236 protein-coding genes, 2 tRNA genes, 1 pseudogene and 2 riboswitches (1 of these 241 only partly in view) are annotated in these 217,613 nt (G+C 69.0%); of the genes and pseudogenes, 128 read left to right on the plus strand and 111 right to left on the minus strand.

Features of this window, described 5'->3' with window-relative positions; translation table 11 throughout:
* Window positions 1-60 precede the first annotated feature (60 nt).
* The 4 genes from ACK8OR_RS13845 to ACK8OR_RS13860 all read right to left on the minus strand — a co-directional run bounded on the left by ACK8OR_RS13845 (window position 61) and on the right by ACK8OR_RS13860 (window position 5,295).
* Entirely contained in the window at window positions 61-606 is a 546-nt protein-coding gene (locus ACK8OR_RS13845) for a hypothetical protein (protein WP_410190004.1), read from the minus strand.
* A 61-nt stretch (window positions 607-667) separates the two neighbouring features.
* The gene (locus ACK8OR_RS13850; RefSeq protein WP_410190005.1) at window positions 668-1,762 is read right to left on the minus strand and encodes a M48 family metallopeptidase; all 1,095 of its coding nucleotides are present in this window, start codon (window positions 1,760-1,762) and stop codon (window positions 668-670) included.
* Window positions 1,759-2,979: a DUF898 family protein gene (locus ACK8OR_RS13855; protein WP_410190006.1), complete on the minus strand. Its 1,221-nt coding sequence runs from the start codon at window positions 2,977-2,979 to the stop codon at window positions 1,759-1,761. The genes ACK8OR_RS13850 and ACK8OR_RS13855 overlap by 4 nt, the downstream gene beginning before the upstream one ends.
* Window positions 2,980-2,985: 6 nt before the next feature.
* Window positions 2,986-5,295 (minus strand): DNA topoisomerase IV subunit A, encoded by a 2,310-nt coding sequence (locus ACK8OR_RS13860; protein WP_410190007.1) that lies wholly within the window; start codon window positions 5,293-5,295, stop codon window positions 2,986-2,988.
* A 152-nt stretch (window positions 5,296-5,447) separates the two neighbouring features.
* On the opposite strand from ACK8OR_RS13860, the gene ACK8OR_RS13865 reads away from it, so the two are divergent.
* The 7 genes from ACK8OR_RS13865 to ACK8OR_RS13895 all read left to right on the plus strand — a co-directional run bounded on the left by ACK8OR_RS13865 (window position 5,448) and on the right by ACK8OR_RS13895 (window position 10,553).
* A complete protein-coding gene (locus ACK8OR_RS13865; protein WP_410190008.1) occupies window positions 5,448-5,987 on the plus strand; it encodes an SH3 domain-containing protein in 540 nt (179 codons plus the stop codon).
* 104 nt (window positions 5,988-6,091) lie between these two features.
* Complete coding sequence (locus ACK8OR_RS13870) at window positions 6,092-6,913, plus strand: SDR family oxidoreductase (protein WP_410190009.1); 822 nt, start codon at window positions 6,092-6,094, stop codon at window positions 6,911-6,913.
* 44 nt (window positions 6,914-6,957) lie between these two features.
* Window positions 6,958-7,161, plus strand: a complete 204-nt coding sequence (locus ACK8OR_RS13875; protein WP_298430421.1) for a twin transmembrane helix small protein — start codon at window positions 6,958-6,960, stop codon at window positions 7,159-7,161.
* Window positions 7,162-7,165: 4 nt separating this feature from the next.
* Window positions 7,166-7,738, plus strand: a complete 573-nt coding sequence (locus tag ACK8OR_RS13880) for a cob(I)yrinic acid a,c-diamide adenosyltransferase (protein ID WP_410190010.1) — start codon at window positions 7,166-7,168, stop codon at window positions 7,736-7,738.
* 154 nt (window positions 7,739-7,892) lie between these two features.
* Window positions 7,893-8,756 (plus strand): hypothetical protein, encoded by an 864-nt coding sequence (locus ACK8OR_RS13885; RefSeq protein ID WP_410190011.1) that lies wholly within the window; start codon window positions 7,893-7,895, stop codon window positions 8,754-8,756.
* Window positions 8,757-8,868: 112 nt separating this feature from the next.
* Window positions 8,869-9,627, plus strand: coding sequence for an electron transfer flavoprotein subunit beta/FixA family protein (locus tag ACK8OR_RS13890; RefSeq protein ID WP_410190012.1), 759 nt, complete (start codon window positions 8,869-8,871; stop codon window positions 9,625-9,627).
* Entirely contained in the window at window positions 9,627-10,553 is a 927-nt protein-coding gene (locus ACK8OR_RS13895) for an electron transfer flavoprotein subunit alpha/FixB family protein (RefSeq protein ID WP_410190013.1), read from the plus strand. The genes ACK8OR_RS13890 and ACK8OR_RS13895 overlap by 1 nt, the downstream gene beginning before the upstream one ends.
* A 71-nt stretch (window positions 10,554-10,624) precedes the next feature.
* On the opposite strand, the gene ACK8OR_RS13900 is transcribed toward ACK8OR_RS13895, so the two are convergent.
* Window positions 10,625-11,443, minus strand: a complete 819-nt coding sequence (locus tag ACK8OR_RS13900) for a DUF6473 family protein (protein ID WP_410190014.1) — start codon at window positions 11,441-11,443, stop codon at window positions 10,625-10,627.
* 163 nt (window positions 11,444-11,606) lie between these two features.
* On the opposite strand from ACK8OR_RS13900, the gene ACK8OR_RS13905 reads away from it, so the two are divergent.
* Window positions 11,607-12,485, plus strand: coding sequence for a 3-hydroxybutyryl-CoA dehydrogenase (locus ACK8OR_RS13905; RefSeq protein WP_410190015.1), 879 nt, complete (start codon window positions 11,607-11,609; stop codon window positions 12,483-12,485).
* Window positions 12,486-12,488: 3 nt separating this feature from the next.
* On the opposite strand, the gene ACK8OR_RS13910 is transcribed toward ACK8OR_RS13905, so the two are convergent.
* The 7 genes from ACK8OR_RS13910 to ACK8OR_RS13940 all read right to left on the minus strand — a co-directional run bounded on the left by ACK8OR_RS13910 (window position 12,489) and on the right by ACK8OR_RS13940 (window position 17,968).
* Window positions 12,489-13,367, minus strand: coding sequence for a lysophospholipid acyltransferase family protein (locus tag ACK8OR_RS13910; RefSeq protein WP_410190016.1), 879 nt, complete (start codon window positions 13,365-13,367; stop codon window positions 12,489-12,491).
* Complete coding sequence (locus ACK8OR_RS13915) at window positions 13,364-13,633, minus strand: HPr family phosphocarrier protein (protein ID WP_410190017.1); 270 nt, start codon at window positions 13,631-13,633, stop codon at window positions 13,364-13,366. The genes ACK8OR_RS13910 and ACK8OR_RS13915 overlap by 4 nt, the downstream gene beginning before the upstream one ends.
* Window positions 13,634-13,655: 22 nt before the next feature.
* Entirely contained in the window at window positions 13,656-14,048 is a 393-nt protein-coding gene (locus tag ACK8OR_RS13920; protein WP_410190018.1) for a PTS sugar transporter subunit IIA, read from the minus strand.
* A complete protein-coding gene (gene rapZ / locus ACK8OR_RS13925; protein ID WP_410190019.1) occupies window positions 14,045-14,965 on the minus strand; it encodes an RNase adapter RapZ in 921 nt (306 codons plus the stop codon). Before rapZ ends, ACK8OR_RS13920 begins: the two co-directional genes overlap by 4 nt.
* A gap of 88 nt (window positions 14,966-15,053) precedes the next feature.
* Window positions 15,054-15,500 (minus strand): HPr kinase/phosphorylase, encoded by a 447-nt coding sequence (locus tag ACK8OR_RS13930; RefSeq protein WP_410190020.1) that lies wholly within the window; start codon window positions 15,498-15,500, stop codon window positions 15,054-15,056.
* Window positions 15,501-15,518: 18 nt separating this feature from the next.
* Complete coding sequence (locus ACK8OR_RS13935) at window positions 15,519-17,228, minus strand: sensor N-terminal transmembrane domain-containing protein (protein ID WP_410190021.1); 1,710 nt, start codon at window positions 17,226-17,228, stop codon at window positions 15,519-15,521.
* Window positions 17,229-17,266: 38 nt separating this feature from the next.
* Window positions 17,267-17,968: a response regulator transcription factor gene (locus ACK8OR_RS13940; RefSeq protein WP_410190022.1), complete on the minus strand. Its 702-nt coding sequence runs from the start codon at window positions 17,966-17,968 to the stop codon at window positions 17,267-17,269.
* Between the two features lie 308 nt (window positions 17,969-18,276).
* On the opposite strand from ACK8OR_RS13940, the gene ACK8OR_RS13945 reads away from it, so the two are divergent.
* Window positions 18,277-19,872, plus strand: a complete 1,596-nt coding sequence (locus ACK8OR_RS13945; protein WP_410190023.1) for a phosphoenolpyruvate carboxykinase — start codon at window positions 18,277-18,279, stop codon at window positions 19,870-19,872.
* On the plus strand, window positions 19,857-20,375 hold the full coding sequence (locus ACK8OR_RS13950) for a DUF3859 domain-containing protein (RefSeq protein WP_410190024.1): 519 nt from the start codon (window positions 19,857-19,859) through the stop codon (window positions 20,373-20,375). Before ACK8OR_RS13945 ends, ACK8OR_RS13950 begins: the two co-directional genes overlap by 16 nt.
* A 3-nt stretch (window positions 20,376-20,378) precedes the next feature.
* Here ACK8OR_RS13950 and ACK8OR_RS13955 read toward each other — a convergent pair whose 3' ends face one another.
* Window positions 20,379-21,137 carry a sulfite exporter TauE/SafE family protein gene (locus ACK8OR_RS13955; protein WP_410190025.1) on the minus strand — a complete coding sequence of 253 codons (759 nt, stop codon included), beginning with the start codon at window positions 21,135-21,137 and terminating at the stop codon, window positions 20,379-20,381.
* Window positions 21,138-21,273: 136 nt separating this feature from the next.
* On the opposite strand from ACK8OR_RS13955, the gene ACK8OR_RS13960 reads away from it, so the two are divergent.
* Together ACK8OR_RS13960 and ACK8OR_RS13965 are read left to right on the plus strand one after the other, a co-directional pair.
* Window positions 21,274-22,965 (plus strand): acyl-CoA dehydrogenase family protein, encoded by a 1,692-nt coding sequence (locus ACK8OR_RS13960; RefSeq protein ID WP_410190026.1) that lies wholly within the window; start codon window positions 21,274-21,276, stop codon window positions 22,963-22,965.
* Between the two features lie 108 nt (window positions 22,966-23,073).
* Window positions 23,074-23,454, plus strand: coding sequence for an META domain-containing protein (locus ACK8OR_RS13965; protein WP_410190027.1), 381 nt, complete (start codon window positions 23,074-23,076; stop codon window positions 23,452-23,454).
* Between the two features lie 5 nt (window positions 23,455-23,459).
* Here the strand turns inward: ACK8OR_RS13965 and recO are convergent, their stop codons facing one another.
* The 17 genes from recO to ACK8OR_RS14050 form a co-directional block, all read right to left on the minus strand.
* Window positions 23,460-24,179 carry a DNA repair protein RecO gene (recO, locus tag ACK8OR_RS13970; RefSeq protein ID WP_410190028.1) on the minus strand — a complete coding sequence of 240 codons (720 nt, stop codon included), beginning with the start codon at window positions 24,177-24,179 and terminating at the stop codon, window positions 23,460-23,462.
* Window positions 24,179-24,511, minus strand: a complete 333-nt coding sequence (locus ACK8OR_RS13975; RefSeq protein ID WP_410190029.1) for a DUF1491 family protein — start codon at window positions 24,509-24,511, stop codon at window positions 24,179-24,181. The genes recO and ACK8OR_RS13975 overlap by 1 nt, the downstream gene beginning before the upstream one ends.
* Window positions 24,512-24,623: 112 nt before the next feature.
* Entirely contained in the window at window positions 24,624-25,544 is a 921-nt protein-coding gene (gene era, locus ACK8OR_RS13980; protein ID WP_410190030.1) for a GTPase Era, read from the minus strand.
* Window positions 25,545-25,593: 49 nt separating this feature from the next.
* Entirely contained in the window at window positions 25,594-26,274 is a 681-nt protein-coding gene (gene rnc / locus ACK8OR_RS13985; RefSeq protein WP_410190031.1) for a ribonuclease III, read from the minus strand.
* A 67-nt stretch (window positions 26,275-26,341) separates the two neighbouring features.
* A complete protein-coding gene (gene lepB, locus ACK8OR_RS13990) occupies window positions 26,342-27,130 on the minus strand; it encodes a signal peptidase I (protein WP_410190032.1) in 789 nt (262 codons plus the stop codon).
* A gap of 79 nt (window positions 27,131-27,209) precedes the next feature.
* Window positions 27,210-27,611, minus strand: a complete 402-nt coding sequence (gene acpS / locus ACK8OR_RS13995) for a holo-ACP synthase (RefSeq protein WP_410190033.1) — start codon at window positions 27,609-27,611, stop codon at window positions 27,210-27,212.
* The gene (locus tag ACK8OR_RS14000; protein ID WP_410190034.1) at window positions 27,608-28,201 is read right to left on the minus strand and encodes a LysE family translocator; all 594 of its coding nucleotides are present in this window, start codon (window positions 28,199-28,201) and stop codon (window positions 27,608-27,610) included. The genes acpS and ACK8OR_RS14000 overlap by 4 nt, the downstream gene beginning before the upstream one ends.
* Window positions 28,198-28,623, minus strand: coding sequence for a hypothetical protein (locus tag ACK8OR_RS14005; RefSeq protein ID WP_410190035.1), 426 nt, complete (start codon window positions 28,621-28,623; stop codon window positions 28,198-28,200). Before ACK8OR_RS14005 ends, ACK8OR_RS14000 begins: the two co-directional genes overlap by 4 nt.
* Window positions 28,620-29,363 carry a pyridoxine 5'-phosphate synthase gene (locus tag ACK8OR_RS14010; RefSeq protein WP_410190036.1) on the minus strand — a complete coding sequence of 248 codons (744 nt, stop codon included), beginning with the start codon at window positions 29,361-29,363 and terminating at the stop codon, window positions 28,620-28,622. The genes ACK8OR_RS14005 and ACK8OR_RS14010 overlap by 4 nt, the downstream gene beginning before the upstream one ends.
* A gap of 80 nt (window positions 29,364-29,443) precedes the next feature.
* Window positions 29,444-30,133, minus strand: coding sequence for a DUF2062 domain-containing protein (locus tag ACK8OR_RS14015; RefSeq protein ID WP_410190037.1), 690 nt, complete (start codon window positions 30,131-30,133; stop codon window positions 29,444-29,446).
* Between the two features lie 25 nt (window positions 30,134-30,158).
* Window positions 30,159-32,306 carry a RelA/SpoT family protein gene (locus ACK8OR_RS14020; protein ID WP_410190038.1) on the minus strand — a complete coding sequence of 716 codons (2,148 nt, stop codon included), beginning with the start codon at window positions 32,304-32,306 and terminating at the stop codon, window positions 30,159-30,161.
* Between the two features lie 19 nt (window positions 32,307-32,325).
* On the minus strand, window positions 32,326-32,679 hold the full coding sequence (gene rpoZ / locus ACK8OR_RS14025; RefSeq protein ID WP_410190039.1) for a DNA-directed RNA polymerase subunit omega: 354 nt from the start codon (window positions 32,677-32,679) through the stop codon (window positions 32,326-32,328).
* A gap of 86 nt (window positions 32,680-32,765) precedes the next feature.
* Complete coding sequence (folK, locus tag ACK8OR_RS14030) at window positions 32,766-33,326, minus strand: 2-amino-4-hydroxy-6-hydroxymethyldihydropteridine diphosphokinase (RefSeq protein WP_410190040.1); 561 nt, start codon at window positions 33,324-33,326, stop codon at window positions 32,766-32,768.
* Between the two features lie 18 nt (window positions 33,327-33,344).
* Window positions 33,345-33,968, minus strand: coding sequence for a trimeric intracellular cation channel family protein (locus ACK8OR_RS14035; RefSeq protein WP_410190041.1), 624 nt, complete (start codon window positions 33,966-33,968; stop codon window positions 33,345-33,347).
* Window positions 33,969-34,011: 43 nt separating this feature from the next.
* Complete coding sequence (gene rnhA / locus ACK8OR_RS14040) at window positions 34,012-34,476, minus strand: ribonuclease HI (RefSeq protein ID WP_410190042.1); 465 nt, start codon at window positions 34,474-34,476, stop codon at window positions 34,012-34,014.
* A complete protein-coding gene (locus ACK8OR_RS14045) occupies window positions 34,469-35,056 on the minus strand; it encodes a class I SAM-dependent methyltransferase (RefSeq protein WP_410190043.1) in 588 nt (195 codons plus the stop codon). Before ACK8OR_RS14045 ends, rnhA begins: the two co-directional genes overlap by 8 nt.
* Entirely contained in the window at window positions 35,053-35,508 is a 456-nt protein-coding gene (locus ACK8OR_RS14050; protein ID WP_410190044.1) for a DUF3429 domain-containing protein, read from the minus strand. Before ACK8OR_RS14050 ends, ACK8OR_RS14045 begins: the two co-directional genes overlap by 4 nt.
* Before the next feature lie 218 nt (window positions 35,509-35,726).
* Between ACK8OR_RS14050 and ACK8OR_RS14055 the strand changes: the two genes are divergently transcribed.
* Window positions 35,727-35,966, plus strand: coding sequence for an excalibur calcium-binding domain-containing protein (locus ACK8OR_RS14055; protein WP_410190045.1), 240 nt, complete (start codon window positions 35,727-35,729; stop codon window positions 35,964-35,966).
* A 53-nt stretch (window positions 35,967-36,019) separates the two neighbouring features.
* Here ACK8OR_RS14055 and ACK8OR_RS14060 read toward each other — a convergent pair whose 3' ends face one another.
* Together ACK8OR_RS14060 and ispH are read right to left on the minus strand one after the other, a co-directional pair.
* Window positions 36,020-36,148: a hypothetical protein gene (locus ACK8OR_RS14060; RefSeq protein WP_410190046.1), complete on the minus strand. Its 129-nt coding sequence runs from the start codon at window positions 36,146-36,148 to the stop codon at window positions 36,020-36,022.
* A 138-nt stretch (window positions 36,149-36,286) separates the two neighbouring features.
* Window positions 36,287-37,237 (minus strand): 4-hydroxy-3-methylbut-2-enyl diphosphate reductase, encoded by a 951-nt coding sequence (gene ispH, locus ACK8OR_RS14065; protein ID WP_410190047.1) that lies wholly within the window; start codon window positions 37,235-37,237, stop codon window positions 36,287-36,289.
* Between the two features lie 139 nt (window positions 37,238-37,376).
* Here ispH and ACK8OR_RS14070 point away from each other — a divergent pair, with 139 nt between their 5' ends.
* Window positions 37,377-37,847, plus strand: a complete 471-nt coding sequence (locus ACK8OR_RS14070; RefSeq protein WP_410190048.1) for a c-type cytochrome — start codon at window positions 37,377-37,379, stop codon at window positions 37,845-37,847.
* A gap of 15 nt (window positions 37,848-37,862) precedes the next feature.
* Here the strand turns inward: ACK8OR_RS14070 and ACK8OR_RS14075 are convergent, their stop codons facing one another.
* The 7 genes from ACK8OR_RS14075 to def (ACK8OR_RS14105) all read right to left on the minus strand — a co-directional run bounded on the left by ACK8OR_RS14075 (window position 37,863) and on the right by def (ACK8OR_RS14105) (window position 42,650).
* Window positions 37,863-39,422 carry a GMC family oxidoreductase gene (locus ACK8OR_RS14075; RefSeq protein WP_410190049.1) on the minus strand — a complete coding sequence of 520 codons (1,560 nt, stop codon included), beginning with the start codon at window positions 39,420-39,422 and terminating at the stop codon, window positions 37,863-37,865.
* A gap of 55 nt (window positions 39,423-39,477) precedes the next feature.
* On the minus strand, window positions 39,478-39,714 hold the full coding sequence (locus ACK8OR_RS14080) for a hypothetical protein (RefSeq protein WP_410190050.1): 237 nt from the start codon (window positions 39,712-39,714) through the stop codon (window positions 39,478-39,480).
* Window positions 39,715-39,716: 2 nt separating this feature from the next.
* The gene (gene fmt, locus ACK8OR_RS14085) at window positions 39,717-40,631 is read right to left on the minus strand and encodes a methionyl-tRNA formyltransferase (protein ID WP_410190051.1); all 915 of its coding nucleotides are present in this window, start codon (window positions 40,629-40,631) and stop codon (window positions 39,717-39,719) included.
* Between the two features lie 148 nt (window positions 40,632-40,779).
* Window positions 40,780-41,256, minus strand: coding sequence for a peptide deformylase (def, locus tag ACK8OR_RS14090; protein ID WP_410190052.1), 477 nt, complete (start codon window positions 41,254-41,256; stop codon window positions 40,780-40,782).
* On the minus strand, window positions 41,253-41,702 hold the full coding sequence (locus ACK8OR_RS14095) for a peptide deformylase (RefSeq protein WP_410190053.1): 450 nt from the start codon (window positions 41,700-41,702) through the stop codon (window positions 41,253-41,255). The genes def (ACK8OR_RS14090) and ACK8OR_RS14095 overlap by 4 nt, the downstream gene beginning before the upstream one ends.
* Window positions 41,699-42,139: a hypothetical protein gene (locus tag ACK8OR_RS14100; RefSeq protein WP_410190054.1), complete on the minus strand. Its 441-nt coding sequence runs from the start codon at window positions 42,137-42,139 to the stop codon at window positions 41,699-41,701. The genes ACK8OR_RS14095 and ACK8OR_RS14100 overlap by 4 nt, the downstream gene beginning before the upstream one ends.
* Window positions 42,132-42,650, minus strand: a complete 519-nt coding sequence (gene def / locus ACK8OR_RS14105) for a peptide deformylase (protein WP_410190055.1) — start codon at window positions 42,648-42,650, stop codon at window positions 42,132-42,134. Before def (ACK8OR_RS14105) ends, ACK8OR_RS14100 begins: the two co-directional genes overlap by 8 nt.
* Window positions 42,651-42,996: 346 nt before the next feature.
* On the opposite strand from def (ACK8OR_RS14105), the gene ACK8OR_RS14110 reads away from it, so the two are divergent.
* Window positions 42,997-44,181, plus strand: a complete 1,185-nt coding sequence (locus tag ACK8OR_RS14110; protein WP_410190056.1) for a MalY/PatB family protein — start codon at window positions 42,997-42,999, stop codon at window positions 44,179-44,181.
* Window positions 44,182-44,235: 54 nt separating this feature from the next.
* Entirely contained in the window at window positions 44,236-45,564 is a 1,329-nt protein-coding gene (locus tag ACK8OR_RS14115) for an ABC1 kinase family protein (protein ID WP_410190057.1), read from the plus strand.
* Window positions 45,565-45,596: 32 nt separating this feature from the next.
* Here ACK8OR_RS14115 and ACK8OR_RS14120 read toward each other — a convergent pair.
* Window positions 45,597-45,673 (minus strand) — tRNA-His (locus ACK8OR_RS14120).
* Between the two features lie 84 nt (window positions 45,674-45,757).
* Window positions 45,758-46,240 (minus strand): GNAT family N-acetyltransferase, encoded by a 483-nt coding sequence (locus tag ACK8OR_RS14125; protein WP_410190058.1) that lies wholly within the window; start codon window positions 46,238-46,240, stop codon window positions 45,758-45,760.
* Window positions 46,241-46,286: 46 nt separating this feature from the next.
* Between ACK8OR_RS14125 and ACK8OR_RS14130 the strand changes: the two genes are divergently transcribed.
* A complete protein-coding gene (locus ACK8OR_RS14130) occupies window positions 46,287-46,472 on the plus strand; it encodes a DUF6324 family protein (protein WP_298430323.1) in 186 nt (61 codons plus the stop codon).
* On the opposite strand, the gene ACK8OR_RS14135 is transcribed toward ACK8OR_RS14130, so the two are convergent.
* From ACK8OR_RS14135 to ACK8OR_RS14145, 3 genes are all read right to left on the minus strand, one after another.
* Window positions 46,469-46,927, minus strand: a complete 459-nt coding sequence (locus tag ACK8OR_RS14135) for an MmcB family DNA repair protein (protein ID WP_410190059.1) — start codon at window positions 46,925-46,927, stop codon at window positions 46,469-46,471. The genes ACK8OR_RS14130 and ACK8OR_RS14135 overlap by 4 nt on opposite strands.
* 284 nt (window positions 46,928-47,211) lie before the next feature.
* Entirely contained in the window at window positions 47,212-47,940 is a 729-nt protein-coding gene (locus ACK8OR_RS14140) for an alpha/beta fold hydrolase (RefSeq protein ID WP_410190060.1), read from the minus strand.
* A complete protein-coding gene (locus ACK8OR_RS14145) occupies window positions 47,937-48,530 on the minus strand; it encodes a 2-hydroxychromene-2-carboxylate isomerase (RefSeq protein WP_410190061.1) in 594 nt (197 codons plus the stop codon). Before ACK8OR_RS14145 ends, ACK8OR_RS14140 begins: the two co-directional genes overlap by 4 nt.
* A gap of 131 nt (window positions 48,531-48,661) precedes the next feature.
* Here ACK8OR_RS14145 and ACK8OR_RS14150 point away from each other — a divergent pair, with 131 nt between their 5' ends.
* Window positions 48,662-49,690, plus strand: a complete 1,029-nt coding sequence (locus tag ACK8OR_RS14150) for a ribose-phosphate pyrophosphokinase (protein ID WP_410190062.1) — start codon at window positions 48,662-48,664, stop codon at window positions 49,688-49,690.
* Window positions 49,691-49,700: 10 nt separating this feature from the next.
* Here the strand turns inward: ACK8OR_RS14150 and ACK8OR_RS14155 are convergent, their stop codons facing one another.
* Complete coding sequence (locus tag ACK8OR_RS14155; protein ID WP_410190063.1) at window positions 49,701-49,943, minus strand: hypothetical protein; 243 nt, start codon at window positions 49,941-49,943, stop codon at window positions 49,701-49,703.
* 113 nt (window positions 49,944-50,056) lie between these two features.
* Between ACK8OR_RS14155 and ACK8OR_RS14160 the strand changes: the two genes are divergently transcribed.
* Both ACK8OR_RS14160 and ACK8OR_RS14165 read left to right on the plus strand, forming a co-directional pair.
* Window positions 50,057-51,175: a THUMP domain-containing class I SAM-dependent RNA methyltransferase gene (locus tag ACK8OR_RS14160; protein WP_410190064.1), complete on the plus strand. Its 1,119-nt coding sequence runs from the start codon at window positions 50,057-50,059 to the stop codon at window positions 51,173-51,175.
* 39 nt (window positions 51,176-51,214) lie between these two features.
* Window positions 51,215-51,484 carry a DUF1289 domain-containing protein gene (locus tag ACK8OR_RS14165; protein ID WP_410190065.1) on the plus strand — a complete coding sequence of 90 codons (270 nt, stop codon included), beginning with the start codon at window positions 51,215-51,217 and terminating at the stop codon, window positions 51,482-51,484.
* 30 nt (window positions 51,485-51,514) lie between these two features.
* On the opposite strand, the gene ACK8OR_RS14170 is transcribed toward ACK8OR_RS14165, so the two are convergent.
* The 4 genes from ACK8OR_RS14170 to ACK8OR_RS14185 all read right to left on the minus strand — a co-directional run bounded on the left by ACK8OR_RS14170 (window position 51,515) and on the right by ACK8OR_RS14185 (window position 55,299).
* Window positions 51,515-51,591: transfer RNA gene (locus ACK8OR_RS14170), tRNA-Arg, on the minus strand.
* 59 nt (window positions 51,592-51,650) lie between these two features.
* Entirely contained in the window at window positions 51,651-53,033 is a 1,383-nt protein-coding gene (locus tag ACK8OR_RS14175) for a sensor histidine kinase (protein ID WP_410190066.1), read from the minus strand.
* A gap of 68 nt (window positions 53,034-53,101) precedes the next feature.
* On the minus strand, window positions 53,102-54,514 hold the full coding sequence (locus ACK8OR_RS14180; RefSeq protein WP_410190690.1) for a dihydrolipoyl dehydrogenase family protein: 1,413 nt from the start codon (window positions 54,512-54,514) through the stop codon (window positions 53,102-53,104).
* Between the two features lie 47 nt (window positions 54,515-54,561).
* Window positions 54,562-55,299 (minus strand): TVP38/TMEM64 family protein, encoded by a 738-nt coding sequence (locus ACK8OR_RS14185; protein WP_410190067.1) that lies wholly within the window; start codon window positions 55,297-55,299, stop codon window positions 54,562-54,564.
* Window positions 55,300-55,512: 213 nt separating this feature from the next.
* On the opposite strand from ACK8OR_RS14185, the gene ACK8OR_RS14190 reads away from it, so the two are divergent.
* The 12 genes from ACK8OR_RS14190 (at window position 55,513) to argB (ending at window position 66,168) form a co-directional block, all read left to right on the plus strand.
* Entirely contained in the window at window positions 55,513-56,664 is a 1,152-nt protein-coding gene (locus ACK8OR_RS14190) for a glycosyltransferase family 61 protein (RefSeq protein ID WP_410190068.1), read from the plus strand.
* A 73-nt stretch (window positions 56,665-56,737) separates the two neighbouring features.
* Window positions 56,738-56,872 (plus strand): 50S ribosomal protein L34, encoded by a 135-nt coding sequence (gene rpmH / locus ACK8OR_RS14195; protein WP_012177012.1) that lies wholly within the window; start codon window positions 56,738-56,740, stop codon window positions 56,870-56,872.
* 9 nt (window positions 56,873-56,881) lie between these two features.
* The gene (rnpA, locus tag ACK8OR_RS14200; RefSeq protein ID WP_410190069.1) at window positions 56,882-57,259 is read left to right on the plus strand and encodes a ribonuclease P protein component; all 378 of its coding nucleotides are present in this window, start codon (window positions 56,882-56,884) and stop codon (window positions 57,257-57,259) included.
* A gap of 49 nt (window positions 57,260-57,308) precedes the next feature.
* Window positions 57,309-57,530, plus strand: a complete 222-nt coding sequence (gene yidD, locus ACK8OR_RS14205; protein ID WP_298430297.1) for a membrane protein insertion efficiency factor YidD — start codon at window positions 57,309-57,311, stop codon at window positions 57,528-57,530.
* A 321-nt stretch (window positions 57,531-57,851) separates the two neighbouring features.
* Window positions 57,852-58,073, plus strand: a complete 222-nt coding sequence (locus ACK8OR_RS14210) for a hypothetical protein (protein WP_410190070.1) — start codon at window positions 57,852-57,854, stop codon at window positions 58,071-58,073.
* A 78-nt stretch (window positions 58,074-58,151) separates the two neighbouring features.
* Window positions 58,152-59,045 (plus strand): tRNA 2-thiocytidine(32) synthetase TtcA, encoded by an 894-nt coding sequence (gene ttcA / locus ACK8OR_RS14215; RefSeq protein ID WP_410190071.1) that lies wholly within the window; start codon window positions 58,152-58,154, stop codon window positions 59,043-59,045.
* 53 nt (window positions 59,046-59,098) lie between these two features.
* A complete protein-coding gene (locus ACK8OR_RS14220) occupies window positions 59,099-60,658 on the plus strand; it encodes a putative bifunctional diguanylate cyclase/phosphodiesterase (RefSeq protein ID WP_410190072.1) in 1,560 nt (519 codons plus the stop codon).
* A gap of 557 nt (window positions 60,659-61,215) precedes the next feature.
* Window positions 61,216-63,213 carry a membrane protein insertase YidC gene (gene yidC, locus ACK8OR_RS14225; RefSeq protein ID WP_410190073.1) on the plus strand — a complete coding sequence of 666 codons (1,998 nt, stop codon included), beginning with the start codon at window positions 61,216-61,218 and terminating at the stop codon, window positions 63,211-63,213.
* Window positions 63,210-63,950: an MOSC domain-containing protein gene (locus tag ACK8OR_RS14230; protein WP_410190074.1), complete on the plus strand. Its 741-nt coding sequence runs from the start codon at window positions 63,210-63,212 to the stop codon at window positions 63,948-63,950. The genes yidC and ACK8OR_RS14230 overlap by 4 nt, the downstream gene beginning before the upstream one ends.
* Window positions 63,947-64,591 (plus strand): CatB-related O-acetyltransferase, encoded by a 645-nt coding sequence (locus ACK8OR_RS14235; protein ID WP_410190075.1) that lies wholly within the window; start codon window positions 63,947-63,949, stop codon window positions 64,589-64,591. The genes ACK8OR_RS14230 and ACK8OR_RS14235 overlap by 4 nt, the downstream gene beginning before the upstream one ends.
* Window positions 64,588-65,241 (plus strand): ribosome biogenesis GTP-binding protein YihA/YsxC, encoded by a 654-nt coding sequence (gene yihA / locus ACK8OR_RS14240; RefSeq protein WP_410190076.1) that lies wholly within the window; start codon window positions 64,588-64,590, stop codon window positions 65,239-65,241. Before ACK8OR_RS14235 ends, yihA begins: the two co-directional genes overlap by 4 nt.
* 60 nt (window positions 65,242-65,301) lie before the next feature.
* Window positions 65,302-66,168, plus strand: a complete 867-nt coding sequence (gene argB, locus ACK8OR_RS14245; protein ID WP_410190077.1) for an acetylglutamate kinase — start codon at window positions 65,302-65,304, stop codon at window positions 66,166-66,168.
* A 105-nt stretch (window positions 66,169-66,273) separates the two neighbouring features.
* Here argB and ACK8OR_RS14250 read toward each other — a convergent pair whose 3' ends face one another.
* The 3 genes from ACK8OR_RS14250 to ACK8OR_RS14260 form a co-directional block, all read right to left on the minus strand.
* Window positions 66,274-67,551, minus strand: coding sequence for a DUF3422 family protein (locus tag ACK8OR_RS14250; protein WP_410190078.1), 1,278 nt, complete (start codon window positions 67,549-67,551; stop codon window positions 66,274-66,276).
* Between the two features lie 70 nt (window positions 67,552-67,621).
* The gene (gene kynU, locus ACK8OR_RS14255) at window positions 67,622-68,824 is read right to left on the minus strand and encodes a kynureninase (RefSeq protein ID WP_458363908.1); all 1,203 of its coding nucleotides are present in this window, start codon (window positions 68,822-68,824) and stop codon (window positions 67,622-67,624) included.
* Complete coding sequence (locus tag ACK8OR_RS14260; protein WP_410190080.1) at window positions 68,821-69,567, minus strand: SDR family NAD(P)-dependent oxidoreductase; 747 nt, start codon at window positions 69,565-69,567, stop codon at window positions 68,821-68,823. The genes kynU and ACK8OR_RS14260 overlap by 4 nt, the downstream gene beginning before the upstream one ends.
* Window positions 69,568-69,677: 110 nt before the next feature.
* Here ACK8OR_RS14260 and ACK8OR_RS14265 point away from each other — a divergent pair, with 110 nt between their 5' ends.
* Window positions 69,678-71,252 carry a Re/Si-specific NAD(P)(+) transhydrogenase subunit alpha gene (locus ACK8OR_RS14265; protein ID WP_410190081.1) on the plus strand — a complete coding sequence of 525 codons (1,575 nt, stop codon included), beginning with the start codon at window positions 69,678-69,680 and terminating at the stop codon, window positions 71,250-71,252.
* Between the two features lie 12 nt (window positions 71,253-71,264).
* Window positions 71,265-72,782 (plus strand): NAD(P)(+) transhydrogenase (Re/Si-specific) subunit beta, encoded by a 1,518-nt coding sequence (locus ACK8OR_RS14270; RefSeq protein ID WP_410190082.1) that lies wholly within the window; start codon window positions 71,265-71,267, stop codon window positions 72,780-72,782.
* On the opposite strand, the gene ACK8OR_RS14275 is transcribed toward ACK8OR_RS14270, so the two are convergent.
* From ACK8OR_RS14275 to hppD, 5 genes are all read right to left on the minus strand, one after another.
* On the minus strand, window positions 72,779-73,150 hold the full coding sequence (locus tag ACK8OR_RS14275; RefSeq protein ID WP_410190083.1) for a periplasmic heavy metal sensor: 372 nt from the start codon (window positions 73,148-73,150) through the stop codon (window positions 72,779-72,781). The genes ACK8OR_RS14270 and ACK8OR_RS14275 overlap by 4 nt on opposite strands.
* Window positions 73,147-73,380 carry a hypothetical protein gene (locus ACK8OR_RS14280; RefSeq protein WP_410190084.1) on the minus strand — a complete coding sequence of 78 codons (234 nt, stop codon included), beginning with the start codon at window positions 73,378-73,380 and terminating at the stop codon, window positions 73,147-73,149. Before ACK8OR_RS14280 ends, ACK8OR_RS14275 begins: the two co-directional genes overlap by 4 nt.
* Window positions 73,370-73,951: an RNA polymerase sigma factor gene (locus ACK8OR_RS14285; RefSeq protein ID WP_410190085.1), complete on the minus strand. Its 582-nt coding sequence runs from the start codon at window positions 73,949-73,951 to the stop codon at window positions 73,370-73,372. The genes ACK8OR_RS14280 and ACK8OR_RS14285 overlap by 11 nt, the downstream gene beginning before the upstream one ends.
* Before the next feature lie 75 nt (window positions 73,952-74,026).
* A complete protein-coding gene (locus ACK8OR_RS14290; protein ID WP_410190086.1) occupies window positions 74,027-74,404 on the minus strand; it encodes a hypothetical protein in 378 nt (125 codons plus the stop codon).
* A gap of 533 nt (window positions 74,405-74,937) precedes the next feature.
* Window positions 74,938-76,029: a 4-hydroxyphenylpyruvate dioxygenase gene (gene hppD, locus ACK8OR_RS14295; RefSeq protein ID WP_410190087.1), complete on the minus strand. Its 1,092-nt coding sequence runs from the start codon at window positions 76,027-76,029 to the stop codon at window positions 74,938-74,940.
* A gap of 136 nt (window positions 76,030-76,165) precedes the next feature.
* Here hppD and ACK8OR_RS14300 point away from each other — a divergent pair, with 136 nt between their 5' ends.
* The gene (locus tag ACK8OR_RS14300) at window positions 76,166-76,618 is read left to right on the plus strand and encodes an Lrp/AsnC family transcriptional regulator (RefSeq protein ID WP_410190088.1); all 453 of its coding nucleotides are present in this window, start codon (window positions 76,166-76,168) and stop codon (window positions 76,616-76,618) included.
* Here ACK8OR_RS14300 and ACK8OR_RS14305 read toward each other — a convergent pair.
* Both ACK8OR_RS14305 and ACK8OR_RS14310 read right to left on the minus strand, forming a co-directional pair.
* Window positions 76,615-78,549 (minus strand): cation:proton antiporter domain-containing protein, encoded by a 1,935-nt coding sequence (locus ACK8OR_RS14305; RefSeq protein WP_410190089.1) that lies wholly within the window; start codon window positions 78,547-78,549, stop codon window positions 76,615-76,617. The two genes, ACK8OR_RS14300 and ACK8OR_RS14305, sit on opposite strands and share 4 nt — an antisense overlap.
* A 68-nt stretch (window positions 78,550-78,617) precedes the next feature.
* Window positions 78,618-80,045: a Glu/Leu/Phe/Val family dehydrogenase gene (locus tag ACK8OR_RS14310; protein WP_410190090.1), complete on the minus strand. Its 1,428-nt coding sequence runs from the start codon at window positions 80,043-80,045 to the stop codon at window positions 78,618-78,620.
* A gap of 296 nt (window positions 80,046-80,341) precedes the next feature.
* Here ACK8OR_RS14310 and ACK8OR_RS14315 point away from each other — a divergent pair, with 296 nt between their 5' ends.
* The 10 genes from ACK8OR_RS14315 (at window position 80,342) to ACK8OR_RS14360 (ending at window position 93,302) form a co-directional block, all read left to right on the plus strand.
* Window positions 80,342-82,105, plus strand: coding sequence for a pilus assembly protein TadG-related protein (locus ACK8OR_RS14315; RefSeq protein WP_410190091.1), 1,764 nt, complete (start codon window positions 80,342-80,344; stop codon window positions 82,103-82,105).
* Window positions 82,102-82,713: a TadE/TadG family type IV pilus assembly protein gene (locus ACK8OR_RS14320; RefSeq protein ID WP_410190092.1), complete on the plus strand. Its 612-nt coding sequence runs from the start codon at window positions 82,102-82,104 to the stop codon at window positions 82,711-82,713. Before ACK8OR_RS14315 ends, ACK8OR_RS14320 begins: the two co-directional genes overlap by 4 nt.
* The gene (locus ACK8OR_RS14325) at window positions 82,713-83,684 is read left to right on the plus strand and encodes a TadE/TadG family type IV pilus assembly protein (protein ID WP_410190093.1); all 972 of its coding nucleotides are present in this window, start codon (window positions 82,713-82,715) and stop codon (window positions 83,682-83,684) included. The genes ACK8OR_RS14320 and ACK8OR_RS14325 overlap by 1 nt, the downstream gene beginning before the upstream one ends.
* A gap of 143 nt (window positions 83,685-83,827) precedes the next feature.
* Entirely contained in the window at window positions 83,828-85,078 is a 1,251-nt protein-coding gene (locus ACK8OR_RS14330; protein WP_410190094.1) for a sarcosine oxidase subunit beta family protein, read from the plus strand.
* Window positions 85,079-85,115: 37 nt separating this feature from the next.
* Window positions 85,116-85,379 (plus strand): sarcosine oxidase subunit delta, encoded by a 264-nt coding sequence (locus ACK8OR_RS14335; protein ID WP_410190095.1) that lies wholly within the window; start codon window positions 85,116-85,118, stop codon window positions 85,377-85,379.
* Entirely contained in the window at window positions 85,376-88,312 is a 2,937-nt protein-coding gene (locus ACK8OR_RS14340; protein WP_410190096.1) for a sarcosine oxidase subunit alpha family protein, read from the plus strand. Before ACK8OR_RS14335 ends, ACK8OR_RS14340 begins: the two co-directional genes overlap by 4 nt.
* Complete coding sequence (locus tag ACK8OR_RS14345) at window positions 88,305-88,808, plus strand: sarcosine oxidase subunit gamma (RefSeq protein WP_410190097.1); 504 nt, start codon at window positions 88,305-88,307, stop codon at window positions 88,806-88,808. The genes ACK8OR_RS14340 and ACK8OR_RS14345 overlap by 8 nt, the downstream gene beginning before the upstream one ends.
* Before the next feature lie 51 nt (window positions 88,809-88,859).
* Window positions 88,860-90,809, plus strand: a complete 1,950-nt coding sequence (gene dnaG, locus ACK8OR_RS14350) for a DNA primase (protein ID WP_410190098.1) — start codon at window positions 88,860-88,862, stop codon at window positions 90,807-90,809.
* 83 nt (window positions 90,810-90,892) lie between these two features.
* On the plus strand, window positions 90,893-92,890 hold the full coding sequence (rpoD, locus tag ACK8OR_RS14355; RefSeq protein WP_410190099.1) for an RNA polymerase sigma factor RpoD: 1,998 nt from the start codon (window positions 90,893-90,895) through the stop codon (window positions 92,888-92,890).
* Between the two features lie 151 nt (window positions 92,891-93,041).
* On the plus strand, window positions 93,042-93,302 hold the full coding sequence (locus ACK8OR_RS14360) for an HlyU family transcriptional regulator (RefSeq protein WP_410190100.1): 261 nt from the start codon (window positions 93,042-93,044) through the stop codon (window positions 93,300-93,302).
* Window positions 93,303-93,362: 60 nt separating this feature from the next.
* Here the strand turns inward: ACK8OR_RS14360 and ACK8OR_RS14365 are convergent, their stop codons facing one another.
* Entirely contained in the window at window positions 93,363-93,695 is a 333-nt protein-coding gene (locus ACK8OR_RS14365; protein WP_410190101.1) for a hypothetical protein, read from the minus strand.
* Between the two features lie 190 nt (window positions 93,696-93,885).
* Between ACK8OR_RS14365 and ACK8OR_RS14370 the strand changes: the two genes are divergently transcribed.
* Window positions 93,886-94,797, plus strand: coding sequence for a LysR family transcriptional regulator (locus ACK8OR_RS14370; protein ID WP_410190102.1), 912 nt, complete (start codon window positions 93,886-93,888; stop codon window positions 94,795-94,797).
* Between the two features lie 15 nt (window positions 94,798-94,812).
* Here ACK8OR_RS14370 and ACK8OR_RS14375 read toward each other — a convergent pair whose 3' ends face one another.
* Both ACK8OR_RS14375 and ACK8OR_RS14380 read right to left on the minus strand, forming a co-directional pair.
* Entirely contained in the window at window positions 94,813-95,073 is a 261-nt protein-coding gene (locus ACK8OR_RS14375) for a hypothetical protein (protein WP_410190103.1), read from the minus strand.
* A gap of 100 nt (window positions 95,074-95,173) precedes the next feature.
* Window positions 95,174-95,377, minus strand: coding sequence for a dodecin family protein (locus tag ACK8OR_RS14380; protein ID WP_410190104.1), 204 nt, complete (start codon window positions 95,375-95,377; stop codon window positions 95,174-95,176).
* 120 nt (window positions 95,378-95,497) lie between these two features.
* On the opposite strand from ACK8OR_RS14380, the gene ACK8OR_RS14385 reads away from it, so the two are divergent.
* The 5 genes from ACK8OR_RS14385 to ribD all read left to right on the plus strand — a co-directional run bounded on the left by ACK8OR_RS14385 (window position 95,498) and on the right by ribD (window position 98,554).
* Entirely contained in the window at window positions 95,498-95,959 is a 462-nt protein-coding gene (locus tag ACK8OR_RS14385; protein ID WP_410190105.1) for a thiol-disulfide oxidoreductase DCC family protein, read from the plus strand.
* Window positions 95,956-96,480 (plus strand): DUF4166 domain-containing protein, encoded by a 525-nt coding sequence (locus ACK8OR_RS14390; protein ID WP_410190106.1) that lies wholly within the window; start codon window positions 95,956-95,958, stop codon window positions 96,478-96,480. Before ACK8OR_RS14385 ends, ACK8OR_RS14390 begins: the two co-directional genes overlap by 4 nt.
* Window positions 96,480-96,893 (plus strand): secondary thiamine-phosphate synthase enzyme YjbQ, encoded by a 414-nt coding sequence (locus ACK8OR_RS14395; protein ID WP_410190107.1) that lies wholly within the window; start codon window positions 96,480-96,482, stop codon window positions 96,891-96,893. Before ACK8OR_RS14390 ends, ACK8OR_RS14395 begins: the two co-directional genes overlap by 1 nt.
* Before the next feature lie 93 nt (window positions 96,894-96,986).
* Window positions 96,987-97,451 carry a transcriptional regulator NrdR gene (gene nrdR, locus ACK8OR_RS14400; protein WP_410190108.1) on the plus strand — a complete coding sequence of 155 codons (465 nt, stop codon included), beginning with the start codon at window positions 96,987-96,989 and terminating at the stop codon, window positions 97,449-97,451.
* Window positions 97,448-98,554 carry a bifunctional diaminohydroxyphosphoribosylaminopyrimidine deaminase/5-amino-6-(5-phosphoribosylamino)uracil reductase RibD gene (gene ribD, locus ACK8OR_RS14405; protein ID WP_410190109.1) on the plus strand — a complete coding sequence of 369 codons (1,107 nt, stop codon included), beginning with the start codon at window positions 97,448-97,450 and terminating at the stop codon, window positions 98,552-98,554. The genes nrdR and ribD overlap by 4 nt, the downstream gene beginning before the upstream one ends.
* Window positions 98,555-98,576: 22 nt before the next feature.
* Here ribD and metK read toward each other — a convergent pair whose 3' ends face one another.
* From metK to miaB, 11 genes and pseudogenes are all read right to left on the minus strand, one after another.
* Window positions 98,577-99,761, minus strand: coding sequence for a methionine adenosyltransferase (metK, locus tag ACK8OR_RS14410; protein ID WP_410190110.1), 1,185 nt, complete (start codon window positions 99,759-99,761; stop codon window positions 98,577-98,579).
* A gap of 4 nt (window positions 99,762-99,765) precedes the next feature.
* Window positions 99,766-99,814, minus strand: a riboswitch (SAM-SAH riboswitch).
* Between the two features lie 9 nt (window positions 99,815-99,823).
* Complete coding sequence (gene lnt, locus ACK8OR_RS14415; RefSeq protein ID WP_410190111.1) at window positions 99,824-101,290, minus strand: apolipoprotein N-acyltransferase; 1,467 nt, start codon at window positions 101,288-101,290, stop codon at window positions 99,824-99,826.
* Window positions 101,290-102,171: a hemolysin family protein gene (locus tag ACK8OR_RS14420; RefSeq protein WP_410190112.1), complete on the minus strand. Its 882-nt coding sequence runs from the start codon at window positions 102,169-102,171 to the stop codon at window positions 101,290-101,292. The genes lnt and ACK8OR_RS14420 overlap by 1 nt, the downstream gene beginning before the upstream one ends.
* Window positions 102,172-102,201: 30 nt before the next feature.
* Window positions 102,202-102,687 carry an rRNA maturation RNase YbeY gene (ybeY, locus tag ACK8OR_RS14425; protein WP_410190113.1) on the minus strand — a complete coding sequence of 162 codons (486 nt, stop codon included), beginning with the start codon at window positions 102,685-102,687 and terminating at the stop codon, window positions 102,202-102,204.
* On the minus strand, window positions 102,684-103,025 hold the full coding sequence (locus ACK8OR_RS14430; RefSeq protein ID WP_410190114.1) for a ribonuclease E inhibitor RraB: 342 nt from the start codon (window positions 103,023-103,025) through the stop codon (window positions 102,684-102,686). The genes ybeY and ACK8OR_RS14430 overlap by 4 nt, the downstream gene beginning before the upstream one ends.
* Complete coding sequence (locus ACK8OR_RS14435; protein ID WP_410190115.1) at window positions 103,022-103,387, minus strand: hypothetical protein; 366 nt, start codon at window positions 103,385-103,387, stop codon at window positions 103,022-103,024. The genes ACK8OR_RS14430 and ACK8OR_RS14435 overlap by 4 nt, the downstream gene beginning before the upstream one ends.
* Complete coding sequence (locus ACK8OR_RS14440) at window positions 103,384-104,349, minus strand: PhoH family protein (protein WP_410190691.1); 966 nt, start codon at window positions 104,347-104,349, stop codon at window positions 103,384-103,386. Before ACK8OR_RS14440 ends, ACK8OR_RS14435 begins: the two co-directional genes overlap by 4 nt.
* Before the next feature lie 188 nt (window positions 104,350-104,537).
* Window positions 104,538-104,849 (minus strand): hypothetical protein, encoded by a 312-nt coding sequence (locus ACK8OR_RS14445; protein WP_410190116.1) that lies wholly within the window; start codon window positions 104,847-104,849, stop codon window positions 104,538-104,540.
* A 26-nt stretch (window positions 104,850-104,875) separates the two neighbouring features.
* Window positions 104,876-105,070 (minus strand): annotated as a pseudogene (locus ACK8OR_RS14450) (hypothetical protein); the annotation flags it as partial.
* Between the two features lie 285 nt (window positions 105,071-105,355).
* A complete protein-coding gene (locus ACK8OR_RS14455; protein WP_410190117.1) occupies window positions 105,356-105,700 on the minus strand; it encodes a hypothetical protein in 345 nt (114 codons plus the stop codon).
* A gap of 194 nt (window positions 105,701-105,894) precedes the next feature.
* A complete protein-coding gene (gene miaB / locus ACK8OR_RS14460) occupies window positions 105,895-107,214 on the minus strand; it encodes a tRNA (N6-isopentenyl adenosine(37)-C2)-methylthiotransferase MiaB (RefSeq protein ID WP_410190118.1) in 1,320 nt (439 codons plus the stop codon).
* Between the two features lie 123 nt (window positions 107,215-107,337).
* On the opposite strand from miaB, the gene ACK8OR_RS14465 reads away from it, so the two are divergent.
* Window positions 107,338-108,204: a hypothetical protein gene (locus ACK8OR_RS14465; RefSeq protein WP_410190119.1), complete on the plus strand. Its 867-nt coding sequence runs from the start codon at window positions 107,338-107,340 to the stop codon at window positions 108,202-108,204.
* A 117-nt stretch (window positions 108,205-108,321) separates the two neighbouring features.
* Window positions 108,322-108,807 (plus strand): hypothetical protein, encoded by a 486-nt coding sequence (locus ACK8OR_RS14470; RefSeq protein WP_410190120.1) that lies wholly within the window; start codon window positions 108,322-108,324, stop codon window positions 108,805-108,807.
* 77 nt (window positions 108,808-108,884) lie between these two features.
* On the opposite strand, the gene ACK8OR_RS14475 is transcribed toward ACK8OR_RS14470, so the two are convergent.
* From ACK8OR_RS14475 to ACK8OR_RS14500, 6 genes are all read right to left on the minus strand, one after another.
* The gene (locus tag ACK8OR_RS14475) at window positions 108,885-109,352 is read right to left on the minus strand and encodes an Hsp20 family protein (RefSeq protein WP_410190121.1); all 468 of its coding nucleotides are present in this window, start codon (window positions 109,350-109,352) and stop codon (window positions 108,885-108,887) included.
* A gap of 202 nt (window positions 109,353-109,554) precedes the next feature.
* Entirely contained in the window at window positions 109,555-109,776 is a 222-nt protein-coding gene (locus tag ACK8OR_RS14480) for a DUF3072 domain-containing protein (RefSeq protein ID WP_298430198.1), read from the minus strand.
* Window positions 109,777-109,895: 119 nt separating this feature from the next.
* Complete coding sequence (locus tag ACK8OR_RS14485; RefSeq protein WP_410190122.1) at window positions 109,896-111,455, minus strand: calcium-binding protein; 1,560 nt, start codon at window positions 111,453-111,455, stop codon at window positions 109,896-109,898.
* 144 nt (window positions 111,456-111,599) lie between these two features.
* Window positions 111,600-111,971 carry a VOC family protein gene (locus ACK8OR_RS14490; RefSeq protein WP_410190692.1) on the minus strand — a complete coding sequence of 124 codons (372 nt, stop codon included), beginning with the start codon at window positions 111,969-111,971 and terminating at the stop codon, window positions 111,600-111,602.
* Entirely contained in the window at window positions 111,968-113,683 is a 1,716-nt protein-coding gene (gene metG / locus ACK8OR_RS14495; protein WP_410190123.1) for a methionine--tRNA ligase, read from the minus strand. The genes ACK8OR_RS14490 and metG overlap by 4 nt, the downstream gene beginning before the upstream one ends.
* A 130-nt stretch (window positions 113,684-113,813) precedes the next feature.
* Window positions 113,814-114,584, minus strand: coding sequence for an NAD kinase (locus ACK8OR_RS14500; RefSeq protein WP_410190124.1), 771 nt, complete (start codon window positions 114,582-114,584; stop codon window positions 113,814-113,816).
* A gap of 144 nt (window positions 114,585-114,728) precedes the next feature.
* Here ACK8OR_RS14500 and glyA point away from each other — a divergent pair, with 144 nt between their 5' ends.
* The 6 genes from glyA to ACK8OR_RS14530 all read left to right on the plus strand — a co-directional run bounded on the left by glyA (window position 114,729) and on the right by ACK8OR_RS14530 (window position 120,032).
* The gene (gene glyA / locus ACK8OR_RS14505; RefSeq protein ID WP_410190125.1) at window positions 114,729-116,024 is read left to right on the plus strand and encodes a serine hydroxymethyltransferase; all 1,296 of its coding nucleotides are present in this window, start codon (window positions 114,729-114,731) and stop codon (window positions 116,022-116,024) included.
* Window positions 116,025-116,110: 86 nt separating this feature from the next.
* Window positions 116,111-117,214 (plus strand): class II histone deacetylase, encoded by a 1,104-nt coding sequence (locus tag ACK8OR_RS14510; RefSeq protein WP_410190126.1) that lies wholly within the window; start codon window positions 116,111-116,113, stop codon window positions 117,212-117,214.
* A gap of 90 nt (window positions 117,215-117,304) precedes the next feature.
* On the plus strand, window positions 117,305-118,018 hold the full coding sequence (locus ACK8OR_RS14515; protein WP_410190127.1) for a CoA transferase subunit A: 714 nt from the start codon (window positions 117,305-117,307) through the stop codon (window positions 118,016-118,018).
* Entirely contained in the window at window positions 118,008-119,102 is a 1,095-nt protein-coding gene (locus ACK8OR_RS14520; protein ID WP_410190128.1) for a PAS domain-containing protein, read from the plus strand. Before ACK8OR_RS14515 ends, ACK8OR_RS14520 begins: the two co-directional genes overlap by 11 nt.
* Window positions 119,103-119,111: 9 nt before the next feature.
* Window positions 119,112-119,741 (plus strand): CoA transferase subunit B, encoded by a 630-nt coding sequence (locus ACK8OR_RS14525; RefSeq protein WP_410190129.1) that lies wholly within the window; start codon window positions 119,112-119,114, stop codon window positions 119,739-119,741.
* Between the two features lie 3 nt (window positions 119,742-119,744).
* Window positions 119,745-120,032, plus strand: a complete 288-nt coding sequence (locus ACK8OR_RS14530) for a GNAT family N-acetyltransferase (protein ID WP_410190130.1) — start codon at window positions 119,745-119,747, stop codon at window positions 120,030-120,032.
* Between the two features lie 16 nt (window positions 120,033-120,048).
* On the opposite strand, the gene ACK8OR_RS14535 is transcribed toward ACK8OR_RS14530, so the two are convergent.
* Window positions 120,049-120,879: a lytic transglycosylase domain-containing protein gene (locus ACK8OR_RS14535; RefSeq protein ID WP_410190693.1), complete on the minus strand. Its 831-nt coding sequence runs from the start codon at window positions 120,877-120,879 to the stop codon at window positions 120,049-120,051.
* A gap of 641 nt (window positions 120,880-121,520) precedes the next feature.
* Between ACK8OR_RS14535 and ACK8OR_RS14540 the strand changes: the two genes are divergently transcribed.
* From ACK8OR_RS14540 to ACK8OR_RS14645, 22 genes are all read left to right on the plus strand, one after another.
* Window positions 121,521-121,742 carry a Flp family type IVb pilin gene (locus ACK8OR_RS14540; protein WP_298430173.1) on the plus strand — a complete coding sequence of 74 codons (222 nt, stop codon included), beginning with the start codon at window positions 121,521-121,523 and terminating at the stop codon, window positions 121,740-121,742.
* A 258-nt stretch (window positions 121,743-122,000) separates the two neighbouring features.
* Window positions 122,001-122,222 carry a Flp family type IVb pilin gene (locus ACK8OR_RS14545; protein WP_298430173.1) on the plus strand — a complete coding sequence of 74 codons (222 nt, stop codon included), beginning with the start codon at window positions 122,001-122,003 and terminating at the stop codon, window positions 122,220-122,222.
* A 200-nt stretch (window positions 122,223-122,422) separates the two neighbouring features.
* Window positions 122,423-123,241 carry a Flp pilus assembly protein CpaB gene (cpaB, locus tag ACK8OR_RS14550; protein ID WP_410190131.1) on the plus strand — a complete coding sequence of 273 codons (819 nt, stop codon included), beginning with the start codon at window positions 122,423-122,425 and terminating at the stop codon, window positions 123,239-123,241.
* Between the two features lie 223 nt (window positions 123,242-123,464).
* Entirely contained in the window at window positions 123,465-124,853 is a 1,389-nt protein-coding gene (locus ACK8OR_RS14555) for a type II and III secretion system protein family protein (protein WP_298430169.1), read from the plus strand.
* A gap of 1 nt (window position 124,854) precedes the next feature.
* The gene (locus tag ACK8OR_RS14560; RefSeq protein ID WP_410190132.1) at window positions 124,855-125,472 is read left to right on the plus strand and encodes an OmpA family protein; all 618 of its coding nucleotides are present in this window, start codon (window positions 124,855-124,857) and stop codon (window positions 125,470-125,472) included.
* Window positions 125,473-125,722: 250 nt separating this feature from the next.
* A complete protein-coding gene (locus tag ACK8OR_RS14565) occupies window positions 125,723-127,081 on the plus strand; it encodes an AAA family ATPase (RefSeq protein ID WP_410190133.1) in 1,359 nt (452 codons plus the stop codon).
* 22 nt (window positions 127,082-127,103) lie between these two features.
* Window positions 127,104-128,555 (plus strand): CpaF family protein, encoded by a 1,452-nt coding sequence (locus tag ACK8OR_RS14570; protein WP_410190134.1) that lies wholly within the window; start codon window positions 127,104-127,106, stop codon window positions 128,553-128,555.
* 1 nt (window position 128,556) lies between these two features.
* A complete protein-coding gene (locus ACK8OR_RS14575) occupies window positions 128,557-129,525 on the plus strand; it encodes a type II secretion system F family protein (RefSeq protein WP_298430161.1) in 969 nt (322 codons plus the stop codon).
* A 10-nt stretch (window positions 129,526-129,535) separates the two neighbouring features.
* A complete protein-coding gene (locus ACK8OR_RS14580; RefSeq protein ID WP_410190135.1) occupies window positions 129,536-130,510 on the plus strand; it encodes a type II secretion system F family protein in 975 nt (324 codons plus the stop codon).
* Entirely contained in the window at window positions 130,510-131,079 is a 570-nt protein-coding gene (locus tag ACK8OR_RS14585; protein ID WP_410190136.1) for a tetratricopeptide repeat protein, read from the plus strand. The genes ACK8OR_RS14580 and ACK8OR_RS14585 overlap by 1 nt, the downstream gene beginning before the upstream one ends.
* Window positions 131,080-131,116: 37 nt before the next feature.
* A complete protein-coding gene (locus tag ACK8OR_RS14590) occupies window positions 131,117-131,956 on the plus strand; it encodes a tetratricopeptide repeat protein (protein WP_298430156.1) in 840 nt (279 codons plus the stop codon).
* 4 nt (window positions 131,957-131,960) lie between these two features.
* On the plus strand, window positions 131,961-132,479 hold the full coding sequence (locus tag ACK8OR_RS14595; protein WP_410190137.1) for a prepilin peptidase: 519 nt from the start codon (window positions 131,961-131,963) through the stop codon (window positions 132,477-132,479).
* A 59-nt stretch (window positions 132,480-132,538) separates the two neighbouring features.
* Window positions 132,539-133,858, plus strand: coding sequence for an ATPase (locus ACK8OR_RS14600; protein ID WP_410190138.1), 1,320 nt, complete (start codon window positions 132,539-132,541; stop codon window positions 133,856-133,858).
* A 144-nt stretch (window positions 133,859-134,002) separates the two neighbouring features.
* On the plus strand, window positions 134,003-134,446 hold the full coding sequence (locus tag ACK8OR_RS14605; protein WP_410190139.1) for a hypothetical protein: 444 nt from the start codon (window positions 134,003-134,005) through the stop codon (window positions 134,444-134,446).
* Window positions 134,447-134,650: 204 nt separating this feature from the next.
* Window positions 134,651-135,241 (plus strand): hypothetical protein, encoded by a 591-nt coding sequence (locus ACK8OR_RS14610; RefSeq protein WP_410190140.1) that lies wholly within the window; start codon window positions 134,651-134,653, stop codon window positions 135,239-135,241.
* 78 nt (window positions 135,242-135,319) lie between these two features.
* Entirely contained in the window at window positions 135,320-137,722 is a 2,403-nt protein-coding gene (locus tag ACK8OR_RS14615) for a ligase-associated DNA damage response DEXH box helicase (RefSeq protein ID WP_410190141.1), read from the plus strand.
* A 52-nt stretch (window positions 137,723-137,774) separates the two neighbouring features.
* A complete protein-coding gene (pdeM, locus tag ACK8OR_RS14620) occupies window positions 137,775-138,440 on the plus strand; it encodes a ligase-associated DNA damage response endonuclease PdeM (RefSeq protein ID WP_410190142.1) in 666 nt (221 codons plus the stop codon).
* A 9-nt stretch (window positions 138,441-138,449) separates the two neighbouring features.
* Complete coding sequence (locus tag ACK8OR_RS14625; protein WP_410190143.1) at window positions 138,450-138,992, plus strand: lipocalin family protein; 543 nt, start codon at window positions 138,450-138,452, stop codon at window positions 138,990-138,992.
* A 138-nt stretch (window positions 138,993-139,130) separates the two neighbouring features.
* Window positions 139,131-140,168, plus strand: coding sequence for a Hint domain-containing protein (locus tag ACK8OR_RS14630; RefSeq protein WP_410190144.1), 1,038 nt, complete (start codon window positions 139,131-139,133; stop codon window positions 140,166-140,168).
* Between the two features lie 139 nt (window positions 140,169-140,307).
* Window positions 140,308-140,928 (plus strand): 30S ribosomal protein S4, encoded by a 621-nt coding sequence (gene rpsD / locus ACK8OR_RS14635; protein WP_298430139.1) that lies wholly within the window; start codon window positions 140,308-140,310, stop codon window positions 140,926-140,928.
* A 134-nt stretch (window positions 140,929-141,062) separates the two neighbouring features.
* On the plus strand, window positions 141,063-141,803 hold the full coding sequence (locus ACK8OR_RS14640; protein WP_410190145.1) for a helix-turn-helix transcriptional regulator: 741 nt from the start codon (window positions 141,063-141,065) through the stop codon (window positions 141,801-141,803).
* Between the two features lie 96 nt (window positions 141,804-141,899).
* Window positions 141,900-142,286 carry a hypothetical protein gene (locus ACK8OR_RS14645; protein WP_410190146.1) on the plus strand — a complete coding sequence of 129 codons (387 nt, stop codon included), beginning with the start codon at window positions 141,900-141,902 and terminating at the stop codon, window positions 142,284-142,286.
* Between the two features lie 141 nt (window positions 142,287-142,427).
* Here ACK8OR_RS14645 and ACK8OR_RS14650 read toward each other — a convergent pair whose 3' ends face one another.
* On the minus strand, window positions 142,428-143,243 hold the full coding sequence (locus ACK8OR_RS14650) for a hypothetical protein (RefSeq protein ID WP_410190147.1): 816 nt from the start codon (window positions 143,241-143,243) through the stop codon (window positions 142,428-142,430).
* A gap of 103 nt (window positions 143,244-143,346) precedes the next feature.
* On the opposite strand from ACK8OR_RS14650, the gene ACK8OR_RS14655 reads away from it, so the two are divergent.
* Complete coding sequence (locus ACK8OR_RS14655) at window positions 143,347-144,768, plus strand: homospermidine synthase (RefSeq protein WP_410190148.1); 1,422 nt, start codon at window positions 143,347-143,349, stop codon at window positions 144,766-144,768.
* 71 nt (window positions 144,769-144,839) lie between these two features.
* Here the strand turns inward: ACK8OR_RS14655 and ACK8OR_RS14660 are convergent, their stop codons facing one another.
* From ACK8OR_RS14660 to ACK8OR_RS14670, 3 genes are all read right to left on the minus strand, one after another.
* Window positions 144,840-145,952 carry a hypothetical protein gene (locus ACK8OR_RS14660; RefSeq protein ID WP_410190149.1) on the minus strand — a complete coding sequence of 371 codons (1,113 nt, stop codon included), beginning with the start codon at window positions 145,950-145,952 and terminating at the stop codon, window positions 144,840-144,842.
* A 254-nt stretch (window positions 145,953-146,206) separates the two neighbouring features.
* Window positions 146,207-146,959 carry a COG3904 family protein gene (locus ACK8OR_RS14665; RefSeq protein WP_410190150.1) on the minus strand — a complete coding sequence of 251 codons (753 nt, stop codon included), beginning with the start codon at window positions 146,957-146,959 and terminating at the stop codon, window positions 146,207-146,209.
* Entirely contained in the window at window positions 146,956-148,227 is a 1,272-nt protein-coding gene (locus ACK8OR_RS14670) for a hypothetical protein (protein WP_410190151.1), read from the minus strand. The genes ACK8OR_RS14665 and ACK8OR_RS14670 overlap by 4 nt, the downstream gene beginning before the upstream one ends.
* A 140-nt stretch (window positions 148,228-148,367) precedes the next feature.
* Here ACK8OR_RS14670 and ACK8OR_RS14675 point away from each other — a divergent pair, with 140 nt between their 5' ends.
* Together ACK8OR_RS14675 and msrA are read left to right on the plus strand one after the other, a co-directional pair.
* Window positions 148,368-149,585: an MFS transporter gene (locus tag ACK8OR_RS14675; protein WP_410190152.1), complete on the plus strand. Its 1,218-nt coding sequence runs from the start codon at window positions 148,368-148,370 to the stop codon at window positions 149,583-149,585.
* A 39-nt stretch (window positions 149,586-149,624) separates the two neighbouring features.
* The gene (gene msrA, locus ACK8OR_RS14680) at window positions 149,625-150,275 is read left to right on the plus strand and encodes a peptide-methionine (S)-S-oxide reductase MsrA (RefSeq protein ID WP_410190153.1); all 651 of its coding nucleotides are present in this window, start codon (window positions 149,625-149,627) and stop codon (window positions 150,273-150,275) included.
* 290 nt (window positions 150,276-150,565) lie between these two features.
* Here msrA and ACK8OR_RS14685 read toward each other — a convergent pair whose 3' ends face one another.
* Together ACK8OR_RS14685 and hemB are read right to left on the minus strand one after the other, a co-directional pair.
* The gene (locus ACK8OR_RS14685) at window positions 150,566-150,772 is read right to left on the minus strand and encodes a cold-shock protein (protein WP_298430087.1); all 207 of its coding nucleotides are present in this window, start codon (window positions 150,770-150,772) and stop codon (window positions 150,566-150,568) included.
* Between the two features lie 195 nt (window positions 150,773-150,967).
* On the minus strand, window positions 150,968-151,969 hold the full coding sequence (gene hemB, locus ACK8OR_RS14690) for a porphobilinogen synthase (RefSeq protein WP_410190154.1): 1,002 nt from the start codon (window positions 151,967-151,969) through the stop codon (window positions 150,968-150,970).
* Between the two features lie 128 nt (window positions 151,970-152,097).
* On the opposite strand from hemB, the gene ACK8OR_RS14695 reads away from it, so the two are divergent.
* The 3 genes from ACK8OR_RS14695 to ACK8OR_RS14705 are packed head-to-tail and all read left to right on the plus strand — an operon-like array spanning window position 152,098 to window position 157,545.
* Window positions 152,098-152,625, plus strand: a complete 528-nt coding sequence (locus ACK8OR_RS14695) for a component of SufBCD complex (RefSeq protein WP_410190155.1) — start codon at window positions 152,098-152,100, stop codon at window positions 152,623-152,625.
* A 53-nt stretch (window positions 152,626-152,678) separates the two neighbouring features.
* Window positions 152,679-156,176 carry a transcription-repair coupling factor gene (gene mfd, locus ACK8OR_RS14700; protein WP_410190156.1) on the plus strand — a complete coding sequence of 1,166 codons (3,498 nt, stop codon included), beginning with the start codon at window positions 152,679-152,681 and terminating at the stop codon, window positions 156,174-156,176.
* A 58-nt stretch (window positions 156,177-156,234) separates the two neighbouring features.
* Window positions 156,235-157,545, plus strand: coding sequence for a cation:proton antiporter domain-containing protein (locus ACK8OR_RS14705; protein WP_410190157.1), 1,311 nt, complete (start codon window positions 156,235-156,237; stop codon window positions 157,543-157,545).
* 10 nt (window positions 157,546-157,555) lie between these two features.
* On the opposite strand, the gene ACK8OR_RS14710 is transcribed toward ACK8OR_RS14705, so the two are convergent.
* Window positions 157,556-158,773: a multidrug effflux MFS transporter gene (locus tag ACK8OR_RS14710; protein ID WP_410190694.1), complete on the minus strand. Its 1,218-nt coding sequence runs from the start codon at window positions 158,771-158,773 to the stop codon at window positions 157,556-157,558.
* A gap of 50 nt (window positions 158,774-158,823) precedes the next feature.
* Window positions 158,824-159,492: a DsbA family oxidoreductase gene (locus tag ACK8OR_RS14715; RefSeq protein WP_410190158.1), complete on the minus strand. Its 669-nt coding sequence runs from the start codon at window positions 159,490-159,492 to the stop codon at window positions 158,824-158,826.
* A gap of 124 nt (window positions 159,493-159,616) precedes the next feature.
* Here ACK8OR_RS14715 and ACK8OR_RS14720 point away from each other — a divergent pair, with 124 nt between their 5' ends.
* Window positions 159,617-160,696 carry a sensor histidine kinase gene (locus ACK8OR_RS14720; RefSeq protein WP_410190159.1) on the plus strand — a complete coding sequence of 360 codons (1,080 nt, stop codon included), beginning with the start codon at window positions 159,617-159,619 and terminating at the stop codon, window positions 160,694-160,696.
* A gap of 4 nt (window positions 160,697-160,700) precedes the next feature.
* Here the strand turns inward: ACK8OR_RS14720 and ACK8OR_RS14725 are convergent, their stop codons facing one another.
* From ACK8OR_RS14725 to ruvC, 4 genes are all read right to left on the minus strand, one after another.
* Window positions 160,701-162,110 (minus strand): class I adenylate-forming enzyme family protein, encoded by a 1,410-nt coding sequence (locus ACK8OR_RS14725; RefSeq protein ID WP_410190160.1) that lies wholly within the window; start codon window positions 162,108-162,110, stop codon window positions 160,701-160,703.
* Window positions 162,111-162,191: 81 nt separating this feature from the next.
* On the minus strand, window positions 162,192-163,211 hold the full coding sequence (gene ruvB / locus ACK8OR_RS14730; protein WP_410190161.1) for a Holliday junction branch migration DNA helicase RuvB: 1,020 nt from the start codon (window positions 163,209-163,211) through the stop codon (window positions 162,192-162,194).
* Window positions 163,212-163,263: 52 nt separating this feature from the next.
* A complete protein-coding gene (ruvA, locus tag ACK8OR_RS14735; RefSeq protein WP_410190162.1) occupies window positions 163,264-163,899 on the minus strand; it encodes a Holliday junction branch migration protein RuvA in 636 nt (211 codons plus the stop codon).
* On the minus strand, window positions 163,896-164,390 hold the full coding sequence (ruvC, locus tag ACK8OR_RS14740; protein ID WP_298430067.1) for a crossover junction endodeoxyribonuclease RuvC: 495 nt from the start codon (window positions 164,388-164,390) through the stop codon (window positions 163,896-163,898). The genes ruvA and ruvC overlap by 4 nt, the downstream gene beginning before the upstream one ends.
* 204 nt (window positions 164,391-164,594) lie before the next feature.
* Here ruvC and ACK8OR_RS14745 point away from each other — a divergent pair, with 204 nt between their 5' ends.
* The 3 genes from ACK8OR_RS14745 (at window position 164,595) to ACK8OR_RS14755 (ending at window position 165,496) form a co-directional block, all read left to right on the plus strand.
* Window positions 164,595-164,783, plus strand: a complete 189-nt coding sequence (locus tag ACK8OR_RS14745; RefSeq protein ID WP_298430065.1) for a DUF1127 domain-containing protein — start codon at window positions 164,595-164,597, stop codon at window positions 164,781-164,783.
* 34 nt (window positions 164,784-164,817) lie between these two features.
* Window positions 164,818-164,961, plus strand: a complete 144-nt coding sequence (locus ACK8OR_RS14750; protein ID WP_298430064.1) for a DUF1127 domain-containing protein — start codon at window positions 164,818-164,820, stop codon at window positions 164,959-164,961.
* Window positions 164,962-165,028: 67 nt separating this feature from the next.
* Window positions 165,029-165,496, plus strand: coding sequence for a phosphatase domain-containing putative toxin (locus tag ACK8OR_RS14755; RefSeq protein WP_410190163.1), 468 nt, complete (start codon window positions 165,029-165,031; stop codon window positions 165,494-165,496).
* Window positions 165,497-165,510: 14 nt separating this feature from the next.
* Here ACK8OR_RS14755 and ACK8OR_RS14760 read toward each other — a convergent pair whose 3' ends face one another.
* Complete coding sequence (locus ACK8OR_RS14760) at window positions 165,511-166,398, minus strand: 50S ribosomal protein L11 methyltransferase (RefSeq protein ID WP_410190164.1); 888 nt, start codon at window positions 166,396-166,398, stop codon at window positions 165,511-165,513.
* 152 nt (window positions 166,399-166,550) lie between these two features.
* Between ACK8OR_RS14760 and ACK8OR_RS14765 the strand changes: the two genes are divergently transcribed.
* The 14 genes from ACK8OR_RS14765 to folD all read left to right on the plus strand — a co-directional run bounded on the left by ACK8OR_RS14765 (window position 166,551) and on the right by folD (window position 180,811).
* Window positions 166,551-167,183 carry a hypothetical protein gene (locus ACK8OR_RS14765; protein ID WP_410190165.1) on the plus strand — a complete coding sequence of 211 codons (633 nt, stop codon included), beginning with the start codon at window positions 166,551-166,553 and terminating at the stop codon, window positions 167,181-167,183.
* Between the two features lie 2 nt (window positions 167,184-167,185).
* Complete coding sequence (gene ybgC / locus ACK8OR_RS14770) at window positions 167,186-167,584, plus strand: tol-pal system-associated acyl-CoA thioesterase (protein ID WP_410190166.1); 399 nt, start codon at window positions 167,186-167,188, stop codon at window positions 167,582-167,584.
* Window positions 167,585-167,628: 44 nt separating this feature from the next.
* Entirely contained in the window at window positions 167,629-168,477 is an 849-nt protein-coding gene (locus ACK8OR_RS14775) for a type VI secretion system-associated protein TagO (protein WP_410190167.1), read from the plus strand.
* 73 nt (window positions 168,478-168,550) lie between these two features.
* Window positions 168,551-169,249 (plus strand): protein TolQ, encoded by a 699-nt coding sequence (tolQ, locus tag ACK8OR_RS14780; protein ID WP_298430055.1) that lies wholly within the window; start codon window positions 168,551-168,553, stop codon window positions 169,247-169,249.
* On the plus strand, window positions 169,250-169,738 hold the full coding sequence (locus tag ACK8OR_RS14785; protein ID WP_410190168.1) for an ExbD/TolR family protein: 489 nt from the start codon (window positions 169,250-169,252) through the stop codon (window positions 169,736-169,738).
* Window position 169,739: 1 nt separating this feature from the next.
* Entirely contained in the window at window positions 169,740-170,882 is a 1,143-nt protein-coding gene (locus ACK8OR_RS14790) for a hypothetical protein (RefSeq protein ID WP_410190169.1), read from the plus strand.
* Between the two features lie 142 nt (window positions 170,883-171,024).
* Window positions 171,025-172,347: a Tol-Pal system beta propeller repeat protein TolB gene (gene tolB, locus ACK8OR_RS14795; protein WP_410190170.1), complete on the plus strand. Its 1,323-nt coding sequence runs from the start codon at window positions 171,025-171,027 to the stop codon at window positions 172,345-172,347.
* A 12-nt stretch (window positions 172,348-172,359) separates the two neighbouring features.
* Window positions 172,360-172,866 carry a peptidoglycan-associated lipoprotein Pal gene (gene pal, locus ACK8OR_RS14800; RefSeq protein WP_298430047.1) on the plus strand — a complete coding sequence of 169 codons (507 nt, stop codon included), beginning with the start codon at window positions 172,360-172,362 and terminating at the stop codon, window positions 172,864-172,866.
* The gene (gene ybgF / locus ACK8OR_RS14805; RefSeq protein ID WP_410190171.1) at window positions 172,866-173,684 is read left to right on the plus strand and encodes a tol-pal system protein YbgF; all 819 of its coding nucleotides are present in this window, start codon (window positions 172,866-172,868) and stop codon (window positions 173,682-173,684) included. Before pal ends, ybgF begins: the two co-directional genes overlap by 1 nt.
* A 10-nt stretch (window positions 173,685-173,694) precedes the next feature.
* Window positions 173,695-174,912: a tRNA lysidine(34) synthetase TilS gene (tilS, locus tag ACK8OR_RS14810; protein WP_410190172.1), complete on the plus strand. Its 1,218-nt coding sequence runs from the start codon at window positions 173,695-173,697 to the stop codon at window positions 174,910-174,912.
* Between the two features lie 74 nt (window positions 174,913-174,986).
* The gene (gene ftsH / locus ACK8OR_RS14815) at window positions 174,987-176,900 is read left to right on the plus strand and encodes an ATP-dependent zinc metalloprotease FtsH (RefSeq protein ID WP_410190173.1); all 1,914 of its coding nucleotides are present in this window, start codon (window positions 174,987-174,989) and stop codon (window positions 176,898-176,900) included.
* A gap of 118 nt (window positions 176,901-177,018) precedes the next feature.
* Window positions 177,019-177,600: an MOSC domain-containing protein gene (locus ACK8OR_RS14820; protein ID WP_410190174.1), complete on the plus strand. Its 582-nt coding sequence runs from the start codon at window positions 177,019-177,021 to the stop codon at window positions 177,598-177,600.
* A gap of 492 nt (window positions 177,601-178,092) precedes the next feature.
* On the plus strand, window positions 178,093-179,766 hold the full coding sequence (locus ACK8OR_RS14825; protein ID WP_410190175.1) for a formate--tetrahydrofolate ligase: 1,674 nt from the start codon (window positions 178,093-178,095) through the stop codon (window positions 179,764-179,766).
* A 145-nt stretch (window positions 179,767-179,911) separates the two neighbouring features.
* Window positions 179,912-180,811 (plus strand): bifunctional methylenetetrahydrofolate dehydrogenase/methenyltetrahydrofolate cyclohydrolase FolD, encoded by a 900-nt coding sequence (folD, locus tag ACK8OR_RS14830; protein WP_410190176.1) that lies wholly within the window; start codon window positions 179,912-179,914, stop codon window positions 180,809-180,811.
* On the opposite strand, the gene ACK8OR_RS14835 is transcribed toward folD, so the two are convergent.
* Entirely contained in the window at window positions 180,808-181,557 is a 750-nt protein-coding gene (locus ACK8OR_RS14835; RefSeq protein ID WP_410190177.1) for an alpha/beta fold hydrolase, read from the minus strand. The genes folD and ACK8OR_RS14835 overlap by 4 nt on opposite strands.
* A gap of 66 nt (window positions 181,558-181,623) precedes the next feature.
* On the opposite strand from ACK8OR_RS14835, the gene ACK8OR_RS14840 reads away from it, so the two are divergent.
* Together ACK8OR_RS14840 and ACK8OR_RS14845 are read left to right on the plus strand one after the other, a co-directional pair.
* Window positions 181,624-181,989: a hypothetical protein gene (locus tag ACK8OR_RS14840; RefSeq protein WP_410190178.1), complete on the plus strand. Its 366-nt coding sequence runs from the start codon at window positions 181,624-181,626 to the stop codon at window positions 181,987-181,989.
* 62 nt (window positions 181,990-182,051) lie between these two features.
* Window positions 182,052-182,534, plus strand: a complete 483-nt coding sequence (locus ACK8OR_RS14845) for a hypothetical protein (protein ID WP_410190179.1) — start codon at window positions 182,052-182,054, stop codon at window positions 182,532-182,534.
* Here ACK8OR_RS14845 and cobT read toward each other — a convergent pair.
* Entirely contained in the window at window positions 182,531-183,532 is a 1,002-nt protein-coding gene (gene cobT / locus ACK8OR_RS14850; protein ID WP_410190180.1) for a nicotinate-nucleotide--dimethylbenzimidazole phosphoribosyltransferase, read from the minus strand. The genes ACK8OR_RS14845 and cobT overlap by 4 nt on opposite strands.
* A gap of 90 nt (window positions 183,533-183,622) precedes the next feature.
* Here cobT and cobS point away from each other — a divergent pair, with 90 nt between their 5' ends.
* From cobS to ACK8OR_RS14870, 4 genes are read left to right on the plus strand one after another with little or no spacing between them, the layout of a single operon-like run.
* The gene (gene cobS / locus ACK8OR_RS14855; RefSeq protein WP_410190181.1) at window positions 183,623-184,357 is read left to right on the plus strand and encodes an adenosylcobinamide-GDP ribazoletransferase; all 735 of its coding nucleotides are present in this window, start codon (window positions 183,623-183,625) and stop codon (window positions 184,355-184,357) included.
* Window positions 184,358-184,366: 9 nt separating this feature from the next.
* The gene (locus ACK8OR_RS14860) at window positions 184,367-185,047 is read left to right on the plus strand and encodes a TerB family tellurite resistance protein (RefSeq protein ID WP_410190182.1); all 681 of its coding nucleotides are present in this window, start codon (window positions 184,367-184,369) and stop codon (window positions 185,045-185,047) included.
* Window positions 185,044-186,045, plus strand: a complete 1,002-nt coding sequence (locus ACK8OR_RS14865; protein WP_410190183.1) for an endonuclease/exonuclease/phosphatase family protein — start codon at window positions 185,044-185,046, stop codon at window positions 186,043-186,045. The genes ACK8OR_RS14860 and ACK8OR_RS14865 overlap by 4 nt, the downstream gene beginning before the upstream one ends.
* A gap of 32 nt (window positions 186,046-186,077) precedes the next feature.
* Window positions 186,078-186,422 (plus strand): hypothetical protein, encoded by a 345-nt coding sequence (locus ACK8OR_RS14870; RefSeq protein ID WP_410190184.1) that lies wholly within the window; start codon window positions 186,078-186,080, stop codon window positions 186,420-186,422.
* Window positions 186,423-186,434: 12 nt separating this feature from the next.
* Here the strand turns inward: ACK8OR_RS14870 and ACK8OR_RS14875 are convergent, their stop codons facing one another.
* Window positions 186,435-187,130 carry a CDP-alcohol phosphatidyltransferase family protein gene (locus ACK8OR_RS14875; RefSeq protein ID WP_410190185.1) on the minus strand — a complete coding sequence of 232 codons (696 nt, stop codon included), beginning with the start codon at window positions 187,128-187,130 and terminating at the stop codon, window positions 186,435-186,437.
* Window positions 187,131-187,473: 343 nt separating this feature from the next.
* A complete protein-coding gene (locus ACK8OR_RS14880) occupies window positions 187,474-188,046 on the minus strand; it encodes a cytochrome P460 family protein (RefSeq protein ID WP_410190186.1) in 573 nt (190 codons plus the stop codon).
* 148 nt (window positions 188,047-188,194) lie between these two features.
* On the opposite strand from ACK8OR_RS14880, the gene ACK8OR_RS14885 reads away from it, so the two are divergent.
* Window positions 188,195-189,370 (plus strand): aspartate aminotransferase family protein, encoded by a 1,176-nt coding sequence (locus ACK8OR_RS14885; RefSeq protein ID WP_410190187.1) that lies wholly within the window; start codon window positions 188,195-188,197, stop codon window positions 189,368-189,370.
* 76 nt (window positions 189,371-189,446) lie between these two features.
* On the plus strand, window positions 189,447-190,373 hold the full coding sequence (argF, locus tag ACK8OR_RS14890) for an ornithine carbamoyltransferase (protein WP_410190188.1): 927 nt from the start codon (window positions 189,447-189,449) through the stop codon (window positions 190,371-190,373).
* Window positions 190,374-190,377: 4 nt separating this feature from the next.
* Here the strand turns inward: argF and ACK8OR_RS14895 are convergent, their stop codons facing one another.
* Together ACK8OR_RS14895 and ACK8OR_RS14900 are read right to left on the minus strand one after the other, a co-directional pair.
* Entirely contained in the window at window positions 190,378-191,298 is a 921-nt protein-coding gene (locus ACK8OR_RS14895) for a calcium/sodium antiporter (protein WP_410190189.1), read from the minus strand.
* Window positions 191,299-191,410: 112 nt separating this feature from the next.
* On the minus strand, window positions 191,411-192,241 hold the full coding sequence (locus tag ACK8OR_RS14900) for an ABC transporter permease (protein ID WP_410190190.1): 831 nt from the start codon (window positions 192,239-192,241) through the stop codon (window positions 191,411-191,413).
* 139 nt (window positions 192,242-192,380) lie between these two features.
* Between ACK8OR_RS14900 and ACK8OR_RS14905 the strand changes: the two genes are divergently transcribed.
* On the plus strand, window positions 192,381-192,989 hold the full coding sequence (locus ACK8OR_RS14905) for a GcrA family cell cycle regulator (RefSeq protein WP_410190191.1): 609 nt from the start codon (window positions 192,381-192,383) through the stop codon (window positions 192,987-192,989).
* A gap of 22 nt (window positions 192,990-193,011) precedes the next feature.
* On the opposite strand, the gene pssA is transcribed toward ACK8OR_RS14905, so the two are convergent.
* From pssA to ACK8OR_RS14920, 3 genes are all read right to left on the minus strand, one after another.
* Window positions 193,012-193,746 carry a CDP-diacylglycerol--serine O-phosphatidyltransferase gene (pssA, locus tag ACK8OR_RS14910; protein ID WP_410190192.1) on the minus strand — a complete coding sequence of 245 codons (735 nt, stop codon included), beginning with the start codon at window positions 193,744-193,746 and terminating at the stop codon, window positions 193,012-193,014.
* Complete coding sequence (locus tag ACK8OR_RS14915; protein WP_410190193.1) at window positions 193,746-194,441, minus strand: phosphatidylserine decarboxylase; 696 nt, start codon at window positions 194,439-194,441, stop codon at window positions 193,746-193,748. The genes pssA and ACK8OR_RS14915 overlap by 1 nt, the downstream gene beginning before the upstream one ends.
* Window positions 194,442-194,518: 77 nt before the next feature.
* Window positions 194,519-196,513, minus strand: coding sequence for an AsmA family protein (locus tag ACK8OR_RS14920; RefSeq protein WP_410190194.1), 1,995 nt, complete (start codon window positions 196,511-196,513; stop codon window positions 194,519-194,521).
* Window positions 196,514-196,604: 91 nt separating this feature from the next.
* Here ACK8OR_RS14920 and rimO point away from each other — a divergent pair, with 91 nt between their 5' ends.
* Window positions 196,605-197,972, plus strand: a complete 1,368-nt coding sequence (rimO, locus tag ACK8OR_RS14925) for a 30S ribosomal protein S12 methylthiotransferase RimO (protein ID WP_410190195.1) — start codon at window positions 196,605-196,607, stop codon at window positions 197,970-197,972.
* An 18-nt stretch (window positions 197,973-197,990) separates the two neighbouring features.
* On the opposite strand, the gene ACK8OR_RS14930 is transcribed toward rimO, so the two are convergent.
* From ACK8OR_RS14930 to ACK8OR_RS14940, 3 genes are all read right to left on the minus strand, one after another.
* Window positions 197,991-198,773, minus strand: a complete 783-nt coding sequence (locus ACK8OR_RS14930; RefSeq protein WP_410190196.1) for a CE1 family esterase — start codon at window positions 198,771-198,773, stop codon at window positions 197,991-197,993.
* 35 nt (window positions 198,774-198,808) lie between these two features.
* Window positions 198,809-199,333, minus strand: a complete 525-nt coding sequence (msrB, locus tag ACK8OR_RS14935) for a peptide-methionine (R)-S-oxide reductase MsrB (protein ID WP_410190197.1) — start codon at window positions 199,331-199,333, stop codon at window positions 198,809-198,811.
* A gap of 62 nt (window positions 199,334-199,395) precedes the next feature.
* Window positions 199,396-200,103 carry a M48 family metallopeptidase gene (locus ACK8OR_RS14940; protein ID WP_298429996.1) on the minus strand — a complete coding sequence of 236 codons (708 nt, stop codon included), beginning with the start codon at window positions 200,101-200,103 and terminating at the stop codon, window positions 199,396-199,398.
* Window positions 200,104-200,161: 58 nt separating this feature from the next.
* On the opposite strand from ACK8OR_RS14940, the gene ACK8OR_RS14945 reads away from it, so the two are divergent.
* Together ACK8OR_RS14945 and ACK8OR_RS14950 are read left to right on the plus strand one after the other, a co-directional pair.
* Window positions 200,162-200,551 carry a thiol-disulfide oxidoreductase DCC family protein gene (locus tag ACK8OR_RS14945; protein ID WP_410190198.1) on the plus strand — a complete coding sequence of 130 codons (390 nt, stop codon included), beginning with the start codon at window positions 200,162-200,164 and terminating at the stop codon, window positions 200,549-200,551.
* On the plus strand, window positions 200,551-200,784 hold the full coding sequence (locus tag ACK8OR_RS14950) for a hypothetical protein (protein WP_410190199.1): 234 nt from the start codon (window positions 200,551-200,553) through the stop codon (window positions 200,782-200,784). The genes ACK8OR_RS14945 and ACK8OR_RS14950 overlap by 1 nt, the downstream gene beginning before the upstream one ends.
* Window positions 200,785-200,793: 9 nt before the next feature.
* On the opposite strand, the gene ACK8OR_RS14955 is transcribed toward ACK8OR_RS14950, so the two are convergent.
* The 3 genes from ACK8OR_RS14955 to ACK8OR_RS14965 all read right to left on the minus strand — a co-directional run bounded on the left by ACK8OR_RS14955 (window position 200,794) and on the right by ACK8OR_RS14965 (window position 203,508).
* Window positions 200,794-201,756, minus strand: coding sequence for an acetyl-CoA carboxylase carboxyltransferase subunit alpha (locus ACK8OR_RS14955; RefSeq protein WP_410190200.1), 963 nt, complete (start codon window positions 201,754-201,756; stop codon window positions 200,794-200,796).
* Window positions 201,757-201,861: 105 nt separating this feature from the next.
* Window positions 201,862-202,824, minus strand: a complete 963-nt coding sequence (locus ACK8OR_RS14960) for an L-malyl-CoA/beta-methylmalyl-CoA lyase (protein WP_410190201.1) — start codon at window positions 202,822-202,824, stop codon at window positions 201,862-201,864.
* Between the two features lie 135 nt (window positions 202,825-202,959).
* Window positions 202,960-203,508 (minus strand): TlpA family protein disulfide reductase, encoded by a 549-nt coding sequence (locus tag ACK8OR_RS14965; RefSeq protein WP_410190202.1) that lies wholly within the window; start codon window positions 203,506-203,508, stop codon window positions 202,960-202,962.
* Here ACK8OR_RS14965 and argH point away from each other — a divergent pair.
* From argH to cbiB, 9 genes are all read left to right on the plus strand, one after another.
* Window positions 203,507-204,895, plus strand: coding sequence for an argininosuccinate lyase (argH, locus tag ACK8OR_RS14970; RefSeq protein WP_410190203.1), 1,389 nt, complete (start codon window positions 203,507-203,509; stop codon window positions 204,893-204,895). The two genes, ACK8OR_RS14965 and argH, sit on opposite strands and share 2 nt — an antisense overlap.
* Complete coding sequence (locus tag ACK8OR_RS14975; RefSeq protein WP_410190204.1) at window positions 204,892-205,035, plus strand: argininosuccinate lyase; 144 nt, start codon at window positions 204,892-204,894, stop codon at window positions 205,033-205,035. Before argH ends, ACK8OR_RS14975 begins: the two co-directional genes overlap by 4 nt.
* A gap of 89 nt (window positions 205,036-205,124) precedes the next feature.
* Complete coding sequence (locus ACK8OR_RS14980) at window positions 205,125-205,778, plus strand: HAD family hydrolase (RefSeq protein ID WP_410190205.1); 654 nt, start codon at window positions 205,125-205,127, stop codon at window positions 205,776-205,778.
* 103 nt (window positions 205,779-205,881) lie between these two features.
* Window positions 205,882-206,352: a transcription elongation factor GreA gene (gene greA / locus ACK8OR_RS14985; protein ID WP_410190206.1), complete on the plus strand. Its 471-nt coding sequence runs from the start codon at window positions 205,882-205,884 to the stop codon at window positions 206,350-206,352.
* A gap of 10 nt (window positions 206,353-206,362) precedes the next feature.
* Window positions 206,363-207,394 carry a hypothetical protein gene (locus tag ACK8OR_RS14990; protein ID WP_410190207.1) on the plus strand — a complete coding sequence of 344 codons (1,032 nt, stop codon included), beginning with the start codon at window positions 206,363-206,365 and terminating at the stop codon, window positions 207,392-207,394.
* A gap of 105 nt (window positions 207,395-207,499) precedes the next feature.
* Entirely contained in the window at window positions 207,500-208,504 is a 1,005-nt protein-coding gene (locus tag ACK8OR_RS14995; protein WP_410190208.1) for a glutathione S-transferase family protein, read from the plus strand.
* 55 nt (window positions 208,505-208,559) lie between these two features.
* Window positions 208,560-208,925 carry a DUF1636 family protein gene (locus ACK8OR_RS15000; protein ID WP_410190209.1) on the plus strand — a complete coding sequence of 122 codons (366 nt, stop codon included), beginning with the start codon at window positions 208,560-208,562 and terminating at the stop codon, window positions 208,923-208,925.
* A complete protein-coding gene (locus ACK8OR_RS15005; protein WP_410190210.1) occupies window positions 208,922-209,854 on the plus strand; it encodes an aminotransferase class I/II-fold pyridoxal phosphate-dependent enzyme in 933 nt (310 codons plus the stop codon). The genes ACK8OR_RS15000 and ACK8OR_RS15005 overlap by 4 nt, the downstream gene beginning before the upstream one ends.
* A complete protein-coding gene (gene cbiB, locus ACK8OR_RS15010) occupies window positions 209,854-210,762 on the plus strand; it encodes an adenosylcobinamide-phosphate synthase CbiB (RefSeq protein ID WP_410190211.1) in 909 nt (302 codons plus the stop codon). The genes ACK8OR_RS15005 and cbiB overlap by 1 nt, the downstream gene beginning before the upstream one ends.
* 5 nt (window positions 210,763-210,767) lie before the next feature.
* Here cbiB and ACK8OR_RS15015 read toward each other — a convergent pair whose 3' ends face one another.
* On the minus strand, window positions 210,768-211,544 hold the full coding sequence (locus ACK8OR_RS15015) for a transglutaminase-like domain-containing protein (RefSeq protein ID WP_410190212.1): 777 nt from the start codon (window positions 211,542-211,544) through the stop codon (window positions 210,768-210,770).
* Window positions 211,545-211,578: 34 nt separating this feature from the next.
* Window positions 211,579-215,040 (minus strand): chromosome segregation protein SMC, encoded by a 3,462-nt coding sequence (gene smc / locus ACK8OR_RS15020; RefSeq protein WP_410190213.1) that lies wholly within the window; start codon window positions 215,038-215,040, stop codon window positions 211,579-211,581.
* 165 nt (window positions 215,041-215,205) lie between these two features.
* A riboswitch (cobalamin riboswitch) is annotated at window positions 215,206-215,422 on the plus strand.
* Window positions 215,423-215,519: 97 nt separating this feature from the next.
* Here smc and ACK8OR_RS15025 point away from each other — a divergent pair.
* Window positions 215,520-216,167, plus strand: coding sequence for a HupE/UreJ family protein (locus tag ACK8OR_RS15025; RefSeq protein WP_410190214.1), 648 nt, complete (start codon window positions 215,520-215,522; stop codon window positions 216,165-216,167).
* 116 nt (window positions 216,168-216,283) lie between these two features.
* On the plus strand, window positions 216,284-217,354 hold the full coding sequence (gene cobW / locus ACK8OR_RS15030) for a cobalamin biosynthesis protein CobW (RefSeq protein WP_410190215.1): 1,071 nt from the start codon (window positions 216,284-216,286) through the stop codon (window positions 217,352-217,354).
* Window positions 217,355-217,415: 61 nt separating this feature from the next.
* Here the strand turns inward: cobW and ACK8OR_RS15035 are convergent, their stop codons facing one another.
* Window positions 217,416-217,613, minus strand: partial view of a pseudouridine-5'-phosphate glycosidase gene (locus tag ACK8OR_RS15035; protein WP_410190216.1) — the end only. It continues 693 nt past the right edge of the window; only the last 198 of its 891 coding nucleotides appear in the window; its start codon lies beyond the right edge, outside the window; its stop codon occupies window positions 217,416-217,418.

Raw genomic sequence — 217,613 nt, forward strand, 5'->3', positions numbered from 1 at the left:
ATTACATCGCGGGCCGTCTAGCCGTGGGCCGTGCGAAAGGCAAGGCCCGGTTGGCCCCGGTCAGCGCGGCGGCAGGCCGAAGGTCTCGGGCTCGCGCAGGAGCCAGGACTGGATCTTGCCCGACATGTTGCGGGCCAGGGTGGCGAGCTGTTCGTCGGCGCTTTTCACGAGGCCGGAGCCGAGCAGGAGCGTGTCGGCCCCCTCGAAGGTGGTGAGCTGCTCGGGGCCGCGGATCTTCTCTTGCGGATCGGCGGTCCAGAGGTTCGCGGTGACGACCATGATGGATTTCGGCGTCAGCACGATCGGGATGCCCGGCGGCGCCAGCGCGTAGCCGTCGATGGCCACCGCGATATGGTATTCGCGCGCGCCGTCGTAGCGCCGGAACCGGCGGTCGATCTCGGCGGTCATCGCGGCGATCAGCGCCTCCTTCGTGGCATCGCGGGAAGGCGGGATCTTCTTGACCTTGTCGGCCACGACGATCGTCAGGCCCAGCCGGAAATCCCCCATGTCGCGCGGGGCTTCGGTCAGCGGGTCCGAGGCGGCGCACCCGGCCAACCCGCCGAGCGCGAGCCCCGCGAATGCGCGGCGGCTGAGATCTGTGGTCATGGGAACCCCTTGGCGGCGATGTCGCAACGTGCGTAGCGGGGCGTCCGGCCGGGGGCAAGTTTCACCGGCAGATCGCCCGGAGATCGGACCATGCCTTGGGCGAGAGCGAGGGCGCGCCCGGAGGCGGATCGCCCGCGCCGGAGGCGGCGATGATGCGCTCGGCCAATTGGGGATGGCTGGCGAAATGGCTCGCGAAGCCCTCGACATCGCCGTAGCGCTCGCGCAGCCGCTCGAACATCCGGCCAAGTGCCGAGGGCGGCAGGCCCCGTGCGCGGAGCTGGCGGGCGGCGAAGATGTCGGCGCGCGTCTCGGCGTCCCGCGAGTAGCCCGCGAAGATCGCGCCGCTGGTCGCCCCAGACAGGAGCCCGCCCCCGGTGATGTCGCCCAGCAGCACCGAGATCACCGCGAGACCCGAGAGCTGTTGCAGCATCCCGCGCACCGGATCGTCGTGGACGACATGGCCGATCTCGTGGGCGAGGACGGCGGCGATCTCGTCGGGATGTTCGGCCGCGACGATCATCGAATGGAAGAACGTGACCCGCCCGCCGGCCACGGCATAGGCGTTCAGGATCGGGTCTTCGCGGTCGTCGAGCACGGTCGCGACGATCGGATAGGGCAGATCGAGATCCGCGCCGACGCGGGCGACCATCGCCTCCAGCGCGGCCTGACCCGCGGGCGCGTCGCAGATCGCGAGGGGGGTGGTGCCGCCGAACATCACGCGCGTCTGTTCGAAATGCAGCTCGCCCAGCGCGACCTCGGCCTCGGGATCCATTACCTCGGCGAGGAGCGATGCGAGCGCGGGTAGGACGATCCAGATCAGTGCGGCGATGGCCGCGCATCCGGCGACGAAAACGCCCGCCGCGCGGATCGCGAGCGGTGGCCCCGGCAGCCCCCGCGCGGCCGAGGGGGCCTGCGCGTCGATCAGGGCGGCGGCCTCGGCATCGGCGACGAGGCGGTCCTCGGCCCCAGTGCGCCCGTAGGCCGTCAGCCCGCCGCCCGGCTGGTCGCGAAGCTGCCGGATCGCGGCGCTGGGCCAGATCACGGCCTCGCCATCGGGCAGCGCGATATGGAGACTGCCCTGCCAGACGCGGATCTCGGCCCGCTGCCGGAGTGCGCGCGTGCCGTCGAAATAGTCGGCGAAGGCCGCGTCGCTCATATGCCGGACCCCATGTCGAAGAGGTTCGCGAAGCCGTCGGCATCGGCCATGTGCTGGCGTTCGCCCGCCCCGGTCGCGTTGACCGCCGTGGCGCCCGCGACGACCAGCGTGTCGCCGACATGGGCGATCAGCGGGAAGGTCACGAAGGCCGTGCGGAGCGCGCCGCGCATCAAAAAGAGCGTCAGGTAGAGCAGCACCCCCAGCGCCGCGAGCGCGTAGGGCGACGGCTCGGCGAAGGCGCCGTCGGTGGGGATGTTCGCCAGCCAGCCGACCGCGAAGAGGCCGAGGGCGAGGCCCAGCGCGAAGAGGAGGGCGAGGAGGAGGAGCGCCACGACGATCCAGCCCAGAAGGTGGATGCGGAAGACGCGGCGGACGGTCGGACGAACCGACAGCGTGGCGCTCTCGCCGAAGCGGATGGCGGAGGCGAGGACCTCGAAGGAGCGGACGCGCCAGCGCAGCCAGAGGAGTGCCGCAAGGCCCGCGACCGGGAGGGCCGCGAGGAGGACGAAGCCGGCGAGCGCCTCCTCGTCGGAGCCGCCGTCCGAGAGCACGTATCCGAAGGCCGCGGTCCCGCCGACCAGCAGCCAGAGCCCCGCCCAGACGGGCAGCCAGAGCCTGACGAGCGGCCCGGCCGTGGTGGCGAGGGCGAAGCGGGTGTCGCCGAAGCTCGCCCGTGCGACCCGGTAGGCCCAGAGGCGGTGCGTGCGCCATGGCAGCGCGATCCCGAGGCTGAGCACCGTCGCCGCCGTCCACGCCACCGCGCGCCATGCGTAGCCGTAGGCGCCGGGCACCATGGCAAAGGACAGGCCCCGCCAGCGGGTGTGGTTCAGAAGGTAGCGGATGCCGCGATACTGGGCGAACCAGTAGACCGGCAGGAGCAGCAGGAACGCCGCGACGCCGCCGGCGGCGACGCCCTCGAACAGCGTCAGCGAGGCGAAGATCAGGAGCATGACGATCACGCCTAGATAGGTCGCGACGATGACGGCGGCGATGACGAAGCCCATCAGCTTCTCCAGCGGCTGGCCCGCATATTCCAGCGGCGCGCCGCCCACGCGAAGCGAGGACCAGAGCCAACGGCGCACCCGCGTGCGCGACCAAAAGGAATAGAGGCCGAGCGTCAGGACGCTGAGCATCGTGGTCTTCAGCACCAGCCAGAGCAGCGCGCCGCGTGTCCCCGCGACGTCGCCGCGCAACGTGTCCAGGGTCGCGACGCCCATGCGGTGTCAGCCGAACCGATTGTCGCGGGGGAAGCCGCGGGGGGCCATGCGACCGGCCTGCGCGCGGGTGCCCAGCCATTCGGCCAGGTCCGGTTCGTGCCGCGTGCGGCCGGCGGGATCGGACCACTTGAGCCCCTCGGCCAGCGTGATGACCGTGACGTCCGACAGCCCGCCATCCTTGAACTTCTGGAGCCGCACGCCCTTGCCGCGCGGCATCTCGGGCAAGTCGGCCAGCGGGAAGACCAGCATCTTGCGGTTCTCGCCGATGCAGGCGACGTGGTCGCCCTCGGCCGCGATGGGCCGCAGCGCGGTGATGCCGGGGCGCATGTTCAGCACCTGCTTGCCCGCGCGGCGCATGGCGACCATCTCCTCCTCGGGGACGACGAAGCCGTCGCCCGCCGTGGATGCGAGCAGGAGGCGACGGCCCGGCCGGTGGATCAGGATGTCGACGATGCCCGTCTCGTTGGGCAGGTCGACGATCAGGCGCAGGGGCTCGCCCATGCCGCGCCCACCTGGCAGGGTCGAGGCCCCGATCGTGTAAGCGCGCCCGTCGCTGCCCCAGACGATCAGCTTGTCGGTCGTCTCGGCGTGGAAAAGGAAGGCGGGGCCGTCGCCGTCCTTGAACTTCAGCTCCTTGTCGAGCGGCTGGTGGCCGGAGAGCGCGCGCACCCAGCCCATCTTGGAGCAGACAACGGTAATCGGCTCGCGTTCGATCATCGCCTCGAGCGGTACGTCGGCCACCTCGACCGCGTCCTCGAAGGTCGAGCGGCGGCGACCGAGATCGGTGGACTTGCCGAAGCCCTTGCGGACCTCGCGCAGCTCGGACGCGATGGTGGTCCATTGCACGGCTTCGTTCTCGAGCAGGTCCTCGAGGCCCGCCCGCTCCTCCATGAGCGCGTCGCGCTCCTTCAGGAGCGCCATCTCCTCGAGCCGCCGCAGGGCGCGCAGGCGCATGTTGAGGATCGCCTCGGCCTGCACCTCCGTCAACGAGGCCTGACCGTCCGACGGCAGCGGCGAGCGGTAGTCGCCCTCGTCGGTGGCGCGCACGTAGCTCTCGCCCCAGGGCTCGAACATCAGCGCCTCCTTCGGGGCGTCGTCGTAGCGGATGATGTCGATCACGCGGTCGAGGTTGAGATAGGCGAGGATGAAGCCTTCAAGGACCTCCAGCCGGTGGTCGATCTTGGCCATCCGGTGCCGCGAGCGGCGGATCAGCACGTCGCGACGGTGGTCGAGGAAGGCCTGGAGCACCTCGCGCAGGGAACACACGCGCGGCGTCACACCGTCGATCAGCACGTTCATGTTGAGCGAGAACCGCGTCTCCAGGTCCGACAGCCGGTAGAGCGTGTTCATCAGCACGTCGGGGTCGACGTTGCGCGACTTCGGCTCCAGCACGATGCGGATGTCGTCGGCGCTCTCGTCGCGGATATCGGCGAGGATCGGGACCTTCTTGGCCAGCACCAGCTCGGCCAGCTTCTCGATCAGCTTGCCCTTCTGGACCTGGTACGGGATCTCGGTGACGACGATCTGCCACTGGCCCTTGCCCAGGTCCTCGACCTCGTGGCGGGCGCGCAGGCGGAAGGCGCCGCGTCCCGTGCGGTAGGTCTCCAGGATGCTCTCGCGCGGCTCGACGATGACGCCGCCGGTCGGGAAGTCGGGCCCGGGAATGTGCTCGATCAGCGTCTCGTCGCGGGCGTTCGGCGCCTTGATGAGGTGCAGGCAGGCCGCGATCAGCTCGTCGAGGTTGTGCGGCGGGATGTTGGTCGCCATGCCGACCGCGATGCCCGCGGCGCCGTTGGCCAGCAGGTTCGGGAAGGCGGCGGGCAGGACGACAGGCTCCTGCAGGGTGCCGTCGTAATTGTCGCGATAATCGACGGCGTCCGCGTCGAGCCCCTCCAGCAGCGCCTCGGCGGCGGCGGTCATGCGGGCCTCGGTGTAGCGGGCGGCGGCGGGGTTGTCGCCGTCGATGTTGCCGAAGTTCCCCTGCCCGTCCACCAGCGGGTAGCGGACCGCGAAATCCTGCGCCAGGCGCGCCATCGCATCGTAGATCGCCGCGTCGCCATGGGGGTGGTAGTTGCCCATCACGTCGCCCGAGATCTTGGCCGACTTGCGGAAGCCCCCGGTCGAGGCCAGCCGCAGCTCGCGCATGGCGTAGAGGATGCGGCGATGGACCGGCTTCAACCCGTCGCGCGCATCGGGCAGCGCGCGGTGCATGATCGTCGAGAGCGCGTAGGTCAGGTAGCGGTCGCCGATCGCCCGGCTCAGGGGCTCCGAAACCACCTCGCCGCGGGCGTCATCCGTGTCGTTGGCGTCACTCATGGACGATGATGTATCTTTGGGGACTCGGGCACACAAGAACTCGGGGCTAAGGGATCAAGGAAATCCGTGTTATCGTGCGGTTGACGGGAACCCCCTGCCAGGGACGACCGTTGTGTGAGGGAATGCGAATTCCCGATGGGGGACTGCCAGTTATGTTGAAGCTTACGTTTACTCTTGCCGCGGCCCTCTATGCGGGATTCGTGATCTGGGGTCAGCCGACCGACGGCATGGCCGCCGCCGAAGCCGAGGCCGCGACGCCCGTCGTCATGGCCGCCGCCAATTACGATCGTCCCGTGATCCTGACGAATGCGTCGTCCGAGCCGGCCGTCACCCGGAACGAGCCCGTCGTGCCCGATGCCGCCGTGATCGCCGCCTCGGCGCCCGCGCCGAACCCCGTCTTCTCGGCCCCCCGCCTGATCGGCGAGCCGGTCGTCGTGAACCTGCTTCAACCCGCCGCCGTCACCGCCTCCGCCGAGACGACGCCCGATGCGCAGGCCGGCATGCTCGTCGTCAGCGGCAGCCGTGTGAACATGCGCTCCGGCCCCTCGACCGGGAACCGCGTCGTCGACAGCCTGCCGCAAGGCACTCTGACCGAGCCGCTCGGCGCGCCCGAGAACGGCTGGCAGCAGATCCGCGACGTCGCCACGGGCCAGACCGGCTGGATGGCGTCGCGCTTCCTCGACCCGGCCTGATCCAGACCGCAGGACCGAACCCGGAGGGGGCGTGCCATACCGGCACGCCCCTTTCGTGACGCCGGCGATTGTCATCCAGGCGCGATGCGCCTAGCCCGTCGTCCATGACGCGTTCCATCCTCATCACCGGCTGTTCCTCGGGGATCGGCCATGACGCGGCCCATGCTCTCAAGGCACGCGGTTGGAGGGTCTTCGCCTCCTGCCGCAGGGACGAGGATTGCGCGCGCCTCCGGTCCGAGGGCCTCGTCAGTCCTCGGATCGACTACGAGGACGGCGACAGCATCGCCGCCGGGCTGGCCGAGGTGCTGGACGCGACGGGCGGCCGGTTGGACGCGCTCTATAATAACGGCGCCTACGCGATTCCCGGCCTACTCGAGGATCTGCCGGTCGAGGCGCTGCGCGCTATCTTCGAGGCCAATCTCTTCGGCTGGCACGACCTGACGCGCCGCGTGCTGCCGGTGATGCGGGCCGCGGGCGCGGGGCGCATCGTGCAATGCTCAAGCGTCCTCGGCTTCGCCGCGGCCCCGTGGCGCGGCGCCTACAACGCGACCAAGTTCGCGCTGGAAGGTCTGACGGATACGCTGCGGCTGGAGCTGGCGGGCACCGGCATCGAGGTTTCGCTGATCGAGCCCGGCCCCATCACCTCGCGCTTCCGCGTCAACGGGCGCCACCAGTTCGAGCGCTGGATCGACTGGCGCGCCTCGCCGCATCGCGCTCAATACGAGCGCCTGTTGGCCCGCTTCGAGAACACGACGCCCGACCGTTGGGAAATGCCGCCCGCGGCCGTGACGGCCAAGCTGATCCACGCGGTCGAGGCCCCCCGTCCCCGCGCCCGCTACTACGTCACGGTGCCGACCCATCTGGGCGGCGCGGCCAAGCGGCTGCTGCCGACGCGGATGATGGACCGAATCCTGTCGAAATCCTGACCCGCGCCGCTAGGTGACGGGGCAACCGCCGGAAGGATCCCCTGATGAGAGACGACCCCCTGTTCTATGTCGTGGCAGGCGCCTGCCTCGTAGTGCTGCTGATCCTGCTCGTCGGTGTCGGCGGCTTCGCCAAGGGTGGCGAGTTCAACCGCAAGCACGCCAACCGCCTGATGCGGTGGCGCATCATCGCCCAGTTCGTCGCGGTGATGCTGTTGCTCGGGTTCGTCTGGATCAGGTCGAGGGGCTGACACGATGGTCGTATTGTCGAAGATCTACACCCGCACCGGCGATGCCGGGACCACCGCGCTCGGCGACGGCAGCCGCGTCCCCAAGACGTCCGCCCGTGTCGAGGCCTACGGCACCGTTGACGAGGCGAATGCCACGATCGGGATGGCCCGCCTCCATGCCGAGGCCGACATGGCCGAACGCCTGGCCATGATCCAGAACGACATGTTCGATCTCGGGGCCGATCTCTGCCGCCCGGACATGTCGAAGGACGCCGATGCCGAGTATCCGCCGCTGCGGATGCTGCCCGCGCAGGTCGACCGGCTGGAGGCCGAGATCGACGCGATGAACGACGCGCTCGAGCCGTTGCGCAGTTTCGTGTTGCCGGGCGGATCGCCCTTGGCGGCTCATCTGCATCTCTGCCGCACGGTGACGCGGCGGGCCGAACGGCTCTGCGTCGCGCTGGACGAAACGGACGATGTGAACGCCGCTGCGGTCAAGTATCTCAACCGCCTCTCGGACTGGTTCTTCGTCGCGTCGCGTATCGCCAACGACGACGGGCGGGCGGATGTCCTCTGGGTGCCCGGCGCCAACCGGTGACGCACCTTCGTTTGGACAGAAGGAACGCCGCGGGCTAGGATCGTTTCCAATTCGGCGCCAATGGCATGCCGCCCGAATGATGCCCCATTCGGATGGCACCAGTCGCGCCGCAGGGGCGCCCCGACCGACCGCCCGAATCGAACGGAGCCGCGCCATGTCCGACCTTCCCGTCATCGCCAGCTTCTGGACGGGCGATCCCTTGTCGCTGGTCGAGCGGCTCTGCCTGAAGTCCTTCGTCGATGCGGGCCACCGCACCATCCTCTTCAGCTACGGGCCCGTCGAGGGCGTGCCCGACGGCGTCGAGATGGGCGATGCCGCCGAGATCCTGACCCAGCCCGAGAAGATGACGACCCACGCGCGCACCCAGTCGCCCGCGCCCTTCGCCGACCGCTTCCGCTATCACCTGCTCTCGAAGCGTCCCGGCATCATCTGGGCTGATACCGACGCCTATTGCCTGCGCCCCTTCGTGCCGCGCGACGGCTGGTTCGTGGCCTTCGGGGACGACAAGAAGCGGCTGGTCGCCAACGGCGTGCTGGGTCTGCCCGTGGAATCGGAGACCCTGAAGGAGCTTCTGGCCTGGACCGAGGACGAGTTCGCGATCCTGCCCTGGATGCCGCCGAAGTTCCTCGACCAGGCCTGCCGCGCCGCGCGCGACGGCGACCCGATCCACGTCGCCGAGTATCCGTGGGGGGCCTGGGGCCCGAACGCGATCACCTGGATCCTGCGGATGACCGGCGAGTTGGAACACGCGATGGACGCCGTGACGCTCTATCCGCTGAGCTACCCGGAGCGGCGGCGCATCTTCAAGCGGGCCCGCGTCACGCTGCGCGCCTGCACGAACGAGACGATGTCGATCCATTTCTACGGGCGCCGCATCCGCGACCGCCTGCTCAAGGAATATGCCGGAATTCCGCCCGAGGGCACGCTTCTTGACACGCTGGGACGGCGCCACGGCCTGATCGGAACCCCCGAGATGGATGATCTGGCGCGCGCGGCGGTTCCGTCCGAAGCGGCGTGACGTTCACGTCAGAACGGTACGTCACTCCGTCGCACAGGGTCGTTTTCCGCCTGTCGCCCCGCCTGACCCTGCGCTAACTACTCCCTCGAAACTGCGTCTCAGGGAGTGAGCCATGAAAATCCTCGTGCCCGTCAAACGGGTCATCGACTACAACGTGAAGGTGCGCGTGAAGGCCGACGGGTCGGGCGTGGACCTCGCCAACGTCAAGATGTCCATGAACCCCTTCGACGAAATCGCCGTCGAGGAGGCCATCCGCCTCAAGGAAGCAGGCGCCGCCGATGAGGTCGTGGCCGTCTCTATCGGGGTCAAGCAAAACCAGGAAACGCTGCGCACGGCGCTGGCGATGGGCGCGGACCGCGCGATCCTCGTGATCGCGACCGACGACGTCCACCAGGATATCGAACCGCTGGCCGTCGCCAAGATCCTCAAGGCCGTGATCGACGAGGAGCAGCCGGGCCTCGTGCTGGCCGGCAAGCAGGCGATCGACAACGACATGAACGCGACGGGCCAGATGCTGGCCGCGTTGACCGGCTGGAGCCAGGCGACCTTCGCCTCCGAGGTCAAGATCGAGGGCGATCAGGCGCTGGTCACCCGCGAGGTCGATGGCGGCCTGCAGACGATCAAGGTGAAGATGCCCGCGATCGTGACCGTCGACCTGCGCCTGAACGAGCCGCGCTACGCGTCTCTGCCGAATATCATGAAGGCCAAGAAGAAGCCGCTGGATGAGAAGACGCCCGCCGATTACGGCGTCGACGTCGCCCCGCGGCTCGAAATCGTGAAGACCTCCGAGCCGGAGACCCGCAAGGCGGGCGAGATGGTCAAGGATGTCGACGAGCTGGTGGCGAAACTCAAGGAAGCGGGGGCGGTCTGATGGCGGTTCTTCTGATCGGTGAAGTGACGGATGGCGAGCTGGCCGTCGATGCGACCTCGAAGGCGCTGACCGCGGCCAAGGCGCTGGGCGACGTGACGGTGCTCTGCGCCGGGGCGTCGGCATCCGCGGCGGGCGAGGCTGCGGCCAGGCTCGACGGCGTGTCGAAGGTGCTCGTGGCCGAGGATCCGTCGCTGGGTCACCGCCTGGCCGAGCCGACGGCCGCGCTGATCGTGTCTCTGGCGGGCGATTACAGCCATATCCTGGCGCCCTCGACGACGGACGCCAAGAACGTGATGCCCCGCGTCGCGGCACTGCTGGACGTGATGATCATGTCGGACGTCACCGCCGTGGTCGATGCCGACACGTTCGAGCGTCCGATCTATGCCGGCAACGCCATCCAGACGATCAAGTCGTCCGATCCGGTCAAGGTGATGACCATCCGCACCTCGACCTTCGATCTGGCCGGCGACGGCGGCGCGGCACCGGTCGAGACCGTGTCGGCAGCCGCCGATCCAAGTCTGTCGGAATGGGTCGAGGACAAGCTGGCGGAAAGCGACCGGCCGGAACTGACCTCGGCGGGCATCGTCGTCTCGGGCGGCCGCGGCGTCGGCTCGGAAGAGGATTTCGCGATGATCGAGAAGCTGGCCGACAAGCTGGGCGCCGCCGTCGGCGCGTCCCGCGCGGCGGTCGACTCGGGCTATGCGCCCAATGACTGGCAGGTCGGGCAGACCGGCAAGGTCGTGGCCCCCGATCTCTATGTCGCGGTCGGCATCTCGGGGGCGATCCAGCATCTCGCGGGGATGAAGGACTCGAAGGTGATCGTCGCGATCAACAAGGACGAGGAGGCGCCGATCTTCCAGGTCGCCGATTACGGCCTCGTCGCCGACCTCTTCACGGCGGTGCCGGAGCTGACCGAAAAGCTCTGACAATCGCGATATAGGGATCTTCGCGCGCGGCTCCGGACATCGGGGCCGCGCGTTTTCGTTCGGGCGGGGCATCACGCGGCGATGCCGCTGCGCATGCCGACGGCGCGGGACAGGTGTCGCGCGATCCGGGCGTGGGCGTCGGGGCGCAGCATCATCTTGGCCGCCGCCCGCTCGCCATCGGGGAAGACCATCTCGTCGAGGCCCGCATCGGTCATGTCCTCGCCGACATCGCATTGCACGAACTTGTCGATCTCCCCCTCGATGGCCTGGAGCATGTCGATATCGACGAAGGGCGGCTCCGGGCCGAAGGCCGTCCGGCCGGAATTCTCGATCCAGAGCATGATCTTGCAGCCCGGGATGTGCGACAGGAAGAGCCGTGTGCGCGCGGTCCAGGCGGCCCGCAACTCCTGCACGACCAGGGAAAACGCCTCGGGCCTTGCGGCGCGCAGCCCGGCCAGCATGTGCCGGGTGAAGGCGTAATCGCTGAAATCAACCTCGGGGAAGAGGCTGGCCAGCGCCATGGAATGCCGCAGGAACCGGTCGTTCCGCCTTGGATGAACGGTGTAGAACCGGTTCGACAGGTTGTGCGCGCCCATCACCTGAACGACGACCGTTTCGGCGCCGCGAATGATCTCCATCAGCGCGTCGTCCTTGAGGAAAGCGTCGATGCCCGCGTTCAGGATGCCGAGGTTGACGATGCGACGGCCCGTCCGTTCGGCCAGCTGATCGGTGAAGGGATCCTCGACATATTTGCCAAAGGTCTCCCCCCCGCCCACGACAACCGTATAGGGCGGGCGGAGCGCTGCGCGGGGGCCGCGGAACGTGATCCGGCAACGGCCGTAGCGGCACGGATAATAGTCGAGCGCCGGCTCGCGTGCGTGAAAGCTCATACCCGGGTCCATCCGTCGATTCGCGGTGTCGATCCCGAACGTCGCAGCCCGTCCTTACCGATTGGTTGAGCCGTGCATTCGTCGCGAATTGTCCGCGTCGCCCGCTCGCTTGTGCCCCCTCGCGCCGCTGCTATTGTCGCCGCGAACGGCATCGGAGAGCGTCATGGAGATCGGCAGCATCGGCATCGTGGGTGCCGGCCAGATGGGCAACGGGATCGCCCATGTCTGCGCGCTCGCGGGCTATGACGTGGTGCTGACCGATGTCAGCCAGGACGCGCTGGACGCGGCCACCGCGCTGATCGCCGCCAACATGGACCGACAGGTCTCGCGCGAGAAGATCGCGCAGGCCGACCGGGACGCCGCCATGGGGCGCATCCGCGCGACGATGACGCTGGCCGATGCGGGCGGCACCGACCTCGTGATCGAGGCCGCGACGGAGCGCGAGACGGTCAAGCAGGCGATCTTCGAGGATCTGCTGCCGCATCTGAAGCCGAACACGATCCTGACCTCGAACACCTCGTCGATTTCGATCACGCGGCTGGCCAGCCGGACCGACCGGCCCGAGAAGTTCATGGGGTTCCACTTCATGAACCCGGTGCCGATCATGCAGCTGGTCGAGCTGATCCGGGGCATCGCCACCGACGAAGAGACCTACCAGGCTTGCCGCGGCGTGGTCGACCGGCTGGAAAAGACCGCCGCGACGGCCGAGGATTTTCCGGCCTTCATCGTGAACCGCATCCTGATGCCGATGATCAACGAGGCGGTCTACACGCTCTATGAAGGGGTCGGCACGGTGACCTCGATCGACACGTCGCTGAAGCTCGGGGCGAACCATCCGATGGGACCGCTAGCGCTGGCGGATTTCATCGGGCTCGACACATGCCTCGCGATCATGAACGTCCTGCATGACGGGCTGGCCGATACGAAATACCGCCCCTGCCCGCTTCTGGTGAAATATGTCGAGGCGGGGTGGCTGGGTCGCAAGTCGCAGCGCGGCTTCTACGATTATCGCGGCGAGGGCGAGCCGGTCCCGACCCGCTGAACCTCAGCGCAGGGCCAGCGTCCGGGCGCGCAGCCACGCCATGAATTCCGTCGCGTTGCCGGAGCGGGCCTGCCATTCCTCGGGGCCGATCGGCGTTCCGATGACCGGCATCTGCGGCCGGTTGAGCGCGTGGACCACCTCGTGCAGCAAGAGCCCCTGGCGGAGCGTCGGCGAGACGAGATTGGCGATCTGGTAGGCGCGCGAGTTCCGTCCCTCGAAATGCACCGGCAGGATCGTCGCGCCGGACCGGCGGATCATCTTGGCCGTAAAGGGATTCCAGTCGGCCTCAATCGCCGGGCCGAACCACGTCTCGGACGCGGCGACTCCCCCCGACGGGAAGAGCACGACCATGCCGCCTGCGCCCAGATGTTCCATCGCCGCCTGCCGCATCGCGAGGTTGCGCTCGCGCGCGTCGGGCTCGTGCTGAAACGGGACCGCGATCATGTGGTCGGCAATCTCGGGGACCCCGGTCAGAAGGCTGCGCGTCAGGATCTTGAAGTCGGACCGGACGCGGCCGATCAGCTCGGCCAGCACCATGCCGTCGACCAGCCCGTGCGGATGGTTCGCCACCAGCACGCAGGGCCCGCGCGTCGGGATCCGCGCGATCTGGTCCTCGGGCGTGTCGATCCGGATCCCCATCACGCGCAGCGCATGACTGAAGAAGGCCGGACCCTCCTCGACGCCCTCGCGTTCGAACTTGCGAATGAGATAGAGCAACCGCGCCTTGCCCGTCAGCCATTCCAGCACCCGAATCGCGGCGGCGCGGCGCGGGTCGGTGAAGGTCGCGGCATAGCTCAGCTTGCCGCGATCGTAGGGCTTGTAGTCGGGATCGGTCGTGTCAGTGGTGACGGGGGCGCTTCGCAGAAAGGCGGCGTCGCTCACATCCCCTCTCCGAACCGGTCGGCCACAAGCTCCTGGAGGGCGTCCAGCAGGGGTGCGGCGTCGGTGCCGCCGGTCTCGACCTCGATCGAGGTGCCGCGCGCGGCGGCCAGCATCAAAAGGCCCATGATGCTGTCGCCCGCGGCCTCGAGCCCGTCGCGGCGCACGGTCGCGCGGGCATCGAACCGCTCGACGGTTTCCACGAACTTGGCGGAGGCGCGCGCATGCAGGCCCTTTTCGTTCACGATATCCAGGTTCCGCGTCGGCATCCGTTCTCCCCGTGCCCCGATCTCAGGCGACAGGGCCTTGGGCGACGTCCATGTAGCGCGTTCCGGCGGCCTTGGCCAACGCCACGGCCTCGGCCAGCGGACGCGCCCGGCTGCGGGCGAGCTTGATTAGCGCGGGCAGGTTCGCCCCGTAGAAGATGACGCGGTCTTCGGGGGCACAGGCGTTCATCGACAGGTTCGAGGGCGAGCCGCCGAAGATGTCGGTGACCACCACGACGCCATCGCCCGCATCGACCGCGTCGGCGGCCTCGCAGATCTCGGCTTCCTTGCTGGCGCGGTCGCAGGTCGCGCCGACCGCGATGGAGCGCACGCCGTCCTGCGGGCCGATCACATGCTCGACCGCGCGGCGATACTCCTCGGCGAGGCCCCCATGGGCCACGATGACGATGCCGATCATGCGGCGGTTCCCCCAAGGGCCGCGTTGCGCGACCCCGTGCCGATGGCCGCCGCTGCCCGGCGATCCAATTCCCGATGGCGTTTAGACACCTGCCATCCGTCCGCCGCAAGGGCGTCGGCCAGCAATTCCGTAACGGCGACCGAACGATGCTGGCCGCCGGTGCATCCGAATCCGATCGACAGATGGGCCCGGCCCTCGTCGCGGTAGCGCGGCAGGAGGAACTGCACGAGGTCGCGGACGCGGCGGTCGAACCCGTCGAAATGCGGGTCGGCGGTGACATGGGCGCGCACATCCGCGTCGCGCCCCGTGCCGTCGCGCAAGCCCGGCACCCAATGTGGATTGGCGAGGAAGCGGACGTCGAACGCGAGGTCGAGGCCGCGCGGCAACCCGCGTTTGTAGCTGAACGACTGAATCGAAACCGAGAGCGTCCCGGCATCGCCGTCGAACCGGCGGGTCATCTCGGCCCGCAGGTCGTGGACGTTCATGTCCGCCGTGTCGATCACGAGATCCGCGCTTTCGGCGAGGGTGGCCAACAGCTCCAACTCGCGGGCGACGCCCAGCTCGGGATCCTCGCGCGGCGACAGGGGGTGGCGGCGGCGGGTCTCGGAATAGCGGGCGACGAGGGTCTCGCGGTCGCTCTGGAGGTAGACGAGCTGGACGTGGAACCGTGGATCGGCGCGCAACTCGGTCGCGAGCGCCTCGACCGCGTCCAGCGAGAAGCCCGCGTTGCGTACCCCGAGCCCGAGCGCCAGCGGTGCCGCGCGGTCCGGCCCCGCGAGCATCCGCATCATATCGAGCGGGAGGTTGTCGACCACCTCGAAGCCCGCATCCTCGAGCACGTTGAGCGCCGTCGTGCGCCCGGCACCGGAAGGACCGGTGACGAGAACGATGTCGATGGGGCGGTCGGCGCGGGTCATGGCAACCTTCGAAGGGCGATCGGCCCGGAATCTAGGAGGTGCCGTGGGCGATTGTAAGGCAGGCCGACAGGATGTCGCGCGGGCGTGATCAGCTGAGCCATAGATGCATCTTCGCCGGGAGGTCGGGCTGGGCCGGGTGCCGCAGGAGCGGGATCTCGGAGCCGTGGACCGGCCAGGTCTCGGGTTCGGGCAATCGTGCGCGCGAGGGCCCGAGAAGGAGTGCGGCCGCCAGCGGCGCCTCGGGGGCGGTCGGCGGCGAGACGAGGCCGAGCCCGCGCAGCTCCAGCCGGACGGGCGCACGGGCGGGCGCGCGCAGGATCGGGGCACCGCCGCCGGGCAGAATCAGCGTCAGGTCGTCGGCGATCAGCATGGCCCCCAGCGCGATGAGGCCGGCGGCGAGCCCGGACTTGCCCGACCCGGCGGGTCCGAGGATCAGAAGGCCGCGGGCCCCGATCCGCACGGCGCTGCCATGCACCGAGAGCGCGCCATCCGGTGCGGGCGACAGGCGGGGGAGATCGGCGGGCGGGGACGACATGTGCGGCCCCCGGCGCGGTCAGACCGGCAGGCCGACCACGAAGCGGGCGCCGAGCGGCTCGGAGGTCAGGTCCATGTCGGTGGGGCGGATGTTCTCGGCCCAGATGACGCCGCCATGGGCCTCGACGATCTGCTTCGAAATAGCGAGGCCAAGACCGGAATGGTTGCCGAACTGTTTGACGGGCCGCTCGGAGTAGAAGCGGTTGAAGACCTTGGTCAGGGCCGCTTCGGGGATGCCCGGCCCGGTATCCTCGACCACGACGAGGACACGGTTGTCGCGGCGGCGCATCCAGACGCGGACGGCATCGCCCTCCTCGCAGAACGAGAGCGCGTTGGTGACGAGGTTGACGAAGACCTGCGCCAGCCGCGCCTCGAGGCCCATGATGACGATCGGCTCCTTCGGAAGGTCGGTGATGAAGTCGACGCCCTCGGCCTCGGCCTCCTGGCCGTGATAGACGGTCAGGTTGGTGATCATCTTGACGAGGTCGAAGGGCTCCTCCTCCTCCTTGACGAGCTCGCTGTCGAGGCGGGAGGCGTTGGAGATGTCGGAGACCAGCCGGTCGAGACGGCGGACGTCGTGTTCGATCACCTCGAGCAGGCGCGTCCGCTGATCGTCGGTCTTGGCCAGCCGCATGGTGCCGACGGCGGAGCGCAGGCTGGCCAGCGGGTTCTTGATCTCGTGCGCGACGTCGGCGGCGAATTGTTCGTTCGAGTCGATCCGGTCGTAGAGAGCTGCGACCATGCCGCGCAGCGCACCCGACAGGCGCCCGATCTCGTCGGGGCGGGCCGTCAGGTCAGGGATGCGGACCCGTTGGGGCGACATCTTGCGGGCATGCCGGTCGCGGCCGAGCTCGGCTGCGGCCGACAGGTCCGAGAGCGGGTTGGCGATCGTCGAGGCCAGCACGAGGCTGAGGACGATCGACACCAGAAGCGCGATCACGAACATCTGGAGCAGCTGCTCGCGCTCGACCCGGACGAGGGCGTCGATTTCGCCCGCACGGGTGGTCACGGCGATCGTGCCCATCGAGGCGGAGGCCGAGGCAATGGGCGTGGCCACGGTATAGAGCTGCCCCGCCTCGCCCGCGTAGCCGCGGATCGCGGTCTGGCCGGCACCGAGTTCGGAGACCATGGCGCGCGCGATGTCGACGGGTCTGGGCGGGTCGTCGCCGGTGCGACTGAAAACGGCCGACAGGGCCTCCCAGACGGTGTTGAGCGCGCTGGTGATGAGGGTGGTCTTCTCGGCGGGTGCGTTGAGGCCGGCGACGGCCCCGGCCTGTGCGCTGCCGATGGCCTGCGCGACCAGGGCGCCCGACTGGTCGAAGACATGGACTTCGACGCCGCGCGGCAGCTCGATCGCGCCGAGCAGCGCCGGCACGTCGACGCCGTCGCCGGCCGCGAAGCTGACCGGCGCGCCCGCGGGCAGGGACGCTTCGAGCACGTCGGCGATGAGCCGCGCCTCGGTCACGAGCCCCTGCTCGCGCTGGACCACGAGGCTGTCGCGGGACGGGTTCAGAAGGAGCACGCCCGCCACCAGCATCAGGATCGCGAGCAGGTTGAAGAGGATGATCTTGCGCGCCAGCGGCGAACGATCGAGCGAGAAGAGACCCCGCCGCTCGCGCGCTTCGGACAGCTCGGCCTCGACCGTGCCCTCGGGACGTTCCCAATCCTCGCCGAGCACGACCTCGCTGTCGCCGCGACGTTTCGTGCGGCGGGTCGGCGTGGGCGCCATGTCCATATCGGTCACCGAGGCCACGCGCGCGCCCCGTCCTATTCTTCGTTGTAGCGATAGCCGATGCCGTAGAGCGTCTCGATCGCCGAGAACTCGGCATCCGCCGATCGCATCTTCTTGCGGAGGCGCTTGATGTGGCTGTCGATGGTGCGGTCGTCGACATAGACCTGGTCGTCATAGGCGACGTCCATCAACTGGTCGCGCGACTTGACGAAGCCGGGCCGCTGGGCGAGCGCCTGCAGGAGCAGGAACTCGGTCACGGTGAGCGTGACGTCGTTGCCCTTCCACTTCACCGCGTGGCGCAGCGGGTCCATCGTCAGCTCGCCGCGCTGCATGACCTGGGTGTCTTCGGGCGTGTCCGTCTCGTCGGAGGCGATCGCCTCCTGGCGGCGCAGGATCGCGCGGATCCGTTCGACCAGCAGGCGCTGGGAGAAGGGCTTGCGGACGTAGTCATCGGCGCCCATGCGCAGGCCCAGAACTTCGTCGATCTCGTCGTCCTTGGAGGTCAGGAAGATCACCGGCACGCTGGATTTCTGGCGCAGCCGCTGCAGCAGGTCCATGCCGTCCATGCGGGGCATCTTGATGTCGAAGACGCCCAGATCGGGCAGTTCCTTCGAGAAGGCGTCGAGCGCCGACTGGCCATCATTGTAGGTTTCGACCTCGAAGCCTTCGGCCTCCAGAGTCATGGAAACGGACGTCAGGATATTCCTGTCGTCGTCGACGAGCGCGATCCGCGACATGCCAATATCCTCGTTTTGCCTGTTATACTGCCGTGTTTTTTTCCAACTCTCCCCATGGGGGCGACAGAATCAAGGGTTTTCGCGAATCACCCGATTCGCAGGCACGACTGTGGCCCTCGTGCAATTAAGGCAGCGTTAAGCCGCCGAGCGCCCGCGCGCCATGTTTACGCTATCGGATGAGATGGTTGCGCTAACGAGCACTGCCCCCCTCGGGCGGTCGATGCTAGGGGATGGCCGAGGAACCCGTCCCCGACCGTTCGCGTTGATTGCCTGCGGTCATCCGACACGGGTTCGGGAGGAGCAGGACCATGACCCAGCGCGTCAATCCCGAGCATACGCTCGAGGCCCACGGCATCACCGGGCTCGGGCGCGTCTATTACAACCTGCTCGAGCCGACCATCATCCAGGAGGCTCTCGCCCGCGACGAGGGCACGTTGGGACAGGGCGGGTCGTTCCTCGTGACGACGGGCAAATTCACCGGCCGCTCGCCCAAGGACAAGCATATCGTCCGGACCCCCGGCACGGCCGACACGATCTGGTGGGACTGCAACGCCGAGATGTCCGAAGACGGCTTCGCCGCGCTGCGGGCGGACGTGCTGACGCATATGAAGGGGCGCGACTATTTCGTGCAGGACCTCTATGCCGGGGCCGATCCGGCGCATCGGCTGGACGTGCGGGTCGTGACCGAATTGGCGTGGCACAACCTCTTCATCCGCCATCTTCTGCGTCGTCCCGACGCGTCGGAACTCGCCGGGTTCGTGCCCGACTACACCGTCATCAACTGCCCGTCCTTCAAGGCGGACCCCGCCCGCCACGGCTGCCGGAGCGAGGTCGTCATCGCGATGAACCTCGATGCGAAGGAAATCCTGATCGCGGGCACGGAATACGCGGGCGAGAACAAGAAGTCTGTCTTCACGCTCCTGAACTACATCCTGCCCGAGAAGGGCGTGATGCCGATGCATTGCTCGGCCAACCACGCGACGGGCGACCCCGGCGATTCCGCGGTGTTCTTTGGCCTGTCGGGCACCGGCAAGACGACGCTGTCGGCCGCACCGGACCGGACGCTGATCGGCGATGACGAGCATGGCTGGTCCGAGACCGGTATCTTCAACTTCGAAGGCGGGTGCTACGCCAAGACGATCAATCTCAGCCGTGCGGCCGAGCCCGAGATCTACGACACGACGACCCGCTTCGGCACGGTGATCGAGAACATGGTCTTCGATCCCGACAGCCTGGCACTGGATTTCGAGGACGACAGCCTGACGGCCAACATGCGCTGCGCCTACCCGCTGGACTACATCTCCAATGCTTCGGACACAGCGCTGGGCGGGCATCCGAAGAACGTCGTCATGCTGACCTGCGACGCGTTCGGCGTCTTGCCCCCGATCGCGCGCCTGACCCCAGCGCAGGCGATGTACCACTTCCTGTCGGGTTTCACGTCCAAGGTCGCGGGCACCGAACGTGGCGTGACCGAGCCCGAGCCGACCTTCTCGACCTGCTTCGGCGCGCCCTTCATGCCGCGCCGTCCCGAGGTCTACGGCAAGCTCCTGCAGGCCAAGATCGCGTCCCACGGCTCCGATTGCTGGCTGGTGAACACCGGCTGGACCGGCGGCGCCTACGGCACGGGCAACCGGATGCCGATCAAGGCGACCCGCGCGCTGCTGACGGCGGCGCTGGACGGCACGCTGGCGCAGGGCGAGTTCCGGAAGGACCCGAATTTCGGCTTCGAGGTTCCGGTCGCCTGCCCCGGCGTCGACGCGGCACTGCTGGACCCGCGCGGCACTTGGGCCGATGCGGACGCCTACGACTTGCAGGCGGAAAAACTGGTCGAGATGTTCGCCGAGAATTTCGGCCAGTACGTCGCCCATATCGACGACGATGTCGCGGCATGCGCCATCGGCTGATCCCCCTTGCCGCCGCGCTGGCCCTGTCGGGGTCGGCCGCGGCGGCACAGGTCCGCCTCGTCGAGGCGGGGATCGTCTGCCCCCGGATAACCACCGGCGAGTTGATCGAGGCACCCGGCACCGAGGCGGGCGTCATCCGCCAGATCGAATACGGCACAGCCTTCGACCTGAACGCGCGGCGCGTGCCGACGATGGACGACCTGAGCTTCGGGTTCCGCACCGCGTTGAAGGACGGCGCGTCGACGCAGGTCGTCACCGTCGTCGTCACCCATCCGCCCATGGGGCCACGCGGGGTCGAGCGCGAGGAATGGACCGACACGATCGTCGCGGGAACGACGAACCTCAACCTCTTCACCTTCGAGCATGACTACGAGAAGGTCACCGGTCCCTGGACCTTTGCGATCGAGATCGAGGGCGTGCCGGTCGTGTCCGTGCCCTTCGAGGTGACCGATGAGGGCGCGCGCGGTCCGGTCGAGCAGGTCTGCTTCCAGTTCATGTCCTGACGGTCAGAACCCGAACCCCTTGCGGATCAGGTTCAGCCCCGCGACCACCAGCACGACGAGCGTCACCTTGCGAAAGCGCGCCTGATCCATCCGGTCCGAGATCTGGAAGCCCAGTGCCATGCCGATCACCGCGGGGACCAGCATCGCCACCGAGAACCAGATCGTCTGGCTGTTGAGCACCCCCGACGCGAGATGCGCCGCGAGAAGCGCGATGGACCCGATGCCGTAGATGACGCCTTGCACGACCATCTGGCGCGCCTTCGGTGTCTCGATCGCCATCAGGTAGAGGACCGTCGTCGGCCCCCACGTTCCCACGAGGCCGCCCAGCGTCCCCGAGATCAGCCCGACGCCCCACTCCGCCGCCACCCGTCGCGCGGGCGGGATCGTCAGAACCCATCCGGCCAGCTGCACGATCGAGAGGATGACCACCGGGATGCCGAGTACGAAATAGAAGACCTGCCGGGGGATCAGGGTCACCGCCTGCCCCGCGATCAGGATCGCCAGCACCACCATCAGGACGTAGCGCCAGTGGTGACGCGTCGCCTCGAGAGCGGGGGCGAGGCCCGCGCGCAGCACCTGCATCCCGTTCGTCAGAAGGACCGGCAGGATCAGCCCCGCCAGCGCAAGACGCGGATCGAGGAAGGTCGAGAGGCCGGACACCATCACGAGCGGTAGGGCGAACCCGATCGAGCCCTTGATGAGCCCCGCCCCGAAGGCGATCGCCACGGAGATTGTCCAGAGGAAGGGCGTGAGGGCGTCCATGCCATTCCTCTACGCCGCCGCACGCGCTGTCGCCAGCGCCGATGGCTGGACATATTATTCCTTGATGGCGTTCCGAACTGGAATTAAGTTACGCTGCAACTGCAAACAGAAGATTCCCTGCGCGGCGGAGACACCCATGCCCCATGATGGCCAGACCATGCCCCTTGATGTCGCCGATCCCGTGCTGCTGCCCGATCTGCTCGCCCTGACATCCGAGGCCGCCACGGCGGTCGAGGCGCTGGTGGCTTCGGCGCGGATCGCGGTGGCGGACCGGGTCACGGTCGAGGGCCGGATCGACCCCGCGCGCCTCGAGGCCGAACAGGCCGCAACGCATGGCTTCGCGTGGCTTGCGACCTATGGGCAGGCTTTGCGGCAGATGCAGCACTGGGCCGACCGGCTGGATGCGGCGGGGACGTTGGGCGAAATGGAGCGGTTGCTTCTCCAGATCGCGTTTGGCGAGTACCTCGCGCAGATCAGGGGCGGCCTGCCGATGAGCCAGGGCGAGATCGTCCGGCTGGGCGACCTGGGCCTCGGGGCCGAGGCGCGCGACGGGTGGGTCACACCGGCCGTCGAGACGCTCTGCACCGCAGCGAACACGCCTGCCGCCCGCGCCCATCTCGTGGCCCTGATGCGCGACGGGACGGCGAACGCGACCTTCGGGGCGACCGGCCTCGACGAGGAACTGGAGATGATCCGCGACCAGTTCCGCCGCTGGTCGCAGGCCCGGGTCGCGCCCCATGCCCACGAGTGGCACCTCAGGGACGAGCTGATCCCGATGGAGGTCATCGACGAGATGGCCGAGATGGGCGTGTTCGGCCTGACCATCCCCGAAGAGTTCGGCGGGCTGGGCTTGCCGAAGGCCGCAATGTGCGTCGTCTCGGAGGAGCTGTCGCGGGGCTATATCGGCGTAGGCTCCCTCGGGACCCGGTCCGAGATCGCGGCGGAACTGGTGCTGGCCGGCGGGACGGACGCGCAGAAGGCGCATTGGCTGCCGAAGCTCGCCTCGGGCGAGACGCTCCCCACCGCCGTTTTCACCGAGCCGAATACCGGCTCGGACCTCGGCAGCCTGCGCACCAAGGCGGTGCGCGACGGCGACGACTGGGTGCTGAACGGCAACAAGACCTGGATCACCCACGCCGCGCGAACCCACGTGATGACGGTTCTGGCGCGCACGGTGCCCGACACCGACGACTACCGCGGCCTGTCGATGTTCCTGGCCGAGAAGACGCCGGGCACCGATGACGCCCCGTGGCAGGATCCCGGCATTTCGGGTGGCGAGATCGAGGTGCTCGGCTATCGCGGGATGAAGGAATACACGGTCAATTTCGACGATTTCCGCGTCGATGGCGCCAACCTTCTGGGCGAGGCCGAGGGAAACGGCTTCAAGCAGCTGATGCAAACCTTCGAGAGCGCGCGCATCCAGACGGCCGCGCGGGCCATCGGCGTGGCGCAGGCAGCGCTGGACGCCGCACTTGCCTACGCCGAGACACGCAACCAGTTCGGCAAGCCGCTGATCGCGTTCCCTCGGGTGTCCGACAAGCTGGCGATGATGGCGGTCGAGATCATGTTGACGCGGCAGCTCACCTACTATTCGGCCGCCGAGAAGGATGCGGACCGGCGCTGCGACATCGAGGCCGGGATGGCGAAGCTTCTGGGCGCGCGCACGGCTTGGGTCGCGGCGGATAACGGCCTGCAGATCCACGGCGGCAACGGGTTCGCGTTGGAATACCCGATCAGCCGCCTCCTTTGCGACGCCCGAATCCTCAACATCTTCGAGGGCGCGGCGGAGATCCAGGCGCAAGTGATCGCACGGCGCCTGCTGGCCTAGGAACTTCGGGGGGCGCCCGGTGGATGCCCGCGCCTCCGCGCCCTGCCCTGACGCAGCCGTGATTGGCCGGTCATGGGCGGGCCCGGGCCGTTCCGCTAGATGTCGCCCATGCTGTGCTTTCTCGCCTTCGGTGTTCCGGTCGGGCTCTGCCCGGACGAGACGATCTCGGGCTATGCCGACCGGTCCGCGACCTATGTGCTGGTCGAGATGGGTGGCGCCGATGCGTCGGTCCGCGCCACGCTGCGCTTCCCCGAGGAAGGCGTCGTGACCGGGGACGGGCCATGCAACGGATTTCGCGCCGCGCAGACCATCGCCTATCCGTGGATCGAGATCGGCGAGATCGCGGCGACGCGGCGGTCCTGTTCCGATCTGGATCTCGAGGAAACGTATTTCGCCATGTTGCGGACGGCGACGCTCGTCGAGGTGGCGGGCGACGTCCTGCTCCTCTCGGGAGAGGACGGGCTTCTGGCGGCGTTCGAGGCGGAGTAGCGCGGTCAGGCGCGGGCCAGCGCATCGAGGAAGCGTGCGCGTGCCGGCGGCAGGGGCTTCTCGCCCAGCGACGGTGCCAGCCGCTGCGCGAGGAAATGCCCGGTGACGTCCAGCGCCGCGCGCACGCCCCCGAGGCTCGCCACGCCCCCGATCATCATCTCGGGCAGCGGCAGCAGGCGGCTGGCCCAGTCCCCTGCCCCTGCCCGACTGACCGCGCGGCCCGACCGGGGGCTGACATAGGCGAGGTCGTTGGCCGACCCGCCCGCGGCACAGGCCGACAGATCGAGGCGGAAGCCCGAGATGTCGAGCAGCGCCATTTCCCAGAAGACGTAATCCCGCAGCCATCCCTCCCCATCCGCGATCGCATCGCAGAGCGCCTCGGTCCGGGCCTGGAACGCGGGCAGCGCCTCGCGCTCGGGCAAGACGAAGGCGCAGAGCGCGCAGGCCGATGTGAGGGCCGCGAGGCGCAGCGGATCGGTCAGGATCGCGGCGGCGCGGGCGCGGGTCGGCTCGACCGTCCAGGTGCCCATATGGGTGTCGAGCCGGGCGCGCCAGACGGCGTCGAGCTGGTTGCCCAGTTGCAGCATCGGCGCCTTCCGCCGCGACACGCCGCCATGGACGACGCCCAGATGGCGGCCATGGGCGCGGGTGAACAGCTCGAGGATCACCGCCGTCTCGCCATGGGGGCGCGCGGCGAGGACGATGCCTTCGTCGCGCCATTCCATCAGCCCAGGCCCTCGGCATCGAGCATGTGCCGCCCGGCCCGGTCCTCGACCTCCAGCACCCAGAGGTCGGGGTCGAAGCCCACCTGTCGCGCGCAGGCGGCGTCGCACTCAGCCTCGGGGCCCTCGGCGAGGACGATCCAGGCGCGGTCTCCCGTCATCAGGTCGAAGCTGCGCTGATGGACCGAGGCAAGCCCGTCCAGCGTGTTGAGCTTGACGAGCACCGAACCGGACGTGTCGTCGCCATGTCGGGTGACGAAGCAGGGGATGCCGTGAAGGTCCAGCCGCTTGCGATAGGCGGCGACCCAGAAGGCGGCGGTCAGGCGCGGGGTCACGGGCGGCGCGCGGCGGCGCAGCGGGGGGCCAGCCCCCCGCGCCCCCCGGCATATTTGACGAACATCGATGGCACCCCCTCGGGAGCCGACAGGCCGGATATGCGACGCGCCGTCACGCGGTGCCGCCATCCTTGAAGTCGAGCCCCATCGCGTCGAACCGCTCGGCCTCGTCGAGCCAGTTGGGGCGGACCTTGACCTGCAGGAAGAGGTGGACGCGGTGGCCGAGGAATTCCTCAAGTTCCAGCCGCGACGCCTTGCCGACGGCCTTGGTCGTCTCGCCCTTGTTGCCCAGAACGATGCCCTTGTGACCGTCGCGCACGACATAGATCACCTGGTCGATCCGGGTGGAGCCGTCCGGACGGTCTTCCCACGCTTCGGTCTCGACGGTGAGCTGGTAGGGCAGTTCCTGGTGGAGACGAAGGGTCAGCTTCTCGCGGGTGATCTCGGCGGCGATGGATCGGAGCGGCGCGTCGGCGATCTGGTCTTCGGGGTAGAACCACGGCCCTTCGGGGACGCGCGCGGCGAGGTCGGCGCGCAGGTCCGCGACCCCGTGACCCTTCTCGGCGGAGATGAGGAAGGTGCCCGCAAAGGGATAGCGATCGTTCATCTTCTGAGTCAGCGCCAGCAGCACTTCGGCCTGCACGCGGTCGATCTTGTTGACCGCCAGGAGGACCGGCGCGTCGGGTGCGCGGTCCTCGAGGCCCGTGAGGATCGCCTCGACCCCTTCGGTCAGGCCGCGATGCGCCTCGATCAGGAGGACGACGACATCGGCATCGGCCGCGCCGGACCAGGCCGCCGCCACCATCGCGCGGTCGAGACGGCGGCGCGGCCGGAACAGGCCGGGCGTGTCGACGAAGACGAGCTGGGCCGCGCCCTCCATCGCAACGCCGCGGATGCGGGCGCGCGTGGTCTGGACCTTGTGGGTCACGATGGAGACCTTCGCCCCCACCATGCGGTTGAGAAGCGTGGACTTGCCGGCATTCGGCTCGCCGATGAGGGCGATGAAGCCCGCGCGTGTGGTCTGATCTGTCATGGGGGCCATGTAGGCTGCCTGCGCACCGAAGGGAACGGGGACCGCGCCTTCAGTCCTTCAACGCCTCGAGAAGATGGCGCGCGGCGTCCTGTTCGGCGGCGCGCTTGGCCGTGGCCTCGCCCTCGGCGGCCTGCCCGTCTTCCAGCACGGCACGGATACGGAAGACCGGTGCGTGATCCGGGCCGCTGCGGTCCACGACCTCGTAATCGGGCGGGGCCATGCCGCGTGCCTGCGCCCATTCCTGCAGCGTGGTCTTCGGGTCGCGGGCGTCGTCCTCGACAGTGGCCACGCGGTCGCCCCAGAGGCGCAGGATCACCTCGCGCGCCGCGGCCAGCCCGCCGTCGAGATAGATCGCGGCGATCAGCGCCTCCATCCCGTCGCCCAGAAGCGCCAGCTTGCGCCGTCCGCCGGTGACCTGCTCGGATTTGCCGAGCTTCAGGACCGCGCCCAGGTCGATGGCGCGCGCCATCTCGGCGCAGGTTTCCTTGCGGACAAGCGCGTTGAAGCGCGGCGCGAGCTGGCCCTCGGCCGCGGTGTCGTCCTGGGCCATCACCGCCTCGGCCATCACGAGCCCGAGCACCCGATCCCCGAGGAATTCGAGCCGCTGGTTGTCGGGCCGCGTCTCGGAGCCGAAGGAGGCATGGGTCATCGCGCGGATCAGGAGTTCGCGGTCGGCGAACGCGTATCCGAGCCGCTCCTGGAACGCAGCGAGATCGCGCGACAGCTTCACGGCGCAACCGTCCCGGCGGGGTCTGGCAGGTCGATGTCGCGCGCGGCGACCGGGGCCGCCACGGCGGTCACACGATCTTCTCGAAGAAGCGGTCCATCCGCCAGGTCCAGAAGAACAGCATCCGCGAGCCGGCCGAGGAGAAGATTACCCGATCCGCGCGGCCGATCAGGTTCTCGTAGGGCACGAAGCCGACGCCGCCGACCGAGCGGGGCACGCGGCTGTCGCGCGAGTTGTCGCGGTTGTCGCCCATGAAGAAATACTGCCCCTCGGGAACGGTGAAGACGGGCGTGGTGTCGGTCTGGCTGGTGCCGATATCGAGGATCGGATGCGCCTCGTCGGCGCCGGGCAGGCTTTCGAGGGCGCGCCCCTTGATGCAGTCGCCGCCGAGGCCCACCGGCTCGTTGGCGCAGCGCGGCGTGAGGCGCTGCGGCCCTTGCGGGGCCTTGATCTCGATGAAGGGCTCGACCGGCGCGGTCGGAACCGGCGCGCCGTTCAGCCAGAGCGCGCCGTCGCGCATCTGGACGGTATCGCCGGGCAGGCCGATCAGCCGCTTGATGAAATCGGTGCCGTTGACCGGGTGGCGGAAGACGATGACGTCGCCGCGCTGCGGCTCGGACCCGAGGATGCGCCCCGAGATCGGGCACATCGAGAACGGGCAGGAATGGCGCGAATAGCCGTAGGCCATCTTGTTGACGAAGAGGAAGTCGCCGATCAGCAACGTGTCCTTCATCGAGCCCGACGGGATCCAGAACGGCTGGAAGAAGAGCGTGCGAAAGACCCCCGCGATCACCAGCGCCCAGAGAACGGTCTTGACCGTCTCGAGGATGCCTTCCTTCTTCTCTGCCTTGGCTGCCATCGCGCGTTCCTCCGAATGGCTTCGGGGGTGCCTTCGGGGCCGTGGGATGTCAACCGGGCCGCAGGGTGAACGCGACGGATCAGGCGTAGGGGCGCGCCTCGATCACAACGAAGGCCTGCGCCCAGGGGTGGTCGTCGGTCAGCGAGACGTGGATCACCGCCTCGTAGCCGTCGGGGGTCATCCGCTCCAGCCGCTCGGCGGCCCAGCCGGTGACCTGCATGACGGGCTGGCCGGTGCGCAGGTTGGTGACATGCATGTCCTTCCACGCGATCCCCATCCTCAGGCCGGTGCCCAGCGCCTTGGAGCAGGCCTCCTTGGCGGCCCAGCGCTTGGCATAGGTGCCGGCCACGTCCTTGCGGCCCTCGGCCTTGCGCTGCTCGGTCGCGGTGAAGACGCGGTCGCGGAAGCGGTCGCCGAAGCGGTCCAGCACGCCTTGGATGCGCTCGATATTGGCGAGGTCGGTTCCGATCCCGAGGATCATCGCGTGACCCCCTGCCGGATCAGCTCGGCCCCGGCCGCGCCGAAGATCAGCGCCACGCCCGTTTCGATGCCCCGGCGGGCGCGGATATAGGCGCGGCGCGGCAGGTCGCGCGACATCAAAAGCGCCCAAAGGAGGTAGTTCGACAGCCCGATCAGGGCGCAGGCCGCCGTGGCCATTACGAGCGGCCCGGCCCCGGCGGAGGCGTCGAGCCCCACGGCGAGCGCCGCAAGCCATGCGAGCACGGCCTTCGGGTTCGACAGGTTGAGGAGGAGGCCGGTGCGGAACGGCGCGCGGATCGCCGCAGGCGCAGCAGCGGTACGGCCTGCGCCGCGAAGGCCGGACCAGGCGAGCCAGAGGAGGATCGCGCCACCCCCAAGCCGCAGGCCGGTCATCGCGACTTCGGAGGCCGCGAGCATCGCGCCGAGGCCCAGCGCCGCCGCGATGCCCCAGGCGGCCAGCCCGAGTGCCAGCCCCAACGCCATGCGGATCGCCGGTCGGGGCCCCTGCCCCATGGCGAGCACGGAGACGGCGAGGTTGGCGGGACCGGGGGCGTAGGTGACGAGCGCGAAGGCGAGAAGGATCGCTGTCATGGCACGGTCACGGTGCCGGCGGCCTGATCGACAGTGAAACTCACGAGGAGCGCGTCGCCCTCGTAGGTCAGTCCGGGGATCTCGACGGTCAGGCCGCGCGCGGGGTCGTAAGTCGCATGCGCCCGTTCCAGCGAGAGGCTGGTGAAGCCGAGCCCCTCCCCCGCCGAGACGAGGCGGCAGTCGAGGAACGGGTCGTCCGGCGGCGGGAAGGTCACCATGACGTGGAAGGCTGCCGCGGCGGGTTCGGTCGTGTCGAGTAGGACCAACCGGATGGCGCCATTGGCGAAGGTCCGCGTCGCGTCGTCCCAGGCCACGTTGCGGGCGCTGGCGATCCAGCTGTCGCAATCGCCGACCACCTGTGCGGCGGCGGGCGGGGCGATCAGGGCCAGCGTGGCAAGCCCGCCGAGGACGACCGACCTCATGCCGCGCCCCGCGCGAGGTCCATCAGGCGGCGCATCTCGGCGATGGCGGCGGGCAGGCCCACGAACATCGCCTCGCCCATCAGGAAGTGCCCGATATTCAGCTCGACCACCTCGGGGATGGCGGCGATGGGGGCGACGTTGTCATAGGTCAGCCCGTGCCCCGCATGGACCTCGAGCCCGAGGCCGTGGGCCTGTGCGGCGGCGGCGGTCAGACGCTCCAGCTCGGCGGCGGCGGCGTCATGGGCGCCTTCGGCCACCGCGTCGGCATAGGCGCCGGTGTGGAGCTCGACCACGGCGGCCCCGACGCGGGCGCTGGCCTCGATCTGGCGGGGATCGGCGGCCACGAAGAGCGAGACGCGCGCGAACTCGGCCAAGGGCGCGATGTAGCCCGTCAGGCGGTTCGCGTCGCCCGCGACTTCCAGCCCGCCCTCGGTCGTCCGCTCCTCGCGCCTTTCGGGGACGAGGCAGACAGCGTGGGGCCGGGTCTCGGTCGCGATGCGGGCCATCTCCTCGGTGGCGGCCATCTCGAAGTTCAGCGGGATGCCGATGGCGTGCCGGATCGCTTCCATGTCGGCGTCACGGATATGCCTGCGATCCTCGCGCAGATGGGCGGTGATGCCGTCGGCTCCGGCCGCTTCAGCCATGCACGCGGCGCGCACCGGATCGGGATTGTCGCCGCCCCGCGCGTTCCGCACCGTGGCGACGTGATCGATATTGATGCCGAGGCGAAGGGGGGGCATTGGCGTCTCCGGGATCTTTCAGCGGACCATAGCGGCCGGGGCGCGGGGGGAAAGGGGCGCGCGCGGTCGCGGGCCCCGTCTCAGGAGGCGCCCTGCCCCGGTTTCTCGCCCTTGGCACCCTTGGCGGCGGCCTTTTCGGCGGCGCGGACGGCGGCCTTGCGGCGAATCTCGTCGAGCTTCTTCTTCAGGGCGCCGCGTCGTCGACGCTGATACGCCTCGATCAGCGGCAGGCTGACCGTATAGGCCGCGATGCCGGTGAAGATGCCGGGGATCAGCCCGCCGACGAGCCACGGAAAGAAGATGTCGTTCCAGAAGATCTGCGTCGCGGTCCAGTCGACGGGAATGCCGCGCAGCGCGTACCAGGCGTTCCAGAAGAAATCCTCGCCGGCGCGGACGAACTTGCCGAAGATGTTCTCGTCGACCTCGCCCCGGATCTCGGTCCCGAGCATCCAGTGCCCCAAGTTGAGCGACACGACCCCGATCGGCACGTAGGTCAGCGGATTGCCGAAGAACGTCCCCAGCAGCGCGGCCATTACGTTGCCGCGCAGCAGGAACGCGACCAGCGCCGCGACGACGAAATGCAGCCCGTAGAACGGCGTGAAGGTCGTGAACACGCCAGCCATGATGCCCCGGCTGATCTTGCGGGGCGTGTCCGGCAGGCGGCGCAGCCGGTGCTTGACGTAGAGCGCCGCCCGCTTCCAGCCGCCCCGCGGCCAGAGCGCGTGGAGGACGGTCTGCCAGACCGGCAATCTGTCGCGGCGCTTGAACACTTGGCTCTCCGCGGCCTCCTCGGTCTCAGGCGGGGACGGACTCGTCGGTCGCCGGGCGGGTGGATTGGGCGCGATGCCGCCGGACCTGGGCCACATCGTTGTCGCTATCGCACGCCATGATGACGGCATGCAGGTGTTCGCTGTCGCGGACCTCGACATCGATCAGCAGGCTGAAGAAGTCGGGTTTGCGGTCCTTGAAGCGCAGGTCCGAGATATTGGCGTTCTGCTCGGCGATCAACGTGCAGATTCGTCCCAGCACGCCCGGATCGTTCGAAATCGTCATGTCGAGCGTCACCGCGTTGCGCGCGGCGTGGTGACCGGGCGACCAGTGGATGTCGACCCAGCGCTCGGTCTGGTCCTCGAATTCGGTCATCCGGGGACAATCGATGGCGTGGATCGTGACGCCACGGCCGCGATTGGTGATCCCGACGATCCGCTCGCCCGGAAGCGGCTGGCAGCAAGGCGCGCGGTCGTAATGCGAGCGCGGATCGAGGCCGACGATGGCCTTCTCGGGGCCGATATCGGGGACGGGCCGGGTCTGCGACAGTTCGGGGAATAGGACATCGATCACCGCACGCGCGCTGACCTCCGAGGCACCGATCGCCGCCAGCAGATCCTCGCCATCCTCGTGACCCATGGCGCGCGCCGCGGTGTCGGTGGCCTTGTCGGACAGGCGCTTGCCGGCATGGGCGAAGGCCGCGCGGGCCAGTTCGCGCCCCAGCCGCACATGCCCGCCACGACGCTCGGCCTTGAGGGCGCGGCGGATCGCGGACTTGGCGCGGCCCGTGACCGCGATGTCGATCCAGGTGGCCTGCGGGCTCTGGGCTTCGGCGGTGATGACCTCGACCGACTGGCCGTTGCGCAGCCGGGTCCAGAGCGGCACGCGCATCCCGTCGACCCGCGCCGACACTGTCCGGTGCCCGATCCGCGTGTGGATGGCATAGGCGAAGTCGATCGGGGTGGCGCCCTTCGGCAGCTTCACGACGTCGCCCTTGGGCGTGAAGCAGAAGACCTGGTCGGTATACATCTCGAGCTTCACGGATTCCATGAACTCGGCGTGGTCGGCGGCTTCCTCGAACCGCTCGGTCATATGTGCCAGCCATTCGGCGGGATCGACGGCGAAGCGGTTCTCGGCCCGCACGCCGTCGCGATAGGACCAATGCGCGGCGACGCCACGTTCGGCGACCTCGTGCATCTCGCGGGTGCGGATCTGGACCTCGACCCGCTTGCCGTCGCGGCCCGACACGGTGGTGTGGATCGAGCGGTAGCCGTTTGATTTCGGCTGGCTGATATAGTCCTTGAAGCGGCCCGGCACGGCGCGCCAGCGTTGGTGCACGGCGCCCAGCGCGCGGTAGCAGTCGCCTTCGGAGGTTGTCACGATCCGAAAGCCCCAGATGTCCGAGAGCCGGCTGAAGCCGATCTCCTTCTCCTCCATCTTGCGCCAGATCGAGAATGGACGTTTGGCGCGGCCCATGACGTTCGCCTCGAGCCCCGCGCGCTCCAGCTCCAGCTCGATATCGGAGGTGATGCGGCGGATGACGTCGCCGGATTCCTTCTGGAGCGACACGAAGCGGCGCAGGATCGAGTTGCGGGCCTCGGGGTTGAGGACCGAGAAGGCCAGATCCTCCAGCTCCTCGCGCATCCATTGCATGCCCATGCGACCGGCCAGCGGCGCATAGATCTCCATCGTCTCGTGGGCCTTCTGCGCCTGCTTGTGCGGCTCCATGTGCCGGATCGTGCGCATGTTGTGCAGCCGGTCGGTCAGCTTGACGAGGATGACCCGCAGGTCCTCGGACATCGCCATGAAGAGTTTGCGGAAGTTCTCGGCCTGCTTGGTCTCGGACGAGGTCAGCTCCAGCCCGGTCAGCTTTGTGACGCCGTTGACGAGCTTTGCGATCTCCTCGCCGAAGCGCTGCGCGACGTCGGCATAGGAGGCGCGGGTGTCCTCGATCGTGTCGTGCAGGAGCGCGGTCACGATGGTCGCGTCGTCGAGACGCTGCTCGGTCAGCAGGCTCGCGACTTCGACGGGATGGGTGAAATAGGGCTCGCCCGAGCGGCGGAGCTGGCCCTCGTGCATCTCGCGGCCGTAATCGTAGGCCGCGCGGATCAGGGCGGTGTCCGTCCGGGGGTTGTAGGCGCGCACCAGCGCGATCAGGTCCTCGACCTCGATCATCGCGCGCGCCTCCCGGTCGTTATTGCTGGCCCTGCGCCTCCATCAGCGCACGCAGCAGCTTCTCCTCGGACATGTCGTCCTGCGCGGGGGCGTCCTTCTCGACACCCATCAGCAGGGACATGCTTTCCTCTTCCGGCTCGTCGACCTCGATCTGGGTCTGATTCGACTCGATCAGGCGCTCGCGCAGGTCTTCGGCGGATTGCGTCTCGTCGGCGATCTCGCGCAGGGCGACGACGGGGTTCTTGTCGTTGTCGCGGTCCACGGTCAGCGGGCTGCCGGTCGCGATCTCGCGGGCGCGATGCGCGGCGAGCATCACGAGGTCGAAGCGGTTCGGAACCTTGTCGACGCAGTCTTCGACGGTAACGCGGGCCATGGCAGCACCTTCTCAAGCGGATCGGAGAGGGCTTGACTTATGAGCATGTTCGGAAAACCGCAAGCCCCTGCGGCCCCGTCGCCGCGTCAAACGCCGGGCCAGGGCATCGGCCGGGCGGCGGCGCGCGCATGCCCCGGCAACGCGGCCCACATCGCGGCCACGCTGCGCCCCGTCAGCGGGTGACGCCAACGGGGTGCGACATCGCCGAGCGGGCCCAGAACGAAGGCGCGATCCTGCAGGCGCGGATGCGGCAGGATCAGCGTCTCGGGCGCGTCGCGGGCCTGCGCGTCCGCGTCGAGCCCGATCCAACGCCGGACCGTCGCCGGATCTGGCCGCACGAGCTGGCCCGCGGCGACGAGGTCGAGGTCGAGGATGCGCGGTCCCCATCGCCGGTCACGAACCCGGCCTGCCCGCGCCTCGACCCGCGCCAGCCGCGCCAGCATCGCGGCGGGCGGGATCGGCGCGTGAATTACGGCGGCGGCGTTGACGAAATCGGGCCCCGCGCCGGGCGGCCAGGCGGGCGTGGCCCAGGCCCGCGACAAGGCGACAGCGCCGCCGATCCGGCCCACGGCGCGCAAGAGGACGCGGGCGTTCGCGGCGGGTGTCGCGCCCGTATTGGCGCCCAGCGCGACGAGGTGCAGCGTCATGGCGGTCCCTCCTCGCCGTCAGGGTCGCGGCGGTCGCGCGCGGAAGCTGGGCAGACGCCAGCCGAAGCGGATCGAACCGGCGCGGAGCGCGAAGGTCACCGCGACACAGGCCGCGAGCCCCACCAAGGGCGAGCCGCTGAGTTCGCGCGCCGCCACGGCGGCGCCGCCCCCCGCCAAGGCCGCGGTGACGTAGAGTTCGCCCTGCTTCAGGACCAGCGGCAGCTCGTTGCAGACCACGTCCCGCAACAGCCCGCCCATGCAGCCCGTGACGATCCCCATCACGATCTGCGTCCAGATCGGGTGCCCGAGCCCCTGTGCCACGCCCACGCCAGCCGCGACCGCCACCGAGAGCGCGACCGCGTCGAGCCAGATCAGCACCGTCAGCCGCGACACCAGCAGGTGATGCGTGAAGAAGACCGCCATCGCGGCGACCCCGGCGGTCGCGACGGGCAGAGGGTCGGCCACCCAGAAGACCGGATCACGCCCGAGCAGGAGATCGCGGGTGGTGCCGCCGCCGACCGCCGTCAGGCAGGCGATGAAGATGAAGCCGATGGGGTCGAGCTGGGCGCGGGCCGCCGTCAGCGCGCCGGTGATCGCGAAGACGAGGACCGAGGCGAGGTCGAGGGCGATGAGCGCGGTCACGCGGCCCTCGCCCCTGCGCTTCCCGCGCGGGCCCGGCGCGCGCTCACCCCGTGCGTCCCGGCTTGAACGGCGCCATCCCGGCGCGGGCCAGCGCGTCGGCCCGCTCGTTCTCGGGGTGGCCGGCATGGCCCTTGACCCATTCCCAGGTCACGTCGTGGCGCGCCGCCGCCTCGTCCAGGCGGCGCCACAGGTCCTCGTTCTTCACGGGTTTCCGGGTCGAGGTCTTCCAGCCGTTCCGCTTCCAGCCGTGCAGCCAGCCCGTGATCCCGCCCTTCACATAGGCGCTGTCGGTGATGACCGTCAGGTTCGAGGGCCGCGACAGGGCTTCGAGCACCGCGATGGCCGCCATCAGCTCCATGCGGTTGTTGGTCGTGTCGGCCTCGCCGCCCTTCAACTCGCGCTCCTTCACGACCGCGTCGCCGTCGCGGGCGATCAGGATCGCGCCCCAGCCCCCCGGCCCCGGATTTCCCGAGCAGGCGCCGTCGGTATAGGCGAAGAGGTCAGGCATGTGCGATCACCGTAATATAGGGGTCATGTGTCCCGGCCAGCCCCGTGGCGCGCCCGGTGCGCACCGGCCCGAGGCGCAGGCCCGCATCGGTCAGCCAGCCGGTCAGTTCGGGCTCCGTGACGTAGGTGTAGAAGCGGCCTAGCGCGTCGCGCCCCTCGCCCGTCCCGATCTTCATCGCGACGTAGACGGTACCGCCGGGGCGGCAGGCGCGGGCGATGCGGGCGATCAGATCGGGCAGGTCGGCGCGCCGCGCATGGAGCAGCGAAAAGCTCGCCCAGATGCCGTCGAAGGCGTCCTCCGCCGTCAGGTCCGAGAAGCTGGCTTGCCGCGCCTCGACGCCGCGCCACCTCCCTGCCCGGCCGACCATCTCGGCGGAGGCGTCCCAGGCTTCGACCGCGAAGCCCATGTCGGCCAGCCACCCGGACATCGCGCCCGGACCGCATCCGAGGTCGAGTACGCGACCGCCAGGCGGCAGATGGTCCGCGAAATCCTCGAGATCGCGGGGCACAGGGCCGTCGAAGGCTTCGGCATAGTCTTCGGCCTTCGCGTCGTAGACCGCGATCGTCTTGCGGTCGGTCACAGCGCCACCGGCAGAAGGCAGGCCACGACCCCGGCCGTGAGGAGAAGCCGGAGCGCCATCCACCAGCGCGGCGCGAGACCCTGGTTCCAGAAGAGCCAGTCAAGCCCGAGAAGGCCGACGAACCCCGCGATCAGCGCGATCGCCGCCGACACCGGACCTCCGCCGACCATGAAGAATGCCCAGAGCGCGGGCAGCGTCGACAGCGCGTATCCCGTGGCCGCGACCGACCCTTCGGCGCGGGTCGCGAAGCCCCAGAGCACGCCGGACATGAAGGAAAGGATGATGGTGCCGTATTGCAACCCGACGAACGGTGCCACGAAGCGCCCGCCGAGCCACTCATAGGTCAGCGCGTAAGCGGCGGGGACGAACATCGTGACCACGGCCCAGAAGAACGGCAGCAGACCGGCGAGGCCGAGGAGCAGGGCGGATCGGGGGATCTGGGCGTCGAACATGGGGCCGGGATGCCACGGTGCGCGGCGGCGGGGAACCCCGTGCCGGTTCGCGATGGTGTACGCGCGAGATAGGGCGCTGCGGTCGGGCATCGGGCGGTGCGATCCTCAGGAGAACTTCGTCGGCACCATCCGGAAAGGGTTAACAGCTCGTTTCCACGAGAAAGGCGACCGATCCCTTCTCTGGCCACGCACGCGCTGTTAACCAATCGTTAATGAATATGAACGTTGCCCTCATGGCTCTGGCCACGATCCTCGCCGCGATCCCGCTCGGCGGTACCGTCGCGCAGTCCTGTCACAGCAGCTACGAGCTGGTCTGCGTGCCCGCGGGCGTCAGCGATGTCGACTGTGCCGGCGGCAGCGGGAACGGACCCTACTACGTCCGTGGACCGGTCCGAGTCGTGGGTTGGGACGAATACCAACTTGACCGCGACGGCGACGGCATCGCCTGCGAGCGCTAGGCGCGGTCCCGCATCACCGGTCCCCGCCGGGGCGAAGGGAACCGGGAACGACGTCACATCAGCATGTCGATGCGCACGGCCGGGGCCTGCGCTCCGGCGAGGACCGAGACCGTCGGGACGGCGATGGTGGTCAGAAGCAGCGCGCCGAGAAGGAGCGCGGGGATGCGAAGCGAATAGGGCATGGCAGATGCCTTTCCAGGGTGTGGTCCGGCGGGATGCCGGAGCTCTTGCCAGACAAGATGTCGCACCCGCCCCACACGTTCAAACCACGTTCCGTCACGGCTCGGCGAGCCGCGCGTGAGAGCACGCGTGCTCGACCTTCAGCCCGCTTGCCGCAACACGCGGGGCACCTTGAACTCGACGTTCTCCTCGGCGGTGACAATCTGGTCCATCGTGACATCGTAGCGCTCGAGGAAGGCCTGCACGACTTCCTCGATGAGGATTTCGGGCGCACTCGCGCCCGCGGTGATCCCGACCGACGCGATGCCGTCGAGCGCGCGCCAGTCGATGTCGGACGCCCGTTGCACCAGTTGCGCGTAGCCGCAGCCCGCGCGCGTCCCGACCTCGACCAGCCGCTTGGAATTCGACGAGTTGGGCGCGCCCACCACCAGCATCGCGTCGACCTTCGGCGCCATGGCCTTCACAGCCTCCTGGCGGTTGGTCGTCGCGTAGCAGATGTCTTCCTTGTGGGGACCGACGATGGCCGGGAACCGGGCCTTCAGCGCGGCCACGACCTCGGCCGTGTCATCGACCGATAGCGTCGTTTGCGTGATGAAGGCGAGGCGGTCGGGATCGCGGGGTGCGAGTGTCGCGACATCCTCAGCCGTCTCGACCAGCAGGACCTCGCCCGGCGGCAACTGGCCCATCGTGCCGACGGTCTCGGGATGGCCGGCATGGCCGATCATCACCATCTGGAGCCCTGCTTCGGAATGCCGTGCGGCCTCGATATGGACCTTGGATACCAGGGGACAGGTCGCGTCGACGAACAGCATATCGCGCGCGGCGGCCTCTGCCGGGACCGCCTTCGGCACGCCATGCGCGCTGAAGATCACGGGGCGGTCAGGGGGGCAGTCGTCCAGCTCCTCGACGAAGACCGCGCCGCGGTCGCGCAACCCGTCGACGACGAACTTGTTGTGCACGATCTCGTGGCGCACGTAGACGGGCGCGCCCCATTTCTCGAGCGCCATCTCGACGATCTTGATGGCCCGGTCGACGCCCGCGCAGAACCCGCGCGGCGCGGCCATGTAGAGGGTCAGGGGGGGCTTACTCATCGTGGCACTCCGTAGGTCCCTCCGGGATGTAGGCAATGCGCGGCATCGGGTAAAGCGACGGGCACCGCTCACGGTGTCGTGACTTCCCTTCCCCCGCGGGAGGGATGCGATGCGCCGCGCACCCGTCCCGGAGATCGCCATGCAACGCCGCCTTCTGATCCTCGTCCTCGCCGCCGCCGCGGCGGTCTCGGCCTTCCTGCTTCGCCCGGTCCCGGCCGATGCCGATGCGGGGCCGCGGCTGGCGCATGACGACCCGGAGGTCGTCGGGCGGGGAAAGGCGATCTACGACGTGCAATGCGCTGCCTGCCACGGCGCCGACCTCGAAGGACAGCCGGATTGGAGGGTCCGCGATGCAGACGGCCTTCTGCCTGCGCCGCCGCATGACGAAAGCGGTCATACCTGGCACCATCCGTCCGAGATGCTGATCGCGATCACTCGGCTTGGGTCCGAAGAAATGGTCGGCGGTGGCTACAAGAGCGCCATGCAGGGCTTCGGCGACGTCCTTTCCGAGGAGGAGATCGCCGCGACGCTTGCCTATATCAAGTCGACCTGGCCCGCCGAGATCATCGCCGCCCATGAAGAGATCGACGCACGCCACGCCGAACGCTGAGCGCTGTGCGCCTTCTCACGCCATCATCATCGCCGCCGCCTTCTCGGCGATGGCGAGGGTCGGCGCGTTGGTGTTGCCCGACACGATCGACGGCATGACGCTGGCATCCACGACATGCAGCCCGCCCACGCCGATCACCGCCAGCCGGTCGTCGACGACGCGCCCCATCCCGCAGGTGCCGACCGGGTGGAAGATGCTCGACGCGTTGCGCGCGACCTCGGTCAGAAGCGCCTCGCGTTCGGTATGGACGTCGCCGGGGCGCACCTCCTCAGGCCGGTAGCGCGCGAGCGGCGCGGCGCGGAACAGCGCGCGCGTCCGCTCCATCGCGCGCATGGCGACGATGCGGTCGGCCTCGTCGGCGAGGTAGTTGGGCTGGATCTCGGGCGGGGTCCCGGGATCGGGGCTGACGGCGCGGACATGGCCGCGCGACCGGGGCCGCAGGTTGCAGACGCTGGCGGTGACGGCGGGAAACGGGTCGAGATCCTCGCCGAAGGCTTCGAGGCTGAGCGGCTGGAAGTGGTATTGCAGATCCGCCGTCGCGACCTCGGGGCCGGACCGCACGAAAGCGCCGAGCTGCGACGGCGCCATCGACAGCGGCCCACGTCGATGCAGCGCGTATTCCAGCGCGATCCGCGCCTTGCCGGCCAGCGTCGCGGCCCGGTCGTTCAGCGTCTCGGCGCCCCGGACGCGAAAGACCGGCCGCATCTGGAGATGGTCCTGCAATTCAGCACCGACCGCCGCGTTGTGGTGGCGCGTCTCGATCCCGAGGCCCTGTAGCCGGTCGCCGTCCCCCACGCCCGACAGCTCCAGCAGGTGCGGCGAGCCGACGGACCCCGCGCTGAGGATGACGCGAGCCGCCGTGATCCGCCGCCCATCCATGAGTTCGATGCCGCGCGCGATGCCGCCCTCGATCACCACCCGCGCAACCTGCGCGCCGACCGAGACGGCGAGGTTCGGACGGCCCTGCGCGGGCTTGAGGAACGCGCCCGCCGCCGAGAGCCTGCGCCCACCCCGCTGCGTGACCTGGTAGTACCCGACGCCCTCGTTGTCGCCGCGGTTGAAGTCGCGCGCCTCGGGCACGCCGGTGGCCACCATCGCGTCGCGCACCGCATCGAGGATCGGCCAGTGCAGCCGCTGGCGGTCGATGGCCAACTCGCCCGCGCCGCCATGGACGTCGTCGCCGCCGTCGACATGGGCCTCGTGGCGCTTGAAGAACGGCAGCATGTCGTCCCAGCCCCAGCCGCGATGCCCGGCCTGCGCCCAACCGTCCCAGTCGGCGGCCTGTCCGCGCATGTAGATCATGCCGTTGATGCTGCTGCAGCCGCCGAGGACGCGGCCCCGCGGATAGGCCAGCGCGCGCCCCGCGAGCCCCGGCACCGGCGCGGTCCTGAGGCACCAGTCGGTGCGCGGATTGCCCATGGTGTAGAGATACCCGGCCGGGACGTGGATCCACGGATAGGTGTCGCGCCCGCCCGCTTCGACCAGAAGGACGCGGGTAGCGGGATCGGCGCTCAGACGGTTGGCCAGAAGGCAGCCGGCCGTGCCCGCGCCGACGATGATGACGTCGTGATCCATGACGGCCAGAGGATCATGCGCGCGGCGTCGCGGAAAGCCCCGCGTCGCGCGGGCGTCAGCGGCGCCAGTGGAAGGGCACGATGATGAGCGCGCCGATCGATGCCGCGATGGCATTCAGCCCCGAGGAGCGGAACCCGATCCCGAACATCAAAGTCACGAAATACATCAGGAACGCGCCGCCGATGCAGATGATGATGCTCTGCAGGTAGCCGTTATGGGTGAAGCCCGAGCGTTCCGAGACGTAGCCGACGATGCCAGCGATCACGACGGTTCCGATCAGGGTGGGAAACATGCTCAGCCCTCCAGCGGGTCGCCGGGCGCCAACCGCGCGCCGTTTCGGAAATCGGCGCCCGAGACCGGACCACGTCCGGCGGGTTGCACCTCAAGCAGTTCGACCGAGCCGTCGCCGGTGCCGATCACGAGGCCCGGTGCATCGGCCAGGCATCCCGGTTCGGCCACGGCGCGGGCGGGTGCGGCGCGCAGCAGCTTCAGCCGCGCGCCCTCGCGGGTGACGTAGGCGCCGGGAAAGGGCGACAGGCCGTTGATCTGACGGCGGACGACATCCGCGCCCCAGCCCCAGTCGAGCACCGCCTCGGACTTGTCGATCTTGGCGGCGTAGCTGACGCCGTCCTCGGGCTGGATCACGGGCGAGAGGCGCTCGATCTGCGGCAGGGTCGCCACCGCCAGCCGCGCGCCCATTTCGGCCAGACGGTCGTGCAGGTCGCCGGTCGTGTCGGTGTGGGCGATGTCGGTGCCCTCGCGCATGAGGACCGGCCCGGTGTCGAGCCCGGCCTCCATCGCCATGATGCACACGCCCGTGCGCGCGTCGCCCGCCATGATGGCGCGGTGGATTGGCGCCGCCCCGCGCCAGCGCGGCAGGAGCGAAGCATGGACGTTGATGCAGCCCAGGCGCGGCGCGTCGAGGACGGGCTGAGGCAGGATCAGGCCGTAGGCGACGACGACCGCAACATCGGCATCGAGTGCGGCGAAGTCGGCCTGCGCGGCCTCGTCCCGAAGGGTGCGCGGCGCGCGGACCTCGATCCCCAGCGCCTCGGCCCGGACCTGTACGGGCGAAGGCCGGTCCTTCTTGCCGCGCCCGGCGGGACGGGGCGGCTGGGTATAGGCGCAGGCGATCTCGTGCCCCGCCCCGGCCAGCGCGTCCAGCACCGGCACGGCGAAATCCGGCGTGCCCATGAACACGATCCTCATGGCGCGACCCCTCCTGCGGTGGGCGTCGGGGCGACCCAGGGTGCGGCGCCGGCGGGGCGCTCCGGTCGGGTCGCGGGCGGGCGCGACACCGGATGCGCCGGAAACCACGGGCGGGCGCATGGCTGCGGGCGGTGGGCGCGCGGGGCCGTCATGCCTTGCGCGCCTTCCGAAGCAGCATGTCGCGCTTCGTCCGGCTGAGCCGGTCGAAATACATCCGGCCGTCGAGATGATCGATCTGGTGCTGCACGCTCGTCGCCTCGAGCTTCACGAAATCGCGGCGGACCCGCGTGCCGGTCTCGTCGAGATAGGTGACGGTGACCGCGCGGGGCCGCGTGACCCTAGCCGAGACGCCGGGCAGGTTCGGGGAGGCCTCGTCGTGCGCGCGCATCTCGACGCTCGAATGGAGCACGATCGGATCGGCCAGCCGGATCGGCCCCTCGCCCGCATCGACCACGGCGAGCCGCCGCAGGATGCCGAGCTGCGGCGCGGCCAGCCCGACGCCCGGCATCGCGTACATCGCATCGAGCATCCGCTGCCAGATCGCGCGCACCTCGTCGTCGACCGTTCCGACCGGCGCCGCTTTCGTTCGCAGCCGCGGGTCGGGCCAGGGGACGAAGTCCTTCATTCCGGAGCCTCGGGATGGTCGAGGATCAGGATGCCGTCGAGATGGTCCATCTCGTGGGCGACGCAGGCGGCGGCGAAGCCCTCGAACGCCTCTTCGCGACGAAGGCCGTCGGGGCCGTCGAACTCCAGGACGACGCGCCGGGGGCGCAGGACACGTCGCGGCGTGTCGGGGATCGAGAGGCATCCCTCCTCGTTTATCTGCTCGCCCTCGGTTCCCGTGATCACCGGGTTCACGAAGACACGCGGATCGGGCAGGCCCTCCTTCCACGTCGCGTCCATGACGAAGATGCGTTCGGTCACGCCGACCTGCGGCCCCGCGAGGCCGCGCCCCGGTGCGGCATACATCGTGTCGAGCATGTCGCGGGCCAGCGCCGTGACGTCACCCGTCACGGGCGTGCAGATCTCGGCGAGGACCGGATCGGGGTGCAGGCGGATCCCGAGGATCACGCCGCGCGCCAGGCGGCGAGGTTCGGGGTCGGGCGCATCATGTGCTCGATCCAGGCGAGACGTTCCGCCTCGATGACCTCAAGCTCCCAGACGCAGGCGAGAAGGGGGCGATCGTCCACGCTCTCGAACAGCGTCGCCCCGACATCCGCGCGCGCCAGCCGCTGGCAGAGGATGTCGGCATGCGCCCACCAGTCCATCAGAAGCCAGATCCCCTGTTCGCCGCGATGGAGGATGCAGAAGGCCGCGCCCTCGGCCCCGCCCTCGGTCGCCATCGCGTCGGGCAGCGTGTCTGCCACCACCCGCCATGCATCGGCCAGAAGGTCGGCCGGCGGGGCGTCCTGCCCCGCGGCGTCGATCCAGTGCATCTTCACGGTAACGCCCCAGACCTCGCCATCCGCCAGCCGCGCGCGTGTCCGGGGGCGGAAGACCTCAGCCACGTGCCAGCTCGCGCTTCAGCTTGACCATCTTGCGCGTGATCATCTGGCGCCGCAGCGGCTTCAGGTGGTCGATGAAGAGCGTTCCGTCGAGATGGTCGATCTCGTGCTGGACGCAGGTCGACCAGAGCCCGGCCATGTCCTCGGACCGCTCGGCGCCGTCGCGGTCGATCCAGCGGACCGTGACCTCGGACGGGCGCGTGACCTCGCCATATTGGTCGGGGATCGACAGGCACCCTTCCTCGTAGGACGATGTCTCGTCCGAGGCGGCGACGATCTTCGGGTTGAACATGACGAGGGGTCGGGGCGCCTCGCCTTCCTCCTTGATGCAGTCCAGCACGATCAATCGCACCCCCTGCCCAACCTGCGGCGCGGCCAGTCCGATGCCCGGCGCGTCGTACATCGTCTCGAGCATGTCGTCGGCCAGAGCGCGGAGCGCGTCCGACAGGTCGGGGACGGGCTCGGCGATCTTCTTCAGGCGCGGATCGGGGTGGAGGAGGATAGGCCGTTTCACGTCGGCGGATGTAGGCCGCGCGGCACGGTCGCGCAACCGGAACGCGGTGACCGAGCGTTAACCCCTGCCGGTGTAGGAGGACTGCGGATCGCGTCGCGAGCGATCCCGATGCACATGCAGGCGGACGGGTCCGGCGCGTGTCGCCTCGGGCTGTGAAGGGCCGCCGGTGCGCAGAACACCCCTTAAGATTGTTCGTACGAACAATCTCACCCTTTCTTCGTACGAAGAAAGAACCTCAAGTCACTCGAAAGCCTTTTCATTTTCCCGGCCCGCGACCGGGATGATCGGCTTGCGACCGGCCCGGCGCAGTGCCACACCCGCCGTGAGACCGCCAGGAGACCTGCCCATGAATGCCGACCCCCGGTTCGACGAAATCATCGATCGTCGCGGCAGCAACTGCTCGAAGTGGGACAAGATGGAGCAGATCTACGGCGTATCCGCAGCGGACGGAATCGCCATGTGGGTCGCCGACATGGATTTCCGCGTCCCCGCATTCATCACCGGCGCGGTGCGTGGGCTGCTCGATCACGGGGTGCTCGGATACTATGGCGACGACGGCCCCTACCGAGAGGCGATCCGCTGGTGGATGCGGGAACGTCACAAATGGAGCGTCGACGCGGACGCGATTTTCACGACCCACGGCCTCGTCAACGGCACGGCGCTATGCGTCGACACCTGGACCGAGCCGGGCGACGGCGTCGTCCTGTTCACACCGGTCTATCACGCCTTCGCCAAGGTCATTCGGGGCAACGGCCGCGCCGTCGTCGAATGCGAGATGCCCTTAGCGAATGGGCGCTACGAGACGGATTTCGACGCCTGGGACGCGCAGATCGACGGCAAGGGTGCAAAGATGATGATCCTGTGTTCGCCGCACAATCCCAACGGCCGGGTCTGGACGCGCGCCGAGCTCGAGGGCTTCGCCGCTTTCGCCCGGCGCCACGACCTCATCCTGGTCTCCGACGAGATCCATCACGACCTCGTCTATCCGGGCCAGACGCATATCCCGATGGCCACCATCGACGGGATCGCCGACCGGCTCGTGATGATGAGTTCCACCAACAAGACGTTCAACCTGTCCGGCGGGCACACGGGCAACGTGATCATCCATGACCCGGATCTGCGTGCCCAGTTTGCGGCCCGGATGCTGGGCCTGGGCCTGTCGCCCAACTCGTTCGGTCTGGTGATGGCCACGGCGGCCTACTCGCCCGAGGGCGCCGCCTGGGTGGACGACCTGATGGTCTATCTCGACGGCAACCGGACGCTGTTCGACGAAGGGATCGCGGCCATCCCCGGCGTCGCGTCCGTGCCGCTCGAGGCGACCTATCTGAGCTGGGTCGACTTCTCCGGCACCGGCATGTCGCGCGAGGACTTCACCGCGCGGGTCGAGCGTGACGCGAAGATCGCCGTGAACCATGGCCCGACCTTCGGGAAGGGCGGCGACAGCTTCCTGCGGTTCAACATCGCCACGCCGCGCGCGAATGTCGCACGTGCCGTCGAGCGGATGCAGGCCGCCTTCGCCGACCTGCAATAGGCCTCGTCCGGCCCGGCATGCGGCCTAGCTGACGGGCATCCTGCAGGAGGCCCCATGCCAGACCGCCCGTCCTTCGGCCGCCCCGTCCCCGTGCCCTCCGGTCGCCTGTCGCGGATGACGCGGCTGGGTGCCATGGTCGCGGGCGTCGCCGGCAACATGGCGATGGGCGGGGCGGCGGACCTCGCGCGTGGGCGGCGTCCGACGTCGCGCGACCTCCTCCTGACGCCGGGCAATCTCAGGCGCATCACCGACGAGCTGGCACGGATGCGCGGTGCGGCGATGAAGATGGGACAGCTCATCTCGATGGATGCCGGCGAGCTGCTGCCGCCCGAGATGGCCGCCATCATGGGCCGCCTGCGTGCCGAGGCCGACACGATGCCGCCCGCGCAGCTCAAGCGCGTTCTCGACGCCCAGTGGCCGCGCGGCTGGGTGCAGACGCTCCGGTCCTTCGACGTGCACCCCATCGCCGCCGCGTCCATCGGGCAGGTCCACCGCGCATGTCTGGCCGACGGGCGAGAGGTGGCCGTGAAGGTCCAGTATCCCGGCGTCGCTCGCAGCATCGACAGCGACGTCGCCAATGTCGCGGCGCTGGTCCGGATGTCGGGCCTGTTGCCCGCGGGCTTCGACCTCGCCCCCTATGTCGAGGAGGCGCGACAGCAGCTCCACGCCGAGACGGACTACGCCGCCGAGGCCGCGCATATGGCGCAATTCGCCGAGCTCCTGCGGGACGATACGGCCTTCGCGATCCCCGCGCCCGTTCCGGAGTGGAGCACGCCGCGCATCCTGACGATGACCTATCTCGACGGGGCCCCGCTCGACGCGCTCGAGACGGCGGACCAGACGACGCGCGACCGGGTCGCGACGCGGCTCATCGCGCTTCTTCTGCGGGAGCTCTTTGAATTCGGGCTGATGCAGACGGACCCGAACCTCGCCAATTACCGCTACGACACGGAGGTCGATCGGTTGATCCTGCTGGATTTCGGGGCGACGCGGACCCTGGGGTCCAGCGTCGTCGCCGATTATGCCGACCTGATGCGCGCGGGGCTGGCGGGCGACGCGGACCGGGTCGATGCCGTGGCCCGGCGGATCGGCTTCTACGATGCCGGCACCCTGCCCACCGACGCCGCTCGCATTCGCGCCATGATGGAGATGGTGTTCGCGCCGCTCCGGGACGAAACCTACGATTTTGGTGATCGCGCCATCATGCAGCGGCTGCGCGCCGAGGGTCTGGCGTTGGGCGAGAGCGGGTTCGTCCCGCCGCCCCTGCCCATCGACGCACTGTTCCTGCAGCGAAAACTGGCGGGGCTCTTCCTCATCGCGGCGAAGCTGCGGGCGCGCGTTCCGGTCGCGGCGTTGCTCGCGACGCATCTGCCGGACGCCTGAGGCGTCGCCTGTCGGCGCGCATCGAAGAGAGGTGGTACCACCGCCCCGGCTCGAACGGGGGACCTCCTGATCCACAATCAGGCGCTCTAACCAACTGAGCTACGGCGGCACTGGGCGCGGCAATAACGCTCCCTCGACGCTCGTGCAAGCCCGGAGCGTGCGCCCGTCGCGACGTCCGCGGCGCACTGCCCCATCAGAGATCCAGCGCCCAGTTCTGCTCGACCGTCGGCTGTCCGAAGGCCACCACCGGCGTCTCGTCCAGAAGGCGGAACCCGTTGCGCCGATAGAGCTTTCCCGCCGCGCGGTGGCTCTCGTGGGTCCAGAGGACGACGCGCACCGCGCCGGTATTGCGGGCATGGGAGACCAGCGTGTCGAGAAGGTGCTGCGCCAGCCCCGTGCCACGCATCTCGGGCTCGACGAGGAACATGCGCAGCTTGGCGGTGTCGGGGGCCGGGCGGGTCGTGAACACGCATCCCAGGCGGCGCCCGGCGTCATCCGTGGCGATCCAGGCCCGCTCGGGCGGGCGGCGGTCGCGGATGAACTCCGACAGGATGCCGGCCACCAGCGCCTCGAACGCGATGTCGTAGCCCTCGTCCGTCCAGTAGAGCTCGCCATGGCGCATCGTCACCCAGCCCGCATCGCCGGGTTCGAGATCGCGAAGGCTGATTCCGTCCATCCGCGCAGGCTTGCGCGACGACCGTCGCCTCGTCTAGAGGCTCGGCATGGGTATCAACGACCAGAGCGACGCCGAAGCGAACCTGCAGATCGGGCCGACCGATACGGGCATGGTGCGCATCTTCGTGGAAAGCGGCGGGACCGAGATCTCGATGGATTTCGACACCGACGAGGCGATGGAGATCGCCGAGGAGATCCGCGCCGCTGCTGCGATGGTCGCGAAGGCCCGCTAGCCCCCGGCCGTCAGCATCGGATCGCGCGCCCAATGCAGCCGCTGGGCGGCACAACGCGCGAATTTCAGCACCAGCGTCTTGCGCCGCGCGGCGGCGAGCTTGGTCGCCTCCGGGGTCCGCACCACCTCCGCGCCGAACCCGTCGGCAAGGATCAGACCCGATTCCGCGGGCAGGATCTCGGTCGGGAAATCGCCGTCTACTGCCCAGAAGAACCGGTCGGCCCATTCCAGGTACCCCTGCCACTTCAGGTCGCTCGTGAAGTCGGCGCGCGAGGATTTGCACTCGATCACCCAGACCTCGCCCTTGGGACCCAGCGCCATCACGTCGACGCGCTTGCCGCGCTCGGGCGCGAATTCCTCGAGGCACATGAAATCGTGGTCGCGCAGATGCCGCATCACGCCCCGCGCCAGAAGACGGCCGGGCTGAAGCGGGGTCTGGGTCTCGCGGAACAACATGTCCCCGTCGTGAACGAAAGGTGAACCGCTGTCCAGCCCGTCCGCCGCCTTGTCCGATGGCCCGGCGGGGCCTAGATGCTGTCGGGACGATGCTTCTGCGCTTCTTGTCATAACGGCAAAATTCCGGTGGCCTTAAGCAATTCCGAGGGAGCTGGCTCTGGTATGGCCCTGGTCATGCTACCTGGCGCCCACCTGTATATACAGGTCCTCGGGAATGATTGCCCGACGTTTGCCGCGGTTCATCGTCACTTCGCCTCCGCCTTCGGGCGGGGGCGTCGTTCGTTTCAGGCGCGCGTCGCGTTGCGTAAAAGTGCCGCCGTTTCGGTCGGCATCTCCATCGGGATCATGTGGCCATGGCCCAGACGTCGGACCTGTGCACCCGGCAATCGGGCCGCGAGACCGTGTGCGATCCCTTCGGTGATCGGGGGCGGATCCTGCCGCGTCACGATCGTCACGGGGGGCGGTGCGGTCGGAAGGCGGTCGAGGATGCCGTGGACGTCATCGACGATCCCCGGACCCGATGCGGCAATCAGGTGAATGCGATCCGTGATATAGCCGCGCTGCCGCTCCGACAAGACGTCCCAGGCGCGCCCGCCGCCCCAGAGCCCGGTGAACCGACGCGCCGCCGCCTCTCGCTCGCCAGCCTCCAGTTCCGCGTGAAAGCCGGCCATGTCGCGCGCATGGGCGAGCCGTTCCGCTTCGAGAGCCGCCGCGAACATCACTGGCTCGATCAGGGTGAGGCTGCGGATGCGGCCGGGTACCTCGGCCAGCATCCGAAGAGCCACGCAGCCGCCATAGCTATGCCCCACGACGTCGATAGGCCCCTCGGGCGTAGCCGCCAGCGCCACGTCCAGCGCCGCGTCCATATAGGCGCCGGTGCCGTCCCACCCGTCCGCGCCGTGGCCGGGCAGGTCCAGGCAGATCATCGTCCGCCCGGGCAGGGCCGCGCGCACGCCGCGCCATGCCGCGGCCGAGGCCAGCATGCAGTGGAGCGCGAGGATCGGCTCCGTCACGCGGTGGCGGCGAGATGCGCGTCGAGCTGGCCCAGACGATCCACGCCCCAGAATCGCTCCTCTCCGACGATGAAGAACGGCGCGCCGAAGGCTCCTGCGGCGACGGCGTCCTCGAGGTTGCGCGCGTATTGCTCGGCCCCCGCCATCATCCCGCGCGACGCCAACTCCCGGTCGAAGCCCGCCGCGGCGAGGCAGTCGGCGATCACCGCGTCATCGGCGATGTCGCGCTCCTCAGCCCAGCAGGCACGGGTCAGCCCGGCCAGAAGGGCCGCGACATCGCCGGTGCCGTCCGCCGCCGCCGCGATCAGCGCGTAGGAGGACGGCGCCGGGTTGGTCGGCCAATGCGCCGGTTGCAGGTTGATCGGCATGTCGCGCGCCGCAGCGGTGCGCCTCATCTCCTGCAGGCGGTACTCGCGGCGGCTCTCGTGGCGGTCCTTCGGGGGCGTCCCGCCCGTGCGCGCGAAGAGCCCTATGATGTCGAGCGGCTTGTAGTTGAGCGTCGCGCCGTACTTCGCCGCGATCTCGGCGGGCTCGGTTCCGGCGAGGTAGGTGAAGGGCGAGATGGTCGCGAGGTAGTAGTCGATCTGCATGGCGCTGCTCCGATGGGTCCGTGCGCATCCCACTCCGCGACGGGGCGGGTTGCAACCGCGCCTTTGCCCACGCCCCACCGGGTGCTACGCGAACGTCACCCCTTCGCGCCCCCGATTCGAGAGAAGCGCCCATGCCAAGCCCCGACCCGAAGATCATCTCCGGCAATGCCAACCGACCCCTGGCCAAGGGGATCGCCCGCCGGATGTCGATGCATCGGGGGGTTCAGGTCGGGCTGGTCGAAGCGCGGGTCGAGCGGTTCAACGACGGCGAGATCTTCGTCGAGGTGTTCGAGAACGTGCGTGGCGAGGACATGTTCATCGTCCAGTCCACGTCGAACCCGGCGAACGACAACCTGATGGAACTCTTGATCATGGCCGATGCGCTGCGGCGGTCCTCGGCGGCGCGCATCACCGCCGTGATCCCCTATTTCGGCTATGCCCGGCAGGATCGCCGCACCAAGGCGCGCACCCCGATCTCGGCCAAGCTGGTCGCCAACCTGATCGCGAATTCGGGGATCGAGCGGGTGCTGACGATGGATCTGCACGCGGCCCAGATCCAGGGGTTCTTCGATATCCCGGTCGACAACCTCTATGCCTCGCCGATCTTCGCGCTCGACATCCTGCACCACTTCAAGGGGTCGATGGACGACGTCATGGTCGTCAGCCCCGATGTCGGCGGCGTGGCCCGCGCGCGCGAACTGGCCCAGCGCATCAAGGCCCCCCTCTCGATCGTGGACAAGCGGCGTGAGAAGGCGGGCGAAGTGGCCGAGATGACCGTCATCGGCGAAGTCTCGGGCAAGCGCTGCATCATCGTCGACGACATCTGCGACACGGCCGGGACGCTCTGCAAGGCGGCGGATGTCCTGATCGACGCGGGCGCGACCGAGGTCCATGCCTACATCACGCACGGCGTCCTGTCGGGTCCGGCGGTGGGGCGGATCACCAAATCGCAGCTGAAGAGCCTCGTGATCTCCGACAGCATCGCGCCGACCGATCCCGTGAAGGAGTGCGCCAACATCCGCATCGTGCCGACGGCGCCGATGTTCACGCAGGCGATCCTGAACATCTGGAACGGGACGAGCGTCTCGAGCCTCTTCGACACGCAGACGCTGGAGCCGATCTACGAGCCCCTCTATCCGGGCCTCGCGCTCGACGGCTGAGGACGCCTCGTCAGTCCCAGAGCGTCAGGACGAGCACGATCGGCGCGATGAACGCGAACCAGATGCAGAACAGCATCGCCCAGTACCCACCGAGGTTCCAGAGCTTCATCTCGGGGTCGTCGGGATCGCCGGCGGGAGCGGTGGTGCCGAAGGTCCGCGCATCGGCGGTCCGGCGATCGAGATGGTCCCGCGCATGGGCTTGCTGCGCGTCCAGTTGCGCGCGGTGCCATTCGGTCATGTCATGGGCTTTCATCGGTCCGTCCCTCAAGATGCTTGAGGTCGAAATGGGCCGCATGGCCGCGAAGTCCACCTCCGGGCCGGTCGATTGGCGCTGACGGCATCCCGCATCCGCGCTAGAGCCACGCGATGGATCGGTTCGAGATCTTTCTGATGTCCCCGCCGGGGCTGGAATCCGCACTGGCCGCCGAAGTGGCCGAGGCCGGGTTCGACGCGCCGATGACGGTGCCCGGCGGCGTCACGATGGAAGGGGGTTGGCCCGAGATCTGGCGCGCCAATCTCGTGCTGCGCGGCGCAGGCCGTGTGCTGGCGCGGATCGGCTCGTTCCGGGCGTTCCACCTCGCCCAACTGGACAAGCGGGCGCGCAAGTTTCCCTGGGGCGAAGTGTTGCGCGCCGACGTGCCCGTGCGGGTCGAGGTGGCGACCAACCGGAAGTCCAAGATCTACCACGCCGGCGCCGCCCAGCAGCGGATCGAGACCGCTATCGCCGAGGAGCTGGGCGCCCCCATCGCCGCCGACGCCCCCGTTACGGTCAAGGCACGGATCGACGACAACCTCGTCGTCCTCAGCGTCGACACCTCCGGCGAGGGCCTGCACAAGCGCGGGCACAAGCAGGCGGTCGGCAAGGCACCGATGCGCGAGACGATGGCCGCGCTCCTCCTGCGCGAATGCGGCTTCACCGGGACTGAGCCGGTGCTCGACCCGATGTGCGGCTCGGGGACCTTCGTGATCGAGGCCGCCGAGATCGCCGCGGGCCTGCATCCCGGCCGCGCGCGGTCGTTCGCGTTCGAGCACCTGGCGACGTTCGATGCCAATACCTGGGCGGTGATGTCCGCGCCCGTATCCGGCATCGCCCCGGTCTCGCGGTTCCACGGCTCCGACCGGGATGCGGGTGCGTTCACCGCAGCGCGCGCCAATGCCGAACGGGCGGGCGTCGCCGATCTCGTGTCCTTCGAAAAGCGGGCCGTGTCCGAGATCGCGCCCCCCGATGGGCCGCCCGGCCTCGTGATCGTCAACCCGCCCTACGGCCGGCGGGTCGGCGACCGGAAGCCGCTCTACGGTCTGCACGGCGCACTGGGCGCCGCGCTGATGGACCGCTTCGCGGGCTGGCGCGTCGGGATCGTGACGACCGAAGCGTCGCTGGCGCAGGCGACCGGTCTGCCGCTCCTGCCCGCCGGCCCGCCCATCGCCCATGGCGGCCTGCGCGTGCGCCTCTGGCGCACCGAGGTGTTGGCTCAGAAAACCTGAGGCTGGGCGTCACCCCCGCGCGATCCATCTGCGTTCCCCATGGCCAAGACCCAATCCCCTTGCATCGGCATCTGCACCTATCGGCGTCCCGGCCCGGCGGGGCTGCATTGCATCGCCTGCTCGCTGACGAAGACCCAGAAGGCGCTAGCGAAACAGGCGAAATCCAAGCCCGCGCGCGAGGCATTCATCGCCCTCGTGATGGCGCAGCAGGCCGCCATGGGGCGCTACGACCACTGGCGCGAGGCCTACATTGCGCGGGCCGCGAAGAAGGGGCGGCGCGCGGCGAAGGTCGTCAGGCGCGCGGGCTGAGGGCGCGACGGATCGTCGTACTGGGGGATATGGCGCGCTGGGGAGGATTCGAACCCCCGACCCCTTGATTCGTAGTCAAGTACTCTATCCAACTGAGCTACCAGCGCACTACGGGGCGGCAGATAGCCCCGGCGGCAGGCGAGAGCAAGGGCTTTCCGACCCGGCCTTACGCCCCGTCGAGTTCGCGCGGCAGGCGGATGCAGAACACCGTTCCGGCCTCGTCCGTCCGCTCCAGCGCCAGCTCGCCGCCATGCCCCCGGACCAGCTCCTGCGCGATCACGAGGCCGAGGCCCGTGCCCCCCTTTCGGACATTGCCCTGGAACGCCTGGAACAGGTTTTCCTGCGCGCGCGGCGGCAGGCCGGGCCCGGTGTCGCAGACGCGGATATGCCACGCCGTCGGATCTTCGGCGGCCTTTACCTCGATCACGCCTGGCTGGCCGGTGGCGGCGATGGCCTGGCGTGCGTTGCGGATCAGGTTGCCGACGACGCGGTACATCTGTTCGGGGTCGGCGCGGAACCACATGCCGGGCGGCGCATCGAAGCGGATGTCGATCTCGCCCGCCGCGAGGGCCTCGGCCTCGCAGACCTCCTCGAGGAAGGTCTGTGCGTCGATCCGCGTGAGAGCGGGCGGCGCCTCCTCGGCGCGCCCGAAGGCAAGCGTGCCCTCGGTCAGGTTCACCGCGCGGGTCAGCGAGTTCACGATCTTCGGGCCGACACGTTTGACGGTCGGATCGTCCACACGCTCCATCCGGTCGGCCAAGAGCGTGGCCGTCGTCAGGATGTTGCGTAGGTCGTGGCTGATCTTGGCGACCGCGCCGCCGAGCTGGGCCAGCCGCTCCTTTTGGCGCAGGTTTCCGGTGAGCTGGGTCTCGAGGTCGCGCAGCGTCGTCTCGGCCTCGTGCAACTCACGGATACCCGAGCGCGGCTCGATCACGCGACGCGCGTCCTCGGGCGCCTCCGCATAGCGCTTCATCTGCCCCACGAGCCCCCGGATCGGCAGCACCATCAACCGGCGAACGGCAAGGAATAGGAACACCGCAGTGATGATCGAAATAGCCAGCGACAGCATCAGGATGTTGATCCCGTAATCGATCATCGCGGCCCTGAGGTCGGTCGTATCGAGCGCCGCCTCGATCTGCATGCCACCGCCGCGCGCGGGCTCGGCGATGACCCGGATGACGTCGCCGCCCGGCATGAAGTAGCGGCTGACGGCGTCGCGGATCAGCACCCAAGCCGGCGGGTCGCGCAAATCGACGGTGCGGGAAACGGGGCCGGGCAGGTCCGAGGACAGCACTAGCTGGCGCATCGAGTCCCGCCGCAGCACGACGTTGAGGACGCCCGCGTTGTCCAGAAGCTCCGCCTCGACCTCGGGCGAAATCATCTCGGATGCGCCCAGAAGCGCCAGCGATGCGATCTGCGCGCGCTCCATCCGGTCGGTCAGGTAATCCAGGCGGAACCGCGCGATGGAGGGCACGAAGATCAAGACCTCGGCCAGCATCACGAAGATGACGGTGAGGATCAGGAAACGCCCGGACAGGGTGGTGAGCATGGTCGCGCCGTTCGTGGTTGCGATGCCGTTATGCCCCCTGCCCCGCCATCGGGACAGGGGGCGATGGCTCAGGGCAGGTATTTCTGGACAAAGCCCACGACCCGCTTGACCATGTCACTTTCGAAGAGGCGGGGGACGTAGTACTGACCCGCCACGCGCTTGGAGATTTCGCCTAAGGTGGGATAGGGCGCGACCATCGCGGCGACGGCCCCGATCTTGAGCTTGTTGGCCAGCACCAGCGCCCAAAGCCCGATCAACTCGCCAGCCTGTGCGCCCGCGATGGACGCGCCGACGGGGCGTCCCCTGACGACCATCACCTTGATCAGACCCTCGGTCTTGCCTTCGGCGATGGCGCGGTCGTTCTCGTGGTAGGGGAAGCGCAGCACCTCCAGCTTGTCGCCATGGGCCTCGCGGGCCTGCGCCTCGGTCAGCCCGACCTGCGCCAGTTCGGGATCGGTATAGGTGGCCCAGGGGATGTGATCGGTGCGCGCCTTGGCGGGCAGCCCGAAGAGGATCGGGCGGATCACGGTCGCGCCGTGGTAGCCCGCGACATGGGTGAACTGAAAGCCGCCCGCGACGTCCCCGATGGCGTAGACGCGGCGATTGGTCGTCCGTAGGTCCGCGCCGACCTGGATCGCGCGGTCATGGGCGATGCCCGCCTTCGCGAGGTCGAGCCGCTCGATATTGGCCTTCCGGCCCACCGCCATCAGGAGGTGCGTGCCCGCGAAATCACCCGACGATGTGTGGACCTTGATGGCGCCGGCCTTGCCCGACACCCGCTCGACCTGCGCGCCCTCGACGATCTCGATGCCTTCCTCGCGGAGCCGCTTCAGCACGACCTCGGCCATCTCGGGGTCGTCCTTGCCCATGGCCTTCTGACCTTCGAGCACCGTCACCTTGGAGCCTAGACGGACATGCGCCTGCGCCATTTCCATCCCGATGGGACCGCCGCCGACCACGATCAGGTGTGCTGGCTTCTCCATCAGGTCGAAGATCGTCTCGTTGGTCTCGAAAGGGACGTCCTCGAGCCCGTCGATGGGCGGCACGAGCGGCGAGGAGCCGGTCGCGATGACGACGCGGCGCGCCTTGATCCGGTAGGGTCCGGCCTCGACCGTGTCGGCATCGACGAAGCGGCCGTATTCGCGGATCACGCGGACACCCAGCCCCTCGAACCGCTCCTGGCTGTCGACGGGGGCGATGGTGGCGATGACGTCGTGGACGTGGCGCTTGGCGTCGGCATAGTCGACCTTCGGCTTGACCGGCGTCACCCCGAACTGCGCTCCATGGCGCATCGCGTGGGCCTGCTTGCCCGCCGCGATCAGCGCCTTCGAGGGGACGCAGCCGAAGTTCAGGCAGTCGCCGCCCATCTTGTGGCCTTCGAGAAGCGTGACGTCGGCGCCCATCTGGGTGGCGCCCGCGGCGAAGCTCAGCCCGCCGGAGCCCGCGCCGATCACCAGCACGTCGGTTTTGATCTCTTCCATGGCGGGCTCCTTCGCGCGCAGCAGTTCCTCGGGACGGGTCAGCGCGTTCATTGCTTCGCCCCCCGGATTTTCTTGATGACGATGGGGAGCAGCGCCAGAAGGGCCAGCCCGAGGATCGGCCCGAGGATCTGCGGCTCGAAGATGATGCCGAAATCGGGGGTCTCGCCGCGGGCGAAGACCTCGCCCAGCCCGGCGCCGACCCAAGTGTAGACGAGGCCGCCCGGCAGGATGCCGAAGAACGTGGTGGCCACGTATTTCACGAGGCCTACCCCGACGAAGGCGGGGATGAGGTTCGCCACGAAGAACGGCACGGCGGGCACGAGGCGCATCACGAAGAGATACGAGGTCTCGTCCTCGCGGATGCCGTCCTTGATCTTCTTCACGGCCCCGCCCGACGCGTCCATCCGCGCCGCGAGCCGGTCGCCGAGGCCGTATTTGGCGGCAAGGAAGATGATCGTCGCGCCGATGGTGGCCGCGCCCGCGTTGAAGAGGACCCCGGGAAAGAGCCCGAAGAGAAAGCCGCCCGTCAGCGTCGCGATCGCGGCGCCCGGCAGGCTGAAGGCGACGATGACGATATAGGCCGCCAGGAAGGCCAGCACCGTCAGGAGGTAGTTGGCGTCGCGGAACGCCAGAAGCGCCTCGCGGTTCTCGGCCAGCGCCTCGAAGCTGAGATAGTCGCGCAGGAAGAACGCCCCCGCGAGTGCCACCGCGCCGATGGCGGCGAGCGGCAGAAAGCGGGTCCAGCCCGCCTTGTCCTTGGTGTCGGTCATCGTCTGATCGGCCATGATATCCATCCGTTTGTCCATGGGCGCCGGCTGCGGCACCTCGCTTGGGATCCGACATGAACGGATGAAACGCGTCTGAATATCCCACCTCACGGGCACGTGTCGGCGCGTGTGGGGAAGCGCGCTTCGTGGGGCGATTGTTACAACCCTTGCGGCGCGCCCTGTAACAGCGCGGCCTTTCGCGCCCGCCTCGCCCGCCCTAGCATCGGCGCCGTGTCGGACCTCCTGATCCTCGATGATGCGCGCCTGCGCCCGACGCAGCCCGGCGAGGGCCGGGGCATGCGACAGGTGGCGGGCGTGTTCGACCGCGACGGCGCGCGCGTGGCTCTGGCCGAGATGCGGGCGCGGATCGGGGCGCTGACCCTGCCCGGTGCGGCCCCCGGCGGCGACCTGCCCCGGCGCACGGGCCGCTGGCTCTATGGCGGTATCGCCTACGGCCATTTCGGTCATGCGCTGATCTTCTCGCTCGCGCGGCTCTGGGCGCTCGAGCGGACCGATGTGGATGGCATCCTGTTTCTCGCGCGCGACGACCGGGGCGAGACGCGACCCGGCGCGACGGCGCACGTCGAGACGCTTCTGACGTGGCTCGGTATCGAATGCCCGGTCATCACGGTCGGCGCCCCCGAAACGGTGGAGCGCCTGGTCGTCCCGGCGCAGGGCGTCTCGACGGCAGCGGATCTCTTTGCGGGCACGCCCGCATGGCGCGACTTCATGGCCGCCCGGCTCGCGCGGATCGACGGGGCGCCGGAGAGGCCCGATCTCTATATCAGCCGGACGGGGATGGCGCCCGGCAAAGCGGGGCTTCTGTTCGAGGACCGGCTCGAAGGCTACATGGCCGCGCAGGGCTACGCCGTGTTCCATCCCCAGACCCGGTCGCTGTCCGATCAGGTCGCGTCCTACCGGGCGGCACGGCGGATCGTCGGGGTCGACGGCTCGGCGCTGCACCTGGCGGCGATGGCCGCCGGTCCCGGCACCCGCATGGCGATCCTCGCGCGGCGCGCGTTCTTCGCCGATGCCTTCGCGTCGCAGGCCCGCGCCTTCGGAGCCGAGGCCACGGCGATCGACGCGGTCCGCCGCGCCCACGCGCCCGCCGCACGGATCGCCGAGGGCAGCGCGATGTTCCACATGCTGGCCGAGCTGGACTTCCCCGCCGCAGAGGGCGCGCTGCGGGCCGCGGGCTTTCTCGATGCGGCGGGCGGCTGGTCCGATCCGGTGCCGAGACGCCTCGCCCGCCGCGTTGCGCGGGTGGGCCGGGCGCGGGGAACGCCCTACCTGCCCGTGCCCGACGCGACCCTTCGGCACGACCCGGCGGGTCCGCCCGAAACCCCGCCCGAGAGCGTTGACACCCCTGACGGGCTGACCTAGACGGCGGCTTCCAGTTTCCCCGGTCAGGGTCGCCCGATGCGAATCCCCGGCCCAACCCGTCGGAGTGAAGGCCATGAAGCGCACCTTCCAGCCCTCGAATCTCGTTCGCAAGCGCCGCCACGGCTTCCGTGCGCGCATGGCCACCAAGGCCGGCCGCAAGATCCTGAACGCCCGCCGCGCCCGCGGTCGGAAGTCGCTGTCGGCCTGAGCGCCGTCCATGGTTGACGAATGCCGGACGCCGGAGGGGTCGCCCCCTCCGGCGTCTTTGCGTGTGCTGACGGCGCGGCCCCAGTTCCTCGCGCTCAACGCCGCGCGCCGGGTCCCCGCGCCCGCGTTCCTTCTGCAGGCGCGCGATCGCCGCGACGACGACCCGGCCGTGGGGATCGGCTTCACCTGCTCCAAGAAGGTCGGCAACGCCGTCGCCCGCAACCGCGCCAAGCGTCGCCTGCGCGAGGTGGCGCGCCTCGTGCTGCCCGATGCCGCGCGGCCCGGTTGGGACTACGCCCTGATCGGTCGGCGGGACGCGACCGCCTCGCGCCCCATCGACGCCCTGACATCGGATCTGCGCGCGGCGCTGGCCAAGGCCCACCGATGAGCCTGGGGCCGGTCCCCCCGCCCGCCCCCAGCCCGGCGCGGTCCGCGTCATGAGCCCGCTCGCCCGCCTCCTCGCCCTGCCGGTCCACGCCTACCGCCTCGTGCTGTCGCCATGGCTCGGCCGCACCTGCCGCTTCGATCCGACCTGCTCGGCCTACGCGCTCCAGGCGCTCGAAAAGCACGGCGCGCTGAAAGGCGGATGGCTGGCCGCACGGCGCATCGCGCGCTGTCATCCCTGGGGCGGGTCGGGCATCGACGACGTCCCCGACTGACGGCGCCGATCCACCCAATCGCGATTGCCTGAAATTCGGGCTTTGGGATGGACCCGGTTTCGACTATGTCGCCCGTGGATGCCACGCGAACGAAGGAGGGCAACTATGATCGCATATCGCTACGCCCGCCGCCCGCTCGAGTGGTCCGGACGCGTCGCCGCAGGCTCGCGCCGAGGCTGACGACGCCCCGCCGTCCCGTCGGCCGGCCGCATCCAACCCCTGACCGATCCCGCCCCGATTGCCGCTGACGCGGCCCGCGTGCCGCGCCCGGTCTCCACCATCTCCACGCAAGAGGCCCCGGTTTCGACCGGGGATGAATCCATGACCGTATTGCGCCTGATCCCGCCCCCGCCGTCGCGCGACCTGATCGACGCCGCCATCGCCACGCATGGTGCGTCCCGCGTCCTGCGGGCGGCGCTGCGTGCGCTGCTGCACCGGCCCGCCCGCCCACCCGATGCGGGCCACCTGCCCGCGCATCTACGGCGGGATATCGGGTTGCCGCCCCTGCCGCCCGTGACCTCGCGCCCCTACCTGCCGCTGTGACCTCAGCGGATGCAGCGCCCATGGCGGCGCGCGCTCCGGGCCGCTAAGACGGCCCGGAGCGCATTCCCGGAGGCATCCATGCTGGACGAAGCCGACGACATCCACCCGCTGTTCCACGGCGCCCCCCGGACGACCGAGTTCCGCAAGCTGCGAAAGCGCATCGTCCGCGAGACGCGCGAGGCGATCGACCGCTACGGCATGGTCGACCGGACCGGCCCCCGCGCCCGCTGGCTGGTGTGCCTGTCGGGCGGCAAGGACAGCTACACACTGCTCGCGGTCCTGACCGAGCTGCAATGGCGCGGGCTCCTGCCGGTCGACATCCTGGCCTGCAACCTCGATCAGGGTCAGCCGAATTTCCCCGCCACGGTCCTGCCCGCGTTTCTCGAACGGATGGGTGTGCCGCATCGGATCGAATACGCTGACACCTATTCGATCGTGACCGACAAGATCCCCGCGGGGCGCACCTTCTGCGCGCTCTGCTCGCGGCTCCGGCGCGGCAATCTCTACCGTGTCGCGCGTGAGGAAGGGTGTTCGGCCGTCGTGCTCGGCCACCACCGCGACGACATCCTCGAGACGTTCTTCCTGAACCTGTTTCACGGCGGCAAGATCGCGACGATGCCCCCGAAGCTGCTCAACGACGAAGGCGACCTGCAGGTGCTGCGACCGCTGGCCCATGTCGCCGAGGCCGATTGCGAACGCTTCGCCGCCGCGCTCGACTACCCGATCATTCCCTGCGGCCTCTGCGGCAGTCAGGACGGCCTCCAGCGGCAGGCGATCAAGGCGATGCTCGACGGCTGGGAGGCGAAGGCGCCCGGACGCCGGGCGAAGATGTTCTCGGCGCTGGGGCAGGTGCGCCCGTCGCATATGCTCGACCCGGCGCTATTCGATTTCGCGGGTCTCGGCGGGACCGTGCCGGATGGGGATATCCCGGCGGACCGCGACAATTCGACGGACATTCCGCGGCTGCGTTAAGGTCGCGGTCACCCCGCGGCGTCTAGCTGGACCGACCCCAGCCGGAGACACCCATGTCGGACGCACCCGCCGTCGCACCCGATCGCACGCATCAGCGTCACCGGATTCGCAAGCGGTTGGCCCGGATAGACTGGATCTGGCTCTTTCCGGCGGTCGCCGCCATCGCCTGGGGCTTCGGGCTCGACGCGCTCGTCCTCGCCTTCGCCGTGGTGCTGCCGACGCTGATCGCGCTCGACCGTCAGCGAATGCCGCGCCGGCCCGCCGGGCTCGACGACGGCTACCCTATGGGTGCGCTGGTCCCCCGCAGCGTGCTCCAGCGCACTGTCGAGGAGGTTCTGGCCGATTGCGAACGGCGCGAACGCACGACGGCCGTCCTGCAGGTCCAGATCGACGATCTTCATATCACCGACGGGGAATGGGGCGCCGAAATCGCGCAGACGGTCATGGATCGCGTGGTCCAGCGCGTGGCGACGGCGTTGCGCGGCCAGGATATCGTCGTCCGGTCCGGCGATGACGGCATGACAATCGTCCTCAATCCGACGCGGCGCGCGGATCTCGACGTGGTGATGAACATCGTGGACCGGATCCAGGCTGCCGTGGCCGAGCCGATCTCGATCGACGGACGCTCGATCCGGGTGCAGTGCTGTATCGGGATCTGCAGCGCGGCCAGCGCACCCGCCCGCACCGGCGCGGCCCTTCTGGCGGCGGCGGATTGCGCGCTGCGCCTCGCCCGGCGCAGCGGCAGCGACGCGGTGCGGACCTTCACCCCCGACATCCAGGCCCGCGTCGAGACGGATCACCGTCTCGCCACCCAGATCGACGAGGCGCTGGATCACGGCCAGATCAGGCCGTGGTTCCAGCCCCAGATCGACACACGGACCGGTGCGCTCTCGGGCTTCGAGGCACTGGCGCGTTGGGACCACCCCGAACTCGGGATGCTCTCGCCGGGCGACTTTCTCGCGGCCGTCGGGGCCGCGGGCCGGTCCGCCGACATGGGCGACCAGATCCTGCGCGCCAGCCTCGAGGCCCTGCGCCTCTGGGACGACGCGGGCATCGCCGTGCCCTGCGTCGGCGTCAATATCTCCCTCGAGGAGCTGGCGGATCCACGTCTGGCCGAGCGCATCATCTGGCAGCTGGATCGCCACGATATCGCGCCAACGCGCATCGCCATCGAGATCCTCGAAACGGTCACCCTGCGCGAAGGCGACGAGACCATCGTCCACAACATCGAGACGCTTCGCGCGGCGGGCTTCCGCCTCGACCTCGACGATTTCGGAACGGGTGCGGCCTCGATCGCCCATATCGCGCGCTTCGGCGTCCACCGCATCAAGATCGACCGAAGTTTCGTATCGGGCCTCGATGCCGATGCGGACAAGCGCCGCATCGTCGCGGCCATCCTCGGGCTCGCGCGCCAGCTCGACATCGAAACCCTGGCCGAAGGCGTCGAAACCCCCGAGGAACAGGCCGTGCTGGCCGGCCTCGGCTGTCCGCATATCCAGGGCTTCGCCGTGGCCCGCCCGATGCCGCTGTCGGACACGGTGACCTGGGCGCTCGCCCGACCGCTCGACGGGAACGGCGCCCTGCGCGGGATGGAGCCTCGGGGGACGGCCTGACCGCGACGCGGAGGGGCCAGCGGCGACCGTCCAACCCGGTGTCGGAGGCGCACCGACCGGGTCATCCGCGAACCGACGCAGCGAGGCGTCCGCGAGGAACCTGGCCGGAGCGCGCCCCGCACGGCTGGCTCCCTGCCGCGAGGTCGGGGTGACCTGCCCCGATGTCGCGGCGCGTGCTCGGGCCACCCATCAGCCGTTGCTCCTCGGCCAGTCCGACGCGTCTGGACCGAGCTATACGCGGGCACAAGCCGAACGGGGGCATCATCACGGACCGAAACCGCGGGCCGCTGCACCGGCGCGGCCGACGGCATCGTCCGCCGCTATCGATATCGGCGACGGCACAGGGCCTTGCCCCAGGCGACGCCATCACCCCGGAGACACGTGCCGGCGCCAAATGCAGCCGCACCGCCGGGCCTGTTTACCGCCAGCCCGCGATGTACCGTCGCGGCCCTTCCCTGTTCCGCCCGACCCCGCGCCTGCGCCCTTTCGCCTTGACTGTCCCGCCCCGCCTCTGTTGAACGGCCCGCAATCCCGACATCGCGCGCGACAGGCCTCCCATGGATGACCAGAACAAGAACCTGATCCTCGCGACCGCGCTCTCTGCGCTGGTCCTTCTGGTCTGGTTCTTCCTCTTCCCGCCCGAGCAGCAGGCTCCGACCGTGGCCGAGGTCGACACCAATGACGGCATCGCGCAGCCGATCGACGGCGCGCTGACGCCGCCCCCGGCCAGCGGCGGCACCCTGGCCGCCACGCCGGGCGCCGTCGCCGTGACCCCCGCCGAGAGCCGCGAGGCCGCTCTTGCAGCCACGGCCCGGATCGTCGTCGACACGCCCCGGCTGACCGGCTCGATCTCGCTGGCCGGGGGGCGGCTCGACGACCTCGCGCTCAAGGACTACCGCGAGACGCTGGACGACGATTCCCCGATCGTGACGCTCCTGACCCCTTCGGGCAGCGGCGACGCCTATTACGCGCTGCACGGCTGGGTGCCCGGCGGCGCGCTGACATTCGACGACGTGCCGACCGCAACGACGCAATGGAGCGCGCCCGCCGGGGCCGTGCTGACGCCCGAGACGCCCGTGACGCTGCGCTGGGACAATGGCGGCGGCCTTGTCTTCACCAAGACGATCGCGGTCGATGACGACTACATGTTCAGCGTCGCACAGGCCGTCGAGAACACCACGGGCGCCCCGGTGCGGCTGGCGCCCTATGGCCTGATCGCGCGGCATGGCGAGCCCGAGACGGTCAACTTCTTCATCCTGCACGAGGGCGTCGTCGCCCGGTCCGACGGCGAGCTGGCCGAGCTCGATTACGACGACGTCACCGATCTCGACGCGGTGCCCGCCGAGGGCGGCCGGGTGCAGATCACCGAAGCCTCCGAGGACGGCTGGATCGGCTTCACCGACAAGTACTGGATGACGACCCTGATCCCCAGCGCGGGCGTCCCCTTCACCGAGGTCGTCAAATATGTCGACAGCGCCGATATCTACCAGACCGAGACGCGCCTGCCGCCGCGCACCGTCGAGCCGGGCCAGACCTCTGTCTCGGAAAGCCGCCTGTTCGCGGGGGCCAAGGAATGGGCCACGATCCGCGCCTATCAGAACGACCCGGAGACCGGCGTTGCGGGCTTCATCGACTCGATCGACTGGGGCTGGTTCTATTTCCTGACCAAGCCGATCTTCGCCGCGCTCCACTGGCTGAACGGCGTGATCGGCAACATGGGGGTGGCGATCATCGTCCTGACCCTCGGGATCAAGGCGATCCTGCTGCCGCTGGCCTACAAGTCCTACGTCTCGATGGCCCGCATGAAGGAGCTTCAGCCCGAGATGGAGAAGCTCAAGGAAAAGGCGGGCGACGACCGCCAGAAGCTCCAGCAGGGGATGATGGAGCTCTACAAGACGAACAAGGTGAACCCGGCCGCGGGCTGTCTGCCGATCCTCTTGCAGATCCCGATCTTCTTCAGCCTCTACAAGGTGATCTTCGTCACGCTCGAGCTGCGCCATGCGCCGTTCTTCGGCCCGTTCCAGGACCTCAGCGCCCCCGACCCGACGTCGATCATGAACCTTTTCGGCCTTCTGCCCTTCGCCGGCCCCGAGCCGGGCAGCATCCTGGCGCTGGTCTTCATCGGCATCCTCCCGCTTCTGCTGGGCATCTCGATGTGGCTGCAGCAGAAGTTGAACCCGGCGCCGACCGATCCGACGCAGGCGATGATCTTCGCGTGGTTGCCCTGGGTCTTCATGTTCATGTTGGGCAGCTTCGCGTCGGGCCTCGTGGTCTACTGGATCGCGAACAACACGATCACCTTCATCCAGCAATATTCGATCATGCTGTCCCACGGCTCGAAACCCGATCTCTTCGGGAACATCCGGTCGAGCTTCAAGAAGAAGCCAGCGGCCGAACCGGGCGTGGGTCCGAAGGCCAAGCCCGTGAAATCCGAAGCCGCCAAGGCAATCGCCGAGGGGGCGTCGAACGACCCCAAGGCCCCCGCCACATCCAAGCCCGGCCCGACACCCCGCCGGAGCCGGCCGCGCAAGGACCGCAAGCCGGAGCCGAAGTGACGCCGACGCTCGCCTCCATCTGGCGGCACCCGATCAAGGCCGTCGGGCGCGAGGCCATGGACGCGGCCACTCTGACCGCCGGTGCCACGTTGCCGGGCGACCGCCTCTGGGCCGTGGCCCACGAAGCCTCGTCGGCCGGGGACGACACCTGGTCCCGCTGTGCCGCCTTCATCCGCGCCGGATCGTCGCCTGCGCTGATGGCGATCGAGGCGCGGACCGAGGGCGCGATCGTCCACCTGACCCATCCCGACCGCTCGCCGCTGGCCGTCGACCCGGAGGCGGAGGGCGCGGCGCTGGTGGAATGGCTCGACCCGCTCGTGGCCGACGGCCGCGCACGCCCGGCCCGCATCGTCCGTGCGCCCGCCGGGCACGGCATGACCGATACGTCGCAGCCCACGATCTCGCTGGGCAACCTCACCAGTCACCGCATCATCGCGCAGCGGCTGGGTCGCGACCTGTCGCTCCACCGCTGGCGCTGCAATCTCTGGGTGGACGGGCTCGCCCCGTGGGAGGAGTTCGACCTGATCGGGCGCGAGTTCCGCATCGGCGCGGCGACGCTTCGGGCGACCGAACGGATCGAACGCTGCGAGGCGACCTCGGCCAACCCCGAGACGGGACGCCGCGACGCGGACCTTCTGTCGGTTCTGGACGCATTCGGGCATCGCGACTTCACCATTGCCCTCGCGGTCGTCGCGGGCGGGCGGATTGCAGTCGGCGACGCGGTGACCTTGCCGTGACCGGACCGGATCCGGAGACCCTCGCGCCCATGGCGCCGGCCTATGACGGCACGATTTTCCTGCGTCCGCTGGCCGGAGACCGCGGAAACGTCACCGTCGGACGCTACAGCTATTACGACGATCGCGACGGCACACGGGACTTCTTCGACCGCAACGTGCTGCACCATTACGATTTCATCGGCGACCACCTGACCATCGGTCCGTTCTGCGCCTTCGCCCATGGCACGCGCATCGTCATGAACGGCGGAACCCATGCGATGGACGGGTTCAGCACCTTCCCGTTCAATATCTTCGGCCACGGCTGGGAGGTCGGATTCGACCCCGCGAGCTGGGAGGCCGGGCGCAAGGGCGACACCGTGATCGGCGCCGATGTCTGGATCGGCGACCACGCCACCATCATGCCCGGCGTCACCATCGGGGCGGGCGCCATCGTCGCGGCCGGGTCCATTGTCACGCAGGATGTCGCGCCCTACGCGGTCGTCGCGGGCAATCCCGCGCGCGAGGTGCGTCGGCGCTTTGACGCGGCCACGGTCGATCGACTGCTGCGGGTTGCGTGGTGGGACTGGGACGTGGCACGGATCACCCGGAACCTCGACGCCATCCGCGGCGCCGACATCGCCGCACTCGAGGCCGCCACGTGACACGCCTGCCCTTCCCTGTCGCCGACGCGCCCGACCCCCATGCCGAGGAGACGGGCCGCAAGCTCTTCGCCACCGGTGGCGAATTCCTCAAGGGCGTCGTCGCCATGTCCGGCATGCCCCCCGCCGACCGGGTCGAGGTCTGCTTCGCGGGGCGCTCCAACGTTGGCAAGTCCACCCTGATCAACGCGCTGACCGGACGGCGGTCGCTGGCCCGTGCCTCGAACACGCCGGGCCGCACGCAGGAGATCAATTTCTTCACCCTCGCCGACAGCCACTACCTCGTCGACCTGCCGGGCTACGGCTTCGCCAAGGCCCCGAAGCCCGAAGTCGCCAAGTGGCAGGCGCTACTGAAGTCGTATCTCTCCGGACGTCCGAGCCTGCGCCGCGCCTTCGTCCTGATCGACGCGCGTCACGGCGTGAAGGCCGTCGACGAGGAGATCATGTCCCTGCTCGACGCCTCGGCCGTGACCTTCCAGACGGTGCTGACGAAGGCCGACAAGGTGAAGGAGGAGGCACGCGCCGCGGCCCTCGACCAGACGCGCGAGGCGCTGGCCAAGCATCCGGCGGCGTTTCCCGAACTGATCGTCACCTCGAGCGAGAAGGGTTGGGGCATCCCGACCCTGCGCAGCACGATCGCGCATATCGCGTGAAAGCGCGGGATTCGGCGACGCGCTTGCGATAAGGCTGTCGGAACACCCGGAGCCGCCCCCATGAAGACCCGAGACGACATGACCCGCGACAACGCCGCCATCGCCCGCACCCTCAACGAGGCCCTGCCCTACCTGACCCGCTACGACGACGCCGTCGTGGTCATCAAGCTCGGCGGACACGCCATGGGCTCGGATGACGGCATGGCCAGCTTCGCGCGGGACGTGGTCCTGATGCGCACGGTCGGCATCAACCCGGTGATCGTCCATGGCGGCGGCCCGATGATCAACCAGCTCCTGGAGCGGCTGGGCGTCAAATCCGAATTCGTGCGCGGCAAGCGCGTCACCGATGCCGAGACGATGCGCGTTGTCGAAATGGTCCTCGCGGGCGAGGTCAACAAGCGGATCGTGCAGGCGATCAACACCGCCGGCGGGCGCGCCGTCGGACTGACCGGCAAGGATGCCGACATGATCACCTGCGAGCAGACCGACCCTGATCTCGGCTTCGTCGGAACCCCGTCCGAGGTCGATGCCCGCCTGCTCCACAGCCTCTTCCGCGACGAGATGATCCCCGTCATCGCGCCCATCGGCACGGGCCGGAACGACGAGACGTTCAACATCAACGGCGACACGGCGGCCGGGGCCATGGCGGCCGCGCTGAACGCCGACCGGCTCCTCCTCCTGACGGACGTGGCCGGCGTGAAGGACGCCACCGGCAAGGTGCTGACGGCGCTGACGGCGGCACAGGTGCGCGCGCTGACCGACGAGGGCGTCATCGCGGGCGGCATGATCCCCAAGACCGAAACGGCGCTGGCCGCGCTCGAGGGGGGCACGCGGGCCGTGGTCATCCTCGACGGACGGGTGCCGAACGCCGTGCTGCTCGAGCTCTTCACCGAACACGGCGCGGGCAGCCTGATCCGGCTGGCCTGAGGTGGCGCGCGGGCCTTCGACGGTCCAGAAATATGCCAGAGAGCGCGAGAGGCGGCGCCTCTCGCCGGGACGGACGGGGCTCGATGCCCCGGACGGGCCGGGCTCTCAGCGGTCGATGCCCTTGCGCACCCGGCGAACGGCCCACCAGACCGCAAGGACGACGGGCACCACCACGGCGGCCATCACCATCTCCTTGGACCAGCCCATCCGCACGCCCAACGGGTAGAGCAGCGACGCCACCAGCCCCAGCGCGTAATAGCTGATCGCGACGACCGACAGGCCCTCGACCGTCTTCTGGAGGCGAAGCTGCGCCGCCGATCGCTCGTCCATCGAGCGCAGGAGCCGCGCGTTCTGATCGGCACGGTCGACATTGACCCGCGTCGACAGAAGGTCCCCCGCCCGCTTGGCCCGCTCGGCCAGCGCCTCCATCCGCCGCTGCACGCTGCGGCAGGTCCGCATCGCGGGATCGAAGCGGCGCATCATGAATTCCGCGAAGGTCTGGCGCCCGCCGAACCGCTCCTCGCGCAGCACCTCGATGCGCTGTTGGACCAACGCCTCGTAGGCTTCCATCGCGCCGAAGCGGAACGAGGAGCGCGCGAGCATCGTCTCGAGATCGGACCCGATTGTCAGCAGCCCGCTCAGCGTCTCTTCGGTCTGGCTCCGCCCCTCGCGCAGTCCGCCGACCAGCTCGGACAGCGTGCCGTCCATGACACCCAGATCGGCCGAAAGCGCGCGCGCCCGCGGCAGGGCCAGCATCGCCATCGTCTTGTAGGTCTCGATCTCCGTCAGGCGCTGCACGATCCGCCCGACCCGCCGCTGGCCGGTCTCGGCCGTGGTGAAGACGGCGAAGCGGACATGGCCGTTCGTGTCGATGCGAAAATCCGATGCGATCGTCGCCGATCCGTCGAGGACCCGGCTGCACGCCAGGCTTTCGGGCACGAACCACTGGTCCAGCTTCGGCGCGATCTCATCGTTCGGGGTCTCCGCCTCGACCCGGATCAGGGCCGAGGTGACCCGCACCCCCGGGGCTTCGGCCAGCCAATCGGCCGGAAATACCTCGAACATGCGCCCGTCGAACGGCTGATCTGCGACGCCGTCGGAAAAGAGCGTGTAGGTCACGAACTCCGTATGGCTTTCCCATTTCAGCCGATGCTTCCCGAGCTGGCCGAAGAAATGCGTGGCTCCAGGCGCGGGCCGCTGGGCCCCGAACCGGTCGAGCAGCGCGTCGAGATGCGCCCGGTCGAGGCTGCGGTCGCGGGTCGCGGCATCGGTCTCGCGCTTGATGGCGACGAACGCCGCGCGACACGGGGCCGTCAGCGCCGGGAAGGGCCGCGCATGCAGCTCGTTGGCCAGTTCGTAACGACGGGGGTGATCGGTCAGCATGGGGGGTCCAGCTAGCACCCCGCGCCGGGCTGCCAAGCGGACCGCGCGGTATGCCGGTGCATGGCGGCTTTCAGGTCACGGCCTGCCGGGCGTGGAATTCCGGCCGGTCCCAAGCGCGCTGGTCCATGATCGCGGCCAAGTGGTCGACGGCGGCGTCGACCTCGGTTTCGCCGATGAAGAGCGGCGTGAACCCGAAGCGCAGGATGTCGGGCGCGCGGAAATCGCCGATCACGCCCCGCGCGATCAGGGCCTGAACGATGGCATAGCCCTCGGGATGGCGCAGGCTGACCTGGCTGCCGCGCGGGACATCCACGGCAAGCGCGGGGACGAGGTCGGGGCACCGAGTCGCCACGCCCTCGGCGAAGCGCGCCGAGAGGCCCAGCGACCGCGCCCGGATGGCGGCCATGTCGACCCCGTCCCAGACGTCCAGCGCCGCGTTCAGCGCGGCGAGTTGCAGGACCGGCGGCGTGCCGACGCGCATCCGCTCGATCCCCGCGCCGGGGCGGTAGTCGAGGTCGAAGGCGAACGGCGCGGCATGACCCAGCCAGCCCGAGAGCGCGGGCCGAACGGCATCCTGAAGGTCGGGGCGGACATAGACGAAGGCGGGCGCGCCCGGTCCCGCGTTGAGATACTTGTAGGTGCAGCCCACGGCGAAATCGGCACCCGCACCGGCAAGATCGACCTCGTGCGCGCCGGCCGAATGGGCCAGGTCCCAGACCGTGACGATGCCCGCCGCCTTGGCCCGACGGTCGAGCCCGGCGATGTCGTGCAGCCGCCCGGTCCGATAGTCGACGGTGGTAAGCATCAGCACGGCGACCTCCTCCGTCAGGGCATCGGCCACGTTCTCGGGCGCAACGACCCGCAGGGTCCAACCGTCGCCCAGCGTCGCGATCAGGCCCTCGGCCATGTAGAGATCGGTCGGAAAATTGCCGCTGTCGGACAGGATCACGCGACGGCCGTCGCCCGCCATGTGGATCGCCGAAGCCAGCGCCTGATAGACCCGGATCGAAAGCGTATCGCCGCAGGTCACCGACCCCGACGCGGCCCCGATCAGCCGCCCGATCCGGTCGCCCAGCCGGGTGGGCCAGCCCATCCAGCCCTCGCCGCCCGCGCCCGCGTTCCAGCCCCGGATCAGAAGCCCCGACCATTCGCCCAGCACCCGCTCCATTGCGGCGGGCACGCCCATCGGCATCGGCCCCAGCGAATTGCCGTCGAGATAGATCACCCCGTCGGGCAGCACGAAGCGGTCCCGAAGTGCCTGCCAGTCCATCAATATTCCCCTCCGGCGATCTGGATCGCCTGCCCGTTCACCGAGCGTGCCGCGTCCGAGCAGAGCCATAGAGCGGCGGCTGCGACCTCGTCCACCTCGATCAGGCGGCGATGGGGATTGAGGCCCACCATGACGTCGCGCGCGTCAGCATCCGACATGCCCGTCCGCGCGCTGATGCGGTCGACATTCTGGTCGATGATGGCGGTGTCGACATAACCGGGGCAAAGCGCGTTGAAGGTCACGCCGCGCCCCAGATGGTCCGCCGCAAGCCCCCGGATCAGGCCGATCATGCCGTGCTTCGACGCGGTATAGGCCGCGGCCCCCTTCAGGCCCTTCAGCCCCGCAATGGACGAGACCGCGATGACGCGGCCCCACGGTTCCATGTCGGGAAGGCAGGCGCGGATCGTGTGGAACGCGCCGTCGAGGTTGATCGACATGATACGCCGCCACATCTCGGCGTCGGTCTTCGGGATCGTCGCGCCCTCGGCGATGCCGGCATTCGGCACGCAGATCGTCACCGGCCCGTTCCGGTCGCGCGCCGCGGCGATGCCGGCCACGACCGACGCCTCGTCGGACACGTCCATCTCGACGGGATACGCGCCCTGCACCTCGGCCAGCGGCGCCGCCCGGCGGCCGGTCACGGTGACTGCCGCACCCTCGGCCAGCAGCGTCTCGGCGATGGCGCGGCCGATGCCCGTGCCGCCGCCGGTCACCAGCGCGTGGCGCCCCTCCAGTGTCTTCCCCAAGGGCAACCTCCTTCGCGCAAGATAATGTCGTGACGTGGCGGCTGGCCTTGAGGAAGGTTGCAGCCGGCTATATGGACGCACAGCACGTCACGCCCCGGGGAGAACATGCAATGAAGATCGGCGCACCGAAAGAGGTCCAGCCCGGCGAGAACCGCGTCGCCATCACACCGGAGAGTGCGGGGCATCTCCAGAAGCTCGGCCACGAGGTGCTGATCGAGAGCGGCGCGGGCGAGGCGGCGGGCTTCACCAACGAGGCCTATCGCGCAGCCGATGTCGAGGTCGTCAAGACCGGCGCGCAGGTCTTCAAGCTGGCCGACGTGATCGTCAAGGTGCAGCCGCCCTCCGAGACCGAGGTCAAGCGGCTGGCCCATGGCAAGACCCTGATCTCGTTCTTCTATCCCGGCTCGAACGAAGCGCTGATGGAGATGGCGCGCGACAAGGGCGCCAGCGTGGTCGCGATGGACATGGTCCCCCGCATCAGCCGCGCGCAGAAGATGGACGCTCTCTCGTCCATGGCCAATATCGCGGGCTATCGCGCTGTGATCGAGGCGGGCAACAATTTCGGCCGGTTCTTCACGGGGCAAGTGACGGCGGCGGGCAAGGTGCCCCCGGCCAAGGTCCTCGTCGTCGGCGCGGGGGTCGCGGGCCTCGCGGCCATCGGGACGTCGACCTCGCTCGGGGCCATCACCTACGCCTTCGACGTTCGCCCCGAGGTGGCCGAGCAGATCGAATCGATGGGCGCCGAGTTCGTCTATCTCGAATTCGAGGACAGCGAGCTGCCCGACGGCGCCGAGACCGGCGGCTATGCCCCGCCATCCAGTCCCGAGTTCCAGGCCAAGCAGCTCGAGAAGTTCCGCGAGCTGGCGCCCGACATGGACATCGTCATCACCACCGCGCTGATCCCCAACCGCCCGGCGCCGGTGCTCTGGACCAAGGACATGGTCGAGGCGATGAAGCCCGGCTCGGTCGTCGTCGACCTCGCCGCCGAGCGCGGCGGCAATTGCGAGCTGACCGTCAAGGACGAGAAGATCGTCACCGAGAACGGCGTCACCATCGTCGGCTATACCGACTTCCCCAGCCGCATGGCCGCCCAGTCGTCCACGCTCTACGGCAACAACATCCGCCACATGATCGCCGACCTGACCCCCGAGAAGGACGGACAGGTCGTGCACAACATGGAAGACGACGTCATCCGGGGCGCGACCATCGCGCATTCCGGCGAGACGACCTGGCCGCCGCCGCCGCCCAAGGTCGCGGCCATCGCCGTCCAGAAGAAGGACAAGCCCAAGGAGCTGTCGCCCGAGGAGAAGCGCGCCGCCGAAGTCGCGGCCTTCCAGTCCGAGACGAAGTTCCAGGTCGGCCTCCTGGCCGTCGGCGGGGCGCTCCTGCTGCTCGCGGGGCTCTATACGCCGGCCAGCTTCATGCAGCATTTCATCGTCTTCACGCTGGCCTGCTTCGTGGGCTTCCAGGTGATCTGGGGCGTCGCGCATTCGCTGCATACGCCGCTGATGGCTGTCACCAACGCCATCTCCTCGATCATCATCCTAGGCGCGCTCCTCCAGATCGGCAGCGGCTCGTGGCTCGTGATCATCCTTGCCGCGCTTTCGGTCTTCATGGCCGGGATCAACATCTTCGGCGGCTTCCTCGTGACACGGCGCATGCTCGCCATGTTCCAGAAGTCGTAAGGGGCACGCATCATGGAACTCGGATTCACCAACGCGGCCTATGTCGTCGCAGGCGTCCTCTTCATCCTCTCGCTCGGCGGTCTGTCGAGCCAGGAAAGCGCCAAGCGCGCGATCTGGTACGGCATCGTCGGGATGGCGCTGGCCGTCGTCGCGACCATCGTCGGGCCGGGCGCGGGGCTCTGGCCCCTGTCGATCATCCTGATCGGGCTCGGCGGGGCGATCGGCTACCTGCTGGCCACGCGCGTCCAGATGACCCAGATGCCCGAGCTCGTGGCCGCGATGCACTCGCTCGTGGGCCTCGCGGCGGTCTTCGTGGGCCTCAATGCCCATATCGAGATCGGACGCGTCGCCGCGGCCTTCGCCGAGGCTGGCCTTCCCTTCCCGCGCGGCTACGCCGAGGCCCCGGACGTGGCGCTGGCCTCGGCCCTCGTGGTCGACCAATTCCGCGGCTTCGGCACGGTCGTCGCCAAGAAGATCCCGGTCGAGATCACGATCCTGCAGATCGAACTGGCCCTCGGGGTCTGGATCGGCGCGATCACCTTCACGGGTTCGGTCGTCGCCTATGGCAAGCTGTCGGGCAACTCGAGCCTCCTGCCGTTCAAGATCGACACGGCGGCCAAGAAGCTGCCGGGCGGTCACGCATTGAATGCGGCGGCGGCGGCGATCTCGGTGATCTGCCTCATCTGGTATCTCGGATCGGGCAGCGCCCTGGCGCTCGCGATCCTGACGCTGGCCGCGCTCTTCATCGGCTACCACCTCATCATGGGGATAGGCGGCGCGGACATGCCGGTCGTCGTCTCGATGCTGAACAGCTACTCGGGCTGGGCCGCTGCCGCGATCGGCTTCTCGCTGGGCAACGATCTTCTGATCGTGGTCGGCGCGCTGGTCGGCTCCTCGGGCGCGATCCTCAGCTATATCATGTGCAAGGCCATGAACCGGTCCTTCGTCAGCGTGATCCTGGGCGGCTTCGGCGGCCCCGCGGGCGAGCAGATGGCGGTCGAGGGCGAACAGGTCGCCATCGACGCCGACGGTGTCGCCACCGCGCTGAACGAGGCCGACAGCGTCGTTATCGTGCCGGGCTACGGCATGGCGGTGGCGCAGGCGCAGTCGGCGGTGGCCGAACTGACCCGCAAGCTGCGCGCCAAGGGCAAGAACGTGCGCTTCGCGATCCACCCGGTCGCAGGCCGCCTGCCCGGCCACATGAACGTGCTTCTGGCCGAGGCCAAGGTGCCTTACGACATCGTGCTCGAGATGGACGAGATCAACGACGACTTCCCCGACACCGACGTGGTGATCGTCATCGGCTCGAACGACATCGTGAACCCCGCCGCGCAGGACGATCCGAACTCCCCCATCGCGGGGATGCCGGTGCTGGAGGTGTGGAAGGCCAAGCAGGTCTTCGTATCCAAGCGCGGTCAGGGAACCGGCTATTCGGGGATCGAGAACCCGCTCTTTTACAAGGACAACACGCGGATGTTCTACGGCGACGCCAAGGCCTCGCTCGACACGCTGATGCCCAAGATCGACTAGCGGTCGGCCTCCAAGGCGTCGAGCATGATGCCCTGGAGCGCGCTTTGCAGTTCCGTGGAGCGCTGCCGCACTTCGGCCAGTGCCGCGCGCGCCGCGGCGGGATCGTAGGGTTCGGCCTCGGCGGCGGTCACGAAGGCCCGACGCGCCTCGGCCACCGCCATGAGCGGGGCGCGCACTTCGTCCCGCCGGTCCCGGATCGCGGCCCGGACGGCACGACGCTCGGGGCGCGGCAGGGCGACGTTCTCGAGATTGTAGTCGGCGCGGAAAGACAACATGGCCCAGACCGCGCCCAGCGCCACCGCGTTCAGCAGAAGCGACAGCGCCAACACGACGCGCAGCCCGATCCGAATGGCGCGCTCCGACCTCATGGCATGACCCCGCCGCCCGTCGCGATGCTCTGGAGAAGATCCACCGGGTCGAAGGCATAGGCGGCCAGAACCGTCGCCCCGACCAGCAACCCGAGGAACAGGATGACGATCAGGGCCGCCGGTTCCGGTCCCCCACGCGCGGGCCCCGGAAGCGGTCGACCCGGCGGCGCGGCGGTGCTTGCTCGGCGGACCAGCCCGTCGAGCGTTCCGCGATCCCGTTCACCCGTCATGCCGTTTGCCCTCCCCGCTCAGCACGTCGCGCAGGCGCCGCCGCGCGCGCACCAGAAGCTGCTCCACCGCCCCGTTCGACAGCCCCATCGCCGACCCGATCTCCGCCGTGCTGAGCCCGGCCACGACCGACATCAGAAGGGCCATGCGCTGCCGATCGGGCAGATCGTGGATCACGGCGCGCGTCCTGTCCACGTCGCTTCGCGCCATCGCCACCCGCTCCGGCCCCGGCGCATCGGAGGCCAGCACGTTGCCCAGCGGCTCGAGGCCGACCACCTGCCGCAGGCGGCGGCGGCGCAGCGCATCGCGGCCCTTGTTGCGCGCGATGGCATAGATCCACGATAGCGCGCTGCCCCGCGCGGGATCGTACCGCGCGGCGGATCGCCAGATCGCAAGGAAGACATCCTGCGTGCAGTCGCGGGCGGCGTCATCGGACCCCAGGAAGCGCGCGAGGAACCCGGTCATCGGCGCCCCGAGCAGGGACATCAGGTCGTCCAGCGCCCCCGCCTCCCCCGCCGCGAGTGCGGCGAGGGCGGCCTGGGCCCGCGTCTCCGTCTCGGTCGCCTCTGCCAAGCCGCCCCCTCCGGTTCGCCCCAGCATCCACGGCCCCGCCCGCCGGGGCCAGCCTCGTCTTCGGCCGGGCCGCCCTCAGCGCGTGCGCGTGACGGTTCGGGTTTCGGTGTTGCCGCGGGGTCCGGTCCGCTGGGTGACGACCGTGCCGGAGGCCGGGCTGGAAACGCGGGTCCGATCCCGCAGATAGGTCCGGCCCTGTGCGTCGGTCAGCACCGTGCTGCCTGTCGCGCCGCTCCGGTTGCCCGACCAGGTACGGTCGCGCAGGAACACGCGCCCCTCGCGGCCCGTGATGGTCGATGTCGCGACGCAATCGAGCGTGCCGTCGCCGCTCGGGGCGCAGCTCCGGTCGGTGACGACGCTGCCGCCGTTGGAGTTGGTCACGGTCACGGTCTGGGCCTGGGCCGCCGCACCGATCAGAAGGGCAGTGGCCCCGATGAAGGTCGATCTGAGCATGTCATGTCCTCGCCTGGGGGTCGCGCCGCGACCCGGTTGGATGGTCCCGACCCACGCATCGACGCAGGCCGGTTACAGAGGGATACGCAGGCGATCCCCCGGCCCTACGCGGCTGTAGACGACTTTTCTCGGGGGGCTCGGGATCGGACGGCCGGACGAACAAACGCCCCGGCCTGTATCAGACCGGGGCGCCGCTCAAACGGACACTCCCCGCACCGCACAACCACCGGGAAGCGCCCGGAGACGATGGGCCGAATCCCGGTCTCGGGCGCGACGGGTCACGCGATGGCCGGGGGGCCGATCCTGGTCGAAACCACCGAGCGGAGCCGCGACTGGACCCGCGATCTCGGTCTGGTCCGGTGCGGCAGATGCGGGCGTGACGAGGCACTGCGGCCCCGACTCGGTGGTTCACAAGACGAACGGGAGCGCGAGGTCGAAGGTTCCAAGAAATCCCCGGATCGGTCAAATTTGACCGACAGGAAGGCGCGGTCTCGGCACCCTCGACCGGTTCGCCGTCAAGCGCCAGCCGATCGTCAGCCGTCGAGCACGCCGCGCTCGATTTGGTCCTGCTCGATGGCCTCGAACAGTGCCTTGAAGTTGCCCTCGCCGAAGCCGTCATCGCCCTTGCGCTGGATAAACTCGAAGAAGATCGGGCCAATGCAGGTCTTCGAGAAGATCTGCAGAAGGATGCGCGTCTCGCCGCCGCCCACGACGCCTTCGCCGTCGATCAGGATACCGTGCTTTTCCAGCGCATCGAGCGGCTCCTCGTGGCCGGTCACGCGCTCCCGCGACAGCGGATAGTAGGTCTCCGGCGGCTTCGGCATGAAGGTCACGCCGTTCTCGGCGATGGCGTCGACGGCGGCGTAGATGTCCTTGGCCCCGACCGCGATGTGCTGGATGCCCTCGCCCTTGTAGCGCTTGAGGTATTCGACGATCTGCCCCGTCTCGCCCCGGTCCTCGTTGATCGGGATGCGGATACGGCCGCAGGGCGAGGTCAGCGCGCGGCTCAGGAGGCCCGTGAACTTGCCCTCGATGTCGAAGAACCGGATCTCGCGGAAGTTGAATAGGTCGCCGTAGAAGCGGAACCAGACGTCCATGTTCCCCTTGTGGACGTTGTGCGTCAGGTGATCGAGATAGTGGAATCCGACGCCTTCGGGATGCGCCTGCGCGATCCACTCGAACTCGGCGTTGTAGGGCGAGGCGTCGCGATACTGGTCGATGAAGTAGATCAGGCTGCCGCCGATGCCGACGATCGCGGGCACGTCCATCACCTTACCCGACCCCTCGTAGGGCTCGGCGCCCTTCTCGACGGCATGGCGGAAGGCGTGGTCGGCATCGGCGACGCGCCAGCCCATCGAGGGGGCGCAGGGGCCGTGCTCGGCCACGAAATCCATCGCGTGGCTGCCCGGTTCGGCATTGATGAGATAGGTGATGTCGCCTTGCTGCCAGACCTCGACAGCACGCGTCTTGTGGGTGGCGACATGGGCGTAGCCTTGCCGCGTGAAGAGATCGCGCAGCGCCTGCGGATCTTCATGAGCGAACTCGACGAATTCAAACCCGTCGGTGCCCGCCGGGTTGGCGTCGCTGATCTCGGCATAGGGGGCGTGGTGGGGGAACGGGCCCATGGGACATCTCCTCTTTGGGCTCATATAAGCCGGCAATCGGGCGCAAACTGCGCGATCCGTGCCGTGCGATTCTCATAGTTCGGCGATTTCGCGCGCGAAAATAGACATAGCTGCGCGGTCGGTGCATCATCCGGCGATGGATGCCCTCGACCGCAACCTGCTCGACCTTCTGCAACGCGATGCGAGCCTTCCCTCGGACCGGCTGGCGGAGCGGCTGAACCTTTCGGCCAGTCAGGTGCGGCGACGGCGGGCACGGCTCGAGGCGGACGGCTATATCCGGTCGGTCACGGCACGTCTGGATCCGACGCGGCTCGGGCTCGACGTGCAGGCCTTCGTGCAGGTTCAAATGGCCAGCCACGCCCCCGAAGGCGCGCGCACCCTGCTGCGGCAGCTCGAGACGGAACCGCGGGTGGCATCGGTCTGGACCCTGACGGGCGAGGCCGACTACCTCCTGCGGGTCTGGTGCCCGGACCTCGGAAGCCTGAACGACCTCGTGCACAACGTCCTTCTGCCCCATCCCGCCGTCGCGCGGGTCCAGAGCCAGATCGTCATGGATCAGCCCAAGCGCGACGGACCGCTGCCGCTCTAGGCGCCGGATGGGCGGGATGCGGGCGGTTCGGGCATCGGCTCGGTCTCGGCGGCCACGGCATCGGCATCCTCGCCGAAGCGTGACAGGAGCGCGCTTTCGAGGTCGCGATTATATTCCTGCGCCCGCGCCCGATAGGCCGGGTTCCGGTCGATCGGCACCCCCGGCTCCCAGAGCGCGGCGAGGTCCTTCAGGGCCTCGCGGTCGTGACGGAAGAACGCCTCGCGGGCCTGGAACGCCTCGGTCTCGGACCAGCCCAGGTCTTCCAGCACGTAGCGCCCGGCCCGCAGACTCGAATCGAACATCTCGCGCACAATCTGCCGCGCGCCCGCGCGCCAGAGCTCGTAGACATGGACCCGGTCATAGGCCCGCGCGACGATGTGGATATCGGGGTTCGACGCCCGCGCGAGCTTGGTCAGCCGCACCGCGTCGGCCCGGTCGTCCAGCGCGATCACCAGCACCTTGGCCGTCGCCAGCCCCGCCGCCTCCAGCAGTTCGGGCCGGGTCGGGTCGCCCATGTAGGTCTTGATCCCGAAGCCGCGCAGCAGCCGGATCGTCTCGATGTCGCGGTCGAGCACGACGGCCCTGACACCCGCCGCCTGGAGCATCCGGTGCACGACCTGCCCGAAGCGTCCGACACCGGCGATGATGACGGAATGCCCCTCCTCGTCGATCTCGTCGTCGGGATGGCTCTCGCTGGTCTGCATCCGCTCCGTGAGCTTCTGGTGCAGGATGAAGAGCAGCGGTGTCGCCAGCATCGAGAGCGCGATGGACAGCAGCAGGACACCCGACAGCTCGCGGCCGAACACCCCGTCCGACACCGCGACCGAGACGAGCACGAAACCGAACTCGCCCGCCTGCGCCAGTGACAGCGTGAAGAGGATGCGGTCCGTCCCCTTCAGCCGCGCGGCGAAGGCCAGCGCGAAGAGGATGATCGCCTTGAGTGCGATCAACCCAAGCGTCACCCCGAGGATGACGACCGGCTGCGCGAGGAAGGTGCCGAAATCGATGCCCGCGCCCACGGTGATGAAGAAGAGCCCCAAAAGGAGACCCTTGAACGGCTCGATATCGGCCTCGAGCTCATGCCGGAACTCGGAATTGGCGAGGACGACGCCAGCGAGGAAGGTGCCCAGCGCAGGCGACAGCCCGACGAGGATCATCAGGACCGCGACCCCGATCACGAAGAGCAGCGACACGACGGTGTGCATCTCGCGCAGGCGGGCCTGTCCGGCGAAGGAGAAGATCGGGCGCGTCAGGAAGACGCCCGCGCCGATCACGAAGGCCACCGCCGCCACGGTCAGCGCGGTCAGGCCCCAGGCGGGCAGCGTATCGACCCAGTGGCCGACATCCGCGGCCATCGTCGCCGCAGACCCGTCGCCCATGGCTGGCTCCGCATGATCGCCGCCGCCGGTCGTCGCCGGGGCCAGCGCCAAGAGCGGCATCAGCGCCAGCATCGGGATGACCGCGATGTCCTGCGCCAGCAGCACCGAGAAGGACGAGCGGCCGCCGCGTGTCGCGGTCAGGTTCCGCTCCTGTAGGGTCTGCATGACGATCGCGGTCGAGGAGAGCGCGAAGACCATGCCGATCGCGATCGCCGTCTGCCAAGCGAAGCCGAAGGCCACCGCGATCCCGGCGACGGCGGCCATGGTCAGTCCGATCTGCCCCACCCCAAGCCCCACGAGGCGCATTCGCATGTCCCAGAGCGCCCGCGGTTCGAGCTCTAGGCCGATCACGAAGAGCAGCATGACGACGCCGAACTCGGCGAAGTGCTGAAGGCTTTCGGTTTCCGATCCCACCAAACCCGCGACCGGGCCGATCAGGATGCCCGCGATCAGGTAGCCCAGGACGGAGCCCAGGCCGAAGCGCACCGCAAGCGGGACGCAGAGCGTGGCCGCCGCGAGGTAGATCGCCGCCTGGACGAGAAAGCTTTCCATCCGTCCCGTCTAGGCGACGGCTGCAAGATTCGAAAGGCGGCGCCGGCGCGACCGATGCCGCCCGCGCGTCACAGGCCCTTGGCCTGATAGGTGGCGGCGATCCGGCTGATGGCGACGATGAAGCCCGCCGTGCGCAGGTCGTGGACGTCGTCGCGGTCATGCCAGACCTCGCGCATCGACTGGTAGGCGCCGCGCATCGTGTCGTCGAGGCCCGAGCGGACCAGCTCCAGCTCCCCTGCGCCGCGCAGGTAGTTCTTCTTGAAGTCGTCCGAGAGGGTCCAGGCCACGTCGCGGTTCTTCGACAGCCGCTCCAGCTCGTTGACGAGGACGTGGTGGCGCGCCTCCTCGGCGCGGCGCTGCATCCGGCCGAAGCGGATATGGCTGAGGTTCTTGACCCATTCGAAATAGCTGACCGTCACACCCCCGGCATTGGCATAGAGGTCGGGAATGATGACGGTGCCCTTTTCGAGAAGGATGGCATTCGCCTCGGCGGTGACGGGCCCGTTGGCCGCCTCGATGATCAGCGGCGCCTGCACGCGGGCGGCGTTGCCCTCGTGTATGGTGCCCTCGAGGGCCGCCGGGATGAGGATATCGCACTCGGCCTCCAGCAGCTTCGAGCCGTCCGCCTCGTAGGTGGCGCCGGGGAAGTCCTTCACGCCGCCGGTCGACTGGATATGCGCGCGGAGCGCCTCGACATCGAGGCCGTCGTCGGACTGCACCGCCCCATCCCGCTCGATCACCGCGATGATCTTGCAGCCGTCCTCGGTCGAGAGGAACTGCGCCGCGTGCCAGCCCACGTTACCGAGGCCCTGAACCACGACGCGCTTGCCGTCGAGCGTGCCCGAAAGCCCGGCTTTGGCGATATCATCGGGATGGCGGAAGAACTCCTGCAGGGCGTATTGCACGCCCCGGCCCGTCGCCTCGACCCGACCGGCGATGCCGCCCGCATGGGGCGGCTTGCCGGTGACGCACGCGCGGCCGTTGATGTCGGTGGTGTTCATTCGCTGATACTGGTCGCTGATCCACGCCATCTCGCGCTCGCCCGTGCCCATATCGGGGGCGGGCACGTTCTGGGCGGGGTTGATCATGTCGCGCTTGATCAGCTCGTAGGCGAAGCGGCGGGTGATCTGTTCGAGCTCATGCGGCTCCCATTCGCGCGGATCGATGCAGAGCCCGCCCTTCGAGCCGCCGAACGGCGTCTCGACCAGCGCGCATTTGTAGGTCATCAGCGCGGCCAGCGCCTCGACCTCGTCCTGATGCACCGCGAGGGAATAGCGGATGCCGCCCTTCACGGGCTCCATGTGCTCGGAATGGACCGAGCGATAGCCGGTGAAGGTATGGATCGCGCCCCGGAGGCGGACGCCGAACCGCACGGTATAGGTCGCGTTGCAGACCCGGATCTTCTGCGCGAGTCCGGGGCTCAGATCCATCAGGGCCACCGCCTGATCGTACATTGCGTTAACAGATGCGCTGAAGCCGCCGTGCATGTCCGCCATATTCATGTCCTCCCTTCGGCGGATCATTCCGCCAATGCGGTGACCCTAACGGCCCGATCCGGAAACGACAGAACCATTCATGGGGGGACTGTTCTCAATTCGACCGATCCGGCCATCGAAACACCACAAATCCGCCCGCTATCCTCCGCATCGGCCTGACATAAAAATCGATGCGGGCACGCTGTCCGCCTCGATTCGTTAACTATTGCACCGGGGGTGTCACACCCGGCGGAAAGGCGACCCTGGCCATGTCCACCCGACCTCAAGACGCGTTTCACGCATCGGAAGACGGTGCGATGACCATTTTCGGGTTGTTCATCTTCATCCTGATGCTGGTCGGCGGCGGCATCGCGCTCGACCTGATGCGCGCCGAGGTGAACCGCACCGAGCTGCAATATACCGTCGATCGCGCCGTGCTCGCCGCGGGTTCGCTCGACAACACGCGCGACGGCCGCGAGATCGTGCAGGATTACCTGCGCGCCGCGGGATATCCCGAGGACGCGGTGCGCGTCATCTCCGAGAACAACGGCTTCAACAGCCGCATCGCCGTCGCCTCCGAGGTCGAGACCCAGAGCCTCTTCATGAACATGCTGGGGGTCGACACGATCATCACGCCCGTTTCGTCGGAGGCCAAGGAAGAGCAGACCGAGATCGAGATCGCGCTCGTGCTCGACCGGTCGGGCTCGATGGGCGGCAGCAAGCTGACCAACCTCAAGACGGCGGCCAACGCGTTCGTCACAAAGCTCCTGAAGGACCGCGAACTGGTCACCACGATCTCGGTCGTCCCCTATAATCACGTCGTCAATCTGGGCGAGGATCTCGCGTCGAAATTCGACCTGACGGGCGAGCACGCCAGTTCGAACTGCGTCATCTTCGACGGAACCGAATACAGCAGCACCGGCATCGCCGCGGGAACCGTGCTCCAGCGTCTCGCGCATTTCGATCCTTGGACCGACGACGATGACGGCAACGCGACGGGCCTCGTGGCACGCCCGCAATGCCAGGCGAGCGACGAGGGACGCATCCTGCCATGGTCGAACGACGTCGTCGCGCTCACGACCCATATCAACAGCCTGACCGCGCATTCCAACACCGCCATGGATCTCGGCGTGAAGTGGGGCCTCGCCCTGCTCGACCCGACCTTGCGCGAAGAAGCCTCGTCGATGATCGCGGATGGCGATGTGCCGTCGATCTTCACCGGTCGCCCGTATGATCACCGCACGCCGGGCGTGCGCAAGGTGATGGTCGTGATGACGGACGGCAAGAACACCCAGCAATACGACCTCAAGGACGCCCAGCGCGTCGGCGGGTCGGGTATCTTCGCCTATAACCCGGACTGGGCGATTCCGTCCGACAGCACGCTCTGGCCCGTCGCGGGCGAAACGAATGATTGCGGAATCGGCGCCTCCGGCCACGCCTTCGGTCACGGACGGGGCGGCGACACGTTCTACACCTACGGCTACAACGACGCCGGCACCTGCGAGAAAGATCCGGACGCGACGCCCCCGACCCTGCCCTATGCCGGGCTCGTCTTCGGTCGGAACAAGAACGGCGAGCCGCGCCCCTACCCGGCCAAGTCCTTCGACAAGAACCTCGGATCGGACACGATCCTGTCTATCTGGTCGCCGACCAACAACAGCTACATGGTCCGCCGCAACGGGTATTACGACGAGTATCGCAGCACGCCCTACGGTGGTTCGGAGGCTGTCGAGATCGACAATTCCGACCTCTATTCCCTGATATCGACGGATTACATCTACGCGCGACTGACCAACGGAATGCCCTGGTCCGATCGCCAGACCTATCGCTACGCCTACGAGAACGTCGCCAACGCGACCGTCGCCGACAACAACCTCTCGGCGGCGTGCAAGGCCGCGCGAGATGCGGGCATCATCATCTACACGATCGCCGTCAGCGCCCCCTCGGCAGGTGAAGACGCCATGCGCGATTGTGCGGGCGACGACTACGCGGGCAACTATTTCGATGTGAACGGCCTCGATCCGACCAGCGCGTTCGACGAGATCTTCACTTCAATGAACCGCCTGAGGCTCACGCAATGAGGGCGAGCCGCATCCTTCGCACCATGGGCGCGATCTGGAGCCTGATCGCCACACCGGTGATGAACCGGTTCGACCGGAGCGTCGGCCTCGGCGACGACGACCACCCGGATTCCGCCCGCGAACGGGGCGGGGCCACGGTCGAATTCGTGATCCTGCTGCCCCTCTTCCTGGGCATCTTCCTTGCGTCCTTCGAGACCTCGATGCTGATGACGCGGCAGGTCATGCTGGAGCGGGGCGTCGACATGGCGACGCGCGACATCCGCCTCGACGGCGTCGGCTCGATCTCCCAGGACGAGCTGCGCGACGAAATCTGTGCGCGCGCCCGCATCCTGCCCAACTGCCAGTCGAACCTGCTGGTGGAGCTGACCCAGATCAACGTCGCGACGATGGCCATGCCGACCTCGGACACCCCGTGCCAGGACTTCAGCGTCGCGGGCACCGAGACGGCCGCCTTCATCTCGAACCGCGCCGAGAAGCTGATCCTCATGCGCGCCTGCTATTCCGTCGATCCCATCATTCCGTTCGGCCTCGGGGCCGACCTCGTGAACGACATCGACGGCACCATCCGCATGGTCACCTCGACCGCCTTCATCGTGGAGCCCGTGTGATGCGCCGCCTGTTCGATCGCCTGCCCGTTCCGGCGTTCCTGCGCCGCGACGACGGCGCCGTCTCGGTCGAGGCGACCGTGATGATGCCCGCCCTCATCGTCGCGTTCCTCGCCGGGTTCTCCTATTTCGATGCCTACCGGAAGGAAGGCGCGACGGTGAAGGCGGCCTATGCGCTAGGCGACGTGCTCTCGCGGATCACCAACTCCTCGACCACGCCGGCGCAGCTTCAGGGCATGACCGACATGTTCGAGACGATGACCTTCTCGGAGGGCAAGTCGTGGATCCGCGTCAGCGAGATCCAGCGTCAAGGCGACCAGCTTGCCGTTATCTGGTCCTATGCCAGCGAGGGCAATCCCGCGCTCACCGACACGCGTCTACTGCAATTCCTGCCGCGCATCCCGACCCTCGCCGCGAACGAGCGGGTCGTGGCCGTCGAGACCTATACCGAGTTCGAGGCCTTCTACGGCATGGGTATCGAGCCGCGCGTCTTCGACACCTTCGTGACGACGCGCCAGCGCTATTGGCCGCGCCTCGACATGGACCCGACCGTGCTTCCCACCGGCGTCGCCGATGTCAGCACCAGCGGGGACTGCCCGTCCAGCGGGTCGGACATGGGCAACAGCTTCAGCATCCTGACCTCTGCGGGGATCGGCTGCGGCATGGACCTGACTGCCCCCGCCGTCGTCGCCGCGACCGAGGCCGCCTATGACGATGACACCTCCGAGGAGGTTATCGCAGCCGCGAACGAGGCCTATTGGGACGCAATCTCCGATGGCGACGAATCGCAATCCGGCTTTTGGGCGCGCCTCGCCGAGTGGTGGCTGGCCTTCGTCGGCAGCCAGCCGCAGCAGGTCGCCGATGCCGGAGGCGCGGCCGGGACGGGCGACACCGACCACGGCAACGACGACGACGATGACGATGACGATGACGATGACGATGACGATGACGATGATGACGACGATGACGATTGAGATCCCTGCATCTGAAGCGGTCCATCGTCGCACCTGATCCCCCGGCGCAGTCGCAGATCGACCGCCCCGTGTCGCCGCCGGGGGCTTGTCCCGAACCGCCCTGCCGCTAGGCTGCCCCGAGGGACGACCGGGGATCACGCCAGATGCGCTTCAGCGCCTTAGAAATCCTTCGCCAGGGCCTGCGCGGCAACACGGGCTGGACGCCCCATTGGCGCTCGCCCGAACCGAAGGACGCCTATGACGTCGTCATCGTCGGCGGCGGCGGCCACGGCCTGGCGACAGCCTTCTACCTGGCCAAGGAACACGGCATCACCAACGTCGCCGTTCTCGAGAAGGGGTATATCGGCGGCGGCAATGTCGGCCGGAACACCACGATCGTGCGCGCCAACTACGGGATGCCCGGCAATTCCCAGTTCTATTCCCATTCCCTCAAGCTCTGGGAGGGGCTCGAGCAGGAGCTGAATTACAACGCGATGATGTCCCAGCGCGGCATCTACAACCTCTTCCATTCCGACGGTCAGCGCGACGCCTATGTCCGCCGTGGCAACACCATGGTGACCCAGGGCGACGACGCCGAGCTCCTGACCCGCGACGGCGTCCGCGCCCGCCTGCCGATGCTCGACCATGACAACGCCCGCTTTCCGGTCCTCGGCGCGCTCTATCACGGGCGGGGCGGCACCGCGCGCCACGATGCGGTGGCCTGGGGCTTCGCGCGGGGCGCCGACATGCGGGGCGTCGACATCATCCAGAACTGCGAGGTCACGGGCATCGACGTCGAGGGCGGGCGGGTGCGCGGCGTCCAGACCTCGCGCGGGGCGATCCGGGCCAAGCAGGTGGCACTTGTCACCGCCGGCCGCTCCAGCCAGACGGCGGCGATGGCGGGCCTCCGGTTGCCGATCGAGAGCCACATCCTCCAGGCCTTCGTGACCGAGGGGCTGAAGCCCTGTCTCGACCATGTCATCACCTTCGGCATGGGGCATTTCTACATCAGCCAATCCGACAAGGGCGGCCTCGTCTTCGGCGGCGACCTCGACTTCTACGCAAGCTACGCCGCCCGCGGGAACCTGCCCATGGCCGAGCACGTCATGGAGGCCGGGATCGCGATGATGCCGATGCTCGGACAGGCCCGGATGCTCCGGAGCTGGGGCGGGATCATGGACATGACGCCCGACGGCTCGCCCATCATCGACCACGCGCCCGTGGACGGCCTGATCGTCAACGCGGGCTGGTGCTATGGCGGGTTCAAGGCCGTTCCCGGCTCGGGCTTCTCGACCGCGCATCTGATCGCCACCGGCAATCATCACGCACCCGCCGCTCGCTTCCGTCTCGATCGCTTCGCCCGTGGCGACATCATCGACGAGGAAGCGACCGGGTCGCAGCACAACCTCCATTGACCATGCAGCATCCCCAGAGACCGGCCGGAGCCGCCCCATGCGCCTGACCTGCCCCCTCTGCGGCGATCGGGACCGCCGCGAGTTCTACTATCTCGGCCACGAGACCTATCTCGCCCGGCCCGAGGCGGGCGCACCCGTCGCCGTGTGGGACGACTACCTGCACAACCGCGACAATCCCGCCGGGCCGACCCGCGACCTCTGGCAGCACGAGGCCGGGTGCGGCGCATGGCTCCTGGTCGAGCGCGACACCGTCACCCACGAGATCCGGTCCGTCCGCCTCGCGCGGGAGGGCACCGCATGAGGACCGAGACCGGTGGCCTGATCGACCGCGACGCGCCGCTGCGCTTCACTTTCGATGGCCGCGTCGTCGAGGCCCGCGCGGGCGACACGGTCGCCTCGGCGCTGCTGGCAGAGGGCACGCGGCTGATGGGCCGAAGCTTCAAGTATCACCGCCCGCGCGGCCCCCTGACCCATGACAGCGCCGAACCCAACGCGCTGGTCACGACCCATTCCGGCGCCCATGCCATCCCGAACGTGCGCGCCACCACGCAGGAGGTGTTCGACGGCCTTCAGGTCCGCAGCCAGAACGCCTGGCCCTCGCTGAAATTCGACGCGATGAAGGTCAACGACCTCGCCGCGCCGTTCCTCGGCGCCGGTTTCTACTACAAGACCTTCATGTGGCCCCGCGCGGCCTGGGAAAAGCTCTACGAGCCGATTATCCGCCGCGCGGCCGGGCTCGGCGCGCTGTCGGGTGCGCCCGACCCGTGGCGCTCCGAGAAGGCGTTCGCGCATTGCGACCTCCTCGTCATCGGTGGCGGGCCCGCGGGCCTCGTCGCCGCGCTGACTGCGGCCCGGTCGGGCGCGGACGTCATCCTCTGCGATGAGGGCGACCGGCTGGGCGGACGGCTGCTCTGCGAGACCGAGACGCTGGCCGGCAAGCCCTCGGCCGCGTGGATCGACGTGCAGGCGGCCGCGCTCCGGGATGCGGGCGTGCGCGTGATGACCCGAACCACGGTGACCGGCGCCTATGACGGCGGCACCTACGGCGCGCTGGAACGGGTGTCGCACCACATCGCCCAGCCCCACCCCGACCTGCCGCGCGATTGCTTCTGGCGGATCTCGGCGCGACGCGCGGTGCTGGCGGCTGGCGCACTGGAGCGGTCCATCGCCTTCCCGATGAACGACCGTCCCGGCGTGATGCTCGCGGGGGCCGTGCGAGCCTATCTCAACCGCTGGAGCGCGGTCGGCGGCACCCGCGTCGCGATCTTCGCCAACAACGACGACGCGCACCGCACCGCGACCGACCTGATCGACGCGGGCGTGCGCGTGGCCGCCGTGGTCGACCCGCGCGAGGGGGTCGAGGCGCGGGGCGACTACGACGTCATCCGGGGCGACGTCACGCGCGCTCATGGCCGCCTCGGGCTGACGGGCGTGACCGTGCGCCGCAACGGCGGGGGCGAGCACCGCATCGAGTGCGACATCCTCGGGGTGTCCGGCGGCTGGAACCCGAGCGTGCACCTGACCTGCCACACCGGCGCCCGGCCGGTCTGGGACGATGCCATCGCCGCCTTCCGGCCGGCCCCCGAGGCGGTGCCGGGGCTGGAAGTCGCGGGAGCCGCAAATGGCGATCTCTCGACCGCGGCGGCGCTGTCCGGCGGGCAGGACGCGGCGGCGCGCGCGCTCGGGTCGATGACGGGTACGATCACGCCCGTCACGCTGCCCGATGCGCCGCAGACGGCGGGGGGGATCGCGCCGCTCTGGTCCGTGGACGCGCCGAAGACGGCCCGGCATCGCGCCTGGCTCGACTTCCAGAACGACGTCACGACCAAGGACGTGATGCAGGCCGCGCAGGAAAACTTTGCCTCGGTCGAGCACATGAAGCGCTACACCACGCAGGGCATGGCGACCGATCAGGGCAAGACCTCGAACGTCGCAGCGCTGGCGATCCTAGCGGACGCTACGGGGCGCGGCATCCCCGAAACCGGGACGACGACCTTCCGTCCGCCCTTCGTGCCCGTGCCGATGGCCGCGATGGGCGCAGGCGCCACCGGCGCGGGCTTCGCGCCCGAGCGGCTGACGACCAGCCACGCGGCCAGCGCGGCCCGCGGGGCACCGATGATCGAAACCGGCCTCTGGTATCGCCCCGGCTGGTTCCCGAAGGACGGCGAGGACTGGCGCGCCGCCTGCAGCCGCGAGGCCGCGATGGTGCGCGAGACGGTGGGCGTCGCCGATGTCAGTACGCTGGGCAAGATCGACATCCAGGGGCCCGATGCTGCCGCGCTTCTGGATTTGGTCTACACCAACATGTTCTCGACCCTGAAGGAGGGCCGCGCGCGCTACGGCCTTATGCTGCGCGAAGACGGGTTCGTCATGGATGACGGCACCACCGCGCGCCTTGGCCCAGAGCATTACGTCATGACGACCACCACCGCCGCCGCGGGTCAGGTCATGCGCTACCTCGAATTCGTCACGCAGTGCCTGCGCCCCGATTGGCGCGTGGCGATCGTGTCGGCGACCGAAGCCTGGGCGCAGTTCTCGGTCGCGGGACCATGCGCGCGGGAGCTGGTGCGCGCCGTCGTGGCCGAGCCCGTCACCGACGAAACGTTCCCCTTCATGGGCTGCGGCCCCGTCACCGTGCACGGCGTCCCGGGTCGCCTTTTCCGGATCTCCTTCTCGGGCGAGCACGCCTACGAGATCGCGGTACCGTCCCGCTATGGCGCTGCGCTCTACGATGATCTGGTCACCCGCGCCGAGGCCCTCGGCGGCGGCGCCTACGGGATGGAGGCGCTGAACGTGCTCCGGATCGAAAAGGGCTTCATCACCCATGCCGAGATCACGGGCCGCGTGACGGCCTTCGACATCGGCATGGACCGCATGATCAGCACCAAGAAGGACTGCATCGGCAAGGACGCGTCCCGCCGCCCGGCCATGCTGACCGATCGCGAGGAACTGGTCGGGCTGCGCGGGGCCGAGGATGACAGCTTCATCACCGCCGGCGCGCATCTCTTCGTCGAGGACGCCGAGATCACCCCCGCGAACGACCAGGGCTATGTCACCTCGCCCTGTATCTCGCCCGCTCTGGGCGGCCACATCGCGCTGGGCTTCGTGCGGAACGGTCGGGCGCGGATCGGTGAGCGTCTGGATCTGGTCGATACCCTCAACGACAATTTCTGCGAGGTCGTGATCGTGGACCCGGTGCAGTTCGACCCGGACGGAGGACGCGCCCGTGGCTGAACTCACCGCCCGCTCGCCTGCCGAAGGGTTCCTGCCCCAGACAATCGGTCAGTGCACGCTGACCGAAGAATGGCCCGACGCGATCACCGCGCTCTCGGCCCTGACCGACGGCACCGACCTGCCCCCGCCGGGCGAGACGGCGACCCGGGGCGAAGCGACGCTGCTTTGGTCGGGACGGAGACAGGCCATGGCCATCGGCCCCGTGGACGCGCCCGATGGAACGGTCGCCTGCGACCAGACCGACGCGTGGTGCGTGATGCGGCTGGAGGGGCCGGACGCGGCGGACGTTCTGGCCCGGCTGACGCCGCTCGACTTGAACGCTGCGATCCTGAAGCCCGGTCACACGGCGCGCAGTCTCTTGGGTCATATGAACGCGCTGTTCCACCGCATTGGGCCGGACACGTTTCGCATCATGATCTTCCGTTCGATGGCGGCCAGCGCCGTCTACGAGATCGAGCGCGCCATGAAGGGCGTGGCTGCGCGACGCGACGCGTAGGCACAGCGCGCGCCCCTCGACTCTCCCCCGGCGCGACCCGATATTCCGGTGATGCGCCTGCCCGACAGTTTCCTCGACGATTTGCGGAACCGCCTCAGCCTTTCGGCCGTGGTCGGGCGCAAGGTCGTCTGGGACATGAAGAAGACCAACCAAGCCAAGGGCGACTGGTGGGCGCCCTGCCCGTTCCATCAGGAGAAGACGGCCAGCTTCCACGTCGATGACCGGAAGGGGTTCTATTACTGCTTCGGCTGCCAGGCGAAGGGCAACCTCTTCGGGTTCGTGCAGGAGACCGAGAACGTGGGCTTCATGGAGGCGGTCGAGATCCTCGCCGCCGAAGCGGGGATGGAGATGCCCGCCAAGGACCCCCGCGCCGCAGAGAAGGCCGATCTGCGGACGCGACTGGCCGAGGTCACGGAAGCCGCCGCCAAGTGGTTCCGGATGCAGCTCGCCGCCGGGGCTGGATCGGACGCCCGCCGCTATCTCGACGGGCGGGGCCTGTCGGCCAAGACGCAGGACCGGTTCGAGATCGGCTTCGCGCCGACCGAGGCCGACGGCCTCATCAAGGCGCTCGAGGGGAAGGGCATCCCTTGGGACCTGATCGAGGGCGCGGGCCTCGGCGTGGCCGAAGACGACGGCCGCCGCCGCGACCGCTTCATCAACCGCATCATCTTCCCGATCCGCGACGCGCGCAGCCGTTGCATCGGCTTCGGCGGACGCGCGATGAACCCGAACTCGCCTGCGAAATACCTGAACTCGCCCGAGACAGCGCTCTTCGACAAGGGCGCCAATCTCTACAATCTCGGCCCCGCCCGCACCGCGGCCGGTCAGGGCCAGCCCTTCCTCGTGGCCGAGGGCTACATGGACGTCATCGCGCTGCATCAGGCCGGGTTCGAGGCCGCCGTCGCGCCGCTGGGGACCGCCGTCACCGAGCGCCAGCTGCAACTGATGTGGCGCGTGACACCCGAGCCGCTGATCGCCCTCGACGGCGATGCCGCCGGTCAGCGCGCGGGCCTTCGGGTGGCCGATCTCGCCTTGCCCCTGATCGAGGCGGGTCAATCCCTGCGCTTCGCCGTGCTGCCCGAGGGCCAGGACCCCGACGACCTGATCCGCGTCGAGGGCCGCGCCGCGATGCAGGCCGTCATCGACGGCGCGCAGCCGATGCTTGCGCTGCTCTGGGCGCGCGAGATCGAGGGGAAGTCCTTCGACAGCCCCGAACGCCGCGCCGCGCTGGACCGCGATCTGCTCGCCGTGATCAGCCGGATCAAGGACACGCGCCTGCGCAAGCATTACGCCGAGGACGTTAAGCGCCGACGGGCCGAGCTCTTCGGCCTGCCGCTCGACGCGCCCATGGCTCCCACCGCACCGGGTGCGCCGGATCGCTCCGCTCGGCCCTGGGTGCCTGCATCCGAGTTCCGTGCCCGTCGCCACGCGCCCCCGCCCGCCAGCACCAGCGCGCGCAGCTCGGCGCTGGCCTCGGGCGCAGCGCCCGATCTCGTGCTGGAACAGGTGATCCTCGCGGGGCTGGTGTTGCATCCCGACCTGATCGAGACCTTCGCCGACCGCCTGGAGGCGCTGGGCTGGTCTGGACCGCACGGATCCCTCGCCGCCGCCCTTCTGCGGATGCCGCCGGGCATCGATTCGGACATGGTGCAGGACCGGCTGGATCCCGAGACCCTTGAAACGCTTCTGGCGCAAAGCCATGTCCGCATCTCGCCCGTCCGTCGCGGCGCCGAACAAGCACGCCTTTGCGTCGAGGACGCGGTGACGCGGCTGGCGGCCCGGCGCGGCGCGGACCGCGAACGTCGCGAGGCGATGGAGGATTTCGACGACGGGGCCGACGAGGCCCTGACATGGCGCCTGGCCGAGGCCGCGCGCCGCCACGATGCCGCCCAGCGGGCGCGAACCACGGACGATGCGACTGGCGAGGACGCTGCGGGAATGTCGGATTACCTGCAGGGCCTGCTGGACACAGAAGTCTGGAAGAAAACGAAGAAGAAGTGATTCGGGATGCGGCTCCCGGCGAATCGGTCTACTGATTCGTCGGGACAGCCCATAAGAACCACTCCCCGAAGGAGCGCGAGGCGATGGCCAAGGACACGGACGACCAGAAAGCGCAGGACAACGAGGGCGATATCTCGCTCGACATGTCGCAGGCGGCCGTCAAACGCATGATCTCCGAAGCACGGACGCGGGGATACATCACCTACGACCAGCTCAACGAAGTGCTTCCGCCCGAGCAGGTCTCGTCCGAGCAGATCGAGGACGTCATGTCGATGCTCTCGGAGATGGGTATCAATATCGTCGAGGCCGAGGAGGCCGAGGACGAGGACGACGCGAAGCCCGAGGGTTCGACCGCCGTCGTCGACGCCTCGAAGAAGGGCGGCGACGTCGCCACGACCGATTCGACCGAGCAGAAACTCGACCGCACCGACGACCCGGTGCGCATGTATCTGCGCGAGATGGGCTCGGTCGAGCTTCTGTCCCGCGAGGGCGAGATCGCGATCGCCAAGCGGATCGAGGCCGGGCGGAACACCATGATCCTCGGGCTCTGCGAAAGCCCGCTGACCTTCCAGGCCATCACGATCTGGCGCGACGAACTCCTGTCCGAGGACATCCTCCTGCGGGACGTGATCGACCTCGAAACGACCTTCGGCGACCAGCTCGAGGAAGAGGGCGAGACGTCCGTGGTCGGCGCCACCGCCCCCGCGAACGACAACGCCTCAAGCGGCGAAACGAAGGCCGAGCTCGATGCGGACGGCAATCCGATCGCCACCGAAGACGACGATGACGACGACGAAGACGAGGGCCAGAACATGTCGCTGGCCGCGATGGAGGCGGCGCTGAAGCCCCGCGTCCTCGAGACTCTCGACGTCATCGCGGGCGACTACGCCAAGCTGGCCGAGATGCAGGATCTGCGGATCAGCGCGACGCTGAACGAGGATGACACGTTCTCGTCGAAGGCCGAGGACGCCTACCAGGAACTCCGCTCCGAGATCGTGGAACTGGTGAACGGCCTCCACCTTCACAACAACCGCATCGAGGCGCTGATCGACCAGCTTTACGGCATCAACCGCCGGATCATGTCGATCGACTCGGGCATGGTGAAGCTGGCCGACCAGGCCCGCATCAACCGCCGCGAGTTCATCGAGGAATATCGCGGCCACGAGCTCGATCCCGGCTGGGTCGACCGCATGACCGAGAAGACCGGTCGCGGCTGGCAGGCCCTGTTCGAGCGCAATCGCGACAAGGTCGAGGAGCTGCGCGGCGACATGGCCCAGGTCGGGCAATATGTCGGCGTCGACATCAACGAATTCCGCCGCATCGTGAACCAGGTCCAGAAGGGCGAGAAGGAAGCCCGTCAGGCCAAGAAGGAGATGGTCGAGGCCAACTTGCGCCTCGTGATCTCGATCGCCAAGAAATACACCAACCGCGGCCTGCAATTCCTTGATCTCATTCAGGAAGGCAATATCGGCCTGATGAAGGCCGTCGACAAGTTCGAGTATCGCCGCGGCTACAAGTTCTCGACCTACGCGACGTGGTGGATCCGGCAGGCGATCACCCGGTCGATTGCCGACCAGGCGCGCACGATCCGTATCCCTGTCCACATGATCGAGACCATCAACAAGCTGGTCCGCACGGGTCGCCAGATGCTCCACGAGATCGGGCGCGAGCCGACGCCCGAGGAGTTGGCGGCCAAGCTGCAGATGCCGCTGGAGAAGGTCCGCAAGGTGATGAAGATCGCCAAGGAGCCGATCTCGCTCGAGACGCCCATCGGCGACGAGGAGGATTCGCAGCTCGGCGACTTCATCGAGGACAAGAATGCCGTCCTGCCGCTGGATTCGGCCATCCAGGAGAACCTGAAGGAGACGACGACGCGTGTCCTCGCCTCGCTGACACCGCGCGAGGAGCGGGTGCTGCGGATGCGCTTCGGCATCGGCATGAACACCGACCACACGCTCGAGGAGGTCGGTCAGCAGTTCTCGGTGACCCGCGAACGGATCCGGCAGATCGAGGCCAAGGCGCTGCGCAAGCTCAAGCATCCCAGCCGGTCGCGGAAGCTGCGCTCGTTCCTCGACCAATAGGCGCGACAGCCGCGTGATCGACGGGCCGCCTTCGGGCGGCCCGTTCGCGTTCTGGCCTTACGCTCAAGCCCCCCGATCCGGCATCGGGTTCAAATCGCGGCGCGGCGTCCTATACTTGACGGATCACCCGAACCCTTGCCGGAGCCGCGTCATGTCCATCCTCTCCCGCCTGTTCGGCGGCGGCAGTGCCCCGCCCCCCGCGACATCGACGACCGAATATCAAGGCTTCACGATCACGCCGCAGCCGACGAAGACATCGGACGGATTCCGCATCGCGGCGCTGATCGAGAAAGACGGACGGCAGCACGAGTTGATCCGCGCCGACACGATCCGGGACTGGGAAGCCGCCGTCGAAGCCTCGCTCGGCAAGGCACGGCAGGTCATCGACGAGCAGGGCGACCGCATCTTCTGAGATCGCGAGACGGGGATGGACGGCTTGGGTCCGTCCACCCCTTTCCCGATGGCGCCTCGCTCAGGGGCGTCCACGTCCGGGCGTGCCGCCGCCATCTGCGGGCGTGCCACTGTCGCGGTCGTCGCCGCGGCTCGGCAGCGGCGTGCAAGGCAGCGTCGCGGCCGTAGCGGTGGTGCCCGGCTCGCATTCCTCCGGCGGGAGGCAGGGATTCACCGGCACGGTCGTAGTTCCGGCGACCGGTGTTGGGTCACGGCCATCGGTGCATCCGACGACGGCCCCCATCTTGTTGAAGACCGGCTCGGCCACGATGCGGGGCGCGACCTGCGGCGGCGCGCAGCCCGCGAGCACCACGGCCAGAACGAGCCCGCCGCCGATATTCATCTGAAGTCCCATCGTGTTCCCTTTCGTTGCGTGGCGATCGGGGCGGCGGCTCGCGTAGTGCCATGCCTGCGCCCGACGCGCTCTCGCTAGCGGGTGACCGACGGTCTGCGAACCGGAACGCGCGCAGGAGCGTTATGCGCAAACGTGGGAACCTGCTTCGAATATCATGCTACGGTGCGGGAACCGCAGGGTGGGGGCCGCGATGATCGACGCCAGCATGTTCGTCTGGGACAATCTTAAGGTGGCACTCGCCATCGCGCGGACGGGCTCGCTGTCGCGGGCGGCGCTGCTTCTGGATATAGACCAGTCGACGGCCAGCCGGCGTCTGTCGGCACTGGAAGGACAACTGGGGCTGCCACTCTTCGTGCGCAGCCGCAGCGGCCTGTCCCCGACCGAGGCGGGGCAGCGGGCACTGGACCATGCGCATGAGATCGAACGGAGGGTCGCTCGGCTCGGCGACGACGTGGCCGAGACCGCATCCGGTCCGCGCGGCCTTCTGCGGCTTCTCGGGAACCCGTGGGTTCTGAACGCGCTGACGCGCTCGCTGCTGCCGGATCTCCTGGGGACCAATCCGGGCATCGACCTGCGCCTCATCGCACATGAGCCGCGGTCGCCCATGCGAGGCGAGGCGACGCTGGCGGTGTGGTTCGAGCGCGCGCCACGTCCGGGCGAGTTCGCCGTTCCGCTGGGTGAGGTCGATTACGCCGTCTACGCCGCGCGGGGTTCGAACCCGGACCTCCTGCCTTGGGTATCCTTCTTCGACGAAGACAGTCCCCGCCGTGCCCCGCTCAGGTGGCATCAGCGCATTCGTGCCTCCGACGAGGAACGCATTCGCCTGACCTCCACCGACGCGCGTGACGTGCTCGATGCCGCCAAGGCCGGCCTCGGGCGCGCGATCCTGCCGATCTGTCTCGCGGAGAGCTGCGCCGATCTTGAAAGCGTCGGGCCGAACGCCGTGCATCTACGTCGCGTGATGTATCTCCATGCCCATCCCGACACGGTTGAGCTGCGCCGCGTACAGACCGTGATGGCCGCGCTGCGGGAGAGCTTTCACACGATCTTCGCGCGTCCGGATGGAAAGCGGCCCGTCGAGAGCGCGCACCCGAAGGGCTAGGCCCCGACTTCGCCTCTAGCGATCCGGTGTTCCGACATGACGACGGTCGGGCGTGCGATCGGGCTTGTAGGCGGGATCCGTCCGCGCGCCCGGATCGGGATCGGGCCGGGTCGTCGGCCCGCCATCAGGGCGCGGCGATTGCCGGCCCGCGGATGCGCCGGTCATGCCGGCGGTTACCGAATTGGGGTCATGGGTCGTGCCGATCTCGCTGTCGGCCGGGACCGTCCGCGCGCCGTCGGCATCGCGGCGGGTGGTGTCGGTTCGGGTCGTCGACATGGTCATCCTCCCTTCGCTGCGGCCCACGCGGCCACGATCATCAGGGGTGCAACCCGCCGGGCCGGGGGGTCGGTTCCCCGGCCCGCGCGACCTGCGACGATCAGTCCTCGAGGATGAAGGTCACCATCATGTTGACCTGGTAGTGATCGACCTTGCCGTCGGTGACCCGGACATATTGTTCTTTCACCCAAGCACTTTGCACATTGCGCAGCGTCTCGTTGGCGCGGGCGACGCCCTGTGCGACGGCGTCGTCGAAGCTGACGTCGGAGGTGGCGGAGATCTCGGTCACGCGTGCGATGCTCATGGGTTCGTCCTTTCATCTGTAAAGGCCGGCAGCCTGCGCCCTCGCTTCCGCTGCGTCAACGAGGCCCTGCGCGCCGTCCGATCTGGACCGCAGCCCCGCCGACACCTAGCGTCTCCGCCCGTGAGCCGTGACCTTCACAGACTATCGCCCCGCGTCCGCGCGGCGCTCGGGGATCGCGACGTCATCGTGTTCGACGGCGTCTGCGTCCTCTGTTCGCGCTTCTTCCGCTTCGTACTGCGCCATGACCGGGCCCAGCGCTTCGCCTTCGTGACGGCGCAATCCGATCTCGGGCAGGCCATGTATCGCGACCTCGGGCTGCCGACCGACATGTTCGAGACGAACCTCGTGATCGTGGACGCACGCATCCACGAACGTCTCGACGCCTTCGGCGCGGCGATGTCCGCACTGGGCTGGCCCTGGCGGGCGCTGGCGGTGGCGCGCCTTATTCCCGAGCCGCTTCGCTCCGGCCTCTATCACCGGATCGCGCGCAACCGATACCGGATCTTCGGGCGGACCGAGAGCTGCATGATCCCCGCGCCGGACGTTCGCGCCCGCTTCCTCGACCTCGGGCGCGCCGCGTGACCAGCCTGATCGCGCGTGCGATGGGTCCGGCCTTCGACGATCTGCCCGCACCCCTGCGCGCGTTGCACGGTCGGGGCGGCCTCTGGCGCGGAACCGCGACGGTAGAGACCGGCGGCACCCTGGCCCGCCGCATCACGCGGGCGATGGGGCTGCCGACGGTTGCGGGGACCGGGCCGTTCAGCCTCGAGATCGCCGCAGACGGACGCGACGAGGTCTGGACGCGCCGCTTCGGGACCCATGTCTTCGCGTCCCGTCTCGGGCCCGGCCCGGACGGCACCGTGCTCGAACGGATCGGCGCGATCCGCGTCCAAATGCGCCCCGAGCCCGTGCCGGACGGATTGCGGTTGCGGTTGCGGATCATCGGCGCGGGCATCGGCCTCGTGATGGCACCCGCCCGCCTCGTGGGCGAAGGCGGTGGCCTCGAGACGGCCGAGGGACGCGGGCTGCGGTTCGATGTCGGCGGCCATGCGCCCGGCCTCGGCCGCGTCATCCGCTATCACGGCGTGCTGGAACCCGATTGATGCAGACGACGATCACCATTCGAACCGGCGGTCCCGGACTGACCGAATTCACCGACCGTGTCGCGGCATGGCTTCCATCGGAGGACGGGCTTCTGACGCTGTTCGTGCGGCACACCTCCTGCTCGATCCTCATTCAGGAGAATGCCGACCCCGAGGTACAGGCCGACCTCCAGACTTGGCTCCACCGTACGGTCCCTCCGACCACCGACCCGGCGATGGCGGACCTGACCCACACCTACGAAGGCCCCGACGACATGCCGGGGCATATCAAGGCGGCGCTCCTGCCGGTCTCGCTCCAGATCCCGGTCGCGGCGGGGCGGATGCGCCTCGGGACCTGGCAGGGGATCTATCTCTGGGAACATCGCGACCGGCCCCATCGCCGCGAGGTGGTGCTGCATTTCCGGGCGGACTGACGCCTTGCCTCACAACCGATGGGGGGGCAAAGTGGCGCCGCATCCAATGCTGGTCGCGGCCCCCATATCTCGGGGTCGCCGAAGGAGACGCCCATGCGCTGCCCGTTCTGCGGAAACGTCGACACCCAGGTGAAGGACTCGCGCCCGGCCGAGGATCACGTCGCCATCCGGCGTCGGCGCTTCTGCCCGGCCTGCGGCGGGCGGTTCACCACCTACGAACGCGTCCAACTGCGCGACCTGGTCGTCATCAAGTCCAACGGCAAGCGCGAGGAGTTCGATCGCGACAAGCTCGAGCGTTCGATCCGCATCTCGATGCAGAAGCGCCCGGTCGACCCCGAGCGGATCGACCAGATGATCTCGGGGATCGTGCGGCGGCTGGAAAGCATGGGCGAAACGGACATCCCGTCGAAATCCATCGGCGAGATCGTGATGGAGAGCCTCGCCCGGATCGACACGGTCGCCTATGTGCGCTTCGCCAGCGTTTACAAGAACTTCCAGGCCGCCGACGATTTCGAGGATTTCGTCGAGAAGCTGCGCCCGCCCGACACCGACGCATGAGGGACGACGCCGCCTGGATGGACGCCGCGCTGGCCTTGGCCGCGCGGGGCCTCGGGCGCGTCTGGCCGAACCCGGCGGTCGGTTGCGTGATCGTGGCCAAGGGCCGCGTCGTCGGGCGCGGCGTCACCGCGGATGGCGGTCGGCCCCATGCCGAAACTGTCGCGCTGGCGCAGGCCGGGGACGAAGCGCGGGGCGCCACGGCTTACGTGACGCTTGAACCCTGTGCCCATCATGGCCAAACCCCACCCTGCGCCGAGGCGCTGATCACGGCCGGGATCGCGCGGGTCGTCATTGCCCAGCAGGATCCCGATCCGCGCGTAGATGGTGGCGGGATCGCGCGGCTGCGCGCGGCCGGGATCGCGGTGACGCTCGGGGTGCGCGAAGCCGCGGCGGGCGGGCATCATGCCGGGTTCCTCAGCCGGATCAGGCGGGGCCGTCCGATGCTGACGCTGAAGCTCGCGGCGACGCTCGACGGGCGGATCGCCACGGCCAGCGGCGAGAGCCGGTGGATCACCGGGCCGGTCGCCCGCGCCCATGTCCACGCCCAGCGCGCGTGCCACGACGCCGTTCTGGTGGGTGCCGGGACGGTGCTCGCCGACGACCCGAGGCTCGACGTGCGCGGCATGGGGACCCTGCCGCAACCGGTGCGCGTGGTGCTGTCGCGGCGACTGTCCCTGCCTTCGGACGCGCGGATCTTCGACGGGACGGGCGCGCCGGTCTGGCTGCTGCACGGGGCGGCCCCTGCCGAGGCGATGCGTGCGTTCGAGGGTCGGGCGACGCTCCTGCCCTGCCCCACCGGCGAGGGTGGGCAGATCGAACTGGAGACGGCGCTGCGGGTGCTGGGCGACCGGGGGCTGACGCGCGTCTATTGTGAGGGGGGTGGCTCGCTCGCCGCGTCGCTTCTGGCCGCCGGGCTGGTGGATCGGCTGGACGTCTACACCGCCGGGGCCGCGATCGGCGCCGAGGGCGTGCCCGCGCTCGGGGCGATGGGCCTCAGCGCGCTGGCCGACGCGCCGCGCCTGCGCCTTCGCGACGTGCGCGCGCTCGGGCCGGACGTGCTGCATCGCTGGCAGGCGAAGGATCCGGCGGCGGACGCCACCTGATCCCAGCCGAAAGGTCCGTGCGTCAGAGCGCGCCCTTCAGCGCATCCGCCAGGTCCACCCGCTCCCACGAGAAGCCGCCATCGGCATCGGGCGAACGCCCGAAATGGCCATAGGCCGCTGTCCGCTGGTAGATCGGCTTGTTGAGACCCAGATGCTCGCGGATGCCGCGCGGCGTCAGGTCCATGACGGATGCGACCGCGCGCTCGATCTCGGCCTCGGGCGTCTCGCCGGTGCCGTGGGTGTCGACGTAGATCGAAAGCGGCTTGGCCACCCCGATCGCATAGCTGAGCTGCAGCGTGCAGCGCGTGGCCAGCCCGGCGGCCACGACGTTCTTGGCCAGGTAGCGCGCCGCATAGGCCGCCGAGCGGTCGACCTTGGTCGGGTCCTTGCCCGAGAACGCGCCGCCGCCATGGGGCGCGGCCCCGCCATAGGTGTCGACGATGATCTTGCGCCCGGTCAGGCCTGCGTCGCCATCCGGCCCGCCGATAACGAAGGTGCCGGTCGGGTTGACCCACCATTCGGTGGCCTCGGTGATCCAGCCCGACGGCAGAACCTCGCGGATATAGGGCTCGACGATGGCGCGGATGTCGTCGGAGCTCTGGTCCTCGCTCTCGTGCTGGGTCGAGAGCACGATGGACGTGACCTCGACCGGCTTGCCGTCCTCGTAGCGGAGCGTCAGCTGCGACTTCGCGTCGGGACGCAGCGCGGTCTCGGTCCCGTCCTTGCGGACCTCGGCCAGCCGTCGCAGGATCGCATGGCTGTACTGGATCGGGGCGGGCATCAGCTCGGGCGTCTCGTCGACCGCATAGCCGAACATGATGCCCTGATCGCCCGCGCCCTCGTCCTTGTCGGCCTTGGCGTCCACGCCCTGCGCGATATGGGCGGATTGTTCGTGCAGGAAGTTCAGGACGTGGCAGGTGTTCCAGTGGAACTGTTCCTGCTCGTAGCCGATATCCTTGATGCAATCGCGCGCGATGCCCGAGATGCGGCCCATGTAGTTCTTCAGCCGCTCCTGATCCGAGAGACCGACCTCGCCGCCGACCACGACCATGCCCGAGGTGGCGAAGGTCTCGCAGGCGACGCGCGCCTCGGGCTCTTCGGCGAGGAAGGCGTCAAGGACGGCATCGGAGATGCGGTCGCAGACCTTGTCCGGATGGCCCTCGGACACGGATTCCGAGGTGAAGGAGAAGTTCTTGCGCGAGGACATGGGGTGCTCCGATATTCTAGGCGCGCCCCGTCAGGAAGCCGTTGGGGCAGTGGAGGACACCGCTATGTGCGTTCCCCCGCCCGTTCAACCGCATTCCGGCGTCGAAGGGTGAAAAGCGCGCTCGCGAGGGCCGCGAGCAACAGGAGCGGAGCCCAATCGCCAGTGGCCATGTAGGGCGTCGGCGGCAGCGCGCCGGGCAGGGCCACGTCGAGATGGCCCGCCTCGCCCAAGGGCAGCGCGGCAAGCAGGCGCCCGCGCGCATCGATCGCCGCGGACACCCCGGTATTGGCCGCCCGGAGCAGCGGCAGCCCGCTTTCGGCGGCGCGCAGGCGGGCGAGGGCCAGGTGCTGCTGCGGCCCGAAGCGGGTGCCGAACCAGGCATCGTTGGTCAAGTGCAGGATCGCTGTGGGCCGATCGACACGCCGCAGATCCTGCGGGAAAATCGCCTCGTAGCAGATCATCGGGATGACCGATCCGACGCTGGGCAGATCGAAGGTGATCGGACCCGGACCGGGCGCGTAAACCCCCGCCAGCCGCGCGGCCAGCGGCCCGATCCCGATCGCGTCAAAGAGCGGCGCGACGGGCAGGAACTCCCCGAACGGCACGAGCCGGTGCTTGTCATAGGTCAGCGTGACCTTGCCCGCCCCGTCGAGCAGGACCATCGTGTTGCGGGGTGCACCATCGGTATCGTAGCGCTGCGCGCCGACCACGACCGGCAGGCCGCCGGCGGCCGAAGCGATCATCGGGCGCACGGCTTCGCTGTAACGGAGAAGCTGCGGCAGCGCGGTCTCGGGCCAGACGACCGCGTCGATCTCGCCGGGGGATGCCGTTTCCTCGAGGCCACGGCGGAAGAATGTGCCGACCCAGTCCGGGTCCCATTTCAGGTGTTGGGGTGCATTAGGCTGCACCAACCGGATGACGGGCGCGTTCGCCGCCGTCTCCGGCGCGGGCGGCAAGACCGCCGCGACACCGAACGGCAGAACCCAAAGGCCGAGGCCCAGCGCGATCGCGACCGCCCGCCGCGTCGCGATCAGGCCCGCGCCGAGCAGGATCGCGATCCCCAGCCCATGCGCGCCCATCAGGGCTGCGGCGGGCAGTGCGGGCGAGCCGATCAGCACATGCCCCGGCAGCGCCCACGGGAAGCCGGTCAGAAGGTATGAGCGCAGAAGCTCGACCGCGGCGAGCGCCACCGCCACGCCGACCGGCCCCCCCAGGATCCGCGCCCCGAACCAGCCCGCAATCCCCCACATCAGCCCGAAGCCAAGCGCGACACCGCCCAGCGCCACAGGCGCGAGCCACGCGGTCGCCGCCGCGTCCACCTGGAACGGCTCGGTGATCCAGAGAAGGGCAATGGCGAAATGCGCGGCCCCGAAGGCCAGCCCGGCGAGGAATGGCCAGCGCAACTGCGCGATGGCCGACACGCCGAGCAGATAGGCCGGGATCGCCACCCACCACAGCGACCAAGGCGCTTGACCCAGGGCCGCGACGAGACCGGCCGCGACGGGCACCATCGAGCGCAGAACGAGCATCAGGCGGCGGCGGGCATCCGAAGGCGCAGGCGCTTGATGCGGCGGGGATCGGCGTCGACGACCTCGATCTCGGCGCCCGAGGGATGGGGAATGACCTCGCCCCGCTCGGGCACGCGTCCGGCGAGCATAAAGACGAGACCCCCCAGCGTGTCGATCTCCTCCTCGTCCTCCGGGGCCACCAGCTTGAAGCCGATTTCGTCCTGGAAGTCGTCGATCGGCGTCCGCGCCAGCGCGAGGTAGCAGCCGGATTTCTCCTGCCGCCAGAACTTGCCCTCGTCCTGGTCGTGTTCGTCCTCGATCTCGCCCAGCACCTGTTCGATCAGGTCCTCGAGCGTCACCAGCCCGTCCACGCCACCATATTCGTCGATCACCAATGCCATATGGATGCGCTGCGTCTGCATCTTGGTCAGCAGCACGCCGATCGGCATCGAGGGCGGCGCGTAGATCAGGGTGCGCAGCAGCGGCCGCATGTCGAAGGGCTTCTCGCGGTCGCCGTTGAACCCGTGGTTCAGCGCCAGATCCTTGAGATGGATCATGCCGACCGGGTCATCCAGCGTCCCCTCGAAGACCGGGATCCGCGTCAGGCCGCTGTCGCGGAACCGCGCCACCAGATCGGGCAGCGAGATATCGACGGGCACGGCCACGACTTCGGCGCGCGGGATCAGCACGTCGTCTAGCCGCTTGAGACGCAGGTTGAGAAGGCCGGGCATCGGCGTCGCGGCCTCCGCGCCGTTGTCGGCATCGCTCCGGGGATCGGGGGTCAACCCGCCGAATACGCGGGCGAAGAAGCCGGGGCGGCCGCTCATATTGGCGGGTTCGGCGTCGCTCTGAGTGTCGTCCTGCGCGCCGGGCGCGGCGCTAGACGATCCGTCGTTGTCCATTGGACCCGTCGGCCCTCCATCAAGGTCGGCTCAACCGCCGACTGGCTTCAATATATCGTCTGCATAGGGATCGGGAAGGCCCAATTCGGTCAGGATGCGAACCTCCGCCGCTTCCATGCGCCGGGCCTCGTCGTCATCCTCGTGATCGTGGCCCAGAAGGTGCAGCACCGCATGCACGAGAAGATGGGTGACATGGGCGGCGAAGGGCTTGCCCTGCGCCTCCGCCTCGCGCGTGCAGGTCTCGAAGGCGATGGCGATATCGCCCAGTTCGGGATCGCGGGGGGCGCGGTCGGGGTGGCGCTCCTCGGACGGCCAGCTCAGCACATTGGTCGGCACGGGCTTGCCCCGGAAATCGGCATTCAGGGCAGCGATACGCGTGTCGTTGCAGCCCAAAACGGCGACCTCATGCGCGTCGGGGTCGAGGCCGCTGGCCGCCAGTGCTGCGGGCACCGCGATGTCCGCCAGCCGCTCCAGATCAGTCCAGCGCGGGTCCTCGACAAGCACATCGACGCTCATTCCACCATGAACCCCCACCCGGTCGGCACCCAGCCATAGCGGAGCGCGGCCTCGGTCGTCCGCACCTCCTCGGCACGGATCGCGTCCAGCGTCAGGTCCATGGTCGGCGTCTGCGCCTCGATCACCTCGGCCTCTCCGCTGTCCTCGTCCGCTTCATAATGCTCGATCTCGAAGCCCCGATCCTCGAGCCAGCCGATGAACTCGGTCGCGTCCGCCTCCGGGCCGGGTACGAAATGCAGGTCCAGCCGCGCGGCGGCGGGCATCCGGGGGTCCGCCGAGAACGCGGCCCATTGCCGCTCGGTCTCGGCTTCCTGCGCGGCGTAGTCGAACCCGCTCATCCGACGAGTGCCTGCACGCCGAGGGCCGCGACCGGCAGGAAGAGCAGGCCCTGCGGCAGGCGGCGGATCGTCGTGCCCAGGACCGGTATCGCCATGATGCCGCCCACCGACACGGCCGCCGCCAGCAGCGTCCCGGCCAGCACCAGGTCCGTCCGGCCCGACCAGCCGCCCCAGAGGAGCAGTACCGCCATCGTGACGAGCGCCGACGTCACCATGTGCCAGCACATCCACATCGTCTCTCGGACGACCGGCGGCATGGTCCGGTCCGCCCGCAGAGGTCGCGCCACCTCGCGCCCGCCGATCCAGACATGGACCGCAGCCCAGACCGCCGCGATGGCGCCGGCGATCAGCGCGCCGATCATTCGCGTCCCGATGTCTCGCGCAAGGTACGGGCCGCCTCGCGTCGAGTGTCGTCCGCCTCGTAGGCGGTGATGATCTTGGCCACGAGCGGATGGCGCACCACGTCCGTCGCGGTGAAGTAGTTGAAGCTGATGCCGGACACGCCGTCCAGGATATGCTCGGCGTCGCGCAGACCCGATTGGACACCGCGCGGCAGATCGACCTGGCTCCGGTCGCCCGTGATCGCCATCCGGCTCCCCTGCCCCAGACGGGTCAGAAACATCTTCATCTGCATCGTGGTCGCGTTCTGCGCCTCGTCGAGGATGACGAAGGCATTCGACAGCGTCCGCCCGCGCATGAAGGCCAGCGGCGCGATCTCGACCCGCTTCTCCTCGCGCAGCTTCTGGAGCTGCTTGCCCGGCAGGAAGTCGGCCAGCGCGTCGTAGAGCGGCTGCATGTAGGGGTCGACCTTCTCGTCCTGCGTCCCCGGCAGGAAGCCGAGCTTCTCGCCCGCCTCGACGGCCGGGCGGGTCAGGATGATCTTGTCGACCTCGCCCTGGATGAACTTCGACACCGCGACGGCGACGGCGATGTAGGTCTTGCCGGTGCCAGCAGGTCCGATCCCGAAGGTCAGCTCATGCTCGAGAAGCGCGCGCGTATAGGCCTTCTGTGCCTCGGTGCGCGGCTCCATCGTCTTCTTGCGGGTGCGGATCTCGAGACCGGGGGTGGCTGGGAACATCTCTTCCTGGTCGCCGGGCCGGGCCTCGCCGTCATCCGCCCGCAGGCGGATCAGCGCGTCGATGGCCCCCATGTCGACCTGCTTGCCCGCCTCGAGCCGGGCATAGAGCGCGTTGAGCACCCGCTCGCCCTCGGACGCGGCCTCGCCATGCACCACGAGCGTGTTGCCGCGATTGACGACCTGAACCCCGAGCAATTGCTCGATCTGGGCCAGATGGGCGCCGCCGGGACCGACGAGGTCGATCATGAGGCGATTGTCGGGAAAATCGAGCTGGATCGCCAGCGCGGTCTCGGGAGAGGCGGTCGGGGCCAAATGTCATTCCTCGTCAGGGGCAGTCTGGTGATATGGGGTGTCGCGCCGCGATCCGATACCCCGAACGTGACAGGGCCGCGACGTCTCCGCCGCGGCCCCGATCTCAGGCGTCCGGCGCATGTTCAAATCGGGTCGTTGATATCCGAACCCGCCCGGAACGGGCCGGTCACGTATTCCGGGGGTGCCACGCCTTCATTGCAAACGGGGCGGCCGGTTTGCGGGTCGTAGCGCGTCGACAGGTAGCCCTCGACCCCATCGTCGATCAGCCAGGCTTGGCAGCCGCGCGGATCGACCCAAATGCCAGGCGTCAGCTCCTGAAGCGAGGAGCGGCCGATCAGCTGGCCATCGACCGTCTTGTCGCGGCTGTTATCGGTATCGCAGGCGGCGAGGACGCCGACACAGGCGGCGAGTCCGAGGAAATGCGTGGTCTTCATGCTCAATGCCCCTTCGGCGCGCCGGCGCAGACGGGCCTGCCGTTGCCGCGCAGATGCGGCGTCATGTATCCCTCGACCCCGTCATCCATGACCCAATGCTCGCACCCGTCCGGATCGATCCAGATCGTCGGGGTGTAGCGTTCCGCGAGGATGCGCCGTTCGGTCCCGCCGGGCGCGATGCGACCCCGCCGCCAGATGCCTTCGCCATTGGGGCCAGGCATGAAGGTCCAGACATTTCCGCTGCCGTCCTGGCCCACATCGCCGACATTCTGCGCGGATGCCGGTGCCGTGAGCGTCGCGACGGCTGCGACGAGGACGGCAGCGACCGTCCTGATGGTTGAAGATCCGTGACGAGACACGCGGCGGCCCCCCTTGTGAAACCTTGGGTCACGGGCACGAGCCTTCGGCAGATCCGGCAGATACCGGGCGCTGGCAGGCGGCCCTTGGGGAAACACTAGCAAAGATGCCGGGGGTGCAAACCCCAAAACCCGTCGGATGCGCCGGAATCACCGGCGGCGCAGCGGCGGCTCGGTCGCGAGGATGTACTGCATCGCCTGCCCCATCGCGGCGGTGTTGCCGACATAGCGCTCGTCGCGGCAGATCCGGTTGCCGATGGCCCAGGCTCGGTCCGAGCTGTAGCCCGCCTTCGTCAGGTCATCGAGGAACACGCCCATCGGACGGTCCCAGATCACCCCCGGCAGCGCATAGCGCGCACAGCTGACCTGGATCGAGACGGGGGCCTTTGCCGCACGGGCATGGCCCGCCGCCTCGGCCTGCGGCGCGGCGGCGAAGGACAGGCACAGCGCACCGATGGCCGCGGCGAAGGTGGGGACGGGAAAACAGACGGACATGGGGCAGACTCCGAACGGGATACGGGCCGCCGGCAGGGCGGACCAAGGCAGATCCGTTCGACTATGGCCGCCTTCTCCGAGTCGGGAAAGCAATGTGTGAACAAAACGTTAATCAACCCGCGATCTGCGAAACGCTGTCGTCGGCGGGCGTCGATTGGTTCCGAACCCGCGACGCGGCGCGGGGTCCGGGCAGGTCAGACGAGGACCGCCGCGAGTGAATTCGCCTTCGATTCGGTGATCCGCACGCCGGCAATCCGGCCCAGCAGCGCGTCCGGCGCGTCGGCATGGACCGCCATCAGGTGCTCGGACTTGCCGACGAGCTGGCCCGGCTCGCGGCCCGCCTTCTCGAAAAGGACCGTCGTCTCGCGTCCGACCATCGCGGCCTGCGCTTCGGCCTGCTGTTGTGCGATCAGGGCCTGAAGGCGGTGCAGACGCTCGACCGCGACGGCCTGCTCGGGCGCGTCCTTTTCGGCGGCCGGTGTGCCCGGCCGCGCCGAGTAGCGGAACGTGTAGGCGGCGGCGTAGCGCACGCGCCGCACCAGATCGAGCGTCGCCTCGAAATCGGCCTCGGTCTCGCCGGGGAAGCCCACGATGAAATCCCCCGACAGCGCAAGATCCGGCCGCGCGGCACGCAGGCGGTCGACGATGGCGAGGTAGCTCTCGGCGGTGTGCTTGCGGTTCATCGCCTTCAGGATGCGGTCCGATCCCGACTGCACCGGCAGATGGAGGTAGGGCATCAGTTCGGGCACCTCGGCATGGGCGGCGATCAGGTCGTCCGTCATGTCGTTCGGGTGGGAGGTCGTGAAGCGGATGCGATCCAACCCGTCGATCCCCGCCATCTCGCGGATCAGGCGGCCGAGGCTCCAGACGCCGCCCGGCCCCTCGCCGTGGTAGCCGTTGACGTTCTGGCCCAGCAGCGTGATCTCGCGGACGCCGCGCGCCACAAGGGCCCGCGCCTCACCCAGAAGCCGGTCGACGGGGCGCGAGACTTCGGCCCCGCGCGTGTACGGCACGACGCAGAAGGCGCAGAACTTGTCGCAGCCCTCCTGCACGGTCAGGAAGGCGCTCGGCCGCGCGGCGGGCGTGCGCAGCTTGGGCAGGTGGTCGAACTTGTCCTCCTCGGGCATGTCCGTATCGATGGCGGTCGACCCGCCCTCGACCGCGCGCACCATGTCCGGCAGGCGGTGATAGGTCTGCGGTCCGACCACCAGATCGACGAGCGGCTGGCGCGCGACGATCTCGGCGCCCTCGGCCTGGGCGACGCAGCCCGCGACGCCGATCTTCAGATCGGGCTTGGCGTCGCGCAGCGGACGCAGGCGGCCGAGGTCGGAATAGACCTTCTCGGCGGCCTTCTCGCGGATATGGCAGGTGTTCAGCAGGATCAGGTCCGCATCCTCGGGCCGGTCCGTCACCTCGTAGCCGGACGGCGCCAGCGCCTCGGCCATGCGCTCGCTGTCGTAGACGTTCATCTGGCAGCCATAGGTCTTGACGTGCAGCTTCTTCGGCGCGGTCATCACGGATCTCCGGGGGCGGGCATGCGTGGCGGCAATAGCGCAGCGCAGCCCGACCCACAACGCGGGGGTGTTGCGCGGGCGCGGGGCTTGCACGAATGTGCCGCGAAACACGGGACGGGCCGCATGGATTTCACCTCGATCGAGGATCTCGCCGCGCGCGGCGGCGCGCTGGGGGCCGGCCCCGCGCTGATGCTGATCTGCGAGGACGAGGTCGAGATCGAAAGCACGATCCGGCATCACCTCACGGCGGGGTTCGGGGCGATCGTGCTGGCCGTGCCGCCCGGTATCGCCCTGCCCGATCCGCTGCCGGAGGGGGTTCACCGCCTCTCGCTGGATCGCCGCCCCGCGGCAATGACGACGGTCTGCGTCAACGCGCTGATCCGGGCGCGGCCGCCGGGGGCGTGGACGGGCTACGCCTACAACGCCGAATACCTGTTCCACCCGTTCGCCGAGACACGCCGGATCGGCGAGGCGATGGCCTTCTGCACCGAGGAACGGCGTGACGCGATCCTCTGCTTCGTCATCGACCTTTATGCCGGGACGCTCGACGAAGGATCGGTCGGCGTGGACCGCGAGGACGCGTGGATCGACGAGGCCGGATATTTCGCGCTCCGCCGCGACAGCCATGACGACAGCGGCCCGAAGGAGCGGCAACTCGACTTCTTCGGCGGGTTGCGCTGGCGGTTCGACGAGCACGTGCCCCCCGACCGCCGCCGCATCGATCGTGCGGCGCTGTTCCGGGCGCGGCCCGACCTCGTGCTGCGCCCCGACCACACGCTCTCGGTCGAGGAGATGAACACCTATGCCTGCCCGTGGCACCACTCGATGACGGCCACGGTCGCGTCCTTCCGGGCGGCCAAGGCGCTGGCCACGAACCCCGGCTCGCGCGCCGCGATCAAGGGCTTCCGCTGGGACGGATCGGTCCGCTTCGAATGGCGGGCGCAGCAGATGATGGATCTTGGGCTGATGGAGCCGGGGCAGTGGTTCTGACGGCGAACGACTGAAACATTTGCCCTCGATCTCGTGAGGCGGCGTGGGGTGAACGTGTGTCGCCACGCGGCGGGACGACGTGTCACACCTGCATCACACCAACGCACGGAGCACGACATGACCGATACCTCACCCGCCCGTCCGGGGCTGAACGCGCAGACCCTCGGGCTGATGTTCATATCCGGGTTCGTCGCAACCTGCGCCTTCGACCTCTGGGGACAGCTCATCAGTCCGGGGCTGGGCTTCGCGAACCTGTCGCCGCATGGCCTGGCCAAGAGCCTTCTGGGCACGTTCGGCCTGCCCAACGGTGACTTCGCAGGCTACTTCGTGCATTTCTACCTCGTCGGGCTGATCGGCTACCCGATCGGCTGGCTGTTCATCTTCAAGCCGATCTGGTCGCGGGTCGTGGGCGACATGCACTGGTTCGTGCCCTCGGCGATCTACGGCTTCGGCCTCTGGGTCTTCGCCATCGGCGGGATCACCGCGATCGCGGGCCTGCCGTTCTTCCTCAACTTCACCGGGATCACCTGGGTCGCGCTCGTGGGGCACGTCCTCTACGGGATCGTCATGGTCGCCGTGATGCAGATGCTCCGTCGCACCTGACCCCACGAAAAAAGCGCGCGCCCCCGTCTGGGGGCACGCGCCGGTCCGTAACCTCAAGGCACAGTCTCGGGGAAGGATTACACCTCGACGGTCTCGGACGTCCCTTCGATCGCGTCGGTCTTGGCACCGGGTGCGATCTCGATGCGGCGCGGCTTGAGCGCCTCGGGCACCTGACGCTCCAGCTCGACATGCAGCATGCCGTCGGCATGACTGGCGCCGGTCACGTGGACATGGTCGGCCAGCTGGAAAGTCTTCTCGAAGGCGCGGGTCGCGATGCCACGATGCAGGTAGGTGCGGCTATCGGCCTCGCCAGCCTTCTTGGCGGTGATCGTCAGCGCGTTCTCGCGCGCTTCGATGTTCAGATCGTCGGCGGTGAAGCCCGCGACGGCAATGGAGATGCGGTAGGCGTCATCGCCCAGCTTCTCGATGTTGTAGGGGGGATAGGTCGTCGCCGTATCCGCCGTCATGGCGCGGTCGACGAGATTGGCCATGCGGTCGAAGCCGACGCTGGCACGGTAGAGCGGGGTGAAATCATAGGTACGCATGTGCATCCTCACGTGAAGCGATACAGGTTGTGCCCCTCCGATGTGCGGACGGGGCGGGTGACGTCGGACCCGGAACCGGCCTCCGACGCGACTGATCTGGGAACCGGGCGGGACGCGTTCAAGGGCCCGGCGGCCCCCGCCGCGTCCTGGCCGACGGGTCGGCAGGACATCGCCCACCGACCCGTCCGTCACGGTCTGGATGTCAGGCGCCGCGTCCCGTCTCGGCCTGCAACGCGTCGATCCGCTTCGACGCATCGGCCTTGCTGAGACCCGGATCGAACGGCTCGCCCGCCTCTTCCGACAGCGTCTTGAGATAGCTGGCCTGCGCGCCCGTCATCGCCTCGTCTCCCGTGACCCAGTCATCGGGATCCTTGTCGGCATTGCCGGGCGCGTCCTGCTTGGGGGTGTCGGTCATCTGGGTCATCGGAACCTCCTCGGATGTAGATGTTCCGGTAACGTTCTGCGCCAAGGACGGTTCCCGAACGCGACACGCCCCCGACCCATGGGGCCGGGGGCGTGTCCTGCGTATCATGATCCGTGCCGTCAGGGCATCGGAACGACCGGCGCGGGCGGTGCAAAGGCCGCGACGACCGGCATGGCCGCCGCCGAGGTCCCGTCGATCACCTCGATCGCGGCCAGCACCGCGGCCGTATCCGTGGTGCCCAGGACGTTCATGACCACCTGGTCGCCGAAGCTCACCTGCACGTCCGCCCCGACGACATCGGCCGTCACGGCGGGCGCGGTGCCCCCTTCATGGAAGAGCTTGATAAGGTCCGTCCCGGCCTCGAAATCGGTCACCGTGGTGGCGTTCCCGGTCTCGATCCAGTCGCCCGCCGCGAAGGTATCGGCACCCGGCCCGCCCGCCGCGAGATCGTCGTCGCCCATCACGAAGATGTCGTCGCCCGCGAAGCCGACCATCCTGTCGCCCACATCGTCGCCGGTCTCGTTGAGATCCAGGTCGTAGAGGTTGGCATTCTCGGCGTCGTCGTCGGGGCCGACATTCTCGAACCCGATCATCACGTCGTCGCCGACACCGCCGACCAGAGTGTCGGCCCCGGTTCCGCCGGTCAGGGTGTCGTCCCCGGCCCGGCCGGTCAGGCGGTCGTTGCCCTCCAGCCCGAAGATGTCGTTGTCACCGTTGTTGCCCTCGATCGCGTCGTCCTCGGCGGTGCCGAGGGTCTGCGGGTTGACGATGGCCGGCGGCAGCGGCCCGCCGGTCTCTGGCGCCACGGCGGGTCCTTCGACCACGGACACGGTCGAGCCGTCGAAACCGGTCACGCCTTGAAGCGTCACGATCGCCTCGCCGCCCAGCGCCACGATTGTGTTGCCGTCGACCTCGGTCGTCGTCACCGCCGGAACCGCCTCGCCCGCGCCGAGCGGCGCATAGCTCAGCTCAAGCGTGTCGGCCGCGGGGTCGAAATCGGTGATCGTCCCGGTCCGGTCGGCCTCGATATAATCGCCCGTGCGGAAGGCATCCGCGCCGGTGCCGCCGGTGACCGTGTCGAAATCGCCGAACAGGATGTCGTCGTCGCCCGAGCCGCCGTTCAGGCTGTCGCCCCCGCCCTCGCGGTTGGCATAGGCGCCATCACCCTCGGGCACTTCGATGCCGTTGAGGCTGTCGTTGCCGATCCCTCCGAGCAGGGTATCCGCGCCCTCGCCGCCGACGAGTTCGTCCGCGCCGCGCTGGCCGTTGAGGAAATCGCTCTGGAAGCCCCCGTCGAGATCGTCGTCGCCACTCCCGCCGGCCAACCGGTCCGCGCCGAAGCCGCCGTCGAGCGTGTCGTCGCCGAGCCCGCCATTGAGGCTGTCGGCCCCGAGATCGCCCTTGAGGAAATCGTTCCCGCCGACGCCGTTCAGAACATCGTCGCCCGCGAAGCCGCGAATGAAGTCCGCGTTCGGCGTCCCGTCGAGAGTGTTGGCCTCCGCGTCCCCGAGGATCGCGTCGAGCGCGCCGGGATCGATGACCGGGGGCGGCCCCTCGCCGCCGCCTTCGCCACCTTCGCCGGGACCGGCAGGCGGCGCGGCCGTATTGTCGTCGTCGTCATCGAGACCGATGACCAACCCACCGAACAGCAGGACCGCGAGAGCCGCGAAGATACCCATGACCGATTCCCCCAAAACGCAATTCCGCCCTACCTCCATCTATTTTTTGCCATGATTGCAACTCTTTCGAGACATAATCGGCATCTGCGGGGACAATGCGGACGGCCCGCTCCAATCGTTTCTTAAGAAATGGTTAAGGGCGGGCTATTTCGGCTCGATGAGGTCCCACCGGTTTCCCCAGGGATCTCGCCAGACGGCGACGGTGCCGTGTGATTCGCGGCGTGGCGCCTCTTCGAAGTGGCCGCCGGCCGCCTCGATCCGGGCGGCGTCGCGGGCGAAGTCGTCGGTCCGTAGGAACAGCCCCACCCGGCCCGCGAACTGATCGCCGATGGCCGCGATCTGACGCGCGCCGTCCGCGCGGGCCAGGACGATCTCCACGTCGCCCGCGCGCATCGTGACCCACCGCTTCCGTCCCTGATCCTCGTCGGCGGTCAACGCGAAGCCGATGGCCGCGAAGAAGGTGATTGCGGGATCGTAGTCCGGCACGATCAGCGCGACCGCGCCCAGCCGCATCAGGCGCGGGTTCCGGCGAAGCGCGCGGCCCAGTCCTCGCGTTGCTCGTCGGTGATCTTCGCGAAGAGCACGTCCGGCACGGTGAACCCGTGGCCCGGCGGCAGCACGCCCATGGCCGTCGCCACATCCTCCGGCCAGCCCGGCTCGGCCCCCATCGCGTCGAGCATCGCGCCTGCCGCGTCGGGGATGAAGGGTGCCGACAGGTTGGCGTAGAGGGGGATCAGGTTCAGCGCCGTCCGGACCTGCATCGCGGCCTGTTCGGGGTCGGTCTTGAACGTGGCCCAGGGCGCGGCCTCCTGCAGATACTCGTTGCCCGCAACCCAAAGCGCCCGCAGCTCGGTCGCGGCCTTGCGGATCTCGATGCCGTCCATGTGGCTCTCGTAGCGCGCAAGCCCCTCGGCCAACCGGGTGCCCAACGCCTGCTCCGCCTCGCCCGGCGTCCCGCCCTCCGGGATCGCCTCGCCGAATTTCGAGCGGCAGAACTTGGTGATCCGGCTGACGAAATTGCCCAGCACATCGGCCAGATCCTTGTTCACGTCGGTCTGGAACGCCTCCCAGGTGAACTCGGTGTCGTTGTTCTCGGGGACGTGGGACAAGAGCCACCAGCGCCAGTAATCCGGCGGCAGGATCGCCAGCGCCTGGTCCATGAATACGCCGCGACCCTGGCTCGTCGAGAACTGGCCGCCGTCGTAATTGAGGTAGTTGAAGGACTTCAGGTAATCGACCGTCTTCCACGACTCGCCCGACCCTAGGAGCGTGGCGGGAAAGCTCAGCGTGTGGAAGGGCACGTTGTCCTTGCCCATGAACTGGACGTAGCGCACGTCCTGCGCGCCTTCGTCGGTGCGCCACCAGCGGCGCCAGTCGGCATCGCCTCGCCCCTCCGCGTCGGCCCATTCGTTGGTCGCCGCAATGTATTCGATCGGCGCGTCGAACCAGACGTAGAAGACCTTGCCCTCCATCCCGGGCCAAGGGGCGTCGCCCTTGGCCACCGGAACGCCCCAGTCAAGATCGCGGGTGATGCCACGATCCTGCAGCCCGTCGCCGTCATGGAGCCATTTCTTCGCGATGGAGGTGGTTAGCACGGGCCAGCCGACCTGTCCGTCGATCCAGGCATCCAGCCGGTCGCGCAGCTTCGATTGCAACAGGAACAGGTGCTTGGTCTCCCGCACCTCAAGGTCGGTCGAGCCCGAGATGGCCGAGCGCGGCTCGATCAGGTCGGTGGGATCGAGCTGCTTGGTGCAGTTCTCGCACTGGTCGCCACGGGCGCGGTCGTAGCCGCAATTCGGGCAGGTCCCCTCGACATAGCGGTCGGGCAAGAACCGCCCGTCGGCATTCGAGTAGACCTGGCGCGACGACCGCTCCTCAATCAGCCCGGCATCGTCCAGGCGACCCGCGAAATGCTGCGTCAGGCGATGGTTCTGGGGGCTGGACGACCGACCGAAATGATCGAAGGACAAGCGGAACCCGTCGGCGAGATCCTTCTGCACCTGCCACATCTCGGCGCAGTACTCGGCCACCGGCTTGCCGGCCTTGGCGGCGGCCAGCTCGGCCGGGGTGCCGTGCTCGTCGGTGGCGCAGATAAACATCACCTCATGCCCGCGCGCCCGCGCGTAGCGCGCGTAGAGATCGGCCGGAAGCTGCGAGCCAATCAGGTTCCCGAGATGCTTGATCCCGTTGATATACGGGATGGCTGAGGTGATCAGGGTGCGGGGCATATACGTCTCCGGAGGGTCGTTGGCTTCTAGGAAACCGCCCTGACCCTCGCAAGCGCCGTCTCCCGCCCGGATCCTCTGGCCCGAAATACCTCGGGGTCCGGGGCAGAGCCCCGGCGCCCGCCGCGGGCGCTCAAGTGAACTGTTCGCGCAGCAGCCGTTCCTCCAGCCCGTGGCCCGGATCGAAGAGCAGGCGGTGGCAGACCGACGGCTCGCTCGCCACTTCGACGCGCACCACGTCGCGGACCGACCGGCTGTCGGCTTCGGCCATCATCGGGCGCTTGTCGGGGTCGAGCACGTCGAAGGTCACCGCCGCCGTCCGGGGCAGGAGCGCCCCGCGCCAACGCCGGGGCCGGAAGGCGGACATCGCCGTCAGCGCCAGCACGTCCGACCCGATCGGCAGGATCGGGCCATGCGCGGAGTAGTTGTAGGCCGTCGATCCGGCCGGCGTCGCGACCAACGCGCCGTCGCAGACCAGCTCTTCCATCCGGACGCGGCCGTCGACGCTGATCCGGAGGCGTGCGGCCTGCGGGCCCGCGCGCAGCATCGAGACCTCGTTGATCGCAAGCGCCTCGACCACCTCTCCGCCCGCGCGCGTCGCCACCATCTTCAGCGGATTGGTCACCGCCTCCTCTGCGTCGCGCAGCCGCGCCGTCAGCCCGGTCTCGGCATACTCGTTCATCAGGAAGCCGACGGTGCCACGGTTCATCCCGTAGGTCGGCGCGTCCAGATGCATCGTCGCGTGCAGCGTCTGCAGCATGAAGCCGTCGCCGCCCAGCGCCACGATCACGTCGGCCGCGTCGGGGACGCATTGACCGTAGCGCTCCGTCAGGCGCCCGAGCGCGTCCTGCGCCTCGGGCGTGTCCGAGGCCACGAAGGCGATGGCGCGGGCGCGGTTCGGCATGGGGTCCCCCGGTTTCCGGCAAGGGTTGCGGGGTGCCGATCGGAAACGCAAGCGTCGCGCGGCGGGGGCGATGCGCCGCTTTGGCCGCTTTTCGTCCGCCCCCGTCTTGCGTATGAGGCGCCATCCAGTCCGAGGAGTGTCCCGATGACCGCCCCCTTCCGCGACGACGGCTTCTTTACCCGCAGCCTGTCCGAGACCGACCCCGAGATCGCCGCCGCCACAGTCTCCGAACTCGGCCGCCAGCGCGACGAGATCGAGCTGATCGCCTCCGAGAACATCGTTAGCCGCGCCGTGATGGAAGCGCAGGGCGGCGTAATGACCAACAAGTATGCCGAGGGCTATCCGGGCCGTCGGTATTATGGCGGGTGCCAGTTCGTCGACATCGCCGAGGACGTCGCCATCGACCGCGCGAAGCAGCTCTTCGGCTGCGGCTTCGCCAATGTGCAGCCGAATTCCGGCAGCCAGGCCAACCAGGGCGTGTTCACCGCGCTGCTGCAGCCGGGCGACACGATCCTCGGCATGTCGCTCGACGCGGGCGGTCACCTGACCCACGGCGCGCGCCCGAACCAGTCGGGCAAGTGGTTCAACGCGGTGCAATACGGCGTGCGGCGCCAGGACCTGCTGCTCGACTACGACCAGGTGCAGGAACTTGCGACCGAGCATAACCCGAAGATGATCATCGCCGGTGGCTCGGCCATTCCGCGGATCATCGATTTCGCCCGCATGCGCGAGATCGCCGACAGCGTCGGCGCGATCCTCCTCGTCGACATGGCGCATTTCGCAGGGCTGGTCGCCTCAGGCCACTACCCCTCGCCCTTCCCCCACGCCCATGTCGCCACCACGACGACGCACAAGACCCTGCGCGGCCCGCGCGGCGGCATGATCCTGACCGATGACGAGACCATCGCGAAGAAGGTCAATTCGGCGATCTTCCCCGGCATCCAGGGCGGACCGCTGATGCATGTGATCGCGGGCAAGGCCGTCGCCTTCGGCGAGGCGCTCCGTCCGGGCTTCAAGGAGTACCAGACGCAGGTGATCGCCAATGCCAAGGCGCTGGCCGACCAGTTGCAGAGAGGCGGGCTCGATATCGTCACGGGCGGCACCGACACGCATCTGATGCTGGTCGATCTGCGGCCGAAGGGGGTGAAGGGCAACGCGACCGAGGCCGCGCTGGGCCGCGCCCACATCACCTGTAACAAGAACGGCATTCCCTTTGACGACGAGAAGCCGACGGTCACGAGCGGCATCCGTCTCGGCTCACCCGCGGGCACGACGCGGGGCTTCGCCGAGCCCGAGTTCCGCGAGATCGCCGACCTCATCGTCGAGGTGGTCGACGGGCTGGCCGCGCACGGTGCGGATGGGAACGGCGCTGTCGAGGATGCGGTGAAGTCCCGCGTCCAGGCGCTCTGCGACCGCTTCCCGATCTACCCCGACCTCTGACTCGGGGCGCAAAACTCTTCGGCGAAGAGTTTTTCATGCGAGATATTCGTTGAATATCTCGCTGCCCCGCGCGCAGGCTGGGCCGCATGACGACCGGATTCTTTCATGACGAGCGGTGCCTCTGGCATGGCGGCGGCAACTACGCGCAGATGGCGCCTGTGGGCGGGCTCGTGCAGCCGATCGCGGGTGGCGGCGGGCTGCCCGAGGACCCCGAGACGAAGCGGCGGCTGGTCAACCTTCTCCGCGTCACCGGGCTGATGGGCGAGATGTCCGAGCGCACCGCGCGCCCGATGGACCGTGCCGACCTGCTGCGCGTTCATCCGGCCTCCTATCTCGACGCCTTCGCGACCGCCTCCGAGGCTGGCGGGGGCGAACTCGGGATGCGGGCGCCGTTCGGTCCTGGCGGCTACGACATCGCGCGCCTCTCGGCGGGCCTGGTCGGGGACGCACTCGATGCCGTAATGTGCGGCGATCTCGCCAATGCCTACGCGCTCAGCCGCCCGCCGGGGCATCACTGCCTGCCCGACCGGCCCAACGGGTTCTGCCTCCTGGCCAATATCGCGCTGGCCGTCGAACGGGCCCGTGCCAATCGCCCCGGCCTCCGGGTCGCGGTGCTGGACTGGGACGTGCATCACGGCAACGGGACCGAAGCGATCTTCGCCGCCGACGCCGATATCCTGACCGTCTCGATCCATCAGGAGAACAACTACCCGCTCGACACCGGGCAGTTCGACACCGAGGCCAACGCGAACCTCAACATCCCCCTGCCGCCCGGTGCAGGCCACGCCACCTATCTCCACGCGATGGAGCGTCTCGTCCTGCCCGCGATCCGGGCCCACGCGCCGGACGTCGTCATCGTCGCCTGCGGGCTGGATGCCTGCGTGCTGGACCCGCTGGGACGGATGATGGCCACCGCCGAGACCTTCGCCGCGATGACCGCGCAGGTCATGGGACTCGCGGGCGACATCTGCGGCGGACGGCTCGTGATGGCCCATGAGGGTGGCTATTCCGAGGTCTATGTGCCGTTCTGCGGCCATGCCGTCCTGGCGACGATGGCCGACAGCGCGACCGTCGCACCCGACCCCTTCGCCGAGACCTTCGCGCGCCGCCAGCCGGACCCGTCCTTCGATGCCTTCGTCGCCGGTCGGATCGCCGAAATGGCCGAGGCGCGAGCGGCGCGCCACCCATGATGTCGCAGCCGTCGGAGCCGTGATTGTAACGAAACCGTGTGTCGTCTATCACTTCGCATACGATGGAATTCCGCCGGGGGGGCGCTGCCAATGAAGAAGGTCTACGGGTCCGCCGCGGAGGCGCTGGACGGCGTGTTGTTCGACGGCATGCTGATCGCCGCGGGCGGGTTCGGCCTTTCGGGCATCCCCGAGCTTCTGCTGCAGGCGATCAAGGATGCGGGCACTAAGGACATGACCTTCGCGTCCAACAACGCGGGCGTGGACGATTTCGGCATCGGCATCCTGCTGCAGACCCGGCAGGTCAAGAAGATGATCTCGAGCTACGTGGGCGAGAACAAGGAATTCATGCGCCAGTATCTCGGGGGTGAGCTGGAGCTGGAGTTCAACCCGCAGGGTACGCTTGCCGAGCGCATGCGGGCGGGCGGCTGCGGCATTCCAGGCTTCTACACGAAGACCGGCGTCGGCACCGTCATCGCCGAGGGCAAGGACCACAAGGAATTCGACGGCGAGACCTACATCCTCGAGCGGGGGATCGTGGCCGACCTGTCGATCGTGAAGGCATGGAAGGCCGACACCACGGGCAACCTCGTGTTCCGCAAGACCGCCCGCAACTTCAATCCGCCGGCCGCGATGTGCGGCAAGGTCTGCGTCGTCGAGGTCGAGGAGATCGTCGAGGCCGGCGCGCTCGATCCCGATCACATCCACCTGCCCGGCATCTACGTGCATCGCATCATACAAGGCACGCACGAGAAACGGATCGAACAACGCACGACACGACCGAGAGGAGGCGCTGATGGCACCTGATCGCGAGTTTCCTGCACACGGTACGGCCCAGCCCGAGGCCAATCGCGCACGTGCCTCCGGCGGCTCCGGCGGTCGCAAGCTGGCCGCAGTGATGGAAGACAGCGCCGCGCTCGAAGGGTTCAGCCGCGTCCGCGTCGCGGTCGTGTTGGCCGATGCGCGCGCCGAGGATCAGCCGATCGTCTACGTCAATTCGGCCTTCGAGCGGACGACGGGCTATTCGCGCTCGGCCGCCATCGGGCGCAACTGCCGGTTCCTGCAGGGCGAGGACACCGACAAGGACGCCGTCGACCGCATCCGGCACGCCGTCGCGGACGGGCGCGACGTCACGGTCGATCTGCTGAACTACCGGGCCGACGGATCGCCCTTCATGAACCGGCTGATCATCGCGCCGATCAGCGACAGCAATGGCGAGCCGATCTTCTTTCTGGGCATCCAGAAGGAAATCTACGCCTCCGAGGCCGAGGAAGAGCACGCCCACGGCCTGCTGCGGATGCTGCACGAGCGGGTGCAGGGTGATCTCGCCATGGTCCTCAAGCAGCTGGGCCAGGAGGTCACGGGCTACGACACCCGCGCCGCCGAAGACATGAACCGACGGCTCGAATGTCTTCAGCTGGCCTATGAAGGCATGCAGCTAGCCGACCGCCAGCAGGACATCCATCCGGGCATCGACCTCGGTTCGCTCCTCAGCCGCGCGGCGGCCGCCATCGCCCATCACGAGGGGCGTCCGGGCATCCGCTACGTTCAGGATATCGACCCGATCGACGTCAATCTCGACGCGGCGGTCCGGATCTCGCTCCTGATGTCGGAAGTCCTCTCCAACGCCTTCCGCCACGCCTTCGAGCGCGTCGACGAGGGCGTGGTCGAGCTGCGCATGACCAAGCTCGCGGCGGGCGGCCTGCGGCTGACGATCGGCGATGACGGCGTCGGCCTGCCTGCCAACGAGCCGTTCCCGAACCCCGAGACCGTCGGGGGCCGCCTGATGGCGACGCTGCTCGACGGGCTGGAGGCGACCCTGACCCCCGTCCGCGGCGCCGCCGGCACCGTGGTGATGATCGACGTGCCCGTCGACATCGTCGAACTCTAGGAGAGAGCCATGCCCTGGGACCGCAACCAGATGGCCGCGCGTGCCGCGCAGGAGCTGCAGGACGGCTGGTACGTCAATCTCGGGATCGGCATCCCGACGCTGGTGTCCAACTACATCCCCGAGGGAATCGAGGTGACTCTGCAATCCGAGAACGGAATGCTCGGGATGGGCCCCTTCCCCTACGAGGGCGAGGAGGACCCCGATCTCATCAACGCCGGCAAGCAGACGATCACCGAACTGCCGCACTCGGCCTATTTCGACAGCGCCCAGAGCTTCGGCATGATCCGGGGCGGCAAGATCGCGATGGCGATCCTCGGCGCGATGGAGGTGGCCGAGAACGGCGACCTCGCCAACTGGATGATCCCCGGCAAGCTCGTGAAGGGCATGGGCGGGGCCATGGACCTCGTGGCGGGCGTCGGGCGCGTGGTCGTGGTGATGGATCATGCCAACAAGCACGGCGAGTCGAAGCTCCTGAAGGAATGCACGCTGCCCCTCACCGGCAAGGCGGTCGTGGACCGGATCATCACCAATCTCGGCGTGCTCGACGTGGTCGAGGGCGGGTTGAAGCTGGTGGAGCTGGCCGACGGCGTCACCGAGGACGAGCTGCGCGATCTGACCGAAGCCACGCTGGTCGCCTGACGCTTGGCCGCGTTCGAGATCACCCGCGAGGATGGCGAGAGCGGCGGTCGCTGGCTTCTGAAGTCGGACGGCCACGAGGCCGAGATGACCTATTCGCGGCTGGGCGACAGCAAGATCATCGTCGACCATACCGGCGTGCCCGACGGCCTGCGCGGTTCGGGCGCGGGACTTGCCCTGGCCGAGAGAATGGTCGCGGACATGCGGGCCGAAGGGAAAGGCGTGATCGCGCTCTGCCCGTTCGTAAAGGCGCAGGCGCGCAAGCATCCCGAATGGGCCGACGTGATCGAATAAGGTCCGTCGGGCCGCGCTAGCCGCCCATCAGCGTCGCATCGAAGACGCATCCGTCGCCCGGCAGTTCGGGCGGGGTCGTACACATCGTCCGCGCCACGTTCCACGCCGCCATGACCTTCGGCACATAGGCACGGGTCTCGCCGTAGGGCGGCACGCCCTCGTGGCGGCGCACCGCCCCCTCGCCCGCATTGTAGCCCGCGAGCGCCAGGACGGGATCGTTGCCGAACTCGTTCATCAACCAGTCGAGATAGGCGACCCCGCCGCGGATGTTCTGCGCCGGATCCCGGGTGTCGGAGACGCCGAACCGCTCGGCCGTGGCCGGAATCAGCTGCATCAGGCCGCTGGCCCCCTTGTGCGAGAGCGCGTCCGTCCGCCCAGCCGATTCCACCGAGATCAGCGCCAGCACCAGCGCAGGCGAGACCCGCGTCCCGACCGAATGGCGCAGGATGTCGGGGCCGTGATGCTTGGCAATGTCGCGCAGATGCGCCAGCGGCGGGGCCGCGACACCGCTGTCCTGCGGCGGCCGGGCGGCGACCTGGGCCGCGGTGCGGAACCGGCCCGGTACGTCGCCGATCTCGGGTGAGACGGCGGACCAGAACCACGCCTGCTCGCGGTTGCGCGATGCCGGCTCGGACGGCGCGGTGCGGGCGACCATGTCCTCGGGCAACTCGGGCTGGGACGGGCGCGGGGCGGCCTCGGGCGCGGGCGGCTCGATCTGGATATTGATGAACTTCGTCGTCCCCGCGGCGGGCGGACGCACGCGCTTGAACGTGAAGTCGGCAAGCGCCGGGCCCTGCGGCACGGCACAGGCCAGCGCCGCCGCGAGGACGAGAGAAACGGATCTGATCATGGCGAACTGCTCGGTTCTTGTTTTCAGGCACCTTGCCACGTGGGCGCCCCATCTGTCATGGGTCGGGCAGGCAGGCGTGGCCCCTGTGTGACATTCGCCGTGCCGGTGCCGCCTTTCGTTGGATCGCACCCCAGGCCAGACGCTTTGCGGCCACGCTATCGTTGCCGGATCACGGTCAATTCCCCGTAAATCTGCTATTGTCCCCAATTCGATCCGAATTGGACACGTTTCCGCCCCATTTCGCCATCATACCGGTTTCATCGGGTCGTGGCGGCGACGGCAGACCGCTTCTGCGGCCCGATCAACAAAAGGCACCGAGACACTCGGGCAAGACGTGACAATCGAGCAGTCCCCGCCCTCCCGTTGGCAGGCGGAGGGGGATCAAGAGGGAAGTGTCACATCTCCATCGGTACGGACCGAGGGACAGAGGGTCGTGCTGGCAGGCGCGGCCCTCACTCGTTCAACAGACCGCCGCCGCGTGCCGGATCGGCGCATTAACCACGCAGAACTTTCATGCCTTTTCCCCGCGCCCGTCCCATTCCCGCCCGGATTCGCCGCGATACCGATGGCATCGAAAGGGCAAGCCGCCCGACGATCCGAACCGTAAGACTTGCCACCGAACCTCAAGGAACACTCCAATGCTGAACGCGATCAACACCTTCAAGAACGACGAATCCGGCGCCGTGACCGTCGACTGGGTCGTCCTGACCGCCGCCCTCGTCGGCCTCGGCCTCGCCGTGATGGGCGTCGTCTCGCAGGGCGTCCAGGACATCTCGGGCGACATCGAGACTCAGCTCAAGACCGACATGATCGGCGCGGGCTTCGGCGCCGCCGGCACCGGCCTCGACCTGACGAAGTAATCGTCTCCACCGCCTTTCCCCAGGCGAGACAGGGCGCCCCGGACCAGATCGGTCCGGGGCGCCTCTTTTGGTGCCAATCCCCGGGATCGCGCCGATCTGTTGCGCGAAACACATCCTTTGCCATGCGATGATCCGAAACAAACCCCGCTCCCGTCCCATTCCCGCCCGGATTCGCCGCGATACCGGTGGCATCGAAAGGGCAAGCCGCCCGACGATCCGAACCGTAAGACTTGCCACCGAACCTCAAGGAACACTCCAATGCTGAACGCGATCAACACCTTCAAGAACGACGAATCCGGCGCCGTGACCGTCGACTGGGTCGTCCTGACCGCCGCCCTCGTCGGCCTCGGCCTCGCCGTCATGGGCGTCGTCTCGCAGGGCGTCCAGGACATCTCGGGCGACATCGAGACTCAGCTCAAGACCGACATGATCGGCGCGGGCTTCGGCGCCGCCGGCACCGGCCTCGACCTGACGAAGTAATCGTCTCCACCGCCTTTCCCCAAGGCGAGACAGGGCGCTCCGGACCAGATCGGTCCGGGGCGCCTTTTCAATTGTTCGGAACCGGCCACCGAACCGTCCGCGAGACTCCCCGCCCCCTCCACGGATTCGCCGCAATCCGACGCCAAACCGGAAACGAACCGCTGCAAGGCAGCTCGATTTTCCAACGAGGACCCCGTCCCATGCGTCTCATTTTCGGTCTCGTCCTGCTCGCCGGTCTCGGCCTCGCAGGATTTGCCATCCACACCGCCCAGGGCCGCTTCGCCCAGTACCAGACCGCGCTGGCCTCGACCCAGCAGCAGATCATCACCACGACCGAGGTCTTGGTGGTGCGCCGTCAGCTGCGCTACGGCGACCAGCTGCGCCGCAACGACGTCCGGCCGGTCGCCTGGCCCGCCGACGCCGTGCCGATCGGCGCCTTCACCAAGATCGAGGAGGTCTTCCCCGAGGGCGAGGAGGAGTTCCGCACCGTCCTGCGCGTCATGGAACGCGACGAGCCGCTGCTCTCGGTCAAGGTGACCAAGCCCGGCGAAGAGGGCGGCGTCGCCGCCAGCCTGACCCCCGGCATGCGCGCCTTCACGCTTCAGACGGACGTCAACTCGGGCGTCTCGGGCTTCCTGCGACCCGGCGACCGCGTCGATGTCTACTGGACCGGTTCGGGTGCCGGTGGCGGCGTGACCCGCCTGATCCATGCGAACCTTCCGCTGATCGCGATCGATCAGCAGACCGACGAGGAGCGCAACGCCCCCACCATCGCCCGCAACATCACCGTCGAGGTCGCGCCCGACGTGGTCGCCAAGCTGGCGCAGGCGCAGGCGACGGGACGTCTCTCGCTGGCGCTGGTCGGTGTCCGCGACGAGACCGAGAGCGCGCCGGTCGAAGCGACGCTCGAGGCCATCCTCGGTGCGCAGCAGACGCAGGAGGCCGGCAAGATCTGTACCGTCCGCACCCGCAAGGGCGCCGAAGTGGTGATGATCCGCGTCCCCTGCCCCGACGAATGATCGACCCCAGAGACGGGGCACGGGGGCCGCGATCCGACCGGGATCGCGGCCCCCGTTTCCGTTCCGTTAATATGTCCGAAAGGTGGCGAAGTGTGGCCCTCGCGCATGCCCGACATCAGGCGAATCACGTGCCGGATTGCTTTTTGAAGGGCTTTCGCCATGGTGAACGCGATGCGGGCGTCAGATCCGCAACAGAGCAGCGTGATCAGAGAGGCAGGTCACAATGAAGTTTCGTACCATCCTTCGGGCGTCGATGCTCGGGGTGCTGATTTCCGGTACCCCCGTGGCCGATGCCTATGCCGAAACCCTCCGGATCGCGCAGGGTCGTGCGCAGACGGCACTTCAGGTGCCGCTGAACCGCGCCCTCGTACTCGAATCCGACGTTCCCTTCGCGGAACTGTCGGTCGCGAACCCGCTGATCGCGGATATCGCGACCCTCTCGGAGCGCACCGTCTACGTGCTGGGCAAGGCGCCCGGCCGGACCACGCTGACGCTTCTGGGGCCGGACGGACGCCTCATCACCAATGTCGAGGTGCAGGTCATCCCCGACATCGCCGAGTTCAAGGAGCGGCTGCGCCAGCTGCTGCCGTCGGAGCATATCGAGGTGCGCACCGCCAATGACGGGATCGTCCTGTCGGGCACGGTGTCGTCCTCGCAGAAGCTCGACCAGGCCCTCGAGATCGCCAACCGCTACGCGCCCGATGCCGTGCTCAACCTGATGGTTGTCGGCGGCGTGCAGCAGGTGCAGCTCAAGGTGCGCTTCGCCGAGATGTCCCGCTCCATCAGCAAGGAGCTGGGCGCGAACCTTACGTTCAACGCCAATGACGGCCCCGCGCCGAACCCGAACCTGACGACAAACTCGACGCCCGGCCTGACAGGCACGGCGGTCGGCACCGCGACCTTCGCCTTCGGCGGCGGCAACTACAACGTGGCGCTGACGCTTCAGGCGCTGGAGAATAACGGCCTCGTCCGCACGCTGGCCGAGCCGAACCTCACGGCGCTCTCGGGCCAGCCGGCGCGCTTCCTCGCGGGCGGCGAGTTCCCCCTGCCCGTCCAGGGCGCGGAGGGCCAGGTCTCGGTCCAGTACCGGCCCTTCGGCGTCGAGCTGCAGTTCACGCCGACCGTCGTAGACGACGACATCATCAACCTCGTGATGGACGCATCGGTCTCGGCCATCGATACCGCCAACAACGCGACGATCGGCGGCGCGGTCGTGCCGGCCTTCAGCCAGCGCCAGTCCTCGACAACGGTCGAGCTGCGCGACGGCCAGTCCTTCGCAATCGCGGGCATCCTTCAGGACGAGTTCCGGGACGGCACCAGCCAGGTGCCGTGGCTGGGCGACGTTCCGATCCTCGGAGCACTGTTCCGGTCCTCGAACTATCGTCGCGCGCAGACCGAGCTGGTCATCATCGTCACCGCCAACCTCGTTTCGCCGGTCTCCGGCGATGCCCTGGCGCTGCCGACCGACCGGATCCGCCCGCCGACCGAGAACGAGCTGTTCCTCTACGGCCGCGTGTCCGGCGGGGCGCCCAACGGCACCCGCGCCTCGACACGGGGCGGCGAGGCCGCGGCGCAGGACTTTTCCGGAAATTACGGCTACGTGATGGAGTGAGATGATGAAAACGCTCCAGATCACCCGCCGCACGCTCCTTTCCGGCCTCGGCCTCGCCACCCTCGGGGCCTGCACCGGCGGCAATCGCCTCGCGGGCGGCGAGGTCGATGAAGGCGCCTTCGGCAACCCGACGATGCAGAACATGCTGGTCATGAACGGTGAGGCCCCGGCGGTCAGCCATCTGGGCCAACGCTTCGCAAGCTCGGTACCGACGACGATCAACTTCGCCTTCAACTCGGCCGGGCTCGACGCGACGGCCCGCTCGGTCCTCGACCAGCAGGCGCATTTCATGCGGCAGTTTCCCGAGGTTCGCTTCAGCGTCTACGGCCACACCGACAAGGTCGGATCGAACGCATATAACGAGCGTCTCGGCCGTCGTCGCGCACAGGCCGCCGTCAACTACCTCGCACAGCGTGGCGTGTCGCTCTCGCGGCTCGAGGCGCTGGTCTCCTTTGGCGAGACGCGGCCCCTCGTGCCGACGCAGTCGCGCGAGCGCGCGAACCGCCGCACCGTGACCGAGGTTGCAGGCTTCGTTGACGGCAACCCGTTGGTTCTGGACGGAAAATACGCACAGATCGTCTATCGCCGCTACGTCGCGAGTGCCGGCCCGACCGGCTGATCCGACCCCCATCCGGACCCGAACGCCCCGTGCCACCGCGCGGGGCGTTCGGCGTTTTCGGGGGTCCGGCAAATCCGACACGCTTTGTCCCCGGTGTTTCCTATAATTTCACTTCTTGCGTCCAATTGTTGCCCGAATTGCGGAGCAAGACCGAGGTGCGGGGCGCAATCTCTCCCCGCTTTGGCCCGTAGGGGCCGTCAGTGATGTTTCGCCCCGGACGATCCGGGGATGTCGAAAGCGGTGATCGAATATGTCGAGCAATCTCGCGATCCTACCCGAACCCGAACCGCTCCGCGCGGTCACGGTGTCGCGCGATGTGCAGGAATTCGACCTGCTGATCGAAGATATGGAGGCCGAGCTGGGCGAAGCCTGGGGCGACCTCGACTTCGCCGAGGCCGCCGCCTTCCTGCGCCAGGACGAGGCGCAGAAGCTGGAATTCCTCGTGCTCGCCATGGACCAGGAGGACGAGCCGCGCCTCTCGCAGGTGATCGAGCTGATTTCGCTGGCGAAACGCGCCACGCTCCGCGTCATCCTCGTCGCCGAAGGCCTCGGCCCGATGGCCCTGCACGAGCTGTTGCGCGCGGGCGCCGACGATTTCGCCCCCTACCCCCTTCCCGAGAACGCGCTGTCCGAGGCCGTGGCCCGCATCCGCACGCCCGGCCGCGCCGATAGCGACGACATGATGCGGCGCGCCGGCGCCGACCTTCCGCAAACCGTGGACGGCACGACCGCGCCCGCCCTGCCGGCGACCACCGGCGGCCGCACGGGCGCGACCGAAGGCGCGGTCTTCGCGATCCAGTCCGCCGCGGGCGGCAACGGGGCGACGACCATCGCCGTCAATCTCGGGTGGGAGCTGGCCAACATCTCCAAGACCGGTGCGCCGCGCGTCTGCGTCGTGGACCTGAACCTGCAGTTCGGATCGGTCGCGACCTATCTCGACCTGCCCCGGAAGCCGATGATCTACGAAGTGCTGAGCGACGTCTCCAGCATGGACGAACAGGCGTTTCGCCAGGCGCTGGGCACCTACAAGGACGTGTTGTCGGTCTTCACGGCGCCCGCCGACGTGCTGCCGCTCGACCTGATCGGCCCCGAAGACGTGACCGGCCTCCTGACCCTCGCGCGGGACTGTTTCGACATCGTCATCGTCGACATGCCTTGCACCGTGACCGGCTGGACCGACACGGTAATCTCGCAGGCCGAACTGTTCTTTGTCGTCTCCGAGATGGAGGTGCGGTCGGCCCAGAATGCCCTGCGGTTCCAGAACCTGCTGCAATCCGAAGGCGTCTCGACCGAACGGCTGAGCCATCTCTTGAACCGGGCGCCGGGCAAGATGGACATGGGCGGCCGCAGCCGGATCGAGAAGATGGCCGAAAGCCTCGGCGTCAAGTTCCATGCCGTGCTGCCCGATGGCGGCAAGCAGGTCACCGAGGTCAACGACCAGGCGGCGCCGCTGCGCGAACTCGCGCCGCGCAACGCGCTCACCAAGGAAATCCAGAAGCTCGCCCAGGGCCTGCACGAGGCGCGCGAGCGCATCGAAGCCGGCGACGACGTCGTGTCGGCGAAGGCGCGGTCGAAGAAGCGGGCCATCTTCGGCCTCTCCTTCGGCTGACTACAGAACGTAAGGGCAGACCATGTTTTCACGCTACAAGAAGCCGCAGATCGAGGGCGCCAAGCCCATCGGCGCCGCCGCGGCGAAGCCCGACGCGTCCCCCGAGGCCGCGGTCGCGGATGCCGCCCCCGCAGCCGCCCCCGCCAAGGCCACCCAACCCAAGGCCGCCGCCCCCGCGCCCGAGAATAAGGATCTCAAGCGGCGCGAGCGGATCGAGGGCCTCAAGACCGAGATGCATCACCGGTTGCTCGACAACCTGAACCTTGCCGCGCTCGACAAGGCCGATCCGAACGCGCTCCGCGCCGAGATCGTCGCGATCACGACCGAGGAGCTCGCCGAGATGGGCGTCGTCCTCGGACGCGAGGATCGCGACATCCTCAACGGCGAACTCTTCGACGAGGTCACGGGCCTCGGCCCGCTCGAGCCGCTTTTGAAGGACCCGGACGTCAACGACATCCTCGTGAACGGGCCGCACAACATCTATGTCGAGCGCGCGGGCAAGCTCTCGAAGTCCGAGATCCGCTTCAAGGACGAGCGGCATCTCCTGCGCATCATCGACAAGATTGTCTCGGCCGTGGGCCGCCGCGTGGACGAGTCGAACCCCTATGTCGACGCCCGCCTCAAGGACGGCTCGCGCTTCAACGCGATGGTGCCACCGGTCGCGGTCGACGGCTCGCTCGTCTCCATCCGGAAGTTCAAGAAGGAGAAGCTGGGCATCGACCAACTGGTCGAATTCGGCGCCTTCACCGAAGAGATGGCGATGTACCTCCAGGCTGCCTGCGCCTGTCGCCTCAACGTCATCGTCTCGGGCGGAACCGGCTCGGGCAAGACGACCACGCTCAACGCCCTGTCGTCCTTCATCGGCCAGGCCGAGCGCGTGTTGACGATCGAAGACACCGCCGAACTCCAGCTGCAGCAGGATCACGTCGGCCGCATGGAAAGCCGCCCGCCCAACGTCGAGGGCAAGGGCGCCGTCACCCAGCGCGATTGCCTGCGCAACGCGCTCCGGATGCGCCCCGACCGTATCATCGTCGGCGAGACGCGCGGCGAGGAAGTCATCGACATGCTCCAGGCCATGAACACCGGCCATGACGGCTCGATGACCACGATCCACGCCAACAACGCCCGCGACGCCATCAGCCGTCTCGAGAACATGATCGCGATGGCCGGGATCGAGATGCCCCTCAAGGCCGTCCGCGCCCAGATCGCCTCGGCCGTGAACCTGATCGTGCAGGCCTCGCGCCTGCAGGACGGCTCGCGCCGGATGGTGTCGATCACCGAGGTGACCGGCATGGAAGGCGAAGTTATCACGCTGCAGGAAATCTTCCGCTACGAGCGTCTCGGGCTGGAGCCCGACGGCACCATCATCGGCCGTTTCACCGCGACCGGGATCCGCAGCCACTACGCCGACCGATTCAAGGCCTGGGGCTACGACCTGCCCTCCAACATCTACGAACCTGCCGAGGGCCGCTGACATGCAACTGTCGATCGAACCACTTATCTATATCGCGATCTTCGGGTCCATGCTGCTGGTCATCGGCGGCATCTATCTTCTGATCTTCGGCGAGAGCATCAAGCTCAACAACCGCGTCAACCGCCGTCTCGCCCTGATGGAGAAGGGCGCCACCCGCGACGAGGTCATGGCCCAGCTCCGCAAGGAGATGTCGCAGCACGACGGCGCCAAGCAGATCCCGCTCTATTCGCTGATCGCCGAGAAGGCGCAGAAGGCCAACCTCGCCTTCACACCCGGCATGCTGATGGGGATCATGGCCCTGCTGGTCGTGCTGTCCTTCCTGATGATGACGCTCTTCACCGGCGCGTCGCTGCCCATCCGCATCCTGATGTCGATCGTGTTCGGCATCGGTGCGGTCTATGTCTGGGTCAACGGCAAGGCCAAGAAGCGCCTCGCGCTGATGGAGGAACAGCTGCCCGACGCGGTCGAGTTGATCGTCCGCAGCCTGCGCGTCGGCCACCCGCTGAACTCCGCCATCGGCATCGTCGCCAAGGAGATCGCCGACCCGCTGGGCTCCGAGATGGGGTTCATCGCCGACGAGGCCGCCTATGGCCGCGACATCCCCGAGGCGCTGCGCGCGCTAGCCGAGCGAGTGGAGCTGCAGGATCTGCGCTTCCTTGCGGTGGCCGTCGCCATCCAGCAGAAATCCGGCGGTAACCTGGCCGAGATCCTCGAGGGCCTGTCGAACGTCGTCCGTGCACGGTTCAAGCTCTTCCGCAAGGTCAAGGCGATCACAGCCGAGGCGCGCTGGTCGGGCGTGTTCCTCTCGGCCTTCCCGATCCTCGCGCTCGTGGGGATCAACGTGATGAAGCCCGACTACTACACGGACGTGAAAGACACGGCCTATTTCATCCCGGCCGCCGCGGTCGTCTGCGTCTTCCTCCTCGTGAACGTCGTGTTCATGCGGATGATGGTCAACATCAAGGTCTGAGGGGCCCGCCATGGACATGATCGCATCCGTCATCGAGGGCATGCTGGGACCGGACGGCATGATGTATGTCGCGGGCGCGGCCGGGGTTCTCCTCGTGCTGCTCGCGCTGCCGATGCTCCTCACCAAGAAGAACGATCCGCTCGACCGCATCGCGCGCGAACGCAAGGAGCAGGCGCTCGAAGGCACGCCCGAGACGCTGAACCGCCACGGCACGCGCAACGAGCATCTCGCGAAATACGCGCAGCTCCTCGATCCGCAGGATGCCGAGGAGATGACGAAGGCGCGCAAGCTCCTGATCCAGGCGGGCTATACCCATCGCGACGCCGTCCGCACGCTGACCGCCGCACAGCTTCTGCTGGGCCTCGGTCTTTTGGTGCTCGGTGTGCTCTACAGCTTCCTTCTGGCGGGCGACCTGACGCTCGTGAAACAGGTCAGCTACACGCTCATTCCTGGCGCGGTCGGTTACTACGCCCCGAAATACTGGGTCCAGAAGCGGGTCGCCAAGCGCCAGGAAGAGATCCAGCAGGGCTTTCCCGACGCGCTCGACCTTCTTCTGGTCTGCGTCGAGGCGGGGCAGTCGCTCGACCAGTCCATCATCCGCATGGCCACTGAGATCGAGCCGTCCTACCCCGCCCTGGCCGGCGAATTCCTGATGGTCGCGCAGGAGATGAAGGCCGGTAAGGACAAACCCGACGTGCTGCGCGCCATGGCCGAGCGCTGCGACATCAACGATATCACCAGCTTCGTGACCGTTCTGATCCAATCAGCGACCTTCGGCACCTCGATCGCCGACGCCCTGCGCGTCTACGCCAACGAGATGCGCGATAAGCGGGTCATGCGCGCCGAGGAAAAGGCCAACGTGCTGCCAACCAAGCTCACTGTCGGCACGATGATGTTCTGCGTCCCTCCGCTCCTGATCATCCTGATCGGGCCGTCGCTCCACGGCATCGCCGATACGCTCGGCGGCGGCGGGGTCGGGTTCTGATGCGCCGCGCGGCGCTCCCCCTCCTCCTTGTGGCCGCGCTGGCATCGGGCTGCGCGCAGGGCGTCAGCGGCCGCGGCGCGGTGCCCGAGGACGGGCTCCTGCCGCCGGGCACCGCCAAGGGGCCGGGGGTCGATCCGCTGATCGTCGGCGACCGCCTCCTCGCGGCCGGCGAGCCCGAGCTGGCCCTCGAAAGCTACATCCGCGCCGGGATCGAAGGCGACGGCCTCACCCCCGAGGTGCAGCTCGCCATGGCCACGGCGAATATCGAGCTGGGCCGCCTCGGACAGGCCGAAGCACAACTGCGCACCCTCGTCGCCGCCGAGCCGCGCAACGCCCGTGCGCTCAACAATCTGGGCGTCGTCCTTCTCGAACAGGGCGAGACCGGCGAGGCCCATCGCATCTTCAAGACTGCGTTCGCGTTGCAACCCTCGCCGGAAATCCGGGAGAACCTGCGCGTTTCCTCTTCCCGTATGGTGATCCCCGTCTACGATGACGGTCAAGATGACACCTTCACGCTGACGCGGCGGACGAACGGGACCTGGGGTCTCAGCCCACCACGCGGCGGATAACAAAAACCGAAGGTATCGAGCAGAAAAGGACGCAAAAATGCGCCACCCGATCTTCCTGACCCTCGCTCTCGGGGGCAGCCTGGCCCTGTCGGCCTGCAATTCCACCGATGGCGACGTCACCCGCGCGATCGACAGCGTGCGCAACGAGCAGGGCGGCATGCGCGACGTCATGCTGACCGTCGCCCAGCCGACCGAGGCGGTGGCCTTCTTCAAGCGCGAGACGGCGGCCGGACCCGACGACGTCGAGGCCCATCGCGGTCTCGCCCAGAGCCTGATCCGCGCCGGTCGCCCGACCGAGGCGATCCTCGTCTGGCGCGACGTCCTCGAGATGGAGGGGGCGACCCATGACGACCGGGTCGATCTGGCCGACGCGCTGATCCGCACCTCGGACTGGACCGAGGCGAAGGCCGTGCTCGACACGATCCCGCCGACCCACGAAACCTTCAAGCGCTACCGCCTCGAGGCCATGGTCGCCGACAGCCAGCAGCAATGGTCGAAATCCGACAGCTTCTACGAGACCGCCGTCGGCCTGACGACGACGCCGGCGGGCGTGCTCAACAACTGGGGCTTCTCGAAACTGACGCGCGGCGACAGCGAGGCGGCCGAACGGCTCTTTACCGAGGCGATCACCTATGACGACGATCTCTTTACCGCGAAGAACAACCTCGTCCTCGCGCGCGCCGCGCGGCGCAGCTACGCCCTGCCCGGCATCCGCATGAACCAGGAACAGCGCGCGCAGCTTCTGCACACCGCCGGCCTCGCCGCGATCAAGCAGGGCGATGTCGATATCGGCCGCAACCTTCTGCAGGACGCGATCGACACCCATCCGCGTCACTTCGAGCCTGCGGTCCGCGCGCTCCAGGCCCTGGACGCCTGACGCGATGGACGGTCTGTCGACCCTGGCCGCGACACCGTTGCAGGGGCTCGTCTTCGGGCTCCTGTCGCTGCCGATCTGCATCTACGTCGCCTATACCGACCTGTCGCAGATGAAGATCCGCAACACCGCCGTGCTGGCGCTGTTCGTGGTCTTCGTCGTCGCCGGGATCTTCGTGATCGCACCGCTCGTCGACTACCTCTGGCGCTTCGTGCATCTGGCCGTGATCCTCGCGGTCGGGTTCCTCCTGACGATGATCCGAGCCGTCGGCGCGGGCGACGCGAAATTCGCCGCGGCCATGGCCCCCTTCATCGCGCTGCCTGACGTGCCCGACGTCCTGATCCTCTTCGCGATCCTGCTGATCGTGACCTGGGTCGGCCACCGCGTCCTGCGGGCCGTCCCCGCGGTTCGGGCCCTCGCGCCGGACTGGCGCAGCTGGTCCGAGAAGAAGGACTTTCCCATGGGGATCACGCTGGCGGCGACGCACCTGGCCTATCTCGGCCTCGCGGCCGTCGGCCCCGGTTAAGACAGTCTCAACGGGCCGGGTGCGACAGTCCCGGCCCCGACGCACGAGAGGACGATGCCATGAACATGCAGGCCGACCCGAGCATCACGGGTGTCCCCGCCCCCGCCCAGCCGAAGACCCTCGCCGATACGGGACTGACGCCGGTGATGCTGCGTGACATCATGCTGAAGACATGCTTTCGCAAATCCGTCGACACAACGCGCGAGATCGCGGCCGCCATCGCGCTGCCGCCGGCCCTGACGCAGCAACTCGTCGACAACGCGCGCGAGGCCGGGCTGATGCAGGCCACCGGCACGATGCATGCCGGCGCCTCCTCCGAGATGGGGTTCACGCTGACCGAGGCGGGCAAGGCCCGCGCGCTCGACGCGCTGACCCAGTCGGAATATTACGGCGCGCTGCCCGTCCCGCTCGAGGCCTACAAGGCGCAGGTCAAGGCGCAGTCGATCAAGAACATCCACATCAACCGCGAGCGGCTGATCGCCGCGATGGGCCATCTGATCCTGCCCGACGGGCTGATCGACCAGCTCGGACCGGCGGTCGGCTCGGGCAAGTCGGTCCTGATGTACGGCCCCCCCGGCAACGGCAAGTCGTCCATCGCCGAGGGGATACGCGCGGCCCTGGGCGATAACATCTGGGTCCCGTCGGCCATCGAATATGCGGGCCAGGTCATCACGGTGTTCGACCCGATCGTCCACACCGCCGTCGAGCAGGTTAACGATGAGAACGCGCTCAGGAAGTCGAACGTGCGCGTCGATCCGCGCTACGTGCTCTGCAACCGGCCGACGGTGATGACCGGCGGCGAACTGGCGCTCAGCATGCTCGATCTCAACTACAATTCGGTCGCGCGCACCTACCAGGCATCGCTGCAGCTCAAATCGTCGGGCGGGGTATTCATCGTCGACGACCTCGGCCGCCAGGAGGAGCCCCCGCAGAAGCTGGTGAACCGCTGGATCGTCCCCATGGAGATGGGCTACGACATCCTCGCGCTGCAATCGGGCGAGAAGTTCGAGGTGCCGTTCGACACGCTCGTGGTCTTCTCGACCAACTTCCATCCCAACAAGATCTTCGACGTCGCGGCGTTGCGCCGGATCTTCTTCAAGGTGCTGATCGACGGCCCAACCCAGGGCGAGTTCCTCAAGATCCTCGCCATGGTCGCCAAGAAGAAGAAATTCGCCCTCGACGAGCAGGCGCTCGTCCACCTTCTGAAGTCGAAATACCCCGAGATCGACAACGTCTACGCGAATTACCACGCGCCCTTCCTGGTCGATCAGATGATCGCGACCTGCAACTTCGAGGGCATGGAATACCGCATGACCCCCGAACTCGTGGACCGCGCCTGGGCCAACCTCTTCGTCGAGGAGGGCGATATCGTCCACTGACGCGCGCCGCCCGCCTGTCGCGCGCGACGCCACAATACCTACCGATTGCCACAATCGACGCTGCACCCTGCCCGAATCCTGCCCGACTGCCTCGTTAATCACGATTCCAACGAACAATACGACAGCACCGGGAGAGACATTCAGATGACCACCACAGCCAAGACCCGCTTCACCCGTATCGTGAACCTGACGGGTATCGCCGTCCCCGGCGCGCTGGTGGCCGGCGTCATCGCTGCCGGATCGACCGTGATGATGGACCTGCGCGGCAACGACATGCGCACGCTCGATGCCGAGACGATCCACTCGGTCGAGTTCATGTCCCAAGCCGCTGACGCCATCGAGACGGCCTGCAATGCCACCGGATGCCTCCCCGAGGACCTGTCCGCCGTCATCTCCGCCGGGGCGGCCGCGATGTCCGAAGGCGATCTTCGCGAGGCGCTGCGCCTGCAGGCCATGACCCTGGCCGAGAATGGGCGCAAGCTCGACGCCCCCGGGACGACCGACGCCGCGCGTGCCACGATCCGCGCCGAGACCGAGGCCGAACTTCTGATCGCGTCGCTCTACCGCGCCGAGCTGCGCCGCCGCTGATCCCCGCACCGCACAGTGCCGATGACGGCCCCGTCCAACAGGGCGGGGCTGTCTGCGTTTTCGGCTCCAAAGTCACCTACATTTCCCGAAATGGCACCAATCCGAACGGTATCGGGCCACATGGGCGCCCGAATCTCCCGTCAGGTTGACCGCCAAGGACGCAGGTCCCCCCCACGCAATCACCGCGAACACAGGACAATGAACATGACCTTCAAGCCCCAGACCTTCCTCTCCGACGACTCCGGCGCCGTGACCGTCGACTGGGTCGTTCTCACCGCCGCTCTCGTCGGTCTCGGCCTCGCCGTCATGGGCGTCGTGTCGACCGGCGTGCAGGACATCTCCGGCGACATCGACGGCCAGCTGAAGTCCGACGACATCATCCAGGTCGCCTTCACGGATGGCGCCGCGAGTTTCGAAGCCGCCGCCGCGGCGCTGGGCCTCGACCCCTCGGCCGAGATCTCGGGCATGACCAACCTGACCAACGAGCAGATCGGCACCGCCGTCGCATCCACCGCCGGTGCCGCCGCGATGAGCCAGGCCGCCCTCGACGATTTCGGCGCCGCCTACGCCGCCTTCGAATCCGGCACCGGCTGGGAGACGACGACCTCCAGCACCGATCCGGTCTCGGGTGTCGTCACCACGACGACGACCGCCAACACCTTCTCCTATGGCGGCCAGACCTACAGCGACATCAACGGTGTCCAGGGCACGGCCGACGCGCTCGGCGCGCAGGCCACCTACGATGCGGGCCGCGCCACGGCCTACCAGAACGAGGCGACCGAGCGCGGCATCTGATCCCCGCTCCGTCGTCGATCGAAAGGGCGTCCCGCGGGGCGCCCTTTCTCTTTGGGTCACGGGGGTTATCTCCGCTCCATGGACCTGCCCCCCGCCCTTTCCGCCTTCTTCGAGCGTCGACACTGGACCCTGCATCCGCACCAACGCGAGATGCTCGACCGAAAGGATGCGCCGAGCCTCCTGCTCATCGCGCCCACCGGCGGCGGCAAGACGCTTGCGGGGTTTCTGCCGACCCTGGTGGAATGCGCGGATGGCCATGACGGTCTCCACACGCTCTACGTCTCGCCCCTGAAGGCGCTCGCCAATGACATCCGCCGCAATCTCGCGACCCCGATCGAGGAGGCGGGCCTGCCCATCCGGGTCGAGGACCGCACCGGCGACACCTCCTACACCAAGCGCCAACGCCAGCGCGCCGACCCGCCCCATGTTCTGTTGACGACGCCCGAATCCCTCGCGCTGATGATCTCCTACCCCGATGCCGCCCGCACCTTCGCGGGCCTGCAACGCGTCATTGTCGACGAGATCCACGCGCTGGCCGACAACAAGCGCGGCGATCAGCTGATGCTCGCCCTTTCGCGGCTCCAGACCTTGGCACCCGGCCTGCGCCGCGTCGGCCTCTCGGCCACCGTCGACGACCCCGGCGTCATCGCGCACTACCTCGCGCGTCATCCCGACCCCTGCCCGATCGTCCAGGCCGATCCCGGCCCGCCCCCCGACATCGCCATCCTCGAGACCGAGGAGGCACCGCCCTGGGCCGGCGCCGGCGGCCGCTACGCCATTCCCGCCGTGCTCGAGCAGGTGCGCGCCCACGACACCACGCTGATCTTCCACAACACCCGCGCCCAGGCCGAGATCTTCTTCCACAACCTCTGGCTCGCCAACGAGGACGACCTGCCCATCGGCATCCACCACGGCGCGCTGGCCAAGGAGGCGCGGCTGCGCGTCGAACAGGCCATGGTCGCGGGCCAGCTCAAGGCCATCGTCGCCACCGGCTCGCTCGATCTCGGGATCGACTGGGGCGACGTCGACCTCGTGATCCAGATCGGCGCGCCCAAGAAGGTCAAGTCCCTCGTCCAGCGCATCGGCCGCGCCAACCACCGCTACAACGCGCCCTCCAAGGCCCGGCTCGTCCCCGCCAACCGCTTCGAGGTGATCGAGTGCCACGCCGCCCTCGAAGCCGTCCGCGCGGGCGAACTGGACGGCGACCTGCGGCTCGACGGGCCGCGCGATGTCCTCTGCCAGCACATCGCATGCGTCGCCTGCGCCGCCGACTTCCACGAGGACACGCTCTTCGCCGAGATCCGCTCCGTCGGTCCGTATTCCACCCTCAGCCGCGCCGCCTTCGATGAATGCCTCGAGTTCGTGGCGACCGGCGGCTACGCGCTTCGCGCTTATGACCGCTACCAACGCCTCAAGGAACGGAGCCCCGGTGTCTGGGGCCTCCGCGACCCGCGCGCGGCGCGCCAGATCCGGATGAACCTCGGGACGATCATCGACACCGACAAGCTCAAGGTCCGCTTCAAGGGGCGTGGCGGCATGCCCCTCGGCGAGATCGAGGAGGGCTTCGCCTCGACCCTATCACCCGGCGATACCTTCCTGATGGGCGGCCAGATCGTCCGCTACGAGAACATGCGCGAGTTGACCGTCGAGGTGTCGCCCCGCCCCAACAAGGAGCCCCGGATCGCGACCTATATCGGCTACAAGTGGACCACGTCGGTCCAGCTGGCCGCCCGCATCCAGGACATGCTCCACGAACAGCGCTTCGACGCGCTGCCCGATCACACGCGCACCTGGCTGGAGCTTCAGGCCGAGGTCTCGACCATGCCCGAACCTGGCCGCCTGCTGGTCGAGCAGTTCCCGCGCGACGGCCGCCATCATGTCTGCATCTACGGCTTCGCGGGCATCAACGCGCACCAGACCCTCGCCCTCCTCGTGACCAAGGGGATGGAGGAGAACGGCCTCGACCCGCTGGGCTTCGTCTCGAACGACTACGCGACGCTGATCTGGGGGCTGGAGCCCGTCGGCGACATCCGCCCCTACCTGCGACACGACGGCGTCCACGCGGCCCTCGAAAGCTGGCTGAACGGCAACGCAGTGATGAAGCGGACCTTCCGCAACGCGGCGATCATCGCGGGCCTGATCGACCGCAATTATCCCGGCAAGCGCTCGACCGGGCGACAGGCCGCTTTCTCGTCGGACATCCTCTACGACACGCTCCACCGCTACGACCCCGACCACCTGATGCTCAAGATCACCGAGGAGGAGGCGATGCGCGGCCATATCGATTTTGGCCGGGTCGAGCTCCTCCTGAACACGGTGGGCGACCGCATCGACCAGGTGAAGCTCGATCGCGTGACGCCCCTGGCCGCGCCGATGTTTCTCGAACGCGGCATCGTGCCGATCAAGGGCCGCGGCGAAGGCAAACTGATGCTCGAGGAGGCCGAGAAGCTGATGGCCGAGGCGGGCCTCTCGCTCGAGTGACGCGACGCCCCGTCCCCTTGCCCTCGCCGCCGTGCCGTGATTCACCGGACAAATGCGGAACGCCCACGCCTTTACCTTCGCCGGCGAACACCTCGTCGCGCGCCCGTCAGGGGCCCTGCACTGGCCCGCGGCGCGCCTTCTGGTGGTCAGCGACCTGCATCTGGGCAAGTCCGAACGCATCGCCCGCCGCTCCGGCATGCTCGTCCCGCCCTACGAGACGATCGACACGCTGACGCGGTTGCAAGACGACATCGCAGCGACGGACCCGGCGGTCGTCATCTCGCTCGGCGACAGCTTCGACGACATGGCGGCGGCGGAGGCGCTGGACCCGTCCGACATCGCGTGGATCGAAGGGTTGATGGCCGGGCGCGACTGGACCTGGATCACCGGCAACCACGACCCCGCGCCCACTGGCCTCGGCGGTCACGCGGCCGAGGGTGTGACCTGCGGCCCCCTGACCTTCCGCCACATCGCCACCGAGCATGGACGCCACGAGGTGTCGGGCCATTACCATCCGAAGGCCGCGCTCTGTGTGAAGGGGCGCAACATCTCGCGGCCTTGCTTTCTCCATGACGGCAACCGCCTCATCATGCCGGCCTACGGGACCTATACCGGCGGGCTGCGCTCCCGCGACCGGGCCTTGACCGACCTGATGGGTGCACAGGCCCGGGCGATCCTCGCGGGGTCGCCCATGGTCGAGATCCCGATGCCGCGCTAGGCTCGCCCGATGATCCGCGCCCTCGCCCTCGCCCTGACCCTCACGGGATGCGCCGCCGCGGTGGCACCCCTCCTGCCGTCCTATCGCGACACCACGGTCGCTATCGCGTCAAAAGCCGATTTCGACCCGGCCCGCTTCGCCGGCCTATGGCACGAGGTCGCGCGCTTTCCCGTCGCCTTCCAGTCCGACTGCCCCCGCGCGACGGCGGAGTACGCCGCGCCCACCGGCGACCGGTTGCGCCTGCGCAACACCTGCCGGACGCCGGACGGCACGGCCATCCGCGCCATCACCGGCGATGCGACCGTGATCGGGCCCGGCCGCCTGCGGGTCGAGCTTTCGGGCGTGCCCTTCGCCGCACCGCTCTGGGTTCTCTGGACTGACGCGGATTACCGCACGGCCGTGCTGGGTCAGCCCAACGGGCGCGCGGGCTGGATCCTGAACCGCGATCCGGCCATTCCCGAGGACCGTTTGCGCTCCGCGCTGACCGTGCTCGACTTCAACGGCTACGACACGACGCAACTGCGCTACGCACCCCCGAATCGTTTGCGTTAATTTTGAATCGTTTGCGATTTTCTTCGCCCGATTCGCGAATCGGTATTTGACGCGCGAATCACCCATGGGGTAGAACATCCCTACCAGCCCGGAAGTGGCGGGAAACATAACAATATGAATACGTTGGGACAGGCGGTCATGTCGGGGACATGTGCTGGGGCACAGGTCATATCCACCGTACAGGCGCGGGTGGACGGAGCTTTTCCGTCCGCCCGCAACCCGTTTCCGAAAGGTGCATCCTTTCGCTGGTTCGGCCCGCCCCTGCGGCTCGACGGCGACCGATCCGCGCTCCTTTTGCCACAGGCGACCGGGCTCGCCGAACTCCGCACCCACCTTCCGGCCGCCATCGCCAAGCTCTCGCGTTCCCGCGGTGATGCGACGGCGCCGGCTGTCCAACTCGACCCCTGGGACGATCCCGAGGCGTTGATCCTCTCGGATGGCGACCAACATTGGTCCGCCCACCTGATCGAGACCGCGTCGGGCGACACCCTTCTACATTTTGCGGACGACCTCCCGCCGCCGAACACCGAACTCCGCGTGACGCAGACGCCCGTCCTGCGCGTCCCCGCCCCGGCCCGCGATCCGATCTGCTTCACCGAAGGCACGATCATCGACACCGAGGACGGCCCCCGCCCGATCGAGGCGCTCTATCCCGGCGACCGCGTCCTCACCCGCGACGACGGCCCGCAAGAGATCCTCTGGATGGGTCTTCGCCGGATTTCCGGCGCGCGGCTCTATGCCATGCCGTCGCTGCGCCCGATCCGCATCCGCGCGGGCATGCTCGGGGCGGATCATGGCGCGGACCTCCTCGTCTCGCCCGGGCATCAGCTGCTCGTGGACGGCCGGAAGCCCCGCGCGCTCTGGGGCGAGGCGGAGGTGCTCGTGCGGGCGCGCGACCTCGTGGATCATGTCGCCATCCTGCCGGAACGCGGCCGGCGCGAGGTGATCTATGTCCATCTCCTATTTGCGCGCCACCAGGTGATCTACGCCAACGGCGCCCCGACCGAGAGCTTCCACCCCGCCGAGGCGGACCTCGAGCACCTGAACCCCGTCGAACGCGAGGAACTTGCCGAGATCTGTGCGCCCGAGGCCTACGGCCCCGCCGCGCGCCGCGTCCTGACCCCGGCCGACGCCGCGATCCTGCGGCATGACGGAGCGCCGCGGCACCTTTCTTGACACCCTGAGCGGCGCGTCATAAAGCGCGGCTTCCATTGGTGTTGGTGGCCCCCGCGAGGGGATGCCTGTCAGGCTTCGGCCAGAGGACAACGCCCTTCATAGCGCCCCACCGGGCGCGCTCTATCGAAGGAGATCAGCCGTGACCAAACGCACGTCTGCCAAGTACAAGCTCGACCGCCGCATGGGCGAGAACATCTGGGGTCGCTCGAAGTCCCCGGTCAACCGCCGCGAATACGGCCCGGGCCAGCACGGTCAGCGCCGCAAGGGCAAGCTGTCCGATTTCGGCCTGCAGCTTCGCGCCAAGCAGAAGCTCAAGGGCTATTACGGCGACCTGACCGAGAAGCAGTTCAAGCGCATCTTCGCCGAAGCCGCGCGCGTCAAGGGCGACACCGGCGAGAACCTGATCGGCCTGCTCGAGCGTCGTCTCGACGCCGTCGTCTACCGCGCCAAGTTCGTGCCCACCGTCTTCGCCGCCCGCCAGTTCGTGAACCACGGCCACGTCCTCGTGAACGGCAAGCGCGTCAACATCCCGTCCTACCGCGTCAAGGAAGGCGACGTCGTCTCGGTCCGCGACAAGTCCAAGCAGCTGGCGCTCGTCCTCGAAGCCACGCAGCTGGCCGAGCGTGACGTGCCCGACTACCTCGATGCCGACCACGGCAAGCTCACCGCGACGTTCGTTCGCACGCCGGGCCTCGGCGATGTGCCCTACCCGGTGATGATGGAGCCGAACCTCGTCATCGAATACTACGCCCAGAACTGATCCGCCGCGGGGCCCCGCCCCGTCGCGCATATCGGCAAGCAAAGGACGCGCCCCCAGGGGCGCGTTTTCTTTTTGCGCGGCGCCTCGGACTCGGTGCATCGTGGTCACGCCCTGGCGCGGTACGGGAGGTATGGATGGAGGACAGCGGCGGCACGCTGAACGGGTTGATCGACGCGGTCGACACCTTCGCCGCCGCGACCGATGGCGACGACGCGTGGCTGCGCGCCGTGGCGTTGGTCGAAGACGAAGATGCAAATGCCCTGAACATGGTCGAATGCATGGCCGACGGGACCCCGGTCTGGTTCCGCAGCTCGATGTCGGAGGCTTGGCTCAAGGACTATTTCGACCAGACATTTCAGCAGATCGACCCGCTCCTGCTGGGGGCCTGCCGCGGCGGACGGGTCCTGCGGATGACCGATGGCCGTATCGACGGTATCACCGGCGACACGGCACCCGAGAGGGCGATGTCCGACCAGATCGTCCGCTGGGACTACCGCATCATCGACTTCTGCGCCTACACGGCCCCCGAACCGGGCAGCTTCAAGGCCATTTCCATCGCGAGGGCCGCGGATGCCCCCGCGCCGGACCGTCGGGCACAGCTTCGTGCCGCCGTCATCGCCGCCGCGATCGGCCCGCCCGAGACGCGCGACAGCCCCGGCGCCACGCCGATGATGGACCCCGCGCTCAGCACCCGCGAGCGCGACGTGCTGCGCTATCTCGCCGCCGGGCATCGCAACGACGCGATCGCGTTCCGCATGAAGATCGCCGAGGTCACCGTCCGCGCCCACGCCGCGCAAGCCCGCCGCAAGCTCGGCGCCGCCACCCGAGAACAGGCCATCGCGCTGGCCATCCGCTCGGGTCAGCTTCGGCTCTGAAGCTATCGGTTTCGATAGGTTTTCACCCCGGCCCTCCCCTTCGATGATCGCCGCAGAACGACCCGTCCGAGGTCGGCAGATCACGAAGGGAATACGATGAAACTGATATCCATGCTCGCGGGGGCAGGCCTCCTCCTGGCCGGTTGTGTCGAAACCGACGCGGGCTCCGACGGCTTCGTCCGCGTCACGGACGAAGCCGCCTTCCGGGCCGCCGTCGTCGGGCGCGATCTCGTCGCAGCGAATGGCGGCAACGGCAACTTCTTCCGCCTGAACGCGGACGGGTCGGTCTCGGGCAACTATGGCCGCGGCGCCCTCCAGGGCTCCTGGAGCTTCGAGGACGGCTATTGGTGCCGGACCTGGACGGCAGGCCTGAAACCGGAATCGCTCGGCAGCGACTGCCAGCTTGCAGAGCTTGCACCCGGCCAGGTCGCGCTGACGCGCAACCGGGGCGAGGGCAACCGCGGCGTCTTCGACATCCGCTAGCCATCGAACCTTCGATCGCCCGGCGGCTATGCCAGCCTCCAGGTTCTCCAAGCGCCCGCGAGACCCACGCGGTGACGTGCGTAACGAGTGCGGGACCGTCTCCCAACGGGGGGCGGTTCATTTTCGTGTCGCGTTCGATCCTCAGCGCGGCGGCGGCTCCATCATGAACCGCGCGCACCATTCCGACAGCGACGACAGGAACGCCGTATCCGGGGCAGAGGTCGATGGTGCCTCGAATTCCGGCAAATCCGAGAGCATCGCGCGGATCAACGGTCCATCCCCGCCCGCCATTCCCCGCTCGGCCAGACGGTGGAGTGCCGCGGGCACGCCCAGCACCTCTTCGGGATGGCTGTAGAAGGCCGCGAAGGGCGAGGCCCGCAGCGCTTCTACCAGGTCCGACAGCGCGGCGGGTTCGACGTCCTGATCGAGGCGCACGAGCCGCGTCATCGCACGGCCACGCACCACCGTCTGCGTCGTCGCGAGGATGAAGCTGACGGCGAGGGTCAGGACGACCATCCCGGTGATCCCCACCAGCACGCCTACAGCGTTCCAGACCGTATCCGTCGGCGCCGTCGTCGCCCCGCCCAGCGTCGACAGGAGATGGCCGACATGGGCCCAGATATCCACCAGACCCGCCGCCGCGTCCGGGGACGCATCCTCGACAGTCACGGCGGGTCCGCCCGAAAGGTAGATCAGCGTCCACGCCGCCGAGAATCCGACGATCCAGAACAGGCCGACCCCCGCCATGACCGCCGTTCCCGCGACGGCCTGCACCATGTCGGCGGCCCGCCCCGGCGCCAGCGCGCCATGCAGCGCGCGCAGGCCCCCGAAGACCCTGCGCGCCACAAGGCCCGAAAGGATCGGCCGGGCGATCGCGCCGATCGTCGTCAGGAGGAAATCGCAGAGCAGCCCGAGAAGAAGGAGCGTTCCGGCGACGAAGGCGAGGATCCCGAGCATCCCCAGCCCCTACCCCATCCCGCACGTCATTCCGACCCGGTATCGGTTTCCATCTACGGGCGCGGGTCCTATGTCTCGGCCTGCGACCAGAGGAGCCATCGAGATGCCAAGCGACCATCCCATTCACGCGCGGATCGACGGCGCCATCGTCATGATCGGCTTCGGCTCCATCGGTCGCGGGACCCTGCCCCTGATCGAACGTCATTTCGACTACGACCGCTCCCGCCTCCTCGTCATCGAGCCCGCCGAGGCCGGATGCGCCGAACTCGCCGCGCGCGGCATCGCGCATCGGCAGGTCGCGCTGACGCCCGACAATTACCGCGAGGTGCTGGGCGATGTCCTGACGCCGGGCGCGGGCTTCTGCGTCAACCTCTCGGTCGACACCTCCTCGCTCGACCTGATGCGCTTCTGCCGCGAGATCGGCGTGCCTTATATCGACACGGTCGTGGAGCCTTGGGCGGGCTTCTATTTCGACGACCTCGAGAATGCCGAGCGGACGAATTACGCGCTTCGCCAGAAGGTCCGCGACGAGAAGGCCGCGAACCCGGGCGGGACGACCGCGGTGTCGTGCTGCGGCGCCAATCCGGGGATGGTGTCGTGGTTCGTGAAGGCGGCGCTGTTGCGGCTGGCCGAGGATACCGGAGCGGACGCCACGGCACCCGCCGACCGGGCGGGCTGGGCGCGGCTGATGCATGCGCTGGGCGTCAAAGGCGTCCATATCGCCGAGCGCGACACCCAGGCCCGCGCGGCCCCGCGGCCCCGTGACACCTTCGTCAACACCTGGTCGGTCGAGGGCTTCATCGCCGAAGGCTTCCAGCCCGCCGAGCTGGGCTGGGGCACGCACGAGACTTGGTTCCCCGAAAACGCCCGCCGCCATGGCACAGGCTCGCAGGCGGCGATCTGGCTGAACCGGCCCGGCGCGATCACACGCGTCCACAGCTGGTGCCCCACGCCGGGCCCGCAATTCGGCTTCCTCGTCACCCATAACGAGGCGATCAGCATCGCCGATTACTACACCGTCGGGTCGGGCGCCGCGCCCGAGTTCCGCCCGACCTGCCATTACGCCTACCACCCCTGCGACGACGCGGTGCTGAGCCTGCACGAGATGTTCGGCGCGGGCCGCCAGCAGCAGGTCCACCACATCCTCTCGGAGGACGAGATCGTCACCGGGATCGACGAGCTGGGCGTCCTCCTCTTTGGGCACGCCAAGAACGCCCTCTGGTACGGTTCGCGACTGTCGAACGAGGAGACGAAGCGCCTTGCCCCGGACCAGAACGCCACCGGCCTTCAGGTCACCTCCGCCGTCCTCGCCGGGATGGTCTGGGCGCTCGAGAACCCGAATGCCGGGATCGTCGAGACCGACGAGATGGACCACGCCCGCTGTCTCGCGATCCAGACCCCGTATCTCGGCCCGGTCGAGGCCCACTACACCAACTGGACCCCCCTTCAGGACCGCTGGCAGCATTTCCCCGAGGATATCGACGAAAGCGACCCGTGGCAGTTTCGGAACGTGCTGGCGAGTTGAGGGGACTCTGCGGACGAAGCGGTCGTTTGCCCTTTGCGCTTCGATGGCTGCTCGCAGCCCAAAGCGGACGATTATTGTGGTGGATCAAAGACCAACGGAAATTCCGGCTCGCCGATCAAGCTCACAAAGTCGACTGAGTCCTGAAGATAGCGAAAACCCCAAGGGCTAAGGGTCAACAGACCTTCTGTCTTGGCATCATGCTCTCGCGCATCCCATAAATTCTGAGCTTCGATGTCTTTGACAAGCTCGGCAAACCTTTCCTGACTTAGATCGACTTCAGCCGGATCAAAACCGTGATCAGCAAACCCTATGCTATAGGGATCGCCAGCACCGTTCTCCCGAAACACAGCCAGAACGCGGCCCCCCAGATACTTGTTGATAGCCTCCTGCGCCAGATACTCGGGTGATGTCATAGGACCAGGCGAAGAGCAGCTAATCGAGAATGCACCAGTCTCAGGATCGTAACCGACCGTGGTTGGCATCGGTGGGTTCGCGCTGAAGCGGCCAATGATCTCGCGCGGCGGATGAAAAGACTGAATGGCCGACCGGCGCAGCTCTTGGAGCGTTTGAAAGAAGGCCACTCCAATCCCCACCAAATCAGACACTTCTCCATAGTCCAGCCGTGTTGCATACCCGCCATTTCTTTTGCGCAGGCGCAAACCGTCATCCCACAGAACGTAATCGGCGTGGCAGACTCCGTTGCGCACATCGTCGCGAAAGACATTCTCAAGAGCCTGGGATAGCCCCGTCATTCCAATCTTGTGCGCATGCGCCGCGAGGTTTCGAAATGTGGCGTTAGCGTTGGGGCCGATAACACGCTTCGGGTTTTGCCTTACACGAACTAGGTCTTGAAAAGGCCAAAGATTGTACGGCGCGCTTCCAACAATGCCCATCATGTTCTTTAGGGTTTCGTAGACGCCACCGGCCTCAGATAGCTGGCTATAGAGCAACAGAATTATTCGCATGTCTGCGAAGGATTCCACACGCCCCGTTGCCAGCCGTTCTGACAACTCGTCGAACACCTGCTCAGCGGTGATCGTTGTTGACCACCCGGCATCCTGCGCGCCCCTGAACTCACCGCTAAGCGAACCGGCAAAATCTAGTTCACTCATCCGACGAACGAACTTGAACAGAAGCCCAATTTGACAGGCTGTGTCATTGATAACGGCGGTTAGATCACTCATTGCGGTATGCTGCTCTTTGGTTCTCAAAGTCCTACGAAAGGGTAGCGTGGAGTACAAGAAACACTCGAATATGCGCTTCCGCCGTGTGGCAGTTCAACATTTCTCGCGAGTTCTCTTCTGCTTTGTTGTACGATCAATTGAGGTTCAATGACTTTGCAACTTTGCAGTGTCTGCTATCTGCGTACCTCTGATATTCGAAGAGACTGCAGCATCAGTCATTTTGGGCTCAAAGCAGCCATCTGCCAGCGCTTCAATCACTCCGTCACAACGTCCCAATCCACCAGCTCCTCGCCGGTCAGGATGTAGATCTCGTCCGCCGGGGTCGCCATGGCGGGGCCCATGATACCGAGGTCGATACCCATGGCGTCCAGATGCGCCAGCACCTCGGCCTGGCCGCGCTGCACGTCCTCGACGGCAAGGAAGGCCGGCAGAAGCGTCGATTCCCCGAAGGAATGCTGGTGGACGCCCAGCCGCGCATCCTCGGAGACAGTGCGCGCGACGCCGCCGGTGAACATGTAGGGGCAGGCCGAGAAGCAGACCGCGCCCGGGGCCAGCGCGGTGTCGAGGCCCAGCGCGCGGATGGTGCGCCCGATGTCCAGCGCGTCGGACACGCTGCCGCCGGGGCTGTCGAGCTGGACCAGTTCAGCCGCCTCGGCCTCGAGCGCGCGGACGATGCGCTCGCCGTCGCCCGGCTCGACCGCGCCGCGCAGCAGTACCGCCGGGCGATCGCCCTCGACCGTGCTCAGGATCAGGCGGCGCGGCATGTCGGGATCGACCCCCGGCCCCGGATGCGCCGGATTGCGCGGGCGATAGCGCCGGGTCTGATCGCCGGGCCGGGTCGGCCGGTCGAGCGCGGGCGCGTCCGAGGGCGACATCAGCCCCGGCACCGCGGGCGCGAGGTCGATCAGGACCAGAACCGCCGCGATGGCGATCTGCCCCCCCAGCAGCCAGCGGAGCGTCCGGCGCTCGGGATGGGTCTTGGCGGCGGGGGCGGCCTCATCGGTCATTCCGCGGCCTCTCGGGGCACCGGCGCGGGCCCGTCCGACAGCACCCGCGCCGCGGGTCCGCCCAATCCTTCGGCGGCCTCGACCTCGCGCAGGGCGAGGACGGCGGCGCGCAGTTCGGCCACGGTCATCGCGTCTTCGGCGCTTGCGGGTTCGCGACCCGCGCGGATCGCGGCCTGCGCGACGGCGACGATCAGGACGAGCACCGCCGGCAGCAGGTCGATCGCGATGGCACCCGCCCAGGACGGTGCGAAGTTGCGTGCATAGAGGATCACCGCGTCCGCCGTCGAGATCGGCGTGTAGACGACCTCTGGCGCGGGTTCGAGCGCCAGCACCTCGGCGGCCGCCGCCTGCAACGTCTCGGCCCGGCGGCCCAGAACCTCCAGCAGGGACGTGATCGTCGCGGCCTGCGCCGCCTGCCCGCCCGCGTCCCCCGCATCGAGGCGCGGCAGCACCACCGATTGCGCGAGATCCCGTGCCGCCCGGTCCACCAACGGCGCCACGGACAATTGCCGCAACGTGGTGATGACACCGGCCAGCCGCACGGCCTCCTCGGAGAACTCGACCGACCGGTCCTCGACCGCGCCGGGAGCCACGGTCAGCGCGCGCATCCGCGACAGGATCGCATTGCCCTCGATGAAGGCCGCTTCGACCAACGGGTCCTGCGCCGCGATCTGCGCGTCGAGCACGGCGAGCTCGTCCGACTTCTGGACCAGCACCCGGAACACCGCGCCCCGCCCGGCCAGCCCCGAAAGGTCGCCGTCGGCCTCCTGCTCGGAGAGGTCCTCGAAGCCCTGCCGCGTGCGCCCGACATCGAGGCCCAGCGCCTGCGCCTGCAACGTCACCTCGTGGGTCCGCTCCAGCGCGGCCTGATAGTCCTGCACCGTCCGCGCCAGATGCTGCTCGACCGCCGCCGAGCCCGCCAGCGCCGCCGCGTTCAGCCAAGACGACATCGCCACGATCGCCGCCGAGCCCAGGGCCATCGCGGCCACCAGCCAGAGCCGCGTGGCGGCCGTCCGCATCGCGGGCAGTAGCCGCAGCATGTAGGACCAGAAGACGAAGATCCCCGTCGAGACCGCCGCCGAATACGCCATCGCGGCAAAGAGCGAGAGCGCCCCGCCATCGTCGAGGAGGCCCCGCACCCCGAGATAGGTGTAGATCCCCGACGCCACGGCCAGCACGCCCAGCGCGGCCGACGTGAAGCTGCCCAGCCAGTCGAGATGGCCCTCGACCTCCCGCGCGTGGCGCAGGCCCTTGGTATCCCGTGTCATTCGCGCTCCCCCTGTCAGCCTCAAAGGATGGGCGCGGCGAGCCGGGATGACAAGCGCGCACCACCCACGCACGGGCACGCCCCACATCGCGCACCTCGCCCAAGCTGGACACGTCTCCCCCCGAGGCGTAGCCCGAACCCATGCGCCTCGCCGACACAACCAGCCTGCCCGCCTGGCGCCGCCCCAAGGCGCTCCTGATGCTGATGGCGGCGATCATGCCGGTGGCCTTCGCGACGTGGTCGGCGCTCCTGAACAACTTCACCATCGAGGTCGCGGGCTTCGACGGCGCCGATATCGGCTGGCTGCACACGGTGCGCGAGATCCCCGGCTTTTTCGCCGTCGGCGTCATCGCGATCATCATCTTCGTGCGCGAACAGACGCTCGCGCTCGTCTCGCTCATCCTGCTGGGCGTCGCCACCGCGCTCACCGCGCAATTCCCCAGCCTCGCGGGCATCCTCACGGTCACGATGCTCAGCTCGATCGGCTATCATTACTACGAAACGGTCAACCAGAGCCTCCAGCTCCAATGGCTGTCGAAGGCCGAAGCGCCCCGCATGCTCGGCACGCTGCTGGCCGTCGGCTCCGGCGCGACCTTCCTCGCCTATGCGTGCATCGTCCTGACCTGGCGCGCCTTCGACCTCAGCTACGACCTCGTCTACTGGTTCGCGGGCGGCCTGACCGCGACCGTCGCCGCCGCGTGCTTCCTCGTCTTTCCGCAATTCGAGGCGCCGCATCCCCAGACCAAGCGCATGATCCTGCGCCGCCGCTACTGGCTCTACTATCTGCTCCAGTTCATGTCGGGCGCCCGTCGCCAGATCTTCATCGTCTTCGCGGGCTTCATGATGGTCGAGCGCTTCGGTCTCGACGTCCATCAGATCACGGCGCTCTTCATGTCGACGCTGGTCGTCAACATGGTCTCCGCCCCGCTGGTCGGCCGCGCCGTCGGCCATTTCGGCGAGCGGGCCGCGCTGATGATCGAATACGCGGGCCTCTTCCTCGTCTTCCTGCTCTATGCCGGGCTCTACGTGTTCGACTGGGGCGTCTGGATGGCCGCCGCGCTCTTCATGGTCAACAACGTGTTCTTCTCGCTGGCGCTCGCCATCAAGACCTACTTCCAGAAGATTGCGGCCCCCGGCGACATCGCCCCCACGGCCGCCGTGGCCTTCACGATCAACCATATCGCGGCGGTCTTCCTGCCCGCGGCGTTGGGCTATCTCTGGCTGACCTCGCCGGTCTCGGTCTACCTGCTGGCGGCCGGAATGGCGGGGCTGTCCTTCGCGCTCTCGACGCTCGTGCCCCGCCATCCGGTGCCCGGCCACGAGACCCGCCTCGCCCGCCCCCTCGCCGCGGCCGAGTAGCGCACCTACATAAGGGCGAACCGACGAAGGAGCCCTCCGATGTTCAACCTGCTGCGCCCCAAGGCCGAAATGATCTCCGAAGATGCCGCCCTGCCCGGTCGCGGCACGCCCATCCCGCTGACTGGCACGCATCACGTCTTCGGCACCCCGCTCTCCAACGAGGTGCCCGACGGCATGGAGGAGGCGATGTTCGGCATGGGCTGCTTCTGGGGGGTCGAGCGGATGTTCTGGCAACTGCCGGGCGTTCACATGACCCTCGTCGGCTATGCGGGCGGCTTCACGCCCAACGCCACCTACGAGGAGGTCTGCTCGGGCCGCACCGGCCACAACGAGGTCGTGCGCGTGATCTACGATCCCGCCACGGTCACGTATGACGACCTCCTCCGCGTCTTCTGGGAGGGCCACGACCCGACCCAAGGCATGCGGCAGGGAAACGACCGCGGCACGCAGTACCGCTCCGGCATCTACACCTATTCGGACGCCCAGCGCGCCGCCGCGACCGCCTCGGCCGAGGCCATGACCCCCCGCCTGCGCGACGCGGGCTACGGCGCGATCACCACCGAGATCGTCGACGCCCCCCTCTTCTTCGCGGCCGAGAACTACCACCAGCAATACCTTTCGAAGAACCCGGGCGGCTATTGCGGCATCGGCGGCACCGGTGTCACCTGCCCGATCGGAACGGGGGTTTAGCGGGCGTCGTCCCGGACGGTCCGTGGTCCCCACGCACCGCCGCCTGCCGAACAGGTTTTGAACATTGGGGCTTCGTGGGACGGCCTTGGCTGAACGTACCTATCGCCGGATGATCCTCAGATCCTCGTAGACGCACCGCCCGGCGGTCTTCGCAGGACGAATCTCTAGCCGGTCGCGACGTTGCCACAGTCAGGGAGAGGCGCCCTTCGCCGGTTGGCGAAATGGCCCCGGCCTGGAACGCAAAAGGGCGCCCCGTGGGGCGCCCTTTCGTATCTCGGGTCAGCGTCGCTTCAGGCGAGCTGGATGTTCGTCGCGCTTTCGCGGCCGTCACGGCCGGGCTCGATGTCGAACGTCACCTTCTGGTTGTCGGCGAGGTCGGTCAGACCCGCGCGCTCGACGGCAGAGATGTGCACGAACACGTCCTTGCTGCCGCCATCGGGCGCGATAAAGCCGAAGCCTTTGGTGGAATTGAACCATTTGACGGTGCCAGTTGCCATCGTCGGTCTCCTTTAGTTCGTCTGCCCGCGGGATGCGGCAGGTCGGCTAGTACAGTGCAGGATCGAGACACTGAGCCACAAAGGGAGAGCCATCGACAGTCACAACGTCGCCAGTCCCATGTGGGCCTCCGCCGCGCATAATGCAAGGGCTGTGTTCGAAGCGGACCGGATCGGCGGGATTCCCCCGCGTCAGGACTATCCGGCGCGGATCAGCCGTGCCGCCTCCGGCGCGAAATAGGTCAGGACGCCGTCGCAGCCCGCCCTACGAAAGGCCATCAGGCTCTCCATCATCACCCGTTCGCCGTCGATCCAGCCGTTGCCCGCCGCCGCCCGGATCATCGCGTATTCGCCCGACACCTGGTAGGCATAGGTCGGCACGGCGAACGCCTCCTTCACCCGCGTCACCATGTCGAGATACGGCATGCCCGGCTTCACCATCACCATGTCCGCGCCCTCGGCGAGGTCCATCTCGACGCCGAGCAACCCCTCGCGCGCATTGGCGGGATCGAGCTGATAGGTCTTCTTGTCGCCCTTCAGCGCCCCCGAGGCCCCCACGGCATCGCGGAACGGCCCGTAGAACGCGCTCGCGTATTTCGCGGCGTAGGACATGATTGACACGTCCACATGGCCCGCCTCCTCCAGGGCCGCCCGCATCGCGCCGATCCGGCCATCCATCATGTCCGACGGCCCGAGGATGTCCGCCCCCGCCTCGGCCTGCGCCAGCGCCATGCGCACCAGCGCCTCGACCGACTCGTCGTTCACGATCACCCCGCCCCGGACGATGCCGTCATGGCCCTGCGCGTTGTAGGGATCGAGCGCCACGTCGGTCATGATGGCGATATCCGGGACCTCGGCCTTGATCGCGCGGATCGCGCGGTTCGACAGGTTCTCGGGGTTCCACGCCTCTTCGCAGAGATCGGTCTTCAAGGCCGGATCGGTATAGGGAAAGAGGCAGATCGCCGGGATGCCCGCGTCCCAGGCCTCGGCCGCCGCCTCGACCGTCAGATCGACCGAACGCCGGATCACGCCGGGCATCGACGCCACCTCCTGCGTCACACCCGTGCCGTCGCAGACGAAGACCGGCCATATCAGGTCGTCGCAGGACAACCGCTCTTCGCGGGTGAGCGCGCGCAACGCCGGCGTCCGGCGGGTCCGGCGGGTCCGCGTGGCGGGGTAATCGGCAAACCGTCTCGTCATCGTCGCATCTCCCTCACGCCGCATGGGTGGCATGACCGCACCACCGCCATCAAGCCGCCGCGGCGCGCTTGCAATCGGGGGGGCGCACGGGCGACATGGGCGCCGAACGGACCGGGACGGCGACGCACTTGAATTTCTACTTCCTTCAGACGGCGTTGGAGGTCATCGACTTCCGCTCGTTCTCGAACCTCTGGTTCTGGATCGCGCTGGCCGTGCTCTGGTCGACCGCGTCCCACTGGGTCGTCGGCGTGCCCTTCGACATGGTGCGCCGCGCCGCGCGGGGGCACGAGGCCTCGCTGCGCGACATGCACGCGCTCGCCAACATCCAGTCGCGTCGCCTCCTGTTCATCGCCGACGCGACCGGGCTGATCTCGACGGCGTTCACCTTCTTCGCGATCTCGTCGCTGGCGCTTCTGGGCTTTCTCTACCGGATCGAGTTCGCGCAGGCGCTCTTGTTACTGTTCCTGCCGATGATGGTGGTGGGGTGGCTGTCGCTGATGACGGCGCGCAAGGTCGCGGGGCTCGACGCGATCGACCTCGGCAACCTTCTCGCGGCGCATCGCCGCAAGGTGCAGTTCGTCGGCGTGATCTCGATCTTCGTGACGTCGATGTGGGGCATGTGGACGAACCTCAACCAGTCCGTCCTCGGCGGCTGAGGCGCGTGGCACGGCGCGGTTGACACCGACCCGCCACCGGTTACCTGACCCCGATGCCCGACAGCGCCCCCTCCGACCACCAGACCCGCCCCCTTCCGGACGGACATATCCGCGTCGGCGGTGCGCCCGAGGGGTTCGACGCCGCGGTCCTCCTGCGCGAGTTGGAGCGGGGCCATCCCGTCGTCCACGTCGCCCGCGACGACAAGCGGATGGAAGCGATGGCCGCCGCCCTTCGCGCCCACCGCGCGGACGTCACGGTACTGCGGTTCCCGGCCTGGGACGTGCTGCCCTACGACCGCATCTCGCCCGCCGCCGAGATCTCGGCCACGCGGATGGCGACACTCACGGCGCTGGCCCACGGTTTCACGGGCAAGTTCGTCCTCCTGACCACGCTCGCGGCCGTCACCCAGCGCATCCCGGCCCGCGACACGCTCAAGGGCGCGGGCTTTGCCGCCCGCGTCGATCAGCGCATCGACGAGAAGGCGATGCGCGATTTCCTCGTCCGCATGGGCTTCACCCAGACACCCACCGTGATGGAGCCGGGCGACTGGTCGCCCCGCGGCGGCATCATCGACATCTGGCCGCCGGGGCAGCCCGCGCCCATCCGTCTCGACCTCTTCGGCGATACGCTGGACGGGCTGCGTCGGTTCGATCCCGTCTCCCAGCGCACCACCGACACGCTGGAGCTGATCGAGCTGGCCCCCGTCTCGGAGGTCATTCTCGACGGCCCCGCCATCACGCGATTCCGCCAGACCTACCGCATCGAGTTCGGCGCGGCGGGCACCGACGATCCGCTCTACGAGGCGGTCACGGCGGGCAAGAAGGCGCAGGGCGCCGAACACTGGCTGCCGTTCTTCCACGAGACGCTCGAGACGCTGCCCGACTACCTGCCTGACGCGAGCTTCGTCCTCGACGATGGCCTGCCCGCGCAGCACGCGGAGCGCTGGACGCAGATCACCGACATGTACGACAACCGGCGCGAGGCGATGACCGCCAAGGGTCGCGTCGACAGCGTCTACAAGCCCGCGCAGCCCGACGGGCTCTACCTTGCACCGGACGCGTTCGAGGCCGTCATGGCGGGCCGCCGCGCGCTGCACCTGTCGCCCTTCCCCGCAGCACCCGGACCGAATGTGATCGACGCGGGCGGGCGCATCGGGCGCAGCTTCGCGCCGGAGCGACAGCTCGAGGACGTCAATCTCTTCGAGACGCTGGCTGCGTATGTCGCCAAGAAGCGGGCCGAGGGCGGCGTCGTCATCGCCTCCTATTCCGGCGGCGCGCGCGAGCGTCTGGAGGGCCTGCTCGAAGATCACGGCGTGGAGGGGCTGAAGGCCGTCAAGCGCCTCCAGGAGGTCGCGCGCGGCGAGGTCGGTTTGGCGATCTGGGCCCTCGACCGCGGCTTCGACGGTCCCTTCGGTCAGCATCGGCTGACCGTCATCTCCGAACAGGACGTGCTGGGCGAGCGGCTGATCCGGGGCAAGAAGAAGAAGCGCCGCGCCGAGAACTTCCTGACCGAGGCGCAGGCCCTCTCGGTCGGCGATCTCGTGGTGCATGTCGATCACGGCGTCGGACGCTTCATCGGGATGGAGACGGTCACCGCTGCCGGGGCACCGCACGAATGTCTGGCCCTAGAATATGCAGGCGGCGACCGGCTGTTCCTGCCCGTCGAGAATATCGAACTCCTCAGCCGCTATGGCTCGGAAGAGGGGCTCCTCGACAAGCTGGGCGGCGGTGCGTGGCAGGCCCGCAAGGCCAAGCTCAAGGAGCGCATCCGCCAGATCGCCGAACGCCTGATGCGGATCGCAGCCGAACGCGCGCTGCGTCAGGCCCCGATCCTGACGCCGCCCGCTGACATGGCCGAAGCCTTCGCCGCCCGCTTCCCCTACGAGGAGACGGACGACCAGATGCAGGCCATCGAAGACGTCGCGGCCGACCTTGCGTCGGGCAACCCGATGGACCGGCTCGTTGTCGGAGATGTCGGCTTCGGCAAGACCGAGGTGGCGATGCGCGCGGCCTTCATCGCGGCCACGTCCGGCAAACAGGTGGCGGTGATCGCGCCCACGACCCTCCTCGCACGCCAGCACGCCAAGTCCTTCATGGACCGGTTCCGCGGCTTTCCCGTCAAGGTCCGGCAGCTGTCGCGCTTCGTGACGCCCAAGGTCGCGGCAGAAACCCGCGCGGGCATCGCCGATGGCACCGTCGACATCGCCATCGGCACCCATGCACTGCTGGCCAAGCAGGTGAAGTTCCGCGATCTCGGTCTCCTCGTGATCGACGAGGAACAGCATTTCGGCGTCACACATAAGGAGCGTCTCAAGGAGATGCGGACCGACGTTCATGTGCTGACGCTCTCGGCCACGCCCATCCCACGGACGCTCCAGATGTCGCTGACAGGGGTGCGAGACCTATCGATCATCGGCACGCCGCCCGTCGACCGCCTCGCGATCCGGACCTATGTGTCGGAATTCGACGCCGTGACCGTCCGCGAGGCCCTGCTGCGCGAGCACTACCGCGGCGGACAGTCCTTCATGGTCGTGCCCCGGATCAGCGATTTGTCGGAAATGGAGCAATTCCTGCGCGAACAGCTACCCGAGTTGAGCCATGTGATCGCACATGGACAACTTGCGGCCGGTGACCTCGACGAGCGCATGAACGCCTTCTACGACGGCAAGTACGATGTCCTTCTCTCAACCACGATCATCGAATCCGGTATCGATATCCCGACGGCGAACACGATGGTCATCTGGCGGGCCGACATGTTCGGCTTGTCCCAACTCTACCAGATCAGGGGACGGGTGGGTCGATCCAAGACCCGTGCTTACGCTTATCTGACAACCAAACCCAAATCCAAGCTGACGACGGCAGCCACGCGGCGGCTGAAGGCCCTGGGCAGCATCGACGCGCTGGGCGCGGGCTTCAACATCGCCAGCCAAGACCTTGATCTCAGAGGCGGTGGCAACATCATCGGCGAGGAGCAATCGGGCCACATGAAGGAGGTGGGGTTCGAATTGTACCAGTCGATGCTGCAAGAGACGATCGAGAAGCTGAAATCGGGCAAGGCCGACCTCCCGGACGCGCTCTCCGACGACTGGTCGCCGCAGATCGCGCTGGGCGTCCCCGTTCTCATCCCCGAGGACTACGTACCCGACCTCGACACACGGCTGGGCCTCTATCGTCGCCTCTCGGGGCTCGACCGCAAGGTGGAGCTGGAGGGGTTCGCGGCTGAACTGATCGACCGCTTCGGCCCCCTGCCCCGCGAGGTGAACGTCCTTCTGCGCGTCGTCCGTATCAAGTCGCTCTGCAAGTCGGCCGGGATCGAGAAGCTGAACGTCGGCGCCAAGGGCGCGACGGTCGAGTTCCACGGCAACCGCTTCGCTCGCCCCGAGGGGCTCGTGGACTACATCAAGTCGAAGAACGGTGCTGCGAAGATCAAGGGCGACAAGCTCGTCCTCGCGCAGGACTTCCCGTCCGAGGCCGATCGCATCAAGGGCGCGTTCTCGGTGGCGCGCGACCTCGCGGTCCATGCGGGGGCGGTGAAGGTGAAGGGCGCCTGATCCTTCGGGGAACCGGGCGGCCACGCCCCGTGTTGGGGCTGAAACGGAGGCGTCGCGGATGTGGGGCACGATTGATCCACGCGACCTGATCTACACGGTGCTCGGGCTCGCGCTGTTCGGGCTGACCCTGCAACCGGCACTCGCGCGCTACAAGCTTTTCAACCTTCCGGCCTTCTATCTCGTCTTCGGGGCGCTCTTCGCCGGAGTCGGGATGGCGTTGATCGACCCGCTCGAAGGCGGCTGGCAGTCGATGGTGATCGAACATGCGTCCGAGCTGATCGTCATCATCTCGCTGGCCGGCGCCGGTCTTGCCATCGACACGCCGATGTCCTGGCGGAACTGGAACCCGACCTGGCGGCTGTTGATCGTGGCGATGCCGCTGACCATCGCGGCCGTCGCGTTCCTCGGTCATGGCTGGCTCGGGCTGTCGCTGCCGGCGGCCCTGCTGCTGGCGGCTTCGCTCGCGCCCACGGATCCGGTGCTGGCGCGGTCTGTGCAGGTCTCGCCGCCCGGCCAGGACGAGGAACCGGTGGAGGTCGCGCTGACAGCCGAGGCGGGCCTCAATGACGGGCTCGCCTTTCCCTTCGTCTATCTCGCGATCCATGCCGCGACGCTGGGCGTGGCCGAGGCCACCTCGGGCGAGGCCTGGATCTGGGACTGGTTGACCTTCGATTTCGCCTACCGAGTCGCGATGGGCATCGTCGTCGGCTACGCCACCGGCTGGGCCATCAGCCGCGTCGTCTTCTCGCCCTGGGGCGACGGCGCGCAGGGCGCTTGGAACGCGGTGCTCGTTATCCTTTCGGCCACGATGATCTCCTACGGCGTGACCGAGGCGGTGGACGGCTACGGCTTCCTCGCGGTCTTCGTCGCGGTTCGCGCGGGCCGTTCGAATACGCGCGGCACCGAGCATGAAGGCTACGAGAAATACGTCCACCACGGCGCCGAACAGCTCGAGGCGATCCTGCTCGCGATTCTATTGCTCTGGCTGGGAACCTTCCTGGTCGGCGGGGCGCTGTCCGGGCTCCGCTGGGAGGAGGTGGCCTTCGCGCTCGCCCTCGTCTTCCTGATCCGCCCGATCGCGGGCCTGCTGGCCATGATCGGCCATCCGTGCGATCGGATGTCCCGCCGCAACGTGGCCTTCTTCGGCATTCGCGGCATGGGGTCGGTCTTCTACATCGCCTATGCCCAGAACCACGCCGAGTTCGCTGATATCGACGGTGTCTGGCGGGTGGCCGTGGTCACCATCGTCGTTTCGATCGTGGTGCACGGTTACGCCGCCAATATCTTCCTGTCGGAAGACCCCGAGATCGGCGACGTGCACCCCTATGCCGAGGACACGAACGACACCGCGCGCAAGCCCGCCGAGTGACCGCGCGCGCCTAGCGGAGCTTCTGACCCGCGAAAGGCTCCTCGAGCGCGCCCGACCCGTCCCGCAGCGCCAGCGCCATCAGGAAGGCGACGCCCGCGCAGAGCCCAGACCCCACGATCAACGGCACGGGTGTCCCGTCGAAGGCGAGGCCGATGGGCACCGCCACCGCCACGGCCAGGATCGTCGACATCGACGAGATCACCGAGGACGCCATGCCCGCGATATGGCCCATCGGCTGCATCGCGATGGCCTGCAGGTTGCCGATGGTGAGGCCCGCGAGCGCGAAGCTAGACACCTGAAACCCGAAGAAGGCCCAGAACGCCGCCTCGCCCGACAGGAGCCCCGCCACCCAGACCAGCGCCAGCATCAGCGACAGCACCAGATGCCCGGCCAGCGCCCGTCGCAGCATCCAAAGCATTCCGACCCGCCCGACGACCCGCGCGTTGAGGAAGCTCGCGCCCCCCGACAAAAGTGCGACGAGGCCGAACCAGAGCGGAAAGCTGTCGGCCCGGTCGAACACGTCTTGGTAGATCGGCTGCACGCTGGTGATGGTCGAGAAGAGGAGGCCGAACACCATGGTTTGAATGAAGATCGCCAGCCGCACGTTGCGATGTCCGAGGACCTCGCGGAAGGCGGTGGCCAGCGGTCGGAGCCGCAGCGGGCGGCGACGGGCGAGCGGCAGCGTCTCGGGCTGCCGCAGCGCGAGCCAGCCGCCCGAGATCACCGAGAAAATGACGAAGGCCCAGAAGACCGCGCGCCAGCCGAAGCCCGCGATGATGAGAGAGCCGATCAGCGGCGCCATCGCGGGAACCAGCGTGAAGGTCATCATCACGAAGCTCGCCACCTTGGCCATGCCGCGCCCCATATAAAGGTCGCGGATCATCGCCTGCGCCGCGACCCGCGGCCCCGCGGCGCCGAGGCCCTGGATCACCCGCGCCACGATGATCGTCTCGAGCGTGGGCGCGAAGGCGGCCCCGACAGCGCCGGCGCAATAGAGCACCGCGCCCGACAGCATCACGCGCTTGCGGCCGAAGGCGTCCGACATCGGCCCCGCGAAGATCGTCCCCGCGCCCATCCCGAAGACGAAGGCCACGATCACAAGCTGGGCCGCGTTGGGGTTCAGCGGCGACAGGGCCGCACCGATATCGGGCAGCGCCGGCAGCATCGCGTCGATCGAGAACGCGATCGTCGCCGACAGCATCGCCATCAGCGCCACGAACTCCACCATAGACAGCGCGGGCTTCGTGATCGGGGCGGCCTCTGACGACGCCGCGTCGGTCACGCGGGCGTATCGGTCGCGGCGGGCTCGGCCCGAAGTTGCGCCGCGACCTCCTCGATGACCTGCGCCCAGAGCTCGGGCGGCTGCGCGCCCCGGAGCACATGCTGGTTGGCGAGCACGAAGGTGGGGACGCCGGTCACCCCGCGCGCGCGGGCATGGGCGTCGCGGGCGCGGATGTCATCGGCATCGGCGTCGCCGGCGAAGAGCCGTTCCAGCATGCCTGCATCCATCCCCGCCTCGGCCCCGATGGCGACCAGGGTCGGCACGTTTCCGATATCCTGTCCCTTCTCGAAATAGGCCTGGAAGAGCGCCGTCGCGACCGGCGTCTGCCGCCCCTCGAGCCCGGCCCAGTGGATCAGGCGATGCGCATCGAGCGTGTTGGGTGTCCGCGCGATGGCCTCGAAATCGATCGACAATCCCGCCACCTCGGCCGCCTCGACCACCGGTGCATAGGCCCGGACGGCGCCGTCGCGCCCGCCGAACTTGGCCTCGAGATAGGCGCGGCGGTCCATCCCCTTGGCGGGCATATCGGGATTGAGCTGGAACGGATGCCATTCGAGCGTGAACGGATGCTCGGGATGGCGTTCGAGCGCGCGGAACAGGTTGGCGCGGCCGATATGGCACCAGGGACAGATCGGGTCGGAGAGAATATCGAGTTTGACCGTCATGCCGAACCTCTACGAAACCAGCGGACCCTAGGCGCGACGCGGCGGCGAAGAAACCCCCGTCTTGCAATCACCTACGTCTCATGACAATGCCTCCGCCATTCGAATTGTACCCCGGACAGACCAGATGCGCGACGGCAACCCTACCGAGACAGCCATGCTGTCGGCGCAGTTGCAGATCGATACCGACTGGCAGTCGCTCGCGCCCGCGGCGGGCGGGATCGGGCGCTGGGTCGCCGATCTCGACAGCGGCCTCTGCGTCGTCGATCCCACGTGGCGGCGGTTGATGGACCTGCCGCATCTCGACGCCGCGTTTCCGATGGTGGATTTCTTCGAGTTCATCATGCCCGAGGATCGCGCCCATGTCGGCACGGCCATCGAGGAAAGTCGGGCGACCGGCGCGGCCTTCGCCGTCGAGTACCGGGTGGTGCATCCGAGCGGAAAGGTCATGTGGATCGACGGGGCCGGCCGCCCGATGACGACCGCCGACGGGCGCAAGCTGCTGATCGGGGTCAATCACGACGTCACCGCGTTCCGTCAGGCGCAGGAGCGGGCCGAGCTGATGGCGGGCGAGATGGCGCACCGCATCAAGAACATCTTCGCGCTGGTCGGGGGCATGTTCAACATGGCCGCCCGCAGTTCGGACACGCGCGAGGCCCTGATCGAGAGCTTCCAGGGCCGCCTGCGCGCGCTCTCGGACGTCAACAGCCTGACATTCTCCGGCAACCGGCTGCTCGTGCGACTGCGGGCGCTGGTGGACACGACGCTGGGTGCGCTGGTCGAGGCGGGACAGATCGACGTCGAGCTGACGAATGATTTCGCGTTGAACGGCACGGCGGCCCAGACCGTCGTGCTGTCGCTGAACGAGCTTCTGACCAATGCGGTCAAGCACGGCGCGCTGTCGGATCCCAAGGGTCGCGTGGCGCTGTCGATCCTCGTCTCCGACGGCGATTTCGTGCTGACTTGGCGCGAGACCGCCCCGCACGAGATCACGCCGCCTGCGAAGCTCACCGGGTTCGGCATGCGAGTACTGCGGTCGATGACGGTTGCGACCTTCGACGGCGTCCCGGAATTCGACTGGGCGCCGACGGGCCTGACCTTCCGCTGCACCTGGAAGGCGGCCGAGATGTCCTATACCGAGGGCAACCGCTACGCCGACCAGGTCGTCGAACAGGCCGTGCGCGCCACCGAGAGCCGCGGCAGCTGAACCTTCAGGCCAGGTCGCGTCGCCGCAGCTTGCCGTTCGCATTCCGCGGCAGCGCCTTCCGTCGCAGCCAGAGCCGCGGGCGCTTGTAGGCCGCCAGCCGGGCCGTCGCGTGTGCATCGGCCAGGCCTTCGTCCAGCAACGGGCCGACATAGTAGGCGGCCAGCACCTCCGCCCCGCCAGCCACCCGTGTGCAGCCAACCGCGATCTCGTGCACCGGCAGATTGGCCAGCGCGGCCTCGACCTCCTGCGGCGAGACGCGGAACCCGCCAGGGTTGAGCAGGTCGTCGGCCCGGCCCTCATGCCGGATCGCGCCGTCCGCGCGCATCGTCACCCGGTCGCCGGTGTCGAACCAGTCGCCCGCCACCGGCACCGGCGCGCCATCCGCCCAGTAGCCGAGCATCAGCCCCGGATCGTCGGTCGCGACCTGCAGGCGGCCATCGACCACGCGGACCCGTCGGCCCGGCTGCGCATAGCCCGATGTCCCCGGCGGTGCCGGGCGCTCGGGGCACCCCGACACGAAGGTCGAGCACTCCGACATCCCCAGCGCCTCGTGCAGATCGGTGCCCGTCGCCGCGTGCCAGGCGGTCCGGGTCGCCTCGGGCAGACGCTCGCCCGCCGAGAGCCCGTGCCGCAGCGCATCCAGCCCCGACAGGTCCCCGCGCAGGAGCCGGCGGTAGATCCCCGGCGTCGCCGCGAAGATCGTCGCTTCCTCGGCACGCATCAGTGCCGCGAGGTCCACCGCACCGGGGGGTGGCACGATGGCCGTCGCCCCGATCGCCCATGGGTCCAGCAGGCCCGTGCCCAGCGTGTAGGTCCAGTTGAAGGCCCCCGCATGCATCATCCGGTCATCGGCACGCAGCCCGTACCAGCCGTCCCACATCGCCCGCCGCGCCAGCACCGCGCGATGCGCGTGGGCCACCGCCTTGGGCGTGCCTCCCGATCCGCTGGTGAACACGATATAGCCGAGGCGGTCCGCGGACCCGCGCGCCCAGTCCGCAGGTGGCAATGGAGCGGCGTCGAGCGCGCCGGGCGCGACCGCGTCGGCCCCGGTGGGTCGCGCGATGCCCGCTTCGGCGACGACCAGCGCGGGATCGACCAGCGCGGCCATCCTGGTGATCTCCCGCTCCGTGAGACCCGCCGCCGTCGGCACCGGAACCAGGCCCGCCAGCGCGCAGGCGAGAAAGGTCACCGGGAAGTCGCCCGAATTTCCCAGCCGAAGCAGCACCCGGTCGCCCGGCATCAGGCCCCGCGCCGCCAGCCCGCCCGCCCGCCGCTCGACCGCATCGGCCAGCGCGCCGTGGGTCCATCGCTGCACGCCCGGCACGATCAGCGCGGGCCGATCCGCCCGCGTCCGTCCCGCCGCCAGGACATAGGCCGCGAGGTTGAACGCCGCCTGATCCATTTCCTCGACCATCACCCGGCCCCCGACGCCAACCCCTTCGATGTTCGTCAAATATGCCGGGGTGCGCGAGGGGTGGAACCCCTCGCCCCGCCCTCAGCCGAACAGATCGCCATTCGGCCCGCCGGGCGCGGACAAGCCCAGATGGCTCCAGCCTTTGTGCGCCAGCATCCGCCCGCGCGGTGTCCGCGCGATCAGCCCCTGTTGCAGAAGGAACGGCTCGATCACCTCCTCGAGCGCATCGCGGCTTTCCGAAAGGGCCGCGGCGATCGTCTCGATTCCCACCGGCCCGCCGCCGTAATTCTCCGCGATCAGCGAGAGATACCGCCGGTCCGCGCCGTCGAGCCCGAGGTGATCCACCCCGAGCCGCGTCAGCGCGCCGTCGGCCACGCCTTGCGTCACCCGCCCGTTGCCCTCGACCACCGCGAAGTCCACGACCCGGCGCAGCAGCCGCCCCGCGATCCGCGGCGTGCCCCGCGCACGCTTCGCAATCTCGCGCGCGCCGTCATCCGTGGCGGGCGCGCCCATCAGTCGCGCACCGCGGGTGACGATTTCGTGGAGTTCGTCCTCGGTATAGAAGACCAGCCGCGTCGGGATGCCGAAGCGGTCCCGCAGCGGCGTCGTCAGCAGGCCCAGCCGCGTCGTCGCGCCGACCAGCGTGAAGGGTTGCAGGTCGATCCGCACCGTCCGCGCCGCCGGCCCCTCGCCGATCACGAGATCCAGCGCGAAATCCTCGAGCGCAGGGTAGAGCACCTCCTCGACCGCCGGGTTCAGGCGGTGGATCTCGTCGATGAAAAGGACGTCGCGCGGCTCGAGATTGGTCAGGATCGCGGCGAGATCGCCCGCCTTGGCCAGCACCGGCCCCGAGGTCATCCGGAACCCCACCCCCAGCTCGCGCGCCATGATCTGCGCCAGCGTCGTCTTGCCGAGCCCCGGCGGACCGTGGAACAGCACGTGATCCATAGCCTCGCCGCGCCGCTTGGCGCTTTCGATGAAGACGCGCAGGTTCGACCGTGCCTCGGCCTGGCCGATGAACTCGTCGAGCACCTGCGGCCGGAGCGCCCGGTCGCCCTCATCGCGCTGGGCGGGGTCGAGCAAGGGATCGCGCTCCGTCATGGGCGGACGGCCCCCGGCCTGTCAGTCGATGGCGTTCGGATGCTCATGGCCATCAGCCCCCCGGCGCGAGGCGCTTGAGCGCCAGCCGGATCAGCGCGCCGGCATCGTCGGCGTCGTCGGCCACTTCGGCCACGGCGCGCGCCGCATCGACGGGGGCGTAGCCGAGATTGGTCAGCGCCGAGAGCGCGTCGGCCTGCGCACCGCCCGTCGGGGCCACGACCTGCGCCACGGGGGCCGCCGCGCCCTCGATCAGCGGGTCGTCCCCGCCGCCGGCCATCGCCATCAGCGCGGGCGCCTTGCCCTGCAATTCGTTCACCACGCGCGTCGCGAGCTTCGGGCCGACGCCCGGTGCCGCCTTGACCGCGCCCGCATCCGACAGCGCGATGGCCCGCCCGACGCCGTCCGGCCCAAGCACACCGAGGATGGCGAGCGACACTTTCGCGCCGACGCCCTGCACGCTGGTCAGGAGGCGATGCCATTCCCGCTCCTGCACGGTGAGGAACCCAAAAAGCTGCATCAGGTCCTCGCGCACGACCATCTCGGTCCAGAGCGAGGCCATCGCGCCGACCTGCGGCATCGCGGCCAGCGTCCGGTCCGAGCAGAATACGACATAGCCCACGCCGCCCACGTCCAGCATGACGTGATCGGCCGCCCGCCACGCCACCTCGCCCCGAAGCCGTCCGATCACCGGAGCGCCTCCGCCAGCCGACCCCGCGTCTGGAGATGCGCCGCGTGGCAGAGCGCGATCGCCAGCGCGTCGGCCGCGTCGGCCGAGTCGGGGGCACAGCCCGGAAGCTGCATCTTCACCATGTGGAGGACCTGGTCCTTCTGCGCGTGGCCGACGCCGACCACCGCCTTCTTGACCGCGTTGGCCGCGTATTCGCCGACCGCGATCCCGGCCTGCGCGGGCACCAGCACCGCGATCCCGCGCGCCTGGCCCAGCTTCAGGGTCGATTGCCCGCCCGCGTTCACGAAGGTCTCCTCGACCGCGGCGGCATCGGGGGCGTGTTCGGCCAGCACGGCACTCAGCATCAGGTGCAGCGACAGCAGCCGCTCGCCCATCCCCTGACCGCTCGGGCGCACCGTCCCGTTGGCGACGTGGCGCAGGCGCGGGCCGTCGACGTCGATCACGCCCCAACCGCAGGCCCTCAGCCCCGGATCGATCCCCATCACGCGCATCTGCCCTGCCCCGGATGTTCTTCCTTCGTTTCGGTCTAGCACGGGGTCCGTCCCAAGGCCAGCGCCGCCATGCAATGCGCGCATGACGGGCATGTCCGCATGATATTTGTGCGGAATGAAAACCGGTCCTATCTGCCGCTCATCCGAGGACGGCCAAAGAGGGTCGCCCACCCCAATGACCATCTTTGACCACAGGAGCCGATCATGGCCACCTTCGACACCTTCCGCCCCGCCGCCGCCCCCGCATCGGGCCTGTTCGCCAACGTTCTCGGGCGCATCGTCGCCTGGAACGACCGCCGCGTCACGACCAAGGCGCTGTCGCACCTGACCGATCGCGAGTTGAACGACATCGGCCTCGATCGCGGCGACATCGACGCCATCGCCCGCCGCTGAGCTTCCGCAACACGCAAGACCAAGGAGCCATGACATGACGACGATCACCCAGTTCTCCCAGACCCTGGCCGATTGGCGCACCCGCCGGGCCATCCGCCGCGACCTCTACCGCCTCGACGAACGCGCGCTCGAGGATATCGGAATGAACCGCGCCGACGTGGACATCCGCTTCCACTGACGCGCACCAAAGGCCCGCCCGATCCGGCGGGCCTTTTTCTTTGCCGCGCCGCGCGCTACCGCAGGCCATGAATTTCGACATCGCGTCCCTCGAGATCGGGCCCGGCCGCATCGGCCTCGCGCCGCGCCCCGGCCGTGCGGGGCCCGTCAGCGACGATCTCGACCGGATCGCGGAATGGGGCGCGGAGCGGGTGCTGACGCTCACCGCCGGGGCCGAGGCGGATGTCGACGCGATCCGCGATGGCTGCCACGCGCGCGGCCTCGGCTGGGATCACGTCCCGATCGTCGACTTCTGCACCCCGGACCGCGCCGCCGCCGGCCAATGGGCAAGGCTCGAGCCGGGGCTGACGGACCTGCTGGGCCGGGGCGGTGGCCTCCTGATCCACTGCCAGGCCGGGCGGGGTCGCTCGGGCATGATCGCCCTGCGACTGATGATCCGGGCGGGCGAGCCGCCCGAGGCCGCCCTCGCCCGGCTGCGCGCCATCCGACCCGGCGCGGTCGAAACCGACGCGCAGTACCGCTGGGCCATCGGCTGAGCCGCGATCCGGCCTCAGCTGCGCCGCAGGGTCAGCGTCGTCCAGTCGCCCAGCACCTCGCGCCGGACAAGATCGAATCCCGCATCGCCGTAGGCCGCGACGACGTCCTCGGCCTGCGGGTTCAGAATGCCCGACAGGATCGCGGCACCGCCCCGCGCGGACGCCCGTGCCATGTCGGGCGCCAGATCGATCAGCGGGCCCTTGAGGATGTTGGCGAAGATCAGGTCGAACGGCCCGGCCAGCGCGGGATGATCGAACCCGGCCGCCTCCACGCAGGCGACCCGGCCCGCCATGTCGTTCACCTCGAGATTGGCCTCGGCCACCTCGACGGCCACCGCGTCGATATCCGAGGCCACGACCGGGGCGTCCGGCCAGACCTTCGCCGCCGCCATCGCCAGAACCGCCGTGCCCGCGCCGATATCGGCCACCGGGCCGGGGTCCAGCCCATCCTCCAGCAATGCCTCGAAGGCCAGAAGGCAGCCTTTCGTGGTGCCGTGATGCCCCGTCCCGAAGGCCATCGCAGCCTCGATCAGAAAGGCCACGCGATCCTCGGGCACGCGGTCCGCATCGTGGCTGCCATAGACGAAGAAGCGGCCCGCCTCGACGGGCTGCAACTCGCGCCGGACATGGGCCACCCAGTCGGTCGGCGGCAGCTCTGAGACGGCGAAGGGCTGCGCTCCGTAGGCCGCCGCCAGCAGCGCCAGCGCCACCGTGTCGGGCGCGGCCGAGAAATAGCCGCCCACCTCCCAGAGGCCCGAGCCGTCCTCCATCTCGAAGACGCCGATTCCGTCGGGCGCGGGATCCATCTGCTCCATCGCCGCGCCCAGCGCCTCGGCGGAGGCCTTGTCGGACAGCGTCGTCAGCGCGGTCCAGGACGCGGGCGTGATATGCGGGTCGGTCATGGCGGGCACTCCGGTCCATCGGGGGTCGCGAGGGCCATGATGCCCGCGCCCGCGCCGGTCAAGCCCGTCGCGCCGCACCGGCGGCCGCCGAACCGACCGGATACGACCGCTTCGCCCTTTCGAAACCCGCCGCCCCGTGGCATCCCGCCCCCATGACGACGCTCACGCCCGACGCCGTCGCCGCGCTTTTCACCCGCGCCGATGGCGACTACCTCTTCGCCCGCTGGGGCCGCCCCATCGTGCCCGTCGTCTTCGGCGTCACCGATGCGACGGTCGCGGTCCTCAAGGGCGCGGTCGAGGCGCTCTGCCTGCTGTCGGGTCACCGGATGGCCGAGACCGACCCCGAACTCGGCGCGAACCTTATGGTGTTCTTCCTGCGCGACTGGGACGAGCTGCCCGAGACGCCCAATCTCGACCGGCTGATCCCCGAACTCGGCCCGCTGGTCGCGCGCCTGAAGGCCGCGGACGCCAACCAGTACCGCATCTTCCGCTTCGACGAGTCCGGCGCGATCCGGGCCTGCTTCGCCTTCATCCGCATGGACTCGCATCTGTCGGACGTGCCCGCCGAAACCCTGGCGCTCAGCCAGATGGTGCAGGCGGTCCTCCTCTGGTCGGACACGGCCTTCGGCGACACCTCGCCGCTGGTGGTGATCGACGGGACGGCCGTGCTCCGCCCCGAGATCGCCGGCGTGATCCGCGCGGCCTACGATTCCGTCCTGCCGGCCATGGAGCGCGATCCGGCCCATGCGCTGCGCCTCGCGGCACGGCTGGGGCGGATGCAGTGACCGTGCATCGCTGGCCAATCCGCGTCTATTACGAGGACGTCGATCTGGCGGGGATCGTCTACTATGCCAACTACCTGCGCTTCATCGAACGCGCCCGCTCCGAGATGGTCCGGGCCGCCGGGATCGACCAGGCTGCAATGCGCGCCGACGGTATTGTCTTCGCCGTCGCGCGGGTCGAGGCGGACTACCGGCGGCCCGCCCGCTACGACGACGAACTTCTGGTCGAAACCCGTCTGACCGCCCGCAGCCCGGCGCGCTTCGTGATGTCGCAGCGCGTGCTGCGGGGCGCGGATCTGCTGTTCGAGGCGGAGATCACCATCGTCTGCATGACCGTCGCCGGTCGCCCGAGGCGCCTGCCCGCGTCCATCGCCGACATGCCGCTCGCGGAAACCTCGCCTTAACGCCTCGTGGGCGATCCTCGCCCGACGCGATTCTGAGGTGTGCGATGTCCTTCATCCTGCGGTCCATGGCCCTCGTGCTGGCGCTCGCCTCGGGCTACGCGCTCGGGCGGGCGGGGGATGCGGTGATGCTCGGGGCGGCAGCGGCCCCTGCAATGGCCGCGCCGCAACAGGCCGCGCCGACCGCCATCGCGACCGAGGTCCTCGCCGTTCCGCCCTCGCGACCCGCGACGCCAACACCGCCACCCTCGCCCTGGACAGTCCTGACCGAGGATTCGACCTTCGACGGGTTCGAGAACGTCTATCTCTCAACCCCGTCGGACGCGCCGCTGACCTGCGGTGCACGGAGGCGGGCGACGTTGTTCCTGCGATGTTTCGGCGACCGCACCGCCGCCTATATCGCGCATGACTGCCAGACCCCCGCCCGCGATCCGGACGGCTGGCCGGTCGAACTGCGCCTAGACGACGGGCCCGCGACCGCCACCCGGATGCAGGTCGACGACAGGGGCGAAAGCCTCGGTTACTGGACCTACGAAGGGGCGCGGACCTTCATCGAAGACCTCGCCGGGCGCAGGACGCTCCACGCGCGCTTCACCGACCAGAGTGGCCGTATCGAGCAGCTGTCCTTTCCCATTTCCGGCCTTGCCCCGCATCTCGATGCGCTGCGCGCCGCCTGCCACTGGTCCGAGACGCCGCCCTGGTCGGTGTCGCAGGTGCGCGGCTCCGGGGCCCCGACCGCGTCACCGCTCGCCTGGCCCGAACACCCGGCGCATGCCAGGCCGGACCGCGTCATCCGCGCCGCATCCGCGTCGGCGCGCCCGCCGCTCGCCTGGCCGGTCGCGATACCACGCGGGACACGCGGGATTTCGCCCGGAGGCCGATCCCACTCGCCATGACGCTTCACTTCTGTTAACCTCGCCCCCAATTACGCCGTCGAGAACGACGCAAACACTGGGACGGGCAGTCCACATGGAAACGGAAGTACTGGCAGCCGCCAGCGAGATCGACTTCTCGCTCTGGGCGCTGTTCTGGCGGGCGACCTTCGTCGTGAAGATCGTCATGATCATGCTGTTCGCGGCCTCGATCTGGGTCTGGGCGATCCTGTTCCAGAAGGTCGTGCAATTCCGGCGCGCGCGCGGCAACGCCGCCGCCTTCGACCGCGCCTTCTGGTCGGGCGAGCCGCTGGACGAACTCTACGAGAAGATCGGCGACACGCCGCGATCCGCCTCGGAACGCATCTTCGTCGCCGCCATGGGCGAATGGAACCGCAGCCACCGCGACGATGGCGGCCTGATCGCCGGGACGCAGGCGCGCATCGACCGCACCATGGACGTCGCCATTTCGAAGGAGCGCGACCGCCTCGCGGGCGGGCTGACATTCCTCGCCACCGTGGGATCGACCGCGCCCTTCGTCGGGCTGTTCGGAACGGTCTGGGGCATCAAGCATGCCTTCGAGCAGATCGCGCTTTCGGGCTCGACCAACCTCGCCGTCGTCGCCCCCGGCATCGCCGAGGCGCTGCTGGCGACCGGCATCGGCCTCGTCGCAGCGATCCCGGCGGTGGTCTTCTACAACAAGCTCAGTCGCGACGCCGACCGGATCACCGGCAATTTCGAGGCCTTCGCGGACGAGTTCGCGACCATCCTGTCGCGGCAGCTGGACGCCGCCTGAATGGCCGGCGGCCTCATCCAGCCCGGCGGCGCGGCGGGCGGACGGCGCAGGCGTTCGCGCGCCAGCGCGCCGATGTCCGAGATCAACGTCACGCCCTTCGTGGACGTGATGCTGGTGCTTCTGATCATCTTCATGGTCGCGGCCCCCCTTCTGACCGCCGGTGTCCCGATCGAGCTGCCCGAGACCGCCGCCGCCCCGCTCCCGCAGGAGCAGGAGGAGCCGCTGGCCGTCACGGTCGCCGCCGACGGTCGGATCCTGATCGGCTCGACGGAGGTGCCGCGGAACGAACTTCTGCCGCGCCTGCAGGCCATCGCGGGCGAGCGGCAGGGCGACAAGGTCTTCCTGCGCGCCGACGGCGTGGTGCCCTATGGCGAAATCATGGTCGTGATGGGCGCGCTCAACGCGGGCGGCTTCCGCGATATCGGCCTCGTGACCGATCCGGGCGGGCCGTCGCTGGACGGGACGTCGGACGACCCGGACGGCAACTGACATGGAGCGGCGCACGGCGCTCGCGATCTCGGGGACGGCCCATGCGGGCCTGATCGCCTATGCGCTGGTCGCGGGGCTGTTCCACGCGCCGCCGCCCGAGGACAGCATCTCGGTCGCCGCGGTCTCGGTGATCTCGGCGTCGGAATTCGACGCGATGGTCTCGAACGCGCCCGACAGCCCCGAGCCGCCGACCCCGGCCGCGCCGACCCCGCCCGAGACGCCGGCCGATGCCGCCCCCGCGCCCGCGCCGCTTGCCGACAGCACGCCGCCGCCCGCGCGCCCCGATCAGCCCGCGCCGACCCCGCCCGACAGCAATCCGGACGTGGCCGCGCTGACCCCGCCGCCGCCGACCGAGGTCGCGCCCGACACGCCGGACCCGCTCGCCTCGCCCGCCGAGGCGCCCGACCGGCCCGTCAGCGACGCGCCCGCCCCCGAGGCTGCGCCGCGCGTGGCCCCGACACCCGCCCCCGCGCCGCCGCCGATGACCGAGAGCGCGCCCACGGTCGAATCGCCCCCCGCTCCCGCCGAGACCGCCGACCCGGTCGAGCCCGCAGACACGCCCGCCGCCCCCGAGGAGGCCGCGCCCGTCATCGTGACCGAGGCCGACACGCCGTCGGCCGCACCCGAGACGTCGCTGCGCCCGGGTCGGAGGCCCGCGCGCCCCGAACCGGTCTCGCAACCCGTCGAGACGGCGTCGGACGAACCGGCCGCCCCCGCCGCCGACCCGGCCCCGGCCGAAGACCCGCTTGCGGCGGCCATCGCGGGTGCCGTCGCCGAAGCCGTCAGCCAGCCCGCCCCGGCGCCCTCGGCCCCCGCGGGCCCGCCGCTGACCCAAGGCGAGCGCGACGGTCTGCGCGTCTCGGTCAGCCGCTGCTGGAACCTCGGCTCGCTTTCGACCGAAGCGATGCGGACGCGCGTGACGATCTTCATGGAGATGAACCGCGACGGCACGCCGCTGACCAACACCATCCGCCTGACCGGGTTCGAGGGCGGCAGCCAGGCCGCGGCGAACCAGGCTTACGAGGCCGGACGCCGCGCGATCATCCGCTGCGGCCAGGGCGGGTTCGACCTGCCGGACGAGAAATTCGAGCAATGGCGCGAGATCGAGATGACCTTCGATCCGGAACAGATGCGCGCGCGGTGAGATGCTATCGCATGACCACGCGCCCGCGCGCGATACCGGACGGGCAAACCTTTGCCCCTCGACGGTCAGCCCGGCGTGACCCATTGAGAAACGCGGCCCGCTCCGCGATACGGAACCTGACCGACCCCGAGAGGCCCACGCCATGCGCGTCCTGACGACCCTCCTGACCTTGCTGACCCTGTTGATCGCGGCCCCCGCGACGGCGCAGGACGGCCCGCTGCGGATCACGATCACCGACGGCGTGATCGAACCCCTGCCGGTCGCGATCCCGACCTTCGTGGCGCGCAACGCCGCCGCCGCGGACCTGTCTCAGGATATCACCCGCGTGATCGCCGCCGACCTCGTGAACACCGGCCTCTTCCGCGAGATTCCGCAGGACGCCCATATCTCCCGCATCGGCAATTTCGACAGCCCCGTACAATGGTCCGACTGGAAGGCCGTGAACGCGCAGGCGCTGATCACCGGGTCCGTGCTGGTCGAGGGCGATGGCCGGATCGTCGTGCAGTTCCGGCTCTTCGACATCTTCTCCGAGGCGCCGCTGGGCGACGGTCTGCAATTCGTCGGGACCGTCGATGGCTGGCGCCGGATGGCGCACAAGGTCGCCGATGCCGCCTATTCGCGGATCACGGGCGAAGGCCCCTATTTCGACAGCCGCGTGGTCTTCGTTTCCGAGACCGGGCCCAAGGATGCCCGCCAGAAGCGGATCGCGGTGATGGATTACGACGGCGCGAATGTCAGCTACCTGACCTCGTCCGACGCGATCGTGCTGGCGCCGCGCTTCTCGCCCGACGGCTCGCGCATCATCTATACCGGCTACGAGAGCGGCTTCCCCCGCGTGACCGTGATCGATGTGGCCAGCCTTCAGCGCCAGACGATCGGCGGCGTCGACCAGAACATGAGCTTCGCACCCCGCTTCTCGCCCGATGGCAGCCGCGTCGTCTACTCGGCCGAAGTGGCGGGCAACACCGATCTCTATGCGCTCGACCTGGCGACCGGGGCGCAGACGCGCCTGACGACCGCGCCGTCGATCGAGACCGCGCCGAGCTTCTCGCCCGATGGCAGCCGCGTCGTCTTCGAGAGCGACCGCTCCGGCGCGCCGCAGCTCTACGTCATGCCGTCCTCGGGCGGCGAGGGCACGCGGATCAGTTTCGGCGAGGGCCGCTATGGCACGCCCGTCTGGTCCCCCAAGGGCGACTACATCGCCTTCACCAAGCAGAATGCGGGCCGCTTCCATATCGGCGTGATGCGCGAGGACGGCAGCGAGGAGCGCCTGCTGACCGGCGCGTTCCTCGACGAGGGCCCGACCTGGGCGCCCAATGGCAGGGTTGTGATGTTCACCCGCGAGACGGCGGGTGCGGCGGGCGCCCCGGCGCTCTATACCGTGGACATCACGGGACGAAATCTTCAACGCGCCGCGACACCCGCGGCCGCCTCGGACCCCTCGTGGGGCCCGCTCCTGAACTAGAGGACAGGACCTATGAGAACGATTGCACTGATCCTTGTGGCCGGGCTTGCCCTGACGGGCTGCGCCAACCGGCTCGGCGGCGCGGGCGATGGCGCGGTGGACCTGAACGCGGGTGCGGGCGGCGTCGTCGCCGGCAGCGCGAACGACCCCAGCTCGGTCGCGTATTTCCAGCAGACCGTCGGCGACCGCGTCCTCTTCGCCGTCGACCAGTCGACCATCACGCCCGAGGGACGCGCCACGCTGGCCGCACAGGCCCAGTGGCTGAACGCCAACCCGGCCTATACCGCGCTGATCGAAGGCCATGCCGACGAGCAGGGCACGCGGGAATACAACCTGGCACTCGGCGGGCGTCGTGCCAACGCGGCCCGCGACTACCTCGTGAGCCAGGGCGTCTCGGCCACCCGGATGCGCACCATCAGCTACGGCAAGGAGCGTCCGCTCCAGGTCTGCTCGACCGAGGCCTGCTACAGCCAGAACCGCCGCGCGGTGACCGTGCTCGCCGCGGGGGCGGGCGTCTGATGCGGCTGGCGCTGGCGCTGGCACTCGGGCTGGTCGCGCCCGCCTGGGCGCAGGAGGGCGATACGCTGGCCGATATCCGGCAGCAGCTGAGCGTCTTGAACGTCGAGCTGCAACAGCTCACGCGCGAGCTCTCGACGACCGGAGCCGCGGCGCTCGGCATCGAAGGCAGCACGTTTCCCGACCGGGTCATCAGCCTCGAGACGCAGCTTCAGGAGCTGACGGCCCGGACCGAACGGCTGTCCTTCCGGGTCGAAAGCGTCGCACGCGACGGCGGCAACCGGATCGAGGATCTGCGGTTCCAGCTCTGCGAACTGACGACCGATTGCGATCTGGGCGCCCTGCCCGCGCCCGGCCCCCTGGGCGGCGAGGCGGAAGGCGCCGCCGGGGCCGCGCCCGCGCCGGCCCCCGCGCCCGGGACCGGCGGCGCGGAGCTGGCCGTGGGAGAACGGGCCGATTTCGACGCCGCGCGCGCGGCCCTCGATGCCGGGCGCAACGCCGAGGCCGCGACCGCGTTCGAGCGTTTCGTGGCCGCCTACCCGACCGGCCCGCTGTCAGCGGATGCGCAATTCCTGCGAGGCGAGGCGTTGTCCCGCGACGGCCAGTCCGCCGCCGCGGCCCGCGCCTATCTCGAAGCCTTTTCGGGCACACCCGAAGGCCCGCGCGCGCCCGAGGCGCTGCTTGGGCTGGGTCGTTCGCTGGGCCAACTCGGTCAGCGCGACGAGGCGTGCCTGACGCTGGCCGAAGTGCCGCTGCGCTTCCCGCAGGCCCCGGCCGCCGCACAGGCGCAATCGGCACGGGTCGAACTCGGCTGCCAGTGAGGTCCGCGCCATGGCGCATGACGCGATCGCGGCGCTGACCGCCGCGATCGCGCGCGCCGTCCCGGACGGCCCGCTCGGGGTCGCGGTTTCGGGCGGCAGCGACAGCACTGCGCTTCTGATCGCCGCGCGCGCCCTCGAGGGCCGGACGGTCCATGCCTTCACTGTCGATCACGGCCTGAGACCGGAGGCTCCGGCCGAGGCCGCCCGCGTCGCGGCGCTCGCTGCCCGCCTCGGATGTATGCATCGCACGTTGACGCTGAGTATCGCACCGGGTGCCGGGCTTCAGGCCCGCGCCCGCGCCGCGCGCTATGCCGCGCTAGGCCGGGGCGCGCGCGAGGCCGGGGTGGACGATGTCCTCCTTGGTCACACGCAGGACGATGTGGCCGAGACCCTGGTCCTCCGGATGCGGCGCGGCGCGGGGATCGACGGGCTGGCCCGAATGGCCGCGCGGCGCGAGATGGAGGGCGTGACCTGGCATCGCCCCGCGCTCGGGCTGACCCGCGCCGCCCTGCGGGATGCGTTGACCGCGAGGGGCGAAGACTGGATCGACGATCCGTCCAATGCAGACCCGACCTTCGACCGCGTGGAGGTACGGCGCGCGATCGCGGCGCTGGGCCTCGACCGGGCGACGCTCGCGGGCTCCGCATCCGCGCTGGACGAAGCGCGTGCGAGCCTCGTGACCCATGCCCGCGCCATTGCGCGCTACCATGTCCGCGAGGATCGCGGCGACCTCCTGATCGACGGGATGGACACGCTCCGCGCCGCCCATGCGAGCGACCCGGACCCGCTGCCCCGCCTCCTCTTGGCCGGGCTGCACTGGATCGGCGGCGGCTACGGGCCGCGCCGCGACGCGCGGTTGCGGCTTCTGGACCACGCACTCGGCGGCACGACCTGTACCCTCGGGGGCTGCGTGTTGACCCACGCGCGCGACACGCTCCGCCTGTCACGCGAACCTGCGGCTGCGGCGCCGCCCGGCCCGACGGACCGGACATGGGACGGCCGCTGGACCCTCACCGGCCCCCACGCACCGGACCTGACCGTGGGCGCGCTCGGGGTCGACGTGGCGCAGACCGACTGGCGCGCGACGGGCCTGCCCCGCGCTTCGCTGATGGCTTCGCCCGCGGTGCGGCGCGGGGGCGACCTGATCGCCGCCCCGTTGGCCGGCCGGGCCGCCGGATGGACGGCGAAACCGCGCGCCCCGTTCCTCGCGTCGCTGATCTTGCGTTGAACCCACCGGCCCAATGCTTAGATTAGCCCCAACGCGACGCTGTCGCCCGCAATCCCTGATCGGAGGATCTCCCCTTGGGAAACGCCCGTAACATCGCCTTCTGGGTCGTGCTGTTCGTGCTCGTCATGGCGCTCTTCCAGCTCTTCTCGGGCGGCAACTCCGCCATGTCCGCGCGCGAGGTGCCGTATTCGGACTTCGTCAACCAGGTCGAGGGCGGCTCCGTCTCCTCGGTCACGCTGGACGGCGAGCGGATCATCTTCGCGGGGGCCGGCGGGGGCGAGCAGTTCACCATCAAGCCCGCCGATGTCGACGTCACAGAGACCCTCCTGAGCAACGATGTCCGCATCGTCGCCGAAAGCCAGGAGACGAGCGGCTTCATGTCCGCGCTGGGCCTCTGGCTCCCGTTCCTCGTGCTGATCGGCATCTGGATCTTCTTCATGAACCGGATGCAGGGCGGCGGCAAAGGCGGGGCGATGGGCTTCGGCAAGTCGAAGGCCAAGCTTCTGACCGAAAAGCACGGACGCGTCACCTTCGACGACGTGGCGGGCATCGACGAGGCCAAGGAAGACCTCGAGGAGATCGTTGAGTTCCTGCGCAACCCGCAGAAGTTCTCGCGCTTGGGCGGCAAGATCCCCAAGGGCGCGCTGCTGGTCGGCCCTCCGGGCACCGGCAAGACGCTGCTGGCGCGCGCGGTCGCGGGCGAGGCGGGCGTACCGTTCTTCACCATCTCGGGCTCGGACTTCGTCGAGATGTTCGTCGGCGTGGGCGCAAGCCGCGTCCGCGACATGTTCGAGCAGGCCAAAAAGAACGCCCCCTGCATCGTCTTCATCGACGAGATCGACGCCGTGGGCCGGTCCCGCGGCGTGGGCTACGGCGGCGGCAACGACGAACGCGAGCAGACGTTGAACCAGCTTCTGGTCGAGATGGACGGCTTCGAGGCGAACGAGGGCATCATCATCGTCGCCGCCACCAACCGCCCTGACGTGCTGGACCCCGCGCTCCTACGCCCCGGTCGCTTCGACCGCCAGGTCCAGGTGCCGAACCCCGACATCAAGGGCCGCGAGAAGATCCTCGGCGTCCATTCCCGGAAGACGCCGCTGGGCGCCGACGTGGACCTGCGCATCATCGCGCGCGGCACGCCGGGCTTCTCGGGCGCCGACCTTGCCAACCTCGTGAACGAGGCCGCTCTGATGGCCGCGCGCATCGGGCGCCGCGTCGTCACGATGGAGGATTTCGAGCAGGCCAAGGACAAGGTCATGATGGGCGCCGAGCGTCGGTCCATGGTCATGACCGAGGACGAGAAGAAGCTGACCGCCTACCACGAGGCCGGTCACGCCGTCGTCGGTCTGAACGTCCCGCAGCACGACCCGATCCACAAGGCGACGATCATCCCGCGCGGCCGCGCGCTGGGCCTCGTCCTCTCGCTGCCGGAGCGGGACCAGCTGTCGGTCAGCTGGACGAAATACACCTCGAAGATCGCCATGGCGATGGGCGGTCGCGTCGCCGAGGAGCTGATCTTCGGCAAGGAGAACGTCACATCCGGGGCGGCCTCCGACATCCAGCAGGTGACCAAGATCGCCCGCGCGATGGTGACGCAGTTCGGCTATTCCGACGAGCTGGGCATGGTCGATTACGCCAATGAGCAGCAGTCCTACCTGGGCAGCTACCAAGGCGGCGGCAGCGTCTCGCCCGAGACGCAGGCCAAGATCGACGAGAAGGTGAAGGAGCTGGTACAGACGGGCTACGACACCGCCAAGCGCATCCTGACCGAGAAGGCCGACGATTTGGAACGGCTGGCCCAGGGCCTCTTGGAATACGAGACGCTGACCGGGCCCGAGATCATGAAGGTGATCAATGGCGAGGCGCTGACCCGCGGCGACGATCAGGATGACCTGCCCTCGGGCGGCTCGGGCATCACCGCAATCCCCAAGACCAAGCCAAAGCCCAAGAGCCCGGACATCGCGCCCGAGCCTGAACCGAGCGCCTGACGGCGCGTGGTCGGACCACCCGGCGCATCGAGACAGAAGAAGGCTCCGGTGCGATCCGGGGCCTTTTTTCGTCGCGGCCCTCCGGCTATCCCGGTGGCGCATGACCCGGAGGTTCCCGATGCCCGCACTGGCCCCGACCGACATCTACGGCACCGTGACCTGGCTGGGGACCGTGTCAGATCGGGACGCCGCGCTGGCCTCGACCCCGCGCGAGACGCTGCGCCTGACCTTCGCGGGGCCGGAAGAGGAGGCGCATGCCGGGCTGACCCGCCCTTCGTGCAGCCGCGTGACACAGCAGCATCCCAAGGGCACCGAAATCCGCAACGTACGCCAGCTCTGCGTGATGTCCGAAGACGAACTGGCCGAGATCGCGGCGAAGATCGGAGTCGCGCGGTTCGACCCCGCATGGGCCGGGGCGACGCTGGTGCTGCGCGGCATCCCCGACTTCACGCACCTGCCGCCCTCCGCCCGTCTTCAAGCCGAGGATGGCGCGACGATCGTCGTGGATATGGAGAATAGGCCCTGCCACCTGCCCGCGCCCGTGATCGACGCGACGGCGCCGGGCCATGGGAAGGCGTTCAAGGCCGCGGCGAAGGGGAAGCGCGGCGTGACGGCTTGGGTCGAGCGCGAGGGCGTTCTTCGGTGCGGCGAACAGCTGCGCCTGCATCTGCCGGATCAACGGGCCTGGGCTGGCGCCTGAACGCCAGACGCGACGGCGCCCCGCGGGATGCCTGAGATCTCACGGGGCGCGCGCCTTCATGCGCACGCATGTGCGCCGGGGGGCCGGGCCGGAGACGGTCGTCGTCCCTGTGTGGCCCGGTTGAGTTATACCGGGGTCAGCCGAGGGCGAGGCCCGCGACCATGGCGAGCGCGAGGCCCGAGATGAAACCGGCGTGGATGAAGAGGCTGGTGCTGGTCATTCGTTTGTCTTTCCGGGGACATAGCGGCCCCTGAGATGTGTTCATGTGTCTGGCGGGCTAACGCGCGACGAATCGGTCGGTTCCCACGAAAATCGCGTCACACGGCAGCGTGATCCCGGCGCGGGTCGGAAACGCGGGGTGACGATCGGCGACGCCCCGCTCCCCGCCGCGACGCCCGGACCGACCGGAATGTCGCATTTCGGCTGTGGCGCGGGCGCCGCCCCGCTTAGGCGTAGGCGCAGGCACCACCGCGCGCGAAAAGGACCACCGCCATGCCGCTGACCGATATCGAGATCGCCCGCGCGGCGAAGAAGAAGCCAATTCAGGAGATCGGCGCCGGGATCGGCATCGGCACCGACGACCTGCTGCCCTATGGCCACGACAAGGCGAAGGTCAGTCAGGGCTTCATCGACGGTGTGAAGGATCGCCCGAACGGCAAGCTGATCCTCGTGACGGCGATCAACCCGACGCCCGCGGGCGAGGGCAAGACGACGACGACCGTCGGCCTCGGCGACGGGCTGAACGCCATCGGCAAGAAGGCGATGATCTGCATCCGCGAGGCCTCGCTCGGGCCGAATTTCGGGATGAAGGGCGGGGCCGCCGGCGGCGGCTACGCGCAGATCGTCCCGATGGAGGAGATGAACCTCCACTTCACGGGCGATTTCCACGCGATCACCAGCGCCCACTCGCTTCTGTCTGCGATGATCGACAACCACATCTATTGGGGCAACGAGCTGGAGATCGACGTGCGCCGCGTCGTCTGGCGGCGGGTCGTCGACATGAACGACCGCGCGCTGCGCCAGATCACGGCCTCGCTCGGCGGCGTGTCGAACGGCTTCCCGCGCGAGGCGGGCTTCGACATCACGGTCGCCTCCGAAGTGATGGCCTGCCTCTGCCTCGCCACCGACCTCGCGGACCTCGAGCGGCGGCTCGGCGATATGATCGTGGCCTATCGCCGCGACCGCACGCCGGTCTTCTGCCGCGACATCAAGGCCGATGGCGCCATGACGGTCCTTTTGAAGGACGCGATGCAGCCGAACCTGGTCCAGACGCTCGAGAACAACCCCGCCTTCGTCCATGGTGGCCCCTTCGCCAATATCGCCCATGGCTGCAACTCGGTCATCGCGACGACGACCGCGCTGAAGCTGGCCGATTACGTGGTGACCGAGGCGGGTTTCGGCGCCGATCTTGGCGCCGAGAAGTTCATGAACATCAAGTGCCGCAAGGCGGGGCTCGCCCCCGATTGCGTCGTGCTGGTTGCGACGGTGCGCGCGATGAAGATGAATGGCGGCGTGGCCAAGGCCGATCTGGGCGCCGAGAACGTCGAGGCGGTCGAGGCGGGCTGCGCCAATCTCGGCCGCCATATCGGCAACGTCAAAAGCTTCGGCGTGCCCGTCGTGGTCGCGATCAACCACTTCACCGGCGACACCGAGGCCGAGGTGCAGGCCGTCCGCGACTATGTCGCAACGCAAGGCTCCGAGGCGATCATCTCGAAGCACTGGGCCGACGGCTCGGCCGGGTCCGAGGCGCTGGCCCGCCGCGTGGCCGAGATCGCCGATGCGGGCACAGCGAATTTCGCCCCGCTCTACGGCGACGAGATGCCGCTTTTCCAGAAGATCGAGACCATCGCCAAGCGCATCTACCACGCCGACGAGGTGCTGGCCGACAAGAAGATCCGCGACCAGTTGAAGGCCTGGGAAGACCAAGGCTACGGCCACCTGCCGGTCTGCATGGCGAAGACGCAGTACTCCTTCTCGACCGACCCCGAGCTGCGCGGTGCGCCGACGGGCCATTCGGTGCCCGTCCGCGAGGTGCGGCTTTCGGCGGGGGCGGGCTTCGTCGTCGTCATCTGCGGCGAGATCATGACCATGCCCGGCCTGCCTCGCGTGCCCTCGGCCGAGAACATCCGGCTGAACGAGGCGGGCGAGGTCGAGGGGCTGTTCTGAGCGCCGCCGGGCGGTTGCGCCGGCCGGGGGCCGTCGCGCAAAAGGGCGGCGACGGGGGCATCGAGCCCCCGCCGCCGCCGGGCCTCCGGCGGAGGTATTTCGGGCCAGAGGAAGAGAGGCGCGCGCGCGCCCGGGGAGCGACGCCATGACGGCAGAGATCATCGACGGGAAGGCTTTCGCGGCCAGCATTCGCGGCCGCGTCGCCGAGGAGGTCGCGCGGCTGAAGGCCGCGGGCGTGACGCCGGGCCTTGCGGTCGTGCTGGTGGGTGAGGACCCCGCGAGCGCGGTCTATGTGCGCAACAAGGGCAAGCAGACCGTCGAGGCGGGTATGCATTCCGAAGAACACCGGATGGACGCGGACACCTCGCAGGACGCGCTGATGGCGAAGGTGGCGGCGCTGAACGCCGACCCCGCGATCCACGGCATCCTCGTGCAGCTGCCCTTGCCCGGTCACCTCGATTCCGAGGCCGTGCTGAACGCGATCGACCCTGCCAAGGACGTCGACGGCTTCCACATCTCGAATGTCGGCCTTCTGGGCACCGGGCAGAAGGCGATGGTTCCCTGCACGCCGCTCGGGTGCCTGATGATGCTGCGCGACCATTTGGGCTCGCTCTCGGGGCTCGACGCCGTGGTGATCGGGCGCTCGAACATCGTCGGCAAGCCGATGGCGCAGCTTCTGCTGGGCGAGAGCTGCACCGTCACCATCGCCCATAGCCGCACGAAGGAGATCGAAGCCGTCTGTCGCCGCGCCGATATCGTGGTCGCGGCTGTGGGCCGGCCCCGGATGGTGACCGGCGACTGGATCAAGCCGGGGGCCACGGTGATCGACGTCGGGATCAACCGGATCGACGCGCCGGAGCGCGGCGCGGGCAAGACCCGGCTGGTCGGAGACTGCGACTTCGACAGCTGCGCCGCCGTGGCCGGGGCGATCACGCCGGTGCCGGGCGGCGTCGGGCCGATGACCATCGCCTGCCTGCTGGCCAACACGGTGACGGCCGCGTGCCGCGCGAACGGTCTGGCCGAGCCCGAGGGCCTGACCGCCTAGGCGTCGAGGAAGACCCGCACCGCCGCCTCGAACTCGCGCGGCTTCTCGGCATGGAGCCAGTGATGCGCGCCGGGGATTTTCGCGACGCGTGCCTCGGGAAAGAGAGCGCGGATCGGGTCGCGATGTTCGGTGCGGACGTAGTCGCTTTCGCCGCCCGACAGGAACAGCGCGGGCCCGTCGCTGTGCCGGGTCATCTCCGGAAAGCCGATGATCTTCGGCATCTCGGCATCGAGCGCGTCCAGGTTCAGCGTCCAGCGCCCCTCTGCCGCGTCCAGCGATTGCAACAGGAAGGCCCGCGTGCCGTCGTCGGGCACGTCGGCCAGTTGCGCGGCCGCGTCCGAGCGGCGGTCGACCCTCGACAGATCGACCGCCCGCATCGCGGCGATCAGGTGGGATTGCGTGTGGCCATAGGTCACCGGGGCGATATCGGCCACGACCAGCCGCCGCACCGCCTCCGGCGCCGTCAGCGCGAGGACCATCGCCGCCTTGCCGCCCATCGAATGCCCGAGCACGTCATGGGGCCGGTCGCCGATCACCTCGGCCAGGTCGCCCGCCAGCGCGGCGTAGGAATGCTCGTCCGACCAAGGCGATGCGCCGTGGTTGCGCATGTCGACGGCGACGACCTCGCGATCCGACGACAATCGCTTGGCCACGACGCCCCAATTCCGCGCCGACCCGAAGAGGCCATGCGCGATCAGGAGCGGGGTGCGGTCGGTCGGGCTGCCGTGGCGGATCGTGTTGAGCATGGAAACGGAGTATCGCTGCCCTGCCCCGATTGCCAGCCGCCCCGCCCCGCGCCTAGGCTCCGGGCCATGCATGACGCGACGCTGACCCGCATCGAACGGACCGAGGCCCTTCTGGCCGAGCGGTTGCACCTGCGTGGGCGGCTGGCCGACAAGCTGGCCTCGGCCCGCGGACGCCTGCCCCGGGCCGCGCTGGCGCAGGGGCGGGAACTGGTGGACGCGAAGGCCCGGCTGGCAAACCCGGCCACGGCGCGCGATCTCGACCCTCGGCGGATCGAGGCGACCTGCGCGATGCTCGACCGCCATCTCGCCGCGATCCCCGAGGGCAAGTTCCGCCGCCGCGACCGTTCGGCGCTGATCGGTCTGGCGGCGATCCGTGTGTTGATCGTGATCGTCCTCTTCGCGGTGATCCTGTCGTGGCGCGGCCTGATCTAGACCCCCGTCCAGGTCTCAATCTAGGCGTTGTGCGGGCCGGGCATCGGCGCTAGGCCGCTGACATGTCGGAGCCTCTGCATATCCTGCGCCCTTCGGCCCCGCGCCGCGTCCTCGGGCTTGTGGTGCAGGTGCTTCTCGGACTCCTGCTGCTCTATATCGCGATGGCCTTTCCGCCCGCCGAGCTGATCTGGCGGGTCGTCCTGCTGGGGCTGGGGATCGCGGCGCTGGTGCTGGCGCAGTCCGGCTGGCGCGGGTCGAGCATCGGGATCGTGCTGGACGAGGACGGGCTGCGGCAGGAAGACGGACGCCCCATCGCGCCGCTCGACAACATCGCGTCGGTGGACCGCGCGCTCTTCAGCTTCAAGCCGTCCAACGGCTTTCTCGTGCGGCTGCGCGAACCGATGGGCCGCGCCTGGGTGCCCGGCATGTGGTGGCGGATCGGGCGCCGCGTCGGCATCGGCGGCGTGACCGGGGGCGCCGAGACGAAAATCGTCGCCGACGCACTGTCGTTCATGGTGGCCGAGCGGGACGCGCGCGCAGGCTAGCCGTCCGCGACGCCCGCTTCGGCGAAGGTCGCCATGCCCGAATGGCAGGCGAGCGCGCCGCGCAGCACCTGGATCGCCAGCGCCGCCCCCGACCCCTCGCCCAGCCGTAGCCCCAGCGACAGGAGCGGCGTCATCCCGAGCGCCTCCAGCATCCGCGCATGGGCACCTTCGGCCGAAAGATGGCCGGCGACGCAATGATCCAGCGCATCCTCGGCCTCGGCCCCGAGGCAGAGCGCCGCGGCACCGCAGATGAACCCGTCGAGGATGACCGGGATCCGCGCGGCCCGCGCGCCCGCGATCGCGCCCGCCATCGCGGCCAGCTCGCGCCCGCCCAGCGCCGCCAGCACCTCGAGACCGGTGCGCCCGGAATTGGCGTCCAGCGCGCGGGTGACCGCATCCTCCTTGCGGGCAAGCCCGGCATCGTCGACCCCCGTGCCCCGACCCGCCCAGCCCGTCCCGCCGAGCAGGGCGGCGGCGATGGCGGCGGCCGCGGTCGTGTTGCCGATGCCCATCTCGCCCGTCACGACGAGATCGGCCTCGGGGTCCACGGCCGTCCAGCCGGTCGCGAAGGCGCCCGCCATCTCGGCCTCGGACATGGCGGGGCCTTGGGTGAAATCGGCGGTCGGGCGGTCGAGGTCGAGCGCGTGGACATCCATCCGCGCCCCTGCCAGATCGGCGAGCTGGTTGATGGCGGCACCGCCCGCGCGGAAATTGGCGACCATCTGGACCGTGACCTCGGGCGGGAAGGCGCTGACCCCCTGGGCCGCGACGCCGTGATTGCCCGCGAAGACGAGGATCTGGGGGCGTTCCAGCCTCGGCCGCGCGTCGCCCCGCCAGCCGGCATACCAGAGCGCCAAGTCCTCAAGCCGCCCCAGCGCACCCGGCGGCTTGGTCAGCTGGCCGTTGCGCTCGGCGGCCCCGACGCGGGCGGCGCGGTCGGGGGCGGGTGCTGCGGCAAGGGCATCGCGGATGGCGGCGAAGGAGGAGAGGTCGGTCATGGGGGCTCCGGTCTGGGTCTCGGCCCCGTCTTTACCGGGCGCCGCACCGCGGCTATGCCCAGAGCCGCCCCCCCGCCGTCAAGGTGCGACATGTCCGTGAAATCCGACCTGACCTCGGCGGCGATGCTGCTGACCCGGCTGCCCGTGCGCGGCACGCCGACCGATCCCGCGGCCCACGCCGCCTGGGCCTGGCCGCTGGCGGGCCTCGCGGTCGGGCTTCTCGCGGGCGGGGCTGGATGGATCCTCGGCACGCTGGGCTTCACGCCGGGCCTTGCGGCGGCGGTGACGCTTGTGGTGGCGGTCGTGGTGACGGGCGCGCTCCACGAAGACGGGCTGGCCGATCTGGCCGACGGGTTCTGGGGTGGCTTCACGCCCGAGCGGCGGCTGGTGATCATGCGCGACAGCCGGATCGGGACCTATGGCGTGATCGCGCTGGTCCTATCTCTTCTCCTGCGGTGGCTCCTTCTGGCCGAGGCGGCGGCGGAGGGTGCGCTCTTCGCCGTGACGGTCGCGGCGGCCGTGGCCAGCCGCGCGCCCATGGCGGCGCTGATGCGGTGGCTGCCGCCGGCGCGGACGGACGGGCTCTCGAAAGGCGCGGGCGTCCCCCAGGCGCGCGCGGTCTGGATCGGGTTGGCCATTGCTGCCGCCGCCCTCCTCCTTCACGGGCCCGCCACGGCCCTTCTCGCGGCGGTACTGGCGGGCGTGGCGGCGTTTGGTCTCGCCCGGCTGGCGCGCGCCAAGATCGGTGGCCAGACGGGGGACATGCTCGGGGCCGCGCAACAACTCTCCGAGATCGCCATTCTCGCCGCGCTGACCGCGCGCTAGGGTCGCGGCATGACGCTCTGGTCCCGCATCCTCGAAGCCCTGTCGCGGCTCGCGCCCGGCGAACGCCTGTCAAGCCTTTTCGACTACCTGCGCGCGCCGCCCGAACGCTCGGTCGCCTTCACGATCGCCGTGATCGCGCTCGGCGCCAAGATGGCCAAGGCCGACGGCACGGTGACGCGGTCCGAGGTCGCGGCCTTCCGCGAGGTCTTCACCATCCCGCCCGACGAGGAGGAGAACGCCGCCCGCGTCTTCGACCTCGCCCGCACCGATGTCGCGGGGTTCGAGGAATACGCCGCCCGCATCGCCGCCATGTTCGAGGACGATGCCGAGACCTTGCGCGATCTTCTGGAGGGGCTGTTCCACATCGCGCTGGCCGATGGCGACTATCACCCGGCCGAGGATGATTTCCTGCACCGGGTCGCGCGCATCTTCCGGCTCGACGACCGCGCCTTCCGCTCGGTCAAGGCGCAGTTCGTCGTCGACGCGGCCCCCGATTGTTACGACGTGCTCGGGGTGACGCCCGACATGGGTATGGACGAGATCCGCGACCGATGGCGCCAACTCGTGCGCGATACCCATCCCGACCGGATGATCGCCCGTGGCCTGCCCGAGGAGGCCGTGAAGCTGGCCGAGAAGCGCCTCGTGGCCATCAACCGCGCCTGGGAGAACATCCAGGCAGGAACCGCGTGAAGCTGGCCACCTGGAACGTCGAGTGGTTCGACCGGCTGTTCCGCGACGACGGCACGCTCGACGCGACGGGCGAGCGGTCGGCGCGATACCAGGTCAGCAAGGCCCGGCAACTTGAGGCGATCGCGACGGTGCTGCGGAGCGTCGATGCGGATGCGATCCTCGTGATCGAAGCCCCCGACGCATCGCTTAGACGATCCGCGCGCGTGGCACTGGAGGAATTCGCGGGCTGGGCGGGCCTGCGCACCCGGTCCGCCATTCTCGGCTTCGAGAACGACACCCGGCAGGAGATCGCGCTCCTCTACGATCCGGGCCAGGTCATGGCGCGCCACGATCCCGGCGAATCCGACGACGCGCCCCGCTTCGACCGCGTCTTCGGCTTCGATCTCGATCAGGACCTGCGCGCCGACAAGCTGGTCTGGTCGAAGCCGCCGCTGGAGCTGGCGCTCGACACCGCCGCGGGCCCCCTCCATCTGATCGGCGTCCACGCCAAGTCGAAGGGGACGCGCGGCACCGATGGGGCCGAGGCACTCAAGATCAGCATCCTCAACCGCCGCAAGCAGCTCGCGCAATGCATCTGGCTGCGCCGCCGCGTCGATCAGCGCTTGGTCGAAGGCGCGCGGCTGATCGTGGCGGGCGATTTCAACGACGGGCCGGGCCTCGACCGGTTCGAGGCGCTGTTCGGCCGCTCGGGCGTCGAAATCGTTCTCGGCGACGGGAACGCCGCGCTCCACGACCCCCATGCTCAACCGGCGCGGCTGGGCGCCGCGATCCCGACCACCGCGCGCTTCTGGGACAACGCCAACAAGCGCTATCTCAACGCGCTTCTGGATTTCGCGATGGTGTCGCCGGACCTCGTGCCCGGTGCGACGTGGCGCATCCTGCACCCCTATGACGACCCCGATGCGGTCGCGGACCCAGTGCTGCAACGCGCATTGCTCGACGCGTCGGACCACTTCCCGGTGATCCTCGACCTGCCCGACCGGCCCGCGGCGCCTTGACCAACCTCGCGTCCCGCCCCAGCTTTTATGCCATGACCCGTCTCGTGGCCCTTCCGATGATCGCGCTTCTGGCGCTGCCCGCCGCCGCGCAGGAGGCCGAGCCGCCTTCGCTGATGGAGCGGGGCCTGCGGCTCTTTATGGACGGCCTGATGGAGGAGATGGAGCCCGCGCTGCGCGATCTCGAAGGGCTGGCGCGGAATGCGGCGCCGCTGCTGGAGGACCTGCAGGAGCAGCTGGGCGAGAGCCTGTCGGAGCTCGACGCCTACCATCCGCCCGAATTCCTGCCCAACGGCGACATCGTGATCCGGCGGAAGACGCCTCTCGATCCCGATTTGCCGCCCCCCGACCTCAATCCCGACGGCTCGATCGACCTCTGACACCGCGCGCCGTCAGGGCGCGCGCCGCTCCAGCACCTGCTGCACCAGCCCCGCCAGCAAGAGGTACCCCGTCGCCGCCGCGAAGACCCAACCGCTCCAGTAGCCCAGCCCAAACTCTCCCCAAGCCGCCGTCAGCGCCAGCAGCATCCAGAGCACCGTCACCGCCAGCGTCAGGGGACGCCACCGGGCCGTGCGTACCGGATGCACGAAGCGCAGGGGCAGGAACATCGCCGCCGCCAGAAGGCTCGACGCGATCAGGGTCAGCCACGGGTTCGGTTGCAGGACGAAGACCACCAGCGCCACCATGTTCCAGCAGCCCGGAAAGCCCTCGAAGCTGGCATCTGCGGTCTTCATCTGCGCATCCGCGAAATAGAGCGCGCTGGCGAAGGGCACGACGATCAGGATGCCCCAGCCCGCCCATCCGGGCACCAACCCGCTGGCATAGAGGGCGTAGACCGGGATGAAGACGTAGGTGAGGTAGTCGATGATCAGGTCGAGCAGCACGCCGTCGAACCGCGCCGCGTGCAGCGTGACCTCGTATTTGCGCGCCAGCGGCCCGTCGATCCCGTCCACGATCAGCGCGGCCAGCAGCCACAGGAACATCCAGGACCACGCCGTCTCGACCGCCGCCAGAAGGGCGAACATCGCGAAGACCGCGCCCGTGGCGGTCAACAGGTGAACGGAAAGGGCGCGGGTTCGGGGCCACATGGCACCGGGTGTGCCCGCTGCCGCCGCGCCTGTCGAGGGTGGCGCGTGAACCCTTCGTTAACCGATCACCCCGATACCCTGTCTCGTCGCGGCATCACCGGGGCGGGGGTGGCACCCCGCTCCGTGCAGACCACGACCCCGGGGTCCCGCAGCGGTGACGCGCGCGGGGCGGGGTCGGGCCCGATCCCGGCCGTGCCCGAACGGGTGCGGCACCCCGGAGCCGTGCGCCTGTCACGAGAGGCCCCGGTCTCCATCTTTCGCATGAGACGAACCACCGGTCCTACCGCCGACCGCCCACCGGAATGATGTCCCCGACGGGCGGCGAAGGCCGTGGCGCGCGCGGTCAGTTCGAGGCGGCGCGGACTTCCTCGAGCGGGTAGCCCATCGAGTCGCTCGCGTCGAAATTGACGTGGCAATCATGGCAGAAGGACTGGCTAACCCGCAGCGTCTGACCCGTCGGCTGGACGCCGGAATAACGCCAGTTGTCGGTGTCGGGCGCATCGTCGACCTTGGTCATGATCAGAAGCGGCGCCCGGCGCGCGTTGCCGTTGTCGCGCACGCCGATCATTTCCTTGGCGAGAACCGATCCGACCGGCATCTCGAACTCGCCTTCCGCGAACTGAAGGTACTGCTCGGCGGCGATTTCGTTGACGAAGGTGTTGAGGAAGCGCTCGCCATGAACGCCCGCCACCGCGGGCCGGATCGAGGCCTGCGTCCAGTCGCGGTAGGCCATCGCCACCTCGTCGCCGCCCGACTGGTAGCCCTCGATCATCCAGGCCGACATGCAGTCATACATCGCGTCGATCGCGGCGGCGTCCATGTCGTAGCGATCCGCCGGCAGCGGGCAGGTTTCCTCGGCGAAGGCGGGGGCGGCCAGCAGGGCGGCGGCAAGGGTCAGGGGGGCGAGACGGGTCATTGGGTCCTCCGGATTGGCGACACCCCCGTTCAAGCACCCCCGAGCGCTCACGGTCACCTGACGTTTGCGTGTAGGCCCCTGGCGAATTGACTTCGCGTGACCTTCGGGCCAAGCCGGACGCTTACGCCGGACCAGAAGGATGACGGAGATGATCGACCCCGTTCTGCCCACCTATAACCGCGCCCCGCTGAGCTTCGTCTCGGGCGAAGGCTCGTGGCTGGTGGAAAAGGACGGGCGACGTTTTCTCGATCTCGGGGCGGGCATCGCGGTCAATGCGCTGGGTCACGCGCATCCCGGCCTGACCAAGGCGCTGACCGATCAGGCGGGCGCGCTCTGGCACACGTCGAACCTCTACCACATCCCCCAGCAGGAGACGCTGGCCGAGAAGCTCGTCGAGGCGACCTTCGCCGATACATGCTTCTTCACCAATTCGGGCACCGAGGCCTGCGAACTGGCCGTCAAGATGGCCCGCAAGTACTGGTCGAGCCAAGGCTCCGACCGGCATGTGATCCTCGCCTTCACCGGCTCGTTCCATGGCCGCAGCGCCGCGGGCATCGCCGCCGCCGGCTCCGAGAAGATGACGGCGGGGTTCGGCCCGCTGCTGCCCGGCTTCCGCCACCTGCCCTTCGGCGATCACGACGCGCTCCGCGCCGCGATGGCCGAGCCGGACGTAGCCGCCGTCATCCTCGAGCCCGTCCAGGGCGAGGGCGGCATCGTCCCCGTCCCCGACCAGTGCCTCAAGGGCCTGCGCGACGCCTGCGACGAGACCGGCGCGCTGATGATCCTCGACGAGGTGCAATGCGGCATGGGCCGGACCGGCCGCCTCTTCGCGCATGAATGGGCGGGCGTGACGCCCGACATGATGATGGTCGCCAAGGGCATCGGCGGCGGCTTCCCGCTGGGCGCGCTCCTGGCCACGGAGAATGCCGCGCGGGGTATGACGGCGGGCACCCACGGCTCGACCTATGGCGGCAACCCCCTGGCCTGCGCGGTCGGCAACGCGGTGATGGACACGGTCGCCGACGAGGATTTCCTGGCCGAGGTCCGGCGCAAGGCCGGCACCTTCCGACAGGCGCTAGAAGGGCTCGTCGCCTCCCATCCCGAGGTGTTCGAGGCGGTGCGCGGGTCGGGCCTGATGCTGGGGCTGAAATGCCGCGTCCCGGCCGGGGACGTCGTTCAGGCCGCCTATGGGCAGGAGACCTGCATCGTGCCCGCCGCCGACAACGTCGTGCGCCTGCTGCCGCCGCTCAACATCACCGACGACGACCTGCGCGAGGCCGCGGTCCGTCTCGATCGCGCGGCCGCGAGCCTCGTCCCGGCCTGACCCTCTCCGTTTCTCAGACATCCTCGGGCGGGCCGGGGGGCAGACGGCCCCCCGGCCTCCCCGCAGGGAGACCCAGATGAACAACTTCCTCGACATCCACACAACCGATCCCGCCGCGCTGCGCGCGATCCTGTCCTCTGCGGGCGAGATGAAGGCCGCGCGCGGCGACCGTCCCAAGGGCACGCCCGACGACGCGCGCCCGCTCGACGGCCATGTCGTCGCGCTGATCTTCGAGAAGCCTTCGACCCGCACCCGCGTCAGCTTCGACGTCGGCGTCCGCCAGATGGGGGGCACCTCGCTCGTCCTCTCGGGCGCCGAGATGCAGCTCGGCCATGGCGAGACCATCGCCGACACGGCCCGCGTCCTGTCGCGCTATGTCGATCTCATCATGATCCGCACCTTCGGCGAGGACATCCTCCACGAAATGGCCGAGCACGCGACCGTCCCCGTCATCAACGGCCTGACCGACAGCTCGCATCCCTGCCAGATCATGGCGGACGTTATGACCTTCGAGGAGCATCGCGGCCCCATCTCGGGCAAGCGCGTGGCCTGGATGGGCGACGGCAACAACGTCGCCCAGAGCTTCCTGCACGCCGCGGCCAGCTTCGGGTTCGACTTCACCTTCTCGGGGCCCGCCCAGCTCGATCCGCCCGATGCGCTGATGGGCGGCATCCGCCGCGCGGGCCGCGACATGCGGGTCGAACGCGATCCGGCCCGCGCCGTGGCCGATGCCGACCTGATCGTCACCGACACCTGGGTCTCGATGGGCGATGCCGAAAGCTCGCGCCAGCGGCGCCACAATCTCCTGAGGCCCTACCAAGTGAACGAACGCCTGCTGGACGCTGCGCCGGACGAGGCCCTCGTGATGCACTGCTTGCCGGCGCATCGCGGCGAAGAGATCACGGACGCGGTGCTCGACGGTCCCCGCTCGGTCGTGTTCGACGAGGCCGAGAACCGTCTCCACGCGCAGAAGGCGATCATGCGCTGGTGCCTCGGGGTCTGACGGCTCAGGCCGAAAGGACCAGCCAGCCGAGATAGGCCGCATAGCCGAGGAGAAGGGCCGCCCCAAGCGGCCGCCCGATCCGCCCGACGGTCAGCACGGCCACCATCAGCACCGCCGTCGCGCCCAGCATCACCCAGATGTCGAAGCCCGCGATGACTGAAGGCACCTCGAGCGGATGGACGAGCGCCGTTACCCCGAGGATGCCCAGGATGTTGAAGAGGTTGCTGCCGACGATGTTGCCGAAGGCCAGCGCCGATTGCCCGCGCCGCGCTGCGAGGACGGAGGTGATGAGTTCCGGCATCGAGGTGCCGATCGCCACCACGGTCAGGCCGATCACCGCTTCGGACACGCCGAGGTCGGCAGCCACCGTCACGGCACCGCTGACGAGCGAACGCGCACCGACCAGGAGCGCGACGAGGCCGCCCACGACGCAGAGAAGCGCCGTCGCCATGCTCGGGCGGGCGGCCAGCGGGTCCGCCGGATCGGCCGCGCCCGTCCGGATCGTGTGGACGATGTAGACCGCAAGGCCGGCGAGGAAGACCAGACCCGCCCCACGCCCCAGCGTGCCCGTGAGGACGGCGGCGAGGCAGAGGAGCGTCGCTAGCGCGAGCACCGTGCCGTCGCGGCGGAATTCGCCCCGCGCGACGATGACGGGCCGGATCGCGGCGGCCGCGCCGAGGATAAGAAGGATGTTGGCGATATTGCTCCCGACGACGTTGCCGACCGCGATGCCCGGCGCGCCCACGAGCGCCGCCTGAACCGAGGCCAGGAGCTCGGGCATCGACGTGCCGAAGCCGACGAGCGTGATGCCGATGACGACCGGCGAGAGACGGAGGCGTTCGGCGATCGCAACCGCGCCGCGCACGAGGAATTCGCCACCGATCAGGAGACCGGCGAAGCCAAGTGCGATGAGAAGGATGGACAAGGTGGGATCCGAAAGCCGGGCGGACGGGGCGACGACCCGACCGGCCATTGGGCGTCGATCCGGATGTGGGATGACGCCGGCCCGGCCACAAGGGCCGCGCCGGCCGCGGGCGTCAGGATTTCAGCCGATAGCCCGTGCGGAACATCCACCAGCCGAGTGCCGCCACCGCGAGCGTGGCCGTCGCGACCACGGCGAGGCCCAGCCAAGGCGAGCTGTCCGACACGCCCAGCACCGCGTGGCGCAGCCCGTCGATCAGGTAGAAGACCGGGTTCGCGTGGCTCAACGCCTGCATCACGGGGGGCAGCGTCTCGAGCGAATAGAACGTGCCCGACAGGAAGCTCAGCGGCGTGACGATGAAGTTCGTGATCGCCGCGATCTGGTCGAACTTGTTGGCGAAAATCCCGGCCACGATCCCGAGCGATCCGAGAAACGCGCCGCCGAGGATGACCCAGACCAGCGCCATTACCGGGTTCTGCACCCCGAGGCCGATGAACGGGAACAGCACCAACATGATCGCGGCGGCCACGACGACGCCCCGCAGGATCCCCCCCGCGAGATAACCCGCGACGAGTTCGGCCGCCGACAGGGGCGGCATCAGCGTGTCGACGATGTTGCCCTGCACCTTCGAGATGACGATCGACGAGGACACGTTGGCGAAGGAGTTCTGGATTACGGTCATCATTAGGATGCCGGGCGCGAGGAAATGCAGGAAGCTGACGCCCATCACCTCGCCCCGGCGGGTGCCGACTGCCAGCGTGAAGATCAGAAGAAACAGCCCCGCCGTGACCAGCGGCGCCAGCAGCGTCTGTGTCCAGACCGCAAGGAAGCGGCGCGTCTCGCGTTCGGCCAATGTGCGCAGGCCCAGCCAGTTGACCCGCCCGAACCGCCGCACGCCCTGAGTGCCGGGATCGGGGCGGTCCTGTTGCAAGGCGGTGTCGGTCATGGTGGCCTCCGGGGGGACGTAGGGGCGGGCGTCCTTGTGGCGCGGACGGGCCGTGCATACAATAGGACGTCTCCCGGGATCGCCACCCCCCAGAACGGGTTCGCGGCCGGGACGATCGAGCAGTTGTTAGGAGATTTCCATGGCCTGGACCGACGAGCGCGTCGAGACCCTCAAGCGGATGTGGGGCGAAGGCGCGAGCGCGTCGCAGATCGCCAAGGAACTGGGCGGGGTGACGCGCAACGCGGTGATCGGCAAGGTCCACCGCCTCGGCTTGTCGAACCGCCAGACCGCCGACGAGGCCAAGGCCGAGGCCGCGCCCGCCAAGCCTGTGCCGAAAGCCAAAGCGAAGGCCGACACCGCCAAGGCTGACCCCGCGCCGCCCCCCGCCCCCGAGGCCGAGGAGGAGGATGACGACGACGAGCCGCGGACGATGGCTGCCGTGCCGCAGGGCACCAACGTCACGTCGCTGCGCAAGCCCCTGATGGCGGGCCAGCCGCTGCCGCCCCAGCCCTCGGCCAACGAGATCTCGCCCGAGGCGCTGGCCAAGGTGAACGCGGTCGAGAAGACCGCCAAGAAGATCAGCCTGATGGAATTGACCGAACGGACCTGCAAATGGCCGATCGGCGATCCGGCGACGCCGAAGTTCTGGTTCTGCGGCCTGCCGGTCCAGGCCGGGAAGCCCTATTGCGAGGCGCATGTCTCGGTGGCGTTCCAGCCGATGTCCTCGCGCCGCGACCGGCGCCGCTGAGGCGTCGGCGGGCGGGCCGCGCTCAGGCCCGTCGCCGCCATTTCAGCACGCCCCAGGCCAACAGCGCGAGGTAGAGGAACGTCGCGCCGACATGGAACATCCAGAGGCGCGTGAGCATCAACCCGATTACCAGCGCCGCGGCCAGCAGCACGTAGACCGCGTTGTCGCGGCTGATCTTCATCGCCTTCAGCGAGACCGTCGGGAAGCGCGCGATCATCAGGGCGCCGACGCCCAGCATCCAGACCGCGATGAACACGTCCCAGCCGCGCAGGTCGAACAGCCCCGACAGCATCAGCGTCACCGGGAAGATCCCCAGCATCGCGCCCGCGGGTGCGGGAACGCCGGTGAAGGACCCGGACGCATTCGTCTCGTCCTTGGCGGCGACGTTGAATCGCGCCAGCCGGAGGCAGCAGCAGATCGCGAAGGCCAGCGACGCGAGCCAGCCCATCCCGGCCAGCCCCTCAAGCCCGAAATGGTAGACGAGAAGCGCGGGCGCGACGCCGAAGCAGACGAAATCCGACAGGCTGTCGAGTTCGGCCCCGAAGGGCGAGGCCGCGTTGAGCCGCCGCGCCAGGAGACCGTCCATCCCGTCGACCAGCGCCGCGAGGATAAGAAGGCCGGCGGCCAACTCGAACCGGTCGGCGAAGGTGAAGCGGATCGAGGTCAGGCCGAAGCACAGCCCCAGGATGGTCACGAGGTTCGGCAGCAGCGAGACGATCGGAAGCGGGCCGTCCCGTGGCTCGCGCCGCCCGCCCATCAATCGATCCTCGAGGTGGCGGGGGTGGCGTCACCGAGCTTGGCCAGCACCGTCTCGCCCGAGATCATCGACTGGCCCAGCGACACGCGCGGGGCGGTGCCCTCGGGCAGGTAGACGTCCAGCCGCGAGCCGAAGCGGATGATACCGAAGCGACCGCCCCGCTCCAGCCGCGCGCCCTGGTCGACCTCGCAGAGGATGCGCCTCGCCACGAGGCCCGCAATCTGGACGACGCCGATCCGGGTGCCGTCCTCCATCTCGATGGTCAGGCCGTTTCGCTCGTTCTCCTCGGAGGCCTTGTCGAGTTCGGCCGACAGGAACTTGCCCGGCCGGTAGGCGACGGCGGTGACCGTGCCCGCGACCGGCGCGCGGTTCACGTGGCAGTTGAAGACCGACATGAAGACCGACACGCGCGTCAGGGGCGCGTCGCCGAGGCCCAGTTCCGAGGGCGGCACGGCGGGCTCGATCAGCGAGACGACGCCGTCGGCGGGTGTGACGATCAGGCCCTCGCCCATTGGGGTGACGCGCACGGGATCGCGGAAGAAGTAATAGCACCAGATCGTCAGCGCGAGGCCGATGACGCCCAGCGGCTCCCACAGGATGAAGAGCACCAGCGTCACGGCGGCGAAGATGGCGATGAACTTCGGCCCCTCGCGATGGACCGGCTTCACGAACGTGCCGAGCAGGCTGACACCCATTTCCAATCACTCCCGTCTGGAACCCACGGCAGATAGCGCGCGGGCCGAGCCGGGTCCAGCGGATGCGGTGTGACGTCTCAGCGCCCGAGGAGGAGGTCCAGCAGCTGCTCCTCGACGCGGTCGCGGATGGCGTCTTCCAGCGCGCCGCGATCGGTCAGGATCTCGGGGGCGACCTCCAGTTCCTCGGCCAGACGGTCGCGCGCCTGGGACTCGGCGCGCGCGCGGGCGGCGTCGGCCTCGGCGCGGGCGCGGGCTTCCAGCTCGGCACGCTCGATCTCCAGCTCCTGCCGGGCGAGGAATTCCAGATCGGGCCGGATGCGCGGATCGGACCACGGCCCCTCGATCAGGATGGGCACCGTGATGCCGCCCACGCGCAGCGTCGGCATCAGGCGGTAGCTCAGCGTCCGGCCGCCCAGATCGACGCTGCCCTCGCCCGTCGCCGTCAGAAGCGGCGCGTCGAGCGCCAGGTCATCGCTCCGCGCCACGCCGTCGGCCACCGAGAACGACACCGACATCCCGTCGATCACCGTCTTCTGTCCCTCGCCGCGAAAGTTCGGATCGAGGTTGCGGATCATCCCCGCCACGTCGAGCCCGAGGATCTCGCCCTGCCCCATCCGGAAGGTCATCCCGCCGTCGAGGCTCGCCATCAGCTCGGCGCTGGTGTCGCCGACGCCGAGCAGGCTGATGCTGGCATCGGCCTGCCCCACGAGACGGTCGAAATCGGCGAACTCGGTCAGGAAGGGCGCCATCTCAAGACCGTTGAGATCGAGATCGGCCCGCGCCGAGAGACCGCCCCGCCCGTTGACGACCAGATCGCCCGTCACGGTGCTTCCATAGGCCACGAGCGGCTGCAACGTGATGACGGCGCGCCCCTGGTCGACGGTCGCGCGCAGCCGCAGCTCGTCGAGGGTCGCATCCCCGAGCTGCACGGTCCCGGCGGTCAGCGTCAGCGAGCCGTCGGCGAGAAACAGCCCCGAGACGTCGAACGCCTCGCGCGCCCAGCCGGTTTCGGCCACGATCGCCGTCTCCCCACCCTGCCCCTCGCGGCTGAGCGGCGTCAGGTCCAGATCGTCGGCGGCCAGCGTGGCGGTGATGGTCGGCCGCGCGTCGCCCGGTACGAGGTCCACGGCCCCGGTCAGCCGATTGCCGTCGAGGCCCAGCGCCATGTCGCGCAGATGCAGGCTTCCGGCCGGGGCCAGCGTCGCCGTGGCGTCGAGCGCCAACCTCCCCCGCCCGAGGCCCTGCGGCAGGTCCGGCGGCGTGAGGCCGAGGGCACGCATCACCGCCAGACGGTCGGTCGAAACCACCGAGAGCCGTCCCTCCCACGCGGTCGGGTCGAGATCGGCGCGCCCGTCCAGCGACACGCGCGTCCCCCCGGCCTCGAGCGTCAGCGTCACCGGCGTCAGCGCGCCGCCGAGGAAGTCGCGCGCCTGCGCGATCTCGCCCGCGACGGTGACGGCCTGCCCGGCCAGCAGCGCCGAGATCGTGACCTCCGCCGGGCCGTCGGCATCTGGCAGCGCCAGCGCGGCATCCACGGCGCGCAAACGCACCGTCCGGTCCGCGCGCTGGTCGACCCAAGTGATGTCGCTCCCGGTGATCGTCGCGCGGTCGATCCCGAAGGGTTGTGGTGCCGGGGCCGCCGGACCGGGGGTCGCGCTCGGCGTCGCCCCGCCGGGCGTGGCGGGCATCCCGAACTCCCAGTTGCCGCGCCCGTCGGCACCCCGCTCCAGCACCAGTGTCGCGCCCTCGATCTCGAGCGTCTCGATCCGCAGCACCCGCCCGAAGACGGCGGCCAGCGGCACGCCGACCTCGATCGCATCGGCCGTCAGCATCGGGGTCTCGCCCGCCCAATCGGCATTCGCGACGGTGACGCCCTCGGCGCGGACGCCGAGCCGGGGCCAGAGCGTCGCGCCGACATCGCCGTCGATAGTCATGGCGCGCCCGGTCTCGGCCTCGAACCGCTCGACGGCGAAATCCGCGATCCGCTCGGCCGGGACCAGCAGCACCAGCGCCACCACGGCGACCACGATCACCGCGATCAGCGCCACACCTGCCCGGACCAATCCTCGCATCGCCACTCCCCCTTGTTCCGCCCACGATGAAATGCGCGCGCGCGCCCCGCAAGGGCTTCCGCCGTCGCGCCCGAAGGCCTATCTGGGCGCCATGCCCGAAAATCCCCCCGACCTCCGCCCCGACCTCGCGCCGCGTGCCGTCCTGCCGACCGATGCGCGGGCCGGTCAGCCCCGGATCGGCATGGTCTCGCTCGGCTGTCCGAAGGCGCTGGTGGACAGCGAACGGATCCTGACGCGGTTGCGGGCCGAGGGCTACGCCATCAGCGCCGACTACGCCGAGGCCGAGGCCGTGATCGTCAACACCTGCGGCTTTCTCGACAGCGCCAAGATTGAGAGCCTCGAGGCGATCGGCGAGGCGCTGGCCGAGAACGGGCGCGTCATCGTCACCGGCTGCCTCGGCGCCGATCCCGCCTATATCACCGGCGCGCATCCGACGGTCCTGGCCGTGACGGGGCCGCATCAATACGAACAGGTGCTCGACGCGGTTCACGCCGCCGTCCCGCCCGCGCCCGATCCGTTCGTCGACCTGCTGCCTGCCAGCGGCGTCACGCTGACGCCTAGGCATTTCAGCTACCTGAAGATCGCCGAGGGCTGCAATCACAGCTGCAAGTTCTGCATCATCCCCGACATGCGCGGCAAACTCGTGTCGCGCCCCCACGCCGCCGTCATCCGCGAGGCGGAACGGCTGGTCGATGCGGGCGTGCGCGAGCTTCTGGTCATCAGCCAGGACACCTCGGCCTACGGCACCGACTGGAAGGACCGCGCAGGCGCGGGGTCGCATATCGTGAACCTCGCGCGGGACCTGGGCGCGCTCGGGGCGTGGGTCCGGCTCCACTACGTCTATCCGTACCCCTTCGTGCGCGACCTCGTGCCGCTGATGGCCGAGGGTCTGGTGCTGCCCTATCTCGACGTGCCCTTCCAGCACGCGCATCCCGACACGCTCCGCCGCATGGCCCGCCCCGCCCATGCCGAGAAGACGCTGGACCGGATCGCCGAATGGCGCGGCATCTGCCCCGAGATCGCGCTCCGCTCGACCTTCATCGTCGGTTATCCCGGCGAGACCGAGGCCGAGTTCCAGACCCTGCTCGACTGGCTGGACGAGGCGCAGCTCGACCGCGTCGGCGCCTTTCAATACGAGAACGTCGCCGGTGCGCGGTCCAACGCCCTGCCGGACCATGTCGAGGCGGAGGTGAAGGCCGAACGCTACGCCCGCTTCATGGCGAAGGCGCAGGCGATCTCGGCCGCGAAGCTCGCCGCCAAGGTCGGCACCCGGCTGGAGGTGATCGTCGACGCGGTCGACGCCGAAGGCGCCACCTGCCGCACCAAGGCCGACGCCCCCGAGATCGACGGCAACCTCTTCATCGACGAGGGGTTCGAAGCGCTGGCGGCGGGCGACATCCTCACCGTCGAGGTGGACGAGGCGTCGGAATACGACCTTTGGGGCACGCCGGTCGCCTGATCGGGATCGGCCCGCGTCTCAACGCGCGCCTTCCAGTTCCTCACCCAGAACCCGTGCCACCCATCCGCGCGGAATGAGGTGGCTGGCAGGGTGGACGTCCATGGTGACGCGGCCCGCCGTGCAATCCCATTCCGTGCGCGTATGGGTCAGCCAGGAAACCGCGTTCCAGTCGAAGGCGCGGGCGGGCGCGGCGCAGCCGAGGCGGTCGCGCCAGAGGGCGACGGCGTGGGTGGTTTCGCCGCCGGGTCCGTAGGGAAAATCGAGCACCGTGTCGGTGGTGCCGTGAACATGGGCGACGCGGGCGGGTCGTCCCTCGCAGGGAATGCCCGGCGGGAAGGCGCCCGCGATCAGCAGGAGGGCGGAGACCTCGGCTTCGCCCTCGCAGGCGAAGCGCGCCGCCATCAAGGCGCCCCAGCTATAGCCCGACACGACGAGGCGCCCGTCGGTCGGAAACCGCGCCGACACATCCGCCAGAACCGCCTCGGCGAAGGGCGTGTCGCGCGAGCCGGGATGCCGGAAATCCCAGGTCCGACCGAGGCCATTCGGGGCCACGAAGAGGAGCCCGGCGGCATCCGCGGCCGCCCCCGTGCGCGGGCTGCCGAGCGGGACCGGGCCCTGTCGACCCCACCCGTGGAAATGCAGCATCACGCCCAGCGGTGTCGTGCCGTCCCAACCGGCGGGCGCGCGGACGTGGTAGCTGCGGTCACCGATCGCACAGGCTTCGGGCCCGCCGCAGGCATGGGCCGGGGCGGTGATGGCGATCAACAGGGCGTGGAGAAGGAAGAGGAGACAGGCGCGCATGGAGCGACATTAGCCGCGTCCCGACGCGCGGCCAGTCACGAAAGCGCCAGCGGGGCCGCAGGTTCGCCTTCGGGGCGGAAGGCAAGGGCGAGGCCGTTGAGACAGTGCCGTTTGCCGGTCGGGTCGGGGCCGTCGGTGAAGATATGCCCGAGATGTCCGCCGCAGCGCGCGCAATGGACCTCGGTGCGGGGCAGGACGAGTTTGTAATCGGTCTTGGTGCCCACCGCGTCCTCGGCAAGAGGCGCCCAGAAGCTGGGCCATCCGGTGCCGCTGTCGAACTTGGTGTCCGAGGCGTAGACGGGGTTGGCGCAGCCGGCGCAATCGTAGGTGCCGGCTTCCCAAAAGTCGTCGAGCGGGCTGGAATACGGGGCCTCGGTATCCTCCTGGCGGAGGACGGCGAAGGCGCCGGGCGAGAGGCGGGCGCGCCACTCCGCTTCGGTCAGCGAAACGGGGTAGGCGCGCGGGGCGGGCGCGTCCGAACCCAGCCACCATGCGCTGCCTGCGGCCCCAAGGGCGGCGACGGCAGCGGTTCCCGTCAGGACGGCGCGGCGGCTGGGCATGGCGGATCTCCTTGTCGCGGCTGAAACGCGCGGCGTCGGATCACCGTTCCGTCACGTGCCCGTCAGAGCCCCGAGGCCACGCGGCGCACGGTCGCGATCCGGTCGGCATTGGGCGGGTGCGTCCCGAGGAAGCGGTCGCCCGGATCGGGGATGCGCGTGAAAAACGCAGCCCCGCGCACGGGGTCGTAGCCCGCGCGGGCGGTGATGATCGTGCCCAGGGCATCGGCTTCGAGCTCGTGCTCCTTCGAGAAGCGCCGCGCGCCCACGGACGCCCCGGCCCGGCTGAGTTGGTCGACGGTGCCCGCATCGGCCCCCGCGACGGTCGCGATCAGGCCGCCGACGATGGCGCCGGTGGTGGCCGACTGGCGCTGGCGGGCGATGTGCTGCTCGATGTGGTGCGCGCTCTCGTGGCCGAGGACGAAGGCGATCTCGTCCTGGTTGCGGGCATCGGCGATCAGGGCCTGCGTGAAGGTCAGGACGGGCCGCCCCGAGCGGTCGAGCGACTGGAAGGCGTTCGGCGGCGCGTTGCGGTTGGGATCGACGCGGATCAGGAAGTCGCAGTTCAGCCCGTTGGTCCTGCTGCGGCACAGGTTCTCGGCGGCGGGTTCGACCCGCGACACGGCGGCCCGGAAGTTGTTCACCGCAGTCGATCCCGACACGCGATCGGGTCCACGATCGACGGGCTGTACGGGCGCGCCGCCCGATGTCTCGACCACCACGCAGCCCCCCAGGAGGGCCATCACGACCACCGCCAACATCTTCGTCCGCATGGCAATCTCTCCGTCCGCCGCTACACTCGCCGTGGAGATAATAGATCGGAGGCGCGGGATGTCAGGTGACGAAAGCGAGATCGACCTGCGGGTGCTCTACAATGCCGAATGTCCCGTCTGCCGGTTCGAGATCGATCACTACCGCCGCTGGGCCGACCGCGACGGGCTTCCGGTGGCCTTCGACGACCTGAACGGCGCGGACCGCGCGGCGTGGGGGGTCGAAGCGGATGCGGCGGCCCGGCGGCTGCATGTCCGGCGGGGCGGCGAGACGCTGTCCGGGTTCCCCGCCTTCCTCGCGCTCTGGGCCGAGATGCCGCGGATGCGCTGGGCGGCGCGCATCGGCGGCTTGCCGGGCATCCGGACGGTCGCGGGCTGGATCTATGACCGGATCGGCGCGCCGCTGCTCTACGCGAGCCACCGGCGGCGGCAGCAGCGGAGGGCCGACTGATGTTCTCGATCGAGCACGGGTTCGACGCGACGGTCGTGACGCTGGTCGACGAGGGCGAGGGTCAGACCCCGCCGCAGGAAGACGTGGTCGTGACCGCCTTCGAGGAATGCGTGACGCTGACCCAGCTCGACCCGCGCACGGAGGAGCCGGTGCGCATCACGCTGACGATGGGACAGGTGCGCGACCTGGCCGCGGCGCTCGACCTGCCCGAAGGCGTCTACCTGAGGCGCTGAGCACGACCGTCAGGCCGCGAGGCCCTGCGCGCCCATCTCGATGAACTTGGTCCGGCGCGCGGCGCGGATCGCCTCTGGGGCCATGCCGTCTAACTCGCCCAGCATCGCCTCGATGGCCGATCCGACCGACGCGATGGCCGCGGCCCGGTCGCGATGCGCGCCGCCCGTCGGCTCGGGGATGATCCGGTCGATCACGCCCAGCTTCAGCAGGTCCTGCGCCGTCAGGCGCAGCGCTTCGGCGGCCTCGCGCATCTTCTCGGCGTCCTTCCAGAGGATCGACGCGCAGCCCTCGGGCGAGATCACCGAATAGATCGAATGCTGCAGCATCGCGACGCGGTTGGCGGTGGCGAAGGCGACCGCGCCGCCCGAGCCCCCCTCGCCTACGACGACCGACACCAACGGCGTGCCCAGCCGCAAGCAGGCTTGCGTCGAGCGCGCGATGGCTTCGGACTGGCCACGCTCCTCGGCGCCCTTGCCGGGATAGGCGCCCGGCGTGTCGATCAGCGTCACCACCGGCAGCGAGAACCGGTCCGCCATCTCCATCAGGCGTATCGCCTTGCGATAGCCCTCGGGCCGCGCCATGCCGAAATTCCGCTCCAGCCTGGTGCGCGTGTCGTGACCCTTCTCGTGGCCGATCACGACGACCGAACGGCCGTCCAGCCGCGCCAGCCCGCCCATTACCGCGTGATCGTCGGCGAAGTTGCGGTCGCCGGCCAGTGGCGTCCAGTCGGTGAACAGCGCGTCGATGTAGTCCTTGCAATGCGGGCGTTCGCCATGGCGCGCGACCTGCGCCTTCTGCCACGGCGTCAGGCCGCGATAGAGATTGGCCAGCATCTCGCCCGCCTTGGCGTCGAGCGCCGCGGCCTCCTTCTCGACATCGACCTTCTCGTCGGCGCGCCCCATCGCGCGCAGCTCCTCGGCCTTGCCCTCGATCTCGGAAAGGGGCTTCTCGAAGTCGAGATACTGCGTCATGCGGATCCTCCTGCGCCCGTCGGGGCGGTGGCCCCCGATATGGCGGGCCGCAGGGTTCGATGCAACACGCGGCAGCCCCGTCCGGCCACCGCGCAGCACCCGCCATCAGGCGTTCGCGGCGATCATCTCGGACTGGCGCACGATCACCTCGGCCTGCTTGATCGACGCGATGTCGACCAGCCGCCCCTTGTAGACCGTCGCCCCCGCGCCCGAGGCCTTGGCCTCTTCCATCGCGGCGAGGATCTCGCGCGCCTCGGCCACCGCGGCCTCCGACGGCGTGAAGACCTCGTTGGCCAGCGCGATCTGCTTGGGGTGGATCGCCCATTTGCCGACCATGCCCAGCACCGCCGAGCGGCGTGCCTGTGCCCGGAACCCCTCCTCGTCCGAGAAGTCGCCGAAGGGTCCGTCCACCGGCAGCACGCCATGGGTCCGGCAGGCCGCGACGATGGCGGTCTGCGCCCAGTGCCACGGGTCGGACCAGTGCCGGGCGCCGTCCTTCAGCATGTAATAGTCGTCCTGCGTGCCGCCGATGCCGGTCGTCTGCATCCCCATGCTGGCCGCGAAATCCGCCGCACCGAGCGACATCGCGGTGAGGCGCGGCGAGGCGGCGGCGATCTCCTCGACATGGGCGATGCCGGCGGCGGATTCGATGATGACCTCGAGGCCGATGCGCTTCGACCGTCCCGAGGCCGCCTCGACCGCCGAGATGAGCGCGTCGACGGCGTAGATATCGGCCGCGCAGCCGACTTTGGGGATCATGATCTGGTCCAGCCGCTCGTCCGCCTGCTCCAGAAGATCCACGACGTCGCGATACCAGAAGGGCGTGTCCAGCGCGTTGATGCGCACCGACAGGGTCTTGTTGCCCCAATCCTCGGACCCGATGGCCGCGATGACATTGGCGCGCGCGGCGTCCTTGTCGGTGGGCGAGACGCTGTCCTCGAGATCGAGATTGATGACGTCCGCCGCACTGGCCGCCATCTTCGGGAAGAGCTTCGGGTTGGAGCCCGGACCGAAGAGCTGGCACCGGTTGGGGCGGGCGGCGGGGGCGGGTTGCACTCGAAAGCTCATCGGGACCTCGGGTCAGATTGTTGCGCGGCTGGGTTGTCTCCGCGCTACAATGTGTCCCACCGGATGACAAGCGCTGCGCTGCGGCATCGCGCGACGCTGCATCCGACTTCAAGAAGGACGTCGGGCGTCAGCCCGTCACTCTGGCAGGAGCGACCGAAGCAGCGCCAGCGTCTCGGGCGCGGACCAGTCGGCCTCGCCCGCAAGCTCGGCGACGATATTCCCTTCGGCATCGAGAATGACCGTGTGCGGCAAGCCGACAACCCCCAGCGCCCGCGCAAGCGACGCGTCCGGGTCGCGGTGGAGCGGCAGGCTGGTGATGCCCGTCTCCTCCCAGAACCGCTCCATCTGCGCGGGATTGTGTCGCCCGAAGGCCATCGTCACGACCTCGACCCCCTCGTCGCCCAAGCTGTCCTGCAAGGCCTGTAGCGACGGCATCTCGGCACGGCAGGGCGCGCACCACGTCGCCCAGAAATTCAGAACGACGACCTGCCCTGCGTGATCGGACAGGTCGCCCGCCCCCCCGTCGGCCCGGACATAGGCCGTCGCGGCTGGGGCGCCCGCGTCCAGCACGCGCATCTTCTCCATCGTGCCGGTCAGAAGCGTCTCCTCCAGCGCCGTCGCGGGGGTGGCGAGCAGGGCGGCGAGCAGGTAGGCGGGGACCATCAGGGATCGGAGGTCAGGCATGTCGAAATCGTCCAACAAGATGTGGGGCGGCCGCTTCGCGGAAGGGCCCGACGCCATCATGGAGGCGATCAACGCGTCCATCGGCTTCGACCGCCGGATGGCCCGTCAGGACATCGAGGGATCGCGGGCCCATGCCGCCATGTTGGCCGCCCAGGGCATCGTCACCGATAGCGATGCGGCCGCGATCCGGGAAGGTCTGCTCACGGTGTTGTCAGAGATCGAGGGGGGCACCTTCGCCTTCTCGACCGCGCTCGAGGACATCCACATGAACGTCGAGGCAAGGCTGACCGAGATCGTGGGCCCCGCCGCCGGCCGGCTGCACACCGCGCGGTCTCGCAACGACCAGGTGGCGCTGGACTTCCGCATGTGGGTTCGCGACCAGGCCGATGCGGCCATCGACGCCCTGCCCCGCCTGATCGCAGCATTGGTGGCGCAGGCCGAGGCGGGCGCCGATTGGGTGATGCCGGGCTTCACCCATCTCCAAACCGCGCAGCCGGTGACCTGGGGCCATCACATGCTGGCCTATGCCGAGATGTTCCACCGCGACCTCGGGCGCTTCCGCGATGCGCGCGCCCGGATGAACGAATGCCCGCTGGGGACGGCGGCGCTGGCGGGCACATCTTTTCCGATCGACCGGGACATGACGGCCGCCGCCCTCGGCTTCGACCGGCCCGCCGCCAATTCGCTCGACGCCGTGTCGGACCGGGACTTCGCGCTGGAGTTCCTGTCCTCGGCCTCGATCTGCGCCATGCACCTGTCGCGCCTCGCCGAGGAGCTGGTGATCTGGTCCAGCGCCCAGTTCCGCTTCGTGCGCCTGTCGGATCGCTGGTCCACCGGGTCGAGCATCATGCCCCAGAAGCGCAACCCCGACGCCGCCGAGCTTCTGCGCGCCAAGATCGGGCGCATCTTCGGGGCGCAGACCGCACTCCTGATGGTGATGAAGGGCCTGCCGCTGACCTATTCAAAGGACATGCAGGAAGACAAGGAACAGGTCTTCGACGCCGCCGATTCGCTGATGCTGGCCCTGGCCGCGATGACCGGGATGGTGGGCGACATGGAGGGCCAGAAGGACGCGCTCGAGGCCGCCGCGTCCTCGGGCTTCTCGACGGCGACGGACCTCGCCGACTGGCTGGTGCGCGAGTTGGACCTGCCCTTCCGCGAAGCGCATCACGTCACCGGCGCGCTGGTCAAGATGGCAGAGGATCGGGGCGTCGACCTGCCGGACCTGACCCTGGACGACATGACTTCGGTGCATCCGGCCATCACCGGGGCGGTCTTCGACGTGCTCGGCGTCCACAATTCGGTCGCGTCGCGCACCTCCTACGGCGGCACGGCCCCCGACAATGTCCGCGCAGAGGTCGCGCGCTGGAAGGAGCGTCTCGCATGATCCGTCTGATCCCCCTCCTCGTCCTGCTGCTCGCCGCCTGCGGCGTCGACGGCCCGCCGATCCCACCCTCCGAGGTCGAGCCCGAGGATCGCGTTACCATCAGCGGCTCGGTCGGCGTGGGCGTCCGCGGCAGTCTCTGACGCTGGGGTGGACGTTCGGGCTTGACCCCTGAAACAGGGCTCTACGTTCGAAACGTCGCCCTGCATCAGAGACTTAGGAGCCCCCGCCCATGCAAGCCGTCTTCCTGGGGTCCATCGGGACCATCGCCGACACCTCCGAGCTGCAGCGCGCGGCCTTCAACGACGCGTTCCGCGAGCATGGCCTCGATTGGCAGTGGGACCGCGACACCTACCGCGAGATGCTGGGCCAGGCGGGTGGACGCGCCCGGATCGCCGAGGCGGCGAAGGCCGAGGGCGTCGACGTCGATGCCGAGGCGATCCACGCCACCAAGACCCGCCTGTTCCAGGCCGCGCTCGACGACGGGGCGGCGACGCTCCGGCCAGGCGTGGCGGACCTGGTTGCGCACGCGCGGGACAAGGGCCTGAAACTCGGCGTCGTCACCACCACCTCGCGCGGGAATGCCGAGCATCTGCTGGCGGCGGTCGGGCTCGAGCAGGAGCGCTTCGACATCATCGTCACGCGCGAGCATGTCGAGCAGCCGAAGCCCGATCCCGAATGCTACGCCTACGCCGCCAAGTGCCTCGGCGTGGATGCGGCCGCCTGCGTCGCGGTCGAGGACAATCCCGACGGCGTGCGCGCGGCCCGCGCTGCAGGCGTGAACTGCTATGCTTGGCCCAACGAGAACACCGCCGGGCAGGAGTTCGGCGATGCGACCATGGCCGGGCGCGACATCGATCAGGCGGTGTTCGGCGCGGCGGCCTGACGCGACCCGATCCGTCAACGGCGGCGTTGCGCGCGTCCCCGTCCCTGCTAGTCTGACCGGCGACACGAGCAGGGGCGCAGACGACGCCCGCAGGAGAACACCGATGGACAAGGTCCCGATGACCCCGCGCGGCATGACCGCGCTCCAGACCGAATTGAAGCAGCTCAAATCCGTCGAGCGTCCAGCCATCATCCGCGCCATCGCCGAGGCGCGCGAGCATGGCGACCTGTCGGAGAATGCCGAATACCACTCCGCCCGCGAAAAGCAGTCCTTCATCGAAGGCCGCATCAAGGAACTGGAGGGCCTGATCTCGCTGGCCGACGTGATCGACCCGGCCAAGATGTCGGGCGCCATCAAGTTCGGCGCGACGGTGACCCTGGTCGACGAGGAAACCGAGGCCGAGAAGACCTACCAGATCGTCGGCGAGCAGGAGGCCGATATCGAAAGCGGTCTTCTCAACATCAAGTCGCCCCTGGCCCGCGCCCTGATCGGCAAGGAGGAGGGCGACAGCGTCGAGGTCCGCACGCCCGGTGGCACGCGCGACTACGAGGTCACCGCGGTCGTGTACCGCTGACGGCGCGCCCATGACCGAACCCGCCCCGCCCGAGCCGCCCGCCGCGCACAGTGCCGACCGCCACCTGGCTGCCGTGCCCGCGCGTCGTTCGGGTATCTCGTTGGGCGAGGTCGCGGCCCTCGTGATGAGCCTCGGGTGGCTGGCGCTGGTCGGCTGGTTCTTCGGCTCGATGGAGCCCGAGCAGGCGCGCCTCTCGCGGGCCGACCCTCTGGGGTTCATGATGACGATCTTGGGCGTGTTCCTGCCCGTGGCGCTGATCTGGGTCGCCGCGAGCGCGGCGCGGACTTCGCGCACGATGCGCGAGGAAAGCGCCCGCTTGCAGGCCGCGATCGACGCCATGCGGATGAGCTATATCGACCAACAGCACATGGCCGGGTTGTCGCTGAAGCGCGGCATGGAGGATCGCATCGACGAGGTGGCGCGCGCCCAGGCCGTGCTCGGCGCGGAGCTGGCGACGCTGCGCCATGCGCCCGAGGCCCCCGCCCTGCCCGATCCCGGCCGGGCCGCCGCGCCCGAGCCGCAGTCGACGCTGGCGCTCGACGATCCCGATGCGCCCGACCCGCTCCCGGCGGACGATTTCATCCGCGCGCTCGATTTTCCGAAGAACGACCGCGACACCGAGGGTTTTCGCATCCTGCGCCGCGCGCTCGAACATCGCGCGACCGCACAGCTCGTGACCGCCGCGCAGGACGTTCTGACCCTGCTGAGCCAGGACGGCATCTACATGGACGACCTGACGCCGGCCCATGCCGACGCGACCCATTGGCGCGTTTTCGCTCAGGGCGGGCGCGGCGAGGAGATCGCACCCCTGGGCGGCATCACCGACCGGTCGAGCATCGCGCTGACGGCCAACCGCATGAAGGACGATCCGGTCTTCCGCGACGCGGTCCACCACTTCCTCCGGACCTTCGACCACGAGGTCGCGCGCTTCGCCGAGCACGCCACGGATCACGACCTTCTCTCGCTGGCCGACACGCGGACCGCGCGGGCCTTCATGCTCACCGGTCGGGTCGCGGGGATCTTCGGCACCGATTCCGCCTGATCGCGGCCCCGTGCGCCCGCGCGCAGGCCGTGTTCGCCGACCGGTGGAGGCGCGGCCTCAGGACCGGGCTATATCCGCAGGCAGATGCAATTCGCGGAGGCCCTGATGGGACAGCTCGTAGACGGCACCTGGCACGGCGACTGGTACGACACCAAGTCGTCGGGCGGCAAATTCGTCCGCTCGACCGCGGGCTTCCGCAACTGGATCACCGCCGATGGCCGCCCCGGCCCCTCGGGCGAGGGCGGGTTCGCGGCCGAAGCCGGGCGCTACCATCTCTACGTATCCTATGCCTGCCCCTGGGCCCACCGCGCCCTCGTCTTCCGCAAACTCAAGGGCCTGGAAGACCTCATCGACGTCTCGGCCGTGCATCCCGACATGCTCTCGGACGGATGGACCTTCGAGACCGATGACAACGGCGCCACCGGCGACCGCCTCTTCGGGCTGCCGTTCATGCGCGACATCTACACCCGCGCCAAACCCGACGTGTCGGGCCGCGTGACCGTGCCCGTGATCTGGGACAAGGCGCAGGGCACGATCGTGTCGAACGAAAGCTCCGAGATCATCCGGATGTTCAACTCGGCCTTCGACGGGCTGACGGGCAACGACCTAGACTTCTACCCCGAGGATTTGCGCGCCGAGATCGACCGGATCAACGACCGCGTCTATTCCGACGTCAACAACGGCGTCTACAAGTCCGGCTTCGCCACCACGCAGAGCGCCTATGATGAGGCGGTGGGCGCACTCTTCGATGCGCTCGACTGGCTGGAGGACCTGTTGGGCGAGCGCCGCTATCTGGCCGGGGATCGCATGACCGAGGCCGACTGGCGACTCTGGACGACGCTGGTGCGCTTCGACGAGGTCTACCACCTGCATTTCAAGTGCAACCGTCGGCGGCTGATCGACTATCCGAACCTCTGGGGCTTCGCGCGCGAACTCTACCAGGTGCCGGGGATCGCCGGGACGGTGAACTTCGACCACATCGTCCGGCACTACCATTACAGCCACGAGAGCATCAATCCGCACCGCATCATTCCGATCAATCCGGTGCTCGACTGGACCGCCCCGCACGGCCGCGACGCCTTGCCGGGCCAAGGGATCGCGGCGGAGTGATTGCGCGGCCTCGCGCCGTGGTCTAGCCGTCCCGGCAACCATATCCGAGGCGGCCATGACCACGACGATCACCATCTGCGACACCTGCAAGCGCGACGATTGGGACGCGGCCTCGGGCCGGACCGACGGCGAGGCGTTGGCCGACCTGATCGAAGCCGCGGCCACGGGTGTGGCGGACGTGGCGACGCGCCGCCACTCCTGCCTCATGGGGTGTTCGGGGGCCTGCAACGTGACGCTGCAGGCGCCGGGCAAGATGGCCTATACGCTCGGGCGGTTCGACCCGACCGAAGAGGCGGCGCAGGGCCTCGTCGAGTATGCCGCGAAGCATGCCGCCGCCGAGACGGGCGTGGTCCCGTTCCGCGAATGGCCGCTGCCGATCAAGGGGCATTTCGTGACGCGCCACCCGCCGCTGACCGAGTGAGCGCGCCGCGCGATCATGGCGGCGGTCTCGACGCGGCGCGCAGCCGTTGGGGCGGGGCGCGGGACGACTGGATCGACCTCTCGACCGGGATCAACCCGGTGCCCTACCCGGTGCCTCCGCTGGCCCGCGACGCCTGGACCGCCCTGCCCGACGCGGCGGCGGCGACCGCGCTGACCGAGGCGGCGCGCCGGTTCTGGGACGTGCCGGACGGGGCGGAGATCCTTGCCGCCCCCGGCGCGTCCGCCCTGATCGCCCGGATGCCCGCGCTGGTGCCCGGCGGACGCGTCCGCATCCCCGGCCCCACCTATAACGAACACGCCGCCGCGTTCCGCGCCCACGGGTTCGAGATCGGCGGCCCAGACGGCCCGATGGTCGTCGTCCATCCCAACAATCCCGACGGACGGCTCTGGGGCGAGCGCGACCTGCCCAACGCCGTCACGATCATCGACGAGAGCTTCTGCGACGTCTGCCCCGAGGTCAGCCACGTCGCCCGCGCGGCCCGCCCCGGTACGGTCGTCCTCAAATCCTTCGGCAAGTTCTGCGGGTTGGCGGGGCTCCGGCTCGGGTTCGCCATCGGCACGCCTGACACCATCGCGCCCCTGGCCGAAGCGCTCGGGCCGTGGCCCGTCTCAGGCCCCGCGTTGGCCATCGGAGCGGCAGCGCTGGCGGATACAGGCTGGGCCGACGCGACGCGCGCGCGGCTGGCCGCGGATGCCGCCCGGCTCGACGCGCTGTTGGCGCCGCATGGTGATCCAGTCGGAGGAACGACGCTCTTCCGCCTCTACGACACGCCGGACGCTGCGGCGCTACGGGACCGGCTGGCCGAGCACCGGATCTGGTCGCGCGTCTTTCCCTATTCGGACCGCTGGGTCCGGCTCGGGATGCCGCCCGCATCCGGTTGGGATCGCCTCGAAGCGGCGCTGGCCTGATGCTCGCCATCGCGCTGATCCTCGACGCGGCATTGGGCGAACCGGACTGGCTCTGGTCGCGCGTGACGCATCCGGCGGTCCTGCTGGGGCGGCTGGTGGACTGGCTGGACCGGACATTGAACCGGGGCGCGGCACGGCGCATCAAGGGTATTGCCGCCGCGGCGCTACTCGTCGCGGTCGGCTGGGGCATCGGCGCGGCGATTGCTTGGGTGCCGGATTTCGGCCTCCTCGAAATCATCGGCGCGGCGGTCCTCTTGGCGCAGCGCAGCCTCGTGGACCATGTGCGCGACGTGGCGGACGCGCTCCGCCGTTCGCCCGCCGAGGCGCGCATCGCGGTAGCCCGCATCGTGGGACGGGACACGGCCGAGATGGACGACGCTCAGATCGCGCGCGCGGCCATCGAGAGCGGGGCAGAGAACCTGTCCGACGGGGTGATCGCCCCCGCCTTCTGGTTCGCGGTCGCGGGCCTTCCCGGCATGTTGGCTTACAAGGCCGTCAGCACCGCCGACAGCATGATCGGCTATCGGACGCCACGCCATGAGGCGTTCGGTTGGGCCGCCGCGCGGCTGGACGATCTGCTCAACTGGGTCCCCGCGCGGCTGACGGCCGGGCTGATCCTTCTGGCGAACGGCGCGATCCGGCACGCCCACCGCGTGCCCAACGACGCGCGCCAGCACCGCTCGCCCAATGCCGGTTGGCCCGAGGCCGCGATCGCGCCCGTCCTCGGCGTCGCGCTGGCCGGGCCGCGCAGCTACGACGGCGAGGTGCGCGAGTTCCCCTGGGTGAACCCCACGGGTCGCCGGAATGCCGGCGCGGCCGAGATCGAACATGCCTGCTCGGCGCTCTGGCGGGCCTGGGGAGCAGGCCTCCTGCTGGCGATCCTGCTCGCGTTGCTCGGCCTCGCCTGACCCGTTCAGGCCCGCGTGACCTCGACGCTCTGGGAGACCAGTTCGGCCAGGCCGTAGCTTGTGAGGAAGGAGACGTCCGCCGCATCGCGCCCGACGCCGATCAGCGCCAGCTCGGACGCCGTCGACATGCCGGTCGCGTCCACGAGGTGCCACGCATCCTCGAGCCAGACCTCGGCGACCATGTGGAAGTCGGGCGGATCGACATCGGGCGCATAGGCGCTGGCCACGCGGGCCGGAACGCCCCCCGCCCGCGCCAGCGCCACGAGGACATGGGCGTAGTCGCGGCAGACCCCGCGCCGCTGCACGAAGCTTTCGCGCGCCGTCGTGGCCGAGGTGCTGGCCCCCGGCGTGTAGGTGAAGGTTTCCTGCACCCAGTCGGAGAGGGCTGCGATCAGCGGCCCGCCGGTCAGCCCGCCGAACTCGTCCGCGACGAAGGCCTCGAACTCGTCGCTGGGGCAGTAGCGCGAGGGCATGAGGAATGACGTCGCCTCGCCCGTCAGTGCGCGGGGCGGCGGCGCCTGAAGCTGCGCGAAGGCCGGATCGGGTCGCGTGATCTCGACCGTGGCGAGATAGGTCATTTGGAACTGGCCGTCGGCCTGCATCCAGGCCCGCGTGCCCAGCGCGGCCTCGGCAGGAATGCGCACGAAATCCTCGACCGGGGTGGTCGAAAGCGAATCCTCGCGGATCTCCTGGCCGGCGATGCGGGCCAGCTCGACCTGCAACAGAAGGTCGGTCGGCTGGGCGAGGTCGTAGGCGAGGCGGGCGTCGATCTTGAGTGTCATGCAGACAGACGCCGGGCCGCGACCCTTCGTTCCGTCACGCGACCAGTGCCTCGGCCTTTTTCAGATCGACCGAGACGAGTTGGCTCACGCCTTGCTCGACCATGGTCACGCCGAAGAGCCGATCCATCCGCGCCATCGTCACCGCGTGGTGCGTGATGATCAGGAACCGCGTGTCGGTGCGGCGCGTCATCTCGTCGAGCATGTCGCAGAACCGGGTGACGTTCGCATCGTCGAGCGGGGCATCCACCTCGTCGAGCACGCAGATCGGCGCCGGGTTGGCGAGGAACACCGCGAAGATCAGGGCGAGCGCCGTCAGCGTCTGCTCGCCGCCCGACAGAAGCGAGAGGGTCGAGAGCTTCTTGCCCGGCGGTTGGCACATGATCTCGAGCCCGGCTTCCAGCGGGTCGTCGCTCTCGACCAGCTCCAGCTGGGCCTCGCCGCCCTGGAAGAGATGCCGGAACAGCGTCCCGAAATTGGTGTTCACCGTCTCGAACGCGTCGAGAAGCCGTTGCCGCCCCTCCTTGTTGAGCGCGGCGATCCCGGCGCGCAGCTCGGACACGGCCTGGTCGAGATCGACCTTCTCGGCGGCCAGCGCGTCATGCTCCTCCTGCACCTCGCGGGCGTCCTCCTCGGCGCGCAGGTTGACGGCGCCCAGCGCGTCGCGCTGCCGCTTCAGGCGGTTCACGTCGGCCTCGATCGTATCGGCGGGCGGCAGGGTCTCGGGATCGACGTCGAGCCGCTCCAGAAGGGCGGCGGGCGTGCAGTCCTGTTCCTCGGCGATGCGCGCCTCGGCCATGGCCAGCGCCTCGTCGGCGGCTTCCAGCCGCGCCTCGGCCCGCGCGCGCGCCTCGCGCGCTTCGCCTGCCGCGCGCTCGGCATCCCGCGCGCCCGCCGTCGCGTCCCGCAGCGCGGTTTCGCCCAGCGCGAGCGCATCATCGGCGGCCTTCCGGCGCGCTTCGGCCCGGTCGATCTCGGCGCTCAGCTCGTCGCGCTCCGCCTCCAGCCGCGCGGGCACGGCGCGCGCGGTCTCCAGCTCGCCCTCGGCGATTTCGCGGCGCTCGGTCAGGTCAGCCAGCCGTGCATCCGCCGAGGTCAGGCGCAGGCGCCAGCCCGACAGTTCCTTGATCACCTCCTGCGTGCGCCGCGTCCGGGCATCGGCCTCGCGCTTGAGTTCGTCGGCCCGCGCGCGCGCCGACATCATCGCGATCCGCGCCGCCTCGACGCTGGTGCGGATCGTCTCGAGGGCTGCGCGAGCGTCATCGAGCGGCGAGAGGTCGCGCGCAGCCAGTTCGGCCTCGCGGCGGGACGCAATGGCCTCGGACATCTCGGCCTCGAACCGCGCGACGGCCATCTGCGCCGTCTCCAGCCGTGATGCCGCCATCCCCTTCGCGCCCTCGGCCTGGGCCTGCGCGCGCCCGGCCTCAGTCAGCGCGCGATCCGCGTCGCGGCGCGCGTCTCGGGCCTCGGCCTCGGTCGCCTTGCGGCGCGCCAGCGTGGTCGTCAGCGCCTCGTGCGCGGCGCGGGTGCCGTCGGCGCGGGCCTCCGCTTCTTCGAGATCCTGCCTGAGCGAGGTCAGGCGGTTCACCTGCTGAAGCCGCAGCGCCGCCGCCGAAGGGGCCGCCTCGGAGGAGGCGCGGAAACCGTCCCACCGCCAGAGATCGCCATCGGTCGAGACCAGCACCTGACCCGGTGCGAGGCGCGGCTGCATCTGCGCGGCCTCGTCCGGGTCGACGAGGCCGATCTGGCCCAGCCGCCGGGACAGGACACCGGGCGCATCGACATGCGGGGCCAGCGCCGCGATCCCGTCGGGCAGGTCTGCGGGGCGGTCATAGGGGGGCAACGCGGCCCAGCCCGACTCCTCGCCGTCGCCCGCCCCGAGTTCGGCGGCGCGCAGGTCGTCGCCGCAGGCTGCCCCCAGCGCGGCCTCGTAACCGGGCGCCACGGTCACGCGATCCAAGAGCGGCTCGCCGTCGCCCGTGTCGCGGGTCAGGAGCTTCGAAAGCGCGCTGGCCTCGGCCCCCAGCGTGTTGACGACGCCCTCGGCCTCGGCGCGTTCGGTCCGCGCCCGGCTCTCGGCGGTCTGGGCATCCTCGCGCGCGGCCTCGGCGGCGGCGAGCGCGTCCTCGGCGGCGGCGGCGGCGTCCTGGGCGCGGCCCTGGTCGGCGGCGGCCTGCGCCACCGCGTCGTCGGCCCCGGCCAGCGTGCCCCGCGCGGCCTTGGCCTGGTCGGCGGCCTGCGCGGCATCGGCTTCGATGCGGGCGATGCGGCGGGTCGCGTCGTCGGTCATCCGCGCGACCGACTGGTGGCGCGCCGACAGCCGCGCGAGGTCTTCGGTCAGCGTCGAGAGCTCGCCCTCCCGCTCGGTCAGGACCGAGGCCGCGTCGCGCGCCGCGTCCTGCGCGGCCTCCAGCGCGTCGTCTTGTCCCTCGGTCGCCTCGGCCAGTTGCCCCTGCTCCCATTCGAGCCGGGCGATCGTCTCGCCCGCATCGGTGTTGAGCACGCCCTCGCGGTCGGCATCGGTCACCAGTTGCGCGATCCGCGCTTCGAGCGCGGCGATGGCGGCACGGGCCTGACCCTCGCGCTCGGCCAGGGTATCGCGCTGCACGGCGAGCCGTTGCAGCACCGCGCCCGCCACGGCCGCCTCGTCGCGAAGCGGCGGCATCGCCTCCTCGGCGCGGGTGCGGGCCGCCTCCGCCTCGCGGGCGGCGCGGTCGGCCCCGGCAGCGGCCGTCTGGCGGTCCCGAAGCGTGGCATCCGCACCCTGCCGCGCGCGGTCCGCCTCGCGCCAGCGGCGATAGAGCAGGAGGCCCTCGGCGTGGCGCAGCGCGGTCCCGATCTCGCGGTAGCGCGCGGCTTGCCGGGCCTGCCGTGCCAGCGAGGCGAGCTGCGCGGCCAGTTGCTCGATCACGTCGTCGACGCGCGCGAGATTGGCCTCGGTCGCGTTCAGCTTCAGCTCGGCCTCGTGGCGCCGCTGGTAGAGGCCCGAAATGCCTGCCGCCTCTTCGAGGATGCGGCGGCGGCGCTGGGGCTTGGCATTGATCAGCTCACTGATCTGGCCCTGCCGCACGAGTGCGGGGGAATGGGCGCCCGTGGACGCATCGGCGAACAGCATCTGCACGTCGCGCGCCCGGACGTCCGCGCCGTTGAGCTTGTAAGCCGACCCCGCATCGCGCGTGATCCGCCGCACGACGTCCAGCGCGTCCGCCTCGTTGAAGGCAGCGGGCGCGGTGTGGTCGGAATTGTCGAGCGCCAGCGTCACTTCGGCGAAGTTGCGCGCGGGCCGCGAGGCCGCGCCCGCGAAGATGACGTCCTCCATGCCGCCGCCGCGCATGGCCGTCGGGCGGTTCTCACCCATCACCCAGCGCAGCGCTTCCAGAAGGTTCGACTTGCCGCAGCCATTCGGGCCCACGACGCCGGTCAGCCCGTCGGCGATCACCAGATCGGTCGGGTCCACGAAACTCTTGAAGCCGTTCAGGCGCAGGCGGGAGAACTGCATGGACGCGATGGTCGTCGCCCTGCCGCCGGTGTCAACCGGTCGGGGCCATATCTGCCCCGTCACGCGCCTTTATCCACAAGATTTTGCGGCAGACGCCGACCTGTGGATGACGGTCGCGCGACCGGGGCGGTCGCAATCGCGCTTGACGGCTGCGGCGGATGGGGCGCATCACGGGCGGGCAAGGTTCCCCTGTCCGGCCAAGCCGGTGGGGATGAAATGGGAATGCGGAAGCGGGCGACCCACGCCGGGGACCCGAGGCCGCAGCCGCCCCCGCGACTGTGAGCGGTGAGGGTGAGGCCAGATGCCACTGGAGCGATCCGGGAAGGCGGCCCGCACCCCACGATCCGCGAGCCAGGAGACCAGCCCTGCGCCGTCCCGTCCGGGGCGGAGACCGCAAACGGACGGGGTGTGCCGTGTCGGGGGAGCCTGAGAGACGCCCCTCGTCCGACCCCGCTGATAGGATCCGGAGGGGACCTGACATGAACCGCATCTTCCTCGGCGCTGCCGCCGCCGCACTTGCCGCGACGCCCGCGTTCGCGCACCACCCGCTGGGCGGCCTGCCGATGACCAGTTTCGCCGACGGCCTTCTGTCGGGCGTCGGCCATCCCGTGCTGGGCTTCGACCACCTGGCCTTCGTGATCGCCATGGGCATCGCCGCCACCTTCGCGCCCGCGCGGCTGCTGACCCCGCTTGCCTACGTAGCCGCTATGCTGCTGGGGACGCTCGCCGTCTCGGCAGGCCTCGCGCTGCCGCTGGCCGAGATCGCCATCGTCGCCTCGATCCTGGTGCTCGGCGGCGTGGTCCTCGCGGGCCGGACCCTCGGGGTTGGGACGGCGATCGCGCTCTTCGCGGGCTTCGGTCTCTTCCATGGGGCCGGCTTCGCGGGCTCGATCCTGGGCCAGGAGGGCGGCGTCGGCGCCGCCGTGATGGTCGGCTACCTCATCGGTCTCGCCGCCGTGCAATACGCCATCGCGCTGGTCGCCGGCTGGGCCGCGCGCCGCCTTCTGGGCGCGTCCGAGTCGATGGCCGTCAACGCCCGCCTCGCAGGGGCGGCCGTGTTCGGCGTCGGCCTGTTCCTCGCGCTCGAGGTGGTCGAAGGCCCGCTGGTCGCGGCCATCGCTGGCTGACGCGGACACGCCGCGCGCGCTCTCCGCAGCGCGCGCGGCGTCACCCTGTTCCTGACCCAACCCCCCGCATCGCGCCGTCCCCCTCGGACGCGCGACCCGATCCGACGGAGCCTTCGATGAAGATCCCCGCCACCATCGTCACCGGCTTTCTCGGCGCCGGAAAGACCACGCTTATCCGCCACCTGCTGCAGAACGCGGGGGGACGGCGCATCGCGCTCATCATCAACGAGTTCGGCGATCTCGGTGTCGATGGCGGCATTCTCAAGGGCTGCGGCATCGAGAGCTGCTCGGATGACGACGTGGTCGAGCTGTCGAATGGATGTATCTGCTGCACGGTGGCCGACGACTTCGTGCCGACGATGCAGGCGCTCCTCGCCCGCGACGTCCCACCCGATCACATCGTGATCGAGACTTCGGGCCTTGCCCTGCCCCAGCCGCTGGTGCGCGCCTTCGCCTGGCCCGACCTCAAGACGCGCGTGACCGTGGACGGTGTCGTCACGGTGCTCGACGGCCCCGCCGTGGCCGCGGGCACCTTCGCCGCAGATGTTGCCGCCGTCGACCGCCAGCGCGCCGCCGATGACGGGCTGGACCACGAGACGCCGCTGTCGGAGCTCTATGCCGACCAGGTCGCCTGCGCCGACATGATCGTGGTCAACAAGACCGACCTGATGGATGACGCCGACGCACTCGTCGCCCGCCTGAGCGGCGAGGCCCGCGCGGGCGTGCAGGTCGTGCTCGCCGTGATGGGCGCGCTCCCGGTCGAGGTGCTGCTGGGTCGGGGCCAGGGCGCCGAGGACGATATCTCGGCCCGCCACGAGGTGCATCACCACCATCATCACCACGATGACGACGACGATCACCATGACGATCACCACCACGAGCATGGTCACGACGCCTTCGAAAGCTTCGTCGTCGACGGCCCCGAGATCGACGATCCCGCGCTCTATGCCGGGCATCTGGCCGCGGTTATTCGCGACCACGGCATCCTGCGCCTCAAGGGCTTCGCGAGCGTCGCGGGCAAGCCGATGCGGCTGACGGTGCAGGCGGTCGGGCCGCGCGTGGACCATTATTTCGACCGCCCGCTCGGGGGCGATGGACGCGGGTCGCGGATGGTCGTCATCGGCCAGGCCGGGCTCGACCGCGATGCCATTGCGTCCGCGCTGCAGAACGCGCCGGCCCCGGCCTGACGGGGCCGCCGAAAACCCTTCCTCGAAGGGTTTTACCGAAGTCTTCGCGGAAGACTTCGGATCAGGCGACCGCGATCCGCGCCGCCAGTCGCGCGTTGTTCTTCACCAGCGCGATATTCGCGTCGAGCGCGCGGCCTTCGGTGACCGCGTTCAGGCGCCCGAGCAGGAAGGGCGTCACCTCCTTGCCGGTGATCCCCCGCTCGTCCGCCTCGGCCAGTGCGGCGTCGATGGTCGCGCCGATCTCGTCCGCCGGGAGGGC

Source organism: Jannaschia halovivens, assembly GCF_046452375.1.
GTDB lineage: Bacteria > Pseudomonadota > Alphaproteobacteria > Rhodobacterales > Rhodobacteraceae > Jannaschia > Jannaschia halovivens.

Bases quoted from the DNA above. Each gene is read 5' to 3' on its own strand.
- ACK8OR_RS14510 (WP_410190126.1), top strand. From the start codon at position 116,111: ATGACGACCGGATTCTTTCATGACGAGCGGTGCCTCTGGCATGGCGGC.
- ACK8OR_RS13950 (WP_410190024.1), top strand. From the start codon at position 19,857: ATGCGCCATCGGCTGATCCCCCTTGCCGCCGCGCTGGCCCTGTCGGGG.
- recO (WP_410190028.1), bottom strand. From the start codon at position 24,179: ATGGAATGGCGCGACGAAGGCATCGTCCTCGCCGCGCGCCCCCATGGC.
- ACK8OR_RS14420 (WP_410190112.1), bottom strand. From the start codon at position 102,171: ATGGACAACGACGGATCGTCTAGCGCCGCGCCCGGCGCGCAGGACGAC.
- ACK8OR_RS13955 (WP_410190025.1), bottom strand. From the start codon at position 21,137: ATGGACGCCCTCACGCCCTTCCTCTGGACAATCTCCGTGGCGATCGCC.
- ACK8OR_RS14150 (WP_410190062.1), top strand. From the start codon at position 48,662: ATGCCAAGCCCCGACCCGAAGATCATCTCCGGCAATGCCAACCGACCC.
- folD (WP_410190176.1), top strand. From the start codon at position 179,912: ATGACGGCAGAGATCATCGACGGGAAGGCTTTCGCGGCCAGCATTCGC.
- ACK8OR_RS14990 (WP_410190207.1), top strand. From the start codon at position 206,363: ATGACCGAACCCGCCCCGCCCGAGCCGCCCGCCGCGCACAGTGCCGAC.
- ACK8OR_RS14885 (WP_410190187.1), top strand. From the start codon at position 188,195: ATGATCGACCCCGTTCTGCCCACCTATAACCGCGCCCCGCTGAGCTTC.
- ACK8OR_RS14755 (WP_410190163.1), top strand. From the start codon at position 165,029: ATGAATTTCGACATCGCGTCCCTCGAGATCGGGCCCGGCCGCATCGGC.
- era (WP_410190030.1), bottom strand. From the start codon at position 25,544: ATGACAGATCAGACCACACGCGCGGGCTTCATCGCCCTCATCGGCGAG.
- ACK8OR_RS14875 (WP_410190185.1), bottom strand. From the start codon at position 187,130: ATGTGGCCCCGAACCCGCGCCCTTTCCGTTCACCTGTTGACCGCCACG.
- ACK8OR_RS14440 (WP_410190691.1), bottom strand. From the start codon at position 104,349: ATGATCGACCTCGTCGGTCCCGGCGGCGCCCATCTGGCCCAGATCGAG.
- ACK8OR_RS14320 (WP_410190092.1), top strand. From the start codon at position 82,102: ATGAGGGCGAGCCGCATCCTTCGCACCATGGGCGCGATCTGGAGCCTG.
- ACK8OR_RS14920 (WP_410190194.1), bottom strand. From the start codon at position 196,513: ATGCGAGGATTGGTCCGGGCAGGTGTGGCGCTGATCGCGGTGATCGTG.
- ACK8OR_RS14300 (WP_410190088.1), top strand. From the start codon at position 76,166: ATGGATGCCCTCGACCGCAACCTGCTCGACCTTCTGCAACGCGATGCG.
- ACK8OR_RS13850 (WP_410190005.1), bottom strand. From the start codon at position 1,762: ATGAGCGACGCGGCCTTCGCCGACTATTTCGACGGCACGCGCGCACTC.
- rapZ (WP_410190019.1), bottom strand. From the start codon at position 14,965: ATGACCCGCGCCGACCGCCCCATCGACATCGTTCTCGTCACCGGTCCT.
- ACK8OR_RS13965 (WP_410190027.1), top strand. From the start codon at position 23,074: ATGCTGTGCTTTCTCGCCTTCGGTGTTCCGGTCGGGCTCTGCCCGGAC.
- ACK8OR_RS14010 (WP_410190036.1), bottom strand. From the start codon at position 29,363: ATGCCCCCCCTTCGCCTCGGCATCAATATCGATCACGTCGCCACGGTG.
- ACK8OR_RS14265 (WP_410190081.1), top strand. From the start codon at position 69,678: ATGAAGATCGGCGCACCGAAAGAGGTCCAGCCCGGCGAGAACCGCGTC.
- ACK8OR_RS14000 (WP_410190034.1), bottom strand. From the start codon at position 28,201: ATGACAGCGATCCTTCTCGCCTTCGCGCTCGTCACCTACGCCCCCGGT.
- rimO (WP_410190195.1), top strand. From the start codon at position 196,605: ATGCCCGAAAATCCCCCCGACCTCCGCCCCGACCTCGCGCCGCGTGCC.
- ybgF (WP_410190171.1), top strand. From the start codon at position 172,866: ATGCGGCTGGCGCTGGCGCTGGCACTCGGGCTGGTCGCGCCCGCCTGG.
- lnt (WP_410190111.1), bottom strand. From the start codon at position 101,290: ATGCTCGTTCTGCGCTCGATGGTGCCCGTCGCGGCCGGTCTCGTCGCG.
- rnpA (WP_410190069.1), top strand. From the start codon at position 56,882: ATGGTTGACGAATGCCGGACGCCGGAGGGGTCGCCCCCTCCGGCGTCT.
- ACK8OR_RS14765 (WP_410190165.1), top strand. From the start codon at position 166,551: ATGACGACGCTCACGCCCGACGCCGTCGCCGCGCTTTTCACCCGCGCC.
- ACK8OR_RS13945 (WP_410190023.1), top strand. From the start codon at position 18,277: ATGACCCAGCGCGTCAATCCCGAGCATACGCTCGAGGCCCACGGCATC.
- ACK8OR_RS14020 (WP_410190038.1), bottom strand. From the start codon at position 32,306: ATGATCGAGGTCGAGGACCTGATCGCGCTGGTGCGCGCCTACAACCCC.
- yidD (WP_298430297.1), top strand. From the start codon at position 57,309: ATGAGCCCGCTCGCCCGCCTCCTCGCCCTGCCGGTCCACGCCTACCGC.
- ACK8OR_RS14710 (WP_410190694.1), bottom strand. From the start codon at position 158,773: ATGGTGGAGTTCGTGGCGCTGATGGCGATGCTGTCGGCGACGATCGCG.
- ACK8OR_RS14610 (WP_410190140.1), top strand. From the start codon at position 134,651: ATGACCTTCAAGCCCCAGACCTTCCTCTCCGACGACTCCGGCGCCGTG.
- ACK8OR_RS14645 (WP_410190146.1), top strand. From the start codon at position 141,900: ATGAAACTGATATCCATGCTCGCGGGGGCAGGCCTCCTCCTGGCCGGT.
- ribD (WP_410190109.1), top strand. From the start codon at position 97,448: ATGAGGGACGACGCCGCCTGGATGGACGCCGCGCTGGCCTTGGCCGCG.
- dnaG (WP_410190098.1), top strand. From the start codon at position 88,860: ATGCGCCTGCCCGACAGTTTCCTCGACGATTTGCGGAACCGCCTCAGC.
- ACK8OR_RS14180 (WP_410190690.1), bottom strand. From the start codon at position 54,514: ATGGAAGAGATCAAAACCGACGTGCTGGTGATCGGCGCGGGCTCCGGC.
- ACK8OR_RS13895 (WP_410190013.1), top strand. From the start codon at position 9,627: ATGGCGGTTCTTCTGATCGGTGAAGTGACGGATGGCGAGCTGGCCGTC.
- ACK8OR_RS14975 (WP_410190204.1), top strand. From the start codon at position 204,892: ATGATCCGTCTGATCCCCCTCCTCGTCCTGCTGCTCGCCGCCTGCGGC.
- ACK8OR_RS14820 (WP_410190174.1), top strand. From the start codon at position 177,019: ATGCCCGCACTGGCCCCGACCGACATCTACGGCACCGTGACCTGGCTG.
- argB (WP_410190077.1), top strand. From the start codon at position 65,302: ATGAAGACCCGAGACGACATGACCCGCGACAACGCCGCCATCGCCCGC.
- metK (WP_410190110.1), bottom strand. From the start codon at position 99,761: ATGTCCTCGCGCAAGAACTTCTCCTTCACCTCGGAATCCGTGTCCGAG.
- ACK8OR_RS13930 (WP_410190020.1), bottom strand. From the start codon at position 15,500: ATGTCGTCCCCGCCCGCCGATCTCCCCCGCCTGTCGCCCGCACCGGAT.
- ACK8OR_RS14650 (WP_410190147.1), bottom strand. From the start codon at position 143,243: ATGCTCGGGATCCTCGCCTTCGTCGCCGGAACGCTCCTTCTTCTCGGG.
- pal (WP_298430047.1), top strand. From the start codon at position 172,360: ATGAGAACGATTGCACTGATCCTTGTGGCCGGGCTTGCCCTGACGGGC.
- ACK8OR_RS14715 (WP_410190158.1), bottom strand. From the start codon at position 159,492: ATGACGGTCAAACTCGATATTCTCTCCGACCCGATCTGTCCCTGGTGC.
- miaB (WP_410190118.1), bottom strand. From the start codon at position 107,214: ATGACCGCGCCGAAGAAGCTGCACGTCAAGACCTATGGCTGCCAGATG.
- ACK8OR_RS14725 (WP_410190160.1), bottom strand. From the start codon at position 162,110: ATGGTCGAGGAAATGGATCAGGCGGCGTTCAACCTCGCGGCCTATGTC.
- tilS (WP_410190172.1), top strand. From the start codon at position 173,695: ATGGCGCATGACGCGATCGCGGCGCTGACCGCCGCGATCGCGCGCGCC.
- cobS (WP_410190181.1), top strand. From the start codon at position 183,623: ATGTCCGTGAAATCCGACCTGACCTCGGCGGCGATGCTGCTGACCCGG.
- ACK8OR_RS14445 (WP_410190116.1), bottom strand. From the start codon at position 104,849: ATGAAGACCACGCATTTCCTCGGACTCGCCGCCTGTGTCGGCGTCCTC.
- ACK8OR_RS14130 (WP_298430323.1), top strand. From the start codon at position 46,287: ATGGGTATCAACGACCAGAGCGACGCCGAAGCGAACCTGCAGATCGGG.
- ACK8OR_RS14655 (WP_410190148.1), top strand. From the start codon at position 143,347: ATGCCAAGCGACCATCCCATTCACGCGCGGATCGACGGCGCCATCGTC.
- ACK8OR_RS14625 (WP_410190143.1), top strand. From the start codon at position 138,450: ATGATCCGCGCCCTCGCCCTCGCCCTGACCCTCACGGGATGCGCCGCC.
- ACK8OR_RS14135 (WP_410190059.1), bottom strand. From the start codon at position 46,927: ATGTTGTTCCGCGAGACCCAGACCCCGCTTCAGCCCGGCCGTCTTCTG.
- ACK8OR_RS14790 (WP_410190169.1), top strand. From the start codon at position 169,740: ATGGAGCGGCGCACGGCGCTCGCGATCTCGGGGACGGCCCATGCGGGC.
- ACK8OR_RS13865 (WP_410190008.1), top strand. From the start codon at position 5,448: ATGTTGAAGCTTACGTTTACTCTTGCCGCGGCCCTCTATGCGGGATTC.
- metG (WP_410190123.1), bottom strand. From the start codon at position 113,683: ATGCCCCGCACCCTGATCACCTCAGCCATCCCGTATATCAACGGGATC.
- ACK8OR_RS14380 (WP_410190104.1), bottom strand. From the start codon at position 95,377: ATGAGCATCGCACGCGTGACCGAGATCTCCGCCACCTCCGACGTCAGC.
- ACK8OR_RS14270 (WP_410190082.1), top strand. From the start codon at position 71,265: ATGGAACTCGGATTCACCAACGCGGCCTATGTCGTCGCAGGCGTCCTC.
- ACK8OR_RS14165 (WP_410190065.1), top strand. From the start codon at position 51,215: ATGGCCAAGACCCAATCCCCTTGCATCGGCATCTGCACCTATCGGCGT.
- ACK8OR_RS13905 (WP_410190015.1), top strand. From the start codon at position 11,607: ATGGAGATCGGCAGCATCGGCATCGTGGGTGCCGGCCAGATGGGCAAC.
- tolB (WP_410190170.1), top strand. From the start codon at position 171,025: ATGCGCGTCCTGACGACCCTCCTGACCTTGCTGACCCTGTTGATCGCG.
- ACK8OR_RS14965 (WP_410190202.1), bottom strand. From the start codon at position 203,508: ATGCCTGACCTCCGATCCCTGATGGTCCCCGCCTACCTGCTCGCCGCC.
- ACK8OR_RS14565 (WP_410190133.1), top strand. From the start codon at position 125,723: ATGTCGAGCAATCTCGCGATCCTACCCGAACCCGAACCGCTCCGCGCG.
- nrdR (WP_410190108.1), top strand. From the start codon at position 96,987: ATGCGCTGCCCGTTCTGCGGAAACGTCGACACCCAGGTGAAGGACTCG.
- ACK8OR_RS14590 (WP_298430156.1), top strand. From the start codon at position 131,117: ATGCGCCACCCGATCTTCCTGACCCTCGCTCTCGGGGGCAGCCTGGCC.
- ACK8OR_RS14745 (WP_298430065.1), top strand. From the start codon at position 164,595: ATGGCCACCTTCGACACCTTCCGCCCCGCCGCCGCCCCCGCATCGGGC.
- ACK8OR_RS14075 (WP_410190049.1), bottom strand. From the start codon at position 39,422: ATGGATCACGACGTCATCATCGTCGGCGCGGGCACGGCCGGCTGCCTT.
- ACK8OR_RS14915 (WP_410190193.1), bottom strand. From the start codon at position 194,441: ATGGGTGTCAGCCTGCTCGGCACGTTCGTGAAGCCGGTCCATCGCGAG.
- ACK8OR_RS14005 (WP_410190035.1), bottom strand. From the start codon at position 28,623: ATGAGGTCGGTCGTCCTCGGCGGGCTTGCCACGCTGGCCCTGATCGCC.
- ACK8OR_RS14840 (WP_410190178.1), top strand. From the start codon at position 181,624: ATGCATGACGCGACGCTGACCCGCATCGAACGGACCGAGGCCCTTCTG.
- ACK8OR_RS14395 (WP_410190107.1), top strand. From the start codon at position 96,480: ATGCAGACGACGATCACCATTCGAACCGGCGGTCCCGGACTGACCGAA.
- ACK8OR_RS14370 (WP_410190102.1), top strand. From the start codon at position 93,886: ATGATCGACGCCAGCATGTTCGTCTGGGACAATCTTAAGGTGGCACTC.
- ACK8OR_RS14545 (WP_298430173.1), top strand. From the start codon at position 122,001: ATGCTGAACGCGATCAACACCTTCAAGAACGACGAATCCGGCGCCGTG.
- ACK8OR_RS14705 (WP_410190157.1), top strand. From the start codon at position 156,235: ATGTGGGGCACGATTGATCCACGCGACCTGATCTACACGGTGCTCGGG.
- ACK8OR_RS14860 (WP_410190182.1), top strand. From the start codon at position 184,367: ATGACGCTCTGGTCCCGCATCCTCGAAGCCCTGTCGCGGCTCGCGCCC.
- pdeM (WP_410190142.1), top strand. From the start codon at position 137,775: ATGCGGAACGCCCACGCCTTTACCTTCGCCGGCGAACACCTCGTCGCG.
- ACK8OR_RS14560 (WP_410190132.1), top strand. From the start codon at position 124,855: ATGATGAAAACGCTCCAGATCACCCGCCGCACGCTCCTTTCCGGCCTC.
- argF (WP_410190188.1), top strand. From the start codon at position 189,447: ATGAACAACTTCCTCGACATCCACACAACCGATCCCGCCGCGCTGCGC.
- ACK8OR_RS13935 (WP_410190021.1), bottom strand. From the start codon at position 17,228: ATGGCGCCCACGCCGACCCGCCGCACGAAACGTCGCGGCGACAGCGAG.
- ACK8OR_RS13845 (WP_410190004.1), bottom strand. From the start codon at position 606: ATGACCACAGATCTCAGCCGCCGCGCATTCGCGGGGCTCGCGCTCGGC.
- cpaB (WP_410190131.1), top strand. From the start codon at position 122,423: ATGCGTCTCATTTTCGGTCTCGTCCTGCTCGCCGGTCTCGGCCTCGCA.
- ACK8OR_RS14605 (WP_410190139.1), top strand. From the start codon at position 134,003: ATGACCACCACAGCCAAGACCCGCTTCACCCGTATCGTGAACCTGACG.
- ACK8OR_RS14870 (WP_410190184.1), top strand. From the start codon at position 186,078: ATGACCCGTCTCGTGGCCCTTCCGATGATCGCGCTTCTGGCGCTGCCC.
- ACK8OR_RS14055 (WP_410190045.1), top strand. From the start codon at position 35,727: ATGAACGTTGCCCTCATGGCTCTGGCCACGATCCTCGCCGCGATCCCG.
- ACK8OR_RS14325 (WP_410190093.1), top strand. From the start codon at position 82,713: ATGCGCCGCCTGTTCGATCGCCTGCCCGTTCCGGCGTTCCTGCGCCGC.
- ACK8OR_RS14720 (WP_410190159.1), top strand. From the start codon at position 159,617: ATGCGCGACGGCAACCCTACCGAGACAGCCATGCTGTCGGCGCAGTTG.
- rpoD (WP_410190099.1), top strand. From the start codon at position 90,893: ATGGCCAAGGACACGGACGACCAGAAAGCGCAGGACAACGAGGGCGAT.
- ACK8OR_RS14615 (WP_410190141.1), top strand. From the start codon at position 135,320: ATGGACCTGCCCCCCGCCCTTTCCGCCTTCTTCGAGCGTCGACACTGG.
- ACK8OR_RS14835 (WP_410190177.1), bottom strand. From the start codon at position 181,557: ATGCTCAACACGATCCGCCACGGCAGCCCGACCGACCGCACCCCGCTC.
- ACK8OR_RS14340 (WP_410190096.1), top strand. From the start codon at position 85,376: ATGAGGACCGAGACCGGTGGCCTGATCGACCGCGACGCGCCGCTGCGC.
- cbiB (WP_410190211.1), top strand. From the start codon at position 209,854: ATGCTCGCCATCGCGCTGATCCTCGACGCGGCATTGGGCGAACCGGAC.
- ACK8OR_RS14060 (WP_410190046.1), bottom strand. From the start codon at position 36,148: ATGCCCTATTCGCTTCGCATCCCCGCGCTCCTTCTCGGCGCGCTGCTT.
- ACK8OR_RS14365 (WP_410190101.1), bottom strand. From the start codon at position 93,695: ATGGGACTTCAGATGAATATCGGCGGCGGGCTCGTTCTGGCCGTGGTG.
- ACK8OR_RS14600 (WP_410190138.1), top strand. From the start codon at position 132,539: ATGAACATGCAGGCCGACCCGAGCATCACGGGTGTCCCCGCCCCCGCC.
- ACK8OR_RS14480 (WP_298430198.1), bottom strand. From the start codon at position 109,776: ATGACCCAGATGACCGACACCCCCAAGCAGGACGCGCCCGGCAATGCC.
- mfd (WP_410190156.1), top strand. From the start codon at position 152,679: ATGCCCGACAGCGCCCCCTCCGACCACCAGACCCGCCCCCTTCCGGAC.
- lepB (WP_410190032.1), bottom strand. From the start codon at position 27,130: ATGGCAGCCAAGGCAGAGAAGAAGGAAGGCATCCTCGAGACGGTCAAG.
- ACK8OR_RS14995 (WP_410190208.1), top strand. From the start codon at position 207,500: ATGGGACAGCTCGTAGACGGCACCTGGCACGGCGACTGGTACGACACC.
- ACK8OR_RS15025 (WP_410190214.1), top strand. From the start codon at position 215,520: ATGAACCGCATCTTCCTCGGCGCTGCCGCCGCCGCACTTGCCGCGACG.
- ACK8OR_RS14960 (WP_410190201.1), bottom strand. From the start codon at position 202,824: ATGAGCTTTCGAGTGCAACCCGCCCCCGCCGCCCGCCCCAACCGGTGC.
- ACK8OR_RS14080 (WP_410190050.1), bottom strand. From the start codon at position 39,714: ATGTTTCCCACCCTGATCGGAACCGTCGTGATCGCTGGCATCGTCGGC.
- ACK8OR_RS14575 (WP_298430161.1), top strand. From the start codon at position 128,557: ATGCAACTGTCGATCGAACCACTTATCTATATCGCGATCTTCGGGTCC.
- ACK8OR_RS14675 (WP_410190152.1), top strand. From the start codon at position 148,368: ATGCGCCTCGCCGACACAACCAGCCTGCCCGCCTGGCGCCGCCCCAAG.
- ACK8OR_RS14110 (WP_410190056.1), top strand. From the start codon at position 42,997: ATGAATGCCGACCCCCGGTTCGACGAAATCATCGATCGTCGCGGCAGC.
- acpS (WP_410190033.1), bottom strand. From the start codon at position 27,611: ATGATCCTCGGGATCGGAACCGACCTCGCCAATATCGAGCGCATCCAA.
- ACK8OR_RS14310 (WP_410190090.1), bottom strand. From the start codon at position 80,045: ATGGCGGACATGCACGGCGGCTTCAGCGCATCTGTTAACGCAATGTAC.
- ACK8OR_RS15000 (WP_410190209.1), top strand. From the start codon at position 208,560: ATGACCACGACGATCACCATCTGCGACACCTGCAAGCGCGACGATTGG.
- ACK8OR_RS14525 (WP_410190129.1), top strand. From the start codon at position 119,112: ATGCCCTGGGACCGCAACCAGATGGCCGCGCGTGCCGCGCAGGAGCTG.
- ACK8OR_RS14050 (WP_410190044.1), bottom strand. From the start codon at position 35,508: ATGTTCGACGCCCAGATCCCCCGATCCGCCCTGCTCCTCGGCCTCGCC.
- ACK8OR_RS14580 (WP_410190135.1), top strand. From the start codon at position 129,536: ATGGACATGATCGCATCCGTCATCGAGGGCATGCTGGGACCGGACGGC.
- ACK8OR_RS13875 (WP_298430421.1), top strand. From the start codon at position 6,958: ATGAGAGACGACCCCCTGTTCTATGTCGTGGCAGGCGCCTGCCTCGTA.
- yidC (WP_410190073.1), top strand. From the start codon at position 61,216: ATGGATGACCAGAACAAGAACCTGATCCTCGCGACCGCGCTCTCTGCG.
- ACK8OR_RS14880 (WP_410190186.1), bottom strand. From the start codon at position 188,046: ATGACCCGTCTCGCCCCCCTGACCCTTGCCGCCGCCCTGCTGGCCGCC.
- ACK8OR_RS14630 (WP_410190144.1), top strand. From the start codon at position 139,131: ATGTCGGGGACATGTGCTGGGGCACAGGTCATATCCACCGTACAGGCG.
- ACK8OR_RS13880 (WP_410190010.1), top strand. From the start codon at position 7,166: ATGGTCGTATTGTCGAAGATCTACACCCGCACCGGCGATGCCGGGACC.
- ACK8OR_RS14175 (WP_410190066.1), bottom strand. From the start codon at position 53,033: ATGCTCACCACCCTGTCCGGGCGTTTCCTGATCCTCACCGTCATCTTC.
- ACK8OR_RS14315 (WP_410190091.1), top strand. From the start codon at position 80,342: ATGACCATTTTCGGGTTGTTCATCTTCATCCTGATGCTGGTCGGCGGC.
- ACK8OR_RS14430 (WP_410190114.1), bottom strand. From the start codon at position 103,025: ATGAGCGGGTTCGACTACGCCGCGCAGGAAGCCGAGACCGAGCGGCAA.
- ACK8OR_RS14155 (WP_410190063.1), bottom strand. From the start codon at position 49,943: ATGAAAGCCCATGACATGACCGAATGGCACCGCGCGCAACTGGACGCG.
- argH (WP_410190203.1), top strand. From the start codon at position 203,507: ATGTCGAAATCGTCCAACAAGATGTGGGGCGGCCGCTTCGCGGAAGGG.
- ruvB (WP_410190161.1), bottom strand. From the start codon at position 163,211: ATGACGGAGCGCGATCCCTTGCTCGACCCCGCCCAGCGCGATGAGGGC.
- ACK8OR_RS14660 (WP_410190149.1), bottom strand. From the start codon at position 145,952: ATGAGTGATCTAACCGCCGTTATCAATGACACAGCCTGTCAAATTGGG.
- ACK8OR_RS14160 (WP_410190064.1), top strand. From the start codon at position 50,057: ATGGATCGGTTCGAGATCTTTCTGATGTCCCCGCCGGGGCTGGAATCC.
- ACK8OR_RS13940 (WP_410190022.1), bottom strand. From the start codon at position 17,968: ATGTCGCGGATCGCGCTCGTCGACGACGACAGGAATATCCTGACGTCC.
- ACK8OR_RS14375 (WP_410190103.1), bottom strand. From the start codon at position 95,073: ATGTCGACGACCCGAACCGACACCACCCGCCGCGATGCCGACGGCGCG.
- ACK8OR_RS14670 (WP_410190151.1), bottom strand. From the start codon at position 148,227: ATGACACGGGATACCAAGGGCCTGCGCCACGCGCGGGAGGTCGAGGGC.
- ACK8OR_RS15015 (WP_410190212.1), bottom strand. From the start codon at position 211,544: ATGACACTCAAGATCGACGCCCGCCTCGCCTACGACCTCGCCCAGCCG.
- ACK8OR_RS14280 (WP_410190084.1), bottom strand. From the start codon at position 73,380: ATGACGGGTGAACGGGATCGCGGAACGCTCGACGGGCTGGTCCGCCGA.
- ACK8OR_RS14930 (WP_410190196.1), bottom strand. From the start codon at position 198,773: ATGCGCGCCTGTCTCCTCTTCCTTCTCCACGCCCTGTTGATCGCCATC.
- cobW (WP_410190215.1), top strand. From the start codon at position 216,284: ATGAAGATCCCCGCCACCATCGTCACCGGCTTTCTCGGCGCCGGAAAG.
- ispH (WP_410190047.1), bottom strand. From the start codon at position 37,237: ATGAGTAAGCCCCCCCTGACCCTCTACATGGCCGCGCCGCGCGGGTTC.
- ACK8OR_RS13855 (WP_410190006.1), bottom strand. From the start codon at position 2,979: ATGGGCGTCGCGACCCTGGACACGTTGCGCGGCGACGTCGCGGGGACA.
- ACK8OR_RS13915 (WP_410190017.1), bottom strand. From the start codon at position 13,633: ATGCCGACGCGGAACCTGGATATCGTGAACGAAAAGGGCCTGCATGCG.
- ACK8OR_RS14070 (WP_410190048.1), top strand. From the start codon at position 37,377: ATGCAACGCCGCCTTCTGATCCTCGTCCTCGCCGCCGCCGCGGCGGTC.
- ACK8OR_RS14290 (WP_410190086.1), bottom strand. From the start codon at position 74,404: ATGCTCAGATCGACCTTCATCGGGGCCACTGCCCTTCTGATCGGTGCG.
- ACK8OR_RS13885 (WP_410190011.1), top strand. From the start codon at position 7,893: ATGTCCGACCTTCCCGTCATCGCCAGCTTCTGGACGGGCGATCCCTTG.
- ACK8OR_RS14220 (WP_410190072.1), top strand. From the start codon at position 59,099: ATGTCGGACGCACCCGCCGTCGCACCCGATCGCACGCATCAGCGTCAC.
- rnhA (WP_410190042.1), bottom strand. From the start codon at position 34,476: ATGCCTGACCTCTTCGCCTATACCGACGGCGCCTGCTCGGGAAATCCG.
- smc (WP_410190213.1), bottom strand. From the start codon at position 215,040: ATGCAGTTCTCCCGCCTGCGCCTGAACGGCTTCAAGAGTTTCGTGGAC.
- ACK8OR_RS14125 (WP_410190058.1), bottom strand. From the start codon at position 46,240: ATGGACGGAATCAGCCTTCGCGATCTCGAACCCGGCGATGCGGGCTGG.
- hppD (WP_410190087.1), bottom strand. From the start codon at position 76,029: ATGGGCCCGTTCCCCCACCACGCCCCCTATGCCGAGATCAGCGACGCC.
- ACK8OR_RS14500 (WP_410190124.1), bottom strand. From the start codon at position 114,584: ATGCCGAACCGCGCCCGCGCCATCGCCTTCGTGGCCTCGGACACGCCC.
- msrB (WP_410190197.1), bottom strand. From the start codon at position 199,333: ATGCCCAGCCGCCGCGCCGTCCTGACGGGAACCGCTGCCGTCGCCGCC.
- ACK8OR_RS14940 (WP_298429996.1), bottom strand. From the start codon at position 200,103: ATGCGGACGAAGATGTTGGCGGTGGTCGTGATGGCCCTCCTGGGGGGC.
- ACK8OR_RS14515 (WP_410190127.1), top strand. From the start codon at position 117,305: ATGAAGAAGGTCTACGGGTCCGCCGCGGAGGCGCTGGACGGCGTGTTG.
- ACK8OR_RS14145 (WP_410190061.1), bottom strand. From the start codon at position 48,530: ATGCAGATCGACTACTACCTCGCGACCATCTCGCCCTTCACCTACCTC.
- ACK8OR_RS13900 (WP_410190014.1), bottom strand. From the start codon at position 11,443: ATGAGCTTTCACGCACGCGAGCCGGCGCTCGACTATTATCCGTGCCGC.
- ACK8OR_RS14685 (WP_298430087.1), bottom strand. From the start codon at position 150,772: ATGGCAACTGGCACCGTCAAATGGTTCAATTCCACCAAAGGCTTCGGC.
- ACK8OR_RS14305 (WP_410190089.1), bottom strand. From the start codon at position 78,549: ATGGAAAGCTTTCTCGTCCAGGCGGCGATCTACCTCGCGGCGGCCACG.
- ACK8OR_RS13920 (WP_410190018.1), bottom strand. From the start codon at position 14,048: ATGATCGGCATCGTCATCGTGGCCCATGGGGGCCTCGCCGAGGAGTAT.
- ACK8OR_RS14470 (WP_410190120.1), top strand. From the start codon at position 108,322: ATGACCGATACCTCACCCGCCCGTCCGGGGCTGAACGCGCAGACCCTC.
- ACK8OR_RS14775 (WP_410190167.1), top strand. From the start codon at position 167,629: ATGTCCTTCATCCTGCGGTCCATGGCCCTCGTGCTGGCGCTCGCCTCG.
- ACK8OR_RS14845 (WP_410190179.1), top strand. From the start codon at position 182,052: ATGTCGGAGCCTCTGCATATCCTGCGCCCTTCGGCCCCGCGCCGCGTC.
- ACK8OR_RS14465 (WP_410190119.1), top strand. From the start codon at position 107,338: ATGGATTTCACCTCGATCGAGGATCTCGCCGCGCGCGGCGGCGCGCTG.
- hemB (WP_410190154.1), bottom strand. From the start codon at position 151,969: ATGACGAGACGGTTTGCCGATTACCCCGCCACGCGGACCCGCCGGACC.
- ACK8OR_RS13960 (WP_410190026.1), top strand. From the start codon at position 21,274: ATGCCCCATGATGGCCAGACCATGCCCCTTGATGTCGCCGATCCCGTG.
- pssA (WP_410190192.1), bottom strand. From the start codon at position 193,746: ATGGGCGGGCGGCGCGAGCCACGGGACGGCCCGCTTCCGATCGTCTCG.
- ruvC (WP_298430067.1), bottom strand. From the start codon at position 164,390: ATGCGCGTGATGGGGATCGATCCGGGGCTGAGGGCCTGCGGTTGGGGC.
- ACK8OR_RS14665 (WP_410190150.1), bottom strand. From the start codon at position 146,959: ATGACCGATGAGGCCGCCCCCGCCGCCAAGACCCATCCCGAGCGCCGG.
- ACK8OR_RS14905 (WP_410190191.1), top strand. From the start codon at position 192,381: ATGGCCTGGACCGACGAGCGCGTCGAGACCCTCAAGCGGATGTGGGGC.
- ACK8OR_RS14640 (WP_410190145.1), top strand. From the start codon at position 141,063: ATGGAGGACAGCGGCGGCACGCTGAACGGGTTGATCGACGCGGTCGAC.
- ACK8OR_RS14520 (WP_410190128.1), top strand. From the start codon at position 118,008: ATGGCACCTGATCGCGAGTTTCCTGCACACGGTACGGCCCAGCCCGAG.
- ACK8OR_RS13890 (WP_410190012.1), top strand. From the start codon at position 8,869: ATGAAAATCCTCGTGCCCGTCAAACGGGTCATCGACTACAACGTGAAG.
- ACK8OR_RS14555 (WP_298430169.1), top strand. From the start codon at position 123,465: ATGAAGTTTCGTACCATCCTTCGGGCGTCGATGCTCGGGGTGCTGATT.
- ACK8OR_RS13870 (WP_410190009.1), top strand. From the start codon at position 6,092: ATGACGCGTTCCATCCTCATCACCGGCTGTTCCTCGGGGATCGGCCAT.
- ACK8OR_RS14825 (WP_410190175.1), top strand. From the start codon at position 178,093: ATGCCGCTGACCGATATCGAGATCGCCCGCGCGGCGAAGAAGAAGCCA.
- ACK8OR_RS14275 (WP_410190083.1), bottom strand. From the start codon at position 73,150: ATGAGGTCGGAGCGCGCCATTCGGATCGGGCTGCGCGTCGTGTTGGCG.
- ACK8OR_RS14750 (WP_298430064.1), top strand. From the start codon at position 164,818: ATGACGACGATCACCCAGTTCTCCCAGACCCTGGCCGATTGGCGCACC.
- greA (WP_410190206.1), top strand. From the start codon at position 205,882: ATGGACAAGGTCCCGATGACCCCGCGCGGCATGACCGCGCTCCAGACC.
- ybeY (WP_410190113.1), bottom strand. From the start codon at position 102,687: ATGAGCGTCGATGTGCTTGTCGAGGACCCGCGCTGGACTGATCTGGAG.
- ACK8OR_RS14945 (WP_410190198.1), top strand. From the start codon at position 200,162: ATGTCAGGTGACGAAAGCGAGATCGACCTGCGGGTGCTCTACAATGCC.
- msrA (WP_410190153.1), top strand. From the start codon at position 149,625: ATGTTCAACCTGCTGCGCCCCAAGGCCGAAATGATCTCCGAAGATGCC.
- ACK8OR_RS14950 (WP_410190199.1), top strand. From the start codon at position 200,551: ATGTTCTCGATCGAGCACGGGTTCGACGCGACGGTCGTGACGCTGGTC.
- cobT (WP_410190180.1), bottom strand. From the start codon at position 183,532: ATGACCGACCTCTCCTCCTTCGCCGCCATCCGCGATGCCCTTGCCGCA.
- ACK8OR_RS14360 (WP_410190100.1), top strand. From the start codon at position 93,042: ATGTCCATCCTCTCCCGCCTGTTCGGCGGCGGCAGTGCCCCGCCCCCC.
- ACK8OR_RS14455 (WP_410190117.1), bottom strand. From the start codon at position 105,700: ATGTCCGTCTGTTTTCCCGTCCCCACCTTCGCCGCGGCCATCGGTGCG.
- ACK8OR_RS14250 (WP_410190078.1), bottom strand. From the start codon at position 67,551: ATGCTGACCGATCACCCCCGTCGTTACGAACTGGCCAACGAGCTGCAT.
- ACK8OR_RS14210 (WP_410190070.1), top strand. From the start codon at position 57,852: ATGACCGTATTGCGCCTGATCCCGCCCCCGCCGTCGCGCGACCTGATC.
- rpmH (WP_012177012.1), top strand. From the start codon at position 56,738: ATGAAGCGCACCTTCCAGCCCTCGAATCTCGTTCGCAAGCGCCGCCAC.
- def (WP_410190052.1), bottom strand. From the start codon at position 41,256: ATGAAGGACTTCGTCCCCTGGCCCGACCCGCGGCTGCGAACGAAAGCG.
- ACK8OR_RS14900 (WP_410190190.1), bottom strand. From the start codon at position 192,241: ATGACCGACACCGCCTTGCAACAGGACCGCCCCGATCCCGGCACTCAG.
- ACK8OR_RS14570 (WP_410190134.1), top strand. From the start codon at position 127,104: ATGTTTTCACGCTACAAGAAGCCGCAGATCGAGGGCGCCAAGCCCATC.
- ACK8OR_RS14485 (WP_410190122.1), bottom strand. From the start codon at position 111,455: ATGGGTATCTTCGCGGCTCTCGCGGTCCTGCTGTTCGGTGGGTTGGTC.
- ACK8OR_RS13860 (WP_410190007.1), bottom strand. From the start codon at position 5,295: ATGAGTGACGCCAACGACACGGATGACGCCCGCGGCGAGGTGGTTTCG.
- ACK8OR_RS14335 (WP_410190095.1), top strand. From the start codon at position 85,116: ATGCGCCTGACCTGCCCCCTCTGCGGCGATCGGGACCGCCGCGAGTTC.
- ACK8OR_RS14115 (WP_410190057.1), top strand. From the start codon at position 44,236: ATGCCAGACCGCCCGTCCTTCGGCCGCCCCGTCCCCGTGCCCTCCGGT.
- fmt (WP_410190051.1), bottom strand. From the start codon at position 40,631: ATGAGGATCGTGTTCATGGGCACGCCGGATTTCGCCGTGCCGGTGCTG.
- glyA (WP_410190125.1), top strand. From the start codon at position 114,729: ATGACCGCCCCCTTCCGCGACGACGGCTTCTTTACCCGCAGCCTGTCC.
- tolQ (WP_298430055.1), top strand. From the start codon at position 168,551: ATGGAAACGGAAGTACTGGCAGCCGCCAGCGAGATCGACTTCTCGCTC.
- ttcA (WP_410190071.1), top strand. From the start codon at position 58,152: ATGCTGGACGAAGCCGACGACATCCACCCGCTGTTCCACGGCGCCCCC.
- ACK8OR_RS14760 (WP_410190164.1), bottom strand. From the start codon at position 166,398: ATGACCGACCCGCATATCACGCCCGCGTCCTGGACCGCGCTGACGACG.
- ACK8OR_RS14585 (WP_410190136.1), top strand. From the start codon at position 130,510: ATGCGCCGCGCGGCGCTCCCCCTCCTCCTTGTGGCCGCGCTGGCATCG.
- ACK8OR_RS14980 (WP_410190205.1), top strand. From the start codon at position 205,125: ATGCAAGCCGTCTTCCTGGGGTCCATCGGGACCATCGCCGACACCTCC.
- ACK8OR_RS14540 (WP_298430173.1), top strand. From the start codon at position 121,521: ATGCTGAACGCGATCAACACCTTCAAGAACGACGAATCCGGCGCCGTG.
- folK (WP_410190040.1), bottom strand. From the start codon at position 33,326: ATGACGCTGCACCTCGTCGCGCTGGGCGCCAATACGGGCGCGACACCC.
- ACK8OR_RS14330 (WP_410190094.1), top strand. From the start codon at position 83,828: ATGCGCTTCAGCGCCTTAGAAATCCTTCGCCAGGGCCTGCGCGGCAAC.
- ACK8OR_RS14435 (WP_410190115.1), bottom strand. From the start codon at position 103,387: ATGATCGGCGCGCTGATCGCCGGCGCCATCGCGGCGGTCTGGGCTGCG.
- ACK8OR_RS14955 (WP_410190200.1), bottom strand. From the start codon at position 201,756: ATGACGCAGTATCTCGACTTCGAGAAGCCCCTTTCCGAGATCGAGGGC.
- ACK8OR_RS14185 (WP_410190067.1), bottom strand. From the start codon at position 55,299: ATGGCCGATCAGACGATGACCGACACCAAGGACAAGGCGGGCTGGACC.
- ACK8OR_RS14595 (WP_410190137.1), top strand. From the start codon at position 131,961: ATGGACGGTCTGTCGACCCTGGCCGCGACACCGTTGCAGGGGCTCGTC.
- ACK8OR_RS14785 (WP_410190168.1), top strand. From the start codon at position 169,250: ATGGCCGGCGGCCTCATCCAGCCCGGCGGCGCGGCGGGCGGACGGCGC.
- ACK8OR_RS14475 (WP_410190121.1), bottom strand. From the start codon at position 109,352: ATGCGTACCTATGATTTCACCCCGCTCTACCGTGCCAGCGTCGGCTTC.
- rpoZ (WP_410190039.1), bottom strand. From the start codon at position 32,679: ATGGCCCGCGTTACCGTCGAAGACTGCGTCGACAAGGTTCCGAACCGC.